At 64.0% G+C, this 163880-nt stretch carries 167 protein-coding genes and 2 tRNA genes (1 of these 169 only partly in view); 65 read left to right on the top strand and 104 right to left on the bottom strand.

Translation table 11 applies throughout. From position 1 onward, the window contains the following. Positions 1 to 527: 527 nt before the first annotated feature. The 14 genes from K5R33_RS17160 to K5R33_RS17095 all read right to left on the bottom strand — a co-directional run bounded on the left by K5R33_RS17160 (position 528) and on the right by K5R33_RS17095 (position 15387). Entirely contained in the window at positions 528 to 1607 is a 1080-nt protein-coding gene (locus tag K5R33_RS17160) for a flagellar basal body P-ring protein FlgI (protein ID WP_220750306.1), read from the bottom strand. A gap of 59 nt (positions 1608 to 1666) precedes the next feature. Beyond that, positions 1667 to 2662 (bottom strand): flagellin family protein, encoded by a 996-nt coding sequence (locus tag K5R33_RS17155; protein ID WP_220750305.1) that lies wholly within the window; start codon positions 2660 to 2662, stop codon positions 1667 to 1669. Position 2663: 1 nt separating this feature from the next. Continuing rightward, positions 2664 to 4109 (bottom strand): flagellar hook-associated protein FlgK, encoded by a 1446-nt coding sequence (gene flgK, locus K5R33_RS17150; protein WP_220750304.1) that lies wholly within the window; start codon positions 4107 to 4109, stop codon positions 2664 to 2666. Between the two features lie 33 nt (positions 4110 to 4142). After that, positions 4143 to 5450 (bottom strand): flagellar hook protein FlgE, encoded by a 1308-nt coding sequence (locus tag K5R33_RS17145; protein WP_220750303.1) that lies wholly within the window; start codon positions 5448 to 5450, stop codon positions 4143 to 4145. A 126-nt stretch (positions 5451 to 5576) separates the two neighbouring features. Further along, on the bottom strand, positions 5577 to 6377 hold the full coding sequence (locus K5R33_RS17140) for a flagellar motor protein MotB (RefSeq protein WP_220750302.1): 801 nt from the start codon (positions 6375 to 6377) through the stop codon (positions 5577 to 5579). Positions 6378 to 6431: 54 nt separating this feature from the next. Then, entirely contained in the window at positions 6432 to 6980 is a 549-nt protein-coding gene (locus tag K5R33_RS17135; protein WP_220750301.1) for a PNPOx family protein, read from the bottom strand. Then, positions 6973 to 7998 carry a lipocalin-like domain-containing protein gene (locus K5R33_RS17130; protein WP_220750300.1) on the bottom strand — a complete coding sequence of 342 codons (1026 nt, stop codon included), beginning with the start codon at positions 7996 to 7998 and terminating at the stop codon, positions 6973 to 6975. Before K5R33_RS17130 ends, K5R33_RS17135 begins: the two co-directional genes overlap by 8 nt. Continuing rightward, the gene (locus K5R33_RS17125; RefSeq protein WP_220750313.1) at positions 7988 to 10372 is read right to left on the bottom strand and encodes an ABC transporter permease; all 2385 of its coding nucleotides are present in this window, start codon (positions 10370 to 10372) and stop codon (positions 7988 to 7990) included. The genes K5R33_RS17130 and K5R33_RS17125 overlap by 11 nt, the downstream gene beginning before the upstream one ends. Next, entirely contained in the window at positions 10372 to 11028 is a 657-nt protein-coding gene (locus K5R33_RS17120) for an ABC transporter ATP-binding protein (RefSeq protein WP_220750299.1), read from the bottom strand. The genes K5R33_RS17125 and K5R33_RS17120 overlap by 1 nt, the downstream gene beginning before the upstream one ends. Before the next feature lie 39 nt (positions 11029 to 11067). Then, positions 11068 to 11802 (bottom strand): proteasome-type protease, encoded by a 735-nt coding sequence (locus tag K5R33_RS17115; RefSeq protein ID WP_220750298.1) that lies wholly within the window; start codon positions 11800 to 11802, stop codon positions 11068 to 11070. 110 nt (positions 11803 to 11912) lie between these two features. Next, the gene (locus K5R33_RS17110) at positions 11913 to 12725 is read right to left on the bottom strand and encodes a transglutaminase family protein (RefSeq protein WP_220750297.1); all 813 of its coding nucleotides are present in this window, start codon (positions 12723 to 12725) and stop codon (positions 11913 to 11915) included. After that, positions 12722 to 13663 carry an alpha-E domain-containing protein gene (locus K5R33_RS17105; protein ID WP_220750296.1) on the bottom strand — a complete coding sequence of 314 codons (942 nt, stop codon included), beginning with the start codon at positions 13661 to 13663 and terminating at the stop codon, positions 12722 to 12724. Before K5R33_RS17105 ends, K5R33_RS17110 begins: the two co-directional genes overlap by 4 nt. Positions 13664 to 13717: 54 nt before the next feature. Next, a complete protein-coding gene (locus tag K5R33_RS17100) occupies positions 13718 to 13960 on the bottom strand; it encodes a hypothetical protein (protein ID WP_220750295.1) in 243 nt (80 codons plus the stop codon). Then, positions 13960 to 15387, bottom strand: coding sequence for a circularly permuted type 2 ATP-grasp protein (locus tag K5R33_RS17095; RefSeq protein ID WP_220750294.1), 1428 nt, complete (start codon positions 15385 to 15387; stop codon positions 13960 to 13962). The genes K5R33_RS17100 and K5R33_RS17095 overlap by 1 nt, the downstream gene beginning before the upstream one ends. Positions 15388 to 15514: 127 nt before the next feature. On the opposite strand from K5R33_RS17095, the gene K5R33_RS17090 reads away from it, so the two are divergent. From K5R33_RS17090 to K5R33_RS17050, 9 genes are all read left to right on the top strand, one after another. Beyond that, on the top strand, positions 15515 to 16861 hold the full coding sequence (locus tag K5R33_RS17090) for a nitrate- and nitrite sensing domain-containing protein (protein ID WP_220750293.1): 1347 nt from the start codon (positions 15515 to 15517) through the stop codon (positions 16859 to 16861). A 948-nt stretch (positions 16862 to 17809) separates the two neighbouring features. Beyond that, positions 17810 to 19591 carry an autotransporter assembly complex protein TamA gene (locus tag K5R33_RS17085; protein WP_220750292.1) on the top strand — a complete coding sequence of 594 codons (1782 nt, stop codon included), beginning with the start codon at positions 17810 to 17812 and terminating at the stop codon, positions 19589 to 19591. After that, the gene (locus K5R33_RS17080; protein WP_220750291.1) at positions 19591 to 24147 is read left to right on the top strand and encodes a translocation/assembly module TamB domain-containing protein; all 4557 of its coding nucleotides are present in this window, start codon (positions 19591 to 19593) and stop codon (positions 24145 to 24147) included. The genes K5R33_RS17085 and K5R33_RS17080 overlap by 1 nt, the downstream gene beginning before the upstream one ends. 4 nt (positions 24148 to 24151) lie before the next feature. Continuing rightward, positions 24152 to 24778: a paraquat-inducible protein A gene (locus tag K5R33_RS17075; protein WP_220750290.1), complete on the top strand. Its 627-nt coding sequence runs from the start codon at positions 24152 to 24154 to the stop codon at positions 24776 to 24778. After that, positions 24739 to 25383: a paraquat-inducible protein A gene (locus tag K5R33_RS17070; RefSeq protein WP_220750289.1), complete on the top strand. Its 645-nt coding sequence runs from the start codon at positions 24739 to 24741 to the stop codon at positions 25381 to 25383. Before K5R33_RS17075 ends, K5R33_RS17070 begins: the two co-directional genes overlap by 40 nt. Further along, entirely contained in the window at positions 25376 to 28108 is a 2733-nt protein-coding gene (locus tag K5R33_RS17065) for a PqiB family protein (RefSeq protein WP_220750288.1), read from the top strand. The genes K5R33_RS17070 and K5R33_RS17065 overlap by 8 nt, the downstream gene beginning before the upstream one ends. An 8-nt stretch (positions 28109 to 28116) precedes the next feature. Next, the gene (locus tag K5R33_RS17060; protein ID WP_220750287.1) at positions 28117 to 28662 is read left to right on the top strand and encodes a PqiC family protein; all 546 of its coding nucleotides are present in this window, start codon (positions 28117 to 28119) and stop codon (positions 28660 to 28662) included. Positions 28663 to 28850: 188 nt separating this feature from the next. Continuing rightward, positions 28851 to 29099 (top strand): hypothetical protein, encoded by a 249-nt coding sequence (locus K5R33_RS17055; RefSeq protein ID WP_220750286.1) that lies wholly within the window; start codon positions 28851 to 28853, stop codon positions 29097 to 29099. Between the two features lie 737 nt (positions 29100 to 29836). Then, positions 29837 to 31450 (top strand): alpha-D-glucose phosphate-specific phosphoglucomutase, encoded by a 1614-nt coding sequence (locus K5R33_RS17050; RefSeq protein ID WP_220750285.1) that lies wholly within the window; start codon positions 29837 to 29839, stop codon positions 31448 to 31450. Between the two features lie 69 nt (positions 31451 to 31519). Here the strand turns inward: K5R33_RS17050 and K5R33_RS17045 are convergent. The 4 genes from K5R33_RS17045 to K5R33_RS17030 form a co-directional block, all read right to left on the bottom strand. Beyond that, positions 31520 to 31595 (bottom strand) — tRNA-Thr (locus tag K5R33_RS17045). Between the two features lie 150 nt (positions 31596 to 31745). After that, on the bottom strand, positions 31746 to 33332 hold the full coding sequence (locus tag K5R33_RS17040) for a heme biosynthesis protein HemY (RefSeq protein WP_220750284.1): 1587 nt from the start codon (positions 33330 to 33332) through the stop codon (positions 31746 to 31748). A gap of 9 nt (positions 33333 to 33341) precedes the next feature. Next, on the bottom strand, positions 33342 to 34808 hold the full coding sequence (locus tag K5R33_RS17035; RefSeq protein WP_220750283.1) for a COG4223 family protein: 1467 nt from the start codon (positions 34806 to 34808) through the stop codon (positions 33342 to 33344). 56 nt (positions 34809 to 34864) lie between these two features. Next, positions 34865 to 35572 carry a uroporphyrinogen-III synthase gene (locus K5R33_RS17030; protein WP_220750282.1) on the bottom strand — a complete coding sequence of 236 codons (708 nt, stop codon included), beginning with the start codon at positions 35570 to 35572 and terminating at the stop codon, positions 34865 to 34867. Positions 35573 to 35628: 56 nt separating this feature from the next. On the opposite strand from K5R33_RS17030, the gene tsaD reads away from it, so the two are divergent. From tsaD to pyrF, 6 genes are all read left to right on the top strand, one after another. Further along, the gene (tsaD, locus tag K5R33_RS17025) at positions 35629 to 36711 is read left to right on the top strand and encodes a tRNA (adenosine(37)-N6)-threonylcarbamoyltransferase complex transferase subunit TsaD (RefSeq protein ID WP_220750281.1); all 1083 of its coding nucleotides are present in this window, start codon (positions 35629 to 35631) and stop codon (positions 36709 to 36711) included. After that, entirely contained in the window at positions 36708 to 37667 is a 960-nt protein-coding gene (locus K5R33_RS17020) for an NAD(P)H-dependent glycerol-3-phosphate dehydrogenase (RefSeq protein ID WP_220750280.1), read from the top strand. Before tsaD ends, K5R33_RS17020 begins: the two co-directional genes overlap by 4 nt. Further along, entirely contained in the window at positions 37664 to 37939 is a 276-nt protein-coding gene (locus K5R33_RS17015) for a YciI family protein (RefSeq protein ID WP_220750279.1), read from the top strand. The genes K5R33_RS17020 and K5R33_RS17015 overlap by 4 nt, the downstream gene beginning before the upstream one ends. After that, a complete protein-coding gene (locus tag K5R33_RS17010) occupies positions 37936 to 38355 on the top strand; it encodes an EVE domain-containing protein (protein WP_220750278.1) in 420 nt (139 codons plus the stop codon). The genes K5R33_RS17015 and K5R33_RS17010 overlap by 4 nt, the downstream gene beginning before the upstream one ends. Before the next feature lie 129 nt (positions 38356 to 38484). Beyond that, a complete protein-coding gene (locus K5R33_RS17005) occupies positions 38485 to 38682 on the top strand; it encodes a hypothetical protein (RefSeq protein WP_220750277.1) in 198 nt (65 codons plus the stop codon). Between the two features lie 231 nt (positions 38683 to 38913). Next, positions 38914 to 39624, top strand: coding sequence for an orotidine-5'-phosphate decarboxylase (pyrF, locus tag K5R33_RS17000; protein WP_220750276.1), 711 nt, complete (start codon positions 38914 to 38916; stop codon positions 39622 to 39624). Between the two features lie 7 nt (positions 39625 to 39631). On the opposite strand, the gene K5R33_RS16995 is transcribed toward pyrF, so the two are convergent. The 4 genes from K5R33_RS16995 to K5R33_RS16980 all read right to left on the bottom strand — a co-directional run bounded on the left by K5R33_RS16995 (position 39632) and on the right by K5R33_RS16980 (position 41439). Next, positions 39632 to 39847, bottom strand: coding sequence for a hypothetical protein (locus tag K5R33_RS16995; RefSeq protein WP_220750275.1), 216 nt, complete (start codon positions 39845 to 39847; stop codon positions 39632 to 39634). 60 nt (positions 39848 to 39907) lie between these two features. Continuing rightward, positions 39908 to 40201, bottom strand: coding sequence for an NfeD family protein (locus K5R33_RS16990; protein WP_220750274.1), 294 nt, complete (start codon positions 40199 to 40201; stop codon positions 39908 to 39910). Then, positions 40198 to 41094 carry an SPFH domain-containing protein gene (locus K5R33_RS16985; protein WP_220750273.1) on the bottom strand — a complete coding sequence of 299 codons (897 nt, stop codon included), beginning with the start codon at positions 41092 to 41094 and terminating at the stop codon, positions 40198 to 40200. The genes K5R33_RS16990 and K5R33_RS16985 overlap by 4 nt, the downstream gene beginning before the upstream one ends. Before the next feature lie 123 nt (positions 41095 to 41217). Next, a complete protein-coding gene (locus tag K5R33_RS16980; protein WP_220750272.1) occupies positions 41218 to 41439 on the bottom strand; it encodes a hypothetical protein in 222 nt (73 codons plus the stop codon). A 180-nt stretch (positions 41440 to 41619) separates the two neighbouring features. On the opposite strand from K5R33_RS16980, the gene K5R33_RS16975 reads away from it, so the two are divergent. Then, positions 41620 to 42873 carry a DNA polymerase IV gene (locus K5R33_RS16975; RefSeq protein ID WP_220750271.1) on the top strand — a complete coding sequence of 418 codons (1254 nt, stop codon included), beginning with the start codon at positions 41620 to 41622 and terminating at the stop codon, positions 42871 to 42873. Positions 42874 to 42882: 9 nt separating this feature from the next. Here the strand turns inward: K5R33_RS16975 and K5R33_RS16970 are convergent, their stop codons facing one another. Then, positions 42883 to 43749 (bottom strand): N-formylglutamate amidohydrolase, encoded by an 867-nt coding sequence (locus K5R33_RS16970; RefSeq protein WP_220750270.1) that lies wholly within the window; start codon positions 43747 to 43749, stop codon positions 42883 to 42885. Positions 43750 to 43884: 135 nt separating this feature from the next. On the opposite strand from K5R33_RS16970, the gene K5R33_RS16965 reads away from it, so the two are divergent. The 3 genes from K5R33_RS16965 (at position 43885) to K5R33_RS16955 (ending at position 44798) form a co-directional block, all read left to right on the top strand. Then, positions 43885 to 43959 (top strand) — tRNA-Val (locus tag K5R33_RS16965). 152 nt (positions 43960 to 44111) lie between these two features. Then, on the top strand, positions 44112 to 44237 hold the full coding sequence (gene ykgO / locus K5R33_RS16960) for a type B 50S ribosomal protein L36 (protein WP_008231708.1): 126 nt from the start codon (positions 44112 to 44114) through the stop codon (positions 44235 to 44237). A 123-nt stretch (positions 44238 to 44360) separates the two neighbouring features. Next, the gene (locus K5R33_RS16955; RefSeq protein WP_220750269.1) at positions 44361 to 44798 is read left to right on the top strand and encodes a MarR family winged helix-turn-helix transcriptional regulator; all 438 of its coding nucleotides are present in this window, start codon (positions 44361 to 44363) and stop codon (positions 44796 to 44798) included. Here the strand turns inward: K5R33_RS16955 and K5R33_RS16950 are convergent. Together K5R33_RS16950 and K5R33_RS16945 are read right to left on the bottom strand one after the other, a co-directional pair. Beyond that, positions 44795 to 45451 carry a peroxiredoxin gene (locus tag K5R33_RS16950; protein ID WP_220750268.1) on the bottom strand — a complete coding sequence of 219 codons (657 nt, stop codon included), beginning with the start codon at positions 45449 to 45451 and terminating at the stop codon, positions 44795 to 44797. The two genes, K5R33_RS16955 and K5R33_RS16950, sit on opposite strands and share 4 nt — an antisense overlap. Positions 45452 to 45508: 57 nt before the next feature. Further along, positions 45509 to 46279, bottom strand: coding sequence for an AraC family transcriptional regulator (locus tag K5R33_RS16945; protein ID WP_220750267.1), 771 nt, complete (start codon positions 46277 to 46279; stop codon positions 45509 to 45511). Between the two features lie 66 nt (positions 46280 to 46345). On the opposite strand from K5R33_RS16945, the gene K5R33_RS16940 reads away from it, so the two are divergent. Beyond that, entirely contained in the window at positions 46346 to 46948 is a 603-nt protein-coding gene (locus tag K5R33_RS16940; RefSeq protein WP_220750266.1) for a pyridoxamine 5'-phosphate oxidase family protein, read from the top strand. Positions 46949 to 46962: 14 nt separating this feature from the next. Here K5R33_RS16940 and K5R33_RS16935 read toward each other — a convergent pair whose 3' ends face one another. Continuing rightward, positions 46963 to 47616, bottom strand: a complete 654-nt coding sequence (locus K5R33_RS16935; RefSeq protein ID WP_220750265.1) for an RluA family pseudouridine synthase — start codon at positions 47614 to 47616, stop codon at positions 46963 to 46965. 50 nt (positions 47617 to 47666) lie between these two features. Beyond that, positions 47667 to 47864 (bottom strand): hypothetical protein, encoded by a 198-nt coding sequence (locus K5R33_RS16930; protein ID WP_220750264.1) that lies wholly within the window; start codon positions 47862 to 47864, stop codon positions 47667 to 47669. 76 nt (positions 47865 to 47940) lie between these two features. On the opposite strand from K5R33_RS16930, the gene K5R33_RS16925 reads away from it, so the two are divergent. Then, positions 47941 to 48411 (top strand): CreA family protein, encoded by a 471-nt coding sequence (locus K5R33_RS16925; protein WP_220750263.1) that lies wholly within the window; start codon positions 47941 to 47943, stop codon positions 48409 to 48411. 16 nt (positions 48412 to 48427) lie between these two features. On the opposite strand, the gene K5R33_RS16920 is transcribed toward K5R33_RS16925, so the two are convergent. After that, positions 48428 to 49087, bottom strand: a complete 660-nt coding sequence (locus tag K5R33_RS16920; RefSeq protein WP_220750262.1) for a ChrR family anti-sigma-E factor — start codon at positions 49085 to 49087, stop codon at positions 48428 to 48430. 23 nt (positions 49088 to 49110) lie between these two features. Then, on the bottom strand, positions 49111 to 49686 hold the full coding sequence (locus tag K5R33_RS16915; RefSeq protein WP_255576498.1) for a sigma-70 family RNA polymerase sigma factor: 576 nt from the start codon (positions 49684 to 49686) through the stop codon (positions 49111 to 49113). Between the two features lie 224 nt (positions 49687 to 49910). On the opposite strand from K5R33_RS16915, the gene K5R33_RS16910 reads away from it, so the two are divergent. Genes K5R33_RS16910 through K5R33_RS16895 form a run of 4 tightly spaced genes read left to right on the top strand, consistent with a single transcriptional unit; the run spans position 49911 to position 53940 of the window. Then, positions 49911 to 51209 (top strand): NAD(P)/FAD-dependent oxidoreductase, encoded by a 1299-nt coding sequence (locus K5R33_RS16910; protein ID WP_220750261.1) that lies wholly within the window; start codon positions 49911 to 49913, stop codon positions 51207 to 51209. Further along, on the top strand, positions 51206 to 51970 hold the full coding sequence (locus K5R33_RS16905; protein WP_220750260.1) for a DUF1365 domain-containing protein: 765 nt from the start codon (positions 51206 to 51208) through the stop codon (positions 51968 to 51970). Before K5R33_RS16910 ends, K5R33_RS16905 begins: the two co-directional genes overlap by 4 nt. A 1-nt stretch (position 51971) precedes the next feature. After that, positions 51972 to 53207, top strand: coding sequence for an MFS transporter (locus tag K5R33_RS16900; protein ID WP_220750259.1), 1236 nt, complete (start codon positions 51972 to 51974; stop codon positions 53205 to 53207). Beyond that, a complete protein-coding gene (locus K5R33_RS16895; RefSeq protein WP_220750258.1) occupies positions 53200 to 53940 on the top strand; it encodes an SDR family NAD(P)-dependent oxidoreductase in 741 nt (246 codons plus the stop codon). Before K5R33_RS16900 ends, K5R33_RS16895 begins: the two co-directional genes overlap by 8 nt. Before the next feature lie 102 nt (positions 53941 to 54042). Here K5R33_RS16895 and K5R33_RS16890 read toward each other — a convergent pair whose 3' ends face one another. From K5R33_RS16890 to K5R33_RS16755, 28 genes are all read right to left on the bottom strand, one after another. After that, positions 54043 to 55716, bottom strand: a complete 1674-nt coding sequence (locus K5R33_RS16890; RefSeq protein WP_220750257.1) for a ribonuclease J — start codon at positions 55714 to 55716, stop codon at positions 54043 to 54045. A 4-nt stretch (positions 55717 to 55720) separates the two neighbouring features. After that, positions 55721 to 56488, bottom strand: coding sequence for a type III pantothenate kinase (locus K5R33_RS16885; RefSeq protein WP_220750256.1), 768 nt, complete (start codon positions 56486 to 56488; stop codon positions 55721 to 55723). Continuing rightward, positions 56479 to 57219 carry a biotin--[acetyl-CoA-carboxylase] ligase gene (locus K5R33_RS16880; RefSeq protein WP_220750255.1) on the bottom strand — a complete coding sequence of 247 codons (741 nt, stop codon included), beginning with the start codon at positions 57217 to 57219 and terminating at the stop codon, positions 56479 to 56481. Before K5R33_RS16880 ends, K5R33_RS16885 begins: the two co-directional genes overlap by 10 nt. A gap of 3 nt (positions 57220 to 57222) precedes the next feature. Beyond that, positions 57223 to 58659 (bottom strand): NADH-quinone oxidoreductase subunit NuoN, encoded by a 1437-nt coding sequence (nuoN, locus tag K5R33_RS16875; protein WP_220750254.1) that lies wholly within the window; start codon positions 58657 to 58659, stop codon positions 57223 to 57225. A 12-nt stretch (positions 58660 to 58671) separates the two neighbouring features. After that, positions 58672 to 60219 carry an NADH-quinone oxidoreductase subunit M gene (locus tag K5R33_RS16870; protein WP_220750253.1) on the bottom strand — a complete coding sequence of 516 codons (1548 nt, stop codon included), beginning with the start codon at positions 60217 to 60219 and terminating at the stop codon, positions 58672 to 58674. Positions 60220 to 60237: 18 nt separating this feature from the next. Then, positions 60238 to 62313: an NADH-quinone oxidoreductase subunit L gene (gene nuoL, locus K5R33_RS16865; RefSeq protein ID WP_220750252.1), complete on the bottom strand. Its 2076-nt coding sequence runs from the start codon at positions 62311 to 62313 to the stop codon at positions 60238 to 60240. Positions 62314 to 62317: 4 nt separating this feature from the next. After that, positions 62318 to 62623: an NADH-quinone oxidoreductase subunit NuoK gene (gene nuoK, locus K5R33_RS16860; RefSeq protein ID WP_092780793.1), complete on the bottom strand. Its 306-nt coding sequence runs from the start codon at positions 62621 to 62623 to the stop codon at positions 62318 to 62320. 127 nt (positions 62624 to 62750) lie between these two features. Next, positions 62751 to 63365 carry an NADH-quinone oxidoreductase subunit J gene (locus tag K5R33_RS16855; protein ID WP_220750251.1) on the bottom strand — a complete coding sequence of 205 codons (615 nt, stop codon included), beginning with the start codon at positions 63363 to 63365 and terminating at the stop codon, positions 62751 to 62753. Continuing rightward, positions 63362 to 63757, bottom strand: coding sequence for a carboxymuconolactone decarboxylase family protein (locus tag K5R33_RS16850; protein ID WP_220750250.1), 396 nt, complete (start codon positions 63755 to 63757; stop codon positions 63362 to 63364). The genes K5R33_RS16855 and K5R33_RS16850 overlap by 4 nt, the downstream gene beginning before the upstream one ends. Next, positions 63754 to 64248 (bottom strand): NADH-quinone oxidoreductase subunit NuoI, encoded by a 495-nt coding sequence (nuoI, locus tag K5R33_RS16845; protein WP_220750249.1) that lies wholly within the window; start codon positions 64246 to 64248, stop codon positions 63754 to 63756. The genes K5R33_RS16850 and nuoI overlap by 4 nt, the downstream gene beginning before the upstream one ends. A 1-nt stretch (position 64249) precedes the next feature. Beyond that, positions 64250 to 65287 carry an NADH-quinone oxidoreductase subunit NuoH gene (nuoH, locus tag K5R33_RS16840; RefSeq protein ID WP_220750248.1) on the bottom strand — a complete coding sequence of 346 codons (1038 nt, stop codon included), beginning with the start codon at positions 65285 to 65287 and terminating at the stop codon, positions 64250 to 64252. 9 nt (positions 65288 to 65296) lie between these two features. Then, positions 65297 to 65692, bottom strand: coding sequence for a YNQ4 family lipoprotein (locus tag K5R33_RS16835; protein ID WP_220750247.1), 396 nt, complete (start codon positions 65690 to 65692; stop codon positions 65297 to 65299). Further along, the gene (nuoG, locus tag K5R33_RS16830; protein ID WP_220750246.1) at positions 65692 to 67710 is read right to left on the bottom strand and encodes an NADH-quinone oxidoreductase subunit NuoG; all 2019 of its coding nucleotides are present in this window, start codon (positions 67708 to 67710) and stop codon (positions 65692 to 65694) included. Before nuoG ends, K5R33_RS16835 begins: the two co-directional genes overlap by 1 nt. Before the next feature lie 126 nt (positions 67711 to 67836). Further along, a complete protein-coding gene (locus K5R33_RS16825; RefSeq protein WP_220750245.1) occupies positions 67837 to 68229 on the bottom strand; it encodes a DUF5333 domain-containing protein in 393 nt (130 codons plus the stop codon). A gap of 104 nt (positions 68230 to 68333) precedes the next feature. Then, positions 68334 to 68720, bottom strand: a complete 387-nt coding sequence (locus K5R33_RS16820) for a hypothetical protein (RefSeq protein ID WP_220750244.1) — start codon at positions 68718 to 68720, stop codon at positions 68334 to 68336. Further along, complete coding sequence (locus K5R33_RS16815) at positions 68717 to 69115, bottom strand: DUF5333 family protein (RefSeq protein WP_220750243.1); 399 nt, start codon at positions 69113 to 69115, stop codon at positions 68717 to 68719. The genes K5R33_RS16820 and K5R33_RS16815 overlap by 4 nt, the downstream gene beginning before the upstream one ends. After that, positions 69112 to 69522 (bottom strand): MAPEG family protein, encoded by a 411-nt coding sequence (locus K5R33_RS16810; RefSeq protein WP_220750242.1) that lies wholly within the window; start codon positions 69520 to 69522, stop codon positions 69112 to 69114. The genes K5R33_RS16815 and K5R33_RS16810 overlap by 4 nt, the downstream gene beginning before the upstream one ends. Positions 69523 to 69608: 86 nt before the next feature. Continuing rightward, on the bottom strand, positions 69609 to 70064 hold the full coding sequence (locus K5R33_RS16805; RefSeq protein WP_220750241.1) for a DUF5333 family protein: 456 nt from the start codon (positions 70062 to 70064) through the stop codon (positions 69609 to 69611). Continuing rightward, complete coding sequence (nuoF, locus tag K5R33_RS16800) at positions 70061 to 71353, bottom strand: NADH-quinone oxidoreductase subunit NuoF (RefSeq protein WP_220750240.1); 1293 nt, start codon at positions 71351 to 71353, stop codon at positions 70061 to 70063. The genes K5R33_RS16805 and nuoF overlap by 4 nt, the downstream gene beginning before the upstream one ends. A 4-nt stretch (positions 71354 to 71357) precedes the next feature. Beyond that, on the bottom strand, positions 71358 to 71585 hold the full coding sequence (locus K5R33_RS16795; RefSeq protein WP_220750239.1) for a DUF5337 family protein: 228 nt from the start codon (positions 71583 to 71585) through the stop codon (positions 71358 to 71360). A 70-nt stretch (positions 71586 to 71655) separates the two neighbouring features. Beyond that, the gene (locus K5R33_RS19190) at positions 71656 to 72588 is read right to left on the bottom strand and encodes a helix-hairpin-helix domain-containing protein (RefSeq protein ID WP_308442989.1); all 933 of its coding nucleotides are present in this window, start codon (positions 72586 to 72588) and stop codon (positions 71656 to 71658) included. A 35-nt stretch (positions 72589 to 72623) separates the two neighbouring features. Continuing rightward, entirely contained in the window at positions 72624 to 73850 is a 1227-nt protein-coding gene (locus K5R33_RS16785; protein WP_220750238.1) for an NADH-quinone oxidoreductase subunit E, read from the bottom strand. An 80-nt stretch (positions 73851 to 73930) separates the two neighbouring features. Next, on the bottom strand, positions 73931 to 74143 hold the full coding sequence (locus tag K5R33_RS16780; RefSeq protein WP_220750237.1) for a hypothetical protein: 213 nt from the start codon (positions 74141 to 74143) through the stop codon (positions 73931 to 73933). Between the two features lie 126 nt (positions 74144 to 74269). Then, complete coding sequence (locus K5R33_RS16775) at positions 74270 to 75502, bottom strand: NADH-quinone oxidoreductase subunit D (RefSeq protein WP_220750236.1); 1233 nt, start codon at positions 75500 to 75502, stop codon at positions 74270 to 74272. Further along, complete coding sequence (locus tag K5R33_RS16770; protein ID WP_220750235.1) at positions 75499 to 75927, bottom strand: GFA family protein; 429 nt, start codon at positions 75925 to 75927, stop codon at positions 75499 to 75501. The genes K5R33_RS16775 and K5R33_RS16770 overlap by 4 nt, the downstream gene beginning before the upstream one ends. A gap of 95 nt (positions 75928 to 76022) precedes the next feature. After that, positions 76023 to 76628: an NADH-quinone oxidoreductase subunit C gene (locus tag K5R33_RS16765; protein WP_220750234.1), complete on the bottom strand. Its 606-nt coding sequence runs from the start codon at positions 76626 to 76628 to the stop codon at positions 76023 to 76025. Continuing rightward, complete coding sequence (locus tag K5R33_RS16760; RefSeq protein ID WP_055084349.1) at positions 76625 to 77158, bottom strand: NuoB/complex I 20 kDa subunit family protein; 534 nt, start codon at positions 77156 to 77158, stop codon at positions 76625 to 76627. Before K5R33_RS16760 ends, K5R33_RS16765 begins: the two co-directional genes overlap by 4 nt. A gap of 153 nt (positions 77159 to 77311) precedes the next feature. Further along, the gene (locus K5R33_RS16755) at positions 77312 to 78262 is read right to left on the bottom strand and encodes an MBL fold metallo-hydrolase (protein ID WP_220750233.1); all 951 of its coding nucleotides are present in this window, start codon (positions 78260 to 78262) and stop codon (positions 77312 to 77314) included. A gap of 103 nt (positions 78263 to 78365) precedes the next feature. Here K5R33_RS16755 and K5R33_RS16750 point away from each other — a divergent pair, with 103 nt between their 5' ends. Continuing rightward, the gene (locus K5R33_RS16750) at positions 78366 to 78851 is read left to right on the top strand and encodes a MarR family winged helix-turn-helix transcriptional regulator (RefSeq protein WP_220750232.1); all 486 of its coding nucleotides are present in this window, start codon (positions 78366 to 78368) and stop codon (positions 78849 to 78851) included. A 23-nt stretch (positions 78852 to 78874) separates the two neighbouring features. On the opposite strand, the gene K5R33_RS16745 is transcribed toward K5R33_RS16750, so the two are convergent. From K5R33_RS16745 to K5R33_RS16680, 14 genes are all read right to left on the bottom strand, one after another. After that, on the bottom strand, positions 78875 to 79240 hold the full coding sequence (locus K5R33_RS16745; RefSeq protein ID WP_220750231.1) for an NADH-quinone oxidoreductase subunit A: 366 nt from the start codon (positions 79238 to 79240) through the stop codon (positions 78875 to 78877). Between the two features lie 73 nt (positions 79241 to 79313). Beyond that, entirely contained in the window at positions 79314 to 80438 is a 1125-nt protein-coding gene (locus K5R33_RS16740) for a lytic murein transglycosylase (RefSeq protein ID WP_220750230.1), read from the bottom strand. A gap of 190 nt (positions 80439 to 80628) precedes the next feature. Further along, on the bottom strand, positions 80629 to 81411 hold the full coding sequence (locus K5R33_RS16735; RefSeq protein WP_220750229.1) for a crotonase/enoyl-CoA hydratase family protein: 783 nt from the start codon (positions 81409 to 81411) through the stop codon (positions 80629 to 80631). Beyond that, positions 81408 to 81914, bottom strand: coding sequence for a DUF6653 family protein (locus tag K5R33_RS16730; RefSeq protein ID WP_220750228.1), 507 nt, complete (start codon positions 81912 to 81914; stop codon positions 81408 to 81410). The genes K5R33_RS16735 and K5R33_RS16730 overlap by 4 nt, the downstream gene beginning before the upstream one ends. Position 81915: 1 nt before the next feature. After that, positions 81916 to 82770 (bottom strand): hydroxymethylglutaryl-CoA lyase, encoded by an 855-nt coding sequence (locus tag K5R33_RS16725; RefSeq protein WP_220750227.1) that lies wholly within the window; start codon positions 82768 to 82770, stop codon positions 81916 to 81918. After that, on the bottom strand, positions 82763 to 83431 hold the full coding sequence (locus K5R33_RS16720) for a glutathione S-transferase family protein (protein ID WP_220750226.1): 669 nt from the start codon (positions 83429 to 83431) through the stop codon (positions 82763 to 82765). Before K5R33_RS16720 ends, K5R33_RS16725 begins: the two co-directional genes overlap by 8 nt. Positions 83432 to 83480: 49 nt before the next feature. Beyond that, a complete protein-coding gene (locus tag K5R33_RS16715; protein ID WP_220750225.1) occupies positions 83481 to 85412 on the bottom strand; it encodes an acetyl-CoA carboxylase biotin carboxylase subunit in 1932 nt (643 codons plus the stop codon). Then, a complete protein-coding gene (locus K5R33_RS16710) occupies positions 85412 to 85837 on the bottom strand; it encodes an ASCH domain-containing protein (RefSeq protein WP_220750224.1) in 426 nt (141 codons plus the stop codon). The genes K5R33_RS16715 and K5R33_RS16710 overlap by 1 nt, the downstream gene beginning before the upstream one ends. A gap of 420 nt (positions 85838 to 86257) precedes the next feature. After that, positions 86258 to 87862, bottom strand: a complete 1605-nt coding sequence (locus tag K5R33_RS16705; RefSeq protein ID WP_220750223.1) for a carboxyl transferase domain-containing protein — start codon at positions 87860 to 87862, stop codon at positions 86258 to 86260. A gap of 28 nt (positions 87863 to 87890) precedes the next feature. Beyond that, positions 87891 to 88388: a lysozyme inhibitor LprI family protein gene (locus tag K5R33_RS16700; protein ID WP_220750222.1), complete on the bottom strand. Its 498-nt coding sequence runs from the start codon at positions 88386 to 88388 to the stop codon at positions 87891 to 87893. Then, a complete protein-coding gene (locus tag K5R33_RS16695) occupies positions 88385 to 88894 on the bottom strand; it encodes a lysozyme inhibitor LprI family protein (RefSeq protein WP_220750221.1) in 510 nt (169 codons plus the stop codon). Before K5R33_RS16695 ends, K5R33_RS16700 begins: the two co-directional genes overlap by 4 nt. A gap of 259 nt (positions 88895 to 89153) precedes the next feature. Then, complete coding sequence (locus tag K5R33_RS16690; protein WP_220750220.1) at positions 89154 to 89660, bottom strand: DUF1622 domain-containing protein; 507 nt, start codon at positions 89658 to 89660, stop codon at positions 89154 to 89156. Between the two features lie 99 nt (positions 89661 to 89759). Next, the gene (locus K5R33_RS16685; protein WP_220750219.1) at positions 89760 to 90335 is read right to left on the bottom strand and encodes a lysozyme inhibitor LprI family protein; all 576 of its coding nucleotides are present in this window, start codon (positions 90333 to 90335) and stop codon (positions 89760 to 89762) included. Next, a complete protein-coding gene (locus tag K5R33_RS16680) occupies positions 90332 to 91495 on the bottom strand; it encodes an acyl-CoA dehydrogenase family protein (RefSeq protein WP_220750218.1) in 1164 nt (387 codons plus the stop codon). Before K5R33_RS16680 ends, K5R33_RS16685 begins: the two co-directional genes overlap by 4 nt. A gap of 172 nt (positions 91496 to 91667) precedes the next feature. Between K5R33_RS16680 and K5R33_RS16675 the strand changes: the two genes are divergently transcribed. After that, positions 91668 to 92195, top strand: a complete 528-nt coding sequence (locus tag K5R33_RS16675) for a hypothetical protein (RefSeq protein WP_220750217.1) — start codon at positions 91668 to 91670, stop codon at positions 92193 to 92195. On the opposite strand, the gene K5R33_RS16670 is transcribed toward K5R33_RS16675, so the two are convergent. After that, entirely contained in the window at positions 92192 to 92812 is a 621-nt protein-coding gene (locus K5R33_RS16670) for a TetR/AcrR family transcriptional regulator (RefSeq protein WP_220750216.1), read from the bottom strand. The two genes, K5R33_RS16675 and K5R33_RS16670, sit on opposite strands and share 4 nt — an antisense overlap. Before the next feature lie 82 nt (positions 92813 to 92894). Between K5R33_RS16670 and K5R33_RS16665 the strand changes: the two genes are divergently transcribed. Then, positions 92895 to 93266, top strand: a complete 372-nt coding sequence (locus K5R33_RS16665) for a hypothetical protein (RefSeq protein ID WP_220750215.1) — start codon at positions 92895 to 92897, stop codon at positions 93264 to 93266. A 249-nt stretch (positions 93267 to 93515) separates the two neighbouring features. Here the strand turns inward: K5R33_RS16665 and K5R33_RS16660 are convergent, their stop codons facing one another. Further along, a complete protein-coding gene (locus K5R33_RS16660; protein WP_220750214.1) occupies positions 93516 to 94685 on the bottom strand; it encodes a DegT/DnrJ/EryC1/StrS family aminotransferase in 1170 nt (389 codons plus the stop codon). A gap of 193 nt (positions 94686 to 94878) precedes the next feature. Further along, positions 94879 to 95550, bottom strand: a complete 672-nt coding sequence (locus K5R33_RS16655; RefSeq protein ID WP_220750213.1) for an HAD family hydrolase — start codon at positions 95548 to 95550, stop codon at positions 94879 to 94881. Positions 95551 to 95634: 84 nt separating this feature from the next. Between K5R33_RS16655 and glmU the strand changes: the two genes are divergently transcribed. The 3 genes from glmU to K5R33_RS16640 are packed head-to-tail and all read left to right on the top strand — an operon-like array spanning position 95635 to position 99484. Next, positions 95635 to 96984, top strand: coding sequence for a bifunctional UDP-N-acetylglucosamine diphosphorylase/glucosamine-1-phosphate N-acetyltransferase GlmU (gene glmU / locus K5R33_RS16650; RefSeq protein WP_220750212.1), 1350 nt, complete (start codon positions 95635 to 95637; stop codon positions 96982 to 96984). After that, on the top strand, positions 96984 to 98789 hold the full coding sequence (glmS, locus tag K5R33_RS16645; RefSeq protein ID WP_220750211.1) for a glutamine--fructose-6-phosphate transaminase (isomerizing): 1806 nt from the start codon (positions 96984 to 96986) through the stop codon (positions 98787 to 98789). Before glmU ends, glmS begins: the two co-directional genes overlap by 1 nt. Then, the gene (locus K5R33_RS16640) at positions 98786 to 99484 is read left to right on the top strand and encodes a DNA alkylation repair protein (protein WP_220750210.1); all 699 of its coding nucleotides are present in this window, start codon (positions 98786 to 98788) and stop codon (positions 99482 to 99484) included. Before glmS ends, K5R33_RS16640 begins: the two co-directional genes overlap by 4 nt. Before the next feature lie 41 nt (positions 99485 to 99525). On the opposite strand, the gene K5R33_RS16635 is transcribed toward K5R33_RS16640, so the two are convergent. Next, positions 99526 to 100302: a DUF2189 domain-containing protein gene (locus tag K5R33_RS16635; RefSeq protein WP_220750209.1), complete on the bottom strand. Its 777-nt coding sequence runs from the start codon at positions 100300 to 100302 to the stop codon at positions 99526 to 99528. Between the two features lie 341 nt (positions 100303 to 100643). Continuing rightward, entirely contained in the window at positions 100644 to 101189 is a 546-nt protein-coding gene (locus K5R33_RS16630) for a dienelactone hydrolase family protein (RefSeq protein ID WP_220750208.1), read from the bottom strand. A 122-nt stretch (positions 101190 to 101311) separates the two neighbouring features. On the opposite strand from K5R33_RS16630, the gene K5R33_RS16625 reads away from it, so the two are divergent. The 3 genes from K5R33_RS16625 (at position 101312) to K5R33_RS16615 (ending at position 105760) form a co-directional block, all read left to right on the top strand. Continuing rightward, complete coding sequence (locus tag K5R33_RS16625) at positions 101312 to 102547, top strand: aspartate kinase (protein WP_220750207.1); 1236 nt, start codon at positions 101312 to 101314, stop codon at positions 102545 to 102547. A 566-nt stretch (positions 102548 to 103113) separates the two neighbouring features. Continuing rightward, positions 103114 to 105345 carry a phosphoenolpyruvate--protein phosphotransferase gene (gene ptsP / locus K5R33_RS16620; RefSeq protein WP_220750206.1) on the top strand — a complete coding sequence of 744 codons (2232 nt, stop codon included), beginning with the start codon at positions 103114 to 103116 and terminating at the stop codon, positions 105343 to 105345. A gap of 61 nt (positions 105346 to 105406) precedes the next feature. Then, positions 105407 to 105760 (top strand): DUF1330 domain-containing protein, encoded by a 354-nt coding sequence (locus tag K5R33_RS16615; RefSeq protein ID WP_220750205.1) that lies wholly within the window; start codon positions 105407 to 105409, stop codon positions 105758 to 105760. Here K5R33_RS16615 and K5R33_RS16610 read toward each other — a convergent pair. The 5 genes from K5R33_RS16610 to K5R33_RS16590 form a co-directional block, all read right to left on the bottom strand. Then, positions 105757 to 106221 carry a DUF2867 domain-containing protein gene (locus tag K5R33_RS16610; RefSeq protein WP_220750204.1) on the bottom strand — a complete coding sequence of 155 codons (465 nt, stop codon included), beginning with the start codon at positions 106219 to 106221 and terminating at the stop codon, positions 105757 to 105759. The two genes, K5R33_RS16615 and K5R33_RS16610, sit on opposite strands and share 4 nt — an antisense overlap. A gap of 108 nt (positions 106222 to 106329) precedes the next feature. Next, positions 106330 to 107376, bottom strand: coding sequence for a ribosome small subunit-dependent GTPase A (gene rsgA / locus K5R33_RS16605; protein ID WP_220750203.1), 1047 nt, complete (start codon positions 107374 to 107376; stop codon positions 106330 to 106332). An 81-nt stretch (positions 107377 to 107457) separates the two neighbouring features. Further along, on the bottom strand, positions 107458 to 108225 hold the full coding sequence (locus tag K5R33_RS16600; RefSeq protein ID WP_220750202.1) for a FadR/GntR family transcriptional regulator: 768 nt from the start codon (positions 108223 to 108225) through the stop codon (positions 107458 to 107460). Positions 108226 to 108327: 102 nt separating this feature from the next. Continuing rightward, positions 108328 to 108972 (bottom strand): YiaD family glycine zipper/OmpA-like lipoprotein, encoded by a 645-nt coding sequence (locus tag K5R33_RS16595; protein WP_373314188.1) that lies wholly within the window; start codon positions 108970 to 108972, stop codon positions 108328 to 108330. A gap of 201 nt (positions 108973 to 109173) precedes the next feature. After that, entirely contained in the window at positions 109174 to 110016 is an 843-nt protein-coding gene (locus K5R33_RS16590) for a methylated-DNA--[protein]-cysteine S-methyltransferase (RefSeq protein WP_220750200.1), read from the bottom strand. Between the two features lie 111 nt (positions 110017 to 110127). On the opposite strand from K5R33_RS16590, the gene nth reads away from it, so the two are divergent. Together nth and K5R33_RS16580 are read left to right on the top strand one after the other, a co-directional pair. Further along, on the top strand, positions 110128 to 110772 hold the full coding sequence (nth, locus tag K5R33_RS16585) for an endonuclease III (RefSeq protein WP_220750199.1): 645 nt from the start codon (positions 110128 to 110130) through the stop codon (positions 110770 to 110772). A gap of 155 nt (positions 110773 to 110927) precedes the next feature. Continuing rightward, positions 110928 to 111908, top strand: coding sequence for an adenosine kinase (locus tag K5R33_RS16580; protein WP_220750198.1), 981 nt, complete (start codon positions 110928 to 110930; stop codon positions 111906 to 111908). Positions 111909 to 111953: 45 nt separating this feature from the next. On the opposite strand, the gene K5R33_RS16575 is transcribed toward K5R33_RS16580, so the two are convergent. Continuing rightward, entirely contained in the window at positions 111954 to 112478 is a 525-nt protein-coding gene (locus K5R33_RS16575; protein WP_220750197.1) for a DUF2799 domain-containing protein, read from the bottom strand. 181 nt (positions 112479 to 112659) lie between these two features. On the opposite strand from K5R33_RS16575, the gene denD reads away from it, so the two are divergent. After that, positions 112660 to 113661, top strand: a complete 1002-nt coding sequence (denD, locus tag K5R33_RS16570; RefSeq protein ID WP_220750196.1) for a D-erythronate dehydrogenase — start codon at positions 112660 to 112662, stop codon at positions 113659 to 113661. A gap of 106 nt (positions 113662 to 113767) precedes the next feature. Here the strand turns inward: denD and K5R33_RS16565 are convergent, their stop codons facing one another. Both K5R33_RS16565 and K5R33_RS16560 read right to left on the bottom strand, forming a co-directional pair. Continuing rightward, a complete protein-coding gene (locus tag K5R33_RS16565; protein ID WP_220750195.1) occupies positions 113768 to 114922 on the bottom strand; it encodes a cytochrome P450 in 1155 nt (384 codons plus the stop codon). Positions 114923 to 115030: 108 nt separating this feature from the next. Further along, complete coding sequence (locus tag K5R33_RS16560) at positions 115031 to 115225, bottom strand: SlyX family protein (protein WP_220750194.1); 195 nt, start codon at positions 115223 to 115225, stop codon at positions 115031 to 115033. 68 nt (positions 115226 to 115293) lie between these two features. Between K5R33_RS16560 and hisS the strand changes: the two genes are divergently transcribed. Genes hisS through hisG form a run of 3 tightly spaced genes read left to right on the top strand, consistent with a single transcriptional unit; the run spans position 115294 to position 118534 of the window. Continuing rightward, a complete protein-coding gene (gene hisS, locus K5R33_RS16555; protein WP_220750193.1) occupies positions 115294 to 116766 on the top strand; it encodes a histidine--tRNA ligase in 1473 nt (490 codons plus the stop codon). Beyond that, the gene (locus K5R33_RS16550; protein ID WP_220750192.1) at positions 116763 to 117854 is read left to right on the top strand and encodes an ATP phosphoribosyltransferase regulatory subunit; all 1092 of its coding nucleotides are present in this window, start codon (positions 116763 to 116765) and stop codon (positions 117852 to 117854) included. Before hisS ends, K5R33_RS16550 begins: the two co-directional genes overlap by 4 nt. Further along, positions 117851 to 118534 carry an ATP phosphoribosyltransferase gene (hisG, locus tag K5R33_RS16545; protein WP_220750191.1) on the top strand — a complete coding sequence of 228 codons (684 nt, stop codon included), beginning with the start codon at positions 117851 to 117853 and terminating at the stop codon, positions 118532 to 118534. Before K5R33_RS16550 ends, hisG begins: the two co-directional genes overlap by 4 nt. A gap of 372 nt (positions 118535 to 118906) precedes the next feature. Here hisG and K5R33_RS16540 read toward each other — a convergent pair whose 3' ends face one another. Beyond that, positions 118907 to 119563 carry a DUF938 domain-containing protein gene (locus K5R33_RS16540; protein WP_255576497.1) on the bottom strand — a complete coding sequence of 219 codons (657 nt, stop codon included), beginning with the start codon at positions 119561 to 119563 and terminating at the stop codon, positions 118907 to 118909. Then, positions 119560 to 120627, bottom strand: coding sequence for an NAD(P)/FAD-dependent oxidoreductase (locus K5R33_RS16535; RefSeq protein WP_220750190.1), 1068 nt, complete (start codon positions 120625 to 120627; stop codon positions 119560 to 119562). The genes K5R33_RS16540 and K5R33_RS16535 overlap by 4 nt, the downstream gene beginning before the upstream one ends. A gap of 521 nt (positions 120628 to 121148) precedes the next feature. On the opposite strand from K5R33_RS16535, the gene K5R33_RS16530 reads away from it, so the two are divergent. After that, positions 121149 to 121475, top strand: coding sequence for a hypothetical protein (locus K5R33_RS16530; RefSeq protein WP_220750189.1), 327 nt, complete (start codon positions 121149 to 121151; stop codon positions 121473 to 121475). 292 nt (positions 121476 to 121767) lie between these two features. Here K5R33_RS16530 and K5R33_RS16525 read toward each other — a convergent pair whose 3' ends face one another. Next, positions 121768 to 122700 carry an aldo/keto reductase gene (locus tag K5R33_RS16525; RefSeq protein WP_220750188.1) on the bottom strand — a complete coding sequence of 311 codons (933 nt, stop codon included), beginning with the start codon at positions 122698 to 122700 and terminating at the stop codon, positions 121768 to 121770. A 111-nt stretch (positions 122701 to 122811) separates the two neighbouring features. Between K5R33_RS16525 and K5R33_RS16520 the strand changes: the two genes are divergently transcribed. Beyond that, positions 122812 to 123987, top strand: coding sequence for a phytanoyl-CoA dioxygenase family protein (locus tag K5R33_RS16520; RefSeq protein WP_220750187.1), 1176 nt, complete (start codon positions 122812 to 122814; stop codon positions 123985 to 123987). A 320-nt stretch (positions 123988 to 124307) separates the two neighbouring features. After that, complete coding sequence (locus K5R33_RS16515; RefSeq protein WP_220750186.1) at positions 124308 to 124538, top strand: EF-hand domain-containing protein; 231 nt, start codon at positions 124308 to 124310, stop codon at positions 124536 to 124538. A 115-nt stretch (positions 124539 to 124653) separates the two neighbouring features. Here K5R33_RS16515 and K5R33_RS16510 read toward each other — a convergent pair whose 3' ends face one another. The 11 genes from K5R33_RS16510 to K5R33_RS16460 form a co-directional block, all read right to left on the bottom strand. After that, on the bottom strand, positions 124654 to 126018 hold the full coding sequence (locus tag K5R33_RS16510; RefSeq protein ID WP_220750185.1) for a GntP family permease: 1365 nt from the start codon (positions 126016 to 126018) through the stop codon (positions 124654 to 124656). Positions 126019 to 126262: 244 nt separating this feature from the next. Then, positions 126263 to 127354, bottom strand: a complete 1092-nt coding sequence (locus K5R33_RS16505; protein WP_220750184.1) for a BMP family ABC transporter substrate-binding protein — start codon at positions 127352 to 127354, stop codon at positions 126263 to 126265. A gap of 349 nt (positions 127355 to 127703) precedes the next feature. After that, a complete protein-coding gene (locus K5R33_RS16500; RefSeq protein WP_220750183.1) occupies positions 127704 to 128633 on the bottom strand; it encodes an ABC transporter permease in 930 nt (309 codons plus the stop codon). A 241-nt stretch (positions 128634 to 128874) separates the two neighbouring features. Further along, entirely contained in the window at positions 128875 to 130023 is a 1149-nt protein-coding gene (locus tag K5R33_RS16495) for an ABC transporter permease (RefSeq protein WP_220750182.1), read from the bottom strand. Positions 130024 to 130104: 81 nt separating this feature from the next. Further along, a complete protein-coding gene (locus K5R33_RS16490; protein ID WP_255576496.1) occupies positions 130105 to 131619 on the bottom strand; it encodes an ABC transporter ATP-binding protein in 1515 nt (504 codons plus the stop codon). Next, complete coding sequence (xdhC, locus tag K5R33_RS16485) at positions 131616 to 132494, bottom strand: xanthine dehydrogenase accessory protein XdhC (RefSeq protein ID WP_220750181.1); 879 nt, start codon at positions 132492 to 132494, stop codon at positions 131616 to 131618. The genes K5R33_RS16490 and xdhC overlap by 4 nt, the downstream gene beginning before the upstream one ends. Then, positions 132491 to 134800, bottom strand: a complete 2310-nt coding sequence (gene xdhB / locus K5R33_RS16480) for a xanthine dehydrogenase molybdopterin binding subunit (protein ID WP_220750180.1) — start codon at positions 134798 to 134800, stop codon at positions 132491 to 132493. Before xdhB ends, xdhC begins: the two co-directional genes overlap by 4 nt. Continuing rightward, on the bottom strand, positions 134797 to 136188 hold the full coding sequence (gene xdhA / locus K5R33_RS16475) for a xanthine dehydrogenase small subunit (protein WP_220750179.1): 1392 nt from the start codon (positions 136186 to 136188) through the stop codon (positions 134797 to 134799). The genes xdhB and xdhA overlap by 4 nt, the downstream gene beginning before the upstream one ends. Before the next feature lie 110 nt (positions 136189 to 136298). Further along, positions 136299 to 136616: a DMT family transporter gene (locus tag K5R33_RS16470; RefSeq protein WP_220750178.1), complete on the bottom strand. Its 318-nt coding sequence runs from the start codon at positions 136614 to 136616 to the stop codon at positions 136299 to 136301. A 382-nt stretch (positions 136617 to 136998) separates the two neighbouring features. Further along, positions 136999 to 137466 (bottom strand): SRPBCC family protein, encoded by a 468-nt coding sequence (locus K5R33_RS16465; RefSeq protein WP_220750177.1) that lies wholly within the window; start codon positions 137464 to 137466, stop codon positions 136999 to 137001. A 16-nt stretch (positions 137467 to 137482) separates the two neighbouring features. Next, positions 137483 to 137815 (bottom strand): ArsR/SmtB family transcription factor, encoded by a 333-nt coding sequence (locus tag K5R33_RS16460; protein ID WP_220750176.1) that lies wholly within the window; start codon positions 137813 to 137815, stop codon positions 137483 to 137485. Between the two features lie 103 nt (positions 137816 to 137918). Between K5R33_RS16460 and dnaE the strand changes: the two genes are divergently transcribed. Then, the gene (dnaE, locus tag K5R33_RS16455) at positions 137919 to 141437 is read left to right on the top strand and encodes a DNA polymerase III subunit alpha (protein WP_220750175.1); all 3519 of its coding nucleotides are present in this window, start codon (positions 137919 to 137921) and stop codon (positions 141435 to 141437) included. 91 nt (positions 141438 to 141528) lie between these two features. Here the strand turns inward: dnaE and K5R33_RS16450 are convergent, their stop codons facing one another. Together K5R33_RS16450 and K5R33_RS16445 are read right to left on the bottom strand one after the other, a co-directional pair. After that, positions 141529 to 141942: a hypothetical protein gene (locus tag K5R33_RS16450; RefSeq protein WP_220750174.1), complete on the bottom strand. Its 414-nt coding sequence runs from the start codon at positions 141940 to 141942 to the stop codon at positions 141529 to 141531. Positions 141943 to 142014: 72 nt separating this feature from the next. Then, a complete protein-coding gene (locus K5R33_RS16445; RefSeq protein WP_220750173.1) occupies positions 142015 to 142221 on the bottom strand; it encodes a hypothetical protein in 207 nt (68 codons plus the stop codon). Positions 142222 to 142330: 109 nt separating this feature from the next. Between K5R33_RS16445 and K5R33_RS16440 the strand changes: the two genes are divergently transcribed. Next, positions 142331 to 143506 carry a hydantoinase/carbamoylase family amidase gene (locus tag K5R33_RS16440; RefSeq protein WP_255588508.1) on the top strand — a complete coding sequence of 392 codons (1176 nt, stop codon included), beginning with the start codon at positions 142331 to 142333 and terminating at the stop codon, positions 143504 to 143506. 13 nt (positions 143507 to 143519) lie between these two features. Here K5R33_RS16440 and K5R33_RS16435 read toward each other — a convergent pair whose 3' ends face one another. After that, positions 143520 to 143978 (bottom strand): Lrp/AsnC family transcriptional regulator, encoded by a 459-nt coding sequence (locus K5R33_RS16435; RefSeq protein WP_220750171.1) that lies wholly within the window; start codon positions 143976 to 143978, stop codon positions 143520 to 143522. A 111-nt stretch (positions 143979 to 144089) separates the two neighbouring features. Here K5R33_RS16435 and K5R33_RS16430 point away from each other — a divergent pair, with 111 nt between their 5' ends. Together K5R33_RS16430 and K5R33_RS16425 are read left to right on the top strand one after the other, a co-directional pair. Continuing rightward, positions 144090 to 144308, top strand: a complete 219-nt coding sequence (locus tag K5R33_RS16430; protein ID WP_220750170.1) for a DUF6356 family protein — start codon at positions 144090 to 144092, stop codon at positions 144306 to 144308. A gap of 3 nt (positions 144309 to 144311) precedes the next feature. Continuing rightward, complete coding sequence (locus K5R33_RS16425; protein ID WP_220750169.1) at positions 144312 to 145142, top strand: class II glutamine amidotransferase; 831 nt, start codon at positions 144312 to 144314, stop codon at positions 145140 to 145142. Here K5R33_RS16425 and K5R33_RS16420 read toward each other — a convergent pair. Together K5R33_RS16420 and K5R33_RS16415 are read right to left on the bottom strand one after the other, a co-directional pair. Further along, the gene (locus K5R33_RS16420) at positions 145084 to 145776 is read right to left on the bottom strand and encodes a response regulator transcription factor (protein ID WP_220750168.1); all 693 of its coding nucleotides are present in this window, start codon (positions 145774 to 145776) and stop codon (positions 145084 to 145086) included. The genes K5R33_RS16425 and K5R33_RS16420 overlap by 59 nt on opposite strands. Then, positions 145773 to 147680, bottom strand: a complete 1908-nt coding sequence (locus K5R33_RS16415; protein ID WP_255576495.1) for a hybrid sensor histidine kinase/response regulator — start codon at positions 147678 to 147680, stop codon at positions 145773 to 145775. Before K5R33_RS16415 ends, K5R33_RS16420 begins: the two co-directional genes overlap by 4 nt. A 241-nt stretch (positions 147681 to 147921) precedes the next feature. On the opposite strand from K5R33_RS16415, the gene K5R33_RS16410 reads away from it, so the two are divergent. From K5R33_RS16410 to K5R33_RS16365, 10 genes are all read left to right on the top strand, one after another. Further along, on the top strand, positions 147922 to 148545 hold the full coding sequence (locus K5R33_RS16410; RefSeq protein ID WP_220750167.1) for a hypothetical protein: 624 nt from the start codon (positions 147922 to 147924) through the stop codon (positions 148543 to 148545). A gap of 394 nt (positions 148546 to 148939) precedes the next feature. Beyond that, on the top strand, positions 148940 to 150892 hold the full coding sequence (locus K5R33_RS16405) for an AMP-binding protein (RefSeq protein ID WP_220750166.1): 1953 nt from the start codon (positions 148940 to 148942) through the stop codon (positions 150890 to 150892). Further along, positions 150889 to 151659: a hypothetical protein gene (locus tag K5R33_RS16400; RefSeq protein ID WP_220750165.1), complete on the top strand. Its 771-nt coding sequence runs from the start codon at positions 150889 to 150891 to the stop codon at positions 151657 to 151659. The genes K5R33_RS16405 and K5R33_RS16400 overlap by 4 nt, the downstream gene beginning before the upstream one ends. A gap of 22 nt (positions 151660 to 151681) precedes the next feature. Then, the gene (locus K5R33_RS16395) at positions 151682 to 152497 is read left to right on the top strand and encodes an ABC transporter ATP-binding protein (protein ID WP_220750164.1); all 816 of its coding nucleotides are present in this window, start codon (positions 151682 to 151684) and stop codon (positions 152495 to 152497) included. Next, entirely contained in the window at positions 152490 to 152984 is a 495-nt protein-coding gene (locus K5R33_RS16390) for a hypothetical protein (RefSeq protein WP_220750163.1), read from the top strand. The genes K5R33_RS16395 and K5R33_RS16390 overlap by 8 nt, the downstream gene beginning before the upstream one ends. Then, a complete protein-coding gene (locus tag K5R33_RS16385) occupies positions 152974 to 153498 on the top strand; it encodes a hypothetical protein (protein WP_220750162.1) in 525 nt (174 codons plus the stop codon). Before K5R33_RS16390 ends, K5R33_RS16385 begins: the two co-directional genes overlap by 11 nt. Before the next feature lie 3 nt (positions 153499 to 153501). Further along, complete coding sequence (locus K5R33_RS16380) at positions 153502 to 154491, top strand: branched-chain amino acid ABC transporter permease (RefSeq protein WP_220750161.1); 990 nt, start codon at positions 153502 to 153504, stop codon at positions 154489 to 154491. A gap of 179 nt (positions 154492 to 154670) precedes the next feature. Next, positions 154671 to 155030 carry a hypothetical protein gene (locus tag K5R33_RS16375; RefSeq protein WP_220750160.1) on the top strand — a complete coding sequence of 120 codons (360 nt, stop codon included), beginning with the start codon at positions 154671 to 154673 and terminating at the stop codon, positions 155028 to 155030. 143 nt (positions 155031 to 155173) lie between these two features. Further along, a complete protein-coding gene (locus K5R33_RS16370; protein WP_220750159.1) occupies positions 155174 to 156250 on the top strand; it encodes a branched-chain amino acid ABC transporter permease in 1077 nt (358 codons plus the stop codon). A 120-nt stretch (positions 156251 to 156370) separates the two neighbouring features. Further along, a complete protein-coding gene (locus K5R33_RS16365; RefSeq protein WP_220750158.1) occupies positions 156371 to 157648 on the top strand; it encodes an ABC transporter substrate-binding protein in 1278 nt (425 codons plus the stop codon). Between the two features lie 461 nt (positions 157649 to 158109). Here the strand turns inward: K5R33_RS16365 and K5R33_RS16360 are convergent, their stop codons facing one another. After that, the gene (locus K5R33_RS16360) at positions 158110 to 158277 is read right to left on the bottom strand and encodes a hypothetical protein (protein WP_220750157.1); all 168 of its coding nucleotides are present in this window, start codon (positions 158275 to 158277) and stop codon (positions 158110 to 158112) included. Between K5R33_RS16360 and K5R33_RS16355 the strand changes: the two genes are divergently transcribed. From K5R33_RS16355 to K5R33_RS16320, 8 genes are all read left to right on the top strand, one after another. Then, positions 158276 to 159121, top strand: a complete 846-nt coding sequence (locus K5R33_RS16355) for an ABC transporter ATP-binding protein (protein ID WP_220750156.1) — start codon at positions 158276 to 158278, stop codon at positions 159119 to 159121. The genes K5R33_RS16360 and K5R33_RS16355 overlap by 2 nt on opposite strands. 16 nt (positions 159122 to 159137) lie before the next feature. After that, on the top strand, positions 159138 to 159803 hold the full coding sequence (locus tag K5R33_RS16350) for a hypothetical protein (RefSeq protein WP_220750155.1): 666 nt from the start codon (positions 159138 to 159140) through the stop codon (positions 159801 to 159803). Continuing rightward, entirely contained in the window at positions 159800 to 160345 is a 546-nt protein-coding gene (gene thpR / locus K5R33_RS16345; RefSeq protein WP_220750154.1) for an RNA 2',3'-cyclic phosphodiesterase, read from the top strand. Before K5R33_RS16350 ends, thpR begins: the two co-directional genes overlap by 4 nt. After that, on the top strand, positions 160342 to 160641 hold the full coding sequence (locus K5R33_RS16340; protein WP_220750153.1) for a DUF6958 family protein: 300 nt from the start codon (positions 160342 to 160344) through the stop codon (positions 160639 to 160641). The genes thpR and K5R33_RS16340 overlap by 4 nt, the downstream gene beginning before the upstream one ends. A 32-nt stretch (positions 160642 to 160673) precedes the next feature. Continuing rightward, positions 160674 to 161666 (top strand): phosphatase domain-containing protein, encoded by a 993-nt coding sequence (locus K5R33_RS16335; protein ID WP_220750152.1) that lies wholly within the window; start codon positions 160674 to 160676, stop codon positions 161664 to 161666. Next, entirely contained in the window at positions 161663 to 162850 is a 1188-nt protein-coding gene (locus tag K5R33_RS16330; protein ID WP_220750151.1) for a phenylacetate--CoA ligase family protein, read from the top strand. Before K5R33_RS16335 ends, K5R33_RS16330 begins: the two co-directional genes overlap by 4 nt. A gap of 111 nt (positions 162851 to 162961) precedes the next feature. Further along, complete coding sequence (locus K5R33_RS16325) at positions 162962 to 163402, top strand: ferritin-like domain-containing protein (RefSeq protein ID WP_220750150.1); 441 nt, start codon at positions 162962 to 162964, stop codon at positions 163400 to 163402. Positions 163403 to 163545: 143 nt separating this feature from the next. Further along, a protein-coding gene (locus K5R33_RS16320) for a LysE family translocator (RefSeq protein WP_220750149.1) crosses the window boundary here: on the top strand, positions 163546 to 163880 show its 5' portion. The gene runs 277 nt beyond the window's last position; only the first 335 of its 612 coding nucleotides appear in the window; the start codon lies at positions 163546 to 163548; the stop codon falls past the right edge of the window.

The raw sequence follows: 163880 nt of genomic DNA, 5'->3' as shown, positions 1-163880 counted from the left end.
CTCGTTTGGAGAACAGGCTAACTTCAAACCGCGGACCTTTCAGGGGAGCAGGTCAAGGCCGAAGCTACTATTTTAATAGCCTTCGCACTCAAGAATCGAAATGTGAGAACTCTTGACTACTACTCCGTTTTTCCACCCACACTACTTTGCATCATCATTTTGAAAATATGATATCGGAACCTGTCACCAAGCGCTCTTGATCCCTGCTCAAAAATGCCAGAAAACCCAAAATCGTCTTAGACTATTTATATCAGAACCATGTCGTCATATTCGAAATAGAGAGCTACTCAATGCATACTAAAGAGAATACAGTGTTAGAAAAGCGCCTGCCAGAAACGTGCAGCAGTGAATAACTCTCACACAGTTATTCCCAACTCGGCATGAGCCGCCGGACACACCATGAAAAGGCCATAGCGCCGAAAAGCCTGATTACAAAAACGGAAAACGTCGAAACCAAATCAATAGAAGACTTACATTGGAGTAGGAGTTGATGCCCACAAGACGGTCATTCAGCAGTTGGACCAGAGTTACCGGACGACAAACTCAGCATGGAGCGCGCCTGCGGCTTTAATGCTCTTGAGAATGTCGATCATATCACGTGCAGACACTCCCAGCGCGTTCAACCCTGCAACGACGTCTGAAAGGCTAGTACCCGCCTCAACCAACGCCAACCCGGGACCAGCCTCCTCTTCTACAGCGACATTTGTGCGCGGAACGACAACGGTTTCGCCTTCAGCGAAGGGATTGGGCTGGACGACAATCGGTGTTTCTTCAACACGGAGCGTCAGGTTGTTTTGAGACACAGCAACTTCTGAAATTCTTACATCACTCCCCATGACGATTGTCCCAGACGCTTGGTCAACAACCACTCGGGCTTTTTGCTGCGGCTCCACCGTTATGTTCTCTATTCGACTGATTGTGTGCGCTGGCGACCGGTCGCCCGCGCTTTGAAGATCCAGAAGAACCGTTCCGGCATCGAGCATTTGAGCCGCACGCCGACCTAAGTGCTGGTTGATTGCACGCTCAACCCGACCGGCTGTGGTGAAGTCTGGATCCCGCAAGGCCAGTCGCATTTGAGTCATGTGTGAGAAGTCGAAGTCGACCTCTCTCTCCACGCGTCCACCTGAGGGGATCACACCCGCTGTCGGAACGCCTTCGATCACTTCCGCCGCCGCGCCGCGAGCAGCTACCCCGCCGGCGATAATCGTCCCCTGGGCAACTGCGTAAATGTCACCATCCGCCGCTGTCAGAGGTGTCATCACAAGGGTTCCGCCAAGCAAGCTATCTGCATCGCCAATGGCTGAAACAGTGACGTCAATGCGCCCGCCACTGCGCGCAAACGGAGGCAGTGTTGCGGTCACAATTACCGAAGCCACGTTTTGAGGCCGAAACTGTTCGCCCGTCACGTTGACGCCCAGCCGTTCTAGAATGTTCGTCATGATCTCTTCGGTGTACGGCGCATTACGCAACCCGTCCCCGGTCCCATTCAGACCGACGACGAGACCATAGCCAAGGAGATCGTTTCCGCGAACACCGTCGAACTCGACCAAATCCTTGATCCGGATGGACTGTGCCACCGCGGTCTTAGCGAAAAGAATGGCCAGCATGACCAACGTCAAAAGGCACAGCGAGACGCCCGATCTTACATACGAATACAACAGTCGCATCATAGGAAGTTCGTCAATCGCAACTGGGACCGACGCGCAGTGATTGCATATGCGGCTTCGAGCCGTGACAATTCAGCATTCAACCGGGTTGCAACATCGTATTCGTCAATACCTACCAGGTCCGACAACCTTTTCTCAGCGTCTAGCCTCTCTGAGACTGCAGCCTCTCGATCGTCTGAGATACGTTCCTCCAGCACACCGACCTGAGCTTGCATAGTGGACACATCAGCGTCAGCGGCGCTGGCGCGCGTCAAAAGCATGGACGCGGCAGAAGACTTAACAAGTTCGCTCACGTCGAAGCCAACATGGCGCATCCCAGACAAGACTGCTGCGTTCGCGATCGCTTCTTTCAAGCCAGCTGACCTAGCATCCAGATCGACCCCAAACGACTTCCCGTCACGACCAGGAAAAGTCGCCTGTTCGGAGGCGTAGGAACTAACAATTGTCGTCTCGAAGGCGCCACCGGCATCGAAGTAAGCAGTGACATCCGCAAGGTATGTGCCAAAATCCGTGCTGTTCTGCGCGATGCTTGCGATATCGGACCGGACCGCCTCCATATCTGAGATGGGCGCGTTTACGTCTCCATTGGCGAAAAGGTACCGCCCCCCAATAGACCCACTCATAGCGGTCCCAATGTCATCTAGAACGCCATCCGCCACGTCGGACAACCGCGAAATGGATGCTTGGCTCGGCGGGGACAGGCTGCTCGGGATCGCCGCGAGTGTTCGATCATTTGCCTCTGACACCGCCTCCAAGGCGGATTGAATTCCATCCGTCCAAGCCTGAGCCAGGCTCAGGCTGTCTCTGACAGTCGCTAGGTCTCGCATTTTGAACGACAGGTGTGAGACTTCGGAAAAATCACTGCCGACCGCCCGACCAAGGTCAGACTGCCGACCAGAGGATAGCTGCTGCGACAGTGCATCAATCCGGTCACGCGTATTGGCTGACGCATCCCGTGGACCGCTGAAAGGTATCGCTAGATTTGCTGGTAGCATCTTAAATCTCCGTCAATCGATCCATCATTTGCGAAACGGCCTGCACAAGCCGTGCATTGGCCGCGTAGGATTGTTCGACCTCCAGGAGGCGTCGCATTTCGGAGTCAACGTCGACTGGCGCCCCATCTCGGAGATCGACTAACGCATCACGCTCCACGGCAAATCGTTCGTAAGAGGCTTCGGATGATACTCGATCCAGGGAGACAGCCGACTGGAAAGACGCCGTCAGACCTCGCAGGTCTGTCGGGGTCGCTGTCAGCGTTTGTCGCGCAGGTGTCGCGCTGTCTCGCAGGGCGCCTGCGAGCCGCTGGAGCTGACTGGATGCCGACACAGGCCCGGCTGTCGTCGCGCCTAAGCCGTCGCGCAGTTTCCAATGGCCAGAAGGTTGGTCGGGTCCGACTGCGGAATTGACCCGGAGACGACTGGCGAGCCCCGCTGGCGTGGTTGCCGATGCGGCGGCGCCATTGTCCGTGAAAAGTCCAGGCTGTCCGGCGGCCAAGGTTGGGTCGACCGCTGTATTCTGGAACCGCGACGCAAGTTCGAACGCAACCGTATCTAGGCGGGCCATCGCCTCCACCGCAACGTTGTCCCTCAAGTCAAAGAGCGCACCGAGTGATCCCCCCGCCAGGCCGTCTCCGTCGCGACCCGTTCCCAGATCACGGCCGCGAAACGTCAGTCCGGACAATCCGGTTGGATATTCGACATCGGGTTCGACAAGCGGTCGTTCTGAAAACTCAATCTGTGCGGGCGATCCATCCAACAGGATCACGCCACCAGTCGAGACAAGCGCCACGCGACCGTTCTCACGCGGCAACTCGGTTACAGGAACGGCGGCGGCAATGCGATCAACCGCGACTTGCCTTTGATCCTTCAGGTTAGAGGCATCACGGCCCGTGGCCTCCATTCGCGCAATGCTCGCGTTGAAATCGGAGACCTGGGCGAGATCCTCATTCAGTTGCTGGACCGTTTTGGCGATTTGGGTCTCCGCCGCCCGGCGATCACGTGTGATTTGAGAGCCAAGACTATTCAACTTGTCCGCAAGACCTTCAGCTGCGTTCGAAATAGCGGCGAGCCGCACATTGGAGGTCGGATCCGCGATTGCGGCCGTCAGCGTGGTGTCGAAACGTGACAACAGGTCTTGTAGGCTACCAGCCTGATCCGGGTCGCCAATCGCCGTGTCCAATGACGTGTGAAACCCAGCCGCAACCTGGGCGCTGCCTGCATCGGCTGCCGCATCCCGGCGCAGCTTTTGCAGGTTGGCATCAACTTCACGACGCACCGAAATGTCATTCGCGGACACCCCCGTGACGGGACCATTGGTGGCAAGGCGACGCCTCGCGTACCCCGGAGTATCGGCATTCGCGACATTTGACGAAATAATTTCCGCCCGGCGGGAGGCCAGGCCAAGGCCTGTAAGGGCATTATTCAATGAAGCAGACAGGCTCATCCTGACCTCCTAAGGCTTAGACGCAGACGACGATCACCGCTTGATGTTGGTTGTTTCCTGCAACATCTCGTCCACGGTCTGGATCACCTTGGCGTTTGAGTTGTAGGCACGCTGGGTTTGGATCAATTGAGTGAGTTCCGACGCCACATCCACGGCGCTTTCCTCCCGTGAATATCCGACCAGATCCCCGACGGGCCCGTTTCCGGCATCCCAAAGATAGAATGCACCACTTTCGGCAGAGGACTGATAAGTCTGGTTTTCAAGGGCTTGCAGGCCGTTCGGGTTGGGCACATCCACGATCGGGACTTGATACAAGCGCTTGGTAAACCCGGTATCGTAGATCGCACTGAGATAGCCATTTGCGTCAACGTCGATGGAGGCGAGGATGCCGACCGGCGAGCCGTCTTTCGTCACCGACAGTGGCGCGAAACTATCTGATAGCTGCGACAAACCACGCGCCTCCAAGGGGCGCCCAACGTCTAGGGCGAGCGGACCACTTTGCGCGGCAACGGTGATAAGCCCGGTTGTGGCATCATATGTACCCGTTCCCAGATCCGTTACCGAAGCGATGGTGCCCCCATTTTCGCGGCTGTCATCAAAGGTCACTGTGAAGTCGCCGATCAGCAAACCACCCTGTGCTTGATCGCGGACCTGCATCGTCCACTCGTTTGATGCGGGGTCACCCGCAGTGGGGATCGTCGGAGTGAAACTGATGTCGAGAGCCTGCGACTGCCCAAGGTTTCCATAGTACTCCGTGGTCAGGTTGCGGGCCGCGCCACTGGCCGTCGACAAGGTATCTGTAGCGGGAAGGTTAACGCCGAGGCTGATCCGGGTTGTCGCGTCGCCCTCAAACTGGTTGCCGTCGACACGCGCAGGCTCCAACCCGCCCAGCGTGTCGCGCGGGAAATTAGGGATCACACCATCCTGGTTTGCGGGCCAAGCCAAAAGGGCCATGCCGCTATCGGTGCGTAGGATTCCGTCGGCATCCGGTCGAAACGATCCTGTCGTGGTCATCCGCAACGGCATCGCGCCCGCTGTGTTGTTGACCGCAGAAATCGGTGTCACTGGCAACATACCGCGCCCGCCGACGGCAAGGTCGGTGGGGTTGTTCGTCGTCACCAGCGTCCCACGCTGATCGACGGCACGGCCGTTGGTGACGCGAACGCCGCCAGCTGAGTAGCTACCGCGGCTTTGGTCCAGAACCAGAGAGTGAAAATCAACAGTAGACCGCTTGTACCCGAAGGTCGCGGAGTTCGCGATATTGTCCGAGATCGTCGCCAGCCTGCTCGCGTTCACGTTCAGACCGGTCACGCCCGCATTCAAGGAGGAAGAAATCGTCATTTAGGACCCTTTCGCCGGTGCTTCGCTGCGGGGGTTCTCCCCGAGTCGCGCCCACCCTAGGCGCCCGAGGTTAAGGGCGGCCTAATGCCTGAGGCGTTTCGAAGGCATGGTTAACGGTGGGGCGGCTCATGGATTCACACCCTCGCGCAACAGGACAATCTCCAGACGATTGTTCCGCGATGACAGAGGGTTAGGATCTGCTGGCCGGCGATCCGCATGACCAATAAGGCGCGCGATGCGGTCGTCTGGCACCTGCAAGGGCAGCAACGCCTCCCGGAGGGCTTGCGCACGAGCAGTGGACAGATCCCATCCCCGAGGAACGAGCGTCACGATCGGTTCCGACGCCGTGAATGCACTCAAGGACAAGGGGGCGCGTTGCTCACGCAAGATCGGGGCAACCGACGCCAAAAGGTCTTTGAGCAGAGGCGTCGGCGATCTTCCGTCAAATAGCGATCGGTTGGGAAGGTCGAAGAGTTCAATGACCATGCCCTCATCGGTCAAACGAACCGAAACGTGGCGCAACTGCTCCGTATCCAGAAGGCTGTCACCCCCCTTTCCCAGCAATGCAGCCTCCGCCGCTTCAAAGGCGGTATCGTCCTGCTGGGTGCTGCCATGGCTTGCAGTGGTGGTCACCCCACCCCGGCCAAGTTGGATCTGCGACGCATCACTGCTGAGCGACCGACCGCCAAGCGCGCCGTCGCCACCGCCGGACGACCGGCTGAGGGCCACTGTCGGGCTGAAGTAGTCGGCGAGGCCCTTGCGTTGTTTCTCGGTCGTGGCATTCAGCAGCCACATCAACATGAAGAACGCCATCATCGCGGTCACGAAGTCCGCATAAGCGACTTTCCAAGCGCCGCCATGGTGCCCACCATCACCGGACACCTTTTTCCGTTTAATGATAATCGGACGCTGGGCTTCGTTGGCCATCGTCGGCACCTCCGCAAACCCCGTTGGGAGTACGGCGAAGACATGAAGAAAGCGTTAGGGCGCCACCCATCGGCCAGACATATCGTCACCGCCGAACATCGCGCGACGATGTGGGTTGTGACGCAGGGACACGGCGTCCATCGCTGTCACGCGACCGCTTAAAACGGCAAAGCGGTCCACTGACGGCGTGCGTTCGTAAGCCATTGGGTCCGCAATGGGACTGCCCGGCGCCGGGTCGGTGCCGTAGTTGCCGCGCGCCGCAGCAGGCACTCGATCCCACCGATCCTTCGGATCCACGCCCAGGTTAAACCGAACGGACAGGCGCAATTGCACCTGCGTTTCGGCATCCCAAAACAGCAGAGCGCCCCGTGGATCACGGCGCAAGGCGGCGACCTTTGCCGTCCGCATATCAGAATGGACCTCGACCGTTGCCGCAGCCTTATCAGCCGCGCGGAGACCTACCATACGCGCCTCGGCGCCTTCGGCGCCTGTGGTGGCCAATGCGACGATTCGAAACGGGTCTGCAGCGTCCGCCACCCCGGCGTCGAGACGCGCCCAGAGGTAAGCAAACAGCGCCGCGAGGTCGTCCCAGGGATCACTCATAGCCCGTCATCTCCAGGTATCCGTCCCCACCGTGGCTGCCCGTGGCGATCACCGGACCCTCCCAATAGGGAAAGAGCGTGGCTTGCCAGCTGTCTGGGTTAACGGCGCGCACCTCAATATCGACCGACCGGGCCGGGATTTGAAGGCGCCACTCCGTTGGCACAACTCGCCCGGCAACCTCGCTTTGAACCAGGGGGGTCAGTCGAAGGGCGCCATTCGGCAGGGGCTCCACCTCCCCGTCGGGAAGGATCCACGATACGTAGGTATAGGGCTCGCCCCCGCGCAGTTGGAACGCCATGACGCGATGCCCATCATCAAGGTGAAGCGAGAACCAATCCCACCCCTCCTGATCGTCCTCCAGCGGCTGCGACGACCATTCCCGATCAAGCCAAGCCCGTCCGGTGACAGCGACCTCCCCCCCGGGCAGGTCAAGCGTGCCGGAAACCTCATAGAACGGCTGGGAATAGTAGTAGCTGGCCTGCCCACTGGCGGACTTGACCGAGTAGCCGCCCTGCCCATGGAACACCAAAGGCCCTTCGGCGGATAACGTCAGATCATAGCCAGCCTCATCGGTGGAGGCCGTCAGACGCACATTTGCCAAGTCGTCACCGGCCAGTTGCCAATCGTCGAGCCATGCAGAAAAGGGCGCCACTTGCACACCGGCTTGTCCCAGGCCGCCCCGGGCGAGCTTTTCCCCGCTGTAGTGGGCGTCGGGGGTCGTCACGCCCATATGGGCCATCCAGATCTGCGGCCCGGTTGGCGTCAATGCGGACCGAAAGAGGGTCCACTGGATCCCGTACCGTGTCCCGGCGTCATCCTGCAAAGTGGCCGTCAAATACCACCATTCGATGCGGTAATCGGGATGTGCCCCGTGATCGGCGGGAAAGTCGAACTGCGGATCAGGCTGGGGCAAGGCGAAGCCTTCGCCACCTTGGCCCAGCCCGGCAAAGCCCTGCGCCAAGACGGCTAAAGGCGCAAACAGAAGGGCCAGGACGAGTGTGAGTGCTTTAACGTTCATGTGCGAAGACTTTCACCAGATCCGCCGGTGGCATCCGCCAGAGCCGCCACGCCGGCAATGCGGCAGCAAGGGTCGCGGCGACAACGGTCCAGCCCCCAAGGCTGAGCCAAGACCATGGATCTGCTTGCAAAGGCAGCCGCCACCCAAAGGCCTGCACGTTCACGATCGCCAGAAGCACCCAAGCCAGGACGATCCCGACCGGAACAGCGACGAGGGCTGTCAGAACCGCCAGAACCAAAGCCCTGCCCAGATCCGCCAGGGCCAACTGGCGCCGGGTTAAGCCAAGGGCCCAGACCGGCGCGACTTGCGGCAGCCGCATGGCACCGAGCGTCGTGAGCGACGCCCACAGAGCAAAGCCAGCCACCCCGAGCGTCAAGACATTGAGCGCGGCCGTCACGGAAAACGTCTGTTCGAAAACGGCCAGGGAAAAGGCCTTGATTGCGCTCTGGGACACCACCTGATCCTGGGAGAGATTGAACCGGTCGGACAAATCCGCCGCCAACTCTGGCACTGTATCCGGGTCGACCCGCACGGCATATCTGAGACGCGGGGCCTCCGGGAAGGCGCGGGAGAAGGCATCGATCCCCACAATCGCTTGGCCGAGTGGGTTGCCGTAGTCGGAATAGACTCCGAGCACGGGCATTGCCGTTAATGGCCCAAGGTCTAGCTGGGCCCCGGGCCAAAGATCCTGTCTTCGGGCAAGTTGCTCATTCACCAAGACACCGGCGCCCTCGGACAGCTTGGTCCAAACGTCCGGCGACGCCGCCAGCAGGGGCCAGTTATCGCGGTAGGTGGGGTGATCGACGATCCCGAAGACCTCGCCAGGGGCCGCGGCCAGGGTCACCTCCTGCGAGACGATGGGCAAAAGAGCTTCGACCTGCGGCGCGAGAAAAGCCTCGATTGCGCGGGCCTCCTCCACATTCGAAGCGGTCACATACATCTCGGAGGCCAACCGCTGATCCAGCCACCCCACGAACGTCGCCCGGAAACTGCCGACCATGGTCCCAACTCCGATGTTCGCCGCCAAGGCGAGCAACAGCGCCATGAGGGCCAGGCTCAACCCTGGGACCTGCTGCCGCGTGTCCGCCCAGAGCCATTGGGCCACGGCCCCCCGCGCCCGCTGAGTCCCCAGGTCCAGAAGCACCGTTAGGATCGGTGGCAGGAGGAGCGCTGCGCCCACCAGCAAAGCACCCAACAGCAGAAACCCGGCAAGCAGTCCTTCGGCCAAGATCCCGAGGGCGGCGCTGATCCCCAGTAGGACAAGGCCCGCCGCCGCCTGCCTGCGCAAACCGGCCCGTTGGGCGCGCGCCCAGGCCCGTGGCATCGCCGGGGCCAACAGGGGCAGCCTCGCGATCTGTCGAAGGCCCAGGCCACCGGCCACAGCCATCCCCAAACCGGCCATTCCAAAGCCTGACATCCACCAGAGTGGCGATAGGCTCAGGCTGCCCGCAACGCCAGCGCCATAGAGGCCTGATAGTGTCGCCGCCACGCCTGGCAGCAGTGCGGCCGCTACGATGTACCCGAGGGCAACCCCAAGGGCGCCTGCCACAAGGGTCAGCGCCAAAAGCTCCGCCGCTAAGCAGCCGATCAGAACCGACAACGGGACCCCAAGGGCTCGCAGTGTGCGCACGAGGGTACGCCTTTGCTCGAACGCCAAACCAATGGTGGCATGGACGATGAACAGACCGACCGCAAAAGCCAGAAGCCCGAACGCCGTCAGATTGAGGTGAAAGCTGTCTGTGAGGCGCGCCAGGTCACCATCGGGTTCGGGCTGAACCACGGTGCTGCCTGGAATGGTCGCGGCCAATTCCTCTGGTGTGCCCGACCCGCCCGGCGCAATCAGAAACCGCGTCACTCCGGCCTGGGACAATTGCGCCTGCGCAAACGTGAGATCCGCCATCACCAATCCTGGGGCCAGCCCGGACAACGGGCGCCCTGGCGGCAAGGCGTCCGGCCAACGGGCCAAGGTCTCTGGTGCAGCGAACACGACCTCGCCTGTCAGGAAATCGCGCAACACATCCGTATCCGACAGGTCGGGCATGACCCCACCGGGCGTCGGGGGCAAGGTAAAGGGATCAATGCCATAGAGAGTCAGCGACGTGCCCCGCAAACGTCCCTCGACCACTGGGGACACAGGCCACCCGGCCCGACGCGCCGCCGCGAACGCCTCGAGCGTCAGGGCCCCCTCCAATCGGGGCAACCGGTCCTGACCCAGCGTTGCCGCCGCCTGATCATAGCTGAGCCGCGCCTGGGCATTGATGGCCTGCACACCCGTCCAAAGCCCCGTGGCCAAGGCCAACCCCACCACAAGCGTCACCAACTGAATAGGGTGACGGCGCCAGTGGGACCAAAGCGCAAGTAGCGTTGCGGCGATCACGCCACTTGCCCCGCGCGGAGGTGAAGGCGCGCGTCCAACTGCCCGGCCAACCGATCCGAATGCGTGACCATCAGAAAGGCCGCACCGCTGTCGGCAACCAACTCCAACATCAGCGACAGCACATCGTCGCCGGTACCCTCGTCCAGATTGCCGGTCGGCTCATCGGCAAGGATAAGGCGCGGCTCAGCGGCGAGCGTTCGTCCGATGGCGACCCTCTGCTGTTGCCCACCCGACAATTGCTCAGGATAGCGCGCCAGTAAATCGGCGAGACCCAACCGCTGCGCCAGGTAGTCCAACCGCTCGGGCGAAACGCCCTCGCCAAGTCGGGCGTGGAACGACAGGTTCTGGGCGACGGTCAGCGATGGGATCAGATTGAACTGCTGGAATACTAAGCCCACATCGCGGCGGCGCACGGCGGCGCGGCCCGCGTCGTCCAGACCGGCAATGTCCTTGCCCGCGACCTCGATCCGCCCGTCGTCGGGCGCATCTAGACCAGCGACCAGATGCAGCAGCGTGGATTTACCGGACCCCGACTCTCCGGTCAGGGCAAGCGTTTGACCGTGATCCAGGGTGAATGAGACCCCGCGCAACACCGGCACGGGTCCATCGGCAGAGGCAAAGGATTTGTGAACGTCCGAAACTGACAGCAGCATGACGGGCAACCTAGGCAGCCCCCCGCCCTTGACCAGCCGTCAGAGCGTCACGTCAGGCAAACTGTGGAATGCTTGGCGCAACGCGTCGGACCAGCCGTCGGAGATTGCACGCCAGTCTGGGTCGGTGTCTTCGATCCGGCGGCTCTGGCCCAAGGCCAGGGCGTCGGTGGGCAGGACCTGAAGGTCCAGGGGTGTGCCGACCGAAAGGTTCGCGCGGATTGTGGAATCGAAGCTCACCATGAGCAGCTTAACTGCCGTCGCGAAATCCATCGACGAGTCATAGGCGCGAACCAAGATCGGGCGCCCGTACTTGGTCTCACCGATCTGAAAGAACGGCGTATCCGCCTGCGCCTCCACAAAGTTGCCCTCGGGATAGATCAGGTACAGACGCGGTGGGCTGCCCTTGATCTGACCGCCCAGAATGATCGACGCGCCAAAGGTTTTAGCCGCGTTGGCGGGGCCCGTCGGGCTGCTGTCGGCAATCACATCCCGCAGGGTTTTCCCCACAAGGCGCGCAGCCTGAAACATCGACGGGACCGTCAGCAGGGACGGATCCCGCTGTGACGGCGCCAAGTTGCGTTCATCCAACAGGGACACAACGGCCTGGGTCGTGGCCAGGTTGCCCGCCGTCATCAAGACAATGGCCCGCTCGCCCGGCATCTCCCAGGTGAACTGCTTGCGGTAGGTCGATACATTATCGACCCCGGCGTTGGTGCGCGTGTCCGACAGAAACACAAGCCCACGATCAAGCTGTAAGCCCACGCAATACGTCATACTGTCGTCCCGTCCTTCTCAGCGCGTAGAGGCCGTCCTGAGACGGTGCATGTCAAGGCGCACCCTGAGGAAAGTATCGCAAATTCATGGAATCCAACAGCGCGCGGCGCCTATTGCTGCGCCTGGCTCACATGAACGGAAACCGTCATGTCCTCGACCGACCCGCCCTGACGAATGCCCGCGATGGGGGCTGCGTCGGCGTAATCTAACCCCGTGGCCACACGCACGTACCGCGTATCCGGGGAAATCCCGTTCGACACGTCGAAGCCAACCCAACCTAAGCCGTCCACATGGGCTTCGGCCCAGGCGTGGGTCGCCTCTTGATCCTCGCGCCCGTCCATCTTGAGGTAGCCCGAAACGTACCGCGCAGGCCGATCCAGCAGGCGCGCCGCCGTGACGAAGATATGTGCGTGGTCCTGGCAGACGCCGCGCCCCTGGGCGATCGCCTCCTCCGCGGTGCGGGTGACGTCCATATCTGCGGTGTCGTAGCTGACCGTAGCCCGGATCGAGGCCGACAGCGCGTGCAACTGGCTGAGTTGGTCGTCCATACCGCGGACATCGCGGGCGAGACTGATCGTCCCCTGCCCGCGCCGCGTCAGCGGAGACGGCCGCAGGAACATCCAAAGCGGCATATACCCCGCATGGGCCCCGATGACGCCCGATGTCTCGGTCATCTGAACCGTACCCTCCGCCGTGATCTGAACCTCCTGGCTTCCGGCATCGACGGAAATCAACTGCACCCGATTGGCGTGACTGTCGTCGAACGACACTTCGACCTGGCCGCCCCGCACGCTCGTCTTCCACTCGGTCACCGTCTGACCGTGGCGGCTCTTGGGGGTCAAACGCAGCTGCTGAAGCCCGTAATCCACCGGGTTGTCGTAGGTATAGGTCGTCACATGGCGAATGCGCAGATGCTCGGTCATTTGATGAACCTGTAGTCTTGTTCGATCTGCTGCCCCAGCGCCGCGTTACGCCCCATGAAATCCTGAAGAAACTGGTGCAGACCCTCTTCGAACACATCCTGGATCGACAGTTGTTGAAGCCGATGACAAATCGCGTCGGAATGGTCATGGCTTGGCAAACGAATACCGTAGTCGCGATGCAGATAGTCGAGATTGTCGCCGATCTTCTTGTAGCAAAACGCGAGGGATCGCGGCATGCGTCCGTCTAGGATCAAGAACTCCGCAATCGCGGACGCCCCCCGTTGGTTGCCATGCACCAGTCGAAAGGGTCCCTCGGCAGACACGGCCCTGAGGATGATTTCCCATTGAGTATTGTCCAACCGAGAGCCGACGCCAGAAATCGACGGCAACAGGACAAAGTACTTCACATCCAACAGCCGCGCCGTGGCGTCCGCCCGCTCGATAAAGGTGCCAATCCGGGCAAAGTCATAGATATCGTTGCGCAGCATCGTGCCGTGCAAGGACCCGCGCACGAAGGCCGACCGCGTACGGATCGTCGTGAGCACATGGGGCAAATCACGCGTCGTCACGCGCCGCGCCAGGAGGTCCCGTAGCGTCATCCAGCACTCGTTCACCGCTTCCCAGACTTCCCGCGTCAGGCCCGTGCGCACCGTGCGCGCATTGGTCCGCGCGTTCGCGGCACAACACATGACAGAGGACGGGTTGTCTTCGGAGCGCAGCAAGAAGTCGATCACGGCGTCGCCTGTGACCTCCTCGTTTTGGGCCTCATAGGCGGTGCGCACACCGGCGGTCGTCAGGATAGAGGTCCACTCTCCGTCGGCCCCCTCGGCCTGAGTGAGAGCGATCCGTTGCCCTGTTTCCACCAGGCGCGCGATATTCTCTATCCGCTCGAGATATCGGAACATCCAATAGATGCCACCCGCGGTCTTTCCTAGCATTGCGCGTGCGCCTTTAAGGGGGTGGAGCGTGGCCAGGGGAACAAAGGCGCCACCTCAATCACGGTGGTGGGAAAGCATGTCATTAACTTCCCGCGACGTGATCTCGTCGTTCTCGGGGCGGGTCTTGATCAGCCACCATCCCAGCACCGCAGCAGCCGCCAGCAGCACCACGGCCGTCCAACCGCCGATCATCCCTTCGGCCCAGACGCCCCAGACGAGCATTGCCATGATACACCAAAAGAACACGGCGCGGACGGGGCTGCGATAGGCCAGCCCGCCTTCTTCTTTCTGTGTCATCAGTCCTCCTCCAAAACCCAGGTGTCTTTTGTTCCGCCGCCTTGGGAGGAATTCACAACCAGTGATCCCTTCTTGAGCGCCACACGCGTCAATCCACCCGGCGTGATCTCAATCCCGTTGGGCGACACCAAAACGAAGGGCCGCAGATCCACATGCCTCGGCGCCAGACCCTTCTTGGCAAAGATCGGCACCGTGGACAGGCTCAAGGTCGGCTGGGCGATGTAGTTGCCAGGCTTCGCCTCCAACTTCTTACGGAAAGCCGCGATATCCTTTTTGGTTGCGGTCGGACCGATGAGCATCCCGTAACCGCCTGATCCATGGACCTCTTTGACGACCAAGTCGCTCAAGTTGTCGAGCACATAGGCCAGCGCGTCAGGCTCCGAACAGCGGTAGGTTGGCACGTTCTCCAACTTGGCCTTCTCGCCCGTGTAGAACCTGACGATCTCCGGCATGTAACTGTAGATCGCTTTGTCATCGCTGACGCCCGTTCCCGGCGCATTGGCGATGGTGATGCCGCCCGCGCGGTAGACGTCGAAGATACCGGGCACGCCCAGCATAGAATCGCGGTTGAACGTCAGCGGATCCAGGTAATCGTCGTCGACCCGACGATAGATCACATCAATGGGCTTGTAGCCTCGGGTCGTGCGCATGGCCACACGCCCATCCACCACGCGCAGGTCGTGACCCTCCACAAGTTCCGCGCCCATCTGATCGGCCAGGAAACTGTGTTCATAGTAAGCCGAGTTGTGGATGCCAGGCGTCAGTACGGCGACCGTCGGCGTGCCATCGCAAGCCTTTGGAGCGCATGCGGAAAGCGAGCGGTGCAACGACTGCGGATACCGGCTGACGCGTTGCACGCGATTGCGGCTGAAAAGCTCCGGGAAGGTGTGCAGCATCGTTTCCCGGTTTTCGAGCATGTAGCTCACGCCGGAGGGCGTCCGAGCGTTGTCCTCCAGGACATAGAATTGGTCCGGTCCAGTGCGCACCAGATCGATGCCGACGATATGAGTATAGATGTCCCCCGCCGGATCGACGCCGATCATCTCGGGCAGGAAGGCATCGTTTCGCGCGATCATCTCCACTGGCAGTATGCCGGCCCGCACGATCTCCTGCCGGTGATAAATGTCATGCAGGAATGCGTTGAGAGCCCGAACCCTCTGCTCGATTCCCTTCGACAGCTTCGCCCATTCACGGGCAGCGATGATGCGCGGAATGATATCAAACGGGATCAGCCGCTCTCCGGCGTCAGGGTCCCCGTAGACATTAAAGGTGATGCCCGTGACGCGAAACGCCTCTTCTGCTTCGCGGGCCTTTGCCCGGAGGCGCGACGGATCTTCGGACCCAAACCAATCGGCAAATTCGGCGTAGGCGGCGCGTGTTACGCCATCGGTTCCGAACATTTCATCAAAGAGCGGATCACCAGTCATGCCAACACAGTGTCCCGTCCGCGCGCCTGACGCAATGACAAAGCCCGGGCGTCGTTTTCTCTGATATTGTAACCGTTTGGTAGGGAATTGCCGACATACGCATGAAAACTATGCGGAGGAGGTATGCATGAATCGACTTCTGTCGTTAACCGTCAGTCAGTCCATGGCCGTGATTTTTGCCCTCGGTTTTTCAGCGGCCTTGCTGTTCGGGATTGTCTCCTTGCATGGCGATTATCGGGATCAGCAGCGTCTCGCGGGGGATCGCGCCCTCCTGGACGAAGCCGGGGCGCTGAGCGCGCTGGTCCATGAGCTTCAGCGGGAACGCGGGCTCACCTTCGCCGTTCTCTCCTCCGACCACACCTCCGCGTCTGACGCGCTCACCGCCCAACGGCTCATTACAGACGATGTTCTCACTCGGACCTTGCAGCCAGCCCCCACGGCGGTGGCAAGGGCTGCGACAAAAGAGGTGTTTACCCTTGAGACGCTGACCAAGTGGTTGCGCAGTCAGAGGCTCGCCGCCGACAACGGTCAAATTGAGGCAGACGCCTATCGCGACGCAATGACGGACAAGATCGGAACGCTCGTGGTCACCGTTGGCAACATGGCGGACCGTACCCGGTCACGGCGCTTAGCCCTCCTTATTCGGGATAGCCGTCTGTTGATGGCGGCCAAGGACTCCGTCGGTCTGGAACGGGCGTTGGGCGCCGCGATGCTTGCAGGTCCGGACAACGGCACGTCATCAGACGCATCCGAACCACGCGCGCTCGCTGATCAGGCATTGGTGAGCACAACAATCTTGAGACAGTTTACGGCGGCGGCCAAAGAGGAAACCAAACTGTTGCTCGATCTTTGGCAACGGTCGGTGGCAGCCCAAGCATTCGCGACCTCGCGCGATACCCTGCTCACAATGCCAACGCCTGCCCCTCTCCCCGACGCGGAGACATGGTGGGCCCAGGCGGACGCGGCCATTCTGGGCCTGCGAAAGGTCGAACGTGCCCTGCATGACCACCTCTATGACACGCTCGAGGCAGAGAAAGCCGATGGCTGGGCCGCTATGAAGGCCAATGCGTTCCTGCTCATCGCCTTGCTGCTGTCCCTCGGAAGTCTCGCGCTGGTAACGCTGCGGCGGGTGGATCAATCGATCCGAAACCTCATTGGAACGATTTGCCGACTATCGGTCGATGCCTCCACGACGCGCGTGCGCGGGTGCCCCCAAAGGGACCTCAACCAAATCTCTAATGCTCTCAAAATTTTACGCGCCGCCCAGATCGAGCGTCGGCGAAACCTTGAGGCCGCTGAGCTTCTACGGTCATCCATAGACCATCGCCTCAACGAGGTTCTGGAAAACGCACAAGCGGGCATAATGGACCGGCGGATCGAAGTTCTGGGTCTAGATGCCCACGGCGCTGTCCTCGCACGGGGGATCAACCGGTTGTTGGACCAGATCGAGCGGGACAAGGCGGCCTCCGGGTAAGGAAGTGCTCAACGCTCGGTGCAGAATGCTGCTCGTCTTAGCAGTTCTTAACGCTGGCTGGTGGCCGCCGCCAAGGTCCAGACCTAATGCGGACGGTCACATGCAATGGCCCCCAGCGCTCCGGATGAGTGACCCAAGGTGTTCTCGATTGACCAAGCTGCCGCGAAGCGAGGCGGCACGCAAATGCCCCGCTTCAGGAGGTTGGATCGCAACTGGCTCAGGTCTCCCGCGCCTTTCAGAAGGGTCGCTCTCGGCGGATTTCCCTTTTGAAGGCCTTCAAACGCCAGCTTACGACAGAAGGAACGGGCGCAATGATGAGATTGCTTCGGTCCTCCATGGCGCTTTCAAACACGAGGCGTCATCTTCGTATCAGTTATTGGGCCTTTACCTCTTTTGCCGGAAAGCACTCGGGCCTCTTTCCTGCTCCGCAGAAACCTGAGCCTTTCCTTCAACCGGTTGGTTGCCTCCGAATGCGGAGCCCGACCAGGCACCTAGCGGACCCAGATCTCTCCCGGCAAAAGAGCGAATGCAGGGCTGAACCCAGCCACGGCCCCTCCTGTCGGCCACCCCTCGTTGCAAACCGACGATGCGGAACCCGGCTTCAAAGCTGTGCTGTGTGTCCAGCACCGCCTCTTGCAAAGCTGGAATGGCCTCTTCAGCGGGAATGAGCAGGCGCGACTACGACAGCGGGAAAAAGGTCTAGCGAACCTCGTCTGGCAACTGAGCGTCCCACGCTACAGCCCGGTTTGGTCAGCGGCAAACGGCCCTAAGCGCCACTGCGACTTTTGCCCCCCTCGTGCCGTCCGCACGGCCCCGACCGCCCCGGTTCAACCCCGCTATCCCTATTGTGTCTTTCAGATTTTTTCAGCCAGTGTTACCCACGGGCACCTGGGTTCGCGATGCGGGGCTGCCACCCCAACAGCGCGGATCGCTGCCGAAGGTTTGTCGATGTCCGTCCGCTCGTTCCTTTTCGCCTGCGCCTGGGCTGTGTGTCCGAGCACTTTAAGTGCAGCGGACCTATCGCTCTCCCTCGGCGGTGACGAGGACCTCGCAGAAACACTGACGAATGCGTCGCTGCTGGTACAAGTCCAAGGCGATGGCGCCTCCACCCGTCGCGATTTGGTTGCAGCGGCACAGGCTGATTACCGGCGGCTATTGGCTGTCCTGTGGGACGCGGGCTATTTCGGACCGACCGTGTCCATCACCGTCGATGGCGTCGAGGCGGCGGCCCTTCCCACGGTTGGCGGGACCGGCCCCGTGTCAGGGGTTGCGATCAATGTCACGCCCGGCCCCATCTTTCTATTCGGTCAAGCAAAGATCGGCCCCATCCCACCGGGGACCGAATTACCCGAAGGCTTTGCGCCGGGGGAACGGGCCGGAACCTCCATCCTGCGAGAGACCGCGTCAGCAGGCGTAGAGGCTTGGCGCGGTCGGGGGCATGCTAAGGCAGAACTGGCGTCCCAAGATATCCAAGCGGACCACCGGGCGACCCAATTGAACGCGGACCTCACCTTGGCGCCGGGGCCGAAGCTCAGCTACGGCGCGGTCACGGTGGAAGGCAACGAAGATGTGGATACCGACCATCTGCTGCGGATCGTCGATCTGCGTCAGGGGCGGGTGTTCGACCCGGAGGAAGTCCGCGCCTCAGCCCGGCGCCTTCAGCGGACGGGTGCCTTCCGATCCGTGTCCATCGTAGAAGGCGAAGAAATTCTCGCGGGCGACCAACTGCCGATGAAGGTCCAAGTCGTGGAGCGGTTGCCACGCCGCTTTGGGGCTGGCGCAGAGGTGGGCACCACCGAAGGGCTGTCGCTCTCGGCGTTTTGGCTGCATCGCAACCTCACGGGCCATGCCGACAGTCTGCGGGTCGAGGGCGCGGTCGAGGGCATCGGCGGCGACAGCGGGGATGAGGACCTGTCCATCGGCTTCGCCTATAACCGCCCGGCGACCTTCAACCCGGAGACCGATCTGTTCGTGACCGGACAAATCGAGCGCCTGGACCAGGAGACCTTCAGCAGCAATTCCGCCGAATTGGTGGTCGGCGCACGTCGCATCGTCAGCGACGAATTCCAGTATAGCTACGCGCTCGCCTACGAACGGTCCCGCGTGACGGACGCCTTTGGCACGCGAACGTTCAACATCTTCTCGATCCCGCTGGAGGCTCAGTACGACCGCCGCAACGACCCGCTCAACCCAACCGATGGGTATTACGTTGAGGCCGGGTTGGAGCCGTTTCACGGGTTCACCACGGCTGGCTCGGGCCTTCGGTTCACCGCGGACCTGCGGGGGTATCAACACTTTGGTGCGGAGGATCAGACCGTACTGGCGGCCCGGCTGCAATTGGGGTCGGTTGTCGGCCCAAATCTGAGCGACGTTCCGGCAGACGATCTGTTCTTTTCCGGCGGGGGTGGCACCGTGCGCGGGCAACCCTTCCAGGATCTGGGCGTCACGCTCCCATCTGGTCGTGTGGTCGGCGCTCGATCCTTTGTCGGCCTGTCCACAGAGGTGCGCCAGCAGATCACCGACACCATTGGCCTGGTCGGCTTTGTGGATGCGGGTCGGATCAGCGAAGGGTCCGATTGGTCTGATGGACAAAGCCACGTGGGCGCTGGCCTCGGCGTGCGCTACAACACGGGGATCGGGCCCATCCGCGTGGATGTCGGGCTGCCGGTGTCCGGCCCCGGCAGCAACACCGGGCTAGAGCTCTATATCGGCATCGGGCAGGCCTTTTGATGTTGCGTCGCAGCACCACGCTCGGCTGTGCTGCCCTTTTGGCGCTCAGCCTTCCGGCTCCGGCGCAGGACACCCAGGAAGAGCGGGATCGCGGCTTTCTCACCGCGCTGATCGAAGACAACCTGGAGGCACCGGGCCTGTCGGTGCGGATCGATGGCTTCGAAGGGGCCCTGTCCTCGGAGGCTTCGCTGGATGCGCTGACCGTTTCCGACGACGCGGGGCCCTGGCTTCGGCTTGAGGACGTTGTCCTGGATTGGAACCGCAGCGCGCTGTTTCGGGGCAGGCTAGAAGTCTCGGCCCTGACCGCCGCCCTGATCCAGATGGACCGCGCGCCCCTCCCCGCCGAAGGGGTGGAGGCGTTGCCCGATGCGGGATCCTCAGGCCTGTCGATCCCGGACCTGCCGGTCGCCATCGAGATTGGCTTGATCCGAGCGGATCGGATTGAGCTTGGCGCACCGCTGCTGGGCCAGCCCCTGGCCATGACCCTTGAGGCGCGGGCACAGCTGGCCGACGGCTCCGCTGACGTGGCCCTGATCGGGGAACGCTTGGATGGGGTTGCCGGTCGGTTCGACATCGACGCCGCTTTTGAGGCCCCCGATCAACGGCTTACCCTGGACCTTAGCGTGGTCGAAGAGGCGGGCGGCATCGCCGCGACCCTCCTGCAATTGCCCGGCGCCCCGGCGATCAGCCTTACGGTCGCGGGCGCGGGGCCACTGGATGCCTTCGCCGCCGATGTGGCGCTGGCCTCCGAAGGGCAGGACCGTTTGTCGGGTCAGGTGACCTTGGACGGTGTCGAAGCGGGCCAACAATTGACGGTCGACTTGGGCGGGGACCTCTCCCCTCTGCTGGCGCCCCGGTATCAGCCGTTCTTCGGGACGGACACGACGCTCGCCGCGCAGGCCCTGCTGCTGTCCGAGGGCGGCACGCGGCTGGAGGACCTCAACATCTCGACCGAGGCTCTGTCCTTAACCGGGGCCGCCACCATCGGCGCAGATGGCTGGCCCAGCGTTTTGGATATCGACGGAACCATCGCAGCCGCCGATGGTACACCGGTCGTCCTGCCAACGGCAGATGCCCCATCGGTGCAGAGCGTACGCTTTGCCATGCGCCACGATGCTGCCCAGTCCGAAGACTGGGCGTTGGACCTGACGGTCGACACGCTGCGTCATCCGGTTGTTGACGTGCAGCGCGCGGATGTGTCCGCGCGGGGTCAATTGCAACGGGATGGCGGCACTGTCACTGGTGCGGTCGCCGATCTGAGCCTATCGGGCGGCGGATTGGTCTTCGCCGACCCAGCCCTGGCCGATGCCGTCGGGTCCGAGGCCGAGGTGAGTACGAAAATCACCTGGTCCCCCGACGCGCCCATACGTTTGGATAACCTCCGCTTGCGCGGCCCCGCCCTAGCGGCGTCGGGCGACCTTGCCATCGCGACGGACGGCAGCCCGCTGGCCATCACGCTGGATCTTGCCGCTCAGATAGTCGATTTGCGCCGCTTGGCGGCACTGACGGGTCAAGCGGACCTGGCAGGCCAAGCGGACCTCAGCCTGTCCGGCGGCCTGGGCCTCGGCGGGGCCTTCGACCTTACGGCCGAGGGTCGGGTGGCTGACCTGCGGACCGGGATCTCCCAGGCCGATGGGCTGTTGGCTGGGGCCACGGACATTGCCGTGACGGCCCGGCGGAACGAGACGGGGACGTTCCTTGACCAGGTGACCCTGGACAACCCGCAACTGGGCATTGCCGGTCGCGCAACGCTGTTGGCCGAAGACGCCCCGGCGCGGAACCAAGGCAATGGTGGCGAGGCGGTCCTGGATGTTCGCCTGGCCGATGGGGCTTTGCTGGACCCGCGATTGGCCGGGGCGGTCTCGGCGCAGTTGGACCTGTCCGAGCAGGCTGGCATTTGGTCCGGCACCGCGGCCCTGCGCGCCCCCCAAGGTGTCGCCATGGACGTGAGCGGTGCATTGACTGGACCGGCCCCGGATGTGGACCTGACCCTGACAGTGCCGGATCTGGAGCCTTTCGCCCCTGGCGTGCCGGGCAGCGCGCGCGTCCGTGGCCGGGCCTTCGCCCGCGAGGGTGTCTGGTCCGTGGATGCCGCGCTGGAGGGTCCCTACGACCTGACCGCGCAAATCGCGGGGCCCGTGACCGGCAACCGGCCGGAGATCACCTATTCCGCGCGCCTACCCGATGCGTCTGCCGCCGTACCCGCGCTTGCCTCGGTGCCGCCGCTCGCCGGGCCGGTGACCCTGCAGGGGACGCTCGCTCAGGAAGGCGCAGCCTGGGTCACGGACACGCGCGTGACCGCGCCCGAAGATGTCACGATCCGCGCCCGTGGCCCCGTCACGGGTCCTGCCGTCAAGATTGATGTGGCCGCCACGGTGCCCAGGGTCGAGGCCTTTGTGCCCACCGTGTCGGGCACGCTCAGCCTGCATGGGACGCTGCGCCAGATGGGCGATGATTGGGCCGTCACGGCCCGCGCGACCGGTCCGTATGAGGCCCGGGCAACGGTTGACACGATCTTGACCGAGACACCGCTTGCGGTGGATTTCAGCCTGCGCTTGCCCCGCTTGGCAGATGTGGCGCCGGGTGTCCCCGGTGGGCTCGACCTCAGCGGGCGTGCCGTGCAGGAGGCGTTCGGCTGGCGTGCGACCGTGGAGGGCACGGGCCCCTATGACGCCGCACTGACCGCCACGGCGCGGCTGCCCGAGGCAGGACCCGAAGTCACGCTATCGGCCCGGGTTCCCAATGCGCGGGCCATTGCGCCACAGTTGTCGGGGCCACTGACGCTTGGGGCGCAGGCCCAGCAACGCGATGGGATCTGGTCCGTGGAGGCAGACGCCGCCGGACCGTTTGGCGCCACGGTCACCGCAAACGCGCGCCTACCCGAAACCGGAGCCGAAGTACGGGCAGAGGCCAACCTGCCCAATGCCGCAGCCTTGGCGCCCCAACTGCGTGGGCCATTGCGGGTCGTGGCCGAAGCTGCCCAGCGACAGGGCGTCTGGCGGGCCGAGGCCACGGCAAACGGGCCATTCGGCGCCAACCTCGACCTCTCCGGCATCGTCGCGGGCGCGCCTTTGGACCTGCGCGTCGACCTCGCGGTGCCGGACATCGAACCGATTGCGGGTGACATCTCGGGGCCGTTGCGGGTCATCGGGACGGTGGCTCAACCCGGCACTGACTACCGTGTCGATTTGCGCGTGGACGGCCCGTCTGGCACCCGCGCAGATGTCGCAGGCGGCATCGCGCCCAATGGAACGCTCGACCTGGCAGTTCAAGGCAGCGCACCCCTGGGGCTGGCCAATGCGGGTCTGACGGGTCAACGCCTCTCGGGCACGGCGGCCTTTGATCTGACGGTTGCGGGCGCGCCATCCGTTGACGCCGTCCGTGGCACCATTCGCACCAGCGACGCGGCGGTCTCCCTTCCCACCCTTGGGAATGCGCTGGACCCCATTGCCGCCACGGTCACCCTCGGGGGAGGACGCGCCCAGGTGGACGCCCGGGCAGAGTTGCAGACTGGCGGGATCGTCACAATCAGCGGGCCGGTCGCCCTGACCGCGCCCTTCGACGCGGATCTGCGGGCCCAATTCGGTGTCATCTTGCAGGATCCGCGCCTCTACACGGCGGCGGTGGAGGGCGATTTGGCCCTGACCGGTCCGCTGACCGGCGGGGCGGTGCTGTCTGGGTTGGTCTCCATCGAAGAGGCGGAGATCGTCGTGCCATCATCGGGCCTGACGGCCATCGGTGACCTGCCCCCGGTGCAGCATCTCTATTCACCCCGCCCCGTGCGGCGGTCCCTCGCCCTGGCCGGTTTGCGTGCGGACGGGCGACGCGCCGAGACGAACGGCGGAGGTGGCGGCGGCGCGAGCTTTGGGCTGGACCTTGTTGTCCGGGCCGATGGGCGGATCTTCGTCCGAGGTCGCGGGCTGGATGCGGAACTGGGCGGACAACTTCGGGTGACGGGAACGACCATCGCCCCTGTCACCGCGGGCGCCTTCGAACTGGTGCGCGGTCGCTTGGACATTCTGGAACAGCGGTTCAACCTGGATGAGGGCACCATCAGTTTTCAGGGAGATCTGACGCCCTATGTGCGCCTCGTCGCGATCACAGAGGCGGATGCGCTGACGGCGTCCATCGCCGTGGAGGGACCCGCAGACGACATCGGGGTGACCTTCAGCAGCACGCCAGATGTTCCCCAGGAGGAAATTCTGGCGCAGATCTTCTTTGGGCGGGGCCTAGATCAGCTATCGCCGCTCCAGGCGTTGCAACTTGCCAACTCGGTCGCGGTATTGGCCGGGCGCGGGTCCGGCGGATTGCTGGACAATCTGCGCGGCAGCGCGGGCTTGGACGATCTAGACATCACCACAGATGCCGAGGGCAACACCGCCGTGCGGGCGGGCAAATATGTGTCCGACAACGTCTATACCGACATCCAAGTGGACGGCAGCGGGGACGCGACGATCTCGCTGAACCTGGACCTGACGCCAAACCTGACGGTACGCGGATCAGCGGGCGCCAATGGCGAGAGCAGCCTGGGTATCTTCTTTGAGAAGGATTACTGACCCCATGGAGGCGCGAGACGACATGGTGTGTTGCCCCGTATGCGATGCGCTCCATTCCTTTGGGGATATTCCCGACGGGGAGCGGGCGCGCTGCGTCCGGTGCAATACCGTCATCGCCGTGGGACGCCCCGAGGCGATCCTGCGGATCGTGGTCTTGGCCTCCACCGCTCTGATCCTGATGACAATCGTCATCTTCTACCCCTTCCTGGAGCTCCGGAGCGGCGTTTTCGGCAGCAAGGCTTCGGTCTTTGAGACTGTCATGAGCTTTAGCCAAGGCGTCATGGCGCCCCTCTCCTTAGCGGTGGCGGCCTTTGTGATCGTTTTGCCGGTGGCGCGGCTGTCGCTGCTGATCTGGGCCCTGGGGCCCCTGTCGGTCAATCGCAGCCCCTGGCCGGGCGCGGCGCGCGCGCTTCGCTACGCGGATATCCTGAAACCCTGGGCCATGGCCGAAATCTTCATGGTCGGCGTGGCTGTTGCCCTGGTTAAGCTGGCCGATCTTGCCACATTGTCCATGGGCCCGGCCTTTTGGTCCTTCACGGCCATCGTGGTCATCACTGCCTTCAAAGACACCCAAATGAGCAAGCACTCCGTATGGACGGCCCTGGAAACAGCAAGCAGCAACGCACGCTGACGGCCCGCGACGCGGGACTGATCGGCTGTCGCCAATGCACCCGCGTCTCCCCCGCGGGGACCTATCGCTGTCCGCGATGTGGCGCACGGCTCCAAAGCCGCGATATCACCTCGCTGCAACGGGTCTGGGCCTGGTGGCTCGTGGGGCTGATGGCCTATGTGCCTGCCAATACCTATCCCATGTTGATCACCTCGACGGCGGGCCGCTCCGAGGAGGCGACGATCATCGGCGGGGTGATCGAATTGATGAACCTGGGATCCTTTGGGGTGGCCTTTATCGTGTTCTTCGCCAGCGTGATGATCCCGGTCGGCAAATTCGTCGCCATCGGCTGGCTGGCCTGGATCGTGCGCAAACCCCATGGGCATAAGCCCGGACACCTGCTGCATTTGTATGAGTTCGTCGAATGGATCGGACGATGGTCCATGATCGACGTCTTTGTGGTGGCCATCTTGGTCGCCTTGGTGCAGTTCAACTTGATCGCAACGATCAACCCCGGCGTCGCGGCTGTGTGCTTTGCCCTGTCCGTCGTGTTCACCATGCTATCGGCGCTCAGTTTTGACAGCCGCGCCATCTGGGATCGTATCGAGACTATGAGCCATGACTGACACGCCAGACACCCCGCACCAGCCAAAGATGGAAGCCCCGAAGCGTCGGGTTCGGGTGGTCTCGGCGGTCTGGTTGGTTCCCATTGTCGCTGTGCTGATCGCGCTGGCGATTGCCTATCAGTCCTATGCCAACCGCGGGGTCCTTGTGGCGATCGCCTTCCCCGATGCCTCAGGCGTTGAGATCGGGCAGACCTCGCTCCGCTTTCGAGAGGTCACGGTGGGCGTGGTCGAAGATGTGGGCTTTTCGGCGGACCTCAGCCAAGTGAACGTCTATGTCCGCGTCTCGCGCAATATCGCGCCCTACCTGGACGAAGATGCCAGCTTTTGGGTGGTGCAACCGGAGGTCACGGCGCGCGGGGTCGAGGGCCTGAACACGATCCTTTCGGGCACCTACATCGAAGGTACCTGGGACAGCGAGATCGGGGATAGCCGGACGGAATTCCAGGGCGACGAACGCGCGCCCATCGTTCCACCCGGCGTAGACGGGACCGCAATCGTCCTCTCCTCGCGCGAGAGCAGCCGCCTGGGACCGGGCGCCCCCATCCTGTATCGCGGCATCGAGGTCGGGGAGGTCGCGCAGCCCCGGCTGTCGCCCGACGGATCCGAGATCCGCATCGATGCCTTCGTGCGCGCGCCCTACGACCGCCAGTTGTCGACGGCCACCCGCTTTTGGGACGCCTCCGGTGTCTCCGTCGGCCTGGGCGCAGGCGGGGTGGATCTGCGGATTGGTTCGCTTGCGTCCATCCTGGAGGGCGGGCTCGTCTTCGATACTCTGGTCTCCGGTGGGGATCAGGTGCGCCAGGGCCATGTGTACAACATCTTTGCCGATGAAAGCGCCGCCCGCGCCTCGGCGTTTGAGGCACCCTCGGCACGGTCCGTGACCGTATCCGTCCTCTTTCCATCCGCCGTCTCGGGCCTCAGTTCCGGCGCGTCCGTGCGATATCAGGGCGTCCGCGTGGGCGTCGTGACGTCGATCACCGGGTTCATCCGGCCCGACGACCCCACACAAGCGGTCCAACTGCTTGCGGTCTTGTCGTTGCAACCCACAAAGATGGGGTTGGACACCATGCGGAGCGAGCTGGATGGCCTCGATTTCCTCGGCGATCTGGTTCGGGACGGGATGCGCGCGCAGCTGACCTCCACCAGCTTGTTTGGTGGGGACCTGGCCGTCGATCTGGTCCAACGGGACGACGCTATCCCGGGTCGGTTGGAAATCGGGGTGACCGATACACCGCTGATCCCGTCGATCGAACCCGACGCCTCGGACATGGCCGCAAGCGCGGCGGGCCTGATGGATCGCATCGCAGACCTGCCGGTCGAAGAATTGCTAACCTCGGCCACCGATCTCTTGGACAACCTCAATCGGATTGCCGGGTCCGAAGACACCCGCGCCATTCCGGGTGCGGCCCTCGCCGCCCTTGAAGATGGCCGCGCCCTGATCGCATCTGCGGAAATTGCCAATGCGCTCACCGATCTGGAGGCGATTGCCGACAGCGTCGCCCAGGTCACCGAACAGGTGGTCGCAGACGACCTTGTCACCAACCTGAGCGCCACCCTGACGGCGGCGACCGAGGCGGCGGGCAATATCGCAGTCGGGACCACGGATCTCGATGCCCTGACCGCGCGCTTGACCGTCTTGGCCGAAGACGCCAGCACCTTGCTGGCGGACGAGGCGACTCAGGCGCTGCCCGATGCGGCGCTCTCTGCCCTGACCGAAGGCGAAGCCCTGATCCGCGACGGGCGCAACATCCTATCGTCCCCCCAGGTGGCGAGCGTTTTGATCGATATTGAGCGTCTCACGTCCGATCTGAGCGCCATCGCTGCGGATGTCGCTGGCAGCGACCTGGCCCCCCGCCTGACCGAAGCGGTTACAGCCGCGACCGAGGCCGCGCAGAACATCGCGGCAGGCACCGTCGATCTGGACCGGGTGACGGACAACATCAACGCCCTGGTCCAAGATGCCGACGCCCTGCTGTCGGACGAGGCGACGCAGGCGCTGCCGGGCGCGGCCTTGGCCCTGATGGAGGATGGGCGCGCCATCATCGCTTCACCCGAGGTGCAGGCCATCATCACCGACCTGGCCGCCACCGCGGCGGACGTGCGCGCGCTGACGGCGCAACTGGCCGCAGCCGAAGCCGCGGCCCGTCTGACCAGCGCCCTAGAGGCCGCAGAGGTCGCCGCGCAATCGGTCGCCACGAGCGTTGAGAACCTGCCGGAACTGTCGGCCTCCGCTGAACGGGTCATGGCCCAAGCCGAAGAGCTGGGGGCCGGTCTCAACCGTTTGACCGCCAAGGCGGAGGCCCTGGCTCTGGACGAACTGGTCAATTCAACGACGTCCTTAATGCAGACAGCAGATGCGTTTTTGTCATCGGACGAAGCGGACGATGTTCCCGTGGCGCTTGTGGACACCCTGGAAGAGGTTCGACGGACAATAGAGGTCATTCGCACCGGCGGGACATTGGACAACCTGAACGCCACGCTCCGCTCGGCATCGGGTGCCGCAGACAGCGTGGCCATTGCCGCGCGTGACCTGCCCGCCCTTGTGGCGCGGCTGCAAACGCTCACGGCCTCGGCCACAGGTGTGCTGACCTCCTACGGGGACGGCAGCCGTGTGAACCAGGAACTCTATTCTGCTCTGCGGGCTGCCACCCGCGCCGCCGAGGACGTCAGCTCCCTCGCGCGCACCATTGAACGCAACCCGAACTCCCTGCTTCTCGGAAGGTGAACTGCCCCATGCTCCGTCTGCCCCTTACTCTGCTGGCGCTTGGCGCACTCATTGGCTGTTCTGAGACGCAGTATTTCGCACCGCCCCCGGTGACCAGCGACCTCCGGCTGAACGTGCGGGCTGACACGGTGCAGATCAGCGAAGTGTCCATCCCGGAATACGCGGTGAACCAGGAAATCCCCTTGCAGCGGGAAGATGGCTCCCTGGTCACGGATACGGGCAAACTTTGGGCGGATCTGCCGGACCGGGCCATGGCCGGAAGTCTGGCGCGCCACCTCAATCAAATCACCGATGCGGCCGCCGCCGTCGAACCCTGGCCCTTGTCGGGCTTTCCCGAAGTCGAAGTGACGGTCTTTGTCGAGGACATGATCGTCCGGGCAGACGGTCAATTGCGCCTGCGCGGCAGCTATGCCCTGCGCCGCGAAGAGGGGCGCGGTCGGGTCGAAACCTTCGACCTCTTCGTGCCGGTGGTCGACGACAGCTACGTCACCATCATCGCAGCCCACGAGGCCGCCTGGCTGCGCCTAGCCGAAGATATCGCCCGTAAGCTGTAGGGCTGCCAGCCGATGGTCTGGAGGATTTGGCTCTTATCATCGTTTCAAGCCCTCCCAAACCGGTTTGAGGTACATCAGGGGCTAAATTCCGTCTGTCCCTAACCTGCGTGACAGGTCTCCCCGTCCGTGGGGTGCTACCGCCCAACGTGTAAGCGAAACACGAAAACGGGCGGAGAGGAACGCGAACGATGTGTAAAATGTGCGATGGAACGGGATACGTCGACGAGGTGGATGGGCACCCGGCCCGCATGACGCGCATCGCCCCCTGCCCCATGAAGTGCCGCGCCAGCCTCTGGCCCGCGCGCGAACCAAGGTGGAGCGAGAACCCCTGGGTCCCCATCGAACATCCCTGGATCCTGGATCGCTTCATTCCCAAAGGCGGATGGGTGGACCCAAACCGCCGCCGTGGCGATAGACCCCAGCGGGATGCAGTCTGAGGTCGATACCCTTGCACGCCGTCCGGGCCCCATCGCTCCCCTTCGTCCGCCACCAAGTTGCCGCCAGGATGCGCACCACCTGCGACGATCTGTGCGCCGCACCCGAACGCGGTAAGACCGCGTGCACACCAATCATGTCGCGAATACAGGTGTAACCAACCAACGCGATCCACTGCCCACGACACATATCCCATGGGCGCGCACCCGCCTGCCTCCTTCCGCAAGACCGAGCAGGGTCTGGGCAGGGAGGCCACCGCGCGCTATGGCTGCCAAAACGGTGGGTGCTGTCCCGCCTGAGAGTGAACCGAGCGGCGTAGTAAGATCAAACCAAGACACGACGTGACCCGCGATCTGACGCCCGGCGGCCTTCGTTTTGATGCGACGGCAGGACCACAGGACAACCAGAACGCGCCCCTGGGCCAGCGGAGCCAGGCTGACCTCCTGAACGCCGGTCCACTGGTGTCGTGGCGCGCCACCGGGCAATCAAGCCTAAGCCTGGCGAATACGGCAAGGGCGTCCCAGAGCGACCTGCGCGCGGGCAACACCGCTGGCAATTTACACGACTTGTTCACGGACCCGCCCTCAAACGGACACAGGCACAGCGCTGCATGCCGCCAGCCCGTCACCACCGCTCGGCAGACCCTGCGCCATGACCCCACGCCCGCTCATCCTCGGCCAGACATGGCCCGACACACCTTCCCCATCGCTTTCGCATTGCTAGACAAGGACACCGACGCATGACGCACCATGCCACCCAACCCATTGACGGTCAGAAGCCAGGCACATCGGGCCTGCGCAAGAAGACCCGTGTGTTCATGGAACCCGGATATCTGGAAAACTTCGTCCAAGCGATCTTTGACGCCATCGACGGAGCCGCCGGAAAGACCTTCGTGGTTGGCGGGGATGGGCGCTACTTCAACGCGGAGGCCATCCAGACGATCCTCAAGATGGCCAGTGCCAATGGCGCAGCGCGCGTCATTGTGGGGCAGAACGGCTTGTTATCGACGCCTGCCGCGTCTCACCTGATCCGCCTTAACGGCACGGATGGTGGGATTATCCTCTCGGCCAGCCACAATCCCGGCGGCCCGGACGAAGACTTTGGGATCAAGTTCAACACCCCCAATGGCGGACCAGCGGCCGAAGGTGTGACCGCTGCCATCTTTGAGCGCACGACGACCATCGATAGCTACCGCAAGCTGGATGCCCCGGATCTGGATCTGTCGGCCCTGGGCGACGCATCGATTGGCGACATGGTGGTTTCCGTTGTGGATCCTGTGGCCGACTACAGCGCGCTGATGGCATCGATCTTCGACTTCGATGCCATTCGCTCCCTGTTCGCCGGGGGGTTCCGGATCCGTTTTGACGCGATGCACGCCGTCACCGGACCCTATGCAACGGCGATCCTGGAGGGCACGTTGGGCGCCCCTGCTGGCTCGGTGGTCAACGGGACGCCCTCCCCCGACTTTGGCGGCGGTCATCCCGATCCGAACCCGGTTTGGGCCAAGGACCTGATGGATGTGATGATGGGCGACAACGCGCCCGACTTTGGCGCAGCCTCTGACGGGGACGGCGACCGCAACATGATCGTGGGACGCGGGGCTTACGTCTCTCCATCGGATAGCTTGGCCGTGTTGGCGGCGAACGCGACGCTTGTCCCTGCCTATGCGGGGGGCCTTGCGGGCATTGCCCGGTCCATGCCCACCAGTGGCGCCGCCGACCGCGTGGCAGAGGCCCTAGGCGTCGGGATCTATGAAACGCCAACGGGGTGGAAGTTCTTTGGCAACCTGCTGGACGCAGGCCGAGTGACCATCTGCGGCGAAGAGAGCGCCGGCACCGGTTCCGACCATGTGCGCGAGAAGGATGGCCTCTGGGCCGTTCTGTTCTGGCTGAATGTTCTTGCGGCGCGCAAAACCTCGGTGGCGGAGATCATGGCGGACCATTGGAAAACCTATGGGCGCAACTACTACACCCGTCTCGATTATGAGGCGGCCCCGACCGAGGGCGCCATGGCCCTAATCGACGGCGTCCGCGCACGCCTGGGCGACCTGCCGGGGCAGAGCTTTGCCGGTATGACGGTCAGCCAGGCGGATGAATTCGCCTATGACGATCCGGTCGATGGCTCCACCAGTGCTGGCCAAGGCCTGCGCATCTGGTTTGAGGGCGGCGCCCGTGCGGTCCTGCGCACCTCCGGCACAGGGACCGAAGGGACGACCATCCGCTGCTATCTGGAGGCGTTCAGCGCCGATGTTCTGGACGACATGACACTGCTCGACGGTGTCCGGGCGGCGACGATGGAGCTTGCGGGCTTCCAAACGCACATTGGGCGCACGGACCCTGATGTGACGACCTGAAACACCAACGGCCCGCGCCCCACCGCAATGGGCGCGGGCCGTTTGGCATGTCCTGGTAAGACCCGAAGGTGGTGCCGGTGATAGGACTCGAACCTACGACCCCATCATTACGAATGACGTGCTCTACCAGCTGAGCTACACCGGCATTCCCTTCGGTGGCGGCGTCCTAACAGGGGAACGGGGCCGTTGCCAGCCCCGATTTCACCAGATGTCGGATAACCGTTGGGACAACATTGATCCCGTCGGTCATACCGGACAGATCGGCGAGCCACCCACCCGCTGACGCGAGGCTGACCTACCCCCGCGATGCCGCAGAGGAGGCCTCCTCGCGCGGGGCGGCCTCAGACGTGTCCTCGGCCACGGGCACAGCGACCGGTTCGGTGACGTCGCGCGTGGTGCCCACCACATCCGGGTCCACGATTGTCTCGGTGGCTTCGACGGTCACCTCTTCGACGACTGGCTCGACCGTGTCGGCCTCGGGCTCCTCCTCGTCGGCGACCGGTCCCCCGATCAGCAACGGCAGCATCGCCGACGGCAACGCGGAGGTCGGCGACGTCGCTTGGGATGCCTCCGTCCACTTCAGGCTGTCGAATGCCTCGCAGGAGGTACAGACGGGCACCCACTCCTCATGGACCGTGCCGCAGTTCTCGCAGACCCACTGCGGCCCGCGCGAGGCGCCAAGCGCCTTGGCCAGCCAGCCGCGAACAACCGCTTCCGGCGCGCCTTCGCCCCGCTCGATGGCGGCCATCAAGGTCAGCGACCGTGCCACCGGGTGGGTTTCCGCCAGAGTGCCAAGGGCCCGCCGTGCGCCGGGGAAATCCTCGGCGGCCAAATGCAACTCGGTCTCCAGCATTTTGGTTTCCGGCGCATTGGGCACAATCTTTAGCAACGCTTGGAACCGACGTAGGCGCGCGTCGGGTGTTTCATCCGGCTCAATCGCGGCGAAGGCTGCGGCCAGATCGGGGTGCTGGGTCGTCTGCCACGCCGCTTTGATGACTTTGGCGGCGCGGCGCTTTTCGTTCGCCTCGACCAACAGACGCGCGGCCAGCACGGCAGCAGGGACCAACTGCGGCGACAGGCGGTTGGCCTCCAGCGCTTCGGCACGGGCCTTGTCCGCGGATCCACCGGCGGCAATCTGCGCCCGCGCATCGGCCAGGCACAACACCGCCTCGCGGCGCTTGTACACATCCTTGGGCAAGGCGCCGGTCTTGACCTTGGCGGACAGGACCTTGCGCGCACCATCCCAATTGGCGTCCCGCGCCTGCAAACGCAGCAGCGTGTCCTGGGTCTCGATGTTCTTCGGCTTCAGGGCAAAGGCCTTTTCGGCCAGCTTCATCGCCGTATCCGTGTCGCCCTCTTCCAACTTCTGACGCATCAGACCGCGCACGCCGACAAAACGGCTGCGGTCGTGTTGGACAAGGGATTTCCAGGCCTCGGTCGCGCGGGCCTTGTCGCCCACTGCCTCAGCGGCCTGGGCCACCAGCAGCGTCGTCACCTCGGGGCGGTTGAGGTACTTCTCGGCCTTTTGGGCCTTGGTCGCCGCTTCGCGGGCCTCCCCCGCCGCGAGGGCCATCAACGATTCGCTCAGGGCATCGTAGCCGCGCCGTTCCCGGATCCGGTCCGAGTAGCGGCTGAACGCGGTATCATCGCCGTTGATGAACTTGAGCGTCGCGACGATCAGGCCAGCCAGCTTGAAGGCGACATACAGCGCCACCACGGCAATCAAAGCACCGATTATGAGTTGTAGCGGTGTCAGAACGAACTCGCTGCCATCCAAGCGCACGATAACGTCCCCGGACACGGCCAACACAGCCTGAACACCAAAGGCGAGGGCAATGACAAGCGCCACGAACAGGAGGATCTTGAAGAGCGACCAAAGCATGACGGATCCTCACTCAGTCTCAAAATAGTCTTGAACGGCGGCCTGCGCGGCCACCAGGGTCTCAGCTTGGGCCGTCCAATCGGCCAAGGGCGCACTGGCCTCGGCTGGCAGCGCGGCAATCTCGTCCAGAGCCGTCTGAACATCGCCCGCGCGCACGGCGGCCTCGGCACGGCTCAGCACGGCATCTGCGCTGGTGCCCTCTTGCGGCTCCAGCGACCGGGCGCCGGTCTGGCGGCGCAGGAACGCTGTGATCGGGTTGCCGTCAACCGGCTCCACCCGCCGCGCTTCGGTCAAGGCGGCCCGTGCGGCCTCGGGGAAGGCATCCGCGAGGGTTCGGGCCGTGGCCACACCGGTTTCGGCGTTGGCTGTCAAAACCTCAGGGGCATCGCCCAGAACGGCCAGCGGCTCCGCAAACGGTGCGCCGCTGTCGATGGCGATCTTGAGCTGGTTGCGGGCCGCTTCGCGGGCCAAGTCTTCGGCCGTGGCTTCGACGGCCTGGGTTTCGTCGCGGAGCGCATCCAACCGCGCCTCAACCTCGGCAACCCGGTCAGACAGGTCAGGGCCTGGCTGCGGCAGAGCATCTATCCGCGCCTCTAGCGCCGACAGGGCCTCTGGCAGGTCCTCAAGCTCGGCGAGGCCCGCTTCGATCCCGGACAGATCAATCACCGCAGGGGCCGCAGCCACGTCCCCATCGCTCGATGCTGGGACGACAGTCAGTCCGTCGACACGGGCCGTCAAAGCATCCAAGCGGGCCGAAAGATCGGCCTGCGCCGCCTCCAATGCCCCAAGGTCAACGGCCTCGGGCACCTCTATGGCAGCCACCTCAGCCTCCAACGCGGCGATGCGACCATCATCACCCGATGCGTCCGACGCGGTGAACAAGGGAATGGCATATCCGATGGCACCCGCGATCAAGCCGCCCAGCACCAGCGGAACAAACCCGGGGCCACGCTTTTCGATCACTTGGGGTGCCGGAGTAGGAGCGAGCACAGGCGACGGCGATCCGACCGGTTCCTGCTCCGCCTGGGGCGGAGCGGTCTGGTCGTCGTCGCGGGATGCCTCGGCATCCGCGTCTTGATCAGGCTGCGCTTCGGCATCCGACGGCGCCTCTACGTCTGCGTCTTTGGTCTCGGCTGGGTCGGCTTCGACAGTGTCGTCGGGTAGATCCGCTGGCGGCGTGTCTTCGGTCGCACCGCCTTCGGGGGTGACCTCTTCGGGCGTGGAGGCCTCACCCTCGGAGGCAGCCTCGGTCCCGGCATCGGACCCATCGAGCGCGTTCGCTTGATCCTCTGTCGGTGGGCTGTCAGGCACGGATTGGTCTTCACCACCGGCCTCTGACACGATGATGGCATCTTCGACGGTGGCCGTATCTTCAGCGACGTCTTCGGGCGGTGTCTCAACGGCGGTCGTGTCGACCTCCTGCTGGTCCACGTCCGGTTTCGATGTTCGGGTATTCTTCTTTGACTTGCGCGCCAACGCGTTCCCTCCGACTCGCAACATCCGGGGGCAGGACCCGGGCAGGCGCCTTACACCTAAAGCGAACGCGGCTGCCCCTCAACCGCCGATCCACCGAGTACGACCATGATCGCGTCTCGCATGGCAGATCCGTCCGGTCTGCGAGCAATCGGCGCGGAAATTGGCAAGGGATCGACAACCGCCTGGCTGAGACCGATTGCCTGGACATGGGGCCACGCCTCGGGGGGACAGGCCTGGGCAAAGAGCGTCGCCGTCCTGGGCGAATAAAGCGGGACGACAATCGGCGCTGACAGGGCCGCTTTAGCAGCCGGGCTCAGGGGCAGAGGGTCTTGGTGATACAGAACGGCGCTGTCGGCGATCAGACCCCGTGCGCGCAGATCAGCAGCAAAATCGCCCCGTTGGACCGCGCCCCGCAGGTGCAGCAGGGCGGGCGCACCGTCGGGAATGTCTTTGGCCAGGGCCGCTGCCGTGGGCGCCACACCCTGCACGGCAAGCCCCGCCTGTCGTGCAGACGCAGCGGTCCGTGGACCCACACACCATGTGGGTAGCCCCCCGGCCCCGCCCAGTGCACGATAGGCCGCAACGCCGTGGGTCGAGGTAAACACCAAAGCCCCTGGCACCTCCGGCAAATGCGACGCGTAGCGGATCGCCAACAGCGGCGACACGATGACCTGCGCGCCCTTGCCGCGAAGCCATTGGGCCAACCGCTCCGACGCGGCGGCGGGGCGGGTCAAGAGAACGGGCGGCGCGCCTTCGGGCAACATTGTCACCCTCCTTGGCGACGGATAGACGGTGCAGAAACTGTGGATCCCATTCCCCCATGGCACAAGACCTGACCCTTCTGGGCCTCGAAAGCTCTTGCGATGATACCGCTGCTGCCGTGGTGCGCGGGGACGCGAGCGGCTCTGCGCACATCCTATCGAATGTCGTGCTTGGTCAGTCTGAGCTCCATGCGGCGTTCGGTGGTGTTGTGCCCGAAATCGCCGCCCGGGCCCATGCAGAGAAGATCGACATCGCCGTGGAGGCGGCATTGGCCGAAGCGGGCCTCGACCTATCGGCCTGCGATGCCATAGCCGTCACCGCCGGTCCCGGTCTGATCGGCGGCGTTATGGCCGCCGTGATGTGCGCCAAGGGCTTGGCGCTGGCCACGGGCCTGCCCCTGGTGGGGGTAAACCACCTGGCGGGGCATGCGTTGACGCCGCGACTGACCGACGGCACGGCCTATCCCTATCTGATGCTGCTGGTGTCGGGCGGCCATTGTCAGTTTCTGCGGGTAGACGGGCCGCAGGCCTTTACCAGGTTGGGGGGAACGATCGACGACGCCCCTGGCGAGGCCTTCGATAAGGTCGCGCGCCTTCTGGGCTTGGCACAACCCGGCGGCCCGGCGGTCGAGGCCTGCGCGAAAGACGGGGACCGCGCCCATCCCCTGCCCCGACCTTTGCTGGACCGACCCGGCATGGATCTGTCTTTCTCTGGCCTCAAGACAGCCGTGTTGCGCGCGCGGGATACCCTCATTGCGGCCCATGGGGGGCTGCCGAGGGCGGCCCGTGCGGACCTGTGTCTGGGCTTTCAATCGGCCGTCCGGGATGTGCTGGCCGAAAAGACGCGCCGGGCGCTGGCCGCCTGCCCCGATGTTTCGACGCTGGCGGTGGCGGGTGGTGTTGCCGCCAACGGCGCGCTCCGGTCGGCCCTGCAAGACGTGGCGACGGAGGCTGGCGTCACATTTACCGCGCCGCCGTTGGCCCTGTGTACGGACAACGCAGCCATGATCGCCTGGGCCGGGCTAGAGGCCTTTGCCGCAGGGGCGCGGGATGATCTGAGCCTAACGCCCAGACCCCGCTGGCCCTTGGACACAGCGTCGGCGCCGATGCTCGGCTCCGGCAAGCGCGGGGCCAAAGCATGATCGGTGTCGTTGGGGCTGGAGCGTTCGGGACCGCCTTGGCGATCACCCTCGCCGCGCGCAGCGAGGTCCGGTTGTGGGCCCGGTCGGACGCCGCAGTGGCCCGGATGCAGACACACCGCGACGCCCCGCGCCTGCCTGGAGTGACCCTGCCCGAAACGGTCCAACCAACGTCGTCGCTCGCGGACCTGCGAGGGGCGACGCTTTTGGTCTTGGCCGTGCCCATGCAGAGCCTGGGCGCCTTGTTGCCGCTGATCGCGCCCCTGTCCCCGGGCGCGACTGTGGCGGCTTGTAAGGGCATCGACCTGGCCACCCTAACGGGGCCGACGACGGTGATCGGCGCCCATCTGCCGGAGGTGCCCGCCGCTGTCCTGTCCGGGCCCAGCTTTGCGAAGGACATCGCAGGGGGCCTGCCGACCGCATTGGCACTCGGTTGCGCGGATGATGGCGTCGGAGCCAGCCTACAGGCGGCCCTATCGACACCCACGCTGCGGCTCTATCGAACGACGGATACCATGGGGGTCGAACTGGGCGGGGCGCTAAAGAACGTGATCGCGATTGCCTGTGGGGCCGCCATGGGCGCCGGTCTGGGCGAATCGGCCCGCGCGGCCTTGATGACCCGCGGCATGGCCGAAATGATGCGCCTCGCGACGTGTCTGGGTGCACGGGCGGAGACACTCATGGGGTTGTCGGGCCTGGGCGACTTGGCGCTGACCTGCGCCTCGCCCGCGTCACGGAACTATGCCCTGGGCCAGGCCATTGGCGCCGGTACGCCCCGCCCAGCCGCCACGACCGAAGGCGTTGCCACCGCGACGGCGGCCCTGGCGCTCGCCCGCAAACATGGCCTAGACCTGCCGGTGACCGCTGCGACCGTGGCCCTTGTCGCCGGAGATCTGACGGTCGAAAACGCCATGGCGGACCTGTTGGCCCGCGACCTCACAACGGAAGATGCCCGATGATGCACGCGCTGATCTGCACCGACAAACCCGGTCACTTGGACGTCCGCAAAGCCAACCGCGCGGCCCATGTGGACTACCTGAAGGCCGATGCCCACGTCGTGCAGGCCGGGCCCTTCGTGAATGCCTCGGGTGAGATGTGTGGCTCCCTCATTCTATTTGACACGGACGACCGCGCCCACGTAGAGGCCTTCGCCGCGTCGGACCCCTATGCCAAGGCGGGCCTGTTCGAAGACGTCCGGATCGAAGCCTGGAACCGCGTGATCGGTGGATGAGATACTGGCTGTTCAAATCCGAACCCAGCGTCTGGTCTTGGCAGGATCAGGTGGCCAAGGGCGAGGTCGGAGAGGAATGGGACGGCGTCCGCAATTACCAGGCCCGCAACCTCATGCGGGACATGCGTCTCGGCGACCGGGGGTTCTTCTACCATAGCCAAGGGGAAAAGGCGGTGGTCGGGATCGTGGAGGTCTGCGCCGAATCCCATCCTGACAGCACCACGGACGACAGCCGGTGGGACTGCGTGGATATCCGGGCCGTTCGGCCGTTTGCCCAGCCCGTGACGCTGGCGGAGATCAAGGGCCGCGACGATTTGGCTGAGATGGTCCTCGTGCGCAACAGCCGCCTGTCCGTGCAACCGGTCACGGCCGCTGAATGGGCCCTGATCTGCGAAATGGGACAGACCGAGCCATAGTTTACGAACTCTTAGGCTCCGGTCCGCTAGGCTCTGACAAGGCTGAGGGGGGAACCGCCCGCGTCGGTCGATCCGGTCACTGGAACCACCCCGCGCGGCGGCGCGTTAGCGTTCCGGAAGGAGCGTGCAATGACAGTCCGCCCGATCATTTACATCGAACACATTCGCCACGATCCCATGGCGGGAACCTTGTCCGGCACAGCGGTCCGTCGAAGGCCCAACGGGGAGGTGATCCGACAGCACATGCAGCTCCGCATTGCGCAGCCGATCCGGACCCATGATGAGGCGGTGCGACGGCTGACGCGGGCCGCAACCGCTGACTGTTAACCCCGCGCTGCGCCATTCTTTGGCCGTGAACGTCAGGGGCTTGCTCAAAGCCCCATTGATATCGGCAAGAGCGGTTGAGAGCCGATGCGCGCCTCCGCGTTAGCGGAGGGTAACCCAAGTTGCGACACGGCAAAGGCGGGCCCGGTCGCGGCGGTCGGCATGCAACATCCCTAGACAATCGCGGGCCGGACCCATAGGCCCCGCTCCATCCATTGTCGCGAGGAAAATCCCATGTCCGATGACCGTTTGATCGTCGCGCTAGATGTGGCGGATGCGCTGACCGGTTTGCAGGTCGCCGACCGCCTGGGCGAGGCCGTCTCCTTCTACAAGATCGGCTTGGGGATGCTGACGGGGGGCGGGCTGGCCCTTGCGAATGAGCTGAAGGCCGACCACGGGAAGCGCATTTTCCTCGACATGAAGCTGTTCGATATCGGGAACACTGTCGAAGCGGCGGTGCGTGGCCTGTCCCGCTTCGACCTGGATTTCTTGACCGTGCATGGCGACCCCCATGTGGTCCGTGCCGCGGCCCAGGCCAAGGGCGATATGAAGATCCTCGGGGTCACGATCCTAACCTCGCTCGACCGCCAGGACCTGGACGAGGGTCTGATCGTCGCCGGGGATATCCCCGATCTCGTGACCACGCGCGCGGCCCGCGCGTTGGAGGCCGGGGCGGACGGCGTAATCTGTTCCCCGCAGGAGGCCGCGCTCATCCGCGCCCTGCCCGAGGCGGACGGTAAGCTGATTGTGACACCGGGCGTGCGTCCGGTCGGATCGGATCTGGGCGATCAGAAGCGGGTGATGACCCCGGCAGAGGCGATCCGCGCCGGGGCGGATCATGTGGTCGTCGGGCGCCCGATCACGCGGGCCCCGGATGCGCGCGAGGCGGCGCAGGCCATTTTGGCGGAACTGTCATCCGACCAGGCGAGACGACCAAACCACTAGACCCGCGTCAGTCCAGCGGATCGACCCGTTCCAGCCCATCGGCAGAGGGCAAGGTCACCTGAAAATCGTCGTCTACGGCAGGGCCTTCGTTGGTCAGGGCCACCAAGTTCGGAAAGACGAACAGCACCAGCAGGCCACCAAGGACAATGGCGACGGCCAGACCGATGTAATACCTGCCTTTACTGGCATTGGGCACGGGGGCGTCGTTGGGTTCGGAAACCATCGTTTTCTCCTGCACGGTTGTGCAGGGACAACGGGCAACCCGCGCCTCAGTTCCTGGCGATCAGTCGTTTACATCCTTGTCGAAGGTCTGGGCCGACGTCCCAGGGGCGCCAAAACCCGCGCGCAGGGCCAGCCAAGCGACCAGGGACACAATCGCGAAGATCAGAAACAGGACCGCTGCGCCATAGCCGCCCGATATGGCAACCAGACCGCCAAGGACCCCGGTCGCGAGGCCCAACGCCACAAGGCCGGCGCCGATGGCGAAGCCCAGTAAGATGAAGCCCGGCGCCAAGACCTCCAACACACCGAGGATCAAAGCCGCGATGCCCCAGGCCCACCAGGCCGTCCAAATCATTGGCCACGGCCCTTCAACATCTTAAACGCCTCACCAAAGGCATCCAACGCAGAGGCAGGGACCACGACCGTCTGGGATCCGCTGGTGCCGCCCAGCGCCTTGAGTGCTTCGACCTGTTTGAGCGCGACTTGGTATTGCGCAGCCTCCAGCCCGTTGTCGGCAATGGCACGGGCCACGACCTCCGTCGCGTAGGCTTCGGCGTCGGCGGCGATGCGGCGGGCCTTGGCGGTCTGCTCGGCGGCGTACAGCTCCGCATCGGCGTTCAACTCAACGGCCCGCTTTGCGCCTTCGGCCTCGGTCACCTGCGCGCGGCGCGCCCGCTCTGCGTTCAACTGCTGCAGCATGGCATCGCGGGTCGCATTGTCCAGGTTCACGTCCAGGATCTCCGCCCGCGTGACCTCGATCCCCCAGTCGTCGACGGCGTCTTCGACCTGGGCTTTGATCTTGTGAATTAATTGGGCGCGGTTGGACTGCACCTCATCCAGCTCCATCATGCCGATCTCGGCCCGGACGATACCAGCGACCGTCGTAGCGATGGCAGCATCCACGTCGCGGATACGGTAAACCGTCCGCTCCGGCTGCAGGATGCGATAGAAAACGGAGGTTTCCACCTGCACCAGCACGTTGTCCCGCGTGATGGCGTCTTGGCTGGCGTTGGGCAGCTGCCGCTCCAGAATGGAGACCTTGTGGGCCACCCGGTCAAGAAAGGGGACGATCAGGTTGATCCCCGGGCCAAGCACGCTGCGCAGGCGTCCAAACCGTTCGACCACGAATTTGTCCGACTGGGGCACGATGCGCACGGCCATCAAAATGCAGACGATCACAAAGATCGCCAGCGCGATGATCACTGCGTTCTGACCCGCAAACGCGAGAAGGTCTGCTTGAATGTCCATGGTCGGGCCCTTTGTCGGTCACGCCTCAACATGTAGGGCGACCACGAAGGTGGCGCAACGCTGGCACAGGTCTGCCCCGGATGGCCCCAAGGGGGGAGAGACCACCCGGAACGGGCGCCCGGATTACTCCGTGACGATGGGGGCCTCTGGGGCGACGGGCGCTTCGGTGCCCGCGGGGGCCTCCGCCCCGGCTGGGGCGCCATCGCCCCCGTCGGAGCCGCCGCCAGAGAACATCAACAGGCCAAGCACGATCAACAGGGCGACGACGACCAGGACGATAATGCCGGTTCGGCCTCTGCTGCTTTCGTCGACCATGGCGTGGTGCGGTTGGTGAGGGTCAGTCATGGGATCCTCCTACGGAAGGGTTGGGATGACCCAATCGGGCACGAAACGAGACAGCGAAACCACCGGGGATCCGAGGTGGCGTGAGAACGAGCCGCGCCCTGCCGATCACAGCGAAACACCTCGGCAAGCGCCCGCCAGCGGCAGGTTTCAGCCGATGGGACGACGGGTTAGACTGCTTACATGTCGTCGTTGTGCCGCCAGTGCCTGCATACATTTACCTCTGCGCGCCGCTGTCCCGCCTGTGGCAGCCCGCGCGTTACACGCCATGACGAATTGCTGGATCTGTCCATCGCCCACATGGATTGCGACGCCTTCTATGCGTCGGTGGAAAAGCGGGACCGCCCCGAACTGGCGGACAAGCCGGTCATCATCGGCGGGGGGCGGCGCGGGGTCGTCTCCACGTGTTGCTATGTCGCGCGGGTGCGAGGCGTGCGCTCAGCCATGCCGATGTTCAAGGCGTTGGAACTCTGCCCCGAAGCGGTGGTGCTGAAGGGGCGTATGTCGCTCTATGTTGAGGTGTCACGGCAGGTCCGTGCCCTAATGGAGGAGTTGACCCCCGCCATTGAGCCCCTCTCCCTGGACGAAGCCTTCTTGGACCTGACCGGCACCACACGGCTACATGGCCATCCGCCCGCCGTGATGTTGGCCAAGCTCGTCAAACGGATGCAGGAAGAAATCGGGATCACCGGCTCCATTGGGCTGAGCCACAACAAGTTCTTGGCGAAGATTGCGAGCGATCTGGATAAGCCACGGGGGTTCTCCGTCATTGGCCGCGCAGAGACCGAGACGTTTCTGGCGGACAAGCCCGTGGGGATCATCTGGGGGGTCGGCGTCGTCGGGCAGGAGGCGTTGCGCCAAGCGGGCATCCAGACCATCGCGGATCTGCGACGCTGGGACCGGCGCGACCTGGGACACCGCTTCGGCACCATGGGCGACCGCCTTTGGCATCTGGCGCGCGGTCGAGACCGGCGCCCAGTCAGTCGCAACCGCCCCGTCAAGTCGATCTCCAAGGAGACGACGTTTCACGAGGACACCGATGACCAGGACGTCCTGGATGGACACCTATGGCGCCTATCGGAACAGGTCAGTGCCCGTGCTAAAGCTAAGGGCCTGGCGGGCCGCGTCGTCACCCTCAAGCTGAAACGGGCGGATTTCACGACGGTCACGCGGCGCCACGCCCTGTCGGACCCGACGCAGATCGCGGACAAGATCTATCGACAGGCGCGTGCGCTGTTCCAGGGCCTAGACCGGGTGGGGCGCTGTCGTCTGATTGGCGTGGGCCTGTCGGACCTGGTGCCAGAGACGCTGGCCGACCGGTCCGATGACTTGCTGGACCCAGGCGCAGGCAAGCGCGCGGCAGCAGAGCGGGCGACAGATGCCATCCGCGCGCGCTTTGGTGACGATGCGATTCGCAAGGGACGTGCCCTCCGCTGATTTGGCGTGCTATTCTGCCGCCAAGCCCAACTGGCCACGGGACATGTCGCGAATGCGGGCCAGCGCCTCGGTCAGCAGGTTCCGAATGCTGTCGAAACGGTCGTTCGGACGAACGGTCCGCTCATCCATGTAAAGCGCCCGATCAATTTCGATCTGGATCGCGTGACGGCCACGGGCGGGTTTGCCGTAGTGCTGGGTCATATAGGCCCCTGCAAACGGCGTGTTACGCGCAACGCGGAAGCCGAGATCGCGAAAGATCGTCTCGATCCCATCCACCAGGTCCGCATCCGCGGACGACCCGAAACGATCCCCCAGGACGATTTCCGGTGGACCGTTTGGGCCGCCGAGCCCCTCAATGGCTTCGTGGGGCATGGAATGGCAGTCGACCAGAATACTCCGCCCAAATGTCAGGGTCGCGGTATTCAGCAGATCATCAAGCGCCGCATGATAGGGGTGCCAAATCGTGTCGATCCGACGCTGTGCCTCCGCGCGGGAAATCTTACCACGGTAGATGGCACGCCCCTGCGCCACGACTCGGGGGATCACGCCCAGGCCGGAACTTACGCGCGGATTGGCCACCCCACGAGGGACGTCTTGAACAACAGCCGGGTCCAACTCCGTTGGGGCGCGGTTGAGGTCCAGAAATGCGCGGGGCATCTCAGCGGCGAGCACGGGCATCCCAAGGTCAGGCACCCGGGTCAGCAGCAAATCGACATAGGCATCCTCAGAGGAGCGGATCCGATCCTTGTCGAGGACCGACCGGGACAGAAACTCCCAATTGTAGGTACGCCCCGAATGCGGAGAGGCCACAACCACAGGTGCGGCCAACACAGTCGGCCGATACAAGCGGTAGGGCGGTCGGGCGAAGGATGTCATGACATACTCCATGGCAGAAAAACGCCGCCAGAAACAGTGGAAAGCCCTCTTGCAAGGGGTCGTGAAAGGCTCTAAGCACCGCGCACCAACGCACAAGGGCGGATATGAGCGATCGTATCAGTCAATGTGTCGCGGGGGCGATTAGCTCAGCGGTAGAGCACTTCGTTGACATCGAAGGGGTCACTGGTTCGATCCCAGTATCGCCCACCACCGTCCCCTTTCGCAAGAAAGGGTTAGGCGGGGTCCTCTGGCCACAGGCGGCTTCCCTAGGGAAGCTGATGGGTCCACGACCAACCAACCGCCCGCTCGGGCACGAACGCAACCCAAGGCGCATCGCCGCGCCGCGACCGAAGGAACAACCGATGAAGGTTCGCAACTCCCTCCGCTCGCTCAAGCAGCGCCACCGCGATTGCCGGATCGTGCGCCGTAAGGGCCGAGTTTACGTGATCAACAAAACCCAGCGCCGCTTCAAAGCACGCCAGGGCTGATCCACCGGGCATCGCCCGAAGGATTGCAAGAAGACAGGCCGCCCCCAGGGCGGTCTTTGTCATTTCGGGCGGACCCTCAGACCAGATCTTGACGCCCATTCCCCGTCCGGAGAGGGTCGCCCCATGGCAAAAGCACATTCCCCAAAGCAACTGGTTGAGCTGATTGATCGTCTCGCGCCAGCCCTTCTCCGCTTGCAAGGCAGCGGCGCCACGCGCGGGCCGCGTGTGGCGGCCCTGGCGCGTCTGGCCAAGGACGGCCCTGCCACCATGCGCGACTTGGCCACCGAACTCAGCGTGTCACCGCAGGCGATCACCGGGCTTGTGGACGCGCTGGAAGCGGACGGCCTTGTGGGGCGCGAGAAACACCCAACAGACCGCAGAAAAACCGTGATCCGCGTCAGCGACCATGCCGCAGCAACGGCAAAGGCCGCCCGCGCGGCCCGCACGGACGACCTGTCTCGCCTGTTCGACGATATATCAAAAGAGGACCGCGCCGCCTTTGCCCGGGTGGCCGAGACGCTGCTAGACCGCCTCGACCAAGCGCGTAAGGGTTCGGCTTAGGCCGACGGGTCTTTGGTCATCCGCAGGTATGGGAAATGCGTCGTGAAGTCCCCGAACTTCGCCGTCGCATCTTCGTTCGACACCGTCGCGGGAATCACCACATCCTTGCCGTGTTCCCAATTCGCAGGCGCAGCCACGCCATGCTTGGACGCCATCTGCAAGGCGTCTACCGCCCGCAGGATTTCGGCGAAGTTCCGGCCGACGTTCATCGGATAGGTCATCGACAGCTTCAGCTGCTTGTCCGGCCCGATGATATAGACCGAGCGCACCGTCGCCGTGTCGTTGGGCGTGCGACCGTCGGGCAAATAGGCGTCGGCAGGCAGCATGTCATAGGCCTTGGACACGGCCAGCCCCTCGTCGGCGATGATCGGGAAGCCCGCCTTTGCGCCGCCGAAGGTTTCGATGTCACCCTTCCACTTCTTATGATCTTCGACCCCATCGACCGAGATCCCGATGACCTTGACACCGCGCTTGTCCCATTCGTCGGCCAGTTGGGCGACGGCGCCGAATTCAGTGGTGCAAACGGGCGTAAAGTCCTTGGGGTGGCTGAACAGGATGGCCCAGCTGTCACCGATCCAGTCGTGAAACTTGATCGGACCATCGCTGGTGTCGGCTTCGAAATCGGGAACGACTTGGTTGATACGCAGGCTCATGGGCCCCTCCGAGCGTGATGTTACGTTGCGCCTAGTTTAAGGATCGCGTCTTGGGGGTTAAAGGGCCTCTGGCATCAAGCGGCGCATCATGGCGTTGAGGGCCGAGGCGCTACCATAGCCCAGATCATGGGCCACGGCGGCCTTGGGCTGGCCAGCCGCCAACGCCTGCAAAGCCCGCTGCGCGCGTAAACGTTGGCTCCACTGACCAAAGCTCAGGCCGGTCTGATCCCTGAAATTGCGCGTGAATGCCCGGCGACTGAGGCCGATATCGTCCGCCCAGCGGTCGATGTGTGGCGCCTGCGCGGGTTGAGCCATCAGGGCGTCGCACACCCGACGCAGACCACCATCGCGCGGATAGGGAAGCGTCAGGGCAGAGGTTGAGGCGGCGGCCAATTCCATCAGGATCAAAGACGACAGATGGTGCGCGCGGGCAGGCTCGGCCCCCGGCGCTATGGCGCAGAACGCCGCAATCAATTGTGCGAGCAGCGGCCCAACGGAAACGATGCGGCAGGTGTCGAAAACGCTCGAGAGGGCCTCGGGCCGGACGTAGAGCGATTGCAGCCGAACCTTCCCCACAAATCGTGTGCCATGGCCCGTCCCCGCAGGCATCAGCAGGCCGTAACCTGCGGGCACCGCCCAAGACGCCGTCTCCGTCTCCGCCATCATCAAGCCCGTGGTGGCATAGATAACCTGGTGCCGGTCGTGGCTATGCCGTGCCGACACATGGCCATCGGCATAGGTCTTTTGGATGCTGACGATAGCCTCCGCCCGATGGAGAAGCGGCGCCACCGTCGTGCCGCTGGAGCGGAGGTGAGATGATTGGCCCATTTGCGTCGATACTGGCCCCATTGCGCGATCGGGACAAGGTAGACGGCCTGGGAAAGGAGCCCACCCATGCAGACCATCGACGATATTGAAACCCTCGACGCCCTCTATGACATCGTGAACCCGCTCTCACTGGACAAAGTCGCCCAGCGCCTCACGCCGGAGTATCGCCGTTGGATCGAAGGGTCGCGCTTCGTCATCGTCTCGACCGTCGGACCAGAGGGCACGGACGCCAGCCCCCGGGGCGACCTGGGCCCTGTTGCCCACGTGGTGGACCCGCAGACGCTCTGGATTCCCGATTGGCGCGGGAACAACCGTCTGGACACCTTGCGCAACATCGTGCGGGACGGTCGGGTCAGCCTGATGTTCATGGTGCCGGGCAGCAAGATTGTTGTACGGATCAATGGCCGCGCGGTTCTGACTGCGGACACAGAGGTCACCGGCGGGTTTGAACACAAAGGCATCTCTCCGCGCAGCGTTATCGTCGTCACTGTGGCTGAGGTCTATTTCCAATGTCCCAAGGCCCTGATGCGCTCCGAACTCTGGACCGACAGCGACCGAAGCGAAGATGTGCCCAGCGCCGGGGATCTCCTACGTGAGGCGAAAGATGGGTTCGATGGGGACGCCTTCGACGCCGAATACCCCGAATACGCCAAGACGCGCATGTGGTGAGGCGACCAGCGCCGTCAGAAGGGACAGGGCGCCTCTAGCCGCAGCATCCGCTCTTGGGTGGGGTGTTCGAACTTCAGCCCCTCGGCGTGGAGCATCATGCGCGGCCAGTGAGCATGGTCGGTTGAATAAAACGGGTCTCCCAGAATGGGGTGCCCCAAGGACTGCATATGAACCCGCAACTGATGGCTGCGCCCCGTGCGTGGCAACAGACGCATCCGGGTCGTGCCGTCCTCAATGGCCATCCTCTGCCAATCCGTGACCGAAGGCTTCCCGCGCTCGAAGTTCACATGCTGCAACGGACGGTTTGGCCAATCCACGATCAGGGGCAAGTCGATGGTGCCATGATCCTCCGCCACCTGACCGGCCACCCGCGCGATGTACCTCTTTTTGACCCGTTTGGTTTCGAACAGGCGGCCCATTTTGCGTTGCGCGTCTTTGGTGAGGGCAAACACCATGATCCCCGAAGTGTCCCTGTCCAGGCGGTGACACAGCAAAACCTCGGGCCAATCCGCTTGCAGGCGGTTTAGCAGGCAATCGGCCAGATGCGCGCCGCGACCCGGGACGGACAAGAGACCCTGGGGCTTATCGACGACGAGGATGTCATCGTCTTGGTAGACCACCGGGATAGGTCCCTGTGGCGGATCATAGGGCGTGCTCACATCAGACATGGGCGCGCCCTACCCCGGACGGGGCGCAGAGACCAGGGCAGCCACTGTGCCTATCGCATGCGCCACAGCCGTCGGATGGCCCAGATCGTCGTTCCGCCAAAGAACGCTCCGGCAATGCCAACGACCTCAATGGCCGCGATCCCGCCCACCCCACGCAGCCCGACCGCAAGGCCGAGAATGACCAATCCCACCAATGAGATCCCCAAGTAGAGCTGCGTTTCGCGTCGTGTTGGCCCGTAGTCTTTCATGGCTGTCCCTCCGATGCATGTCGCCCCATGATATGGGTCGATGGAACAGGATGGCCCGAACGGGTATTATCCTCCTATGAAACACATCGCACTTGCCGCCGCCGTCTCGACCCTTTGCGCCAGTCCCGCTCTGCCCGAGCAGGTTGGCGAAGTTGGGGTCGATTGGGTCGGAAACGACATCATCATCGAGGCCATTTCAGACCCCAAGGTCGAAGGCGTCACCTGCCACATCGCCTATTTTGAGCGATCCCTGATTGACCGCCTCTCCCAGGGCAGCTGGTTCGAAGACCCCTCGAATGCCTCCATCGCCTGCCGCCAGACCGGCCCGATCACCGTGGGCGATATCGACACCTCAGAGGATGGTGAGCAGGTCTTTCGCGAAAGCCGTTCGATCATCCTGAAATCCTTGCGGATCAAGCGGATCTTCGATGACGCGAACCAAACGCTCATCTACCTGGTGCATTCCCAGGAATTGACAGAAGGGTCCGCCAAGATGTCCATCTCGACGGTCCCCCTGTATGGTGCGGAGAGGATCAGGGCGGAGTGATCCGCGCCTCCGGGCCTCAGATGTTGAGGAACTTCTGCGCGATCCGCGGCAGCAACCCGTTAAATCGCAGGGGGGCATCCGTCACCACCAGGCAAATACAATCATCGCCTAGATCGGCGGTCGGCATATGCTCCACGTCGTCGTCGGCGATCTCGATATCACCGCGACCGTAGCGACGCTCCCCATCCAGGAAGGCCCCCTTCAACACGAGCGTGACCTCGGTCCCATGGTGGCCATGGTCGGGCATCGCTTGACCTGCAGGAATACTGAGAAGACGCGCGGTTGCGCCGTCTTCGGGCGCACCGATGGCGATCTGACGGACACCCATGCCCATGTTGCGCCACCGCAGGCTGTCCACGTCGCCACCCAGCGCCTCGCGCAGGGGTTGAGGCAAAACGGCGTCCACGCGTGGCGTGATATGGTCGATGTGAACGGTGGGTTCAGGGGCGGTTCCGGCGATGCGGTTCATGATGGCGTCGAAAGAGCCGCAATCGACTTCGGCGGTCTCACCTTCGTCCATAAGGGCACCGCCCATGGCTTCGTAGCCGGACAGGCGCGCGCGGGCGTCATCGTCCAGCGACACGGCGGTCGCCACCATCAGGTCATACGCCTCGGGCAAAAGACCCGCTGCGTACCCCATCAATAGCTCATCGCTAATTGGATGCGTAACAGTCATTCCTACGTCTTGTCCCATGTTTGCTATTGCCGCGCAGCGCCTTGGACGTCTGAATCCATGGTGTATCGCAACCGGTCTATCGCCAGCCTGATACGCGACTTTATTGTCCCCAGCGGCAGCCCCGTCTCTGCCGCGATTTCGCTATGTGAAAGATCGCCGTAAAACGCCCTTTCGATTAACTCCCGTTGCTTTGGCGGTAACTGCGCCACCGCTTCAGCTAGGCGTCGTGTGTCGTCTCTCAAGGCCAAAACGTCCGCCTGCTCCGGCTCTGGTTGTGGACCCCAGGGCAAATCTTCAGGCTCAGGACGTTTGGCTTTGCGGATCAGGTCGATCTTGCGATTGCGTGCAATTGTGAAAAGCCACGTCGCAACGGTCGCCCGAGTCGGGTCGTAAAGGTGGGCTTTTCGCCAGAGCGTGACCATCACGTCTTGCATGCAATCCTCCGCCACACTGGGGGTCAAACCAGTGCGGATCAAAAACGCCTTCACACGCGGCCCGTAGTGACTGAACAACTCCTCGAACGCGTCCCGGTCCTTTTTGGACCCGACGGCAACGAGCAAGGCAGTCCAGTAAGCCTCGTCTTTGGTGTCGTACGTCACGCCACTCTCCACTCCGAGGTCAGCGCGGGGGATCCCGCGATTTCGGACCTTACAGCACAGAGGCGCGTTTTGTCTAACTCTGCGTGGGTTACGGCCCATCCCGACGCTTGGATCACATTGTCGCGCATCGATGGCCGACAGAAGGCGCGGGACCTTCGGATGATCCGCTGTTAGGCCCAAGACGTACTCTTACATGACGCTCACCAAATTGGACTGACCCAGCCGTGCCATTTGAACTTTCTTCGCCGTCCCCCCGCCGTATCGCGGTGGTGGGCGGCGGCATCAGCGGTCTGGCCGCTGCCCATGCCCTGTCGCGAACCGCTTCTGTCACCTTGATTGAGGCTGAGCCGCGGTTGGGCGGCCACGCGCGGACCATCATGGCGGGCAAGCGCGGCGACCAACCTGTCGACACTGGCTTCATCGTGTTCAACAAGGTGAATTACCCAAACCTGACACGATTGTTCGAAGAGCTGTCCGTCCCAATCGCAGACAGCGATATGTCTTTCGCGGCCTCCTTCGGGAATGGCGCGCTGGAATACAGCACGCAAACGATCGACACGATGTTTGCCCAGCGCGGAAACCTGGTGAAGCCTCAGTTTCTGCGCATGGTGCGGGACATTCTGCGATGGAACGCCAAGGCGGCGGATGCTGCGCGGGATACCTCCCTGAGCCTTCGCGACTTTCTGGATGAGATGGGATTGGGGCAATCCTTCCGCGACTGGTACCTCGGCCCCATATCGGGCGCGATCTGGTCCACACCGTCCCAGGACGTGATGGATTTTCCTGCAGCGGCAATGGTGAAGTTCTTCGCCAACCATCACCTCTTATCCGCCTCCGGTCAGCATCAGTGGTACACGGTTGAGGGCGGCTCCACCGCCTATGTCAGCCGTTTGGAAGCTCACCTACGGAACGCGGGCGTCGATATCCGTCTCGGCTCGCCGGTCAAAGGCATCCGCCGCACGACCTCCGGCCCTGAGGTCAAACTCACCGGGGGCGACTGGGAATTCTTCGACGACGTTATCCTGGCGACCCATTCAGATGACAGCCTCGCCCTGCTGAGCGACCCAAGCGCCGAAGAACAAGCGTTGTTGGGCAACATCCGGTATCAACCGAACACGGCCATCACCCATTGCGATGCCGGGTTGATGCCCAAACGGCGCAAAGTCTGGGCCGCCTGGAACTATGCCGAGCCGGGCGGCACGAAGCCGGACCACATTGGCCTGACCTATTGGATGAACCGTCTGCAACCGATCCCCCAAGACGATCCCCTGTTTGTCACGCTCAACCCACAAACCCCTATCCGGGAGGAGGCGATCTACGACCAAGTCGCCTTCCGCCACCCGGTCTATGATCTCGCCATGATGGAGGCTGTGGCCAAGCTGCGGGACATCAACGGCACGCGCAACACTTGGTTCTGTGGCGCCTGGATGCACAATGGGTTCCACGAAGACGGCTTCCGCAGCGCCCTGGACGTGGTCGCGCGACTGGAGCGGGACCGCAGCCTGTCCGTTGCCGCCGAATGAGCGTGGTGGAACACATACCGGGACGCACCTTTCATGGACGTGATGGCGAAGGTGTCCGCAACGCCTTTAGCTACGGCGTCGATTACGTGGTGCTCGACCCCGAGGACGCAGCCCCGCGCCTGCCACGACTGTTTTCCCGAAACGGCCGGAACCTGGCGTCCCTGCACGACCGCGACCATGGTGGTGCGCGCGGGGACGGGCGAGGCGCCGCCTGGGTGCGGGACACGCTGAGAGACCATCAAATCACGGTGGCACCCGGTCGGCTGTTGCTGCTGGCGCAACCACGGGTCCTGGGTCACGTGTTCAACCCGGTCAGCTTTTGGCTCTGCCACGATGCAGAAGACCGCCTGCGCGTGGTCATCGCGGAGGTGAACAACACCTTCGGCGACCGCCACAGCTATCTGTGTCATGCGGATGACTTCGCGCCGATTACCCCGCAGATGACGTTGTCGGCCAAAAAGATCTTCCACGTCTCGCCGTTCCAGCCGGTCACGGGCGCCTATGCTTTCCGCTTCGACGTTTCGGCGGAACGGATCGGGATCTGGATCGAATACACCCACGGGGATGCCCGGCTGTTGGCAACGCTGGCTGGACCGCGCAAGCCCCTGACCAGTCGAGGCTTGCTTGGCGCTGCCCTGCGCCGTCCCTTCGGGTCGCGCCGGGTTTTGGCGCTGATCCATTGGCAGGCGCTCAAACTCTGGTGGAAAGGCGCCACCTTCCGGTCGCGTCCCCAGCCGCCCGCCTCCGAGGTCTCGCGCTGATATGGGACAGGGCTTGCCGCGCTACGCAGCCTTCGCGGCGGTCCTCGCGGCGGCGGGCCTGCCGATCTACATCCATGCGCCGAAGTTCTATGTGGACAGCTATGGGGTGACCCTGACGCAACTCACATTTGCACTGTTCCTCCTTCGGCTTTTGGACGTGGTACAAGACCCGCTTTTGGCCCGCCTGTCCGCGATGACGGCCTCAGTCCGTGGACCGATGGCCTGGGGGGCGGGGGCGATCATGGCGCTCGCCATGCTGGGTCTGTTCGCCATGGAGCCTCTATTACCCCCCATTTGGTGGTTCGCGGTTACCTTAGCCGCCCTGTTCAGCGGGTTCAGTTTTCTGACCATCTGCTTCTACGCCCAGGGCGTTGCCAAAGCCGCCGCCATGGGGGACGGCCATGTGCGTCTTGCCAGTTGGCGGGAAACCGGTGCCCTAACGGGGGTCTGTCTTGCGGCAGCCCTGCCCGCTTTGCTGGCGCCCACGGGCGCGCCTTTCGCACTCTATGCGGTGATCTTTGCGGCAGCAGCCTTGCTCGCCCTCTGGGCAATGGCCCCGGAATGGAGCGGTCGCGGCACGCCACCCGCCGCCACGGGCTTGGGCTTGGTGCTGGGCGACCCGCCCGCGCGCCGGTTGCTGCTGATCGCCTTGGCGAATGCGACCCCTGTGGCAGTATCGTCCACGCTCTTTTTGTTTTTTGTCGAGGACCGCTTAGACAATGCCCCGGCTGCGGGCCCGCTGCTACTGGTCTTCTTCCTGTCAGCGGCCGCTGCAGCCCCCCTCTGGGGCCGCGCAGCCGCAAGATGGGGGGCTTGGCGCGTGCTGATGGCCGCCATGGTCCTGGCTATGGTGGTCTATGCCTGGGCGCTGACCTTGGGCGCGGGGGACACCTGGCTCTTTGCCCTGATCTGCATCGGCTCCGGTGCGGCCGTGGGCGCGGATCTCACGCTGTTGCCCGCGCTTTTCGCCCGCCGGATGGAGGTCATCGCCCCCGGCGCCGCCGATGGCTTTGGACTTTGGAACTTCGTCAACAAGATCACCTTGGCCTTTGCGGCCGTGACGCTGTTCCCGATCCTGGAGGCGAGCGGCTTCGCCTCGGGAACCGAGAACGCCCCTCGCGCGCTTACCACACTCACCCTGCTCTACGCCGGTGTGCCGCTGGGGCTAAAGGCTCTGGCCTTGGCGCTGCTGGCCCGATCGGGGCGCGATTTGAAACAGGAGACTTCCCATGCGTAACTGGACCGGCAAGCGATACTGGATCGTTGGGGCCTCCGAAGGGCTTGGCGCGGCCCTCGCGCGCAAAATCAGTGCCGCGGGCGCCGAGGTCATCCTCAGCGCGCGCAGCACAGACAAACTGCAAGAGCTTGCCGCCGACATGCCAGGCCAGACCGAGGTCGTCCCCGTCGATGTCTCCTCGCTCGAAAGCGTTACAGAGGCCGCCGAGGCCGTGGGCAAAATCGACGGCATGGTGTTCCTCGCCGGTGTCTACTGGCCGCAAAAGGCCCAAGACTGGGACGCCGAACAGGTCGAGGCCATGTGCGACATCAATTTCACCGGGTGCGCCCGCGTGGTTGGCGCGATCATTGGCGACATGGTGGCGCGGGACGAGGGGCACATCGTGTTGACCGGATCGCTCTCGGGATTTCGCGGGCTGCCGGGGGCAACGGGCTACGGCGCGTCCAAAGCCGGTGTGATGTGGCTGGCCGAGGGGATGTACGCAGATCTTCGCAAGACGGGCGTCACCGTCCAGGTCGCGAACCCTGGCTTCATCAAGACGCGGCTCACCGAGAAGAACGATTTCGACATGCCATTCCTGATGGAGCCCGAAGAGGCCGCGCAGGAGATGTTCGAACTGATGTGCACAGACGGGTTCAAGCGCAGCTTTCCCACCGTCTTTTCCTGGCTGTTCCGGGGCGGCCAGTTCCTGCCCGACGGGCTGTGGTACGGACTGTTCGCCCGCAAAGGGTAACACCCTGGGGCGGCGCCGGGCCTCTGACCGGCGGGTCAGCGTCTGTGTCTGACGCGCCGGCCCCGATCGCGCGTCTGCCCCCCGTTGGAGGGACGCCGACGCCTACTCCGCCGCCAGGCGCGTGATCAAAACCGTGACTTCGGGTCGTTTGCCGACCTCATCCTGGGCAACCTTGCGCACACCCTTCACGATCAGGTCCTCAAGCTTTTCGTCGTCCCCCGCCGTGCGAGTGTCGATGCGGGCCAGTTGACCAGCCAAGTGTTCTTCCATCATGTCCGCCAAGGAGGCGCCGTTCCCGGCGACTTCCGGCAGGCCACGCAGGTCGACCCAAGTGTCTTCGAGCACTTCATCGTCGTCGTCGACCATCACCGCGACGACGGCCAAGCCGTTCAACGCCATGCGGATGCGGTCCCGGACCACGCCGTCAAACTGCCCAACTAGGGTGGATCCATCGACGTAGGTCCGCCCAGTCTCCACGTGATCCACGACCTTGGGCGCATTGCCCGATAGCTCCAGCATGGTGCCGTTCGGCGCAACCACACCCACGCGGCCCAGGCTTTCGGCAAGTTTGGCGTGTTCGCGCAGATGGCGATGCTCCCCGTGCATGGGAATGACCACCTGCGGGTCCGTGAGGCGGTGGACCGTTTCCAAATCGGGCCGGTTCGCGTGGCCCGAGACGTGGTACAGCCCGTCCGCGTCGGTCACGACGTCCACCCCCATCTCGGACAGGTTGTTCATGATCCGAGCGACGTCCTTTTCGTTGCCTGGGATCGTCTTGGACGAAAACAGGAAGGTATCGCCCTCTTTCAATTCCATCCCGAAATACTTGCCGCGCGACAACTGAGCCGAGGCAGCGCGCCGCTCGCCCTGGGACCCGGTGACGATCAACATCAGGTTCTCACGGGGGATGTCGGCGGCCTCTTCCGGTGACACGGTGCGCGGGAAGTCCGTCAAGATCCCCTCCTCCACCGCAGCCTCCGTCATGCGACGCATGGCCCGCCCCATCAAACAAATGGACCGGCCCGCCGCCTCACCCGCCTCGGCCAAGGACCTGAGCCGCGCCACGTTGGAGGCAAAGGTCGTCGCCACGAACAGGCCCGTCGCACTGGCCACAAGGGGTTTGAGGTTGGGCGCAACCTCCGCCTCGGACCGCCCCTCATGTTTGGAAAAGACATTCGTCGAGTCGCACACCAGGGCTCGGACACCGCCTTTTGCGGCCTCGGCCCAGAGGTCCGCGTCAAAGGGTTCGCCGACGACGGGGCTGGGGTCGATCTTAAAATCGCCGGTGTGAATGATACGGCCCGCTGGGCTGTCGATGACAAGCGCCGCGCTTTCGGGGATGGAGTGGGACACAGGCAGAAACCCGACACGGAATGGCCCGGCGTCGATCATCGCGGGATAGGCTTCGGCGGTGATGACGTTGTTCGGGTCCTGGCCCTTTTCGACCAGTTTCCGGCGCGCCAGATTGGCCGTGAACCGACGCGCATGGATCGGCGTTTTCAACTTGCGGAACAGGTGCCCGACGCCGCCCACGTGATCCTCGTGACCATGGGTAATGAACACGGCCTCGACGCGGTCCAACCGGTCTAACAGCCACGAAATATCCGGCAGGATCACATCAACCCCGGGCGTGGAGTCCATGTCCGGAAAGGCGATGCCCAGGTCGACGAGGATCAGCCGTTCTTTGCCCTCGGGTCCATAGCCGTAGACATAGGCGTTCATGCCAATTTCGCCCGCCCCGCCCAGGGGGAGGTAGATGAGCCGGTCCCGTGCCATGGTGTTATTCCTTATTATGCTTATGGATCACGGTCAGTCCGTGCATCGTGAGATCGTCTTCGTAGACGTCAAATAGGGTATCTGCTTGCTGGAACAACGGGGCGAGGCCTCCGGTCGAAACGACCTTCATCGGACGGGATCGCTCGGATTTGATGCGCGCGGCGATCTCTTTGATCAGCCCCACGTAGCCCCAGAAAATGCCCGATTGCATACAGGCGACAGTGTTCGAGCCCACGACCCGCTGCGGCTGGGTGATGTCCACGTGGGGCAGCGCAGCAGCGGCCATGTGCAGCGCTTCTAGCGACAGGTTTACGCCGGGCGCGATGACGCCGCCCACATAAGCGCCGTCGTGATCAACCACATCGAAGGTCGTCGCGGTGCCGAAATCGACCACGATCAGGTCTCCGCCATGGCGGTCAAACCCGGCGGCGGTATTGACCAAGCGGTCCGGACCGACGGTCGTCCCCGCATCCACACGTGGGGCGACAGGCAAGGCACAATCCGGCTTGCCGACAACCAGGGGCCGTGTGTCGTAGTACCGATCACAGAGCACCCGCAGGTTGAACACCACCCGCGGCACCGTAGAGGAGATGATGCACTCCGTGATCTCCACATCCAGCGACCGCAAGGTCATCGAGGTTCGCAGCCAGGTGTAGTATTCATCGCCCGTGCTATGGGCGTTCGTCGCCCGCCGCCAGGATGCGACGAACTCGGTCCCGTCCCAGATCGCGAAAACCGTGTTGGTGTTTCCGCAGTCGATCGTCAGGAGCATGGCGCACCTCCGAAAAAGACATCGGCGGCCGTGATCCGCCGCTGGCCCGTGGCCGTGCGCAGGACGAGGTGACCATCGTCGTCCACATCCTCAAAGATCCCCTCGACCGTTTCGGTCACCATCCGGGCCGTCACCGGCTGGCCGACCCGCGCGGCGTGCTGCATCCAGGCGGTGCGGATGGGTGGAAACCCCCAGGTGGCAAGCTGCGCCTCTCTTGTGGCGAAAGCGGCGGCCAGGGCCTCTAGCATCGCGTCAGGCGTCACGCGCAAGCCCGACGCCTCTAGCAGAGACACAGGCGCCAGGGCACCGGCCTCCACCTGGGCAGGCGCGGGCGCGGCAATCAGGTTTATCCCCATACCGAGGACGAGGAAGCCAGGCGCCGGGCTCTCCAGCAAGATCCCGGCAAGTTTTCCGCCATTGAGCAGCACGTCATTGGGCCACTTCAACGACAGGCCTTGCACGCCCATACCGCTCAGCACGTCATGGAGGGCCAGGGACGCCACAAAACTGCGCAGGGCCAGGTCGCCCGGGTTGCCAGCGGGGCGCCAGATCAAGGACGCGGCGAAGTTTCCTGCGGGCATGGACCACGCCCGCCCCCGACGGCCCTTGGCGGCGGTTTGCTGAAGGCCCAGGAACCATGTGGGCACCTGCGGCATTTGCCGCACCGCCTCAAGCGACGTGCTGTCGATGCTCGGCAGGATGACCCGCGCGACGCCCTCGGGCCACGCCACGCGTCAGTTCACCAAGGTCGCGGCAGCGGCGGCGGCGATACCTTCCAAACCGAACAGGTTGACGATGCCGATCACCATAATGATCGCAGCGCCAGACAGTGCGACCCATTGCACGGCTGGCATGTCGCCGTCGACAGTGTCTTCTGCCTCGCCGAAGTACATGAAGTACACGATGCGCAGGTAGTAGAACGCGCCAATGACCGAAGCGATCACGCCCAACACGGCTAGCCACACGAGGCCTGCGTCAACCGCGGCTTGCAAGACGGCCAGCTTGGCGAAGAAACCCAACATGGGCGGGATCCCTGCAAGCGAGAACATCAAGACGAGCAGAGCCAGCGCCTTGCCAGGTTGCTTGTCCGAAAACTGCTTGAGGGAGGCGATGTCCGTTGTCTCGACCCCATCGCGGGACATGGACAGGATGAAGGCAAACGTCCCGATATTCATCACAACGTAAATCGCCATGTAGAGGAGCATCGCCTCGACCCCGCCAGCCGTTCCGGCGGCCAGCCCCATCAGCGCATAGCCCATGTGGGCAATGGACGAATAGGCCATCAGACGTTTGATGTCCCGCTGGCCAATGGCCGCGACGGCCCCCAGGAACATGGACAACACCGACAAGAGCGCCACGATCTGCTGCCAATCGCCAACCACGCCACCGAAGGCATCATGCACGACCCGTGCGAACATGCCCATCGCCGCGACCTTAGGGGCCGTCGCGAAGAACGCAGTGACCGGCGTGGGCGAGCCTTCGTAGACGTCAGGCGTCCACATGTGGAACGGCGCGGCCGAGACCTTGAACGCAAGGCCCGAGATCATGAAGACGAGACCAAACAGCAGACCGATTGGGATCTCTCCGTCTTGGGCAGCAGCAATGACGCCCGCGAAATCGGTCGTACCGGTGTAGCCGTAGGTCAGCGAAATCCCGTAGAGCAGCAGACCCGAGGACAGCGCGCCCAGCACAAAGTACTTCAGACCGGCCTCGGTCGATTTCACGTTGTCACGACGCAGCGAGGCAACGACATAGAGCGACAAGGACTGAAGCTCCAACCCCATGTAGAGGGTCAGCAAGTTGCCCGAGGACACCATGACCATCATCCCGATGGACGCCAGGGTGATCAGGATCGGGTACTCGAACTTCATCAGCCCGGTCCGCTCCATATAGTCCTGCCCCATGATGAGCACGACAGCGGCGGACAACAGGATCGTCACTTGCGCGAATTGGGCAAAGCCGTCCTTAACAATCATACCGTCGAAGCCGGTGCCGCCAGGGCTCGCCAGGGCGATCCAGATCGCCACCAGCGTCAGCACAGCAGCGGTCAGCCAGACCAAGGGCCGCGCCAGAGCGTCCTTGCTCGTGTAGACTGCACCTAGCAGGGCCGCCATCGAGAAGAGTGCCAGCAGGATTTCCGGCAGGATGATATTCAGATCGGATGCAACCATCTCCGGTCCCCCTCAGTGTCCCGCATCCGCGACCGCGTGGCTCAGCACGAGGTCTGCGGTGGCGACGTCATAGTTCTCGACCAGAGCCTCAACCGAGGGGCCGATGATGTCGGTCAGCAGCGACGGGTAGATGCCCAGCAGCAGCGTGAAGGCCACCAGCGGCGCAAAGATTGCCTTTTCGCGGGTCGTGAGGTCGGTGATCGACCGCAGGCTCTCCTTGATCAGATCGCCAAACACGACGCGGCGGTAGAGCCATAGGGCGTAGCCCGCCGAGAAAATCACACCCGTACAGGCCACCAGCGCGACCCAGGTATTGACCTGGAACACACCCATCAGCGTCAGGAATTCACCCACGAAGCCAGATGTGCCGGGCAGGCCCACGTTGGCCATGGTGAACAGCATGAAGATCAGCGCATAGGCGGGCATCCGGTTCACAAGGCCGCCATAGGCGTCGATCTCGCGCGTATGCATCCGGTCGTAGACGACGCCCACACAGAGGAAGAGCGCACCGGAAATGAACCCGTGGGAAATCATCTGGAAAATCGCGCCATCGACGCCTTGCTGGTTCGCCGCAAAGATCCCCATGGTGACAAAGCCCATATGGGCGACCGAGGAATAAGCGATCAGCTTCTTCATATCGTCCTGCATCATCGCCACCAGCGACGCATAGACGATGGCAATGGCCGACAGCCACAGAACCAGCGGCCCCATCACCTCCGACCCGACAGGGAACATGGGCAGCGAGAAGCGCAGGAAGCCGTAGCCCCCCATCTTCAGAAGGATCGCGGCCAGCACGACCGAGCCAGCGGTCGGCGCCTGCACGTGGGCGTCTGGCAGCCAGGTGTGAACCGGCCACATGGGCATCTTCACGGCAAAGGAGGCAAAGAACGCCAGCCACATCAGCGTCTGCGCTCCGCCCAGCACATTGATGCCTAGCACGTTCAGCGGCGCATAGCTGAACTCATGGGTCAGCAGTGTCGGAATATCGGTGGTGCCCGCGTCCAGATACATGGCGATCATAGCCACCAGCATCAGGACAGAGCCGATCAGCGTGTAGAGGAAGAACTTGAACGACGCGTAGATCCGGTTCGCCCCACCCCAGATGCCGATGATCAAGAACATCGGGATCAGGCCCGCCTCGAAGAAGAGGTAGAACAGGATGATATCGAGCGCGCAGAACACGCCGATCATCAGCGTCTCAAGCACCAGAAGCGCGATCATGTAGTCCTTCACCCGGTGCGTCACGTCCCAACAGGCCGCAATGACCAGCGGCATCAGGAAGGTCGTCAGCAGAACGAAGGTGACGGAGATCCCGTCAACACCCATCTTGTAGGTCAGGCCCAGCAGCCACTCGCGTTCCTCAACGAACTGGAAACCGGTGTTCTGCGGGTCGAAGCCCGTCAGAATGAAGATCGACACCACGAAGGTGAATGTCGTCGCCGCAAGGGCCAGCCATTTGGCGTTGCGTTGCGCGGCCTCGTCGTCGCCCCGAAGGAAGACCGCCATGATCAGAGCCGCAATCAGCGGCGTGAAGGTCACGATGGAGAGGAGGTTGTCCATGGTCTCAGCTCACGCCTCTCAGTTGCCTGCGCCGATGGTCGTCCAGGTGATCAGGATGACAATCCCGATGACCATGGCGAAGGCATAGGTGAAGATGTATCCCGACTGGGCCTTGTTCAGCCACTTCGTGGCGAAGGGCACGATCCCCATGGCCAGCCCGTTGATGCCGCCGTCGATGACATCGCCATCCCCGCGCTTCCACAGGAACTTGCCAAGCCATTTAGCGGTGCGAACGAAGACCGCGTCGTAGATCTCGTCAAAGTACCACTTGTTCATCAAGAACTGGTACAGCGGCGCCAGGTTCGCGGCCCAAATGCCGGGGAGTTCCGGTTTGCGGATGTAGGCAACCCAAGCAGCGCCCAGGCCCAGCAGCATCGCAAAGAACGGCGACAGCTTGACCCACACAGGCACCGCATGTGCGTCGTCGGTGATGGTGTTGCCTTCGGCGTAGTACAAGGCGCCGGTCCCAGGCTCCTGCACCGGTCGGTCGTAGCTGTGGTCGTCGCCTGCGGCGTAAGCTGCGCCTGGGGCCACGAGCACGTTTGCGGCGACCTCCGATTGGGAGATCCCGAAGAACGCATCGACCTTCTCTTGGCTGCCGAAGAAGGGTCCGTAGAAAACCATTCCCGCCAGGACCGAACCAACGGCCAGCACGGCCAGGGGCACGGTCATGACAGCGGGGCTCTCGTGAGCATGGTCATGGGTATGCTTGTCGCCACGGGGCGCGCCGTAGAAGGTCAGGAACATCAGACGCCAGGAATAGAAGCTGGTCATCAGCGCGGCGGCCACGAGGATCCAGAACGCACCGGTGGAGCCCACATAGGCTACCTCGATGATCGCGTCCTTGGACACGAAGCCAGCGAAACCCACCGGGAACCCGATGTAGAGCAGCGGAATACCGACGCCCGTAATCGCCAGTGTCCCGATCATCATGGCCCAGAAGGTATAGGGGATCTTGTCCTTCAACCCGCCATAGTTCCGCATGTCCTGCTCATGGTGCATCGCGTGGATGACCGAGCCGGCACCAAGGAACAGCATCGCCTTGAAGAAGGCGTGGGTCAGCAGGTGGAACATGGCCACCGAATAGGCGCCCAGGCCTGCGGCCACGAACATGTAGCCCAGCTGCGACATGGTCGAATAGGCGATGACGCGTTTGATATCGGTCTGCACCAGACCAATCGTGGCGGCGACAAAGGCCGAGGCGGCGCCGATCACCACCACGAAGCCCATCGCCGCGTCGGCATATTCCATGAGGGGCGACATCCGGCACAGCAGGAAGACACCCGCCGTCACCATGGTCGCGGCGTGGATCAGGGCGGACACCGGCGTCGGCCCCTCCATCGCATCAGGCAGCCAGGGGTGCAGACCAAGCTGGGCCGATTTGCCCATGGCGCCGATGAACAGCAGGAAGGCCAGCAACTCCGCCGCGTTCCAATCGGTCCAGAGGAAGCGAATGCTGGTCTCGGCGATTTCTGGTGTGAGCGCGAAGATCGTCGCGAAGTCGATGCTGTCAGTCAGCAGGAAGATCCCGAAGATCCCCAGCAGGAACCCAAAGTCGCCAACGCGGTTGACGATAAAGGCCTTCATGGCGGCTGCACCCGCGCTCGGCTTACGCCAGTAGAACCCAATGAGCAGATAGGAGGCGACGCCCACACCTTCCCAGCCGAAGAAAAGCTGTAGCAGGTTGTCCGCCGTCACCAGCATCAGCATTGCGAAGGTGAAGAACGACAGATAGGCGAAGAAGCGCGGCTTGTAGGTCTCGCCCTCTTTCCACTGCGGATCGTGATCCATGTAACCGAAGCTATAGAGATGCACGAGCGCCGACACCGTGGTGACCACGATCAGCATCGTGGCCGTCAACCGATCCATGCGGATCGCCCAATCGGTGGCGAGGGTGCCGCTCTCGATCCAGGTCATGAGCGGGATCGTTTCGGTCACGCCATCATGGGCCAGGAAGACAACCCAGGACAAAAGGGCCGATAGGAACAGCAAGCTCGTAGCTGTGACCATTGCGGCTTTCTCGCCAATGATCTTCCAGCCGAAGCCACAGATGATGGCCCCGATCAGAGGCGCGAAGAGGATGATGGTTGCCATGGGTTCAGCCCTTCATCACGTTGACGTCTTCGACATCGATGGTGCCTCGGTTGCGGAAGAAGCAGACCAGGATGGCCAAGCCGATGGCGGCCTCTGCCGCGGCGACCGTCAGGACGAACAGCGTGAACACCTGGCCCGTCAGATCGCCAAGGAAGCCCGAGAACGCAACGAAGTTGATGTTCACCGCCAACAACATCAGCTCGATCGACATCAGGATGATGATGACATTCTTTCTGTTGAGGAAGATGCCGAAGATCCCGATGACGAACAGCGCCGCCGCGACCGTTAGGTAATGTTCCAATCCTATCATCGTCGTCCCTCTGACCCTGTTTGCGGGCCTTGGTCTGTGCCAGCGCGAGGCCAGCGGGTCGGTCGTCGTCCAGGGGCGTGCCCCCCGGACCGTCTGTCTATCGCCCCCGGTGGAGGGCGTGTGTCGCCTAGAGCCCCTGCCCCGGCTTCACGTCATGCACATCCATGGCCTTGGCCGGGTCGCGCCACATCTGCTGCAACACGTTCTGGCGCTTCACGTCCCGGCGGTGGCGCAGGGTCAGGGCAATGGCCCCGATCATAGCGACCAACAGGATCAAGCCGGAGAGTTGGAACATCAGGAAGTACTGGTCGTAGAGCACGAGGCCCAAGGCCGTCGTGTTCAGCTCGGGCGGGGTTGGGATCGCCGCCAGGCCATCGGCCACGGTAACCCCTTCGGCCACATCCCAGACGCCATAGGCAATTACCAACTGCATCAGCAAGACGATCCCGATCAGCCCAGCGAGCGGCACATATTTCGCCATCTCGGCCTTCAGCGCCGCGAAATCGATGTCCAGCATCATCACGACAAACAGGAACAGCACCGCGACCGCGCCCACGTAGACGATGATCAGCAGCATCGCGACGAACTCCGCCCCAATCAGCACGAACAACCCCGCCGTCGACAGGAAAGTCAGGATCAACCACAGCACCGAGTGCACCGGGTTGCGCGACACCACGGTCATCAAACCGCCCGTCACCGTGAGGATGGCGAATAGGTAAAAGGAGAGATCGAGAACGGTCATTCCGTGTCCTCCAGGACGTCGTTGGCCAGTTCCATGGCCTTATTCATCGCGGGCAACCCACCAAACAGACCCATGAGACCGATGGTCTCGGCGATCTCCTGCTTGGTGGCGCCCTGTTCAGCGGCCTGTCGCACGGTCATGCGCACCTGCGCCTCGGCCTGCGCCCCCAAGACGGTCAGCCCAGCGAGCGTCAACAACATCTTGGTCTTGGCGTCCAGTCCCTCAGGGTTCATCCCCTTACCGGCGAATTGCTCCATCACCTCTGCGGGCATGGTCGGCCACAGCTTCTCGAACCCCGTCGGCGTAAAATGCTCCAAGGCAGGGTTCATGGCCTTGGCCATCTCCTGCATTTGGCCCATCCAAAGGGCAAAGGGGTTCGCCGGGTCGCTCATCGGTAGGGCGCGTCCAATTCGAGGTTCTTGGCGATGACCGCTTCCCACCGTTCGCCGTTATCGAGCAGCTTTTCCTTGTCATAGAACAGCTCTTCCCGCGTCTCGGTGGCGTATTCAAAATTTGGCCCCTCGACGATGGCATCCACAGGGCAGGCTTCTTGGCAGAAGCCGCAGTAGATGCACTTGGTCATATCGATATCGTAGCGCGTGGTCCGGCGGCTGCCGTCCTCGCGCGGCTCGGCGTCGATGGTGATGGCCTGGGCCGGGCACACCGCTTCGCACAGCTTGCAGGCGATGCAGCGTTCTTCACCGTTCGGATACCGGCGCAGAGCGTGTTCGCCCCGGAACCGCGGGCTTTGTGGGCCCTTTTCATGGGGGTAGTTCACGGTGGCCTTGGGCGCGAAGAAGTACTTCAAACCAAGCTTCATCCCGGCCCACATATCGGCCAGCAGGAAGTATTTTGCGGAACGGGTCCAGTCGATCTGCGTCATATCAGGCTCCCATCGCGTAGCGGGCCCAGAAGGCACCGAAGACTTCGAACTTCGCCAGGAACGCTACCAACACGACCCAGCCCAGCGAAAATGGCAGGAAGACTTTCCAACCGAGGCGCATGAGCTGGTCGTAGCGGTAGCGGGGCACGATGGCCTTCACCATGGCGAAGAGGAAGAAGAAGAATGCCATCTTGGCGACCATCCACAGCGGGCTGTCCGGCAGGAATGGGATGGGCGACAGCCAGCCGCCAAAGAACAGCAGCGTGATCAGCGCGCACATCAGGAAGATGGCGATATACTCGCCTGCCATGAACAGCAGGAAGGGCGTGGAGGAATACTCGACCTGGTATCCCGCCACGAGTTCCGACTCCGCCTCGGGCAGGTCGAAAGGCGGACGGTTGGTCTCGGCCAGGGCCGAGATGAAGAACAGGAAGACCATCGGCAGGTGCGGCAGCCAGTACCAGCCGAAGAACCCGAACCCAGTATCTTGCGCCCGGACAATATCGCCAAAGTTCAGCGAGCCCGTCGACAGGATCACTCCGATGATGATGAGACCGATCGAGACCTCGTAGGAGATCATCTGCGCGGCAGAGCGGAGCGAGCCGAGGAACGGGTATTTGGAATTCGACGCCCAACCGCCCATGATCACGCCGTAGACCTCCAACGAAGACACGGCGAAAACAAACAGGATCGCGACATTGATGTCCGATAGAACCCAGGTGTCACCGAACGGGATCACAGCCCAGGCCAGGATCGCCAAGACGAAGGAAATCAGCGGTGCGAGCATGAAGACCGTCCGGTCCGCCCCTGCAGGAATCACGATCTCCTTGACAACATACTTCAGCGCATCAGCTACCGTTTGGAGTAGACCGAAGACACCAACAACGTTCGGACCTTTCCGCATTTGAACAGCGGCCCAGATCTTGCGGTCGCCATAGACAAGGAACAGCAGCGAGATCATCACAAAGGCGACGACCGCTAGGCACTGCGCCAGTATCGTCAGGCCGATGCCCGCCGGTGATGCCAGAAAGTCCGCCATGTCATGTCCTCATACGGTCGGGATGCCTTGGGCGAGGCAGTTGTCTACCACAACTTCGGCATCGATCGTTCTTAACCCCCGAGGGAGGTCCGGCGAGACGGTGTAAACCGCATCTCCGCTCCAAAGGCCACCCTCTTCCTGCACGGTTGTGCGCACATGACGCGCGAATCCGAAGCCTCGGATCAACGCATATTGTGCTGCCGCACATTCCGCATAGTCGGTCACGTCTTTATCGTCGCGCGCGCCACGCATCGCGACGATGAAATTCACCAGATCCCCCTCCAACAAACGCGTCTCCACCCCGGCATAAGCGGGGCGAAACACGTCGACACGGGGAGTTTCAGCCGTTTGGCATCCGGCCAGGGCCACCGCCGCCAGCGCAAGACTGGCGGCACGCTGCCCCATCACTCGGCGGCGATGGGCTGCGTGTCACGGGCGCGCGCTTGAGCCGAAAGCTCGGCCATCAACTCTGACGCCCGTGCGACAGGGTTCGTGAGGTAGAAGTCGCGCACTGCGGCCTCAAAATCCCCCGATCCCAGAGTTGGAACCGGCGGCAGAGCCTTTTGCTTGTTGATCGGCACGGCGTCCAACTCGGCCAGTTCAGGCGCCGCCTGCACCATGGCGCTGCGCAGTTGCGCCAGGCTGTCGAACGGCAGTTGGAACCCGACTTCGGCCGACAGCGCCCGGAGAATCGCCCAGTTTTCCTTCGCCTCGCCCGGTGCAAACCCCGCACGCAGGGCGAGCTGCGGACGGCCTTCGGTATTGACGAACAGCCCCTGCTCTTCGGTCCAGGCGGCACTGGGCAAAATGATATCTGCGCGGTGCGCGCCACGGTCACCGTGGCTGCCCTGGTAGATCACGAAGGGCCCATCGGGGATCGTCACCTCATCCGCGCCAAGGTTGTAGATCACAGCTGCGCCCAAGGCGGCCTCAATCCCGCCATCGCAGGTGGCGCCCACGTCCATGGCGCCGACGCGTCCGGCAGCAGTGTGCAGAACGAGAATGTTGGACTGCGCCGCCTCAGCCATGGCGCGGATGACCGCCAGCACATCAGCGCCGTCATCGCCGCGCAGGGCGCCCTGTCCGACGATGGTCACGCCTTTGACGTCCTGCTTGTCCGTATGGTCCATCGCCGCCAGTTTCGACAGCGCTTCCCGTCCTGTCCCCAACTCAATAGGTTCATAGGACAGATCCGCAGGCGCGCCGATGCGGGCCACCTTGGCCCCGCGCAACCAGGCCTTGCGAATCCGCGCGTTCAAAACCGGCGACTCGACCGAGGGGTCCGTGCCGATCAGCAGTATCATATCGGCGTCGTCGATATCTTCGATGGCCGCCGTCCCAACGTATCCGGCGCGGTCGTCTGCGGGCAGCTTGGCACCATCGGTCCGGCATTCGGTCAGGCCGCCCATCTTGTCCATCAACGAACGCAGGGCAAAGGCCGCCTCGGTGGAGACAAGATCACCCACAAGACCGGCGACCGATTTGCCCTTCATCGCCTTGGCGGCGGCGTCCAGCGCCTCGGGCCAAGTGGCGGGCTTCAACTTACCGTCGACGCGCACATAGGGGCGGTCCAGGCGCTGGCGCCGCAAGCCGTCCCAGACGAACCGCGTCTTGTCGCTGATCCATTCCTCGTTCGTGCCGTCGTGGTTGCGCGGCAAAATGCGCATGACTTCCCGACCCTTGGTGTCCACCCGGATCGACGCGCCGAGCGCATCCATCACGTCGACGGTCTCGGTCTTGGTCAGTTCCCACGGACGGGCGGTGAAGGCATAGGGCTTCGACACCAATGCGCCGACGGGGCACAGGTCAATGATGTTCCCCTGCATGTTGGATTTCAGCGTCTCGCCCAGATAGCTGGTGATTTCGCTGTCCTCACCGCGACCGGTCTGACCCATCTGCGTGATGCCCGCGACCTCAGTCGTGAAGCGGACGCAGCGCGTGCAAGAAATGCAGCGCGTCATATGGGTTTCAACCAGAGGGCCCAGGTCCAAGTCGGTTGCCGCTCGCTTCGGCTCCCGGAAGCGAGAGAAGTCGACGCCGTAGGCCATCGCTTGGTCTTGAAGGTCGCATTCGCCGCCTTGGTCGCAAATCGGACAATCCAAGGGGTGGTTGATGAGCAGAAACTCCATCACCCCCTCACGGGCCTTCTTGACCATGGGGGAGTTCGTCTTGACCACCGGCGGCTGACCCTCGGGGCCAGGGCGCAGGTCCTTCACCTGCATCGCACAAGAGGCGGCGGGTTTGGGCGGGCCACCCACGACCTCGACCAGGCACATCCGACAATTGCCCGCGATGGACAAACGTTCGTGGTAGCAGAACCGGGGGATCTCGATCCCGGCCTCTTCGCAGGCCTGGATGAGGGTCATGGCGCCGGGCACTTCGATCTCGTTGCCGTCGATGACGATTTTCTTCAGGTCGCTCATGGCGGGGTCGCTCCGGGTCTGAGACGTTTTGGCGGGGTTTAACGCCAGTGCGCGCCCATGACCAGAAGCGGAACGCCGCAGGATGCCGATTTCGCACCACTTTGAGCGGCCCAAGCGCCCTTTGCGTCAGTCCCGTTCCAACAGCCGTCCGATCTGGCTGTCGGCTGCGAGTTCAGCCTCTCCCACCCGACAATGGGCCTCCACATCCCCGCGCCGCGCCCCCTTTTGAGCTAGGCGACGCCGGGCAACGGCCTCTAGCCGGTCCTTGGCAGCATCGTCGTCAATGAAGGCTTCGATCTCGGCGGCGCTGTATCCCAAATCCCGTGCCGCTGATTTTAACGCCAACAGGTACTGCAATCCGCGCAGCGTCCGGCCGTCCAATCTGGGGCAGACCTCAGAAATCTCATACGCGATACCAACGGCGATCAGCCCCTCGGTGATCCGGGCCTCATCTTCCAAACCAGCCTGCGCGGCGGACGCGAACGCAGGAAGCAGGCAGGCAACAAGCAATGGGCGCATGGCAGGGACCTCCGGGTCAGCGACACGCCATCGAGGTCGGCATTCACCGCCTGACATTCAATAACAGGGCAATGACACCTCTTGTCAGACCTGTAACAGAGGCCTCACCGCGCCAGACACTGCCCTGTCAGGACCAGAGCGCCCCTTTCGGTCAGCGACACCTGCTCCGCCGGGACATCTGGGCCGACGGTCCAAGCAATCTGGGAGCCCCCGAACCGCGTCAGGCAATAGCGCGTCGCTTCTGTTCGCCCGGCCTCCTGGGCGGAGCCGATGGCCCGTCCCGCCCCGGCGGTTGAGACGGTGAAAAAGCGGTCATCGTCGCCATCGGCCCGCACCCGCGACCGGAAGCGAATGCCTTGGACGTCTTGGCTAGACCCGCGCAAGCCGCCCTGGCTGAACAGACCACTGTCGCCGGAGCCGATCCCTGAGGATCCGCAGGCGGACAAGGACAGCGCAGCCGCCGTCAACGTGATGAACAAGCGGTGAGTCATCCCCCCTCCACCTCCAACAATAGGGCGCCAATCCCGGTCTCTTCGGCGATTTCCGCGAGGCCAGCGTCACAGACGACGGACTCTGCCGCGCCATCGGACAGGCCGTGTTTCGACAGGAAGGCCTGTTGCAGAACAGCAATCGCATCCGAAGGATCTTCCATCCCTTCGGCCAAGGCCTGGGGTGTGAACCCGTCTTCGGTCAGCCGCACCAAGGTCGCCTCAGAACGGCGCGCCATAGCACCCAGATCAACCGACAGCGTGGAACAGTTCACCGCCAAAATCTGCGCCGTGGAGGTCTCCATGGCTGCCGTGACGAAATACTCAGGGGCCGGACGCAGATCCTCCGCCGCGACGGGCGTAGCCAGACAACAGGCCAAAGTGGTGAGCAGCCTCATAGGAAGAACGCTCCGATGAAGGCCATCACTGCCAAGATAAAGACGCAGATCATGCCCACAAACCAGCAAGCGGAGCGCAGCGGTTGATTCTCGGTCCCGATGTGGACAACGGCCATGGCGACCCGCGACACAAGGAACAGCGTGGTCAGGAGGTTGACCCAAAATGGGGACACCCCCAGCAGGATCGCCGCCAAGGTCGCCGCAACGAATGGGCCGGTCATCTCGATGGCGTTTAGGAACGCCCGGCTCCGACGATAGGCCGGATCGGCGTAGTTCCGCACTGGATGGCCGCTGTCGGACTTAGCCAAAGGCTTGCCCATGATCGAGAGCGGGAGAAGGATCAACATCAGAATTGCCCACCCCGCCAAGGAGGCGAGGGCATGGGCATAGGCGTCGAAGGCAATCATCTGTGGGTCCGGCCTGCTAAAGTTGCTGCGACCATAGAGGCTGGTTCCCGGGATGCAATCTCAGCGCGCGTCGGCGGCCATCCCTGTCAGCCCCTCGGGATCAGGTGGGCCCCGACCAGAGTGCCTTCTGCTCGCTCAACGTCACCCGCAGCACAGAGAGTTGCCGGGTCGGTCAGCACGACATCGCGGGTTTCGATCCAGTTGATCATATCCCGCTGGATCCTTGCGCGCTCGGACAGACGGAAATTATGCAGGCCCGATCTCAGGTTTTGGGCGGGCACCTCTTCCGCTCGCCCCATGACGCGAATCCGTTCCTCGGTCTGGCGCTCTTGCGCAGTGTTCAGGCGATAGCGCGGGCAGTCATTCGCGATGGCCTTGGCAAAAGCCACATCGCGCAGGATGACATAGGACCGTTCCAGAAGGTCCGCCGACGGTCTTGCCGTCCGTGGCGCACCAGGTTCGCGCGTTGCCGCGTCAGAGAAGTTCGACGCGTTGCAGCCTACCAGTGTGAGGAGGATGCAAACCGATGCAATCCGGATCACTCGGCCGCAACCGCCGGTCTGATGCCGCGCTTATGCTTGATCCGATCTTCGATTTCGTCGCGGAAATGCCGGATCAAGCCCTGGATGGGCCAAGCCGCCGCATCGCCAAGGGCGCAGATGGTATGCCCTTCGACTTGTTTGGTGACGTCGAGCAGCATGTCGATTTCTTCGACCTCCGCCTCGCCTTTCACAAGGCGATCCATCACGCGCATCATCCAGCCTGTGCCTTCACGGCACGGCGTGCATTGGCCACAGCTCTCGTGCTTGTAGAACGCGGACAGACGCCAGATCGCTTTGATGATGTCGGTGGAATTGTCCATGACGATCACTGCTGCCGTGCCCAGGCCTGATCTCTGCTCCCGCAGATAGTCGAAGTCCATGATCGCGTCGCGCATGTCCTTGCCTGGGATCATCGGCACCGAGGAGCCACCGGGAATCACCGCCTTAAGGTTGTCCCATCCACCCCGGATCCCGCCGCAATGGGTCTCGATCAACTCTTCAAAGGAGATCGACATTTCCTCTTCGACGACACAGGGCCGGTTCACGTGGCCCGAGATAGCAAACAGCTTCGTGCCCGCGTTGTTCGGACGCCCGAAGCCCGCGAACCATTCGGCCCCACGACGCAAGATCGTTGGCACCACGGCGATGGATTCCACGTTATTCACCGTCGTCGGGCAGCCATAAAGCCCCGCGCCCGCTGGGAACGGCGGCTTCATCCGGGGCATGCCCTTTTTGCCTTCGAGGCTTTCAATCAGCGCGGTCTCTTCGCCGCAGATATAGGCGCCCGCCCCATGGTGCAGGTACAGGTCAAAATCCCACCCCGACTTGGCGGCGTTCTTCCCGAGCAAACCAGCGTCGTAGGCTTCGTCGATTGCGTTCTGGAGCGCTTCTTTCTCGCGGATGTATTCGCCGCGAATATAGATGTAGCAGGCATGGGCCCCCATGGCGAAGGACGCAATCAGCGCGCCTTCGATCAAGGTATGGGGATCATGGCGCATAATCTCCCGATCTTTGCAGGTCCCAGGCTCCGACTCATCGGCGTTGATGACTAGGTAGGCCGGACGACCGTCGCTTTCCTTGGGCATGAACGACCACTTCAGACCGGTGGGAAAGCCTGCACCGCCGCGACCGCGCAAGCCAGATGCCTTCATGATCTCGACAATCTTATCCCGACCAAGGCCAATCAGGTCTTTTGTACCGTCCCAATGGCCGCGCGCCTGGGCGCCGCGCAGGGATCTGTCATGCATCCCATAGATATTGGTAAAGATCCGGTCGCGATCTTGCAGCATGCTGTCACTCCTCTTTGCGTCGCATCCGCCGGACGCGCCACAACAATATCAGCGCCCAGGCCAGCGCCGCCAATGCGACCAAATCGAGCAACCCCATCAGCCGCACGGGCAAATCAAGCCAAGCGGCCAAACCCTGGGCGGGCAACCACACGGCAAACGTTCCAAGAATCACCAACGCCGCATTGCGCTGGATCCTGGCGATTTGCCGGTCATGTGGGGTCGGTTCGGTCATTCCGAGGCCCCTTCAATAGGTCGCGCGCCGCCCCGTCAAGGAGCGGCGCGCGCCTTAGATCACCTGGGGGTCAGTAGACGCCGCCCTTGTCGACTTTCTTGGAGAAGTCGGTCTCTTCCCCGGAGGCCAGTTGAGTGGCCTGCGCCACCCAGGCATCGCGCGTCACGCGCCCCTTGAACCCTTCCAGGTTTTGATCGACCCAGGCCACCTCGTCAGCGGTCCAAGCGGCGATCTGGTCGAAGTGATAGAAGCCGAGCGAGTGACACAGCTTTTCCAGCTTCGGCCCGATGCCCTTGATCCGCTTCAGGTCGTCCGCTCCGCCCTCACGCGGGCCATCCAAGGCCTGGGGTTTCGTTCCGGCTTCCTGTGGCGCCGCTGCTGCGGCGGGTGCAGGCTCTGGCGTGGGCGCTGGTGTCTCCGCCACAGGCGTCGGTTCCGGTGCAGCAGGTTCGGGTGCGGCGGGCTCCGGTGCGGCCTCCACCGCTGGCTCTGCCACGGCCGGCGCGGCAGCGGGGGCGACTGTCTCGACTGGCGGAATAGGCTCAACAGGCGCGGCCATAGGCGCAGGCTCGGCGCTGCGGGTCGTGGCACCGGCTCCGACAAGACCCACCGTGGCCGAACGTTCATCCGCACCCGCAAAACGCGGGCCCGACGACGTGTCCGAGACCTGCATGGGTTCGATGCTGTCCCGCGTGGGGGAGGCGCCGTTCACATCACGCGGGCGCAACTTGGTTAGGTCCACCTCTGCCCCAACCGGCCCGGGCTGAGGCGGCGCCATCTTCGTACCCGTGGACGCCTCGCTGGGAACCGCCCTGCCCACGGTCAGCATCAACAGGATCAGCAGGAGCACAAAGACCACAAACCCGCCGAAAAATGCCTGAAGGAACGTCCAGCCACCGATCAGCATCAAAAGCGCGAATGACGCGACACCAGCCATGCCGGCCACGACAAAAATCGTTGCCGCGCTCTCCATCGGCCCGATTGACTGAATTTTCTTGTCCATAACGTCAACTCCCCAAGGTCAGGGGGCGCTGAACGTCAGTAGACATCCCCCTTCTTCACGCGGGCGGAGAACTCCGTTTCTCCTCCCTCTGAAAGCAGTGTAGCCTGTTTGACCCATTCGTCACGCGTCACGCGTCCCTTGAAGCCTTCCAGGTTCGCATCGACCCAGGCGATTTCGCGATCTGTCCAGGCTGCGATCTGATCAAAGTGAAAGAAGCCCATGGTGTTACAGAGCTTTTCCAGCTTTGGACCGATGCCCTTAATCCGCTTCAAATCGTCGGCTTCGCCGTCGCGCGCAGCCTCCAACGCAGCGGGTCGGTCGGCCTCACTGGGCGTCGCTGCTGATTCGTCGGGTGCAACGGTCCCCTCTTCGGGGGTGCCAATGGCCTCTGCGTCCGATCCACGCACGTTGGCCACGCCGTCGCTGGCGTCGCCTCGGTCCCGCGGCGCTGGATCGTCGCCAGCGACCCTGCCAGCTTGGTTTCCATCGGGTCCCGAAGGCGGCAACAACGGATCCCGCTCAGCAGCGACGGGATTGGCATCGGCGGCATCGGCACCTTGCCACGGCGCCCGCAAGGGCACCTCGGTGCCGTCGATCCGCTTCACCGTGTCACCAATGCCCGTGGCGAGCGCGACGGATGCGTTTTGCGAGTGATCGGGCTGAGCCGCATGATCGGTCAAAGACGTCGCGCCGCCCAAAGGCTCCGACGTGTAGCGGCCATTCTGCGGCCCAGGTACAGGCACCTCACCGGCGCGGAATTCGTCGAGCATCTCGCTGAACCGCTCGGCAGTTAGATCTTCGTAATAATCCTTGCCAATCTGAGCCATGGGCGCGTTGGCACAAGCGCCCAAGCATTCGACCTCTTCCCAGCTCAGCTTGCCATCCTCGCTGATCTCATGGGCGCGCTTGGCGATCTTGTCCTTGCAAACCGCGACCAGATCTTCGGCCCCACAAATCATGCAGGAGGTCGTGCCGCAAATCTGAATATGCGCGACGCTGCCCACGGGCTGCAGCTGGAACATGAAATAGAAGGTCGCGACCTCAAGCACGCGGATGTAGGCCATGCCGAGCATTTCAGCGACATGTTCCATCGCGGGGCGGGTCAACCAGCCCTCCTGCTCCTGCGCGCGCCACAGCAGAGGGATCACGGCACTGGCCTGACGCCCCTCTGGATACTTGGTGATCTGCGCCTCGGCCCAAGCCTGGTTGGCGGGCGTGAAGGCAAAGCTTTCGGGTTGGTCTTTGTGGAGGCGGCGGAGCATCTCATCCTCGCGTCTGGTCTGGCAGGGCCGTCTTTAGACGACACGCAGCCGATGGGAAAGGTCACCCGCGTCGCAGGGCCTCAGAAGTATCGGGCCGTGAGCACTACGCAGACCAGCACCAACCCAAAGGATGGCCATTGGGCCACATGACAAAAGCGCATGAACCACGACCGGTCGGCCGCCTGATAAAGGTTCACCAAGAACGTGGTGAGAAACAGCACCACAGCCAGCGGAGTGATTATGTAAAGCGCCCAGGCAAAGGACACCACCGCCTCAGGTGAACCGCCCGTCATCCCGTGTGCCCTACGGTTCGTAGAAGCGGGGACGACGGCCCCAACGCGTTAGGCCAGGCGCAAGGGCGGCGCCGGTATAGCCTATCACGGGATCGGACCGGTACTCGAACCATTCCGAGGAACCGCCTATCGGTCGATTTCTCCAAACACCACGTCCAGGGTCCCGATGATCGCAGCGACGTCGGCCAGTTGGTGGCCCTTGGCGATATGGTCCATGGCTTGCAGATGCAGGTACCCAGGCGCGCGCAGCTTGGCGCGGTAGGGTTTGTTCGTGCCATCCGACACCATGTAGACGCCAAACTCACCTTTGGGCGCCTCGACAGCGGCGTAGACCTCACCGGCGGGAACGTGGAACCCTTCGGTATAAAGCTTGAAGTGATGGATCAGGCTCTCCATCGAGGTCTTCATATCGCCCCGCTTGGGCGGTGTTAGCTTACCACGGGCCAGAACATCGCCCTGACCTTCCGGCTCCCGCAGCTTGGCAATCGCCTGCTTCATGATCGAGACCGACTGGCGCATCTCTTCCATGCGAACCAAGTAGCGATCATAGCAATCGCCGTTCTTGCCCGTGGGGATCAGGAAGTCGAACTCGTCGTAGCATTCATAGGGCTGGGCGCGGCGCAGATCCCAGGCCAGGCCAGACCCGCGCGCCATCACGCCAGAGAAGCCCCATTCCATGATCTCCTCCTCGGAGACCACCGCAATGTTCACGTTCCGCTGCTTAAAGATCCGATTTTCGGTCAGCAGGCCATCGATATCGGCCATGACCCGAGGGAAATCCTCGCACCAGGCCTCGATGTCGTCGATCAGGTCCGGCGGCAGATCTTGGTGGACGCCACCGGGGCGGAAGTACGCCGCATGCAAGCGCGCACCGCAGGCCCGCTCGTAGAAGACCATAAGCTTTTCGCGTTCCTCAAAGCCCCACAGGGGTGGCGTCAGCGCACCCACGTCCATGGCTTGGGTCGTGATGTTGAGGATATGGCTCAGGATACGGCCAATTTCCGAGTATAGCACGCGGACCAACTGGGCGCGCCGGGGCACCTCGGTCCCGGTCAGGCGCTCAATCGCCAAACACCAGGCGTGTTCCTGGTTCATGGGGCTGACGTAATCCAACCGGTCCAGATACGGCAGGTTCTGAAGGTACGTCCGGCTCTCCATCAGCTTTTCGGTGCCACGGTGCAGCAGACCGATATGCGGGTCGCAGCGTTCCACGATCTCGCCGTCCAACTCCAGCACCAGGCGCAACACGCCGTGGGCCGCCGGGTGCTGGGGCCCGAAATTGATGTTGAAGTTACGGATCTTCTGCTCACCGGTCAGAGCATCTTCGTAGCCGCGTGGGCTCAGGTCACCATCCATCATTTGGCTTCTCCTTCAGGAGCGAACATTGCGAAGACCTGGGCCTCCGTCATCGTCTGTCTCTCACCCATCAGGGCGTAATTGGCTGGCTTGCGGTCGATGAACAATTCGATGCCCAAGTCAAACCGCGACGGATCTTCAAAACACTGGATCGACACATGTTGGTTCGCGCCGTCCTGGGTTTGCCAGAGCAAAGATGATCCACAGTCTTTGCAAAAGATGCGCTCGCCCCAGGCGCTGCCTTTGTAGGATCCGACGGGCGATCCTTCGGCAAATTCCACCGAAGTCCCGCAATCGACCGATAGGAAGATGCCACCGGACCAATTCCGGCACATGCCGCAATGGCACACGCCTGCGCCCTGCGGTCCTTCCTGCGCCGTGAAGGTGCAGGCCCCGCAGAGACAGCGTCCGGTCAGTGTCTCGGCCATCTCAGGCTCCGGTCATCGGGTTGCGTGGCGCCAGAGCGCGGGCACGACATAGAATGGCCCAAACAAAGCGAGCACGCATCCGTTCACGAGGGCCGTCACGCCTTCTCACCCTTCTCGTCCCCCGGCAGCACGTATTCCGCACCCTCCCATGGGGACATGAAGTCGAACTGGCGGTATTCCTGCGTTAGGGACACCGGCTCATAGACGACGCGCTTCTGGACCTCGTCATACCGCACCTCGGTGTAGCCCGTCGTCGGGAAGTCCTTGCGCAGCGGATAGCCGCGAAAGCCGTAGTCCGTCAGGATCCGGCGCAGGTCCGGATGGCCCGAGAACAGGATGCCGAACATGTCAAACACTTCCCGCTCGAACCAGTTTGCCGAAGGATGGATATCCGTGATCGACGGGACGATCTCTTCCTCGCGCACATAGGTTTTCACGCGGATGCGCTGGTTCCGGTACATCGACAGGAAGTGGTAGACGACGCAAAAACGGCGCTCGTCGCCAGGGTAGTCAATCGCCGTAATGTCCACCAGCGATGCAAAGCGGCATTGCTCATCGGACTTGAGGAATTCAATCAACGCGGGAATGTCCGAAGACACCGCCTCGATGGTCAACTCATCCAGCGTGATGGCCGTCGAAGATACCAGTTCGGGCTGCCGCAACTCGATATGGGCGGCCAGTTCCTGAAGTTGCTCGGTCATCGTACCAGGGTCCCCGTGCGGCGGATTTTGCGTTGCAGCTGCAACAGACCATACAGCAGCGCCTCGGCCGTCGGCGGGCAGCCGGGCACATAGAGGTCGACCGGCACGATGCGGTCACAGCCACGCACCACGGAATAGCTGTAGTGGTAATACCCGCCGCCATTGGCGCAGGATCCCATGGACAGCACATACCGCGGCTCCGGCATCTGGTCGTAAACCTTACGCAGTGCGGGCGCCATTTTGTTGGTCAGCGTGCCTGCCACGATCATCAGGTCAGACTGGCGCGGAGAGGCCCGTGGCGCCGTGCCAAACCGCTCCATGTCGTAGCGGGGCATGGCGGTGTGCATCATCTCGACCGCGCAACAGGCCAAGCCGAAGGTCATCCAGTGCAGCGATCCGGTGCGCGCCCAGTTGATGATGTCTTCGGTTGAGGTCAGCAGGAAACCCTTATCCTGCAACTCGCGGTTGAGAAGCTGCGTGGCGTGTTCTTTGTCGCCACCTGCCGTATTCAGTCCGGTCTGCACGCCCATGTCGGCTCCGTCTGTGAGGTAGGTCGTTCGAGGCCTGAGACCTCCGGTCGGGCGTCGTGTATCCCGTCCCCCTGACACGGTCAACGCGGCCTCGGGCCGCAAGACGACAATCCCGGCGCGTGAAACGCAGCCGCACCGGGACCCGGGCCGCGTTTAACCCAGCGTTGCAGGGACGAAACGATAGGCATCCCCCGCCGGGAGGATGCGACCGAAGCCAGGGAAATGCAGGTGACTGCCGGTGACCAGGATCTTATCGCTGGCGATTTCGTCGAACAGGCGCAGGCGAGACTGGATAGCGAGGGCCGTGTCCACGTCGAAACCGAACCCGGTTTCCGGCAAAGCCGTATGGAGGTCCGCGCTATGGACGGTGTCCGCGATCATCATCATCTGCCGGTCACCGCCGTCGATCAGCAGAATGCCGTGACCGGGCGTATGGCCAGGCGACACATGGAGCGTCACGCCCGGCGCAACCTCGGCGCCGTCCTGCACCAGGGTCACCCGCGTGCCGTAGGCTTGCAGCGTGCCCGCAGCCAATTGGAACAGGCCCTGCGCCTCGGCGGGCGCCGCCGCCTGCATCGCGGCATCTGTCCAAAACGCCGACTCAGCCTCGCTCAGCACAAGCTCCGCGTTTGGAAAGGCTGGAACGCCCGCCAAGACGAGACCGCCCAGATGGTCCGGGTGAGCATGGGTTAGGATAACCGTATCCACGTCAGACGCCTCGACACCCAGTGCCGCCAGACCTGCGGTCAAGCGACCGAAGCCGGGCCCAAAGGCTTCGACATCGCCCATACCAGCATCGATCAAGATCGTGCGGTCCGCCGATTGCAGCAAAAACGCCGAGATCGGCGCAGGCAAAGCCTCTGGCCCCAACCCCTCGCTCGCGAGGAAAGCATCAACCTCTTCGCCACCCTGGAAGAACGGACGCCCGAGGGGCACGATCCCGTCAAGAATGGCCGTGATCCGATAAGCCCCCAAAGACGCCCCCGCGACGGCTGGCGGCAGAGCGGTCGACGTCTGCGCAAAGAGGGGCGTCGCAGCGGCGCCGAGGACAACGCCCCCGGCGGCAAGGGAAAGACCAAAGGCACGTCGAGACAGCATCGTCATGGGGATCTCCTTTTGAATTTAATTCGTATACGAACTATTCGTATACGATACAAATTGGGTCAAGCCTTTCTTTTCCGAAACCTCGACCATATCGTGGAGCGCCATGGCCAGTGACACACCTCCACCTGATACCACGGACCGCGCTTTGGTCGCGAATGTCTATGCCTTGCATCACGCGCTCGGCCGCTACTTTCAGGCCTCGTTTGGCGAGACTGGATTTACCTATCAAAAGTTTCTCGCCCTGCAGGCGTTGCACGCAGGGGGCGCGATGCCCCTCGGCAAACTCGCGCAGCATGTGGGTGTCGAACCCAACACCCTGTCACCGATGGTCAAAAAGATGAGCAGCTTCGGCCTGATCGAGCGGACGCGCGACCCCGAGGACGAGCGGCGGATCTTGTTGTCGTTGCTGCCTTACGGAGAAGCCGTCTTGGCAGAGGCCTCAAAGGTCTTTGACGCCGCGTGGCAGGCTTTGGATGTCAACGAAGACCAGGCCCGAACGCTGTCGCAACTGACCGACATGATCCGAGCCAAGTTGGAGGACGCGAAACCGCCTATGGTCTTTACGCCTCCGCCCCGGTCAGACGAATAGAGTGAGCGATCCCTCGCGGGACGTTATTCCCACTCCAACGCGCCCTTTTTCCATTCGTAAGCGAAACCAACCGTCAGGACGGCCAAGAATGCCATCATCGACCAGAACGCGGCGTCCGACAGACCCGCAAAGCTGACGGCCCAGGGGAACAGGAACGCAATTTCCAGATCGAAGATGATGAACAGGATCGAAACCAGGTAGAACCGCACGTCGAACTTCATCCGCGCATCGTCGAAGGCGTTGAAGCCACATTCATAGGCCGACACCTTTTCCGGGTCCGGCGCGCGCACGGCAACCACCACCGCCGCCAGGATCAGCACCAGACCCAGGCCAATGGCCACACCGAGAAAGATCAGGATCGGCAGGTATTCCATCAGCATGTCGGACATGGCTCGGCTCTCCGGGGTTGGTCGTTGGGCGGGTTTTAGGCTTGGCCCGTCCAGGCGTCAACGGCCCGGGACGTCACAGGCTCCGCAGCAACTCCAACGACGGATCGCCGGTGACAGGCAACCCGCGCGACCGCTGGTATGCCTCGATGGCCGCGCGACTTTTGGGCCCGATGACCCCATCGGCGCCATCGGTGTCAAAACCAGCCGCGGTCAACCTGCGCTGCAACTCCTGCCGTTGGGACAGGCGGAGGCCAAAGCGGTCTGGCCCGAACTCCTGCCTCAGCGGACCCCCACCTGCGATCCGGTCGGCCAGGTATCCGACGCCGAGCGCATAGTTGTCCGAATTGTTGTAGCGCTTGATCGCGCGGAAGTTCGGCCCCGTCCGGAACACCGGTCCCCCGGCATCCGGCTGAAGGTTGCCGCCCGCGTCTTCTACCGCCCAAGAGGCGCCGGTTTGCCAACCGGACCGGGACAAATAGGCCGCCGTGGAGGCCAATGCGTCGGACGGATCGTCCGACCAGATGTCACGTCGGCCATCGCCGGTAAAATCAACCGCATAGGCTTGGTAACTGGTCGGGATAAACTGCGTGTGTCCCATGGCGCCCGCCCAGCTGCCGACAAGCTGGCGGGGCGTGGTGTCGCCGGTCTGGAGGATCTTGAGCGCCGCAACCAGCTGCTTTTCAAAGAACTCCCCGCGCCGCCCATCGAAGGCCAAGGTGGACGTGGACGAAATCACCGGAATCGACCCTCTCCGGGCGCCAAAGTTGCTCTCGACGCCCCAGATGGCGGCCACGATCTGGGCCGGCACGCCATAGCGATCCTCGATGGCACGCAGCCGTCCCCGCTGCTCGGCAAAGGCCGCTCGCCCTGCCTCGACCCGTTTGGGGGAGGCGACGATGGCCAAGTAATCCTCAAATGACCGAGTGAATTCGGTCTGATTGCGGTCCCGAGCAATGACACCAGGGACGAAGCCTTGCCCCCGAAAGGCCGTCTCGACCACATCCGCACGCAACCCCTGGGCGCCAGCCCGGGCCTTGAAGCGGTCAACCCAGGCGGACCAACCGGGCGTGGTGCGCGGCACCAGATCAGGATCAGTGGATCGCGCCACAGGCGCGACGGACGTCGCGGGCCCGGTCCCGGCGCAACCGGTCAAGGCGACCGCCGCTATTGAGGTCGAAAAGACACGTCTGGAAATCATAGCCTGCAAACCTTCTATCGAGGATTGGGCGAAGATTAGCTCACCGCAGCCACGACACAAGCATGGCTGTCCCTATGGGCAGTGCCCTGCCGACCGCCTATCAAGGCCCCAACGGGCACAGAGCTTGGGCCAAGGGGCCAATAACGCCCAGACGGTTGAGATGATTGTAACCCTGGTCGGCGAGGCGGTGCTACGTCACCCAGCTAGATTTCCGCTTGTCGAAGAAGGCGCCAATGCCCTCGACCGCCTCATCCGAGGCCCAGCGCTTGGACAGCGCCGCAATGGTCTCCTCAATCACTGTCTGGTCAATCACCGGTCCCAAGCTGCGCGCCAACCGTTTTGCCTCGGCAACCGCTCCGGGTGCGCAGGACAGATAGGGCCGCACCTCCGCCTCGACCGCAGCGTCCAAATCGGCCTCTGGCACCGCATGGGCCAACACCCCGAGCGTCACGGCCTCGGGCGCCCCAAACCGCCGGGACGACATGAACACCCGCCTGGCCATCCCCTCACCAATCCGGGCGATCACGTAAGGCCCAATCGTGGCTGGGATCAGACCAAGCCGCGTCTCGGTCAACCCGAACAGCGCCCCCTCGACGCCAACGGTCACGTCACAGACGCAACAGAGGCCCACGCCACCCCCAAAGGCATTTCCTTGAACGCGGCCGATAAGTGGTTTGTCCAGCGTATTGAGCGCCTGCAACATCCCAGCCAAGCGCCGTCCCTCCCGCGCGCGCACCTCTGACGGGGCGCCGAACTGATTGCGCATCCATCCCAGGTCACCGCCTGCGCAAAACGACGCCCCCTCACCGGTCAGGATCACGGCGCGGCTATCGTCGCCCGACAATTGCACCGCAAGCTCCGTCAGTTCATCCATCATGCGCGCCGACAGCGCGTTATGCACCTCCGGGCGCTTCAGCGTCACAGTGACAACACCGCGCGGATCACGGTCCACCCCTAGCGTCTCATAGGTCATGCGCTCTCCCTCCCGGGCACCGCACGGCCAGCGCGCACCCAATCGTCGTGAATCCAGACCATGCGGTCACAAAACCAAACCTTTGGCAGCATCGTGAGGATGGTACCAAAGACCGCCCCCTCCCACCACAATAGCCCAAGACCAATCCCCATCAGGCAGAGCCCCGGCAAGGATAGCCACGTCAAAACATGCGCGGCCCTGAGGTGGTGGGCCGCGATCCCGTCCCTGTGGGTGAGAAAGATCCGCTCTCCCAAAACGGCCCGCGTCATCCAATGGTCGAAGACTTTCGGCGGCCCAAAGACGCGTGGGTTGAGCCAAATCCAAGCGACAGCCAAGGCAACTGGCAGGAGGGACCACCACCCCACCCAAACCCGGCTCCAAATGGCCAAAACCAGGAGCGGAAGCCCCGTGAACCGCGTCCAACCGGACCAAGGGTTCGCATGGCGCAGCCAAGCGCGATCGTCCATGGTCATAAGCCGTTCGGCCGCCCTGTAGATGTCCATGTCAGCCCGTCCGCATGGATTGTGCCAATCGCCCGGCCTGCGCCACGATCTCAGCATCCAGCCCCGTCTCGAACCCAGCAGCCTCCAGATGGGCCAGGACCGCCTCGGTCGCCACGTTCCCCGATGCACCTGGCGCATAGGGGCACCCGCCCAGCCCGCCGACTGCGGCGTCAAACACCCGCAGACCCCGCGCCAGGGCCACATCGACATTCTCCAATGCCCGCCCGGCCGTGTCATGGAAATGCCCGGCAAGCTGCGCGGCTGGCATCTCGTCCAACACCGCGCCCAGCATCCCATCCACGGCCTCGGGCGTGCCCCGTCCGATGGTATCGCCTAGCGACACCTCGTAGCAGCCAAAGTCCCGCAACGCCGCGACGACCCGCGCAACATCCCCCGGCGGCACCGCCCCGTCGAACGGGCAAACCGTGACGCAAGAAACATAGCCCCGGACCAGCACCCCATCTGCGCGGGCCGCCTCAATCACCGGCACAAACCGCGCCAGACTTTCGTCGATGGTCGCATTCAGATTGGCCTGGGAGAATCCTTCTGAGGCCGAGGCAAAGATCGCCACCTCATCGGCCCCCGCCGCCACAGCCCCCTGGTATCCGCGCAGGTTAGGGGCCAGCGCCGCATAGCGCACCCCCGGCGCCCGCGTGAGCCCAGCCAGAACCTCGGCCCCATCCGCCATCTGCGGCACCCATTTCGGGCTGACGAAACTCGCCACTTCGATCCGGCGAAATCCCGCACGGCTGAGCAGATCGACCAGAGCAATCTTCTCAGCCGCAGGAATCGTACGGGCTTCGTTCTGCAACCCGTCCCGCGGCCCCACCTCAAAGATCTCAACGGCCTCAGACATGGGGCACCTCGTAGAAGTCCTGGGCATAGAGCCCTTGCCCCTCATCGCAGGCGGCGCGGTAGGCGGGCCGAGCCTCCAACCGCGACATCCAAGCCGCCATCCGGGGGCGTTCTCCCACCATGTGAAACCGACGCGCCATCAAAACGGCCTGTCCCACGGCCACATCCGCAGCCGAGAACTCAGTGAGCAACCAATCTCCCTTGAGGCGCGCCTCAAGGGCATCGAAGCATTTCCCCACCCGCGCCGCCTCCAGCTTCATGATGGTGGGCGAGCGCATCCACTCTTCCCGCAGGGCCACGTGCTGCTGGGTCAGGGCGGCAGCATGCTGACTGATCGTTTCGCTAAAATGCACCCAGATCAGCCAATCCGCCCGCTCCCTATGGTCCGCCGCACGACCCAGCCGTCCCGTGCGCTCGCACAGCACCTCAATGATCGCGCCCGTCTCCCACAGGCTGCGCCCATCCATTTCGAGCGCAGGCACCCGCCCCGCCGGGTTCAATGCCAGGAATTCAGGCCCGCGCAAGGTCTTGTCAAACGGCCAGACACGCACATCAAACGGGATGCCCAGTTCATGCAGCAACCACAGCACCCGTTGAGAGCGGCTCTGGGGCACATGGTGCAGCAGGATTGGCCCAAGCTCGCTCAACCCTTCATTAACCATGGGCGCGCCTCCCCCTTTCGATGTTCCAAAAATATGCCGTCACCCCCGCTCACGCTTCGTCCATCCGCACGAGGGCCGCGCCCGCTTCGACCTGAGCGCCAGCCGCCACCAGAACCTCCTCGACGCGCCCGTCACGGGGCGCCACCAGCGTGTGCTCCATTTTCATCGCTTCCAGAACGGCCAGACGGTCCCCTGCACTGACCTCCGCCCCGGCCTCGACAAAGACCGCCTTCACCAGGCCGGGCATGGGCGCCTCTACCACACCAGAGGCCCCGCCAGCCTCGGCGGCGACGGCCAATGGGTCTGGAATGCCGAACGAATACACATTCCCCCAGAACACATGCACGGCGCCTGGTTCACGTGCGATTTCGGCAGGAATGCGGGTGCCGTCGATGACCCAGCCGTCGTTGCGGCGCACGTCATGGATCGCCTCACCCACGGCACACCGAAACCGCCCGGCCCCGAGGGCCTCCACCCGGACCGACACCGTCTCCTCCCCAAGCATCAGGACCTGCGTCCACCCAAGTGGCGCCCAGAGATGCAGCCCCTCTGCCGGCTGCGCCCTGTCGAGACCCAGCGCGCCCAGCGCCGCGAGGGACCGCGCCCGGCTGCAAGGCACCGGGGCCGCCGCCAGCGCGTCCAAGTCACGCTCAATCAGACCGGTGTCGACGTCACCGGCCACGAACTCAGCTTGCCGCGACAGTTTGCGCAGAAAGGACAGGTTCGTCACCGTGCCCGCCACCTGTGTCGATGCCAGCGCCCGCTCCAATTGCAAAAGGGCCGTGGACCGCGTCGGGCCATGGACGATGACCTTCGCAATCATCGGGTCATACCACGGGCTAATCACATCACCCGGTCGCACGCCCGTGTCGGCCCGGGCGCCATCCGGGAAGGCCAGGTGGGTCAACCGCCCCGTGGCAGGGAGAAACCCGGCGGGCACATCCTCCGCATAGAGACGCGCCTCAAAGGCGTGACCCGTGAGCGTCAGATCCTCCTGCGCCGCTGGCAGCGCCTCGCCTGAGGCTACGCGCAATTGCCATTCGACCAGATCCACACCTGTGATCGCCTCTGTCACCGGGTGTTCCACCTGAAGGCGCGTGTTCATCTCCATGAAGTAGAAGCGGTCCGCGCGCAGCCCGTCGGAGCCGTCCACGATAAACTCCACGGTGCCCGCGCCGGCATAGCCAATGGCCTCGGCCGCGCGCACGGCGGCGGCCCCCATGGCCGCACGCATCTCCTCGGTCATGCCCGGCGCAGGGGCCTCTTCGATGACCTTCTGGTGGCGCCGTTGGAGCGAGCAATCACGCTCGAACAGATGCACCGCGCGGGTGCCATCGCCGAAGACCTGCACTTCGATATGGCGGGGCGTGGTCACCCACTTTTCGATCAACACATGGCCGTTGCCAAAGGCCTTTTGCGCCTCTGACACTGCGGCATCCAAAGCGTCCCCGAAGGCCTCAGGCGTATCGACCTTGCGCATCCCCTTGCCGCCACCCCCGGCGACAGCCTTGATCAGGACCGGATAGCCGATGCCCGCAGCCCGCTCGGCCAGGTACGCCGGATCCTGATTGTCCCCCTGATACCCCGGCACAACGGGGACACCCGCCGTCTCCATCAGGTCCTTGGCGGCATCCTTCAGGCCCATGGCCCGGATTGCCTGGGCAGATGGTCCGATAAACGTGAGCCCTGCCGCCTCGACCAACTCAACGAACGCGGGGTTTTCAGACAGAAATCCGTAACCGGGATGGATCGCCTGCGCGCCTGTTTGCAGCGCGGCCGCGATGATGGCGTCGCCCCGCAGATAGCTGTCCGCCGGGGCCGCCCCCCCCAGGGAAACCGCTTCATCGGCCATCACAACGTGCCGTGCCTGGGCATCCACGTCCGAGTACACCGCCACCGTTCGCACACCCAGCAGACGGCAGGTGTCGATGACTCGACAGGCAATCTCACCACGGTTTGCAATAAGGATTTTCTGAAACATCAGGCCCCCTGAGCAGCGTAGTCCGTCACGACACGGAACCGTTCGCACATGATTTCAATGTCATCCGACCACCCGCCCGTGCGCTCGAAGTACGCGCGGTAGCCCGTCTGCCAATGGGCCAAATCACGGAACTCGCCCTGGGCGGCGACGAAGGCGGCATCCATGTCGTGCCAGCGGCGGATGGTCACCTCGGTGGTTTCGACCATGACGGCGGGGCGCCCGTCCCACTCCAGCGCGATGTCTCGGCGGCCAACCTCAGGGAAGGCATCGCCCCCGTCGCCATAGACACGCATCGCTTCGCAGGTCGCGGTCTTCCGCCCGCTTCGAACGAGCGCCAGGATCTCATCACAGAGCACCTGGGTGTCGCCAAACCGGAAGGTCTCGGCATCGGGGTTCGCGTCGATGATCTCTTGAAGGGACGGCATCGTCTCAAAACCTCCGATCGGGGTGGTTCTCTAAGGCAAGCAGAGGACCTCGGTCGTACCGCTCACTTGGCATTTGCCGACAGGCTCGCGCCTGCCGGTTCCTCGCGTCAGACGCGCCGCTGGCGCCTCCGATCCCTGCGGGACCGCTTCGTATGCTCCGCATCCGCCGACAGGCTTGTGCCCGACGGTTCCTCGCGTCAGACGCGCCACTGGCGCCTCCGATCCCTGCGGGACCGCTTCGTCTGCTCCGCATCCGCCGACGGGCTTGCGCCTGCCGCTTCCTCGCGTCGGACGCGCCACTGGCGCCTCCGATCCCTGCGGGACCGCTTCGTATGCTCCGCATCCGCCGACGGGCTTGCGCCCGACGGTTCCTCGCTTCGGACGCGCCACTGGCGCCTCCGATCCCTGCGGGACCGCTCGTCACATCCTAAACACGCCGAAGCGTGTCTCTTCGATGGGGGCATTCATCGCCGCGCGGAGCGACAGGCCCAGCACGTCGCGTGACTTGCGGGGGTCGATGATCCCGTCGTCCCAAAGGCGGGCGCTCGCATAGAGTGGGTGCGACTGGCGCTCGAACATCTCTTCCGTGGGGCGTTTGAAGGCGGCTTCGTCCTCGGCGCTCCAGGTCTCCCCAGCCCGCTCCAGAGCATCTCGCTTGACCGTGGCCAGAACACCCGCCGCTTGGGCGCCGCCCATGACCGAGATACGCGAATTGGGCCAGGTCCAGAGGAAGCGCGGTTGGTACGCGCGACCGGCCATGCCGTAGTTGCCCGCGCCAAAGCTGCCGCCCACCAGCATAGTAATTTTGGGCACTGAGGTCGACGCGACAGCCGTCACCATCTTGGCCCCATGGCGGGCGATGCCCTCGTTCTCATACCGGCGTCCGACCATAAAACCCGTGATGTTCTGCAAGAACACCAGAGGGATCTTCCGTTGGGAGCAGAGTTCCACGAAATGCGCGCCCTTCTGCGCCGCCTCGGAGAACAAGACCCCATTGTTGGCGACGATCCCAACGTGGATGCCCTGCACCTCGGCAAAACCGGTCACCAGGGTCTCGCCAAATCGGGCTTTGAACTCATCAAACCGAGAGCCATCGACCAGCCGTGCGATCACTTCCCGGATGTCATAGGGGGTGCGCAAGTCTCCGGGGACGACGTCGAACAACTCCTCCGGGTCGTAGGCGGGCGCGTCGAAGGTCGTCTCAGTAAACGCGGGCGCGCAGCACGTCTGCACGTTACGGACAGCCTCCCGCGCCAGGGCCAGCGCATGGGTATCGTCCTCGGCCAGGTAGTCCGCGACGCCAGACAACCGCGTATGCACATCGCCGCCACCCAGATCCTCGGCCGTCACGACCTCCCCAGTTGCGGCTTTGACCAGCGGTGGCCCGGCGAGGAAAATCGTCCCCTGCTCGCGCACGATGATCGAGACGTCGGACATGGCCGGGACATAGGCGCCGCCCGCCGTGCAAGACCCCATGACGACCGCAATCTGAGCGATGCCCTTCGCGGACATCCGCGCCTGATTGTAGAAGATGCGCCCGAAGTGGTCGCGGTCGGGGAAGACCTCATCCTGGTTGGGCAGATTGGCCCCACCGGAGTCCACCAGATAAACGCAGGGCAGATGGCATTCCTCTGCGATCTCTTGGGCGCGCAGGTGTTTTTTGACGGTGATCGGATAGTAGGTGCCGCCCTTCACCGTGGCATCGTTGCAGACAACCATGACGTCGCGCCCGTGGACCCGCCCTACGCCCGCGATGGCCCCTCCACCGGGCGCGGCCCCATCGTACATGTCGTGGCCCGCGAAGACCCCCACCTCCAGAAACGGAGAGCCGGGGTCCAGCAGGCCCGCCACCCGATCACGAGGCAGCAGTTTGCCCCGTGACAAATGTCGGGCACGCGACCGCTCGCCGCCGCCCAGTGCTGCGTGTTCGGCGGCGGCACGGACCTCGGCCAGGGCGGCCTCGTGCGCGGCCCGATTGGCGCGCGCCTGGTCTGAGGTGGCGATCAGGGAGGAGGTCAGCTTCATGGGGTCACCTCAGCGGGTCCAGTCATCCTTAAGGTCCTTCGTTGAGCCAAGCGCGGAGCCAGCGCGCCCGCGCCGCCGTCTCCGCAAGGGTGCACCGAGCCTGCGCCACCGTGGCGGCCATGCCGGAGCCTGACCGCACCCCTGTCAGCACGCAATCGGCATCACGATGCATCTGCCAAAGCGCCTGCGCCGTGGCAAAGGAGGCCGCGATCCCTGTCACCGCCGGACCGTCGAGCGCCGCGCGGGACTGGTCTTCGGCCAAGGCACGCAGAGCCAGCGCACGGCTATCCGCCGCGATCCGGTCCAGCCAAAGGTCGGTTTCCAGCCCGAGGCACGCGACCTCGGCCCAGGAACCGCCCCCCATGGCCGTCTCAGCCTCGGTACATGCGGCAGCCGCTTGCCCCGTACAAGCCTCGGCCCCACTGGCCGCACAGTCGGACCACAGTGCACGATAGGGATCAGGGTCGATCTCCTGGGCGGGGGAAGCCGTGGCCAGCAGACTAAGAACAAGTCCAAGGCGTATCATCGCATCCCCTCCGACATCTCCCGCAGGTCAATCACCCGTTCCGCGGTCATCTGCATCTCGCAGGCCGAGGCCGCGATGTTGCGCATGGAGCCGGAGCCCCATAGCGCATAGGCCAGCCCGCACTCCGCATCGCGAAAGGCGATCCAGGCCCGTTGCGCGGACCGCAGGGCTTCGGCCCGTTTGGAGAAAGTGTCCCCAAAGACCTCCCGCTCCGCGGCATCGGCGGCTTCGGCCCATCTGCGATGCTCCGGCCAGTCGGAATTGAGCAGATCGTCCCAAAGGCCCTTTTCCATGGCCTGGCAGCCGGTCTGTCCGATGGTCGTGTGGCCGCCTTCGGTCTCATCCATGCACAGCCGCGCGGCCTGCCCAATACAGGCACGCATATGGGCCGGCGCGTCCATCCCGTGGACGCACTCGGCGAAGCGCCCGGACCACGGACCGGCATCCGGGGCTTGGGCCAGCGCGGGGAGCGCGGATAGGAGCAAGATGAGAAGCGCGCGGATCACTCGGCATCCCTTTCCTTGCGAGCAATATACGCTGATCCGCCCCCGGTGCGTTCGACATCGTCGACGGCTCCTAAAACGTCGGGCCATTTGGTGGCCATGACGTCTAGCTGTGCAGTCAACGGCACGGAACCGAAGCGCGCGGCAATCCCCGCAGCCTCCAGCCGTTCGGCGCATATGGTATGGGCCCGTCCATGACACGTGCGGATTGCGACATTGGCAAACGTCTCGGGCGTCGGGACCTCGAGACAGGCCTCAGCGGCTACCATGACGCAGTCGACAGGTGGATCGGTCTTGAGGCAAGCGTCAACGTCGGCGGGGTCAAACGGAACGCCTGCCTCGGAGACCGGAGCGGCAATGCTGATCCCGGCCATTCCGGAAGCCCCCGCTCTACCTCGGCGGGTTCGCGGTCGAGGTAGTATGAAATCACCGCCCGGATGACGACCAGCGGCCTGAGGTACAAGAGGTCCACCATGGCCAAGCTGAGCGCCGCGCGAATGATGTCCGATGCGATCAGCAACTCCGGCCCCGCCAGAACGTAGCGACCCAGTTCCAACCGCTTGGGCTTGATACGCCGCACGCGGCGCTCCCCCTCCCGACTGCGCTCGGCCCAAAGATACCCCCGGATCAACCGCGCGCCGCGGGTCATGTCGATGGCCGCGTCCCCGCAATCCGTCGCATGGGTGGGCCATTCCACGTCGCCATGTGGGAGGCTTACATCGCATAAGTAATCGCGGAAGCGGACAGGTCCTTCGGTTTCCTGGTCCATGGCTGCGTTTTCCGGAAACGTTCCGAGCGAGAACACTCTGGATCAGGAGACGATGCTGCCGGATCGGAGAAAACTGGATGCCGTTGACGGTAGAGCCATTCATGGCTGGTACACGTCGTATTCATTCTTGTAGTCGTATTGGGGCGCCATCATATCTGACAGCCATTCGAAATGGGCTGCAGTTGTTTCAGTAGTACATCGCGCCATAGTGAGGCCAACAAATTCGAAGTGGTCCGTCCCGTGGTACGGCCCGTCGTAATCGCATGTGGTGCTTTGCCAGACCTCCCAAGCCGCTTTCGAGTCCCGTAACGCCTGCTCTCTGGAGCGTTCCACGTCTTCTGGCCTGGGCTCTTTTAAGTCATAGCGTGCAAAGAAAGCAAAGGCACGCGCGTACGCTTGATCGAGTTCCTCGTTCCATTGATCGCGCTCAAAACTGCCACAAGGGAAAGATGCCAGGTTCGGGGTCGCCTCGACGCAGTCGTGCACCCCCACCCCGATGCATTCAGGTGCCGGTTTCGACGCAAGGCAAGACGACAAGATCGCCGGGTCATAGTCAGTTATATCCGCAGCCACGCGTTGGGCGTGCGTCGGCGCAGCGGCAAGCACGATTGCCATAAAGCAGGCGAGGCCATTATGGCGCGCTCGGACCTGTTGGTGTCGCAGCTGCCCGTTCACCCCATCGCCCCCATCAGTTCCCTCCCGACGAGCATCCGGCGGATCTCGGACGTGCCAGCCCCGATCTCCATAAGCTTCGCGTCGCGGAAGATGCGGGACACGGGGCTGTCATTCATGAAACCCGACCCGCCCATGGCCTGCACCGCCTGGTGCGCCTGTTTCATGGCCTCCTCGGAGGCATAGAGGACGCAAGCGGCGGCATCCTGGCGGGTGACCTCGCCCCGGTCGCAGGCCTTGGCGACCTCATAGACGTAAGCGCGGGCGGAGTTCATCGCCGTATACATGTCGGCGATCTTCCCCTGCATCAGTTGGAACGACCCGATGGGTTTGCCGAATTGCTTGCGGTCCGCCAGGTAGGGCATCACCTCGTCCAGGCAGGCGGCCATGATGCCGGTGCCGATCCCCGACAGGACCACGCGCTCATAATCGAGGCCAGACATCAGGACCGCGACGCCGCCGCCCTCTTCTCCCAAGACGTTGTCGAACGGCACTTCGACATCCTCGAACACCAACTCGGCTGTGTTGGAGCCACGCATCCCCAGCTTGTCGAAATGGGGCGAGGTGCTGAACCCTGCCATGGTCTTCTCGATCAGGAAGGCCGTGATCCCCTTGGACCCCGCCTCCGGGTCGGTCTTGGCATAGACCACCAGAGTATCCGCGTCGGGGCCGTTGGTGATCCAATACTTGGTGCCGTTCAGAATATAGCGGTCGTTGCGCTTTTCGGCGCGCAGCTTCATGCCCACGACGTCCGACCCTGCCCCGGCTTCGGACATGGCCAAGGCGCCCACGTTCTCACCCGAGATCAGACCAGGCAGGTACTGCGCCTTTTGTGCGTCGGTCCCGTTCAGGGCGATCTGGTTCACACAAAGATTGGAATGGGCGCCATAGGACAAGGACACCGAGGCACTGGCCCGCGCGATTTCCTCGATGGCGATGGTATGGGCGAGGTAGCCCATGCCCGCACCGCCATCCGCCTCGGGCACGGTGATCCCCAGCAGGCCAAGCTCTCCCATCTCGCGCCAAAGGGCGGGGGGAAAGGCGTTGGTGGCGTCTATCTCGGCGGCCATCGGCTTGACCCGCTCCTGCGCCCAACGGTGAACCATCTCGCGCAGCGCGGTGACGTCCTCGCCGACGTCAAAGGTCATGGAAGCTGTAAACATCGGACGATTCCCTCCCCGGAATTGAACGCTTGTTCAGTTCTTAGCGCCCAGAAGGTCGTTCGTCCAGTCGTGCGATTGCCCCGCATGCCCGACGGTCCGGTTTGCCCTACTTGACGTGGTGGCGTCAGACAAAGACCGTGGGACGCCGGCATGAGCAGAGGGAGACAGCGACATGCGATACTACGTGGCGTTCTATCGCGGGCGCGGCACGGTGGCGGATCGGATTGTGCGCTACGCCACGCGGTCCCCCTTTTCCCATTGCGAATTGATCCACACAGATGTGACGCCCCGCCGGGGCGATACCGTCCGCTGCGTCAGCGCGTCGGGCCGCGACAAAGGCGTCCGCATCAAAGAAATCACCCTGACCCCTGCGAAATGGGACATCTATGCCGTGCCCTGGGCGCCGGACGATGCCTGGGACCGGGCCGTCGCCCATGTCGGCAAGCCCTATGAGCTTTGGTCCATGGTGCTGTCGCAGCTCTTCAACTTCCGCCGCCAAGATCGGGGCAAATGGTTCTGCTCCGAACTCATCGCCTATGCGCTCGGCCTGAACATGCCCCATGCGAAATCGCCTGGTGATCTGTTGCGGGACATCGACGACCATACCGACACCTACAAGCTGGTCCTCGAACGAGTGGCCGCCGCACGCCGCCCCGACACAGCAGAAGAAGACGACGAGGATCTGTCCCCGGCCACCTAGCCCCGACCGGCACCCGGATCACCAGGGCCGTACAGCGCCATCAGAACGGCCAACGCCCGCTCCGACCGCGCGGCACAGGCTTCCGCATCGGGGGCAGCGGCGCGGCCAATCACCCGGCGGATCTGCAAGTCTCCGATCAGGCAATCCAAATAGAGCGCCGTCGGGGCGTCCGGCGTGTCGAACCGAAGCAGACCCCGGTCGCGCGCCCGCAAAAGGCACGACACCAGCAGTGGCTGGACCGTCTCTCGACCATGTTCAGCTATGGCCGCCCCCAGGGCGCCAGACCCATCCGCAGCCGCCGCCCGATTGAGCGCAACAGCCCGGTCACTGGTCACCAACCTGACCAGCAGCGGCCCAAGATCGCGCAATACGGCCATGGGATCGTCCCCGTCCGTCACGCCCCGCAGCAGTTCCGTCACGTCGCGCGCGTTCCGCACAACGAGGGCCGCGAAGAGGCCACGCTTATCGCCATACCAACGGTACAGCGTCTCATTCGATGCACGCGCCTGCTTTGCAACAGCCAGCATCGACGCGCCGTCGTAGCCCTTCTGCTCAAGCACGTCATAGGCAGCGGCTTCGATCTGATCCTGACGCGCGCGGCGGGTTGTGTCGTCCATGGGTCCTCTCAACGGTTGACCAGAGGCGTAATTGCAATTACGGATAGGCGCAAGCGTACACACAATTACGGATATCCAGCCCATGTCAGACCCCATTGCCCGCGCCGGACTGAGCGCATTGATCATCTTGCAAGCCGTCATGTTGACCGCGCTCTATGCCGGGGTGCCGCCCCACCCGCCGGCTGCGACGCCGCTCTTTGCCATGGCGCCCTGGCTTGGCGCGGCCTTAGCTTTGGCCGCTGCGGCACTGATACTGGGGCCAACATCGTCCGGTCTTGGGCGGAGCGTCGCTGGGCTTGCGGCTCTCATGGCCCTGGTCAGCTATGGCCCACACAAACTGTTGGATGCGCAAATCGCGGGTATCTGGCCCTCGGTATGCTTGGGTATGGCGGCTGCCGGAGCCGTTGTGGCCTGCGCACTCCGTGGCTCAGCTCACCGCAGCACCGCCCGTTAGAGCATGTGGCCGGGCGGACCTTCGTCCGCCCTCCCGCAAACGAGGACCGGCGCGCCTGCGTCACGGTAAAGCGCCACAACACGCAAACTCAGCCTGCGTACTACCGGCGAAAGCGGCGTCCTGACCGCACTCTGCGATAGGCTTCCTCGCCGACAGGTAACGAAACGGAGCAACGTCCCAACAGCGATACCCACAAACGCATGTCCCGCCTGACAAACGGGCCCGGTCTTTGCCCGGGCCCGCACAGCATCAGGCGAACGCCCGCTCTGCTTCCGACACCACAATCCGCCCAATCTGGGCGCAATCCTCCAGATCGAAAGTCAACGGCACCCGCAGATCGATCAACCGCGCCAAGATCCCATCGGTGCGTGGCAAATCATGGGCGGGCACATACTCCCAATGGTGATGTGCGGAGGTAAAACCCTGGGCGCGCTCCGCCCCGAACCACTTCCATTCCACGCCCCGCGCCGCGCAGCCATCCACAAATGCCCCAAGACGACCCGGATCTTGCGCCAACAATTGGATGGAAGACCCCACAAACGCCTCTGCCTGGGGACGTTCGATGACCGTCAGGCCAGCGGCCTCGCGAAACGCATGTTCCAAAGCCCGGTAGCGGGTATTCCAACGCTCTGCCTGGGTCTGCAAATCACGCAGTTGCGGGCGCAAGATCGCGGCGCGTAGCTCATCCATGCGCCCCGAGACATTGGGCATCAGGCCCTTGTGCCGGGCGAACACGGCTTCTTCGGGCGCGGTGCCATTGCGCGCATAGAGCATGTAACTGCCCGACAGCAGGGTCATCTTCGCCGCCAAATCAGGATCATCGGTGACGATCAGGCCGCCCTCCCCGGAATTGACGTGCTTATACGTCTGGCAGGAATAGCAACCAATCGCGCCCCATCGCCCCGACGGATGTCCCGCCCAGGCGGCGCCCATCGTATGCGCGCAGTCCTCGACCACCACGACCCCGGCGGCATCGCAAATTTCCATCAAAGCAGGCATATCGACGATATGGCCCCGCATGTGCGACAGCATCAGAACATCCGCGCGGTCCACCTTGACCGCCAAATCCTCCAGGTCGAGCACCAGATCCTCGGTCACCTCGACCAAGACAGGCCGCGCGCCCACCGCAGCAATCGCACCTGGCACCGGGGCCAAGGTAAAGGCGTTCGTCAGAACGCCGTCACCAGGCTGGACCCCCAACGCGCGCAAAGCGCACCCCATGGCATACCCGCCAGAGGCCACCGCCAGCGCATGCGCTGCCCCCGTCTGAGCAGCGAACTCAGCCTCCAACGCGGCCACATGGCTGGGGTCCGCACCGTAGCGATGCAGGGCCCCACCACGCATCACCTCGACAGCGGCGGCAATGGCCTCTTCCGGGATCGGCTCCTGCCGCGTGAAAGGTTTTGTGAAGGTCTCCATTGCGCCAGCTAGGCGCCAAGTGAGACCTCCGTCAATGCGACAATCAAAAGACCCGCGAGACGGGCCCCTAACCTCGGCGCCGCAGCACGTTACCCACCAGAACCATAGCGCCCTACCGTTTCTTCTCGGCAAAAATACCTCCGGGGGGGCGCCGCAGGCGCGGGGGCAGAGCCCCCTCCCCGAGTCGGTCTGGCTACAGACCGACGACCGACAGCGCGTCTTCCAGCTGATCGAAGTGATCCAAAAGCGCCTCTGGGTGGAGCCCCGCCACATCCATACCACCCGGCGCAAAGGTGACCAAGATCGAGGGCACGCCAGCGGCTGCGCTGGTTTTGCGGTCGGTCTCCGTGTCGCCGATCAAAACCGTGCGCCCCATGTCGCCTCCGATCCGGCGGACGGCTTCGACCAGAGGGGCCGGGTCGGGCTTGCGCACGGGCAGGGTATCGGCGCCAACAAGCGCGTCGAACAGATCGGTCGCACCCAGTTCCGCCATCAGGTTCACCGCTAAGCCTTCTGGCTTGTTGGTACAAATTGCCACGCCATCGCCTCGGTCCCGCAAACGGGCCACCGCATCCCGCGCGCCAGGGTAGAACTCCGTGTGTTCGGCAATGGCCGCGCCATAGGCCTCAAGCAGAGGGCGGTATCCGGCATCCACCAGCGTTTCGTCCACCGGCCCGCTGCGGGACAACGCCAGCCGCAGCATGGCGCGTCCCCCGCGCAGGGCAGTGGCCTTGTCTTCGGTCCGGGCCGGGTCCAAACGCTCGGGGCGGTCCAAACGGGCCAAGGCGACGTTTGCCGCAGCCAAAAGATCGCCAGATGTATCGCACAACGTTCCGTCCAGGTCGAAAATGACAGATCGTTTCATGGCTCGGTGTCCTTTCGCCGACGCCGCCCTTGCGACACCCTCCGGCGCAGGTAGAACGGAGCCATCAGGAAAGAAAGGCCGAAGATGCCAACAGCTTTGATCGTGCTGGCCGCTGGGCAGGGCAGCCGCATGCACTCCGACCGCCCCAAGGTGTTGCATAGGGTCGCCCACGCCAGTCTGCTGCAGCATGCGCTGGCATCTGGTGCGTCGTTGGAGCCAGACCGAACCGTGGTCGTTGCGGGCCACGGCGGAGACAAGGTGGCGCGCGAAGTGAGCGAGCTAGACCCGGCGGCCGTTGTGGTCCGCCAGACCGAACAATTGGGCACCGGTCATGCCATGCTTCAGGCACGAGAGTCGCTCGCGGGTTTCGAGGGGGACGCCATCGTCCTGTACGGCGATACACCCTTCATTCAGCCCGAAACCCTGGAGGCGATGGTGGCGGCGCGCCGGGATGGTGCCGATATCGTGGTCCTGGGGTTTGAGGCGGCGGATCCGGGGCGGTACGGTCGCCTGGTCGCCGACGGTGATCGCCTGGAAAAGATCGTCGAAGCCAAGGATGCCTCGCCGGAGGAACTGGCGATCACCCTATGCAATTCGGGCGTGCTGGCGGCGGATGCGGGCACCCTATTCGATCTGCTGGATCAGGTGGGCAACGATAATGCGGCGGGCGAGTATTATTTGACCGATGTGCCGCGCCTCGCTCGGGCGGCACGCCTCTCTGCCCGGGTCGTGACCTGCACTGAGGAAGAAACGCTGGGCGTCAACACGCGCGCGGACCTCGCCGCCGCTGAGGCGGCGTTCCAGTCGCGCGCGCGCGCGACGGCCCTGGATCGGGGCGTGACGCTGACCACACCTGAAACGGTGTTCTTCGCCTTCGACACCGAAATTGGCCGCGACGTGGTCGTGGAACAGAACGTGGTCTTCGGCCCAGGTGTGACCATCGAAAGCGGCGCGACCATCCGCGCTTTTAGCCATCTGGAAGGCTGCCATGTGTCGGACGGCTGCGTCGTCGGCCCCTACGCACGTCTCCGACCTGGCGCGGAACTGGACCGGGATGCCCGCGTGGGCAACTTCGTGGAGGTCAAAGCCGCACAGGTCGCGGCTGGGGCCAAGATCAACCATCTCAGCTATGTGGGCGACGCCCGCGTCGGCGCAAAGGCGAACATCGGCGCTGGCACCATCACGTGCAACTATGATGGCGTCTTCAAGCACCGCACGGACATCGGGGACGGGGCCTTTATTGGCTCGAATACCTCCCTGGTGGCGCCTGTGCGCGTGGGCCACGGCGCCATGACAGGCTCGGGAAGTGTCGTGACCATGGACGTGCCCGATGGGGATCTGGCCCTCGCGCGGTCCAAACAGGTCAACAAAGATGGGTTCGGCGCGCGGCTGATGGCCCGACTGAAGGCAGCAAAAGCAAGGACGACGAACTGATGTGTGGGATTATCGGCATCCTGGGCAACCACCAAGCCGCCCCGATGATGGTCGAAGCGCTGCGGCGGCTGGAGTATCGCGGCTATGACAGCGCGGGGATCGCAACCGTCCAGGATGGCGTGTTGGATCGGCGGCGCGCGGTCGGCAAGCTGGTGAACCTGGCGGACCTGCTGGTGACCGATCCCCTGCCGGGCTTCGCGGGTATCGGACACACCCGCTGGGCCACCCATGGCGGCGTCACCCATGACAACGCCCACCCCCATCGCGCGGGCCGCGTCGCGGTCGTCCACAATGGGATCATCGAGAACTTTCAGGAGTTGCGCGCCGAGTTGGACGGCCCCTGGGAAAGCCAGACGGACACCGAAACCGTCGTCCGCCTGTGCGAGCGGTTCATGGCCGAGGGCCTGGCGCCTCGCGATGCCGCCTTTGCCACCATCGACCGGCTCAGGGGCGCCTATGCGCTGTGTTTCCTGTTTGAGGGCGAAGGTGACCTGCTGGTGTGCGGCCGCCAAGGACCCCCCTTGGCCATCGGCCACGGAGACGGCGAAATGTTTGTCGGCTCCGACGCCATCGCCCTATCGGGGATGACGGACCGTGTGACCTATCTCGAAGACGGGGACCGGGCCGTCGTGACGCGCGATGGCGCCCAGATCTACGATGCCGAGGGACGTCAAGTGGGACGGGAGGTGCGCCGCGTAACGGTCGAGGCCCGTCAGATGGAAAAGGCGGGCCACAAGCACTTCATGGCCAAGGAAATCCATGAACAGCCCCAAACCCTCGCCGATGTGATTGCCGCCTATACCGATGGTGACCGGATCGTCCCGCCCGCCGCCTATGATTGGGCCGCGACGGACCGGGTCCAGATGGTGGCCTGCGGCACCGCGCAGATCGCCTGTTCTGTGGCGAAATACTGGTTCGAGAGCCTCGCGCGCCTGCCCGTCGATGTGGATATCGCCTCCGAGTACCGCTACCGCGAGGGACCGGTGGGGGCGGATAACACGGCCCTTTTCGTCAGCCAATCAGGCGAGACGGCAGATACGCTCGCGGCGCTACGATACGCCAAGGGCAAGGCCCGCGCCATCCTGGCGGTCGTGAACGTCGCCGAAAGCACCATTGCGCGGGACAGCGATGTGGTCTTTCCGATCCATGCGGGCGTGGAAGTGGGCGTCGCCTCGACGAAAGCCTTCGTCAACCAATTGGCGGTCCTGCTGTCTCTGGCCATTCACGCGGGCGTCCAGCGCGGCCTGATCGACGCAACCCGGGAGGCGGAACTGGTGGCCGGATTCCGCGCGTTGCCGGGCCTGATCTCCTCTGCCTTGGCGATTGAGGACCGCTGCGAAGCGCTCGCCTCGCGGTTGGCCGAGGCCTCCGACATCCTCTTCCTTGGGCGCGGGCCGATGTATCCCATGGCCCATGAGGGCGCCCTGAAACTGAAGGAAATCAGCTATATCCACGCCGAGGCCTATGCCAGCGGAGAGCTAAAGCATGGGCCGATTGCCCTGGTCGACAAAACGCTTCCCGTGGTGGTCTTTGCCCCCATGGACGCGATTTTTGACAAAACCATCAGCAATATGCAGGAGGTCATGGCCCGCGACGGTCAGGTCCTGTTGGTCACCGACGCGCAAGGCGCCGCGCAAGCCTCGGACGGGGTTTGGGAAGTGCTGACGATGCCCCGTGTGGATCCGATCTTCGCCCCGATCGTCTATGCGGTGCCAGCGCAATTGCTGGCCTATCACACGGCTGTCCAGAAGGGCACCGATGTGGACCAGCCGCGCAACCTGGCCAAATCGGTCACGGTCGAATGACCGATGGTGCAAAGGACGGGGGCGAGGGACCAGTCCCTCGCGCTCCCTGGCATATTTCCGGAACATCGAAGAACGCGCTCCTGGAGGCGCTCAGATCCCATGGCGACGCAGATCGGGCAGCGCGGGACCAGGCAGCCAACAGGACGACCCGGGAAACCTGGGGCCTATCTGCGGATGTCTTGGGCGACGCCGCGAAGGCCATGCGGGACGGCCTGACGGTGGATCGGCGCGTTTTGATGGCCGACGCGCTGTGGCGCGAAGGTGTGGTCGATACACGGGTTCTGGCGGCGAAAGTCCTAACCCAGGCGCGCATTCGGCCAGATGGGGGCGCTTGGTCCCTTTTGGAGCGCTGGGTGTTTGACGTCGATTGTCGGGTCATCTGCGACGCCGTGGCCGCGGCACTCTCTCGGCGGCTGGTGGCCGAGCCCGGGCGTCTCGATGTCGTGGCGGGCTGGACCGAAGCCGCCAGCCCCTGGGCGCGGCGGCTTGCGTTCGAGGGGACACGGCCATGGGCAAAGCTGGCCCACCCGAAGGAGGCCGATGTTGCCGTTCGCGAAAGGGTTTTGGCCTGGGCGCATGGGATGTCGGGAGATGCGCGCCCGCTCATCCGCCAGGCCATTGAAGGATGGCTCAGGGACCTTGCCAAGCGGGACCCGGCGCGGGTCGCAGAGTTTCGTGAGTTAGCAGCGGAATAGATCGGCCGCGCGGATCGGCGACGGCTTAGTCGCGCGCGGGGTTACCCCACCGGCCCCTGCTCTGACGGGAGCGCGCGACGATAAAGGTGCCAGCTGGCATGGCCGAGCACTGGCAGGACGATGAACAGCCCCAGAAACCACGGGACCAAGGCCGCGATGGTCAACGTCGCGATCAGCCCCGCCCAAACGGCCATCACCCGGATGTTCGTGCGGGTAAAACGCAGGCTGAACCGCATGGCGGTGACGAAATCCACCTCCCGCTCAAGAAGCATGGGGAGGCTGATGGCAGTCAAGGCAAAGAGCAGAAACGCGCAGACCCCGCCAAAGGCCAGCTCCAGCCCGATCATCATAAGGCCGCGTCCATTCAAGTAGCTGGCAAGATCATCCGGCGGCCCCAAAAGCGCGGCGGGCCCCATGATCAACGCGAACAGCATATGGGCCAGGAAGGACCAGAACAGGAAAAAGATCAGCATCATCGCGCCCGCCCAGGGGATCTGACGCGTCCGCTCTTGCCAAACCACTGCCAGCACATCCGCAAATCGCAGCGTTCCCCCATCCTGCAACCGGCGGCTCACCTCATAGAGGCCCACCGCGAGGAACGGCGCCAGCAACGGAAAACCCAGGGTCAGCGTCAATGTCCAGGTGAACAGCCCCGCCCCGAGAAACAGCAACGCGAACCCGGCCACCACGTAGACCGCCGCAAAGAACAGCCCGTACTGCGGCGCCGTCACGAAATCGCGAAGGCCCGCCCCGAGTGCGGCAATCAAATCGGACAGGGTCAATCGCGTGACATCTCTTAGGTTGGGCGACGGGTTCATGGGGTACTCTCGTACAAACTGGGCCGTGGGGCTTTGACCTGGATCATGGCAGGCCGCGGCGCCTCTGTCGCGTGTGCCCAGCGCCGCAGGGCAGAGCCGCCTTCGGGTCCGAGCCGCCGTCTGTAGAAAGCCAGGTGCTGCTGCCGGGGCAGATAGAAGGGGGGATCGTTCGACCGATGGGCGTGTCGGTTGAAGACCTGTGAGGATGGATCGCCGTCACGGAAGTTGTACGGCTTAGACGCACGGACGGGCCAAGAACGGGCAAGCTTCGCACGCGCCCGCATCGTCCCGTCCCGAGCACACTACCTCGGCCCCTGCCCTACAAACCGCAGGCGGCTTCGTCATTTGGCGTGATTTGGCAAAGTGGATGGATCGCTCAGGTCGGACAGGATCCGCCGCTCCGTCTCCCGAACGGCGCGAGATGCCGTATCAAGGTAGTAGTCGTGGGCCGCGCCGTCGAAAACAGTGGCGCGTTTGGGGACCTGGCGCACCCATGCGTCGTTCGGCCTGGCGGGATCCTCGGCCCCAAAAAACACACGATGCGGGATCGCGATTGGGCCCTCGGACCGAAGGCGGGTTGAAGACACGCAGAACAGATGGGAGAGCGGCGCGCCCTGCTGGACCGCGCGCCAGAGCGCTGTGCCCCCAGCACTGTAGCCGAGGCCGATCCAACCGGTCACGTCCACGTCCCGGAGCGCTCCAACGGCTCTGGCCATGCCATCCTGGCGGAACAGATGATCATGCAATGCCGCGCCCGAGAGACCCGGCGCATCGCTGAGCGCGGCCAACGACAGACGCTTGACCGGCTGGAGACGGGCGCACCGGGCCGAGAGGCACCGGGACGCGGATGGCGCGTCGTGGATGTCTGTGACGACGAGGGTCGGCATGGGGCCGCTCTACCGCTTTGGGCCGCAGCTGCCAATGTGAGCAGACGTGGGGCGCCTGCTGACCTTGCCCCCGGACGCCCCCTGCCCTAACAGGCCCCGGACCAATGACCCGGAGGCGCCCGATGCCGCGACTCGTGATGAAATTCGGCGGGACCTCCGTCGCCAACCTCGACCGTATCAAGCGCGTCGCCAAACGCGTGGGCGTTGAAGTGGCCAAGGGCTATGAGGTGATCGTCGTGGTCTCGGCCATGTCTGGCAAGACGAATGAGTTGGTGGGGTGGGTGAACGAAACCTCCGCCCTGTACGACGCGCGGGAATACGATGCGGTCGTGTCCTCGGGCGAGAACGTCACGGCCGGTTTGCTGGCGCTGGTGTTGCAGGAAAACGGGATCGAGGCCCGGTCCTGGCAGGGCTGGCAGGTGCCCGTGAAGACGTCGTCTGCCCATTCCGCCGCGCGGATCGAAGAGATCCCCACCGACAACTTCGACGCCAAGTTTTCCGCCGGGATGCAGGTGGCCGTGGTTGCGGGGTTCCAAGGGATCAGCCCCGAAGGCCGGATCACCACCCTGGGACGCGGCGGGTCGGACACCACAGCCGTGGCCTTTGCCGCCGCCCACAGCGCGGAACGCTGCGACATATATACGGACGTGGACGGCGTTTACACCACCGACCCCCGCGTCACCCGCAAGGCGCGCAAGCTGGATGCCATCGCCTTCGAGGAGATGTTGGAGCTGGCGTCGTTGGGCGCCAAGGTCTTGCAAACGCGCTCGGTCGAATTGGCCATGCGCTACAAGGTGCGCCTGCGGGTGCTGTCGAGTTTCGAGGAAATGAGCGACAACGCGGGCACGCTGGTCTGCGACGAGGAGGACATCATGGAAAGCAATGTGGTCGCCGGGGTCGCCTTTAGCCGCGACGAAGCCAAGATGACCCTGGTCTCGGTCGCCGACCGCCCAGGTGTGAGCGCCGCCATCTTTGGCCCCCTGGCCGACGCGGGCGTCAACGTCGACATGATCGTGCAGAACATCGCCGAAGATGGTCGCACGGACATGACCTTTAGCCTGCCCGTCGATCAAGTGGCCCGCGCCGAGAAAGCCATGGCCGAGGCCAAGGATTCCGGTGACATCAACTTCCACGATTTGATCGCGGATACGGAGGTCAGCAAGGTCTCGGTGGTGGGCATTGGCATGCGGTCCCACGCGGGCGTTGCCGCCAAGATGTTCGAGGCGCTGTCCGCCGAAGGCGTGAACATCAAAGTCATCACAACGTCCGAGATTAAGATCAGCGTGTTGATCGACCGAAAGTACATGGAACTCGCAGTCCAAGCGCTGCACGATGCGTTCGAGTTGGAAACGGCCTGAGGTCTGGTCGCCGCTTCGGGCGGCTCCTGCTGCGCGACAGCTTTGCCTTGCGCGCCCCAGTGTACCCACAGCACGGGACCTGAGGGGCGGACTGGGGCGCTGCCCCAGACCCCGGAAGTATTTTTGCCGAGAAGAAGGCGGGGATCGTTAACCTTAATGAGAGGTTGACGTGTGACCTGGTGTGCGCGCACCGTCCGGTTCCGAGTGGTCCGATCCATGGGCGTCACGGATTTTTTGGCAGGATATGATATAGGCGACGATGGCTCTGACGCCGTCGCGTGGCAGTTCCGTCAAACGGCTTCGGCGGCCATCTGGACCAAGCAGACGCGTTCGAACACCGCACGGCCGGAGATGCGCCCAGACATCTGATCGGATTGCGCAAGTGGTGAGCGTGTTGGGCGCTTAACGGCGCCGCAGCAGACGGGAAGCGGATCAGGAGTGCCATGTTGGGCGGCGTGCAACGTCCGATTGTCCATATCCTGTGCATCTTTGGTGCCCATGACGCAACGAAGCCTCCCCAACGGGGTTCCGCTGCCCTATACCCGTGTCCCGAGAGGGAGAGCAGAATGCCGCTGACCAAGGAAAGCGAAAGCCGCAAATTGTTGCGGCGTCTTCAGGGTGTGATGGCCGATGCCGACGCGGGCCAGGAACGGCTGGATCGGATCGTCGATCTGGTCGCAACCTCCATGGGGACAGAGGTCTGCTCCATCTATTTGCTGCGCGATGTGGAGACCCTGGAACTCTGTGCGACCTTCGGCCTGAATGCGGCGGCTGTTCATGTGACACGGATGCGCGTGGGGGAAGGTCTGGTCGGGCAGGTCGCGCGCACCCGTCGCGCGGTCAACACGCGGGATGCCCCATCGACTAAGGGCTTTCGCTACATGCCGGAGACCGGCGAAGAGGTGTATTCCAGCTTTCTTGGGGTGCCGATCCAGCGGCTAGGGGAACGTCTCGGCGTGTTGGTCGTGCAATCCCGCGATGCCCGCGCGTACACCGACGATGAGGTCTACGCCCTAGAAGTCGTGGCCATGGTCCTGGCCGAGATGACCGAATTGGGGGCCTTCGTCGGGGAAGGCGAGGCGCTGCGTCCCCGTCATCGGCAACAGGTCATGGTGCGGGGCATTACCGGCCAAGAAGGCAGCGCCGAGGGCGTTGTACACCTGCACGACCCGCGCGTGGTCATAACAAAGCCCATTAGCGACGATCCAGACCATGAGCGCGCGCGCCTGACCGAAGCCATCGATGCCATGCGCGTCTCGGTCGACCAAATGCTGACCAATGCCTCGGGCGACAGCGAACAAACCGAGGTGATCGAAGCCTTTCGTATGTTTGCCTATTCCCGGTCTTGGTTGCGGCGGATGGAGGCCGACATCGACGCGGGCCTGACCGCCGAGGCCGCCGTCGAAAAGGAACAGACAGCCGCGCGGGCGCGTATGGCGGGCGCAGACCCGTACCTGCGCGATCGGCTTGCGGATCTGGATGACCTGTCGAACCGCCTGTTGCGGATGCTCACCGGACAGGGGCGGGCGACCTCGGACCTGCCGGAGGGTGCGGTGCTGGTGGCACGCAACATCGGGCCCGGTGAATTGCTCGAATATGGGCGGCGGCTGCGGGGCGTGGTGTTGGAAGACGGCGCCGTGGGCAGCCATGCGGCCATTGTCGCACGGGCCTGGGCAATTCCCCTAGTCTTGCAGGCGAGTGGCATCACGTCCGAGGCCCTCTCCGGTGACCCAATCCTGGTGGATGGCGATCAGGGGATCGTTCACTTGCGCCCCGATGAAGCCGTCCGGGCGGCCTTTGCCGACAAGCTGGCCATGCAGGCCGAAGCGCAAACGCGCTATGCCTCGATCCGGGATCGGGCCTGCGTGACGGCGGATGGCCATCGGATCGAGATGCTGATGAACGCGGGCCTTATGGCGGACCTTCCCTCGCTCGAATCGTCGGGCGCCGAAGGCGTTGGTCTGTTTCGCACGGAATTGCAGTTTCTGACCCGCAACAAAGTGCCCAAGCGGGGCGAGTTGGCGAGCCTTTACGCCCGCGTCATGGAAGCGGCCAAGGGCAAGACGGTGACCTTTCGGACGCTCGATATCGGGTCCGACAAGGTGCTCCCTTACATGAAGTCCCAGGATGAGCCGAACCCGGCCCTGGGCTGGCGCGCCATCCGGGTGGGGCTGGACAAGAAGGGCGTCATGCGGATGCAGCTGCAAGCGCTGCTGCGGGCCGCCAATGGGCGCCCCCTGTCGCTGATGTTTCCCTTCATTGCGCAGATGGAGGAATTCATTGCCGCCCGGGGCCACCTGCTGCGGGAGATCCATCGCGAAACCTCGCTTGGTCATGCCCTGCCGGAGACCTTGCGCGTGGGCGCCATGCTAGAGACCCCCTCGATGGCCTTCGCCCCCCGGCGGTTCTTTGAAGAGGCCGATTTCATCTCCATCGGCGGGAACGACCTGAAACAGTTTTTCTTTGCGGCGGATCGCGAAAATGAGCGGGTGAGACGGCGGTACGACACGCTGAACGTCTCGTTCCTGAGCTTGATTGAGCAGATCGTGGCGCGCTGCGCCGAGACAGATACGCCGGTCAGTTTCTGTGGCGAAGACGCCGGTCGTCCGGTGGAGGCCCTGTGCTTCGCAGCCATGGGCCTGCGGTGTTTGTCCATGCGGCCTGCCTCCATCGGACCGGTGAAACATATCCTGCTGCGCTCTAACCTGGCCGAAGTGCGGGAGGTTATCTCGGCAGCACGGGACGCGGGCGAACAGACGGTGCGCCCGGCTGTGATGGAGTATCTCCGCACGCGGTGACCCAGCGCGGCGCTTGCGTTACGGGCCGACCCGACGCAGGCTGCTGGAAGGGGGAGCCGCCATGCCGGTCTATGTGATCTTCGACGTCGAAATCCACGACCAAGCCCGCTACGCGACCTTCATGGATCGGGTAAAACCGGCCATTGAGGCGGCAGGGGCACGGTATTTGGTACGCGGTGGTGCCCATCGCGTCCACGAAGGCGCCTGGAGCCCCCGCCGGTTGGTTGTGCTGGAATTCCCCTCTGCCGAGGCTTGGGACGCGTTCTACACGGGCGATGTCTATCGCGGTTTGAAATCAATCCGTGAGCGCGCCGCAACGGCTCGTCTTGTCAGTGTCGACGGTTTGGAGCCAGAAACTGTGGCGCAGGTTAGCCCGCCGCCGGATACCTCGCCGGATGACGGCGATCCGAGTTAGGCCACGGCCGGAGCCCGCGCCACGCGGGCAAGCGCATTGCGCGCAATGGCGATATGGAACGGCATGATTGCCGCCAAATAGAGACGACCGCCGAGGTTATGGGGGTCCACCCAAGTGGCCAATGACACCTGCCCGCCCTGTGACATGACGGAGACGCGAAAGTTGAGGTGTTTGTCGTCAAACCCCGCGACCAACTCCGCCTCATCGTCATATTCCACGGGGAAGGGGCCGACCTTGTCCGGCGCCTCCGGGCCATCCTGGGACAGGCCAAAGGGCGAGGTGACAAGGCGTCGAACCTGAAGCAACCCGCGCGCCCAATCGGGAAAATCCGTGATGATCCCCGCGGCGGCGCGGGGGGACATGGCACTGGCCACCCCATAGCAGTCTAGGAAATCGCCGGGGCGACGCAGGGCATGCAAACGACTGTCGGCGGGTAAGGGTACGGTTCGCACATCGGGCATGGGTCATCTCGCGTCAGGGACAATGGTAGAATGCGCCGCGGCCCCGGTCGCGGCAAGCGACGTGAGGGCGCAGAGTGTCGCGCCTCGATGTGCCCAGATGGCCCGGCCTCAGCGTCTCTTGGACCTGAGCGCCTGTTTGACCGTTTTCCCGAACGCCTTGTCCTTGCGCCGCCGCTCCGCCAAGTCGGCGGAGTTGAAGGCGTCCTCGGCGGCCAATTTGCGCCACCGCTCCAGGCGCGCCGGATCAATCTGCCCCGCAGCAATGGCCGCGCGCACGGCACAACCCGGCTCTGCTTCGTGGGCGCAGTCGTTGAATTTGCACGCGCCCGCCAAGTCCGTGATGTCGGAAAAGACCTCGCTGATCCCCGCGGCCACATCCGTCAACTGCAACTCCCGCATTCCGGGCGTGTCCAGAACGGCGAACCCGCCCGGCGTCACGTGCAATTCCCGTCGCGTGGTCGTGTGACGCCCACGGGCATCGTCTTCGCGGATCGTTCCGGTCGCGGCCAGGTCTTCCCCGAGGAGCGCATTGAGCAGGGTCGATTTTCCGACACCCGAAGTCCCGAGAAACGCAACGGTACACCCGGGGCGGCACCAGGGCGCGAACGCCTCTGCCGCCGCGCTGTCCTTGGCGTTCACGGCCACACAGGCTACTTCCTTGGACAGACCTTGAGCTTGGGCCAGGTAGGGGGCCGGGTCCGATTGATCCGCCTTGGTCAGAACGATCACCGGGTCAGCACCCGCGTCAAAGGTCAGGGCCAAGAACCGCTCTAGCCGGGCCACATTGAAATCCGCGTTGCAGGACGTGACGACGAACACCGTGTCGATGTTCGCGGCAATCAATTGCACGCTACGCTCATGGCCAGCCGCACGGCGTTTCAGCAGGCTTTTACGATCCAAAATCGTCGGCGGCTGCGTTGGCAGCACCCAATCCCCCACGGCCACATCGGCGATGGGCGGCAGCGTCCAAGTGGTTTCCCCATCGGTCACATGGACCTCGACCCGATCAACCCGCGTGACCCGTATCGGCGGCGCTTGACTCAGAGCCTCTGGCGTCACCTGCATCGCAAAGTGAGTCTGCCATCCCAGCGCAGCTAGAGGCGTGGGCGCAGGTGGTTTCACGTTCGGCATGAACTGGGAGTAGTCGCGGACCATGGGGCCTCCGAAGCCGTCACCCTACGGTAGCGCAGGGATCACCACGCAACCACAGGGATCGGGCGAGGGACCACGAAAACGCTATCGCCCGACTTCCTTTTGCAGTCTCAGACGCGCCACATCTTCGTGACGGTCCGCAGCCCGTTGATCGGCCAGGGCCCCTCTCACAAATGTCAGATGGGCCTCCACGGCGGCGCGCGCACCCTCCGGATCGCGGGCCTGGAGCGCGAGGTTGATGGCGCGGTGCTGATCGAGCAGCATATCGCGGGTGTTGCGCTGCTTGAACATGATGGAGCGGTTGTAGAACACGCCCTCCCGCAGCAGGTCCATCATCGACCGCATCATGTGGAGCATGATGACATTATGGCTCGCCTCGATGATGGCCATGTGGAAATCCGCATCGAGCCCCGCCTCTTCAGACGGATCGCGCTTGCTGTGGGCCGCCTCCATCTTGCGAAAGATCGTGTCCACCAGCGCCAGATCCGTGTCGGAGCCCTTGCGCGCCGCCCGGGCAGCGGCCAAGCCTTCCATGTCCTGGCGAAACGCGATGTAATCCTCCAAAGCGTCTTCCTGGGTCGCGAACAGGCGGATGAGGGCCGGTGAGAAGGCGGAGCCGAGCACATCGGCTACGAAGACGCCCGCCCCCGCGCGCGACACCAGAAGGCCCCGCGTCTGCAACTCCGACACCGCTTCGCGCAGGCTGGGCCGGGAGACGCCCAAACGCTCCGACAGCTCCCGCTCCGAGGGCAGCCGATCGCCGGGTCGCAAAATGCCACGTAGAATCAGGTTCTCGATCTGACGGACAACGGCAGAGGCGAGCTTTTCAGCTTCGATCAGTTGGAACGGCATGGGAACCCCTTGGAATTGGTCAAAAGATATGACCACCTCGAACCAAGGGCAAGTAATAGGCGCGCGACATGGGCGCGCGCACCCCGCGCGCGCCCAGTAACGTCACTGGTTAGGCGTGATGATGATCTCGACCCGACGGTTCCGTTGACGCCCCTCGGGCGTGTTGTTGGTCGCGATGGGCTGGCTTTCACCCCGGCCAAACGACACAATCCGGCTGCTGGGGACGCCGGTTTCCAGCAACACACCAGACACCGCACGGGCCCGCCGTTCCGACAATCCCTGGTTATAATCCGCCGAGCCATCGCTGTCGGTATGGCCAATGACCTGCACGGTCGTGTTCGGGTATTGCAGCAGGTTCTGCCCCAGGGCGCGAATATCCCCTTGCAGGTCGCCCCGCAGGTTGGCGCTGTCGGTCGCGAACAGAATGTCCTGGGGCATGGTCACAATTAGCTGCTCACCGGTGTTGGTGATCGTGATCCGGTCATCGCCCAATTGGCGGCGCAGGTCGGCGGCCTGCCGGTCCAACTGCTGACCGATGGCCGCGCCCACACCGGCGCCGAGGGCCCCTCCGATGACGGCCTTCTCAAGATCCCCGTCGCTGGCAACCCCAGCGACCACAGCGCCGGCCAAGCCCCCGAGGATGGCGCCATTGGCGGTGCGGTTGGGGTCGCCTTCGGGCGTCGTGACACATCCGGTCAAGGCGAGGGCCGCCGCGGTGACAAAGAGAACGGGGGTTTTACGGGTCATGCTCATATGGGTCTTTCCGTGTGATTGGGCTGTGCGCCTGAACCCTCAATGCATGGCGGCCCTCGGGGTTCCAAGGTCCGACGCTCCAACGACCGCGATGCGCGAGGCTCCGCCGCAGATGACCACACGCCCGCCGATAAGCAATAGAAAGCCGTGGTTATGGGATAACACAGGTGCCGTCCGTCCCCTTGACACCGCCCCCTAGCCCGCCTCCACCCGACTGCTTTCCCAAGCGAGCATGGCACGTTTGACCGGCAGCCCCCAGTGGTAGCCGCCCAGACCGCCCGACTTCCGCAAGGCCCGATGGCATGGAATGAGCCAGGACACGGGATTGCGCCCCACAGCCGTGCCCACAGCCCGCACGGCCTTGGGCGATCCGATGCGCGTCGCGATTTCTGAGTATGTGGTGACATGGCCAGACGGGATTTGCATCAGGGCCTCCCAAACTTTGATTTGGAAAGGCCCGCCGATCAGGTGCAGCCGCGCATCGCCCACCCCCCGAAACAGGGCTTCAGCCATGGCGGGAATGTCCGCACCTTCCACATAATTTGCATTGGGCCATCGGGCCCGCATATCGGCCATGGCCGCCGCGCGCCCCGTTTCTGCCGTGAAGGCCAAGCCACAGATCCCCCGATCCGTTGCCAAGACCAACACTTCGCCAAAGGGGCTATCCCCATAGCCATACCGGATCGCCAAGCCCTCGCCGCCGCGCGCATACTCCCCAGGGGACATCGCCTCCCACCGCAGAAATAGGTCATGGAGCCGTCCCGTCCCCGACAACCCTGCGCTGGCCGCCGTGTCGAGCAAAGTAAACCGCTCGTTCAACAGCGCCTTAGCGTGCCCCAGGGTAAGGTACTGCTGAAATCGCTTGGGGCTCACGCCCGCCCAAGCGCTGAAAACCCGTTGGAAATGCGCGGGCGACATGTGCATCTCGCTAGCCAGCTCCTCCAACGTCAGGGGCGCATCGGCGCGGGCGTCGATCACCTCGATGGCGCGGCGCATGGTTTGGTAGTGATAGGCGCCCTCGGCGGTCTCGATCTGCATGGCGGAACCCTTTCAGCTTGGCATGACCGTAAGCGGGTCGCGCAAATCCCGCGACCCGGTTCTTGCGGCAAGCGCTTGCCTGCACGCGCACCGCGCGCCACAAGGACGCCAATGGCAAAGCAACTCCCCTACCCCGTCATGCGTGAGATCTTCACGCGCTTCCAAGCCAGCGAGGCGGAGCCCGTGGGCGAATTGGAGCATACAAACGCCTATACCCTGGTGGTTGCCGTGGCCCTCTCGGCCCAGGCCACTGATAAGGGCGTTAACAAAGCAACGCGGGGCCTATTCGCGGTGGCCGACACCCCGCAAAAGATGCTTAACCTCGGGCTGGAGGCCGTGACCGAGCATATCAAGACCATCGGCCTCTACCGCAACAAGGCCAAGAACGTCATCAAACTCAGCCAAATGCTGGTCGATGACTACGGCGGCGAGGTCCCCAACAGCCGCGCCGCGCTCCAACGGCTGCCGGGCGTGGGCCGCAAGACCGCCAACGTGGTGCTGAACATGTGGTGGGGGCACCCCGCACAGGCGGTCGACACGCATATCTTCCGCGTTGGCAACCGCGCAGGCATTTGCCCAGGCAAGGACGTGGACGCCGTTGAACGCGCCATCGAAGACCACGTTCCCGTGGACTTCCAGCAACACGCCCACCACTGGCTGATTTTGCATGGCCGCTATATCTGCATCGCGCGCAAACCAAAGTGTGGCGCCTGCATTATCAACGACCTCTGCCAATTCGAGGAAAAGACTACCTAACAGGTAACACCCCGCTTTGACGCCACTGCCCCCGCGCGCCATACCCCGGGAACCCGATGATCTTCTTCTCGGCTCAAATACCTCCGGGGGTCTGGGGGCAGAGCCCCCAGCCGGTCGGACCGCGCACGCGGTTCGAAACATGAAAGGACCACCCCATGCCCTATGATGTGATCGGCATCGGCAACGCCGTCGTCGATGTGATTTCCCACGCCGACGACAGCTTTCTCGACCAGATGGGGATCGAGAAAGGCATTATGCAGTTGATCGAGCGCGAACGGGGCGAGCTGCTCTATGCCGCCATGACCGACCGCGTGCAGGCGCCGGGCGGATCGGTGGCGAACTCCCTGGCGGGTATTGGCGCCCTGGGCCTGTCCACGGCCTTCATCGGCAAGGTCAAGAACGATGCCCTTGGTCGGTTCTATGCCGAGGCATTGGAGGCCTCGGGCACTGCCTTCCCCAATGCCCCCATGGATGTGGACCTGCCCACGACCCGCTCCATGATCTTCGTGACGCCGGACGGTGAACGCTCGATGAACACCTATCTGGGCGCCGGGGCGGACATTTCCTCCAAAGACGTGCCAGACATCTTCGCAGACGGTGGGCTCTTGTTCTTGGAGGGATATCTCTTCGACAAGGACGACGGCAAAACGGCCTTCTCAGAGGCCGCCGCCAAGATGAAAACCGCAGGCGGGCGATCCGCCATCACCATCTCGGATCCGTTCTGCGCCGAACGCCATCGCGACGATTTCCAGCGCCTGATTGCCGAGGACATGGACATCGCCATCGGCAACGCGGCCGAATGGCTGACGCTGTATGAAACGGATGATTTGGACCGCGCCGTTGGCATGGCTGCCGATGCCTGCGAGGTGGTGGCCTGCACCCGGTCGGGTGAGGACGTTTGGGTGCGATCCGGCGATACGCGGGTCTCAGCCCCCGTCACCAAGGTCCCCGTTGTGGATGCCACGGGCGCGGGCGACCAATTCGCGGCGGGCTTCCTCTATGGCTTGGCCTGCGGGCGGGATCTGGAGGTGGCCGCGCGGATGGGAGTTGTCTGCGCACGCGAAGTCATTGGACATATCGGGCCGAGGCCCCAAGCAGATATCGCGGATTTGTTCCGATCTGAGGGCCTTCTGTAGCAACGCCTCGCATTGTACCTAAACCGGGACCGCGGCCGATTCCTGTCATCGCAGCGACAGGAGCCAAAGACGTCGGTCCAGACGGTCGCGCCGCAAGTCGAGGCGCAGCAACTCCGCCAGCAGGCGCGCACGCTCCGCCTGTTGGTCCTTGGACAGGGCGGCGAGCTGCGACCTGATCTCTGACTGACGGTGCCGAAGGTCCCGTATGTCCCGTCGGATGTCCCCAGCCAAGCGGCCAGACCGATAGGACCGTTCCATGACGGCCCGTTCCGCAGGGGAGCAAATGGATCCGATCACCCGCCGCTCGACGCCAAGGTCAAACGCATTGGACGGCGTGCAATACGCAGCGCGACCCGCCTGCCACCCAGCGCGCGCGCGCTCCGCATTCAAGGGCGACGCGGTGGCGTTACAGGCCGCAATGTCCTGTTCGACTGCGCTGAACGCGCCGCCCCGGGCGGCCACACGCTCGCCCAACCGATAGCCATCGGCACCAGAGCAATAGAGCTCGGTCAGTTCGGCACAGCCGGACAAGCCCAAGGCGGCCAAAACTGGCAGGACGACGGATCGCATGGTGAGACGTTCCCAATGGTCGAAGGAAGACAGCCGACACCGACCGAAGCCCAGACGCCAGGGATAGGCAATGACATGCCCGCGATACCCCATGACATCAGCGGGTCTCGGCCAAGGCCCTTGCGCCTTGCCCTTGGCCCCATGGCGCGGCACCCTGCTGTGACTTGGGGGAGGTCACGGAATGCACATTCTTATCACCGGCGCTGCTGGCATGATCGGGCAAAAACTCACGGCGGCGCTTGTGGCGCGGGGCCACCTGCGGGGGGCGTCCATCACAGGCATGACCTTGGCGGATGTTGTGCCACCAACACTGCCCTCGGGCATCGCTGGACAGGCCCTCGCCGTCGATCTGTCCAACCCGGACGCCGCGCGGAGCCTCCTTGAAACGCGGCCAGATGTCATCGTCCATCTGGCGGCCATCGTGTCCGGCGAAGCCGAGGCAGACACGGCTAAGGGCTATGCCGTGAACCTACAGGGCACGATCGCGCTCTGCGATGCGATTGCAGCCCAGCAGGACTACCGTCCGCGGATGGTCTTCACCTCGTCGATTGCTGTCTTCGGCGCACCCTTGCCGCCGGTAATCGGCGATGACGTCCCGCCAAAGCCCCTCACCAGCTATGGCGCGCAGAAACTGATGTGCGAGGTCCTTCTCAACGATCTCAGCCGAAAGGGCGTTTTGGACGCCGTCTCCCTGCGCCTTCCAACCATCTGTATTCGCCCGGGAAAGCCCAATGCGGCGGCCTCCGGCTTCTACTCCTCAATCCTCCGGGAGCCATTGATCGGAGAGCGTGCCAAGCTGCCGGTGTCGGAAGACACGCGCCATTGGTTCGCCTCCCCCCGGTCGGCTGTGGGCTTCCTGATCCACGCGGCGGAGATTTCCACAGAGAGCTTGGGCTTGGACCGCGCGCTCAACCTGCCAGGCGTCGATGCGACCGTTGGCGCGGAAATCGAGGCCCTGGAGCGCGTTGCGGGACCGGACGCCGTGGCCTTGATCGACAAGGTCGATGACCCGACCGTCGGGGCCATCGTTGGCGGGTGGCCCCAGGCCTTCGACCCCCAGCGCGCCCTGGCCCTTGGGTTCAGCGCAGAGACGGACATGGATCAGATCATCCAGGTCCATATTGAAGACGAACTCGGTGGCCAAATCCCGGTTCAGGATTTGGCGGAGGGGGGGCGGCAATAGCCCTTGCCAGTCTTCGCCCCTTCCGCCGTGCTTTGGGGACGCGTTCCGTTCGCATATTTTTGGAACATCGAAGCGGCGGGGGTTAACCTTAACAAAGGGGGTCACCCTAGGTGGGGGGCAGCGTGATCTTGAGGCTCTCGAACCCTCGGAAGCGGATGCGGCAGCTACGGACGACAGAGTGCAGCTCGTAGGACGTCACCCGGGCAAGAAACCGCTGCAGTGCGATAGTCGCCTCCAGACGTGCCAGCGTCAGGCCGACGCAGGTGTGCGGCCCGGCCCCAAAGGCCAGATGTCGCGCAGAGCCACGGTCTAGGCGCATGTCATCCGGTGCGCGAAAAACTTCTGGGTCCCGGTTGGCCGCCCCGATACAGAGGTGAAGATCCGTCCCAGCCGGGACCCGCTCACCATGCAGAAAGAGATCCCGTGTGGTTTGGCGGTTGCCGAATTGGTTCGGGCTTTCGAGGCGCAGAACTTCTTCGACGATACGATCAACAGGTCCCGTCCGCGCCCCTGGGTGTTTTGCAAGCAGCCAGAGCGCGTTGCCGATTAGGTTGGTCGTGGTCTCGTGGCCCGCGTTCAAAATGAAGATGCAATTGTGCAAAAGCTCCGCCTCAGACAGATCACCCGACTGGATAAGGCGGGTGAGGACGTCTTCCTCCGGGTCACCAGGCGCCGCGCGTCTGCGGCTCACGAGATCTTGCAAGTAGGCCAGGAAGTCCGACACAGCGGCCGTACCTCGGGCCATATGCTGCGGCGTCAAGGACGGTTCGAGTGCGCCTAGAATGGCCAAGGACCAATCGCGCAGGGGCGCCCGCTCCGACCGCGGGACGGCCAACAGATCGCCGATCACGTTAATGGGGATCGCCATCGCGAAGTCACGGATCATGTCCGGTTGCGGCGAAAGGCTATCAATCAAGTGGTCCACCAAAGCCTCAAGCCCGGGTCGCAGACGCGCCAGGGCCCTTGGGGTCAGCGCCCCCGCCAACACGCGACGGACGCGCGTGTGCAGGGGCGGGTCGTTAAAGACCAAAGACGTGGTGTGATGGACGTAGAGCGGCGTGCCCACCCCGTACTTCGGTCCAAACACCTCTGTCTTGTCCGACCGAAAAGTGTGGGTGTCTTTGTAGATCGCCAAGAGGTCCGCGTGCCGTCCGAGCAGCAAACTGCCATCGGGCTGCCAGGCGAAGCCCGCGTCGCGCAGGGCCGCGTAATGGGGCCAAGGGTCGTTATGGAAGCCTGTGGGCAGGTCCGTCAGGATCATGTCGCAACCGTCCCCGCCTGTTGGGAACAAGGCAACCTGTTTCTTCTCGGCCCAAATACTCTGACACGACGCGACCCCCTGGCGACGCGGCCCGGTCAGCGTGTTCCCTCACCAATGGGGCGGGCGCTGATCGGCCAGGGGGACGGTTCCGCCCGCGTCCAACTCCGCCTCGGCGGCCCGCTGCATCAACATGGCGACGCGCCGCTCCAGGACATCGATCTGCTTCGATTGACGTGCCACGATATCGGACAGGTCCTCGACCGTGCGCGTCAGGTGCGCGATGCGTTCTTCCAGGTCCTGCATGGGGTGATCCTATGGTTGCGGGTTGGGGACGCGCCCCGTATTGGACGCGCGACGAAAGGACGGACGACATGGCAAAGCAACAAAAGCCCCGCCGCCCCAAGGCACAACCGCCCAAGGGCTTCCGCGACTATTTCGGCGCCGAGGTCACCCGGCGCAAGGCCATGTTGGATGCCATCGCCCATGTCTATCATCTCTATGGGTTTGAAGCCCTGGAATCCTCAGCCGTGGAAACGGTCGAGGCCCTGGGCAAGTTCCTACCCGATGTGGATCGTCCAAACGAAGGCGTTTTTGCCTGGCAAGAGGATGACAGCGATTGGGTGGCCCTGCGCTATGATCTGACGGCGCCCCTTGCGCGCGTCTATGCAGAGAACCGTCAGACGCTGCCAACACCCTATCGCCGCTATGCCATGGGGCCTGTGTGGCGCAACGAAAAGCCCGGGCCGGGGCGTTTCCGCCAGTTCTATCAATGCGACGCAGATACCGTAGGGGCCGCGTCGGTCGCGGCGGATGCGGAAATCTGCGCGATGCTGTCGGATGTGTTGGAGACCGTGGGCATCGCGCGGGGCGACTACGTTGTTCGGATCAACAACCGCAAAGTGCTGAATGGCGCGCTAGAGGTGGCCGGCCTGGCTGGCGACGATAAGGTCGCGGCGCGCGGCATCGTCCTGCGGGCCATCGACAAGCTGGACCGGCTGGGCGCCGACGGTGTGCGGGCCTTGCTGGGCGCGGGCCGCAAGGACGACAGCGGGGACTTCACCGACGGCGCGGGCCTGAGCGACGATCAGGCCGATACAATCATGGCGTTCATGGGCGCCGGGCGCGAGACGGGCGCCGAAACGCTAGCCGCGCTGCGCGACGTCGTTGGGGACAGCACGGTGGGGGCCGAAGGCGTCGCCGAACTGGACCAGATCGCAAGCCTCCTCGACGCCCAGGGCTATGGGCCAGACCGCATCATCATCGACCCCTCGGTCGTGCGGGGCCTGGGCTATTACACAGGTCCGGTCTACGAGGCGGAACTGACCTTCGAGATCACCGACGAGAAGGGTCGCCCCCGCCAGTTCGGCTCCGTCGCCGGGGGCGGACGCTACGACGATCTGGTGACGCGCTTCACCGGCCAGGCGGTGCCTGCCACCGGTGTCTCCATCGGGGTGGACCGGCTGCTCGCCGCGCTCGCTGCGAAAGGACGGGTTGCCGACGACATCCAGGGGCCGGTCGTGGTCACTGTCATGGATCGGGATCGCATGGCCGACTACCAAGCCATTGTTGCAGATCTGCGCAAGGCGGGCATCCGGGCCGAGGTCTACCTCGGCAACCCCAAGAACTTTGGCAATCAGCTGAAGTATGCGGACAAGCGCGGCAGCCCAGCGGCGATCATCCAGGGATCGGACGAGGCCGCGCGCGGTGTGGTTCAGGTCAAGGATCTGGTGCTGGGCGCCAAACTGGCCGAGGAGGCCTCGGTCGAGGAATGGAAGGAAAACCCCTCCCAATCCGAAGTGGCCATAGCAGACCTTGTGCCATTCCTGCGAAAGCTGCTGGCATGATTACCGCCGGTGAACGGGCGCGGGCCGAGAGCCTGTTGGCCCGCCTGCGCGCAGCGGGCGCCCATCCGGTCGAGGCGGCATTGCTCCAACCGGCGGGAACGCTCCTGGATCTCTATGGCGAGGACATCCGGGCGCGCGCATTTACCACACAAGACCCCGCCGCGGGTGAGATGATGCTGCGCCCCGATTTCACGGTGCCCGTCGTCCAGGCGCATATGGCCGAGGGGGCGGAGCCCGCGCGCTATGCCTACATGGGCGAAGTCTTTCGCCGCCAGGAAGAGGACCCGACCCGCGCCCGCGAATACTTGCAAGTGGGGTTCGAGGTTTTCGACGGCGCGCGTCCCGCCGACGCCGATGCGGAGGTTTTCGCGCTGATCTCGGACCTCTTGGCCCCATGGGCACCGGTCCCCGCCACCGGCGATCTTGGCATCCTGATTGCAGCCGTCGAAGGCCTGACCACAAGCGACCGCCGCCGCGCGGCGCTGCGGCGTCACATCTGGCGGCCCGGTCGCTTCAAACGATTGATGGACCGCTATACGGGGCAGTCCGAGCCACTGCCCGGACGGGCGGCCCTGTTGGACCATGTCCGATCCGAAGGGGCCATGTCGGTCATCGATCAGGCCGGTCCCTCCGTGGGGTTGCGCACGCCTGCAGATGTTGCCACGCGGCTCGCCGCTCTGGCCGCCGACGCAGAGGAGCCCGCCATCACCCGGGCCGAGGCTGAGGTGATCGATACGCTGCTCACTATGGACGGGACAATGACCGAGGCGCTCTCGCCCCTGCGTGATCTGGCCGTGGACCTGCCCGCGCTCAGCCCCGCCGCCGACCGTTTGGAGGCCCGTGCCGAGGCCATGGCGCGACGGGGCCTGACGCCCGAGACCTTGCCCTTCGCACCCGCCCGTGGCCGCACGGCGATGGAATATTACGACGGCTTCGTCTTTACCCTGTCGGCGCGGGGCCGATCCGGTCAGGCCCCAGTGGCCACGGGCGGGCGCTATGATGCGCTGACCTCGGTTCTGGGCCAGGGCCGCTCGATCCCCGCCGTGGGCGGCGTCATCCGTCCTGGCTTGTTGGAGGACACCCCATGATCCGCCTTGGTGTGCCGTCAAAGGGGCGGTTGATGGACAAGACCTTCCAGTGGTTTGGCAAACGCGGCCTGACCCTGGTGCGCACCGGATCGGACCGTGAGTATGCGGGACGCGTGGACGGGGCCGATATCTCTCTGGTGCTGTTGTCTGCCTCCGAAATCCCGCGCGAATTGACGGCTGGACACATTCACCTGGGCGTCACCGGCAGCGATTTGGTGCGGGAAAACGTCATCGGCTGGGACAGCCAGCTCGAAGCCGTCGCGCCCATGGGCTTTGGCCATGCGGACCTCGTGCTTGCGGTGCCGAAGGCCTGGGTCGATGTGGACACGTTGGACGATTTGGATGCCGTCTGCGCCCAGTTTCGAGCGGGCCACGGCCACCGCCTTCGGATCGCGACGAAGTATCACCGCTTGGTGCGGGACTTTCTGCGCGCCCAGGGTGTTGCCGACTACCAACTGGTCGACAGCCAAGGCGCCACCGAGGGGACAGTTAAGAACGGCACAGCCGAAGCCATCGCCGACATCACGTCAACGGGGGAAACCTTGCGGGCCAATCACCTTAAGATCCTGAGCGACGGGCTGATCCACGCAAGCCAGGCGACCTTGTTCCGGTCTCGCAAAGCGCCGTGGGACACGGCGGCGCACGCCGTGATGGACGACGTCCGCGCCATGGTGGCCTAGGGTCCGGAGCCCCTTGGGTTTCAGATCTCGTCGAGGGCGGGGGCGCTGGTCGAGACGACGTTCTGAGAATAGGGGCTCGAGGTTTCGCGTTGGGCTTCAGCCCTTGAGCCTATTGGCCATGATCGTCAGCGACGCGCCCACAGTGGAGGTTTCGCGGACGTGCCTCACCCGGATCGTAGATCTCAGCTTGAAGATGACCGCACCGCTTAACCTGTGCCGATCATCGACGGACGGCTCGACATACGACCTCGGGACAACGGCTTGAAAACGCACGATATGTGCGTCGCTCAACCAAAGGCATGGGCGTTTCTCGCCCTTTGAACTGCCCGTGACCTGCCGTCCGCTAGCCTCTGACCCCAAGCCCCAGGTCCGCTAAAGCCCCCCGCCTGACGTCGCCTTTTGGGCCAGGATCATCAGGTTGTTGGCTGGCATATCTTGGATGCGAATGTCGAACCCGAGAACCGTCAGAACGGTTTGCAGATCCCCGATGTCTTTGTATCCAATCGCCCCATCCTGGGCGCGCAAATCCGCATCGAACCGACGGTCCCCGTCGCTCGTGGCTTCGCCGTCCCGCAAGAACGGACCGTAGATGGCCAATAGCCCGCCGTCGGACAGGGCGCGCTCTGCCTGATCCAGCAAGACCGATAGCTCTCCGTCAGAAATCAGGTGCAGCAGATTGACGATCAAGATCGCCTGGGCGGCCCCCGCCACAGCCCAGCCTGGGACCCCCACATCCAAATCGCCTGCGGGTGCGACGTTCGGCAGACCCTGACACCGGGCGTCGATGGCATCGCGCCGTGCGGCATCTGCGTCCGTGGGGTGGAATGTCAAGTCGGGACGATGCGCCGCCAGGGCCGCGATATGTTGTCCCGTGCCGGAGGCAAGCTCCAGCACGTCACCGGCGCGGGGCAAGTGCGGCAACAGACCTTCAAGGATCGGTTGCAGGTTCCGCGTGGCTGCGGCGGCGCACATGAGGCCGTTCGCATCGGCCTCCCTCACGCCGTCGGGCGTCACGATGGACCGCTTCACGCGAACCGTCCGGGGTCGAGCGCCGCAACGGCCTCGGGCGCGATCTGGGGCGGGCGGCCAGCGACCATGTCCGCAAGCAGCTCCGACGCGGCGGGCGCCGTCTGGAAGCCATAGCCGCCCTGCCCCGCGACCCACCAGAACCCCGACTGCTGCGAGGGTCCCAGCACGAAGGTTCCATCGGGGGCAAATGTGCGCAACCCGGCCCAGTTGGCCAGGGGACGGGTGGGTGGAACCGTCACCGCTTGGGCATAGCGATCCAAACCAATGGCCAGATCCATATCGTCTGCAAAGGCGTCACAGGGGTCGCTTGCCGTTTGATCCGCCGGTGAGACGATCAAGGCACCCGCATCGGGTTTGGCGTACCAAGTCTCTCCGGCGCCCATCACCATGGGCCAGGGGGAGACATCGTGACCGTCAGGCGCCGCGATCCGAGCAACGGACCGGCGCAACGGGCGTAGGCCGACCGGCGCGACACATGCTAGGCGGGCGACGGCATCGGCCCACGCCCCGGCTGCGTTGAACACAAGCCGCGCGGTCACGGCCCTGTCGCCGGACAGGGCCCTCCACCCGCCAGGAATTGGCGTCAGTGATGTGACTGCATGGTCGGTCTCGACACGCCCGCCCGAAGCGCGGATCACCCGGATGGCGCGCTGGAGCATGGCGTCGGTGTCCAGATCGCAGGCGTCGGGCTGATGGGCCGCGCGCGCAACATCCGGCGACAGGATCGGGACCAGACCACGGGCCTCGTCCGGCGAGACCTCCGAGAGGCCAAGCGCAGCAAGGTCGCGATCAAACTGGGCCTCTTCCCCCGGCAGGGCGATGGCAAGAAAACCACGGGGCGTCAGGTCCCCATGGGCCGCATGGGTGGCGCGGGATGCACGGTTCAGGGCCACGACGGACGGCGGCCCATACCCCTCTTCGAACATCGCGGCGGATCGACCGGAGGCATGGTAGCCGAGCTGAGGCTCGGCCTCCCACAGGACCACCTGCCCAAGGGTCGACAGAGCCGCCCCCGCCGAGGTCCCGGCGATTCCTCCGCCGATGACTAAGAAATCCGTATCCATGACCCGATCTCATACAGCGGGTCGGGTGCCCGACAAACCCTTGGTCGAGAAATGGACCGTTTGCGCCTCGTCGCGTGCAAAGGCAGGCGCTGTCCTCACAGGATACACAACTTGTGACCTTCAAGAATTATAGCAGGTATGGGTGTGGCATTCGGAAGGACCGAGCCAAAGCCTGGGCGATCTATCCGGTCGGTCACTCAGGATCAGCGAGACGGCGCATCGGGCGCCCAAAGGACGACCGATTGGTTTGATTGCAAGGATCGTGGTCTTGGGTTGGGTCCTCGCCGGAAATAGGGGGTGTGGCCCGAACACGTAAACACGATTGGCCAAGGACATGAGTATGGACTGTCGACAGGAGTGATGAAGTCGTCTGGGTCGCGACTGTCGGAGCGATCCCGGCGGAAGACCACCCCAAATGCCTCGTTTCGGATGACGACAAAGCCAGGCCACAGCCGATTTTCAACGTAGGTGGTCTATATGCGGTCACTGAGCCGGTCGCGGAGATCCTGCGGGAGTCATAAATGGGTAGGAACGACCTCTATCTGTTTGGGTATCTCGATCCGGACGGTAAGACGCCGCTGTCGGGCGGACCGTTTTCCTTCCTCAATGTGTGCGAAATGAAAACGGCTGTGGATGTTGCGAAATCGTGGGAGCGACTTTGGGAAAGCGGCCATATCCAACGGCCGTCAGTCGTCGCCATGCAAGCAACGACAGATGCTCTTCACCATACGATCAAGGTCCTTCCAGCGGCACTGACGGGGCCTGACATCTGGATGGATACTCAGATGACCCGTCGGTCTTCTTTTCTGATCAGCCTGAACAGGCATTGCGCGCGGCGAAACTGGTGAAGCGGCTTCACGGCCCGACAACCTTCGCCCTTTTCCACTTCGAGGACTTTCGGACTAAGAACCCGGCAATACCTTTAAAATTAGGCTCGCTTTCCCGCTAGTGGCACGACCGATTGACCCGGTTCGAAACCAGGATCCGACGTTTCGCCGCGTTGGGTCGCCACACCACAGTTTGGAAGGGGAGTAGCGCGGGGCCCGCAGGGGTAGACGACGATGCTCACCTGTGACGCATGACAAACCAGCGCCACGCCCAACTGCCGTCTACGGATCCAAGCCGGTCAGTCCAATCGCCTCAGCCCTCCTCCAACCGGTCAGTCGCTGGGGCGGGCGTGGGCGACAGGGCCGTGACTTTTTTATAAAGCGCGTCATCCAATGTGACGCTCAGCGCCCCCAGGGAGGGCGCCAGTTGCGCCACGGACCGCGCGCTGATGATCGGCGCGGCAACGGCAGGGTGGCGGGCAGCCCAGGCCACCGCCAAGGTCGCAGGGTCGATGCCAGCCTCCGCTGCCACTTCAGTCAAGGCCGCAGCCGTCTCATGCATCCAGGGCTGGCCGTAGCGCGCGGCATACCGGCTGTCTGTTGTCAGGCGCCCGTCACCGCCACGGGCGTATTTGCCCGTCAGCAGCCCGCCACCCAGGGGCGAATAAGGCACAACCGCAATTCCCTGGTCTTGCGCCATGGGGAGGATTTCCACCTCGGCCTGACGCTTCACCAAGGAATACATCGGCTGCATCATGGAAATGCTCAGATCGAAGGACGCCGCGACGGCCTGGGCTTTCATCACCTGCCACGCCGCATAGTTCGAGACCGCCACGTACCGGATCGTCCCGGCGTGCCGCAGCTGGGCGAGTGTTTCGAACGTCTCCTCCAAAGGCGTGACCGGATCCCAGCGGTGCATGTAGAGGATGTCGATCACCTCCAGATCCATCCGGCGGCGGCTGTCTTCCACACTGCTCAGGATGTTGTCGCGCCCCGCACCGCCCTCGTAGGCGGCTTTGGTTGCGATCACCAAACGGTCCCGCTCGGGCGCGATGAACTGACCGAGCAAGGTCTCCGACGCGCCGCCGGTATAGACATGGGCCGTGTCGAAAAACGTCAGGCCCGCGGCGCGGCAGGCGTCATACATGGCCCGGCTGGCATCGGCATCTGCTGTGCCGCCAAACTGCATGGCGCCGTAACACAGGGGCGAAATCGGGGTGCCGTCGAGGCTTTGGATCTTTGTCATAGCCCAGAGGTAGCGCAGCAATGTGACAGTTTCGACTGACGTCTACACCTGGCACGAATCACGAAATCTGCGACAGTGATGGGACCATCTGCACGTAAGGGAGGACGGCTGATGCGCGACCAGGGACAGGGGCCGGCGCCCGTTTGGCTGGGGCCAGACAGTTGCGATCTCACCGACTTCAAATCGCATCTGGACCAAGTCACCACGCCTGAAGCCTATCCGTTGGCCCATGAGATCCAGTCGCAGATACCGATTTACGATGGCGATACGTTGCGCCAGGCGGACGCAGATATGCGGCAATCCACCAAGGCGGAATGGAATCGCGCGTTTTTGGACGGCCCCGGCATCATTGTGATCCGCCGCGGATATGATGACGACGCGCTCCTCGACAGCGTTACGGCGACCCTGTCGACCCTGATCGCGGCGGAGGAGGCGCAGGGCACCGGGACCGGCGATCACTTTGCAAGTGCTGGCGCCAACAGCCGTCTGTGGAACGCCCACGAAAAGCTGGCCGTCGCGGCGCCCGAGGCCTTTGTTCCCTATGCGGCCAACCCCATCGTGGCGGACGTGGCCGAAGCCTGGCTGGGCCCGGCGTGGCAGATGACGACCCAAGTCAACATCGTGCGCCCAGGCGGGACGGCGCAGGTGGCGCACCGGGACTATCACATGGGGTTTCAGACGGCGGAGGTGCTGGCGCGCTATCCGGCATCTCAGCACGCGCTCTCTGCACGGCTGACGCTACAGGGGGCGGTCGCCCATACGGATATGCCGGTGATTTCCGGTCCAACAAAGCTGTTGCCCTATTCGCAGAGCTATCTGCCCGGCTACCTGGCGGTGCTGGAGCCCGCTTTTCGCGACCTGTTCGAGGCACGCTACGTGCAATTGCCCTTGAGCAAGGGGGATCTGCTATTCTTCAACCCGGCCACGTTTCACGCCGCCGGTGAGAACCGATCCGAGAATATCCAGAGGTTCGCCAACCTGATGCAGATCGGGTCCGCCTATGGGCGATCGATCGAGATCGTGGACAGGGACCGCATGTGCCGCGCGGTATATCCAACAATACGTGAAAAAATGGCCGACCTATCCCCGCGCGAGGTTGAGACGATCATCGCGGCCACCGCCGAGGGGTATCCGTTTCCGGCCAACCTCGATTTGGACTCTCCTTTGTCGGGGATGGCGCCGTCGAGCCAACAGGACCTGATGCGGCGCGCCCTGACAGAAGGCTGGACGCCCGAGAGGTTCGACCAGGCCCTGTCCGACCAGCGGGGACGCAAACGATCCCATTGATTAGAGCGGCGCGGGCCATTCATCATCCAGGATGCGCCCAATCGGGCGAATCTGTCGGCCAATGAGGCGAACCGGCCCCCGGTCCTGTCTTCCGGCAAGATCGGGCTGGAACGCCCGCCAGGACCCGGATTGAATCCGCCGACCGCGCCGACGGGCATTTGGCCGTGCGGGTTCATGCGCAGAAAAAGAGCGTCATTCTGCAGGATTGCGCGCGAAACAGGCAGGACTTGCAACCGGGGGCGCAGGCTGCCGCCCGATGGGTCATCACTGGGTCGAGCGGAACACACCGCTCATCACATGGACCAAATCGGAGCATACCCATGAAGACGATCCTGACGACCGCCGCCATCACCCTCGCATTTGCTGCACCCACCTGGGCGCAGATGGCGATGGACACGGACGGCGACGGCAATGTGTCGATGGAAGAGCTTCAGGCTGCCTATCCCGACGCGACCGCCGACACCTTTGCCGCCATCGACACAGATGCGGACGGCGTTCTGAACGAGACCGAGGTGCAGGCCGCCGTGGATGCGGGCATCCTGCCGTCCTGATCTCGGACGAGCGGGGCTTCGCCAGCCCCCCAGAGAGACACTGTCACTCACAGGGCAGCTGCCCGGCGATCCCATTCGCCGGGCAGATGTCGTAGATCTCCTGCCCGTAGGCTGCCTAAAACACGCCGACCCAGACCGCAGTTGCCAAAGCGAGAAGCAGGGCAATCGTCGGAATCACGACGGCAACCACGAAGACCGGCCCATAGGCCTCTCGATGGGTGAGGCCCGCGATCCCAAGCAGCGTCACAACGGCCCCGTTGTGTGGCAGCGCGTCCAATCCACCGGTCGCCAAGGCCACGATGCGGTGCAACGCAGCGGGATCGACCGCCTGTTGCTGCGCCAGCTCCAGCGTGCGGGGGCCGAGCGTGTCGAGGGCGATGGACATGCCGCCCGAGGCGGATCCCGTCAGCCCCGCCAACAGACTTGCCGAGGCCGCAAGGCTCGTCAGGACACCGCCAGGGATTTGCGCCGTCAAGGCGCTGACGCTCTGGAACGCGGGCAGACCGGCGACCACGGCGCCGAACCCCACCAACACCGCCGTATTGAACAGCGGTAAAAGCGCCGCCTGGGCTCCAGCGCCGAGGGTCTCCTTCGGGGCGGCAAGCCGGGACCAAGACAGGGCGAGCGCGATCAATGTCGCCAAGCCAAGCGCGCAAATCAGAGCCCAGAGACCAATGACCTCGGTCGGCGTCACATTCCCCCAAGCCGGGTCAGCGAGATAGCTCAGGTCCAGTCGCGGGAGAACGCCCTGCGCCAGCACGAGGTTGGCGACAAAGACAGCCACAATCGGGGTCAGCGACAGCCATAGGGACGGCAGGTCCGCTTGTTCCACCTGTCGGGTCAAACGCGGGGCCACCGGCGCGGCGCCACTGCGTGCGGCCCGTGCCAGATAGGTCACGCCCCCGACCGCCATCAGACCACCGGCCAGCATCCCAATTCCGGGCGCCGCGAAGAGCGTGGTCCCGAAATACGGCATCGGGATCGCATTCTGTATCGCCGGAGAACCGGGCAAGGCGCTCATGGTGAACGTGAACGCGCCCAGGGCGATGGCCGCCGGGATAAGCCGGTGGGGCAAGTCCGCTTGTCGAAACAGGGCGACTGCCAGGGGATAGACCGCAAAGGCCACCACGAAGAGCGACACGCCGCCGTAGGTCAGGACCGCACAGGACAGCACAACCGCGACCAGAGCCTTTTCAGCGCCCAACCGATCGACAATGGCCCGCGCGATGGCCATGGCGGCGCCCGAGGCCTCCATCAGCTTGCCAAAGACAGCGCCCAGCAAAAACAGAGGCAGAAAGGCCACCACGAACCGGCCCGTCGCGGGCATGAAGCGTTCGGTCAGCGTCGCCAAGACCGGATCCCCGGCAAGCCCCGCCGCCGCCAGCGCCATGATCGGTGCCACCAGGAGGATGGGCCAACCGCGGTAGACCGCCCAGATCATCATCCCCAGCGGCAGGAGGAGCGTGCCCACAATCGCCATATCTGCCCATCCCGAGTGTTTCTTTGGGATGCTTGTGTCAGGCCTCAGACCCGCCGGCATTGATCGAACACAAACCGGGACCACACGGCCGGGACGCCCTGGTCCAGTGTCTCAAAAGACCTTTCGCGGCAGGAGGCCCGTCAGGGAGGGTCGCAAGACGCAAAAAGGCCCGACACAGATGTGCCGGGCCCGGGTTTGAACGGCGCCGGGTCGGACACCCGAAACCGTAACGGTGACAATCCCCTTAGTTGGGAACATCGCCCGTCATGCCTTCGACGTAGAAGTCCATCGTGGCCAGGGCACCGTCATCGGCGACTTCGCCGTCAGCCAGCCAGGCGGTTCCGTCCTGCTTGTTGATGGGACCGGTGAACGGGTGATAGCTGCCGTCGGTGATCGCTGCGATCATCGCCTCAGCCTCGGCCTTGACCTCGGCGGGCACGACCTCGGTGATCTCACCGATGACGACTTCGCCTTCGGGCATGCCGCCCCAGCTGGCGGTTTGCTCATAGGTGCCGTCCATCAACTCACCCACGCGCTTGATGTAGTAGGGCGACCAATCGTCGATGATCGACGCGATGCGCGGTGTGGGAGCGAAGGCCGCCATGTCGGAGGCTTGGCCGAAGGTGAACACCCGGCCACCGTTTTCGTTGGCTTCCTGGGCGGCGGCTTGGGGCGCCGTGGAATCCGTGTGCTGCATGATGACGTCCACGCCCTGATCGATCATGGCGCGGGCGGCATCGGCCTCCTTAGCGGGGTCGAACCACGTATAGACCCAGGTCACCACCATTTCGACATCGGGGTTCACCTTGGCGGCGTGCATATAGGCGCTGTTGATACCCTGAATGACCTCTGGGATCGGGAAGGACGCGATGTAGCCGATCTTGTTCGTCTCGGTCATATGGCCCGCGATATGGCCGATCACCGCGCGGCCTTCGTAGAAGCGTGCGTCGTAGGTCGAGACGTTCGGGTGATCGCGCCGATAGCCGGTTGCATGTTCGAACTTCACATCGGGGAACTTGGCCGCGACGTTGTTGGTCGGGTCCATATACCCGAAGGACGTGGTGAAGATGATATCCGCCCCGCCCAGGGCCATCTGGGTGATGACCCGCTCCGCGTCTGCGCCCTCGGGGACGTTCTCCTGGTAGACGGTCTCGACTTTGTCGCCATAGGCCTCTTCCACGGCGAGGCGGCCCTGGTCGTGCTGAAAGGTCCAGCCACCGTCTCCGATGGGCCCGACGTAGACGAACCCGACCTTGGTGGTCTCATGCCCATCGGCGAAGGCGCCGCCGGTCACGGCGAGGCTCAGCGCGCCCGCCAGAAGTGTCGCGAATCTCATGGATGTCTCCCCAGTTGTTTTCTGTGTTTGTCTCAAACTCTGACAGGAGCGCGGCGGTGACAAGACCCGGCGGACCAGCGACAGCATCCAGCCGGACCATCCGCGTGCAAGCGGTGAAAAATTGGCCAGTTATGCTGGCCTTCGTCGGTGGCGCGATGGCTCATTGGGGGCTTGCGAGACGGCCGTCGAATGCACCGATAGACCCAACGCAAGGACGTGGCTGCGGTCTTCCGACCGCCGCTCCAAAACTCAAAACTGCCGGGAGCACGGGCAGACAGCTCAGGACGTGCCAAAACAGCACGCCGTCCGCCATCCTGGGTCCCTGGGTCACGTCAGTCGGTCTGCGGCATCAGGATGCGGGATGGAACGGCTTGCCAAGATCCGCCGGGGCCTGTCCAGCCCGCCCGGCCCGGCGGGAAATCAAAACAAGAACAAGGATCGTCATGAGGTACGGCGCAGCACTCAGGACTTCGACCGGGATACGGGCGCCGGCGGTCTGGAGATTGAGTTGTAAGACCGCAATCCCCCCAAAGAGATAGGCACCGATCAACACACGCTCCGCCCGCCAAGACGCGAACACCACGATCGCCAGCGCGATCCAGCCCGCCCCCGCCGTCATGCCGTCGGTCCATTGGGGAACACGCACAAGCGACAGATAGGCCCCGCCGAGCCCCGCGCAGGCGCCTCCGAAGGCAATGGCCAGCAGACGCACACGCCGCACATTGTAGCCCAGGGCATGGGCCGCATCATGGCTTTCGCCCACGGCCCGCAGGATCAGACCCGCGCGGCTGAACCGCAGGAAGGCCCAAACCCCAAGGCACAGGGCCAATGAGACATAGACCATTGGATCGTGACTGAACACGACGCGCCCGACAAACGGCAAATCGGACAAGACGCCCATGTCCAAGCGTGCCAGACTATCGACCTTGATGCCCACATAGCCCTGCCCCAGCAGGGCCGACAGACCCAGACCGAACAGCGTGAGCGCCAGCCCCGTGGCGACTTGATTCGACAACAGGAATTGGGTCAACACACCAAACAGCAGCGCCATGACCGCCCCTGCCAGGGCCGCGGCGGCGAACCCCAACCAGACACCTCCGGTTTCATGGGCAGCGATGAAGCCCATCACCGCGCCCATGATCATCATGCCTTCGACGCCGAGGTTCAGGACCCCCGCCTTCTCCACGACCATCTCTCCGATGGCCGCCAAAAGGATCGGCGTCGCTGCCACCATCAAAGAGGCGATGAGCAGCGTTGGGGAGATGACGCTCAAATCCATCGGACCGTCCCTCTCAGCGACATGTGACGGGGGCTGCGGGCGCCGCTCGGCCGGGCGAAACCAGTCGCGTCGGGTTGCCATGATCCGACGGTGAGGGTTTTGTGCATGCCCACTCGATGACAAGCGACAACAGGCCCGCCCGTCCAGATCGGCCGCGCGACCGCTGATCCCAATGCCTCCGGCCCGCCCTGCCGACGACAGGACAAAAACGAAAGATTGGGTTCGATCCTTGGCCGCCCAATCATTCCGCCGCTCCGCCCAACGGGGCATCCTCAACGGACCGCGACGGCGAAGCCCCTGACGTCACCGCCTGCCTCCGCCCGATGCTGCGCCGCAGCCGGAAGTTCGCCAAGACATCCAAGGCGAGCAAGAAAAACAACAGCATGCCCTGGAAAGCACTGATGGCCGCGATGGGCAGGCCGAGGTTCGTGGCCACGTTGTCGCCCCCCACATAGGTCAGCGCCATGAGCATCCCAGCCAGCAAGATTCCGATGGGGTTCAGGCGCCCCAGGAAAGCAACGATGATTGCCGTAAACCCATAGCCCGAAGCGAAGTCGATACTGATCTGGCCAGCGGGGCCCGTAACCTCGAACAGACCGGCCAGCCCGGCCAGCGCCCCGGCCAACCCAAGGCAGAATACGACCAGGCGCGCCGGGCGCACGCCGGCAAAGGCCGCCGCAAGGGGGGCCGCGCCGGTCAGGCGGATATGGAACCCCATCAGATGCCGCGTCAAAAAGATCTGCGCCGCCACAACGACCAAAACCGCCAAAAGAACGCCCCAATGGGCGCCGGTGCCTGCGATCAATTCCGGGTTGGCCGCAGCGTCCCACCGGCTGAGATTGCGGGACCCAGGGAAGCCCACGGCGTCCGGATTGCGCAACCAGGAGACGGCGGCAGAGGCCAAAACGTTCTCTGCCACATAGACCAACATCAGCGAGACCAGGATTTCGTTGGTGCCGAAACGGATCCGCAGAAGCGCCGGGATCATCGCCCAGGCAAAACCACCCAGCGCGCCGAAGGCGATCATCATCGGGAAGATCAGGGCCGACTCCGATGGGTAGAACGCAAGGCCAGCGGCGGCCCCGCAGATCGCGCCCATGATGTACTGCCCTTCGGCCCCGATATTCCAAATCCCGGCCCGAAAGCCCATCGCAAGGCCAACGGCAATCAAAATCAGGGGGCCCGCCTTGATAAGCAGTTGGCCGCGAAAGTACCACGCGAACTCACCAAAAATGGGGTCCCAAAAGATCGTGCGGATCGCTTCGAAAGGGTCCGTGCCCAAGGCGGCGAACATGATGCCGCCTGCGAACATGGTCAGCAAAACCGCCAGCAGCGGTGCGATGGCCTGCCATGCCCGCGATGGCGCGACCCGACGTTCCAACGCGATCATCGGCGCCCCCGCCGGGTATGAGCAGGAAAAATCCTTTCAGAAGGATTTTTACGCACGCCCCTCGGAGGTCTGCGCCTGACGTCACACATGGGCAGGCTCCAGATCTCCGGCCCCGCCCAACATCAGGCCGATGCGATCCACCGTCATTTCGGACGCCGGGCGTGGCGGGCTCAACCGGCCCTCGTTCAAGGCCGTAAACCGATCCGATACGGCCAGCAGTTCATCCAGATCCTGGCTGATCACCACGACGCCCGCGCCGCCCGCCGCCAGGTCCATCAAAGCCTGACGGATCGCCGCAGCCGCCGCCGCATCGACACCCCACGTCGGCTGGTTCACAACCAACACGCGGGGCGCTTGCAAGACCTCGCGCCCAATGACGAACTTTTGCAAGTTGCCGCCCGACAAGCTGCGCGCCGTGGCCCCTGCACCCGGCGTGCGCACATCAAAGCGGTCTATGACCTCTTGGGCGAAGCTCCGTGCCGCGCCCCAGCGCAAGAACCCGCGCCGCGCCAAACCTTTGCGTGATACTCCGGTCAAAGCGGCGTTCTCGGTCAGGCTCATGTCCGGAGCCGCAGCGTGCCCCAACCGCTCCTCCGGGGCGGCCAATAGGCCCGCGCGGCGGCGGGCGTCAGGTCCCGCCCGGGAGAGGTCCTGCCCCCCTAGGGTAACCGTGCCAAGGGCGGACAGCCTCTCCCCGGACAAAGCCCCAAGCAACTCATCCTGACCATTGCCAGCGACTCCACCAATTCCGAGGATCTCACCGGCGCGAACCTCCAGCGAAATCTGGCGGAGCGCGGTGCCAAACTGCGTCGCCGGGAGCAGAGACAGATCCGTCACGGTCAGCAGCGCCGCCCCGAGGGCCGAGGGCCGTGCTTGGGACGCTGTAATCTGGGTCCCAACCATGCGTTCCGCCAGGTCCGCCGCCGAAGTCTCGCGGGGGTCACATTGCCCAACGACACGCCCCCCACGCAGGATCGTCGCAGCCTCACAAAGCGCCCGGATCTCATCCAATTTGTGGGAGATGTAGAGGATCGCCGCACCCTCCGCCGATAGCTTGCGGAGCGTGGCGAACAGCACCTCGGCCTCTTGCGGGGTGAGGACACTGGTCGGCTCGTCCATGATCAGAAGACGCGGGTCCTGGAGAAGGCAGCGGACGATTTCGACCCTTTGACGTTCTCCGGCGGACAGATCGCCGACCCGCCGCCCCGGATCCAGCGGTAGCCCATAGGTCTGGGACACGTCCCGAATGCGTTGGGCCAGGTCCCGCATGGGCGGCGGCGACTCCATCCCAAGGCCCACGTTCTCCGCCACCGACAGAGCCTCGAACAGGCTGAAGTGCTGAAACACCATGGCAACGCCAGCGGCCCGGGCGGCGCGGGGCTCCGACGGGGCAAATGGCGCGCCGTTCAAGCGCATGCTGCCCCGGTCTGGCCTCACAAGACCATAGATCGTCTTGACCAGGGTCGACTTCCCGGCCCCGTTCTCCCCCAGCAAAGCATGGATTTCACCCGGCTGGATCTGAAACGAGATGTCCGCGTTGGCAATGACGCCCGGGTAGGTTTTGGTTATCCCTTCGAGGGTCAGCAGCGCGGTCACGGGGGCGTCCTCTGGCCGGGGGGATCCATCGCCCACGACAGTAGACCGCGTGCCACGCCAATCGCAATGGCCTGGGGGTGCTTGCCCAGTGCCCTCTCACCGATGGGACAGGTTATGCGCGCAATGGCATCGGGCCCATGCCCCAAAGCCGACAGCCGGGATCGAAACCGCGCCCATTTGGTAGCCGATCCGATAACGCCGCAGAACCCGAACCCGTGACGCAGCGCCCCGTGGCAGAGCGCCAGGTCTATCTCGTGACTGTAGGTCAGGATGATATGGGCCGCGTCTGGGGGCGCCAAGACCATCGCCTTGGACAAATCGGCGGCAGGGAGGGCGCGGACCTCTGGCGGCAGGTCGGGCAAACGCTCTGCATGGTCGACGCAGGTCACTGACAATTCCGGCAAGGGGGCCAGCAACCACGCCAAGGCTGCCCCCACATGGCCCGCGCCCCAGATCCAAACGGGACGACCGGCATTGGCTTGGGTTTCCATCAGCCAACCATCGACGAAAGCGAATGGCTGGGCATCGGGCTGCGGCGCATCCCCTTCGATCCGCCGCACCCAAGGGTCGGGTGGAACTTGCTCCAAATGCTCCAGCACGAGGATCACAGCCCCGCCGCAACACTGCCCCAAGGCTGGCCCCAGGGGCAGGCGCAGCACGCGATGGCCTCCGTGGCGCAACACCTCGCGGGCAGCCGCCAGAGCCTGCCATTCCAAGGCACCGCCGCCGATTGTGCCCGTAAAGCCATCGGCCCAGACCAACATCGCGGTGCCCGCCGCCCTGGGCGCCGATCCGCGGGACTCGGCGATCAACACGCGGACGGCTGCGCCCTCCCGCGCCAGGACGTCGGCAATTGCGGTGCGCTCTAGGGTCATGCCAAGCGGCGATGTGCCATCAACAAACGTTCCGCCGTCGCGGGCGCATCCAGAGCGGGATACCCCCCTCCGTCCTGTGACAGCGCATCGGACAAGGCTAAAAAGACGCTGATCCCGTGCATGAAGGGCGGCTCACCCACGGCTTTGGAGCGATAGATCGTCTCTTCCCGGTTCTCGCCCTGCCAGAGGAGGACGTTGAGAACCTCGGGCATGTCGGACGCGCAAGGGATCTTATAGGTCGCGGGCGCATGGGTCCGCAGGCGCCCGGCCCCGTCCCAGACCAATTCTTCCATGGTTAACCATCCCGCGCCCTGGGCAAATCCCCCCTCGACCTGGCCGATATCCAACGCTGGGTTCAAGGACGCCCCCGCATCGTGGAGGATATCGGTCCGCAGGATCCGGTTCTCGCCGGTGAGGGTGTTAATCACAACTTCGGAACAACTGGCCCCATAGGCAAAGTAATAGAACGGACGCCCCCGCCCCGCCTGCCGATCCCAAGAGATTTCGGGCGTCGCGTAGAAGCCCGTGGACGACAGTGAAACCCTGGCCATGTAGGCCTTTGCCGCCACCTCCGCGAAGCTGTACTCCGCCCCGGCCACGCGCACGCTATCGTCGGCAAAGATCACCTGGGATCGCTCCGTCTGGTGCTCCGCCGCCAGGAAATCGGCCATACGGTCGCGGATCTTGTCGCAGGCAGCCCGTACCGCCATGCCATTCAGGTCCGCGCCAGAGGAGGCTGCCGTGGCCGACGTGTTCGGAACCTTGCCCGTATCCGTCGCGGTGATCCGAATGCGGGCCGGATCGCAGCCAAAGCGGCTCGCGGCGACCTGCGCCACCTTGGAATGCAGGCCCTGCCCCATCTCGGTCCCACCGTGGTTCAAATTCACCGACCCGTCCGCGTAGACATGGACCAGCGCCCCCGCCTGGTTGAGATGTGTCAGGGTGAAAGAGATCCCGAACTTCACAGGTGTCAGCGCGATGCCGCGCTTCAAGACCGGGTTCGCACGGTTCCACTCCGCCACCCGCTGGCGCCGGGCGGCGTAGTCGCAGGTCGCCGCCAGTTGGTCCGTCATGGCGCCGAGGCAAAAGTCAGAAACCTCCTGCCCGTAGTGCGTGACGCCTGACTTCGATGTTCCAAAAATATGCTTATCCGCTGGCCTGCCAGCTTCGGCGTAGAAATTGAGGCGCCGGACCTCCAGCGGGTCGCGGCCGACCGCATGGGCCACGTGGTCCAACACGCGCTCGATCCCGACCATGCCCTGGGGGCCACCGAACCCGCGAAAGGCCGTGGCCGACTGGGTGTTGGTCCGCAGGCGCCAAGACGTGATCTCCATCGCCGGGATGTCATAGGCGTTGTCCGCATGCAGCATCGCGCGGTCCGCCACGGGCAGGGACAAGTCCTGGGACCAACCGCAGCGCACCCAGTGGCGGAACCGAATGCCCAGCAGACGCCCCTTGGCATCGTGGCCGACCTCATAGCCGATCCGCATGTCATGCCGTTTGCCTGTGACAACGAAATCATCGTCCCGGTCGTACCGCATCCGGGCCGCGCGCCCCGTGCGCGCGGCGGCCACCGCGCAGGCGATGGCCAAGGCATTGCCTTGGCTTTCCTTGCCACCGAAACCGCCCCCCATGCGCCGAACCTCTGACCGGACCGCATGCATGGGCACGCCAAGCGCATCCGCCACCTTGTGCTGAATCTCCGTCGGATGCTGGGTGGAGGTCAGAACATGCATGTCCCCGCCTTCGCCAGGCAGGGCAAGGGCGGCTTGTCCCTCAAGATAGAAATGCTCCTGCCCGCCGACCTCAAGCTGTCCCTGCAGGATGTGGGGCGCCTCGGCGAGCGCAGTGGCAACATCTCCGTCGGACCAGACACGGGGGCCACCGTCGAACCAGGCCTCCGCAGCCAGAGCCTCTTCAATGGTCAGGATCGGCGTGGCCTCGGTGACATCGGCCCTGTGCAAACGCGCGGCGCGCCGGGCTGCCAGGTGGCTTTCGGCGATGACCAGATAGAGCGGCTGCCCCGCATAATGGATGCGCCCCGTACAGAGCAACGGCTCATCATGGTTACTGGGGGAGCAATCGGGCATCGCCGCGAAATCGTCTGCGGTCAGGACCGCCACAACCCCTGGCGCGGCGCGGACCGCGCTCACATCCAGGGCATTCAACGTGCCCGAGGCAACCTCCGACAATCCAAAGGCCAAATGCAGGCAACCCGCCGGGGCGGGAAAATCGTCGGTATAACGTGCCGTCCCCGTGACGTGCAGGCGAGCGCTTTCGTGGGGGAGTGGTTTGGCCACGCTCATGGGCGAACATCCAAAACGTTCACGGAGGCGCCGCCGGTCATCCGGTGATAGGTCGCCATCAGGGTCCCGCGCGCCGCCTCCAACCGGTAGTCCGCGCTGGCGCGCATATCGCTGAGCGGCGTGAAATCTTGCGCCAAGGCCTCTGCCGCCGTCTCGAACAGCTCTTCGGACGGCGCCTGTCCCTCCAACAGGGCCTCGACCGAGGGCGCCCGTTTCGGGGTGCCCGCCATCCCCCCGAAGGCAATGCGCGCGCCGGTGATCACCCCATCCTGGAGCGGCAGGTTATACGCGGCGCAGACCGCCGAGATATCCTGGTCGAACCGCTTGGAAATCTTATGACAATGCAGAGCATCCCGTTGCCGTGGGATTGTGACAGCCTCGACAAATTCGCCGGGGTCGCGGTCTTGGCTGCCATAGGCGCGGAAGAAGGTCTCCAACGGTATGGTGCGCCGACGGGCGCCTTGACGGAGGTGCAATTGCGCACCGAGCGCGATCAACGCCGGCGGGCTGTCCCCAATCGGGGACCCATTGGCGATGTTTCCACCAACGGTGGCCGCATTGCGCACTTGGACTGAGCCGTACCTGCGAAGCAATTCCGCGAAACTGGGGTGATGGGGCGCGATAGCGTGGCGGAGTGTCTCCATGTCGGTCATGGCGCCGATGCGGATGTGGTCCGCGGCCACCTCAACCCCGCGAAGGTCCGCGCAGCGATCCAGGAAGATAACCGTCCCCAGGTCCCGGAACTGCTTGGTGACCCAAAGCCCCACATCCGTGGCCCCGGCGATCAAGGTGGCCTCAGGATCGTCCAGATAGAGATCCGCCAGTACATCCGAGGAGGTCGGGGCGAGGGGGCCAGCCCCCTCGCGCTCCCCCGGCATATTTTCGGAACATCGAAGGGGAGGATCGCGCAGATGGTCTGGGACGGGCGCCTTGGCGGCCTTGGCGGCGGCGCGCAGGATTGGGGCATAGCCCGTACAGCGGCAGAGGTTGCCCGCGATTTGATCGACGTGGTCCGTGTCGCCGCGGGCATGGGCTGCGGCAAGCGTCGTAACGAACCCGGGGGTGCAGAATCCGCATTGGGAGCCGTGTTCGGCGATCATTTCCTGCTGGATCGGGTGGAGCGTGCCGTCCGGCGCGCTGAGCCCTTCGACCGTGCGGACGGCCTTGCCCACAAGTTGGGGCAGGAAAAGAATGCAGGCGTTCAGGGCCCGGGGGACACCATCGGAGCCCGTGACGACGACCGAACAGGCGCCGCAATCGCCTTCGTTGCAGCCCTCTTTGGTTCCCGTTAGGCCACGCTCTGTGCGCAGCCAATCCAAAAGGGTCTCTGTCGGATCGTCGATCCGAGCACGCGCGTCCTGTCCGTTGAGGCGGAAGGAGATGTCCATGGGGTCGGTCCGCCGCCTTACCTGTCCTGCCCGGAAATCCCCCCCGATGCGGCGTAGGAGGGGCGAGCGTCGCACCAATAGGGGACCGGTCGCCCAGCAATTGCAAGCCCCTAGCCCGCGACCTTCAGCAGCGCGACGCCGAGCAAGATCAGCCCGATGGCCAACAAGCGCAAAAATGTCGCGGGATCGCCGAACCAGATGATGCCAAAGATCACCGCGCCGACGGCGCCGATGCCGACCCAGACGGCATAGGCCGTGCCAAGGGGAAGGTGCCGCATGGCCAAGCCGAGCAACCAGAAGCTTCCGGCAGCCGCAACGACGGTCAGGGCCGCATAGCCCGTATGGCGGAAACCGTCGGAGGCTTTGAGCGCCGTGGCCCAGACGACTTCGAGCAAGCCTGCGACAAGCAAGAGGATCCACGGAAGCATCGGCGTACCTTCGATTGTGAGGGGGAGACGCCCGCTCGTTGTGACACACTAAGGGCTCGCCGTGGATTGGCAAACGGCAGCAGGTGAGCACAGCGTTCTGGAGGTCTTAACGCGGTTCTGCTGACGGGCGGGGGACGCTCGAACCTCGGCGGAATGCGCATTTAGCGTACATATCCTGACGAGGGACCGGTCCGGCGCCATCCGCGACCGTTCGGGGCCGTGGCTCGGGCTGCTTTAAGTGTCCCACGCAAAGACCGGCGCTCGCCACGCCCTGTGCAACGCGATCCTACCGATCTGAGCCACCGAGCGACGCAGTCGTGTCCTTGAGATTAAGCCCAACGGATGCGACTTCGCGCACCGATGCCGGTTTGGGTGCGCCCGTTCAGCCCGTTTGCCCCTCAGACACATAAACCTCCAGGTTTGTAATCGCGTGGGTCCATCCGCCTTCGAATTCCGCAAGCATCTCCGAGCCGACGTAGCTGACGATCTGCAACGTCAGCGTGAGCCGCGTCCCGTTGGCGTCGGGCTCCAAATCGGCGGTCGCCAGGGTGACCCCCAGGGGCGCGCCTTCGGCAACAAGCGTCTCGGCATAGGTGAGCCGGGACCCGGGCGCGAGGATGATCCAATCCGTGAGCACGGTCACATAGGGGTTGTCCTTGGGCCCGCAGCGCGAGGTCTCGCGCCCGCCTTCGACCACGGGTTGATCCCCATCGATCAACACCACGCTGTCGGCATCGGGTGGACCCCAGATTTGACGCGCGGCGGGATCGATCAGGGCGTCATAGGTCCGTTGGGGCGAGGCCGGGAGCAGGCGGGAAAAGACCAGGGTCTTTGGGTCGGTGTCGGGCATGGCGGTCTCCTACAGGTCAAGTGTCGGGCGTGTCCGGTTGGGACAGCAGCGCCTCTAGGCGGTTCAGGCGCCCCTCCCACGCGGTCCGTTGACGGTCGATCCAGGTCGTGGCCTCCGACAAGGCCTCCGGGTGCAGCGTACAGATGCGCGTGCGCCCTTGCTTGCGCGTCTGGATAAGGCCCGCCGCCTCCAATCGTGTCAGGTGCTTTAGAAAGCTGGGCAGCGCCATATCGTGGGGATCGGCCAAGTCGGAGACGGTGACCTCGCCCTCGGTCAGACGCGCGACGATGGCGCGGCGGGTCGGGTCCGCCAGAGCCGCGAACAGGGCGTCGAGTTGATGGTTATCCATATGGCTAAGTAAAGGATGACCTGCACGACGGTCAAGATAGTTTTCTTTATGGCTAACTATTCCACCACTTCCTGCGACCGCCTCTCGGGTCTACATCTGGCCCATGTCCGAGCATCGATTCATACACCTGCGCCTGCACACCGAATATTCGTTGTTGGAGGGGGCCGTTCGCCTCAAGAAACTGCCGGATCTGGTGGCCGGGGCCGGGATGCCCGCCGTGGCGGTGACGGACACCAACAACATGTTTGCTGCGCTCGAGGCGGCGACGGGTCTGTCGGGCAAGGGTGTGCAGCCGATCATGGGCTGCCAAATCGATCTGATGTATGACCCGGCCGCCCCTGGGGAACGCCCACGCGACCCGGCGCCCATCGTCCTGCTGGCTAAGGATGAGGGCGGATACGAGAACCTGATGCGGCTCAACTCGTGCCTCTATCTGGAACGTCCCGATATGCTGCCCCAGGTCACGGTTGAGGAACTGGCGGAGTTCTCGGCGGGCCTGATCTGTTTGACAGGGGGGCCTGACGGGCCGCTGGGGCGATTTGTGACGGCGGGACAGATCCCGAAGGCGGAGGCCCTTTTAGACCGGCTACGGACAATCTACGGCGACCGCCTCTATGTGGAACTGCAACGCCACCGCCTGCCGGAGCCGACGGAGCAATTCCACGTCGAGGCCGCCTATGCCAAAGGCCTGCCCCTGGTCGCCACAAATGACGTTTACTTCCCCAAGGCTGAGATGCACGAGGCCCATGACGCCCTGTTGTGCATTGCCGACGGCGCCTACGTGGACCAACAGGCCGCGCGCCGCCGCCTGACGCCGGAACACCGGTTCAAATCAGCGGCTGAGATGGCTGCTCTGTTCGCGGACCTGCCTGAGGCCCTGGACAACACCCTCGAGATCGCCCAGCGTTGCGCCTTCAAGACCTATGGTCGCGACCCGATCTTGCCCAAGTTCGCCGACGACGAGGTCGCGGAATTGCGCCGCCAGTCCCAGGAGGGTCTGAAAGCGCGGCTAGCAGTCATTCCCCATGCCGCCCCGGTGGAGGACTACGAAAAACGCCTCGAGTATGAATTGGGGATTATCGAGGGCATGGGCTTCCCCGGCTACTTCTTGATCGTGGCCGACTTCATCAAATGGGCCAAGGATCATGACATTCCGGTCGGGCCTGGTCGGGGGTCTGGCGCAGGCTCGCTTGTGGCCTACGCGCTGACCATCACAGACTTGGATCCGCTACGTTATGCCCTGCTGTTCGAGCGGTTCTTAAACCCGGAGCGGGTGTCGATGCCTGACTTCGACATCGACTTCTGCATGGACCGGCGTGAGGAGGTCATCCGTTACGTCCAAGAGAAATATGGCCGCGACAAGGTGGGCCAGATCATCACCTTCGGGGCGCTTCTGTCCAAGGCCGCCGTCCGCGACGTGGGGCGGGTCCTGGGGATGCCCTACGGCCAATGTGACCAACTGTCGAAGATGATCCCAGTGGAAGGGGTCAAACCGGTCTCGATCACCAAGGCCCTGGCCGAGGAACCCCGCCTCAGGGAGGAGGCCCGAGAGACCGAGCAAGACCGCCGCGAAGGGCGCACCAACCCGGTGAAACGCCTGCTCGATTACGCGGAAAAGCTGGAGGGGCTGCTGCGCAACGCCTCGACCCACGCGGCGGGTGTCGTGATCGGGGACCGACCGCTGGACCGGCTGGTGCCCCTGTACAAAGACCCACGCTCCGACATGCCCGCGACCCAGTTCAACATGAAGTGGGTGGAGAAGGCGGGGCTGGTGAAATTTGACTTCCTCGGGCTGAAGACCCTGACCCAGGTCCAGAACGCGGTCGAATTGATCCGAGCCCAGGGACGCGACATCCATATGTCCGCCGACGGGCGACAGCTCTATGAGCCTGCGGCAGGCACGGTGAACGACATCAACGCCATCCCGCTGGACGACAAGGCGAGTTACGACCTCTACTCAGCGGCGCGCACGGTGGCGGTGTTCCAGGTGGAATCCACCGGCATGATGGACGCCCTGCGCCGGATGAAGCCCACTTGCATCGAGGATATCGTGGCGCTGGTGGCGCTGTATCGACCAGGGCCGATGGAGAACATTCCGAAATACTGCGAGGTCAAAAACGGCTTGTCGGCGCGCGACACGCTGCACCCCTCCATCGACCATATCCTGGACGAGACCCAGGGCATCATCGTCTACCAGGAACAGGTGATGCAGATCGCCCAGGAAATGGCGGGCTATTCCCTGGGCGGCGCGGACCTGCTGCGCCGCGCCATGGGCAAAAAGATCCAGGCCGAGATGGACGCGCAGAAGCCGATCTTCCTGGAAGGCTCGGCCAAGAATGGGGTGGACGCAAAGAAAGCGGACGAAGTCTGGGCCCTGCTGGATAAATTCGCCAACTACGGCTTCAACAAATCCCACGCGGCGGCCTACGCGGTTGTCAGCTATCAGACGGCCTGGCTCAAGGCGAACCACCCGGTGGAGTTCATGGCCGGGATCATGAACTCTGACATCCATCTAACGGACAAGCTGGCCGTCTACGCCGAGGAAGTCCGCAAACCTCAGGAGCGCGGCGGCCTGGGACTGGAAATCGTACCGCCCTGCGTCAACCGGTCGGAGGCGCGGTTCACGGTCGGGGACGGCAAGCTGATCTACGGGCTGGGCGCGTTGAAGAACGTGGGCGTGGACGCCATGGAGTTGCTGGCGGCGGGGCGCGACGGGCGCGCCTTTGCGACGCTGTTCGATTTTGCCCGCCGCGTCGACCTCAAGCGCGTGGGCAAACGCCCGTTGGAAATGCTGGCCCGCGCCGGGGCCTTCGACGCGCTGGACAGCAATCGCGCGCGTGTTCTGGACGCGTTGGACGCCTTGGTCGGCTATTCGGCGGCGATCCACGAACAACGGGCCTCCAACCAGGTGAGCCTGTTCGGTGAGGCGGGCGAAGACCTGCCAGAGCCCCGTTTGACCAACCGCGACGACTGGCTCCCGGCAGAGCGTCTGTCCGAGGAATTCAAGGCCATCGGCTTCTATCTGTCGGGCCACCCCCTCGATGACTACATGCCCAGCCTCAAGCGCCAGGACGTGAAAACCCTAGCGGAAGTGCAGGAGATGACAGCCGCCGGCCCGCGCGTGGCCAAAATGGCGGGCATCGTGGCCGCCCGTCAGGAACGGAAATCGGCGCGCGGCAACCGCTTCGCCTTTCTACAGGTCTCCGATCCTACGGGGGCCTATGAGACGATGGTATTCTCGGACACGCTGGACACGTCTCGGCAACACTTGGAACCGGGGTGCCGCGTGATTTTGCAGGTGGAGGCCACCCAGGAAGCGGACCAGTTGAAGCTGCTGGCCCGGTCGGCCACGCCCATGGACGACGCGGTCGAAGCCGCCCCCCAGATCGGACTGCGCATCTTTGTCGAACGGCCCGACGCCCTGCCCAACTTGTCGAGCCTGCTGACCCGCGTCTCGACCGAGAGCAGCACGCGCGGGCGCGGCCCCATTCACCTATGTTTATTGGGCGAGGATCTGCCTGGCGAGGTGGAGATGCTGTTGCCCGACACCTATCCCGTGAACCCCCAGATCAAGGGGGCTTTGCGGTCGCTGCCTGGGGTGGCCATGGTCGAGGAAGTCTGACGGGGGCGCAGACGTTCGATTGCGGTCGGTCCGACAGGTGCAGACCCTCGGTCAAGGGGGCGCCTGGGATGCGCGTTGCCCTATGAGTATTTTAGGACCCGTGATGGGGATAGGCGGCCGTCCTCAGGTGGGTTTCCAGTTTGCGGATGGCAGCTGGGTCGAGGGTCTGGTGCTGGGCGACCCAGGCGGCCAGTTGCGCCGCTCCCTGGCTGGCATTGCCGAGTCGGGCCGTGACGACAGCCTTGGCGAGATCGTGCTGCGGCTCGACGCAGGATCGCTTGGCCGCCGAGTGCCGTTCGGCCCATAGAAACCTGTCGGTCGGGTCTGCTACGCTTTGGATCGGGTCAAGAAAGGCCAGTGCCTGTTTCACAGCGCGGGGAAGGACAAGGGCGCATCCCTTGCGAAGGTGTGCCGCGCCCCGAAGCGATGTCAGATCCAACCACTGGGACGGCGGCGTCACCCGGATGTCTAGACGCAGGGTGGCGGGGGTCCGGTGCCAGGCCACGGGTCGCCCGCCCGATACATGGAGAACAAAGTCCAGCGAGAGGCCAAAACCCTCCGGTATCGCCCCGCCTGTTCACCGCGCCAGAAGGAGGAGGTGCCGGATCCCGTCGCCACCGTCACGCCACCACAATAGGCGGCGGGCCGTTTGAAACTCGTGGGGCACTAGGTGGGCCGAGAGGTCGAGGCGTAGGATATGATCGGTGTGCGCCGCCGATAAAAGGTCCGCCGGGCCGGGCGACAGTGGATCATAGCCGCGAATGGGACCGTGGCGCCGGATCATCGCTGCGCGGTGTGCTTAGACGCCAGTGTTGGGTGGTTTGACCCTTGGCCGGAACAGGGAGAATACTCGCCACCACAGACACCGACCTTTCATGCGGAAGAGGACCAAAGTGTTACCCGACCCGCTCGATCCCGACCGCTTCCTTGCCGACCTGCACGCCCTGCGCGCCATCGGGGCCAGTGGCTCGGGCGTTGTGCGTCGCGCCTTCGATCCAGACGATGTGCGCGCCCGCCGGTGGCTGGCCGGCCGCTTTTCAGAGGCCGGATTGGAGCCGCACATCGACCCCGCTGGCAACGTCTGGGGGCTGGGCGGGCCGCTGCTGATCGGGTCACATACCGATACGCAGCCAGAGGGCGGTTGGCTGGACGGGGCCCTTGGCGTGGTCGCCGGGCTAGAAGTGGCGCGGGTCACGCCCGGCGTCTCGGTCGTCAGCTTTCAGGACGAGGAAGGGCGGTTCGGCGCAACGACCGGATCCGAGATCTGGTCTGGGGCCACCACCCTGGAGGCGGCGGACGCCCTGGAGGATCTGGACGGGATACGATTTGGCACGGCACCACAGGCCCTGCCCCCTACCGGGGATTTTCCGGACCCCGCGCGGTTCACTGCCTATCTGGAGGCGCATATCGAACAGGGCCCGGTCCTGGACACGACCCAGGACACAGCGGGCGTTGTCACCGCCATCGTGGGGCTGCGCCAGGTGACGGTCACCCTAACCGGGCAGCAAAACCACGCAGGCACCACGCCCATGCGCCTCCGGCGAGATGCGCTGGCAGGGCTGGCCCAAGCGCAAATCGCCATTGCCGATCACCTCCGCAATGTCGTCACACCGGAAAGTGTCTGGACGATTGGCCATGTTACCCTGCACCCCAACGCGCCTTCCGTTGTACCCGGTCGGGTGCGGTTCTCGGTGCAATGGCGCGACGGCGACAGGGATCGCTTGGACCGTATGGAAAGGGCCATTCGTGGCGCCCTGGCCCATGTGGCGGCGGCGACGGGGCTGACCCTGGACGTATCGGACACCGCCGGCCTGCCGCCTACGACCATGGACCAGAGACTGCGCGAAACCCTGGCAGAAGCCGCCGCGGTCCACGCGCCGGGCCGGTGGCGGCATATGCCGTCTGGCGCGCTCCATGATGCCACAAACGTCGCGCGCGTCCTTCCCGTTGGAATGCTGTTCGCGCCCTCCATCGGGGGGATCAGCCATGACTTCGCCGAGGACACGGCAGAGGACGACCTGGTGACTTGCTTGCGTATCCTGGCGGATGCCGCCGCGCGACTGACGTGAGGGGGCCGGACCGTCAGATGGGCAACTCGGTCGTGTCCTTGATATCCTCCATCACGAAACTGGCCGAGACATCGGCCACAGGCACCCGCGCGATCAGCGCCTTGTAGAACCGGTCATAGCCCGCCACGTCCTCCACCCGGACGCGCAGCACATAATCCAGATCCCCTGTCATCCGGTGCGCGCCCTGGATTTCGGGCATGGCCGCGATGGCCGCCTGGAAGCGCGACAGCCAATCGGGATCATGGGCGCCCGCGCGGATCATCACGAACACGGTCAGTCCAAGACCAAGGGCGCTTGCGTTCAGATGGGCGACACGGGCCGTGATAATGCCCGCTTCTTCCATTCGCCGCACGCGGCGCCAACAGGCGTTTCGCGACAGCGCCACCATGTCGGCAAGGGCATCGAGGCTCAGCGTGGTATCTTTTTGCAGCACACGCAGGATGCGGCGATCTGTTTCGTCTATATCAACCATCTACGCTGGGCATTTATCCCAAAATATGAGTAACCGCCATCCTCTTTTGGGACCAAACGCCCGTCTGGACGGGGCAAACTGTCGGAACCTCACCCACGGATCGGAGCTCCCATGTCCCAAATCGACACCTTTCTGCGTGCCTTTCGCGATCATCCGGCTTCGGTGGATGAAACCTACTTCGGCCACATGCGCTTTGCGTTGGGGTTTGCGGCGGCTTTGTTCCTGGCCGGCGGCGCGGCGCTGGTGCATGCCTTTGTGCCGCCGCTCTGTGAAACGACGGCCAGCCGCAAGGTGAAGACCCTCTATGCCCGCATCCACAATCGGCACTGATCCATGTGTCGCCTTGTGGGCTATGTTGGCCCATCCATCCCACTGGAGCGGATCGTCACCCGCCCGCGCCATTCCCTCCTGCAGCAATCGCAGCACGCCGATGAGGCCAAACTGGCCGTCAACGGCGATGGCTTCGGCATGGCGTGGTACGTGCCAGAGACGCCCGAGCCGGGCCTCTACCGCGATGTGCAACCGGCTTGGTCAGACGCCAATCTGGCCAGCCTGTGCCGCGTCCTTCGCTCAGAACTGTTCCTGGCCCATGTACGAGCGGGGACCACGGGCGGGACAAGCCGCGCCAATTGCCATCCGTTCACCCATGGCCGGTGGTCGTTCGCCCACAACGGCCAGATCGGAGACTTTGGTCACCACCGTCGCGCTTTGGAGGCGACCCTTCCCGATTGGGCCTATGCCCTGCGGCAGGGGTCTGCGGATAGCGAACTGCTGTTCCTCATGCTGTTGGCCAACGGGTTGGACGACGACGCCGAGGCGGCCATCACCGCGACTCTGGCACAGGTTCAAGATGTGACCGGCCCGGCCCGGCAACCCACGCGGATCACGTGTCTTCTGTCCGATGGCGCCCGTTTGCTCGGGGTTCGACACGCCAGCGATGGGCGCACGCCGACGCTCTATCTGTCGCGCGGGGTGTTGGACCACGGCGGTCGTGCCCTGGCCTCAGAACCTCTGGACGGGTGCCCGGCCAACTGGGTTGCGGTGCCGGACGACACGCTGGTGACCGTAACCGCAGATGGGGCGCAGATGTCGCCCCTTCGGCACCTCACCCCTGCCAGTGCACATCCCCTAAGAAGAGATACCCGGCGCCATATATCGTCTTGATCAACGCGGGGTTCTTTGGATCCTCGCCCAGCTTGGCCCGCAGGCGCGAGATGCGGACGTCGATGGCCCGGTCGAACGCCTCCGAGGCCGCGCCGCCCAAGGCCTCCTGCATATCCGCGCGAGAGATCAGCCGCCGCGGACGGTCGAGAAACAAGCGCAGCACCTCTCCTTCGGCCTGGCTGAAACTGACGTCCCCCGGCGGGCCGCTCAGGACGTAGCGGTCGAAGTCCACGGACCACTCCCCAAAGGTCGCGCGCGATTGGCTGGGCGGCGCGGCCTTGCGCAGGCGGGCCCGGACGCGCGCTACGATTTCGGCGGGCTCAAAGGGTTTGACCACGTAATCGTCGGCCCCAAGCTCCAACCCGGTGATCCGGTCCTGCACCTGTCCACGGCCAGAGATGATGATGATGGCTGCGCCCCCCTCTAGGGCGAGACGGGACACGACCGCCAAACCGTCCCTGTCCGGCAGCCCAAGATCCACGAGACAGAGGTCCGGCATGGCGCGGCGCACCTGCGCCTCGAAGGCATCCGCTCGGGCATGGGCCGTGACCTGCATCCCGGCGTCGGTCAAAGCATCGGTCAAGATCGACCGGATGGCGGGGTCGTCATCCAGGATCGCGATGGTCGCGCTCATGCCAAGACCGCCGACAGCTTTTCGACCGAAAAGGGTTTGCGCACCACGGGCCAATGGGCGGCTGCCTCACGGTAAAGCGGCGCATCGGCTGGCAGAGACGTCATGACCGCCACCGGCAACCCCCGCGCCTCCGCATCTCGGGCCAGGTCCAGGCCCGTCTCGGCGCTGCGCAACATGATGTCCGACAGGACGAGGCCGATCCCCTCGATGTCCAGAAGGCCGCGCGCCTCAGTCACGCTGCCCGCCTCCAGCACCGTATGCCCAGCCGCCAGCAGCCGGTCGCGCACGGCCTCTCGGATATGGGCGGCGTCCTCGACCACGAGTACGAGGGTCGGCGGCAAACCTGGTGGCGGCACCCGCAGGGGCAAGCGCAGGGTCACCTGAGCACCGTCGCGCGCATTCGACAGCTGCGTCCGCCCCCCGGCCAGTTTGACGACATCATAGACCATGCTCAGACCCAGGCCGGTGCCGTCCTCTCCCTTCTCGGTAAAGAAGGGCTCCGCCCCCCGTGCCAAGGCGTCTTCGGAAAAGCCTGGCCCAGTGTCCCGGACGGTTACCTCTAGCCAGGTGTCCCGATGGGGCCGCGCGCTGAGCGTGATGGTGCCGGGGCGTGGGCCGATGGCATCGCGCGCATTCAGGATCAAGTTCAGGACCGCATCGCGCAGCGCGTCCGGGTCCAACAGCACCGGCTCATCCAAGCCATGGACCCGCGTGTCGAGCGTGACCGCCCGGGGCAGCGACGCCCCCGCCAGGACCGACAGTTCGGACCAAAGCGCCCGCAGGTCCACAGCACGGGGTTGCAGATCGCGTGGCCCAGACAGGCCCGAGATCTGTTCGATCAACATACCGCCCCGGGTGGCGGCGACGCCGATGGCCTCGACGGCCTCCCGCGCGGGGGGCGGCAGGTCCATTGAGCCAAGCTTATCGCGTAGCCCCAAGATCACTGTGAGCAGGTTGCCGAAGTCATGGGCCATGCCGGACGTGAGTTGGGCCGCCACTTGGCGCCCCGCCGCCTGGGCCACGGCGGCGCGGGCCTGCGCCTCTTCGGTGACATCCATGGACAGGGCATAGACCCCGATCACATCGCCGTCCGAGGCGAGTTCGGGCGTGAAGGAGACCCGGATACGCCGCCCCGTGGGATCATGGGTCATCTCAAAGACCGGGGCGTCGCCACCGAGGGCCGCATCCAGGTGGGGGGCAATCGTGGCATAGGGCCCGCTGCCCAGTGCCTCCTCCATGGTCAGGCCGACGATATCCGCCTGGGCCCCTGGGAAGACAGCCGCCAACCGCCGGTTGGAGAAACTGTACCGCCGGTCACGATCGAGCCGCGCGATATGGGCTGGCAGCATCTCGGTCGTGAGGCGGATCCGGGCTGCCATCTCGGTCGCATCGGCTTGGGCCGTGCGCAGAGCGGCATTGGCGGCGGCCAATTGACGGTTGGCCTGGGCCAATTCCTCGGCGCGGACAAACAGTTGGTCTGACAACACTTCGGAGCGAGCGCGGAGCAAACGCTCCTGGGTCTTGATGGCCGTGATATCGGTGTAGACGGTGACCCAACCGCCTTCGGGCAATGGCGACCCTTCGACCGAAATCACCTGCCCATTGGGGCGCGTGCGCTCCAAGTAATGGGGCTCGAACGCGCGGGCCTGGGCCACCCGCTCGGCCACCATGCGGTCGATGTCATCCGCGGGGCCGTATTCCCCGCGCGCAATCAAATGGCGGATCGTATCGGCAAAGGGGACACCGGGTCGGGTCAGGTGATCGGGCAGATCAAACATCGTCGCGAACATGCGATTGCAGACGGCCAGGCGCAGATCCGCGTTATAAATCGAGAGAGCCTGCCCAATCAGGTTCAACCCCGCTTGGGTCATCCGCGCCGTCGTTGGTGTTGCCTGTTTCGCCATCACTCCCCCTGGGGCCGGAGCGTACCACCGGCGCGGGCAAGGGCAAGGCGTGGGGCAGCGGGGCGGTCCATCGGGGTGGTCGCGCGGCCCAAAGGGCAGCCTGGCCTTACGCTTGCTTGGACCGTCAGGGGCCACAGACAAATGAGCGATGAGGGATCCCGCCCGTGCGGGCGCGGGTGGACTTTTCAGGGGATGCGAAACCGACTAGCACGCAAAGACACCATCGGAGAGACGACCGAAGATGCCGGGCCTACCCCTCAAGATCTGCGCCGTTCTGTGCCTCGCCCTGATCGCGGCCTGCGGCGGCCCGGTGCCCCCGGCGAGCGGCCCACCCCCGGCAATCAGCGCAACTCGCCTGGCCGAGCGTGAGGCCGATATCCGGTCACTCACGGCTGGCATTCAGGCGCTTGGGTCCAACATCGACCCGCTTGAGGCCGCCCGCGCCGCGCGCATCGCCTATGAATACACGGCCCAGTTGCGCCATGAGTACCGGATTACGGACAATGCGATGCTCCACAACTGGAAGGTCAATCGGGGGCTGCGACCTCGCGGGCTCTGCTGGCATTGGGCGGAGGACATCGAGACCCGTCTCAAGGCCGAGGGGTTCCGCACTTTGGACCTGCACCGGGCCATCGCGAATTATGACAACTTCCGGCTGGAGCATTCCACCGTCATCGTCAGCGCCCAAGGGGCAAGCATGTATGACGGGATGGTCCTGGACCCCTGGCGCCAAGGCGGCGTTCTAACCTGGAAGACGGTGCGTGCCGACACCCGGTATAACTGGACGCCACGGCTAGAGGTCTTCGAGTGGAAACGGGCGCGCGGTGAATTGAGCACCAGATACGTGCAGGCTGCGGGCGGGTAGACCTGCGCAAGGGTTGGGCGCGAAGATCCCCCTAACGGTTGGGATGGAAACGGCCTGCGTGTGCTGGTGAAACCCTCGTTCGAGGTGTGAGCCCCCTGGCCTTCATCGCGATTGCGATAGGCCTTGCCTGAGTACCCCGGAACGCCGCCGCGGCGGTAGGCTCAGGACGTTTTGCCACCGCCGCATGTCGGTCGTTGGGGTCGCACATTGGCCAGTCGTCTTTGCCCCCAAGGCTGACTGTGACACCCCAAGGGTGCCGGCCTAGCCACGAAAGGCAGGCACACCCGACCTGTTACAATTCGAAAGATTTCGGAAATACCTTTGCAAGAGTCACCCGCCACGGTGCCGACCGAGCGGGCCCGTCCGGGGAGGGACAGCCCGAGGGGAGGATACCATGACCGACACCGCCTTGCGGACGATCCCGCAATTCCTGGACCGGAATGCGACGGCCTTTGCCGGATCAGCGGCCTACCGCGAGAAGGAATTCGGGATCTGGCAGGAATGGACCTGGGCGCGGGCCAAGGCGGACATCGAAGAGCTGGCGCTCGGCCTGATCGCCGAGGGGATCGAAATCGGGGAACATATCGCCGTCATCGGTCGCAACCGTCCGCAACTCTACATGGCCATGGTGGCCGCCCAATGCGCGGGGGCCATCCCCGTGCCCCTCTATCAGGACGCGGTCGGCGAAGAGATCGCCTATGTCCTGGGCCATTGCGCCGCCAAATTCGTGATCGCCGCCGATCAGGAGCAGGTCGACAAGGTTCTGGAGGTCCGGGATCAGATCGAAGGTCTGCGCCACGTGGTCTACCTGGATGGGCGCGGCCTGCGGAAGTACGACCATTCCGCCATGTCGTCGATGGAGGCCTTGCAGGAGCGGGGCCGCAGTGCCGACCGGGCCGAGTTGGATCGGCGCCGCGCCCAACAGACGGGCGCCACCACCTGTGTGATGCTCTATACGTCGGGGACCACGGGGCGGCCCAAGGGCGTCGTGCTGAGCCACGACAACATCGTCGAGACATCCAAGGCCTCCTCCACCTTTGACGGGCTGCGCCAGACGGATGAAGTCCTGGCCTATCTGCCGATGGCCTGGGTGGGCGATTTCATCTTCTCCATCGGTCAGGCCATGGTCACGGGCTTCTGCGTGAACTGCCCCGAAAGCGAACATACGATCATGCATGACCTGCGCGAGATCGGGCCGACCTACTACTTCGCCCCGCCCCGCGTTTTCGAAACCCAGCTGACCAACGTCATGATCCGTATGGAGGACGCTGGAGCCTTCAAAAAGAAGCTGTTCCACAGCGCCATGGCCCATGCCAAGATGATCGGCCCAAAACTTCTGGATGGCGAAGACGTGGGGCTCGGCGACCGCCTTCGCTACAAGTTGAACGAACTGCTGGTCTTCGGCCCGCTCAAGAACACCTTGGGGCTGAGCCGCGTGCGTGTCGGCTACACGGCGGGTGAGGCCATCGGCCCGGAGCTGTTCGATTTCTACCGCTCCATCGGGATCAACCTGAAACAGCTATATGGCCAGACCGAGGCTTCGGTCTTCATCACCCAACAAAAGGACAATGAGGTCCGCTCCGACACCGTGGGCACGCCAACCCCTGGGGTGGAGTTGAAGATCGCCCCATCGGGCGAGGTCTTCTATCGTTCGCCCGGCACCTTCCAGGAATATTACAACAACCCGGAATCGACCGCCTCGACCAAGGACCCCGAGGGCTGGGTCGCAACCGGTGACGCGGGATTCATCGAAGAGGCGACGGGCCACCTACGCATCATCGACCGTGCCAAGGACGTAGGGAAAATGGCCGACGGCGCACTGTTTGCGCCGAAATTTGTCGAGAACAAACTGAAGTTCTTCCCCGAAATCTATGAAGCCGTGGTCTTCGGCGCTGGCAAGGACCGCTGCGTGGCCTTCCTCAACATCGACCTGACTGCAGTCGGCAACTGGGCGGAGCGGAACAACATCGCCTATGCCTCCTACCAGGAATTGGCGGGCCATCCCCGCGTGATCGAGACGATGCGCAGCCACGTCGCCGCGGTCAACAAATCCGTGGCCGAGGATGAGATGCTGTCCGGTTGCCAGATCCACCGCTTCCTCGTGCTGCACAAGCAGTTGGATGCCGACGACGAGGAGATGACGCGCACCCAGAAGGTCAAGCGCCGCACGATTGAGGCGAAATATGCCGATCTGATTGCGGGTCTCTATGATGGCTCGGACGAGGTCTACACGGAAACCGAGGTCACCTACGAGGACGGCCGCAAGGGCGCCATCCGCGCGACCTTGCAGATGGTTGATGCGGAGGTCGTTCCGACGCTCGGTAAGGTCCTGGAGGCGGCGGAGTGATCCTGTCATCTCGCTCCCGCGCCTTTGCGACCACTGGTGGGGGTCGTCGTCGGGCCGCCGCCAGGTCGCCTTGGCGGCGTAGGGGCCTGGCCCCAGCCCTTGTTGGCCTCGCGGCGCTCGCCACAGTTTCGTCACCGGCCTCGGCGGATATGCTGACGGAGTGGCGCGATCTGCAAGCGCGATGCGGCCAAGCCGTGGCGGGGGCCTCTGCCATCGACCTATCCGGCTTGGAGGAGCGGGCGCCCACGTTGACCTACAATCGCCGTCTCACCGATGGCACCCGACGGTACATCGGCCAGGGCGTCGCCCGGGTCGGAACAACGGCCCCGAGGGGTGTCTGGGGGCGACCGGGCGGATCCCTGGAACTCCGGGTGATCGAGATGAAAACCCGGCCCGGGACGCGGACCATCTGCGAGATCATCCCGAGGCGCGGCGGCCCCGGCCTGACGGCAGCGCAGATGGAATTGCTTCGGGATGCCTATGGCGACATGCGCGACCGTGCCGTGGCAACGGGCGCCTGGACGGCGGTGACGCTCCGGTCCGACGACCGCACCCGTCGCATGGGCATGGAATTGCACCAACCAAATGCGCGAGAGTGCTCGGTCATCGCTAGCCTGACGGTAGAGCCCGCCACCGGCTATTTTCGCAGCGCCGTCAGTGAGAAAGCGGATGTTCCGACATGCGGTGGGCCATCGTTGCTGACGGCACAGAACAGACAGGGATCAGCCACGCGCGACCCCCGCACGCAAGGGGCGACGGCGGGATAACCCCCGCCCAACGGAGAGCGACATGCTAGACACGCAAACCACCACGACCGCAGACGGTCGGACCATCGGCGGCACCGTCCTCGACCTGCGCAACATCACGCTGCGCTTCGGCGGGGTGGAGGCGATCAAGAACATCTCGTTCGATATCCGCGAGGGCGAAATCCGCGCGATCATCGGCCCGAACGGGGCGGGCAAATCGTCGATGCTTAACGTCATCTCGGGCTTTTACATTCCACAGGAGGGCGAGGTCTGGTTCCGCGGCGCGCCGCGTCCGCCGATGAAGCCCTATCAAGTCGCCCAGCAAGGGATCGCCCGCACATTTCAGAACATCGCCCTGTTCGAGGGGATGTCCGTTCTGGACAACGTGATGACGGGGCGCCTGGGCTATATGTCTTCGAACCTGTTCGCCCAGGGCCTCTGGTGGGGCCGCGCAGCCCGCGAAGAGGTGGAGAACCGCGAGGCTGTAGAGCGGGTGATCGACTTCCTGGAAATCCAGGCGATCCGCAAAACGCCAGTCGGTCGTCTGCCCTATGGATTGAAGAAGCGGGTCGAATTGGCCCGCGCCCTGGCCGCCGAGCCGAAACTGCTTCTACTGGACGAGCCCATGGCGGGCATGAATGTCGAAGAGAAGGAGGACATGTCCCGCTTCATCCTGGATGTGAACGACGAGTTCGGGACGACCATTGCCTTGATCGAGCACGACATGGGTGTTGTCATGGACCTGTCGGACCGCGTCGTCGTGATGGATTACGGGCGCAAGATCGGGGATGGCACACCCGATGAGGTGCGGTCGAACCAAGACGTGATCGACGCGTATCTCGGTGTAGCCCATGACTGACGGGACGCGTCTCGGGCGGAGTGGGGGGCCAGCCCCCCATCGGCCTTTGGCCGATCCCCCCCGGCATATTTGTGGAACATCGAAGGGCGGGTTCGGGCCTGTCCCGCTGGTCGTGGCTGGCGCCCTAGCGGCTTGCCTGGCGCAGCCGAGCTTTGCCGCCGGGGACAGGCTTTGGGACACGTTCGAACGGCGATGCCTCTTGCCCTATGAGCATCTGTTGACGCCCGACATGAGGGGTCTGACCGATGCGAATGGTGCCTGGTCCGACGGGAGCGGCTTGCGGGTCATAACGACGGAGTCGACCTGCGCGGTGACAGGGGCGGCGACGGCATCGCTCTCGGCGCGGCTCATGGGGCGGTCGGACGGGCGCCGCTATGCCGAAGTCAGAGCGGGCGTTTGGCAATCAGACCGCTGGCGTGAGCCTCGGATCGAGGTTGAAGCGCTGGCAGACGGCTATCTGGTTCGGGAGACGGACCTTGAAGGGTAAGGCCCTGATCTCCGCCGCCTGGTGTGTGGCATCGCCCGCGATAGCGGATGCGGTCGTGATACCGCCCGAGGAAGCACAGGCTTGGTCGGAGGCCATCTCCGCCTGTTTGCATGTGGTCACCACCGGGGACCTTCAGGACTTAGACGGATGGGCTTTGACAGACGTCGGCAACACGACAGTACGGCTCTCCCATGGCGTCTGGACTGTCGGTTTAGATGTGTTGCCCCCCGCTCATTGGCCCGATCACGTCGCGACGATCTGCGCCACCACGCCGGGGTCCAATTTCGCGGGTAACGAGGGACGCGGTCGCGCCGTGCGCGCGCTGCTCACGGATATCGCCGATGCGGATTTGTCGTTTCACGCCGAAGACCAACGGAGCTTTCCGGATGTTTGGCGTGGCTGCACCTTCGATGGCCGCAGCTTTTACCTGAAAAGCGTAACGCAGATGACGTCCGCTTACTTTCACTTTGATTTGGCCGGGGCCCATGTGCCCTGCGCCCAGCTGGGGGTCTAAGACATGCCTGACCAACTCCTTTTTGCCATCGAGGTGTCCCTGAACGGGCTCATGGCCGGGGTGATGTATGCCTTGGTGGCGCTTGGTTTCGTGTTGATCTTCAAAGCCTCGGGCATCTTCAACTATGCCCAGGGGGTCATGGCGCTGTTTGCAGCGATGACGCTGGTCGGCATTCAGAACGGCCAGGTGCCCTTCGCCCATCTGATCAACGCGACCTTCGGCACGAAAATCCATCACTTCGGGTGGGAAGTCCCTGCCCTGGCCGCGATCCTGCTGACAGTGGTGATCATGGCGGCCTTCGCCTGGGCAGTGAACCGTTACATTTTCCGCCATCTCGTCAACCAGGAGCCGATCATCCTGTTCATGGCGACCATCGGGCTGGCCTACTTCCTGGAGGGCGTGGCCGACCTGATGTGGGGGTCTGAGATCAAGAAGCTGGACGTGGGCCTGCCGCAAGGCATCAACGACTGGATCGATACGACAACTTTCGATGCCTTTGGCTATGGGTTCTTTATCGACAACCTGGACATCGTGGCGACGATCATCGCGGCATTGCTGGTCCTGGGACTGGTGGCGTTCAGCCAATATACCAAAGAGGGCCGCGCCCTGCGGGCTGTGGCGGATGACCACCAGGCGGCCCTGTCTGTGGGCATCTCGCTCAACTTCATTTGGGTGCTGGTCTGGTCCATCGCGGGCTTTGTGGCTCTGGTCGCTGGGATCATGTGGGGGACCAAATCGGGCGTGCAGTTTTCGCTGTCGCTGATCGCTCTGAAGGCTTTGCCGGTTCTGATGCTGGGCGGTTTCACCTCAATTCCCGGTGCGATTGTTGGTGGACTGATCATCGGCGTGGGCGAGAAGCTGTTCGAGTTTGCCATCGGTGCCCCATACCTGGGCGGGGCGACCGAGAACTGGTTCGCCTATGTGCTGGCGCTGATCTTCCTGGTGTTCCGCCCCCAAGGCCTGTTTGGGGAGAAGATCATTGAACGGGTCTAGCGATATGGGGGATCGTTGCGGCCCGTTTGTTGCGAGCGATGTCTCAAAAGTATTGACAGTTTGCGTCAACTGGAACGGACAATCGGTCAAACAGCCGATTTCGACCCCACGTCAAAGACATAGAAATGCCGGATTTGTCTGCGAAGATGACGTAAGGTCATTTTTACCCGGACAGCGCCGTGTTTCCAGCAAGCAAGTCCCCAACAGACGACGACCAACAGACGCAGGGCAAACCCGCACATTTGTTCGTGTTTTTGGCCTGGGGTGCGGTTGCGGTGTTCTTCGGTCGGTTGGAGCATCTGCGCAAGCAGGCCTTGCAAGAGGCCATCGTCCAGATGACGGACCACGTGGACGCGCGGACCAACCCGGAATTGCTGACGGATCTCAACGCCGTGTTGGCCGCCGCCGGGGACCCCGATTGGACAATGCTGTCGATCTTGGCCTTGGTCATCGCGCTGCGGTCGTTCTACCGCTTCGTGGGCGAGGTGCGGCTGACCCGGGCCAACGCCCATATCGTGTCGGCCTTGCGCAAGCTGTAGGCACAGCCTCGCGTCAGCCGTGGTCGGGACCCTGGCGGGATCGCCGAACACAAGAGACCCACAGAACACCACTAAACCTGCAAGGGCCGTGTGACACGCGCACGCCCGTAAGATCCTGCGCGCCCTTGGGAGGGGGATGAGAGATGCTGTACCGTGAGGCGGGCGATTTCAAAACGTCCTATACCGCTGACAATCAGACCTTTCCCATCCAGTTCGATCGCGTCGGCTATTGGGCCTTGCTGGCGGTCGCCGTGTTGGTGGTGCCGTTCATCATAACGGACTACTGGGCGTCGTCCTTCCTGGTCCCGTTCCTGATCTATGCCATCGCGGCCCTGGGGCTGAACATCCTGACGGGATACTGCGGTCAGGTCAGCCTGGGGACCGGCGGGTTCATGGCCGTGGGGGCCTATGCCTCCTACAAGCTGATGACGGCCTTCCCCTGGATGGACATGTTCACGGTGACCATCCTGTCGGGCTTCATCACCGCAGCTGTGGGCGCGGCCTTCGGGCTGCCATCCTTGCGGATCAAGGGGTTCTATCTGGCCGTAGCCACGCTTGCGGCGCAGTTCTTTCTGGTCTGGATGTTCAACAAAGTGGGGTGGTTCTACAACTACTCGGCTTCCGGTCAGATCAACGCGCCGGAGCGGTCGGTCTTTGGGATCATCGTGACGGGGCCGAACACCCAAGCCTGGGCGCAGTACCTGTTCTGCCTGATATTCGTCATCGCCCTTGCCTGGATCGCGCGGAATTTGACGCGGGGCACCGTGGGGCGGCAGTGGATGGCCATCCGCGACATGGACATCGCCGCCGAGATCATCGGGGTGAACCCCTTGCGCGCGAAGCTCACGGCCTTTGCGGTGTCCTCGTTCTTTGTGGGCATCTCGGGCGCGCTCTTCTTCACGGTCTACCTCGGCGCGGTCGAGGTGGGGGAAGTCTATGGCATCACCAAGTCATTCCTGGTGCTGTTCATGATCATCATCGGCGGCCTGGGCTCGATCTTCGGCAGTTTCGCTGGCGCGGCGTTCCTGGTCTTGCTGCCTGTGGTGCTGAAACTGGTGGGCGTGGATCTGCTCGGCTGGCCCACGGATATCGTGGCGCATTTGAACCTGGTCATTGTCGGCGCGCTCATCATCTTCTTTCTTGTGGTGGAGCCCCACGGCCTGGCCCAATTGTGGCGCCTGACCAAGGAGAAGCTGCGGCTTTGGCCCTTCCCCCACTGAGGGGACGGCGGGGGGACCCCCGCCCTACGGATCGGGGTCGCGCCCAGGCGCGGCCCTTCGGGAGGAGGCGGGGGAGGCCCGCCGAACAACAATCGGAACACCTTAGGGAGGAAAGAACCGATGAAACTAGGAACACTGACGATTGCGGCGATCTGTGCGGCGGCCCCCGCAATGGCCGATCTGGTCTATCCGTCGCTATCGTACCGCACGGGGCCTTACGCGGCAGGGGGTATCCCCTTTGCCGATGGATACGCGGATTACTTCACCCTGCTGAACGAACGCGATGGCGGCATCGGCGGTGTCATGACCCGCGTGCTGGAGTGTGAGACGGGCTATAACACCGAAAAGGGTGTGGAATGTTACGAGTCCACCAAGGGCGAAGGCGCGCTGGTCTATCAGCCGCTGTCGACCGGCATCACCTATCAGCTGATCCCCAAGACGGCCGCTGACGGCATCCCGCTCCACACGATGGGCTATGGCCGGACGTCAGCCGCCAATGGCTCCATCTTCAACAACGTCTTCAACTACCCGGCGAACTACTGGGACGGTGCCTCCATCGCGGTGAACCACTTGCTGGAGGAAAACGGCGGCGACCTGTCGGGCAAGACCATCGCGCTGGTCTACCACAACTCCGCCTACGGGAAGGAGCCGATCCGCACCCTGGAGGAGCTGTCGGAAAAGCATGGCTTTGACCTGTCCCTGCTGGCCGTTGACCACCCGGGTCAGGAGCAGAAGTCCCAGTGGCTGCAAATCCGCCGTGAGCGTCCCGATTATGTCGTGATGTGGGGCTGGGGCGTGATGAACCAGGTCGCCATCCAAGAGGCCGCCAACATCCGCTTTCCGATGGAGAACTTCATCGGCAACTGGTGGGCCGGGTCCGAGAACGACGTGCTGCCCGTGGGTGAGGCCGCCAATGGCTACAAGTCGTTGGCCATGCACAATGTGGGGACCGACTTCCCGATCTACGCCGATCTGAACCAGTATGTGATCGACGCGGGCAAAGCCGCGGGCAATGGCGATCAGGTGGGGACTGTCCTGTACAACCGTGGATTCTATGCTGCCATGTTGGCCGCTGAGGCGACCAAGAAGGCCCAAGAAATTCACGGCGTGGCCGACATCACCCCCGCGATGATGCGCGACGGAATGGAAGCTCTGGTCGTGGATGAGGCCCTAATGGAAAGCCTAGGCATGCCGAATTTCGGACCGGCGTTTAGCGTGTCCTGTGAAAACCATGGCGGCTCTGGCCAGGCCAAGGTGCAGCAGTGGGATGCTGCCGCCGGTGAGTGGAACATCATCACCGACTGGATCGACAGCGACCGCGCCGTGATCGACCCGCTGATCGCCGAAGACTCGGGCGCCTATGCCGCCGAGAACAACATCACGCCCGTCTGCGGCTGATGGACAGCGCGCCCCGGCCTGGTCTGTGCCCGGCCGGGGCGTTCCATTTGAGTACTTGGGGACCCGTGATGCAGCAGGCGCGCGCTCTGCCATGGTTGGCGGATTTGGCGACGGTGATGGACCGCGCTGGATGCTCCTTGGTGCGGCCCGTCAAAACGGTCCGTCGGCGGGTTGCGACCTTAGCAACCTCGGCATCCGTGAGTGGGCGCAGGGCGTTTGGTCTCGGGACAGAGTACGCGAGTGGAGGCGATGCCACCTTTGACGTGGGATCTGTGACGAAAGATCCTTGGCAGTCGGACAGAATGCGAGCCGTAGTCGCTCCGCGGCCATGGGGAGACGGATGCGTTCGCTCGCTGGTCCCCGCATCTAAGCCCCTTGCCAAAGAGAGATACTCCGTGGTCGCGGCCAAGCTAAGCGCCCGGCGTATTGCCTCGGGGCGGCCAGGCTCGCGAGCGGGGCAGTCAGCCAGCCCCCACGCCCATCAAGCCATCGCTATGGGCGGCCTCGCGCGCCGCAGGAACGCCATTCTGGTCGACCGCAGCGACAACAAACACCGGACAACACCCATCGACAGGCCAAGCGCGGCGCACCCCTGCGACCTGGTCCCAGATTTCTAGGAGGCAGCCCATGCTGGACACCACACCCGAGACGACGGCAGCGGCGGCGCAGACCGACGCCTTGCTGGAGGTCAACAACATCGAAGTGATCTACAACCACGTGATCTTGGTGCTGAAAGGCGTCTCGCTCAGTGTCCCCAAGGGCGGGATCACGGCCCTGCTCGGCGGCAACGGGGCGGGAAAGACGACGACGCTTAAGGCGATCTCGAACCTGCTGCGCAGCGAGCGGGGGGATGTGACCAAAGGGGCCATCACCTATCGCGGCGAGCGGATCCAGGATCTGTCGCCCGCCGAACTGGTCAAGCGTGGTGTGGTTCAGGTGATGGAGGGGCGGCATTGCTTTGAGCACCTGACCGTCGAGGAAAACCTGCTGACAGGCGCTTATACCCGCTCGGACGGGGGGCGCGCGATCAAGGACGACCTGGAAATGGTCTACGACTACTTCCCCCGGCTGCGGGAACGTCGGACATCCCAGGCGGGCTACACCTCGGGCGGGGAACAGCAGATGTGCGCCATCGGACGGGCGTTGATGAGCCGACCGGAAACCATCCTGCTGGACGAGCCGTCCATGGGGCTGGCCCCCCAGTTGGTCGAGGAAATCTTCGGCATCGTGAAGTCGCTCAATGAGAAAGAGGGCGTGTCGTTTCTGCTGGCGGAACAAAATACCAATGTGGCCCTGCGTTTCGCGCACTACGGGTATATCCTCGAGTCGGGTCGCGTCGTGATGGACGGCCCCGCCGCCGATCTGCGGGAGAACCCCGACGTGAAGGAGTTCTACCTGGGGATGTCCGATGAAGGGCGCAAATCCTTTCGGGATGTCCGATCTTACCGGCGGCGTAAGCGTTGGTTGAGCTGAGGAAGATGCGCTAGATATGGTGACCGAAGACGAAGCGGCGCGGCTGCGCGCCGCGCTAGAGGCCGCGCGACACGAAGACGACGGCGATTTGCTGATCGCGGAATCCTTCGACACGGACACCCTTATGGCGGCGGAGCAATCCGACGCCTTCGCCGCCGATGCAGAGACGTTGCGGGTCGCCCTGCTCGTCCAACGCTACAGCGCCATGCACGCCGAGGCGCCGGATGAAGCCCTGCTAGAGCGCTTGGATCAATGGATGGCGGAGCGCCTGCCAGACGAGGAAGCCGCCGCCTGGGACGCCCATATGGCCTCGGTCGAGGAGCCGGAGGCCGCCGTGCCGGAGCCCACCCTGCCCCCAACCGCCCCCCCCGTGGCCGAGGCGCCTAAGCCTGCTCCGTCGCTGGTCGCGCCCATCCGCGCGACGCCGCGCGCCGACCCGGAGCCCTCGGCCGGAGGCAATCGCCTCCGCGCCTTGTTTGCGAGAGATCAGACCAAGACCGCAGCGCCCCCCCAAACGGTGGAAGAAGGCTTTGACGAGGCGCCGGAAGCGGTGCTTGAGGAAGAAGAGGACACCCAACCCCCGCGGCGTAAAACCCGCCGGTATGGGTTGTTGTTCATCCTGCTCCTCCTGCTTGGACTGGTGATGTTCGTGGCCGTCTCCACGGCGGGTCAGCCGGGATGAGGGCCTTCGTCGGCCTTCCGGTGCCCGAGGCCTGGGTGGATCCGCTGATGCGGGTGCAATCCCGGCTGCCGGGCGGACGGGCGGTCGACGCGGATGACCTGCATATCACGCTGGCCTTCTTGGACGATCAGCCGCCCCAACGACTGGAAGCACTCCATGACCTGCTAGACGCCCGGGCCCTGGGCGGCGTGCCCCTGCGACCGCTGGCCTTTGCACCGCTGGGTCAGGGGCGCCCACGGGCGGTTGTCTTGGACTTGGCGACCGATCCGCCCTTGGCGACCCTGAGGGAGGGTGTGCGCCAAGATGTCCGTCGGGCTGGAATCGACCTGCCCCGCGAACGCTTTCGTCCCCATGTGACGTTGCTGCGGTATGGCGGGACGGCGCGGGCCGATACCGAGCGTTTGGCCGGAACGCTCCTGCGGGTTGGCGCGCCCGATTTGCCCCCGGCGGAGGCGCATCGCTTGACGCTCTGGTCATCGTTGCTGACGCCGCAAGGCCCGATCTACGAACCCCTCGCGGAATACCCCCTAGTGCCCGCATGACCGACCGAACGCCCTGCCGCACGCCTGCCGGGACAACGGCGACTAACGTTCCCACATGGAAGGTCGAGGCCTGCCGGGAGGCGTTGCACAAGGCGTTGGCCGATGGACCTCTCCCGACACGGGACATCGCGAAGATCGCCGGTCAGCACCTGTCGGAGGACGACCGCACCGACCTCGGATCGCTCGGCTGGCATATGACCACCGTCCGGCTGGAATTGGAGGTTCGCGGAGAGATCGTCCGCCTGCCCGGACGGCCCCTGCGCATTTCCCTGGCCTGCGCGGTCACAGGTCCCTAGCGATGTGGCAGGAATCCCCCCAGGAGGTCGCCATGTCTCGCACCATTCGGCCCTTGCTGCTGCGGATTGGGCGCGCGGTTGAGGCACTGCTGGAACGGATCGGACAAAGGCGCGATGCGCCACCGGTGCTAGATGCTTACACGGGCTATGGCAGCCCTGAGGGTCTGGTGCTGCGCGGGCGGGTCCTGACGCACCTGCGGCGGGGCACGCCGGAACCCGGTGCGTCGCGGTGGACAAATGTGCGGCAGATGGTGTCGCTGTTCATCACCGATGAAGTGGCTGACGTACCTGTCGAAGCGGCGGGGCAAATGGCCACAAGCGACGCGGAGGGGTACATCCACCTGACCGTGCCACGGCAGGCTTCGCCCGGGTGGGCCAGTATCCCCGTACGGATCGCCCAGACCTCGGAGGTTGTGCCTTTCCCGGTCCGTGTCCCGGACCCGGCGGCGGACTTTCTGGTCATCTCCGACATCGACGACACCGTGATCGAAACCGGAGCCCATTCCCTGCCGCGCAACCTTTGGACGACCTTTACCGGTTCGGCCCTGACCCGACACGTCCACGGCGACGCACAGTCGTTGCTGCAGGCTTTGTCCAAGGACGGGCGCAATCCGATGTTCTATGTCTCGTCTTCGCCTTGGAACCTGCACCACTTTCTGGACGCGCTGTTCCGCCGTCACGATGTGCCGCTGGGCGCCATGTTTCTGCGCGATCTCGGGTTGACCGACGATGGGATCGGCAAAAGCCACCGCAACCACAAGGGCGCCGCGATCGATAAGATCCTGGCGGCCAATCCACATCTGCCCGCCTATCTCCTGGGGGATAGCGGGCAAAAGGACGCGACCGTTTACCGAGACGCCATCGCGCGCCATCCGGGCCGCATCTTGGGTGTGGCCCTGCGGGAACCCGCCCCTGGCGTGGGCGCCGATGACGCGCGCACCATCCAAGACATCGAGGCCGCGGGCGTGCCCTGCTTCCACGGGCCGTCGTTTGACGGCGCGCAACACCATTGGGGACTGCAATGACCTATTACGACGACCTGGAAACCCGCTCTGCCGACGCGCGGGCGGCCGCGCAGCTAGAGGCTTTGCGGGCCCAGCTGAGCCGCACGCGAAGCCAGCCGGACAATTGCCTGCCAGAGGTCGAGCTTGGCGACCTGTCGGATTTGGCCAAGCTGCCTGTGCTGCGCAAATCGCAACTGTCGGAATGGCAGGCGGCGGTGCCGCCCTTTGGCGGCATGTTCGTTGGCGATGTTGCCCATGTCTTCCAATCGCCCGGTCCGATCTATGAACCTGGTGGCGTAGGGCACGACTGGTGGCGCATGGGCCGGTTTCTGCACGCCTGTGGCATCGGCAAAGGCGACACGGTTCAGAATTGCTTCGGCTACCACCTGACGCCTGCGGGCATGATTTTCGAGAACGGCGCGCGGGCCGTGGGCGCTCGTGTCCTGCCGGCGGGGGTCGGGCAAACCGACCTGCAGGTCCGCGCGGCCCGCGATGTGGGGACAACGGCCTATGCGGGCACACCGGATTACCTCAAGGTGATCCTGGACCGCGCCGATGAGATGGGGATGCCCCTGTCGATCACGCGCGCGGCCGTTGGGGGGGGCGCGCTGTTCCCCTCCCTCCGGACGGAGTACGCCGAGCGCGGCATCACCTGCCTGCAATGCTATGCGACGGCTGATCTGGGCAACGTCGCCTACGAATCCGAGGCCATGGAGGGCATGATCCTGGACGAGGGCGTGATCGTCGAAATCGTCCGCCCCGGCACCGGCACCCCCGTTGCCGAAGGGGAGGTGGGCGAGGTCGTGGTCACCGCGCTGAACCCCGATTACCCGCTGATCCGCTTTGCCACGGGCGACCTATCGGCGATTTTGCCTGGGGTGTCGCCCTGTGGGCGGACCAATACGCGGATCAAGGGTTGGATGGGTCGCGCCGATCAGACGGCCAAGATCAAGGGCATGTTCGTTCGGCCCGAGCAGGTGGCAGACCTGGTCGCACGCCACCCAGAGATCCGCGCCGCCCGCGTCACCGTCACCCGCGAGGGGGAGATGGACGCCATGGACGTGGCCATTGAGGCGGACGGCGGGGATGAGGCCGCCTGGGCCGCGTCGGTCGCCGCCTGTCTCAAGCTGAAGGGGCGCGTGGCACGGGTCGATAGCCTGCCCAACGACGGCAAGGTCATCGACGACCAACGGGTCTACGACTGACGGCGCAGGCCGGTCAGCGCGAAAAGGGACGGATCCCGCCCGGATGGTGGGAACCGATCCCCGGTCTGAGGGCGTTGAAAGGGTATCCGAAACCTGCAAACGGAGACGCCCATGACCACGCGTACGGACGCCCTGAAAACCCTTCTGACGCGCCTTGTGGATAGCCGCGACGGCTATACCGACGCCCTCGACCACGTTGATGCCCCGCACCTGAAATCCACTCTCTCCTCCTTCCTGGAGCGGCGTCAGCGGAACGCCGATGAGATCCGAGCCGTCTTGAGCCGCATGGGCGTGGAGGTGGGCGATGATGGCTCGCTCCTGGCCTCGGCCCACCGTAGCTTCGTGGGGATCAAGGATATCCTGACGGACGGCGATGAAGCTGCGGTCCTGGCGGAGATTGTGCGCGGCGAAAAAGTCCTGCTGGACGCCTACGATGAGGCCATCACCGCCATCGACGGGGACGCGCCGGAGTTCGCTTTCCTCGTGGAACAACATGCGAGCCTGAGCAGCGCCATCGGCGAGTTGGAAATGCGCAAGGATCTTGCCGCCTGACGCAAAGGGCCTCGGTCTGTCGCATGATCAGCGGTCGTCGCGATCCGATCTGCTGAACCAGACATCACAAAAGATCGACGCGGGTCGCCTATGGGGCGGCCCGTTTTGCGACTAACGTGTCCCTCACACCGAGCGGAGGCGACATGGACCCGACCCTTTTCTTCAGCTTCTTGCTGGCCACTCTGGCCATCGCCGCAACGCCCGGCCCGTCGGTCGCCCTGGCCACCAGCCAAGCCCTCCGCGGGGGACGGCGCGCTATGTATTGGGCTGTGGCCGGTGACGCGCTCGGCACGATGGTGCATATCGCCGTGGCTGTGGCCGGGCTGCGGGTGTTGATCGGGCTGGCGGACCAGGTTTTGCCAGCGCTGCAATTGGCGGGCGGTGCCTATATCCTTTGGCTTGCTTGGCGGGCCTGGCACGACACCGGCGAGAGCCTGCCCCACGACCATGACCGCCGCGCCTTTCTCAGTGGGTTCTT

This window comes from Jannaschia pagri (assembly GCF_019655435.1).
GTDB lineage: Bacteria > Pseudomonadota > Alphaproteobacteria > Rhodobacterales > Rhodobacteraceae > Jannaschia > Jannaschia pagri.
This window is presented reverse-complemented; position numbering and strand designations above follow the sequence as displayed.

Bases quoted from the DNA above. Each gene is read 5' to 3' on its own strand.
- K5R33_RS16975 (WP_220750271.1), top strand. From the start codon at position 41,620: ATGTCGTCGTTGTGCCGCCAGTGCCTGCATACATTTACCTCTGCGCGC.
- xdhC (WP_220750181.1), bottom strand. From the start codon at position 132,494: ATGACCCTAGAGCGCACCGCAATTGCCGACGTCCTGGCGCGGGAGGGC.
- K5R33_RS16520 (WP_220750187.1), top strand. From the start codon at position 122,812: ATGCGCGACCAGGGACAGGGGCCGGCGCCCGTTTGGCTGGGGCCAGAC.
- K5R33_RS16350 (WP_220750155.1), top strand. From the start codon at position 159,138: ATGGTGACCGAAGACGAAGCGGCGCGGCTGCGCGCCGCGCTAGAGGCC.
- K5R33_RS16690 (WP_220750220.1), bottom strand. From the start codon at position 89,660: ATGGACCAGGAAACCGAAGGACCTGTCCGCTTCCGCGATTACTTATGC.
- K5R33_RS16445 (WP_220750173.1), bottom strand. From the start codon at position 142,221: ATGATCCGGCGCCACGGTCCCATTCGCGGCTATGATCCACTGTCGCCC.
- K5R33_RS16615 (WP_220750205.1), top strand. From the start codon at position 105,407: ATGCCGGTCTATGTGATCTTCGACGTCGAAATCCACGACCAAGCCCGC.
- K5R33_RS16610 (WP_220750204.1), bottom strand. From the start codon at position 106,221: ATGCCCGATGTGCGAACCGTACCCTTACCCGCCGACAGTCGTTTGCAT.
- K5R33_RS17120 (WP_220750299.1), bottom strand. From the start codon at position 11,028: ATGCTGCTGTCAGTTTCGGACGTTCACAAATCCTTTGCCTCTGCCGAT.
- K5R33_RS17050 (WP_220750285.1), top strand. From the start codon at position 29,837: ATGACGCACCATGCCACCCAACCCATTGACGGTCAGAAGCCAGGCACA.
- glmU (WP_220750212.1), top strand. From the start codon at position 95,635: ATGCCAACAGCTTTGATCGTGCTGGCCGCTGGGCAGGGCAGCCGCATG.
- K5R33_RS17140 (WP_220750302.1), bottom strand. From the start codon at position 6,377: ATGGCCAACGAAGCCCAGCGTCCGATTATCATTAAACGGAAAAAGGTG.
- K5R33_RS17060 (WP_220750287.1), top strand. From the start codon at position 28,117: ATGCTCCGTCTGCCCCTTACTCTGCTGGCGCTTGGCGCACTCATTGGC.
- nuoK (WP_092780793.1), bottom strand. From the start codon at position 62,623: ATGATAGGATTGGAACATTACCTAACGGTCGCGGCGGCGCTGTTCGTC.
- K5R33_RS17110 (WP_220750297.1), bottom strand. From the start codon at position 12,725: ATGACCGAGCATCTGCGCATTCGCCATGTGACGACCTATACCTACGAC.
- K5R33_RS16780 (WP_220750237.1), bottom strand. From the start codon at position 74,143: ATGACGGGCGGTTCACCTGAGGCGGTGGTGTCCTTTGCCTGGGCGCTT.
- ykgO (WP_008231708.1), top strand. From the start codon at position 44,112: ATGAAGGTTCGCAACTCCCTCCGCTCGCTCAAGCAGCGCCACCGCGAT.
- K5R33_RS16425 (WP_220750169.1), top strand. From the start codon at position 144,312: ATGTGTCGCCTTGTGGGCTATGTTGGCCCATCCATCCCACTGGAGCGG.
- K5R33_RS16495 (WP_220750182.1), bottom strand. From the start codon at position 130,023: ATGATCGCGTTGGAACGTCGGGTCGCGCCATCGCGGGCATGGCAGGCC.
- rsgA (WP_220750203.1), bottom strand. From the start codon at position 107,376: ATGGTCCGCGACTACTCCCAGTTCATGCCGAACGTGAAACCACCTGCG.
- K5R33_RS17115 (WP_220750298.1), bottom strand. From the start codon at position 11,802: ATGACGTATTGCGTGGGCTTACAGCTTGATCGTGGGCTTGTGTTTCTG.
- K5R33_RS16390 (WP_220750163.1), top strand. From the start codon at position 152,490: ATGACTGACGGGACGCGTCTCGGGCGGAGTGGGGGGCCAGCCCCCCAT.
- tsaD (WP_220750281.1), top strand. From the start codon at position 35,629: ATGGCACAAGACCTGACCCTTCTGGGCCTCGAAAGCTCTTGCGATGAT.
- nuoL (WP_220750252.1), bottom strand. From the start codon at position 62,313: ATGGCAACCATCATCCTCTTCGCGCCTCTGATCGGGGCCATCATCTGT.
- K5R33_RS16705 (WP_220750223.1), bottom strand. From the start codon at position 87,862: ATGAAGCTGACCTCCTCCCTGATCGCCACCTCAGACCAGGCGCGCGCC.
- K5R33_RS16740 (WP_220750230.1), bottom strand. From the start codon at position 80,438: ATGATTTCCAGACGTGTCTTTTCGACCTCAATAGCGGCGGTCGCCTTG.
- K5R33_RS16340 (WP_220750153.1), top strand. From the start codon at position 160,342: ATGACCGACCGAACGCCCTGCCGCACGCCTGCCGGGACAACGGCGACT.
- K5R33_RS16675 (WP_220750217.1), top strand. From the start codon at position 91,668: ATGCGATACTACGTGGCGTTCTATCGCGGGCGCGGCACGGTGGCGGAT.
- K5R33_RS16470 (WP_220750178.1), bottom strand. From the start codon at position 136,616: ATGCTTCCGTGGATCCTCTTGCTTGTCGCAGGCTTGCTCGAAGTCGTC.
- K5R33_RS16820 (WP_220750244.1), bottom strand. From the start codon at position 68,720: ATGACTCACCGCTTGTTCATCACGTTGACGGCGGCTGCGCTGTCCTTG.
- nuoF (WP_220750240.1), bottom strand. From the start codon at position 71,353: ATGCTGCAAGATCGCGACCGGATCTTTACCAATATCTATGGGATGCAT.
- K5R33_RS16870 (WP_220750253.1), bottom strand. From the start codon at position 60,219: ATGGACAACCTCCTCTCCATCGTGACCTTCACGCCGCTGATTGCGGCT.
- K5R33_RS16760 (WP_055084349.1), bottom strand. From the start codon at position 77,158: ATGGGCGTGCAGACCGGACTGAATACGGCAGGTGGCGACAAAGAACAC.
- K5R33_RS16890 (WP_220750257.1), bottom strand. From the start codon at position 55,716: ATGGCACGGGACCGGCTCATCTACCTCCCCCTGGGCGGGGCGGGCGAA.
- xdhA (WP_220750179.1), bottom strand. From the start codon at position 136,188: ATGGACATCTCCTTCCGCCTCAACGGACAGGACGCGCGTGCTCGGATC.
- K5R33_RS17010 (WP_220750278.1), top strand. From the start codon at position 37,936: ATGAGATACTGGCTGTTCAAATCCGAACCCAGCGTCTGGTCTTGGCAG.
- K5R33_RS16360 (WP_220750157.1), bottom strand. From the start codon at position 158,277: ATGGGCTGCCTCCTAGAAATCTGGGACCAGGTCGCAGGGGTGCGCCGC.
- K5R33_RS16635 (WP_220750209.1), bottom strand. From the start codon at position 100,302: ATGAACCCGTCGCCCAACCTAAGAGATGTCACGCGATTGACCCTGTCC.
- K5R33_RS16505 (WP_220750184.1), bottom strand. From the start codon at position 127,354: ATGAGATTCGCGACACTTCTGGCGGGCGCGCTGAGCCTCGCCGTGACC.
- hisS (WP_220750193.1), top strand. From the start codon at position 115,294: ATGGCAAAGCAACAAAAGCCCCGCCGCCCCAAGGCACAACCGCCCAAG.
- K5R33_RS16410 (WP_220750167.1), top strand. From the start codon at position 147,922: ATGCCGGGCCTACCCCTCAAGATCTGCGCCGTTCTGTGCCTCGCCCTG.
- K5R33_RS17080 (WP_220750291.1), top strand. From the start codon at position 19,591: ATGTTGCGTCGCAGCACCACGCTCGGCTGTGCTGCCCTTTTGGCGCTC.
- K5R33_RS16665 (WP_220750215.1), top strand. From the start codon at position 92,895: ATGTCAGACCCCATTGCCCGCGCCGGACTGAGCGCATTGATCATCTTG.
- K5R33_RS16420 (WP_220750168.1), bottom strand. From the start codon at position 145,776: ATGAGCGCGACCATCGCGATCCTGGATGACGACCCCGCCATCCGGTCG.
- K5R33_RS17085 (WP_220750292.1), top strand. From the start codon at position 17,810: ATGTCCGTCCGCTCGTTCCTTTTCGCCTGCGCCTGGGCTGTGTGTCCG.
- K5R33_RS17130 (WP_220750300.1), bottom strand. From the start codon at position 7,998: ATGAACGTTAAAGCACTCACACTCGTCCTGGCCCTTCTGTTTGCGCCT.
- K5R33_RS16325 (WP_220750150.1), top strand. From the start codon at position 162,962: ATGACCACGCGTACGGACGCCCTGAAAACCCTTCTGACGCGCCTTGTG.
- K5R33_RS16405 (WP_220750166.1), top strand. From the start codon at position 148,940: ATGACCGACACCGCCTTGCGGACGATCCCGCAATTCCTGGACCGGAAT.
- K5R33_RS17105 (WP_220750296.1), bottom strand. From the start codon at position 13,663: ATGCTAGGAAAGACCGCGGGTGGCATCTATTGGATGTTCCGATATCTC.
- K5R33_RS16370 (WP_220750159.1), top strand. From the start codon at position 155,174: ATGCTGTACCGTGAGGCGGGCGATTTCAAAACGTCCTATACCGCTGAC.
- K5R33_RS17135 (WP_220750301.1), bottom strand. From the start codon at position 6,980: ATGAGTGATCCCTGGGACGACCTCGCGGCGCTGTTTGCTTACCTCTGG.
- K5R33_RS17145 (WP_220750303.1), bottom strand. From the start codon at position 5,450: ATGACGATTTCTTCCTCCTTGAATGCGGGCGTGACCGGTCTGAACGTG.
- K5R33_RS17090 (WP_220750293.1), top strand. From the start codon at position 15,515: ATGAATCGACTTCTGTCGTTAACCGTCAGTCAGTCCATGGCCGTGATT.
- K5R33_RS16810 (WP_220750242.1), bottom strand. From the start codon at position 69,522: ATGATTGCCTTCGACGCCTATGCCCATGCCCTCGCCTCCTTGGCGGGG.
- K5R33_RS16530 (WP_220750189.1), top strand. From the start codon at position 121,149: ATGGGTAGGAACGACCTCTATCTGTTTGGGTATCTCGATCCGGACGGT.
- K5R33_RS16815 (WP_220750243.1), bottom strand. From the start codon at position 69,115: ATGAGGCTGCTCACCACTTTGGCCTGTTGTCTGGCTACGCCCGTCGCG.
- K5R33_RS16905 (WP_220750260.1), top strand. From the start codon at position 51,206: ATGAGCGTGGTGGAACACATACCGGGACGCACCTTTCATGGACGTGAT.
- nth (WP_220750199.1), top strand. From the start codon at position 110,128: ATGGCAAAGCAACTCCCCTACCCCGTCATGCGTGAGATCTTCACGCGC.
- K5R33_RS16750 (WP_220750232.1), top strand. From the start codon at position 78,366: ATGGCCAGTGACACACCTCCACCTGATACCACGGACCGCGCTTTGGTC.
- K5R33_RS16590 (WP_220750200.1), bottom strand. From the start codon at position 110,016: ATGCAGATCGAGACCGCCGAGGGCGCCTATCACTACCAAACCATGCGC.
- nuoG (WP_220750246.1), bottom strand. From the start codon at position 67,710: ATGAGCGACCTGAAGAAAATCGTCATCGACGGCAACGAGATCGAAGTG.
- K5R33_RS17100 (WP_220750295.1), bottom strand. From the start codon at position 13,960: ATGACACAGAAAGAAGAAGGCGGGCTGGCCTATCGCAGCCCCGTCCGC.
- K5R33_RS16855 (WP_220750251.1), bottom strand. From the start codon at position 63,365: ATGACCGTTCTCGATCTCTCCTTTTACCTATTCGCCATCCTCACGGTG.
- K5R33_RS16335 (WP_220750152.1), top strand. From the start codon at position 160,674: ATGTCTCGCACCATTCGGCCCTTGCTGCTGCGGATTGGGCGCGCGGTT.
- K5R33_RS16710 (WP_220750224.1), bottom strand. From the start codon at position 85,837: ATGCCGTCCCTTCAAGAGATCATCGACGCGAACCCCGATGCCGAGACC.
- K5R33_RS16980 (WP_220750272.1), bottom strand. From the start codon at position 41,439: ATGACTGACCCTCACCAACCGCACCACGCCATGGTCGACGAAAGCAGC.
- K5R33_RS16775 (WP_220750236.1), bottom strand. From the start codon at position 75,502: ATGATGGATGGTGACCTGAGCCCACGCGGCTACGAAGATGCTCTGACC.
- K5R33_RS16940 (WP_220750266.1), top strand. From the start codon at position 46,346: ATGCAGACCATCGACGATATTGAAACCCTCGACGCCCTCTATGACATC.
- K5R33_RS16510 (WP_220750185.1), bottom strand. From the start codon at position 126,018: ATGGCGATTGTGGGCACGCTCCTCCTGCCGCTGGGGATGATGATCTGG.
- xdhB (WP_220750180.1), bottom strand. From the start codon at position 134,800: ATGAGCGTGGCCAAACCACTCCCCCACGAAAGCGCTCGCCTGCACGTC.
- flgK (WP_220750304.1), bottom strand. From the start codon at position 4,109: ATGAGCCTGTCTGCTTCATTGAATAATGCCCTTACAGGCCTTGGCCTG.
- K5R33_RS16435 (WP_220750171.1), bottom strand. From the start codon at position 143,978: ATGGTTGATATAGACGAAACAGATCGCCGCATCCTGCGTGTGCTGCAA.
- K5R33_RS16735 (WP_220750229.1), bottom strand. From the start codon at position 81,411: ATGACCTATGAGACGCTAGGGGTGGACCGTGATCCGCGCGGTGTTGTC.
- K5R33_RS16765 (WP_220750234.1), bottom strand. From the start codon at position 76,628: ATGACCGAGCAACTTCAGGAACTGGCCGCCCATATCGAGTTGCGGCAG.
- K5R33_RS16730 (WP_220750228.1), bottom strand. From the start codon at position 81,914: ATGGACATCTACAGGGCGGCCGAACGGCTTATGACCATGGACGATCGC.
- K5R33_RS16920 (WP_220750262.1), bottom strand. From the start codon at position 49,087: ATGACTGTTACGCATCCAATTAGCGATGAGCTATTGATGGGGTACGCA.
- K5R33_RS16795 (WP_220750239.1), bottom strand. From the start codon at position 71,585: ATGACCGAACCGACCCCACATGACCGGCAAATCGCCAGGATCCAGCGC.
- K5R33_RS17040 (WP_220750284.1), bottom strand. From the start codon at position 33,332: ATGCTTTGGTCGCTCTTCAAGATCCTCCTGTTCGTGGCGCTTGTCATT.
- K5R33_RS16660 (WP_220750214.1), bottom strand. From the start codon at position 94,685: ATGGAGACCTTCACAAAACCTTTCACGCGGCAGGAGCCGATCCCGGAA.
- K5R33_RS16885 (WP_220750256.1), bottom strand. From the start codon at position 56,488: ATGCTCCTGACGATCGACTGCGGAAACACCAACACGGTTTTCGCGATC.
- K5R33_RS16565 (WP_220750195.1), bottom strand. From the start codon at position 114,922: ATGATCCTGACGGACCTGCCCACAGGCTTCCATAACGACCCTTGGCCC.
- K5R33_RS16500 (WP_220750183.1), bottom strand. From the start codon at position 128,633: ATGGATTTGAGCGTCATCTCCCCAACGCTGCTCATCGCCTCTTTGATG.
- K5R33_RS17065 (WP_220750288.1), top strand. From the start codon at position 25,376: ATGACTGACACGCCAGACACCCCGCACCAGCCAAAGATGGAAGCCCCG.
- K5R33_RS16515 (WP_220750186.1), top strand. From the start codon at position 124,308: ATGAAGACGATCCTGACGACCGCCGCCATCACCCTCGCATTTGCTGCA.
- K5R33_RS16785 (WP_220750238.1), bottom strand. From the start codon at position 73,850: ATGCTCCGCCGCCTCCACAAAGACCAACCCGAAAGCTTTGCCTTCACG.
- K5R33_RS16460 (WP_220750176.1), bottom strand. From the start codon at position 137,815: ATGGATAACCATCAACTCGACGCCCTGTTCGCGGCTCTGGCGGACCCG.
- K5R33_RS16825 (WP_220750245.1), bottom strand. From the start codon at position 68,229: ATGCGCCCATTGCTTGTTGCCTGCCTGCTTCCTGCGTTCGCGTCCGCC.
- K5R33_RS16900 (WP_220750259.1), top strand. From the start codon at position 51,972: ATGGGACAGGGCTTGCCGCGCTACGCAGCCTTCGCGGCGGTCCTCGCG.
- K5R33_RS16640 (WP_220750210.1), top strand. From the start codon at position 98,786: ATGACCGATGGTGCAAAGGACGGGGGCGAGGGACCAGTCCCTCGCGCT.
- K5R33_RS17070 (WP_220750289.1), top strand. From the start codon at position 24,739: ATGGACGGCCCTGGAAACAGCAAGCAGCAACGCACGCTGACGGCCCGC.
- K5R33_RS17075 (WP_220750290.1), top strand. From the start codon at position 24,152: ATGGAGGCGCGAGACGACATGGTGTGTTGCCCCGTATGCGATGCGCTC.
- K5R33_RS16430 (WP_220750170.1), top strand. From the start codon at position 144,090: ATGTCCCAAATCGACACCTTTCTGCGTGCCTTTCGCGATCATCCGGCT.
- K5R33_RS16715 (WP_220750225.1), bottom strand. From the start codon at position 85,412: ATGTTTCAGAAAATCCTTATTGCAAACCGTGGTGAGATTGCCTGTCGA.
- K5R33_RS16945 (WP_220750267.1), bottom strand. From the start codon at position 46,279: ATGGGCCAATCATCTCACCTCCGCTCCAGCGGCACGACGGTGGCGCCG.
- hisG (WP_220750191.1), top strand. From the start codon at position 117,851: ATGATCCGCCTTGGTGTGCCGTCAAAGGGGCGGTTGATGGACAAGACC.
- K5R33_RS16995 (WP_220750275.1), bottom strand. From the start codon at position 39,847: ATGGTTTCCGAACCCAACGACGCCCCCGTGCCCAATGCCAGTAAAGGC.
- thpR (WP_220750154.1), top strand. From the start codon at position 159,800: ATGAGGGCCTTCGTCGGCCTTCCGGTGCCCGAGGCCTGGGTGGATCCG.
- K5R33_RS16525 (WP_220750188.1), bottom strand. From the start codon at position 122,700: ATGACAAAGATCCAAAGCCTCGACGGCACCCCGATTTCGCCCCTGTGT.
- K5R33_RS16465 (WP_220750177.1), bottom strand. From the start codon at position 137,466: ATGCCCGACACCGACCCAAAGACCCTGGTCTTTTCCCGCCTGCTCCCG.
- ptsP (WP_220750206.1), top strand. From the start codon at position 103,114: ATGCCGCTGACCAAGGAAAGCGAAAGCCGCAAATTGTTGCGGCGTCTT.
- glmS (WP_220750211.1), top strand. From the start codon at position 96,984: ATGTGTGGGATTATCGGCATCCTGGGCAACCACCAAGCCGCCCCGATG.
- K5R33_RS16395 (WP_220750164.1), top strand. From the start codon at position 151,682: ATGCTAGACACGCAAACCACCACGACCGCAGACGGTCGGACCATCGGC.
- K5R33_RS16970 (WP_220750270.1), bottom strand. From the start codon at position 43,749: ATGACATCCTTCGCCCGACCGCCCTACCGCTTGTATCGGCCGACTGTG.
- K5R33_RS16950 (WP_220750268.1), bottom strand. From the start codon at position 45,451: ATGAGCCTGCGTATCAACCAAGTCGTTCCCGATTTCGAAGCCGACACC.
- K5R33_RS17095 (WP_220750294.1), bottom strand. From the start codon at position 15,387: ATGACTGGTGATCCGCTCTTTGATGAAATGTTCGGAACCGATGGCGTA.
- K5R33_RS16355 (WP_220750156.1), top strand. From the start codon at position 158,276: ATGCTGGACACCACACCCGAGACGACGGCAGCGGCGGCGCAGACCGAC.
- K5R33_RS16990 (WP_220750274.1), bottom strand. From the start codon at position 40,201: ATGATTTGGACGGCCTGGTGGGCCTGGGGCATCGCGGCTTTGATCCTC.
- nuoH (WP_220750248.1), bottom strand. From the start codon at position 65,287: ATGGCGGACTTTCTGGCATCACCGGCGGGCATCGGCCTGACGATACTG.
- nuoI (WP_220750249.1), bottom strand. From the start codon at position 64,248: ATGACGCAGATCGACTGGACCCGTTCCGCAAAATACTTCCTGCTGGCC.
- nuoN (WP_220750254.1), bottom strand. From the start codon at position 58,659: ATGGTTGCATCCGATCTGAATATCATCCTGCCGGAAATCCTGCTGGCA.
- K5R33_RS17005 (WP_220750277.1), top strand. From the start codon at position 38,485: ATGACAGTCCGCCCGATCATTTACATCGAACACATTCGCCACGATCCC.
- K5R33_RS16595 (WP_373314188.1), bottom strand. From the start codon at position 108,972: ATGACCCGTAAAACCCCCGTTCTCTTTGTCACCGCGGCGGCCCTCGCC.
- K5R33_RS16930 (WP_220750264.1), bottom strand. From the start codon at position 47,864: ATGAAAGACTACGGGCCAACACGACGCGAAACGCAGCTCTACTTGGGG.
- K5R33_RS16955 (WP_220750269.1), top strand. From the start codon at position 44,361: ATGGCAAAAGCACATTCCCCAAAGCAACTGGTTGAGCTGATTGATCGT.
- dnaE (WP_220750175.1), top strand. From the start codon at position 137,919: ATGTCCGAGCATCGATTCATACACCTGCGCCTGCACACCGAATATTCG.
- K5R33_RS16725 (WP_220750227.1), bottom strand. From the start codon at position 82,770: ATGTCTGAGGCCGTTGAGATCTTTGAGGTGGGGCCGCGGGACGGGTTG.
- K5R33_RS16680 (WP_220750218.1), bottom strand. From the start codon at position 91,495: ATGTTTACAGCTTCCATGACCTTTGACGTCGGCGAGGACGTCACCGCG.
- denD (WP_220750196.1), top strand. From the start codon at position 112,660: ATGCACATTCTTATCACCGGCGCTGCTGGCATGATCGGGCAAAAACTC.
- K5R33_RS16550 (WP_220750192.1), top strand. From the start codon at position 116,763: ATGATTACCGCCGGTGAACGGGCGCGGGCCGAGAGCCTGTTGGCCCGC.
- K5R33_RS16850 (WP_220750250.1), bottom strand. From the start codon at position 63,757: ATGAGCGACCCGGCGAACCCCTTTGCCCTTTGGATGGGCCAAATGCAG.
- K5R33_RS16380 (WP_220750161.1), top strand. From the start codon at position 153,502: ATGCCTGACCAACTCCTTTTTGCCATCGAGGTGTCCCTGAACGGGCTC.
- K5R33_RS17160 (WP_220750306.1), bottom strand. From the start codon at position 1,607: ATGCTGGCCATTCTTTTCGCTAAGACCGCGGTGGCACAGTCCATCCGG.
- K5R33_RS16655 (WP_220750213.1), bottom strand. From the start codon at position 95,550: ATGAAACGATCTGTCATTTTCGACCTGGACGGAACGTTGTGCGATACA.
- K5R33_RS16745 (WP_220750231.1), bottom strand. From the start codon at position 79,240: ATGTCCGACATGCTGATGGAATACCTGCCGATCCTGATCTTTCTCGGT.
- K5R33_RS17155 (WP_220750305.1), bottom strand. From the start codon at position 2,662: ATGCTACCAGCAAATCTAGCGATACCTTTCAGCGGTCCACGGGATGCG.
- K5R33_RS17055 (WP_220750286.1), top strand. From the start codon at position 28,851: ATGTGTAAAATGTGCGATGGAACGGGATACGTCGACGAGGTGGATGGG.
- K5R33_RS16535 (WP_220750190.1), bottom strand. From the start codon at position 120,627: ATGGATACGGATTTCTTAGTCATCGGCGGAGGAATCGCCGGGACCTCG.
- pyrF (WP_220750276.1), top strand. From the start codon at position 38,914: ATGTCCGATGACCGTTTGATCGTCGCGCTAGATGTGGCGGATGCGCTG.
- K5R33_RS16985 (WP_220750273.1), bottom strand. From the start codon at position 41,094: ATGGACATTCAAGCAGACCTTCTCGCGTTTGCGGGTCAGAACGCAGTG.
- K5R33_RS16600 (WP_220750202.1), bottom strand. From the start codon at position 108,225: ATGCCGTTCCAACTGATCGAAGCTGAAAAGCTCGCCTCTGCCGTTGTC.
- K5R33_RS16670 (WP_220750216.1), bottom strand. From the start codon at position 92,812: ATGGACGACACAACCCGCCGCGCGCGTCAGGATCAGATCGAAGCCGCT.
- K5R33_RS16560 (WP_220750194.1), bottom strand. From the start codon at position 115,225: ATGCAGGACCTGGAAGAACGCATCGCGCACCTGACGCGCACGGTCGAG.
- K5R33_RS16630 (WP_220750208.1), bottom strand. From the start codon at position 101,189: ATGCCGACCCTCGTCGTCACAGACATCCACGACGCGCCATCCGCGTCC.
- K5R33_RS16580 (WP_220750198.1), top strand. From the start codon at position 110,928: ATGCCCTATGATGTGATCGGCATCGGCAACGCCGTCGTCGATGTGATT.
- K5R33_RS16755 (WP_220750233.1), bottom strand. From the start codon at position 78,262: ATGACGATGCTGTCTCGACGTGCCTTTGGTCTTTCCCTTGCCGCCGGG.
- K5R33_RS16365 (WP_220750158.1), top strand. From the start codon at position 156,371: ATGAAACTAGGAACACTGACGATTGCGGCGATCTGTGCGGCGGCCCCC.
- K5R33_RS16415 (WP_255576495.1), bottom strand. From the start codon at position 147,680: ATGGCGAAACAGGCAACACCAACGACGGCGCGGATGACCCAAGCGGGG.
- K5R33_RS16700 (WP_220750222.1), bottom strand. From the start codon at position 88,388: ATGATACGCCTTGGACTTGTTCTTAGTCTGCTGGCCACGGCTTCCCCC.
- K5R33_RS16720 (WP_220750226.1), bottom strand. From the start codon at position 83,431: ATGGTTAATGAAGGGTTGAGCGAGCTTGGGCCAATCCTGCTGCACCAT.
- K5R33_RS17020 (WP_220750280.1), top strand. From the start codon at position 36,708: ATGATCGGTGTCGTTGGGGCTGGAGCGTTCGGGACCGCCTTGGCGATC.
- K5R33_RS19190 (WP_308442989.1), bottom strand. From the start codon at position 72,588: ATGGACAAGAAAATTCAGTCAATCGGGCCGATGGAGAGCGCGGCAACG.
- K5R33_RS16835 (WP_220750247.1), bottom strand. From the start codon at position 65,692: ATGGGGCAGCGTGCCGCCAGTCTTGCGCTGGCGGCGGTGGCCCTGGCC.
- K5R33_RS16925 (WP_220750263.1), top strand. From the start codon at position 47,941: ATGAAACACATCGCACTTGCCGCCGCCGTCTCGACCCTTTGCGCCAGT.
- K5R33_RS16895 (WP_220750258.1), top strand. From the start codon at position 53,200: ATGCGTAACTGGACCGGCAAGCGATACTGGATCGTTGGGGCCTCCGAA.
- K5R33_RS17030 (WP_220750282.1), bottom strand. From the start codon at position 35,572: ATGTTGCCCGAAGGCGCGCCGCCCGTTCTCTTGACCCGCCCCGCCGCC.
- K5R33_RS16330 (WP_220750151.1), top strand. From the start codon at position 161,663: ATGACCTATTACGACGACCTGGAAACCCGCTCTGCCGACGCGCGGGCG.
- K5R33_RS16770 (WP_220750235.1), bottom strand. From the start codon at position 75,927: ATGGCCGAGACACTGACCGGACGCTGTCTCTGCGGGGCCTGCACCTTC.
- K5R33_RS16935 (WP_220750265.1), bottom strand. From the start codon at position 47,616: ATGTCTGATGTGAGCACGCCCTATGATCCGCCACAGGGACCTATCCCG.
- K5R33_RS16625 (WP_220750207.1), top strand. From the start codon at position 101,312: ATGCCGCGACTCGTGATGAAATTCGGCGGGACCTCCGTCGCCAACCTC.
- K5R33_RS17015 (WP_220750279.1), top strand. From the start codon at position 37,664: ATGATGCACGCGCTGATCTGCACCGACAAACCCGGTCACTTGGACGTC.
- K5R33_RS16575 (WP_220750197.1), bottom strand. From the start codon at position 112,478: ATGCGATCCGTCGTCCTGCCAGTTTTGGCCGCCTTGGGCTTGTCCGGC.